Raw genomic sequence first — 193,031 nt, 5'->3', positions numbered from 1 at the left:
GGATCAAACTCTCCGTAAAAAAATTACGACCCCCAACCCCGAAGAGAAGGAGAGTCAAGTTTGACCTCTAGCAAATAAGACATCTCTCCGACCCGAAAGCCGGAAGCTGACATCAATTTCCAAAGGAATCCCAACCCGATCCGAAGATCAAGGCCGGGGTATAAAATTGGCATTGAACATAGTGCACGCTGTTGAGTTCTCAAGAATCGGACACATCCCGCCTCCACACCAGAACGGTGCTTCACAACGAAAGTGATCGAAGTTTGCTGTACGAGGGCTTTAGCCACTCGATTTGTCTTGCTTGCCGAGACCGGTTAGGCTTGTCAGGACCGAAGTCCCGATCGCCTCCGTGGCAACTCGACTACCTTAGCACATCCGCAGGCCGTGTCAAGTCCGGCTTCTTCGTGGTGTTCGCTGCACGATCGAGGACCGCACCGCTGCACCGGGCTCGGCCGTGAGGCCTTGCAACGAAGCCGGGACCGTGTCCCGTGGAGGCTTTGCATCTTACGCTCGCGATCCCGCAGTCTTCAAGAGACGAATCTCTAACAGGCCTGGGAGCGAGGGGATGGTCCCCGCTTGAGGTGGGCCAGCTGGTCTCGACGCTCCGCGCCTGACTCCCGCTTGCCGCTCCTTTGGGGTGACGAGGAGTTACATTACGTCGGGCCTCGGCCGAGCGGCAAATCGCCTGCGTCCCGGGCGTGTCGCGATTCAGGGGCCGTGCGTCGCTGAGTGTCCGACTCGGTACCCGACACCGGCTACCGGCTACCGGCTATCGGCTATCGGCTATCGGCTACCGGCTACCGGCTACCGGCTACCGGCTACCGGCTACCGGCTACCGGCTACCGGCTACCGGCTACCGGCTACCGGCTACCGGACACCGGACACCGGACACGGGACACGGGACACCGTGTTGATGAGACCGCCGACGCCGTCATCATCCGCGTCCGCTCGAGGAGAGCGGGCACGCGGTCAGCGGACGAAGGCCCCGGCGAAGCTCTTCTTGCCGCGACGGAGGACGGCGATCCCATCGATCAACGGGAGCTCGCCGAGCGTGACGGTCTCGGACGGGAGGGCGGTGTTGTTCACCGAGAGCCCGCCCTGGGCGAGAGCCCGCCGCGCCTCCCCCGTGCTGGCGACGAGTCCGGTCTCGACGAACGCCTGCAGCGCCGGCGTCTCCGGGGTCGCCTCCATCGAGGGCACCGCCTCGAGTGCGCCGCGGAGGATGACCGGGTCGATCCCCTCGAGCGAGCCCTTGCCGAAGAGCGCGGCCGAGGCGTCGATCACCGAGCGCGTCGCCTCCGCTCCGTGCACCAGCGACGTGACCTCCCAGGCGAGCGCGCGCTGCGCCTCCCGGCGGAACGGCTCGTCGGCAGCGGCCTTCTCCAGGCGCTCGATCTCCGTGCGCGGCAGGAAGGTGAAGATCCGCAGGCGGTCGGCGACGTCACGGTCGTCCGTGTTGACCCAGAACTGGTAGAACGCGTACGGGCTGGTGAGCTCGGAGTCGAGCCAGACGGCGTTGCCCTCGCTCTTGCCGAACTTGGTGCCGTCGGAGTTCATCACCAGCGGTGTGCCGATCGCGTGGACCGACACGCCCTCCGTGCGGTGGATCAGGTCGGTCCCGCTCGTCAGGTTGCCCCACTGGTCGCTGCCGCCGGTCTGCAGGACGCACCCGTACTGCCGGTAGAGCTCCAGGTAGTCGAGTCCCTGCAGGATCTGGTAGCTGAACTCGGTGTAGCTGATCCCCGCGTCGGAGTTGAGGCGGGCGCTGACCGCGTCCTTCTTGAGCATCGTCCCCACACGGAAGTGCTTCCCGATCTCCCGCAGGAAGTCGATCGCCGACAGCGGAGCGGTCCAGTCGAGGTTGTTGACCAGGCGCAGCCCGTTGTCGCCGCCCGCGGGAACGAACCGGGACACCTGCGCCTGGAGGCGCTCGACCCACGCCGTCACCGTCTCGCGCGAGTTCAGCGTCCGCTCGGCCGTCGGACGCGGATCCCCGATCAGCCCGGTCGAGCCGCCGACGAGCCCGAGCGGCCGATGCCCGGCCAGCTGGAGCCGGCGCATGACGATCAGCTGCACCAGGTTCCCGAGGTGGAGGCTGGGCGCGGTCGGGTCGAACCCGCAGTAGTAGGTGATCGGCTCCCCCGACAGCAGCTCGCGCAACGCTCCCGCATCGGTCGACACGTGCACCGAGCCTCGCCAGACCAGCTCGTCCCACACGGAGTCGAAGGCGGGGTCGAGCCGCGGGCTCGTCGCGGACCCGGGGAGGTGCTGGTCGATCACCCGACCAGGCTACCGCGGCGGGAAGGAGCCGGTCTCCGGGAGTCAAGCGCACAGGCTTGATCCGGGGCGATCAAGTGCCGATACTTGATCGAGGAGGTCCGATGTTCGTCATCACCGCGGATCAGCGCGACAGCAGGCACGACCACGACCGCGTGGACCAGGCGATCGCGAGCCTGATCGACGACGGTCGGGCGTCGTTCGTCCTGCCCCCGGAGCGGACGGCGGGCGACGAGTTCCAGTGCGTGCTCGACCGGGCCGATGCCGTCGTCGCGCTCGTGCTCGAGCTGCACCGGACCGGCCACTGGAGCATCGGCCTCGGGATCGGCCCCGTCGACCGGCCACTCCCCGCGACCACGAGAGCGGCGACCGGGGAGGCGTACTTCGCGGCGCGCCGGGCGGTCGAGGCGGCGAAGGGCCGGCCGACGCGCTTCTCCCTCGATCCGGACGCACCGGGAACGGCGGCGCCGGCACCGGCGGACGTCCAGGCGCTGATCGATCCGCTCCTCCTGCTGCGCGACGCGCGCTCCGAGGCCGGCTGGCAGATCGTCGACCTGCTCGAGAGCGGCCTCTCCCAGAAGGATGCGGCCGAGCGCCTCGCCGTCAGCCCGCAGGCGGTCAGCCTCCGGGTCCGCGCGGCGAGTGCTCGAGTCGACGCTCCCGCCCGTGACGCGCTCGCGCGCCTGCTGACAGTGGTCGACCGTACGCTCGACCCCACCGACGAGAGGACACCCCGATGACGGCACCCCCCGGATCCCCCGCCCTGCTCCTCGCCTCCGCGCTGCAGTCCGCCTCGTGGACGGGCGTGGTGCTCGTGCTGCTCGCCGGACTCGCCGGTGCGGTGCTCGCCGTGCGCCTTCGCCGTCCGCAGCTCGCCTGGATCCCCCTCGTGGCGGCGGCCGCCGCCTTCCTGCTCACGGCGGTCGCCGGACCGTCCGCGCCCCCGATCCACTCCGTCCTGGTGGCGGTGCTGGCCTTCGCGCTGGCGATCGCGGGCGGCGGGCCGGTCGTGCTGCTCACCCTCCGGCTCGCGACGGCCGACTCCCGCAGCGGCAGCCACGGCGGCATCATGGTCGCCGGAACCTCCCGCCCCGCCGCCGGGAGCGCGCCCTCGGCGATCGGCCAGCCGATCGAGGTGCTGCGCGGGGGGACGACGATCGGGGTCCTCGAGCGGATCGCGACGGCCGGCGCACTGATGAGCGGTCTCCCCGAGGGGATCGCGGTCGTGGTGGCGATCAAGGGCGTCGGCCGCTTCAGCGAGCTCGCCTCCCCGGAGGCGCGCGAGCGGTTCATCATCGGCACGCTGGCGAGCCTCGCCTGGGCGGCGGCTCTCGGCGTTCTCGCCCGGCTCTACCTCGCGGGCTGAGCTCCGGGCCGCCGCCGGGGCACTGCTCTCCGGTAGGGCGAGACGGTGGGGTCGCCCGGGATGCTGAAGCGCCACGGGAAGTCGTCCCCGCCGCCCGGGCCCGAGACGCCGGTGCGCGGGCCCGCCGCCACGGAGGACGGCCTCTCCCCCGGCAGCAGCTCGAACGCCGCCTCGAGTGGGTCGCCCGACTCGGTGAGACGGACTCCGAGGGCCTTCGCCAGCCGTGCGGGTCCGCGGGCCAGATCCCGGCTGCGAACGGGTCCGCGCCGGATCATCGCGAAATCCTCCCCCGATACGACCTCGCCGGCGCGCAGCAGCACCGCCGACGCCGTGCCCGCCGGGGAGCAGACGATGTTCACGCAGGTGTGCATCCCGTAGGTGAAGTACGCGTACACGGACCCGGGCGGACCGAACATGGGAGCCGTCCGGGGTGTCGGTCCGCGGTGCGCATGCGAGCCCGGATCCTCACCGGTTCCGAGGTACGCCTCGACCTCGGTCAGCCGGACGCCGACCACGCCCTCCGGCGTGCGGTGCAGGAGGACGCGGCCGAGCAGCTCCGGTGCCACCTCGAGGGCCGAGCGCGCGAGGTCGGGGAGGTCGGCGCTCAGAAGAAGCTCTGGCCCGACACGAGGGTGATCACGATCACCGCGACGATCACGACTGCGGCGACGAGCACCAGAGTCCGCTGCTGCCAGGGGCGCAGCGGCGGACGGCCGTCGTCGCCCGGCGCTCCTCGAAGAGTCACGGGCGTTCCCCTCGGAGGGATCCGCGCACGACCCGGACGCGCTCGGTCAGCCGGGCGAGCTGCTCCGCGACGCGGTCGGGAGCCGTGCCGCCGACACCGTCCCGGCTCGCCACCGATCCCTCGATGCTGAGGACGGACCGCACGTCTGGAGTGAGCAGCGGCGACACCGAGGCGAGCGCGGTGTCGTCGAGATCCTCGAGCCCCCTCCCCTGCGACTCCGCTAGCTTGACCAGCTCACCGGTGATCTCGTGGGCGTCCCGGAAGGGCACGTGCTTCTTCACGAGCCACTCGGCCACGTCGGTCGCGAGGGAGAAGCCCTGGGGCGCGAGCTCCGCCATCCGGTCGGTGTGGAAGGTGAGGGTCGCGATCATGCCGCTGAACGCGGGCAGCAGCACCTCGAGGGTCGTCACCGAGTCGAAGACCGGCTCCTTGTCCTCCTGCAGGTCGCGGTTGTAGGCGAGCGGCAGCGCCTTGAGGGTCGCGAGCAGCCCGGTGAGGTTGCCGATCAAGCGGCCGGACTTCCCCCGGGCGAGCTCGGCGATGTCGGGGTTCTTCTTCTGCGGCATGATCGAGGACCCGGTCGAGTAGCCGTCGTCGAGCGTGACGAAGGCGAACTCCCGCGTGTTCCAGAGGATGACCTCCTCCGCGATGCGCGAGACGTCGATCCCGATCATGGCGGTGACGAAGGCGAACTCGGCGACGAGGTCGCGGCTGGCCGTCCCGTCGATCGAGTTCGGCACGCTCGACGCGAAGCCGAGATCGCGGGCGACCGCCTCGGCGTCGAGGCCGAGGGTCGAGCCGGCGAGGGCGCCCGAGCCGTAGGGCGAGACGTCCGCCCGGACGGCCCAGTCCCGCAGGCGCTCCAGATCGCGCAGCAGCGCCCAGCCGTGGGCGAGCAGATGGTGCGCGAGGAGCACGGGCTGAGCGTGCTGGAGGTGGGTGCGCCCGGGCATGATCGCCGTCGGGTGCGCCGACGCCTGCGCGGCGAGGGCGTCGATGAGCTGCACCACCAGCTCCGAGACGAGCGCCGCGTGGTCGCGGAGGTACATCCGGACGAAGGTGGCGATCTGGTCGTTGCGCGAGCGCCCCGCGCGGAGCTTGCCGCCGAGCTCGGGACCGGCTTCGAGCATCAGGCCGCGCTCGAGGGCGCCGTGCACGTCCTCGTCGGACTCGTCGGCGGTGAAGCTCCCGTCGGTGACGGCAGCCTCGAGCCGGTCGAGCGCCGCGAGCATCGCGGTGAGCTCGGCGTCGTCGAGGTAGCCCGCTCCGGCGAGCGCCCGGGCGTGGGCGCGGGAGCCGGCGAGGTCGTAGGGGGCGAGCTGCCAGTCGAAGTGGGTCGACCTCGAGAGCGCGGCGAGCTCGGGCGAGGGGCCGCCGGCGAAGCGGCCGCCCCACAGGGCTCCGGCCTCGCCCGCGCGGGCGGAGGGTCGTTCCGTCATGGTTCTCCTCGGGTTCGGCTGTCGAGTCTACTGAGCGGCGTCGGCGGTGCCGGCGCGCTCCAGGAGCCACACGAGCAGGGCCTTCTGCGCGTGCAGGCGGTTCTCCGCCTCGTCCCAGATCACGCTCTGCGGGCCGTCGATCACGTCGGCGGTCACCTCGTAGCCGCGGTCCGCGGGCAGGCAGTGCAGGAACAGCGCGTCGGGAGCGGCAGCGGCCATCGTGGCGGCGTCGACCCGGTAGGCACCGAAGGTCGCGACGCGCGCCGCCTTCTCGTCCTCCTTGCCCATCGACACCCACGTGTCCGTGATCACGATGTCGGAGCCGGCCGCGCCCTCGTCGGGGTCGGTCGTGGTGATCGCCGATCCGCCGGTAGTCGCGGCGATGCGCTGCGCATCGGCCAGGACCGCCGCGTCCGGCGAGTACGACTCCGGGGAGACGATGCGGACGTGCATGCCGGCCGTGGCCCCCGCCAGGAGGTACGAGTGCGCCATGTTGCTCGCTCCGTCCCCGAAGAACGTGAGCGTGAGTCCCGCGAGGTGACCGCGGTGCTCGCGGATGGTCAGCAGGTCGGCGAGGAGCTGGCACGGGTGGAACTCGTCCGAGAGCGCGTTGACGACCGGCACGCGCGTGCTGCGCGCCATCTCCTCCAGGCCCGACTGCGCGTAGGTGCGCCACACGATGGCGGCGACCTGGCGCTCCAGGACCCGCGCCGTGTCGGAGGCGGTCTCCTTGCCGCCGAGCTGGCTGCTCGCGGTCGAGATGATCAGGGGGCTCCCGCCGAGATCGGCGATGCCGACCGCGAAGGAGACACGGGTGCGCGTGGAGGACTTGTCGAAGATCACGGCGACGGTCTGCGGCCCGGCGAGGGGCTTCCGGGAGAAGCGGTCGCGCTTGAGCTCGAGGGCGAGGTCGAGGATCTCGGCCTGCTCGGCGGGAGTGATGTCGTCGTCGCGGAGGAAGTGGCGGGTCACGGTGCTGGTCGCTTTCGGTGGAGGTACGGGGTCAGAGGGTCTGCAGTGCGCGGCCGAAGCGCTCGGCGAACTCGGCGACGTCGGCGGCGGTCACCACGAGCGGAGGCGCGAGCCGGATGCTCGAGTCGTTCGCCGCGTTCACGATCAGGCCGGCGTCGAGGCAGGCGGCGGCGAGCTCGGCGGCGACCGGCCGGGTCAGGGCGATGCCCAGGAGGAGGCCCGCGCCGCGGACCCCTCCGATCAGGGGCGAGTCGAGAGCGGTCAGCGCGTCGACGATCTGCGCCCCGCGCTCCCGCGCGTTGCCGAGAAGGTCGGCGCGCTCGATCTCGGCGAGCACGGCTCCGGCCACGGCGGTCGCGAGCGGATTGCCGCCGAAGGTGCTGCCGTGGTGGCCCTTCTGCAGGAGGTCGGACGCCTCGCCGAAGGTCACCAGCGCTCCGACGGGGAAGCCTCCGCCGAGCCCCTTGGCCAGGGTGACGGCGTCGGGCAGGATCCCCGCCTCCTGGTAGGCGAACCAGCGTCCGGTCCGCCCGACCCCGGTCTGGATCTCGTCGACGATGAGCAGCGCGCCGTGCTCGCGGGTGAGCTCCCGCGCGCGCTCGAGGTAGCCGGCCGGCAGCGGGATGACGCCCGCCTCCCCCTGGATGGGCTCGACGATCAGCGCGGCGACGGACTCGTCGAGAGCCGCCTCGAGGGCCTCGATGCTCGCCTCGAGGTGCTCGACCCCTCCCGGCATCGGCTCGAACGGCGCGCGCATGGCCGCCTTGCCGGTCAGAGCGAGCGCGCCCATCGTCCGCCCGTGGAACGCGTTCTGCAGCGCCACGACGCGGTGCCGGCCGCCGGCCGCGTTCAGCCGCGCCAGCTTGAAGGCCGCCTCGTTGGCCTCGGTGCCCGAGTTGGCGAAGTAGACGCGGCCCGTCTCCCCGGCCCCGGTGAGGCGGCGCAGGGTCTCGGCGAGCTCGATCTGCGGGGCGGTCGCGAAGTAGTTGGAGACGTGGGCGAGCGCACCGGCCTGGCGCGTCACGGCCTCGACGAACACGGGATGCGCATGGCCGAGCGAGTTGACGGCGATGCCGCCGAGGAAGTCGAGGTACTCCCGCCCGTCGACGTCCCAGACCCGGCAGCCCTCGCCGCGCTCGAGCACGGCGAGCGGCGGCGCGAAGGTCTGCATCATCGCGGCGGAGTAGCGGTCGCGCGCCGAGCCGGTGCGGGACGCGGTCGTGGGGGTGGACATGGTGGCCTTTCGATCGGAGCGGTCCGGCCGCGAGGGCCGACGGTGCGCGCGTCCCGGACGGGACGGGCGCTCGGAGCCGGGGCCGCTGAGGATCAGCGGCCCGACATTCGCTCCCGGTCGCGGGGGTCGAGCGAGGCGACGACCTCGGTGCCGATGCCCTCCGAGGTGAACACCTCGAGCAGGATCGAGTGCGGGATGCGGCCGTCGATGATGGCGGCCTTGGGCACTCCCCCGCGCACGGCGTCGAGGCAGGCGGTCATCTTGGGGATCATGCCCGATTCGAGCGAGGGCAGCAGAGCCGCGAGGTCGTCCGAGCGGATGTGCGAGACGAGCGACTCGCGGTCGGGCCAGTCGGAGTAGAGGCCGGCCACGTCGGTGAGGACGACGAGCTTCTCGGCGCCGAGCGCGACGGCCAGCGCGGCGGCGGCGGCGTCGGCGTTGACGTTCAGCGACTGCGTGGGGTCGTCCGAATCGGGGGCGATCGAGGACACGACCGGGATCCGGCCGGCCTCGAGCTGAGCGAGGACGGCGGCGGGGTCCACAGCGATCACGTCTCCGACGAGTCCGAGGTCGTGCTCCTCGCCGTCGATCACGACACCGCGGCGGCGGCCGACGAAGAGGCCCGCGTCCTCACCGGAGATGCCGGCGGCGAGGGGGCCGTGCTCGTTGATCCGGCGGACGATGTCGCGGCTGATGCTGCCGGTGAGCACCATCCGCACCACCTCCATCGCCTCGGGGCTCGTGACCCGGTAGCCGCCCCGGAACTCGCTCTCGATCCCGAGCCGGTCGAGCATCCGCGAGATCTGCGGCCCGCCGCCGTGGACGACCACGGGGCGGATCCCGGCGTAGCGCAGGTAGACCATGTCCTGGGCGAAGGAGCGCTGCAGCTCCTCCGACACCATCGCGTTGCCGCCGAACTTGATCACCATCGTGCGCCCGTGGAAGCTCTGCAGCCAGGGCAGCGACTCGATGAGCGTCGCGGCCTTCCCGGGCGCGGCGTCGCGCTCGGCGCGGCTCTCGGCCGAGAGAGTGGTGTCGTCGCTCATGGCCGCCTCAGCTCGAGTACGCGGAGTTCTCGTGCACGTAGTCGTGCGTGAGGTCGTTGGTCCAGATCGTGGCCGTCGCGTCGCCGGCGTGCAGGTCGATGTCGACGGCGACCTCCCGAGGGGCGAGGTCGACGAGGTCGCGGCTCTCGTGCGGCTCGCCCGCGAGGCAGACCTGCACCCCGTTCATCGCGACGTCGATGCCGTACGGGTCGAACTGCGCATCGGTCGTGCCCACGGCGGCGAGGACGCGGCCCCAGTTGGGATCCTTGCCGAAGATCGCGGCCTTGAACAGGTTGCTGCGGGAGACGGCGCGGGCGACGACCACGGCCTCGTCCTCGGTCGCGGCGTTCAGCACGCGGATCGCGACGTCGTGGGCGGCGCCCTCCGCATCCGCCTGCAGCTGCAGGGTGAGGTCGCGGCAGACCGCGGTCAGGGCCGCGGTGAACTCGTCGGCGTCGGCCTCGACGCCGCTGGCGCCGCTCGCGAGCAGTGCGACGGTGTCGTTCGTCGACATGCAGCCGTCCGAGTCGAGGCGGTCGAAGGTGACGCGGGTCGCGGCACGCAGGGCGGTGTCGAGAGCGGCGGACTCGAGGGCCGCGTCGGTCGTGATCACGACCAGCATCGTCGCCAGACCCGGCGCGAGCATCCCGGCGCCCTTGGCCATGCCGCCGATGCTCCAGCCCTGCTCGGAACGGACCACCGCCTGCTTCGGGACCGTGTCGGTGGTCATGATCGCGCGGGCGGCCGCCTCGCCCGCCTCGGGTCCCCCGGCGAGCTCGGCGGAGGCACCGGTCACGCCGGCGGTGAGCTTCGCGAGGTCGAGCTGGTCGCCGATCAGCCCGGTGGAGCACACCAGCACGTCGCCGGCGGACACCTCGAGGCTCTCGCCCACGAGCTCCGCGGTGCGGTGGGTGACCTGGAAGCCCTGAGCACCCGTGTAGCAGTTGGCGCCGCCGGAGTTGAGGACGATCGCCGAGACGACGCCGTCGCGCATCACCTGCTCGCTCCAGAGGACGGGGTTCGCCTTGCAGCGGTTGCTCGTGAAGACCGCGGCGGCGCTCTGCAGCGGGCCGAGGTTCTGCACGAGCGCGACGTCGCGCGTTCCGGTCGACTTCAGCCCGGCGACGACTCCGGCCGCCCGGAACCCTGCTGCTGCGGTGACGCTCACGGCGCGACTCCGTTCACGCTCAGGCCGAGGGACTCCGGGAGTCCCAGGGCGATGTTGGTGGACTGGACGGCCGCGCCCGCGGTGCCCTTGACCAGGTTGTCGATGGCCGAGACGACCACGACGCGGCGGGCCCGCTCGTCCACGGCGAGTCCGATCAGAGCGGTGTTCGCCCCCACCACGTCGGCCGTCCGGGGGAAGGAGCCCTCCGGGAGCAGCTGGACGAAGGTCTCGTCGCCGTAGGCGGTCTCCCACGCGGCGCGCACGTCCTGCGCGGAGACGCCGGGAGCGAGGCGCGCGGTCGAGGTCGCCAGGATGCCCCGGGACATCGGCACGAGGACCGGGGTGAACGAGATCGAGACGGGTCCGGCTCCGGCGAGCAGGAGGTTCTGCCGGATCTCGGGATTGTGGCGGTGCGCTCCGCCGAGGCCGTAGGCGTGCGCGGAGCCGAGGAGCTCGCTGGCGAGGAGGTCGATCCGCAGGCTCTTGCCCGCACCCGAGGGTCCGACGGCGAGGACCGCGACGAGGTCCGACGACTCGATCACTCCGGCGTGCAGGCCGGGGGCCAGGCCGAGCGTGATCGCCGTGACGTTGCAGCCGGGGACGGCGATGCGCCGCACTCCGGCGAGCGCCTCGCGCTGCTTGCGTCCGCCGCCGCCGATCAGCAGCTCCGGGAGCCCGTAGGGCCAGGCCCCGGCGAAGTCGCCCCCGTAGAAGTCGGCCCAGTCCTGCGGGTCGGTCAAGCGGTGGTCGGCGCCGCAGTCGACGACGAGGACGTCCTCGGGCAGGGTCGCGGTGATCTCGCCCGACTTCCCGTGCGGGAGGGCGAGGAAGACGACGTCGTGCCCGGCGAGGTTCCCGGTCGTCGTGTCGACGAGGACGAGGTCGCGGAGCGAGCGGAGGTGCGGGTGCACGGCGATGAGGGGCTGACCCGCGTTGGCGTGCGCCGTCACCGTGCGCACCTCGAACTCGGGGTGGTCGGCGAGCAGTCGCAGCAGCTCGCCGCCCGCGTAGCCGCTCGCACCGGCCACCGCCACGGAGAAAGTCATGCCCGAGAGCCTAGCCGGTGCGGGTGCGGGGCCCCGCCCGGCCGAGCCGGACGGGACCCCCGGCCTCACTCGCGGAGTCGGACGCCGAAGCGCTCCGCCGCCACGGCCACGCCGTTCTCCTTCGCGGCCGTCGCCTCGGCCGCGGTGAGCGTGCGGTCCGGCGCGCGGAAGCGCAGCGCGAACGTCAGCGACTTCGTCCCCTCGGCGAGCCCGGTGCCGCGGTAGTCGTCGACCAGGCGGATCGCCTCGAGCAGCTCGCCCGCCCCCTCGGCGACGGCGGCGCGCACGTCGGCTGCCGCGATGCCGACCGGCACGACGAGCGAGAGGTCCTGGGTCGCGGCGGGCAGCGCGCCCACCGGACGGGCCACGACGACCCTCCCGGCCCGCGCGAGCAGCGGCTCGAGGTCGAGCTCGACCACGGCGACGCGGCGCGGGAGGTCGAGCTCCTCGGCGAGCGCCGGGAGCAGCTCCCCCGCGTGCCCGATGACCGCGCCGTCGAGCACGACCTCGGCGGTGCGGCCCGGGTGCAGCGCGGCGTGGGCCCCCTGGCGCAGCACGAGCTCGGTGCCGGTCGCCGCGGCGACCTCGCGGACCACGTCGAGGGCGTCGCGCCAGTCGACGTCACGCCCGGCGACACCGGGCTGGCGCACGACGGCGGCACCCGTGAGCAGCGCCGCGAGGTGCCGCGGCTGCGGCGGAATGCCCGCGTTCAGCTCGGCCTCGACCTCCGCGGACGGACGCGTCCCGCCCGCAGGGAGCGCCCCCGAGCCGAACGGGCGGCCGGCAACCGGGAGGAAGACGGAGCCGAGCTCGTAGACCGCGAGATCCGTCAGGCCGCGCGAGCGGTTGCGGGCCGCGACCTGCACGAGACCCGGCAGCAGAGAGATCCGCAGCTGGCCCGCGGTCGCGTCGAGCGGGTTGGCGAGCGTGATCTGCTCCTGCGGCTCCCCGTCGACCGAGCCGAGCCGGTCGTTGATCGAGCGCGAGAGGAACGGGTACGAGAGCACCTCGGTCAGGCCCGCGGCGGCGAGCGCCTGGGCGAGGGTGCGGCGCAGCCGCTGGCCCGGGGTCAGCCCGCGGCCGGGAGGCGCGACGGGCAGGATCGCCGGGATGCGGTCGTACCCGGTGATGCGGGCGACCTCCTCCGCGAGCGAGGCGCGGTCGACGAGGTCGGGGCGCCAGCTCGGCGGAGTCACCAGCAGGCCCGCTCCGCCGGCCTCGACGGAGGCGCCGATCTCGACGAGCGCGCCGCGGATCTCCTCCGGGGTGTACTCCACGCCGATGAGGCCTGCGACGTAGCCGTCCGGCAGCTCGACCGGCTCCGCCGTGCGCGGGTCGGCCAGGACCGAGCCGAGCTCGTCCGCCGTGCCGCCGGCGAGCTCCACGAGCAGCTGCACCGCGCGGGCCGCGGCGACCGAGGCCACCTCGGGGTCGACGCCGCGCTCGAAGCGCCGCGACGCCTCGCTCGGCAGCTTGTGCCGGCGAGCCGTCCGGGCGATCGAGACCGGGTCGAAGTTCGCCGCCTCGAGCAGGACGTCGGACGTGGCGTCCGAGATCTCGGTGCGCGCGCCCCCCATCACTCCGGCGAGGCCGATCGCCCCGCCGTCGTCGGCGATGACGAGGTCCTCCGCGTGCAGGCGCCGGGTCTGGCCGTCGAGCGTCTCGAGGGTCTCCCCCGGTGCGGCGCGGCGCACCACGATGCCGCCCTGCAGGGTCGCCAGGTCGTAGCCGTGCAGCGGCTGGCCCAGCTCGAACATCACGTAGTTGGTGATGTCCACGACGAGCGAGATCGAGCGGACGCCGGCCAGTCGCAGTCGCGCGAGCATCCACGGCGGCGTCGGTCGTGAGACGTCGACGCCCCGAACGACGCGCGTGACGAACACGGAGGCGCCGACACGGCCGCGGATCGGCGCCTCGTCGGCCACGGACACGGGGAAGACGGGGGCCGTCTCCGTGCGCTCGTGCGGAGGGAGCGCCCGAGCGGGGTCGCGGAAGGCGGCTCCGGTGGCGTGGGCGTACTCGCGGGCGATGCCGCGGATCGAGAAGGCGTAGCCGCGGTCGGGCGTCACGTTGACCTCGACCGCGGCGTCGTCGAGACCGAGGAGCGCGACGGCGTCCGTGCCCGGCTCCGGGTCGAGCCCGAGCGAGGCGAGGCGGAGGATGCCGTCGTGGTCGTCCCCGAGGCCGAGCTCGCGGCTCGAGGCGATCATCCCGTCGGACACGTGCCCGTAGGTCTTCCGCGCGGAGATCGGGAACGGCCCGGGCAGGACCGCGCCCGGCAGTGACACGACGACCTTGTCGCCGGCCGCGAAGTTGTGGGCTCCGCAGACGATGCCGCGGACGTCCTCTCCGCCGTCGGCGGCACGCCCGCCCTCCGGGGCCACGCGGACGTGGCACCAGTTGATGGTCTTGCCGTTCTTCTGCGGCTCCGGAGCGAGGTCGAGCACCTCGCCGACGACGACGGGGCCGGTCACCTCGAAGCGGTGGACGTCCTCCTCCTCCAGGCCGACCGACACCAGGGCCGCGTGCACGGACTCCGTCGTGACGTCCTGCTCGAGGTCGACGTACTCCCCCAGCCAGCTCAGCGGGATGCGCATCAGATCACCATCCCGTACTGCTCGCTGAAGCGGACGTCGCCCTCGACCATGTCGCGCATGTCCTTCACGTCGTTGCGGAACATCAGGGTCCGCTCGATCCCCATGCCGAAGGCGAACCCGGAGTACTCCTCCGGGTCGATCCCGGCCGCGCGCAGCACGTTCGGATTGACCATGCCGCAGCCGCCCCACTCGATCCAGCGGGCACCGCCGACGAAGGTCGGGTGCCAGACGTCCAGCTCGGCGCTGGGCTCGGTGAAGGGGAAGTAGTTCGGGCGCAGGCGAATGCGCGCGTCGTCGCCGAAGAGGATCCGCGCGACGTGCTCGAGGGTGCCCCGCAGGTGCGCCATGGTCAGGCCGCGGTCGACGGCGAGACCCTCGAACTGCGTGAACACGGGCGTGTGCGTCGCGTCGAGCTCGTCGGTGCGGTACACCCGTCCGGGAGCGATCACGTAGAGCGGCAGCGGGCGCTCGAGCATCGAGCGGATCTGCACCGGCGAGGTGTGCGTGCGCAGCACCAGGTGCGAGTCGACGGGGTCGACGAAGAAGGTGTCCTGCATGGCTCGGGCCGGGTGGTCCTCGTCGAAGTTCAGGGCGTCGAAGTTGAACCACTCGTTCTCGAGCTCCGGCCCCTCCGCGATCTCCCAGCCCATCCCGACGAACACGTCGGCGATCGACTCCTGGAGCAGCGAGAGGGGGTGGCGGGCGCCGCGGCGCACGAAGCTGGCGCCGGCGGTGACGTCCACGCGCTCGGCCTCGAGCGCGGCCGCGTCCTCGGCCTCGACGAGCTCGGCCTCGCGGGCGGCGTAGGCGTCGCCCACCTGCTTGCGGGCACCGCCGACGAGCTTGCCGGACGCCGCCTTGTGCTCGGGCGGGACGGAGCGCATCTGCGCGTTGAGGCGGGCGAGGGCGGACCCCTCGCCGAGGTGGGCGGCTCGGGCGGACTTCAGAGCGGTGGAGTCGCCCGCCGCGCCGATGGCGGCGAGGGCGTCGGCGACCGCCGCGGAGACGGCCTCATCGGTGATCGGGTTGCTGTCTGACACGATCCCCCAGTGTAGGCGAGGGCCTCCGCCCCCTCCCGCCGCCCGCGCGCGGTGCTCGTCGCGCTCGCCCGCGGCCAGGCCCCCATCTGCGCCGACGGCCCTCGAAGCCCCGCCACCGGCGCTGCTCGACCAGCAGGGGCGGGTTCTCGCTACGCCGGGGTCGGAGGCTGCTCGACCGGAAGGAAGCTGGGCGCCGCCGGACGGGAAGACGCCCGGACCGATCGCGACTCCCCGATCACCACCGCCTCCGCGTCGACGACGCCGGAGCGGAGCACCACCGCTCGATGCGCTGAGCGATCGCCGGACCCTCGAGGCGAACGGACGAATCGCGTGCGAGCGATTCCTCCTAGCCGGACGCAGGACGCTCTGCGGAACCCGACCCCGTCAGGAAGCCGACCGCGGTGAGGATCGCCCTCGGGCGATCCTCACAGTTCAATCCTGCACAGCGATCAGCTGCGTGTCCGTCTGCGCGCGGGCTGCGGGGTGGCCGCCGATGGTGCGGCCGCCGCGTCCGCCGCTCTTCGTGCGGATCTCGATCCACTTCGCCAGCCCCGAGAGGAGGAGGCAGATGCCGATGTAGATCGCTCCGATGACGATCGCCGCCGGGATGATCGGGCTGTCGAGGCTCGACTGGTTGCCCAGGTAGCGCGCGTAGTACAGCAGCTCGTTGTAGGTGATGATCGAGCCGAGCGCCGTGTCCTTGAGGGCGACGACGAGCTGGGCGATGATCACGGGCAGCATCGAGCGGATCGCCTGGGGGAACAGGATGAGCCGCATCACGCCGGACTTGCGCAGGCCGATCGCGTAGCCCGCCTCCTTCTGTCCTCGCGGGAGGGCTTCGATGCCGGCGCGGAAGATCTCGGAGAAGACGGAGCCGTTGTAGAGGGTCAGGGCGATGACGACGGCGAGGTAGGGGCTGAGCTTGAGGCCCGCGAACGGCAGGCCGTAGTACATCAGCATCATCAGGATCAGGACGGGGATCGCCCGGAACAGCTCGATGAAGAGCGTGACGGGGACGTTGATCCAGCGCCGGTCCGAGAGCCGGCCGATCGCCAGGAGGAGGCCGAGGACGAGGCTGGCGACGCCCGCCGTGGCGAAGGCCGCGAGCGTGCGGCCGAGGGCGCCGCCGATGCTCTGCCAGACCAGCGGGTAGCCGAACGCGCGCCACTTGGAGGCGTCGAACTGGCCGGACTCCGCGAAGCGCCAGACCACGAAGCCGAGGAACGCCGCGATCAGCAGGACGACGACGACGCCGATGACGAGGTTGCGCACGACGGCCCGGGGGCCGGGGTTGTCGAAGAGGACGGAGCTCATCGGGCGACCCTCCACTTCTTCTCGAGCTGACGTTGGACGAGCGAGAGCAGGGTGACCAGGACCACGAAGACCAGGGCCACCCAGAGGACGACGATGAGGCTGTTCTCGCCGCGCTCGTTGAGCACGCGGACGATGGTGCCCGCCTCCGCGACCGAGAAGCCGGCGGCGACGGTGGTGTTCTTCAGCAGCGCGATCAGGACGCTCATGAGCGGCGGGATCACGGAGCGGAAGGCCTGGGGCAGGACGACCTGCGTCATCGTGAGGCCGAAGTCGAGGCCGATCGCGCGGGCCGCCTCGGCCTGGCCGATCGGCACGGTGTTGATGCCCGACCGCAGCACCTCCGCGACGTAGGTCGCGGTGTAGAGGCTGAGGGCGCAGATCGCCAGGTTCGTGTAGTCCACCTGCGGCAGGTCGAGCTTGGGGTAGCCGAAGGCGAAGAAGAACATCACCAGCGTGAGCGGGGTGTTCCGGATGGTGTTCACGTACACCGTGCCGACCGCGCGGGCGATCGGGACGGGCGAGACGCGCATCGCGCCGACCACCGTGCCGATCAGCAGGGCGAACACGAGCGAGACGCTGAAGAGGATCAGGGTGTTGCCGAAGGCCGGGACGTAGACGTCGAGGTTGTTCAACAGGACATCCATGCGGCTGGCCCTTCTGTCGGAGCGGTGGTGGTGGTCGAGGAGAGGGGACCCCCGGGCGGCGGTCGGGCCGCCCGGGGCGCCTCCTAGTAGTCGTTCACCGCCGGCTGGGTGACGGTCGTGCCGGACTGGCCGAGCGTCTCGTCGTAGATGGCGCTCCAGGTCTCGCCGCCGTCGGTCAGCATGCCGTTGACGAAGTGGCGCAGGGCGTCGTCGTCCTTCGGCAGGCCGATGCCGTAGAGCTCGGTGCTGAAGGGCTCTCCGACGACCTTGAGCTCGTCGGGCTTCTGAGCGGCGTAACCGATCAGGATCGCGCCGTCGGTGGTGACGGCGTCGACGGTGCCGTCGGAGAGGGCGTCCACGCACTGCGAGTACGTGTCGAACTCCTCGGTCTTCACCTCGGGGTAGTTGGTGCGGATGTTCTGGATCGGGGTGGAGCCGGTGGCCGAGCACACGGTGGTGTCGGCGGTGAGGTCGTCCGGTCCGGTGATCGTGTCGTTGTCGGCCGCGACGAGCAGCTGCTGGCCGGTCTCGAAGTAGGGTCCGGCGAAGCCGACCTGCTCCTTGCGCTTGTCGGTGATCGAGTAGGTGCCGACGTAGTAGTCGATGTCGCCGTTCACGATCGACGCCTCGCGGTTGGCCGACGGGATCGCCTGGAACTCGATGGCGTCGGCCGCGAAGCCGAGCGAGGCGGCGGTCCACTTGGCGATCTCGATGTCGAAGCCGGAGCGCTCGCCGGTCGCCGCGTCGAGGTAGCCCAGCCCGGGCTGATCCTCCTTGACGCCGATGACGACCTTGCCGTCCGCGGTCATCGCGTCGAAGGTCGGGCTGCCCTCGAGAGTGACGTCGGAGGCGACCTCGTACGCGGAGGTCCCTCCCTCGGAGCCTCCACCGGCGCCGCCGCCGGCGGTTCCGGCGTCGCCGGAGCAGCCGGCGAGGGCGAGGGTCGCTGCCGCGAGTCCCGCGGTCATGAACATGAGCCTGGTGCGCATGATCGTCCTTCCTGGGGTTCGGCCCGCCGGAGCGGGCGATGTCGGGTCGGCTCCCGGGTCACGGGTCCGACCTGCCTGGTGGCTGCTGATCGCGCTTCTAGTGCGTGATGAGCTTGGAGAGGAAGTCCTTGGCCCGGTCGGTGCGGGGCGCGGTGAAGAACGACTCAGGGTCGGTGTCCTCGAGGATCTCGCCGTCGGCCATGAACACGACGCGATCGGCGGCCTTCCGGGCGAAGCCCATCTCGTGGGTGACGACGATCATCGTCATCCCGTCCTTGGCGAGCCCGACCATCACGTCCAGGACCTCGTTGATCATCTCGGGGTCGAGCGCCGAGGTCGGCTCGTCGAACAGCATCACCTTGGGCTTCATCGCCAGCGCCCGCGCGATCGCGACGCGCTGCTGCTGCCCGCCGGAGAGCTGGGCCGGGGTCTTGGCGGCCTGGTGGCCGACGCCGACCCGGTCGAGCAGCGCCGTGGCCTGGGCCTCCGCGTCCTTGCGGGAGAGCCCGCGGACCTTGATCGGGCCGAGGGTGACGTTCTCGAGGATCGTCTTGTGCGCGAAGAGGTTGAACGACTGGAAGACCATCCCGACGTCGGCGCGGAGCGCGGCGAGGCCCTTGCCCTCCTCCGGGAGCTTCTGACCGTCGATGGTGATGGTGCCGCCCGAGATCGTCTCGAGCCGGTTGACCGTGCGGCAGAGCGTCGACTTGCCGGATCCGGAGGGGCCGAGGACCACGACGACCTCGCCCCGGTGCACCGTCAGATCGATGTCCTTCAGAGCCTGGAAGTCGCCGTAGTGCTTCTGCACCCCGGAGAGGACGACGAGGGGTTCACCGGCGGGAGCGGCGGCGCGCTCGTCTTGCGGGGCTGTGACCATGCCGTCAGAGAAGCACACGGGGATGGGCCGGTCAAATCATGAGGGAATTCTTAACCGAAGGGTAACAACGCGCCCTGTTCTCCAGGTTCGCAGCACCCTCGGCCCGGTTCCTCTCAGGAACGCAGCGCGAAGGCGCTCTCGTACAGGCAGACGGAGGCCGCGGTCGCGAGGTTGAGCGACTCCGCCGCCCCGTAGATGGGCACCGCGACCACGCCGTCGACGAGGGCGAGCGACTCGTCCTCGAGGCCGCGCGCCTCGTTGCCGAAGACCCAGACGGTCGGCTGGGCGAGGTCCCCGCGGGCGCGGACGTCGAGCAGGTCCTCCCCCTTCACGTCGGCCGCGACGGAGCGCAGTCCCACGCCGCGGAGCCGGCCCAGCACGTCGGCGAGGTCGGCGCCGACCGCGACCGGGAGGTGGAAGAGCGAGCCGGTCGTGGAGCGCACGACCTTGGGGTTGTAGAGGTCGACCGAGCGGCCGGACAGCACGACCGCGTCAGCGCCGGCGGCGTCGGCGGCACGGATGATCGTGCCGAGATTGCCCGGATCGCGGACCTCCTCGAGCACCGCCACGAGGCGCGGCTCGGAGGCGACGACGTCCTTGAGCGACGTGGGGAACTGACGGCAGACCGCGACGAAGCCCTGCGGAGTGACGGTGTCGGCCATCGCGTCGAGGACGTCCTCGGTCACGTACTCGATCTCCACCTCCGCCTCGGCGGCCGCGGCGACGATCTCGGGGTGCCGCTCCAGAGCGGTCGGAGTCGCGAACGACTCGACGATCAGCTCCGGTCGGTACTGCAGCGCCTCGGAGAGTGCCTGCGGGCCCTCGAGGAGGAAGAGCCCCGTCTCGAGCCGGGCCGGGCGGCGGGTGAGCTTCGCCACGGAGCGGACACGGGGAGAGCGGGGGTTGTCGAGCATGCGGCGAGCCTATCGGCGCGGTGATCGCCGCCCCCGCAGACACGGCGCGGGAGGGCCTGCGTACGACGGAGGGGGCCGCGACCTCTCGGTCGCGACCCCCTCCGGGAAGCCGTGCTGACTACGCTGCGGCCTTGGGCGCCGAGGTGTCGGCGGGCAGCGCGCTCTTCGCGGTCGCGACGAGCGAGGCGAACGTGGCCGGCTCGGTGATCGCGAGGTCCGCGAGGATGCGGCGGTCGACCTGGACGCCGGCCAGGGCGAGGCCCTGGATGAAGCGGTTGTAGGTCAGGCCGTTCGCGCGGGACGCGGCGTTGATGCGCTGGATCCAGAGACGACGGAATTCGCCCTTCTTGGCGCGGCGGTCGCGGTACGAGTAGACGAGGGAGTGGGTGACCTGCTCCTTCGCCTTGCGGTAGAGGCGCGACCGCTGGCCGCGGTAGCCCGAGGCGCGCTCGAGGATGACGCGACGCTTCTTGTGGGCGTTGACGGCCCTCTTCACTCTTGCCATTGCTGTTTCTTCCTATCGATCCGTGTCGGCTGAGTAGCGACCACGCGGCGCAGCGGGCTGCGCCGGCGGTGGGCTACAGACCGAGAAGCTTCTTGGCGACCTTGGCGTCCTGCGGGGCGAGGACCTGGTCCTGGTTGAGGCGGCGCGTGCGAACGCTGGACTTGGACTCCAGGTTGTGGCGCATGCCGGCCTGCTGCTTCATGACCTTGCCGGAGCCGGTCACCTTGAAGCGCTTCTTGGCACCCGAGTGGGTCTTCATCTTGGGCATGTTCTCTCCTTGTGAACGTCACTCCGCGCTCGGCGGGGCGAAACCGGTGCCCCGCGAGCGGGGCGTCCACCGGCCCCGAGGCCGGGGCGGCGAAGTACTAGACGGACTCGGCCTCGGCCGTGTCCTCGGGGGTGTTGGCCTCGCGACGAGCGGCGCGGACCGCATTGGCCTCGGCCTTCGCCTCGGACTTGTTCTTCAGCGGGCCGATGACCATCACCATGTTGCGACCGTCGATGGTCGGGGTGGACTCGACCTGGCCGAACTCGGCGACGTCCTCCGCGAAGCGCTGGAGCAGGCGGACGCCCATCTCGGGGCGCGACTGCTCGCGACCGCGGAAGAGGATCATCGCCTTGACCTTGTCGCCGGCCTTGAGGAAGCCCTCGGCGCGCTTGCGCTTGGTCTCGTAGTCGTGCTTGTCGATCTTCAGGCGGAAACGGACCTCCTTGAGGATCGTGTTCGCCTGGTTGCGACGGGCTTCCTTGAGCTTCTGAGCCTGCTCGTACTTGAACTTCCCGTAGTCCATGATCTTGGCCACGGGCGGCTTGGAGTTGGGGGCGACCTCGACCAGGTCCAGGTCTGCGTCCTGCGCGAGTCGCAGGGCGACCTCGATCTTGACGACGCCGACCTGTTCTCCTGCGGGACCCACGAGGCGGACCTCGGGGACGCGGATACGGTCGTTGGTACGGGGATCGCTGATTGCGTTTCTCCTCTGATCTCGGTGAGTGCAGCTGCGCTGCCGGAGTCTTCTCCAGCGCACCCGAGAGAGGTGATCGTCCCGTCCACGTCGTGCCTGCAGCACGGCGCTCGCACCCTGTGACGCGGTTCCCGAGGCGGACCTCGAGAGCCGCAGCCCTGCCTCCGGTGGTCTGACGACCCTCGGGGGCGGAGTGCTTCTGACCCGGTAACCTTGTGAAGCGGTCAAGCGCGGGTGGGAGAATCTCCACTTTCGAACCGAGGACATGCCTCGGAGCCCGGACAACCATAGCAGACCGGCGGCCCGCCCGACAGAGCGGATCCGGCCGCCCCTCGATCCTCTGCTGCGGCGGCCGCGCCCCTCCACCACGGACGACGAACGAAGGACCCATGGCCCAGTACGACGACGACTACACGCGACGATTCGGCGAGGACGGCGGAGCCTCCGACGTGGAGGCCGCGCGCGACATCGCGGAGGTCCCGGCGGTGGAGATCATCACCACCGCCGCCGTGCACCTGATGAGCGCGGCCGCCGTCAAGTGCGGGCTCGCCGACGAGCCCGGAGCGCAGGTCGACCTCGACGAGGCGCGCAAGCTCATCAACGCGCTCGCGGGCCTGGTCACGGCCGGGGCGCCCGACATCAGCGACATGCACGCCCGGAGCCTGCGCGACGGCCTCCGCACCCTCCAGCTCGCGTTCCGTGAGGCGTCCCCGATAGCCGACCCGATCGGCAAGGGCCCGGGCGAGAAGTGGACCGGCCCGGTCACCTGATCGGGAGTCAGCGGGCGGCGGCGAGCTGCAGCGTCATCGAGTCGACGCGCTGCGCGACGGTCTCGTCGGCCGCCCACCGCTCCCCCAGGCGCGCGACGAGGGCGCCGAGCGCGTCCTGATCGAGCCCCGGGCGCAGGCTCAGGACCACCACGAGCTCGGGCCCCGCCAGGCGCTGCTCCGGATCTCCCGCGCGCACCTCGAGCGAGGCGACCGCCCGCTCCCCCTCCGCAGCCGCGCGCAGAGCCCGGAGCACCTCCGCATCGGCGGGGGCCGGCCGCCAGTCGCCGCCCTCCGCGATCGCCCAGAGCGCCGGGCGCCGGACCGCGAACGCCCGCTCGGACGCGGGGTCGAGGACCATCACCTCGGTGCCCTCCGCGACGGCCGCCAGGGCCGCGCGGCGCCCGTCGACAGGGACGGGACGGGCGGCCGGGTCCCACCGGCGCATGCTCTCGACGCCGCTGAAGACGGGGAGCACCGTGCGGCCGTCGGGTCCGGCGACCGTGACGATCGCGAGCTCCTGCGTCTTGTCCGCCCGGAGTCCCCCGACCCCCTCGGCCTCCTCGCCGAGGCGGGCGACCAGAGGGATGAGCAGGCGGGACGTGCGGAGCGCGTCGACCACGGCCTCCGGGCCGCGAATGCCGCGGGTGAAGGACTCGAGCGCGGCGACCAGCGCCTCCGGGGCGCTCCCGTCGTCCTCCGGTGCTGCGCTCGGCTCGAAGTGCCGGCCCGCCCAGGGAGTGCCGGCGGAGTCGGTCAGATGCGCCGGGAGCGGGCGGGGCTCACTCGGATGCGACATCCAGGGCCTCCGCGAGCGTGAACGCGCCCGCGTACAGCGCCTTGCCGACGATCGCGCCCTCGAGCCCCTGGGGCACGAGGTCGCGCAGAGCGGCGATGTCGTCGAGGTTCGAGATGCCGCCCGAGGCGATCACGGGGCGATGGGTGCGGGCCATGACCTGCTCGAGGAGCTCGAGGTTCGGGCCCTTGAGCGTGCCGTCCTTCGTGACGTCGGTGACGACGTAGCGGGTGCAGCCGGCCTCCTCCAGGCGGTCGAGGACCTGCCAGAGGTCGCCGCCCTCCTTGGTCCAGCCGCGCGCGGCGAGCGTGGTGCCCCGGACGTCGAGCCCGACGGCGATCTGGTCGCCGTACTGCGCGATGACGCTCGCGGCCCACTCGGGGTTCTCGAGCGCCGCGGTGCCGAGGTTGATGCGCTTCGCGCCGGCGCTCAGCGCGGACTCGAGGCTGCGGTCGTCGCGGATCCCGCCGGAGAGCTCGACGTTGACGCCCTTCACCTGCCGGATGACCTTCTTCATGATGCCGTGGTTGTCGCCGCGGCCGAAGGCGGCGTCGAGGTCGACGAGGTGGATCCACTCCGCGCCCTGGTCGGCCCAGTCGCCCGCGGCGTCGATCGGGTCGCCGTAGTTGGTCTCGGTCCCGGCCTCGCCCTGCGTGAGCCGCACGGCCCTGCCGCCCGCCACGTCGATCGCGGGCAGGAGGACCAGGCCCGGGGCCTTGGTGAACTCGCTCATCGTCATCCTCAGTCTCGGAGCCGGTGCCGGCCCCTGGAGGCGCCGACCACCGGCCGATCCTAGTTCGTGCGGAGGGTGCCCAGCCAATTGGCCAGCAGCCGGAGCCCGGCGGCCCCCGACTTCTCGGGGTGGAACTGCGTGGCCGAGAGCGGCCCGTTCTCGACCGCGGCGATGAAGGGGCCTCCGTGATCGGCCCAGGTGACCGCGGGACGCGGGAACGGGGGCATCACGTCGAGCGACCACTCGCGGGCGCCGTAGGAGTGCACGAAGTAGAAGCGCTCCTCGGCGATGCCGTCGAAGAGCACCGAGCCCTCGGGAGCGGAGACGGTGTTCCAGCCCATGTGCGGGACGACCTCGGCCGGGAGGAGGTCCACCGTCCCCGGCCACTCGCCCAGGCCCTCGCTCTCGACCCCGCGCTCGACGCCGCGCTCGAAGAGCACCTGCATCCCGACGCAGATGCCCAGGACGGGGCGCCCGCCGGCGAGGCGCTTCTCGATGATCTCGCCGCCGCGGGCGCGGGTCAGCGCCGACATCACGGCGTCGAAGGCGCCGACGCCGGGCACGAGGAGGCCGTCCGCCTCCAGCGCCCGCTTCCGGTCCCCCGTCAGCTCGACGTCGGCCCCGGCGAGCTCGAGCGCCTTGACGGCGGAGTGCACGTTCCCCGAGCCGTAGTCGTAGACAACGACGGAGGGGCGGGCCCAGCTCACAGCGCGCCCTTCGTCGACGGCACGCCGGAGACGAGCGGGTCGAGGGCCTTGGCCTGACGGAAGGCGCGGGCGAACGCCTTGAATTCCGCTTCGGCGATGTGGTGCGGGTCCCTGCCGCCGAGCACCGTGACGTGCACGGTGAGGCCGGCGTTGAACGCGATCGCCTCGAAGACGTGGCGCACCATCGACCCGGTGAAGTGGCCGCCGATCAGGTGCAGCGCGAAGCCCTCCGGCTCGCCGGTGTGCACGAGGTAGGGGCGCCCCGAGATGTCGACGACGGCCTGCACGAGCGCCTCGTCGAGGGGGACGAGCGCGTCGCCGAAGCGGGAGATCCCGGCCTTGTCGCCGAGCGCCTGACGGATGGCCGTGCCGAGCACGATGCCGATGTCCTCCGCGGTGTGGTGGATGTCGATCTCGATGTCGCCGCGGGCCCGGACTCGGAGATCCGTGAGCGAGTGCTTCGCGAACGCCGTCAGAAGGTGGTCGAAGAAGGGCACGCCGGTCTCGAGATCGGCGACGCCCGTGCCGTCGAGGTCGAGGGAGAGCTCGATGCTCGACTCGCTGGTGGCACGGCTGAGGGAGGCGGTGCGCCCGGGTGCGGCGCTCGGGGAGGTCATGTCTTCCAGTCTATTCGCGCCGCGTCGCCGCCCCCGGGCGGAGCTCACTCGCGCGAGAGCGCCACCGCGGGGTCGGCCGACGGTGCGGGGAGGGAGGCGAGCGCCTCGAGGAACGCGGTCGTCTCCTCCTCGGTGCCGGCGCTGACACGGAGGTGGTTCGGGATGCCGACGTCGCGGATGAGGACGCCGCGGGCGAGCAGGCCCTCGAACACGGCGGCCGGATCCGCGACATTGCCGAAGAGGACGAAGTTGCTGCCGGTCGCGTACGGGCGGTAGCCGAGGGCGCGCAGGCCGTCGATCATCCGGTCGCGCTGCACGATGATCTCGCCGACCATGGCGAGCATCTCGTCGGCGTGAGCGAGGGCGGCGGTCGCGGCGGCCTGGGTGAGGGCCGACAGGTGGTACGGGAGGCGGACGAGGCGGAGCGCGTCGATCACCGCGGGGTCGGCGGCGAGGTAGCCCAGGCGGACGCCGGCGAAGGCGAAGGCCTTGCTCATGGTGCGGGACACGAGCAGGCGCGGTCGCCCGGGGAGGAGGCTCAGCGCGGTGGGCGCGCCCCTGCCCGCGAACTCGGCGTACGCCTCGTCGACGACGACGATGCCGTCGGTCGCGTCGTAGACCGCCTCGATCACGGCGAGGTCGAGCGGCGTCCCGGTCGGGTTGTTCGGAGCGCAGAGGAAGACGATGTCGGGCCGGGCCCGGCGCACCTGCTCCGCGGCGTACTCGGCTCCGATCTCGAACTCCGCCTCGCGCGGAGCGGGGATCCACTCCGTTCCGCTCCCCGACGCGAGGATCGAGTACATCGAGTAGGTGGGCGCGAACCCCAGCAGCGAGCGCCCGGGACCGCCGAACGCCTGAAGGACGTGCTGGAGCACCTCGTTCGATCCGTTCGCAGCCCACACGCCGTCCGCGGTGAGCCCGTGACCGAGGTAGCCGGCGAGGGAGTCGCGCAGCTCTCGGAACTCGCGGTCGGGATACCGGTTGACGGTGCGCAGCGCCTCCGTGACCCGCCCGACGATGTCGGCGATCACGTCGTCCGGGACCGGGTGGGTGTTCTCGTTGACGTTGAGGGCGACGGGCACGACCGCCTGGGGTGCACCGTACGGGTGCCTGCCTCGGAGGTCGTCGCGGAGGGGCAGGTCATCGAGAGTCGTCACCAGGGAATGGTAGCGAAGCACCCGGCGCGGACGTCCGGGCAGCCCGGCTCAGCGAGCGGTGTCGTACTCGGCCGGGACCGCGAGGCGCTGCCCGGGCTCGACGCCCGCGCTCGAGAGCTGGTTGAGGGAGAGGATGTCGTCGACCACGTCGCGCGGGTCCGCCTGCGGGGCGAGCTCCTCGGCGAGCGACCAGAGCGACTCGCCCGCGTGGACGGTGACGTACTGGAACTCGACCGCAGCGGCGTCGCTCGACGCGACCGCTCCACCGCCGTTGAGCCCGAAGGCGAAGGCGCCCGCCACGATCGGCAGGGCCCCCAGAGCGGCCACCACGGCGCGGCCGCGACGCGTGAGGCGCAGACGGGTGCGAACGATCCGCGCTTCGCCGAACGCGCTCATCGGCTCGGGAGCGGACGGCAGGACCTCGACGGGCCGGGCCGCGGACGAGCGCTGGAGCGGGCGGGAGGTGAGCTGTGCGGTCATGGGATCGCTCCTTTCAACAGGGATTCGGGGAGGCCCTCGGCCGGGAGGGCCGCCCCGAACGCCTGTACCGAACATATCTTCGAACGACGGAGCGGTCAAGGGACCGTTCCGGCTGATCCGCGGGCGGACTCGCGCGCGACACACTCGAACGAATGTTCCGAGTCGGGAGTTCCGGCGGATACAGTTTCGAGAGCCTGGTCGTAGTAGAGCAGCGACCACCGACATTCCTTGTCGGGTCGCGACCGGGCGGGCGCGCACGCGGCGTGCGCACCGGGAAGAGGGAGCATCGTGAGCGACGCGCAGAGGGCCGGGACCCCGGCCGCCAAGACGAAGGCGGCCGCAGGCCGGCGCCGGAAGAGCCTGAGCGCCAAGCAGCTCGCGATCCTCGACGCGATCCAGCGCTCGGTGTCGAGCCGCGGCTACCCGCCGAGCATGCGCGAGATCGGCGACGCGGTCGGCCTCGCCTCGCTGTCGAGCGTCACCCACCAGCTCAACCAGCTCGAGCTCAGCGGCTACCTGCGCCGCGACCCGAACCGGCCCCGCGCCCTCGAGATCCTCATCGACGTCCCCAGCTCGACGGAGGACGACGGGTCGTTCGAGTCGACCGCGACGGTCGGCGACGCGGCGATGGTCCCTCTCGTCGGCCGCATCGCGGCGGGCGTGCCGATCATGGCCGACCAGCAGATCGACGAGGTGTTCCCGCTTCCCCGGCAGCTCGTCGGCAAGGGCGAGCTCTTCATGCTCAAGGTCGTCGGCGAGTCGATGATCGACGCCGCGATCTGCGACGGCGACTGGGTCGTGGTCCGCTCGCAGCGCACCGCCGAGAACGGCGAGATCGTAGCGGCCATGCTCGACGGCGAGGCCACCGTCAAGGTGCTGCGCCAGCGCGACGGCCACACCTGGCTGCTGCCCCGCAACTCCAACTTCGAGCCGATCCTCGGCGACGAGGCCGAGGTGCTCGGGAAGATCGTGGCGGTCCTCCGCTCGGTCTGACACCGGGCGTGCAGGAGGGGCCCGACCGGCGTGCAGCCGGCCGGGCCCCTCCTGCGTTCGACGGGCACCGGCGATCGGGGCGCGCGCCCCTCCGTCGCGGTCACGGGAAGGCGGAGGAGGGCCGCCGACACGAGATCGCCGAGCCCTCCGGCCGCCGGAGCGGGTCGATGGTGCGGGACGCCGCACCCCCTCCCGGATGCGCCGAGCGCCCGCCTCCCGGACGGGGAGACGGGCGCTCGGGTGGTGGCGATCAGGCCTGGACGGCCGCGCGCGGAACCGCGAACTCGGTGAGCGAGCCCGCCAGATCGGCGTGCACGAGGGCGACCACGTGGGTGCCGCCCTCGACGTACTGCGTCGACAGGATCCGGCCGCTGCGGTGCAGATGCGAGATCACGTCGCCCCGGTCGTACGGCACGAGCAGGTCGATCTCGACGTCCGGCTCGGGCAGGATCTCGGCGATCCGCGCCTCCAGCTCGTCGATGCCCTCGCCGCTGCGCGCCGACACGAAGACCGCGTCGGGAGCGAGACCGCGCAGCACCAGCCGCGTGCCCTCGTCCACCAGATCGGCCTTGTTGAAGGCGATGATCTCGGGGATGCTGCGGGCGCCCACCTCGCCGATCACGTCGCGCACGGTGGCGATCTGCCCAGCCGGATCGGGGTGGGAGGCGTCCACGACGTGGACGATCACATCGGAGTCCGCGACCTCCTCGAGCGTCGACCGGAAGGCCTCGACGAGCTGGTGCGGAAGCGCTCGCACGAAGCCGACCGTGTCGGCGAGCGTGTAGAGGCGCCCGTCCTTCGTCTGGGCCTTGCGGACGGTGGCGTCGAGGGTCGCGAAGAGCGAGTTCTCGACGAGGACGCCCGCGTGCGTCATCCGGTTCAGCAGGCTCGACTTGCCGGCGTTCGTGTACCCCGCGATCGCCACCGAGGGGACGGCGTTGCGCTTGCGGTTCGCGCGCTTGGCCTCGCGGGCGGGCTTCATCGCCGTGATCTGCTTGCGCAGGCGCGCCATGCGGGTGTGGATGCGGCGACGATCGAGCTCGATCTTCGTCTCACCCGGACCGCGCGAGCCCATTCCGGCTCCCGCGCCCACCTGGCCGCCGGCCTGGCGGGACATGGACTCGCCCCAGCCGCGCAGTCGCGGGAGCAGGTACTCGAGCTGCGCGAGCTCGACCTGCGCCTTGCCCTCACGGCTCTTCGCGTGCTGGCTGAAGATGTCGAGGATCACCGCGGTGCGGTCGATCACCTTGACCTTCACCACGTCCTCCAGCGCACGCCGCTGGCTCGGTGCGAGCTCGGTGTCGGCGACGACCGTGTCCGCGCCGAGGGCCGCGACGAGCCCCGCGAGCTCCTGGGCCTTGCCCTTGCCGAGGTAGGTGCTCGGATCGGGGTGCGGGCGGCGCTGGAGCAGGCCGTCGAGGACCGTCGCTCCCGCCGTCTCCGCGAGCGCGGCGAGCTCGTGCAACGAGTTCTCCGCGTCCTCCAGCGAGTTCTGCGAGTACACGCCGATGAGCACGACGTTCTCCAGGCGCAGCTGGCGGTACTCGACCTCGGTGACGTCCTCGAGCTCGGTCGAGAGGCCGGCGACGCGTCGCAGCGCCTGCCGGTCGTCGCGGTCGAACTGCTCGCCGTCGCTGTTCTCGCCCTCGTGGCCGGCGCTCTGCAGCGCCTGGGCTCCACCCGCGACGAAGCGCGAGTACCCCGCCGAACGCGACTGCGCGTTCGCCAGGACCCTCGAGACGACGTCCACGGCCTCGGTCGTGTCGGTCTCGTTCAGGTCTTCCGTCATCCGGATAACACTAACTCCTCAGGTCTTGATAGGTTCACTTCTCATGGCCGCCGAGCACTACTTCTCGAGTACTCCCGACGGCGACCTCCGGCCCCGCAGGATCCAGGCCCGCCTGGCCGGCCGCGACCTCGAGGTCACGACGGCAGGAGGGGTGTTCAGCCCCGGTCACGTCGATCTCGGCACACGCGTCCTGCTGGACGCGGTGCCCGACGCCCCCGCTGACGGGGACCTGCTGGACCTCGGCTGCGGCTGGGGCCCGATCGCCCTCGCGCTCGCCCTCGCCTCCCCCGACGCCCGGGTGTGGGCGGTCGACGTCAACCAGCGGGCGCTCGAGCTGGTCCGTCGCAACTGCGAGGAACTCGGCGTCCTCAATGTCAACGCCGTGCTGCCCGAGGATGTTCCCGACGACGTCCGCTTCCGCACCGTGTGGTCGAACCCGCCGATCCGCATCGGCAAGGAGGAGCTGCACCTCCTGCTCGAACGCTGGCTGCCGCGGCTCGAGGAGGGCGCGGACGCCTGGCTCGTCGTGCAGCGCAACCTCGGCTCCGACTCGCTCCAGACCTGGCTGGGCGCCGCGTTCGCCGGGCGGCTCGACGTGGAGCGCGTCTCCTCGGCGAAGGGCTTCCGCGTGCTGCGGACGACCCGCCTGGCCTGACCGGGTCCTCAGTCGATCCGGATCGTCCCGGTGAAGACGAGGTCGGCCGGGCCGGAGAGCCCGACGTGCTCGCCCTCCTCCGCCGCGAACATCGTCACGCCGAGCGTGCCGCCCGGGACCTCCACGCGCCAGGCCTGCGGAGCGCGCGCTCCCGCCCAGTAGCGCACCGCCAGTGCCGCCGCCGCGGCACCCGTGCCGCAGCTCAGGGTCTCGCCGCTGCCGCGCTCGTGCACGCGCATCCGGATCCGCCCGATCCCGTCGTGGACCAGGGGCTCGCCGGGAACCACGAACTCGACGTTCGCGCCGTCCTCGAGCTCCGGGTCGAGCTGCGGGATGTAGGAGAGGTCGGCGGAGTCGAGCTCCTCGTCGTTGCTGAGGGCGACGACCACGTGCGGATTGCCGAGGTCGATCCCGAGACCGGGGCGCGCGACCTTGAGCTCCTTCGCCCGCACCAGGGGCTCGCCGCCCGCCAGCTCCCAGCGGCCGAGGTCGACCTGGAACCCGGCACCGCTGCGGGTGACGTCGCGGACGCCGGCGCGGGTGCCGATCGGCAGGGTGTCGCCGGGCTCGAGCGCCGCGAGGCCGCCCGCGAGCAGGAACGCGGCGTAGACGCGGATGCCGTTGCCGCACATCTCGGCGATCGAGCCGTCGGCGTTGCGGTAGTCCATGAACCACTCCGCCTCGCTCTCCTCGGCCAGAGCCGCGGCGCCCTCCGGGATCGCGCGGGAGCGGACGGCACGGATGACGCCGTCGGCGCCGACGCCGAAGTGGCGGTCGCAGATCATCGCGATCTGCGCGGGCGAGAGGTCGACCTCACCGTCCGGGTCGCTGAAGAGCACGAAGTCGTTGCCGGTGCCCTGGCCCTTGGTGAAGTGCAGCTCGATCGTCATGGCGCACAGCCTAGCGAGGAGCGGGAGCGGCGGCCTGGGCGGCGGCGTGCGCCCGCGACACCAGGTCCGGCGCGTCGTACGGGAGCCGGTGGGCGCCGGCGTAGCGCCGGAACCAGCTGTTCTGCCGGCGTGCATAGCGGCGCGTGAGCGCCTGCGTGGCCGCGATCGCCTCGTCCTCGCGGAGGACTCCGGCACGCTGGGCGAGCGCCTGGGCGTACCCGATGGCCCGCCCGGCTGTGACGCCGCGCTCCAGGCCGAGGGGGACGAGCCGCTCGACCTCGTCGAGCATCCCGGCCGCCCACATCCGCTCCACCCGCCGGTCGAGGCGCTGCACCAGCTCCTCCCGCGGAGCCTCGAGGAACAGGATCGAGGCGGGGCGCCACGGAACCGGCTCGTCGGACATCAGCGCGCTGTGCGTGCTCCCGCCGGTGAGCTCCGCGATCTCGAGCGCGCGGACGATGCGCCGGGCGTTGTGCGGACCGATCCGCTCGGCCACTCCGGCGTCGATCCGGCGCAACCGCTCGACGAGGGTGCCCAGGCCCTCCCGCTCGGCGGTCTCCTCGAGCCGGCGCCGGACGGCCGGGTCGGTGCCCGCGAACGAGAACTCGAAGACGACGCTGGAGACGTACAGACCGGAGCCCCCGACGAGGATCGGCGTCGCCCCGCGCGCCAGCACGCTCTCGATCACGCGCCGCGCCTCGCTCTGGTAGCGGGCGACCGACGCCTCCTCCGTCACGTCGAGGACGTCGAGCAGGTGGTGCGGGACGCCCCGACGCTCGTCGGCGGGCAGCTTCGCGGTGCCGATGTCCATCCCGCGGTAGAGCTGCATCGCGTCGGCGTTCACGATCTCAGCGGCGCCGCCGTCCTGCCGGATCGCCTCGGCGAGCTCGAGCGAGAGGTCGGACTTGCCCGTGCCGGTCGCGCCGACGACCGCGATGAGCTCCGGCGCGGTATCGGGAGCTCCGGTCTCAGCGCTCGCCATCGAGGGCGTCGTAGATCGGCGTCGTCAGCGTGCCGGCGTCGCGCACGCGCAGCGACGGCAGGCCCAGCGAGACCCGGGGCGCCCCGCTCCCGCCCGGGGCGGCCGGAACTCCGCAGGACTCGGTCTGCGCCCGGTCCCAGGCGTCGCCCGCGCGGGTGCGGCGGATGCGGAGCGGCGCGCCGTCGGGCGAATCCGCCAGGAGGTAGAAGGGGGCGGCACGGGTGACCCGGACGGAGACCACGTCTCCGGGACGCGGCTGCTCGGAGCCCTCGGGCACGTCGAAGTGCACCAGACGGCTGTCCTCGGCGCGTCCGCTCAGCCGGTGCGTCTCCGTGTCGCGACGGCCCTCGCCGGTCGCGACGAGGACCTCGACCTCTCGGCCGACGACTGCGCGGTTCTCCTGCTCGCTGATCGCGTCCTGCAGGGCGACGAGCCGCTCGTAGCGCTCCTGGACGACCGCCTTGGGGATCTGGTCGGGCAGCGTCGCGGCCGGGGTGCCGGGCCGGATGGAGTACTGGAAGGTGAAGGCGGAGGCGAAGCGGGCCGCCTCGACCACCCGCAGGGTCTCCTGGAAGTCGGCCTCGGTCTCGCCGGGGAAGCCCACGATGATGTCGGTGCTGATCGCCGCGTGCGGGATGCGATCGCGGACCCGGTCGAGGATCCCGAGGAACTTCTCGGAGCGGTAGGAGCGGCGCATCGCCTTGAGGATGCGGTCGGAGCCGGACTGGAGCGGCATGTGCAACTGCGGCATCACCGCCGGCGTCTCGGCCATGGCGTCGATCACGTCGTCGGTGAAGGCCGCGGGATGGGGGCTCGTGAAGCGGATCCGCTCGAGCCCGTCGATGGTGCCCGCCGCGCGGAGCAGCTTCGAGAACGCCTGGCGGTCGCCGAACTCGACGCCGTAGGAGTTCACGTTCTGGCCGAGAAGGGTGACCTCGATCGCGCCGTCGTCCACGAGCGCCTGGATCTCGGCGAGCACGTCGCCGGGACGCCGGTCCTTCTCCTTGCCGCGGAGCGAGGGGACGATGCAGAAGGTGCAGGTGTTGTTGCAGCCGACCGAGATCGAGACCCAGCCGCTGTAGGTCGAGTCGCGCTTCGTGGGGAGCGTGGAGGGGAAGACATCGAGCGACTCGAGGATCTCGAGCTGCGCCTCGTCGTTGTGGCGGGCGCGCTCGAGCAGGCTCGGGAGGGCGCCCATGTTGTGCGTGCCGAAGACGACGTCGACCCACGGGGCGCGGTCGAGGATGACGTTCTTGTCCTTCTGCGCGAGGCAGCCGCCGACCGCGATCTGCATCCCCTCGTGGCGGCGCTTCACCGACGCGAGGTGGCCGAGGTTGCCGTAGAGCTTGTTGTCGGCGTTCTCGCGCACCGCGCAGGTGTTGATGACGACGACGTCGGCCTCGGCTCCATCGGCGGACACGTAGCCCGCCGCCTCGAGCGAACCGCTCAGCCGCTCGGAGTCGTGCACGTTCATCTGGCATCCGAACGTACGGACCTCGTAGGTCCTCGGCCGGGTCTCGGCGACGGGCGACGGGGCGGTACCGAGCGTGCTCATGGTGTGGGATTCTACGCTCCGGTCGGACCGCCTCGGCCCGCCGTGTCAGCGGAAGCGGACGCTCGACCCCGGCTTGCGGATCGTCTCGCGGACGACGCGCTGCACGAGTCCGCCGGCGTAGCCGCGGCGCGCGAGGAATCCCGTGAGCCGGCGCTCGGCGACCTCGTCGGAGAGCGAGCGCAGGCTCGGCAGGCGCTTGCGCGCGAGCTCGAGCGCCGTGCGGTACTCGTCGTCGCCGTCCAGCTCGTCGAGCGCTGACGCGATCGCCTCGGGGTCGATCTTCCGCGCGCGCAGCTCCTGCTGGATGGAGGAGCGGCCGAGCTTCTTGCGGTCGCGGAGCGAGACGACCAGCTGCTCCGCCATGCGGAGGTCGTCGAGGTAGCCGAAGCGCGTGAAGCGCTCGAGGATCTCGAGGGCGTCCTTCTCGGCGACGCCCTCCGTGTAGAGGCGCGCCTCGACCTCGGCGACCGAGAGGCTCTTGCGGGAGAGCCCCCGTACGATCCGATCCGCGACCTGCTCGGGATCGATCTCCTCCGGGATCGCGATCGCGTCGTCGTCGTCCTCGTCGTCCGCTTTCTCGACGAACGCCGGCGCGCGCCGGGTGACATGAGCCGAGAGCTCGGCGATCCGCTCGGAGGCCGGAGACGCGGCGCCCCCGACGGCGGAGCCTTCCGACCCGCCTGCGGCCACCCCGGCAGCACTGGTACGCGGCGTTCCGGCTCCGGACGGCTCCGGAAGCGACCCGGCCCCGTCGGCGTCCGGCGCCGCCGGAGCCCAGCCCTCGTCGCCCGCCGCACCCCGGTCGACCCAGGGCAGGAAGGCCACGGGGCGGCCCTTCGCCCCCTCCGCGGCCTTCTCCGCCACGGGCTAGGCGCCCTTGCGCACGGGCTGCTTGGTCTCGATCGCGACCGGCGCGGCCTCGACGGCCGCGTTCGGGTCGACGATCACGCCGAGCTTGACCAGGATGCGCTTCTCGATCTCGGCGGCCACATCGGGGTTGTCGATGAGGAACTGGCGCGCCTTCTCCTTGCCCTGGCCGAGCTGGTCGCCGTCGTAGGTGTACCAGGCGCCCGACTTGCGGACGATCTCGTGCTCGACACCGAAGTCGATCAGGCTGCCCTCGCGGGAGATGCCGACGCCGTAGAGGATGTCGAACTCGGCCTGCTTGAAGGGCGGGGCCATCTTGTTCTTCACGACCTTGACGCGGGTGCGGTTGCCGACCGCGTCGGTGCCGTCCTTCAGCGTCTCGATGCGGCGGATGTCGAGGCGGACCGACGCGTAGAACTTGAGCGCCTTGCCGCCCGCCGTGGTCTCGGGGCTTCCGAAGAAGACGCCGATCTTCTCGCGCAGCTGGTTGATGAAGATCATCGTGGTGTTCGTGGTGTTCAGTCCGCCGGTCAGCTTGCGCAGCGCCTGGGACATGAGGCGGGCCTGCAGGCCGACGTGGGAGTCGCCCATCTCGCCCTCGATCTCGGCACGCGGCACGAGGGCCGCGACGGAGTCGATCACGATGAGGTCGATCGAGCCCGAGCGCACGAGCATGTCGGCGATCTCGAGCGCCTGCTCTCCGGTGTCGGGCTGCGACACGAGGAGGGAGTCGATGTCGACGCCGAGCTTCTTGGCGTACTCGGGGTCGAGCGCGTGCTCCGCGTCGATGAAGGCGGCGATGCCGCCGTTGCGCTGCGCGTTCGCGATCGCGTGCAGCGTGAGGGTGGTCTTTCCGGAGGACTCGGGGCCGTAGATCTCGACGATGCGGCCACGCGGGAGCCCGCCGATCCCGAGCGCGACGTCGAGCGCGATCGAACCGGTCTGGATCACCTCGACGGGAGCGCGGTCGTCGCTTCCGAGGCGCATGACGGCGCCCTTGCCGAACTGGCGGTCGATCTGGGCGAGTGCGGTCTCGAGGGACTTCTCGCGGTCGGAGGAACTGGGCATGGCCGTCTCGCTCTCGTGTTCGTGGTGGTGTCGCCTACAGGCTGTCGCGACATGCCGGTGGCTGTCGGAGTGACAGTGCCGGCCGGCTGCGACAAGGCGGTGAAGCAGGTCCGTTCAGGTGTCTCCGACGGTACGCCCGACCACCGACATCGGGGCCGAGCGAGAGCGACTCCGTGGAGACGGGGCCGTTCCTGCTTCTGTGGAGGAGCCTAGACCCGTTCGAACACGGATTCGAGCACGAGCCGTCGGCGTGTCGAACACGGCTTCGGCGACGGGAGCGTCAGCGGTGGCGCTTCCGCGGATCCACGCCGTGCCACCGGGCCTCCGGGACGTCGTTGGCGCGGCAGAGGGCGAGCCAGACCTCGCGCGGCTCCGCTCCGTCCGCGAGGGCGCGCTCGGCGGTGCGGCCCCCGAGCTCGGTCAGCACGAGGTCCGAGACCAGGACACGGGCATAGGCGCCGCCGAACTCGTCGTCCACCAGCTGCCGGAACTCGCTCAAGCGCATGCGTCCACGGTAGCCGCTGCCCGGAGGCCGCACTCCCCCGGGAACGCCGAAGGGCGCCCGGCCGGAGCCTGGGCGCCCTTCGCGTGGAACGGGTGCGGTGAGTGGAGGGGACGGGGGCCGACTACTGCGTGACGAGGTCCGCGTCGAAGCCGGCGACCATGTCGGCCGGAATGGTGTCGGGGATGGTGTCGATGCCCTCGATGACGGCGAGACGATCGCCGACCTCGCGCATGATCACCGAGATCGGGGTGTCGAGGGCGTCGGCGACAGAGGCGAGGATCTCCGAGGAGGCCTCCTTCTGACCGCGTTCGACCTCGCTCAGGTAGCCGAGCGCAACGCTCGCCTTGCTCGCCACCTGACGGAGCGTACGACCTTTCTGCAGGCGAAAGTCCCTGAGGACATCGCCGATCTCCTGACGAACTAGAACCACTGGACCCTCCTTCTCCACGTCAACCGCATGTCGTGCACCTGCACCGCGAGCACGAGCGCCGGAGATTCTCCGGAGCGGGTGATCGGGGGGCTGGGACGAGAGAACCGGATAGCTGTTCACTACCCGGTTCGTATGGTGTCGACTCTAATACCGGATGACTGGACTTTGCGTGTGAGCGACACCAGTTGTAACCGGGCCGCAATGCGGCGCATTCCGATTCCCGGAGGGCCCTCGCTGGGTATCCGCCTCATGCGCCGCGGGAGATCAGCTCCGCGCCGAGGGCGAGAGCCGCGTCGACCGAGGCGGCGCGGATCGCGGCGCGGTCGCCGTCGAACCGGTGCTCACGGACGAGCTCGTCCTCGCCGAGGACGGCCGCCACGAAGACGGTGCCGACGGCCGCATCCCCCTGCGGATCCGGACCGGCGACCCCCGTCGTCGCCAGGCCGAGCGTCGGACGCCCGTCGGCTGCGAGCCGCGAGGACGCTCCGCGCGCCATCTGCACGGCGACTCCGGGATCGACGGGCCCCCGCTCGCCGAGGACGCGCGCGTCGACCCCGAGGAGCCGGTCCTTGAGGTCGGTGGCATAGCTCACCACTCCCCCGCGGTACACGGCGGAGGCGCCGGGCACCTCCACGAGGGCGGAGCTGAGCGCGCCGCCGGTGAGCGACTCCGCGACGGCGAGGTCGACACCCCGCCGCCGGAGCTCGGCGATCAGCTGCGCGGCCGTCACCGCGTCGACCGGGCGGCCCGGCTCTGGCGGGCGGCGTCGGCGAGGTAGTCGATCCCGGTGGCGACCGTGAGCACCACCGCGGCCGTCATCGTGATCCCGTTCAGCCAGTGGACCCACTCGCCGAGGACGGCCCAGAGCGGCAGCAGAGCGAGGGAGATCGCGATCGACTGCACGATCGTCTTGAGCTTGCCGCCCCGTGACGCCGGGATCACCCGGTCCGAGAGCACGGCCATCCGGAAGACGGTGATGCCGATCTCGCGCACCAGGATGACGATCGTCACCCACCACGGCAGCTCCGCGAGGATCGAGAGCCCGACGAGCGCCGCACCGGTCAGCACCTTGTCGGCGATCGGATCCAGGAGCTTGCCGAGATCGGTCACGAGGCCCCGGCTCCGGGCGATGTGCCCGTCGATGCCGTCCGTGGCGATCGCGACGATGAAGAGGAGCGCCGCGGCGATCCGGATCCCGCCGTCCTGCCCCCCGTCGGCCAGCAGGAGCCAGAAGAAGACGGGCGCCAGCAGGATCCGGACGACCGTGATCGCGTTCGGCAGGTTCCAGTTGCCCGACGCGGCCGGAGCCGGTGCGGTGGGGTGGGTCATCGTGCTCCGCCGTTCCTCGCAGTGCGGGCGACCGGGACGGTCACTCGCGTCCCGTCAGCGTCCAGGCGTCCTCGCCGGACCCCTCGTCGTCGTCGTGGTAGTCGGTGGCGGCGGGCCCCGTCGGCTCGGCCAGCGGATCCGCGTACGGGTCCGGGGCGACCGAGGACGGCGCGGCCGGCCCCTCGCCCGGGTCCTCGCCGCGCATGCGCGCGAGGACGCCCGGCAGCTGCTCGGCGGTGACCAGCACGTCGCGGGCCTTCGACCCCTCGGAGGGGCCGACGACCTCGCGCGACTCGAGCAGGTCCATCAGTCGGCCGGCCTTGGCGAAGCCGACGCGGAGCTTGCGCTGCAGCATCGAGGTCGAGCCGAACTGCGTGCTGACGACGAGCTCGGCCGCCGCGACCAGCAGCTCGAGGTCGTCCCCGATGTCGGAGTCGATCTCCTTGCGCTGCGCCTGCACGGTGATGTCCTGGCGGTACTCGGGCTGCGCCTGACGGGTGACGTGCTCGACGACCTTCGCGATCTCGTCCTCGCGGACCCAGGCGCCCTGCACGCGCATCGGCTTGTTGGTGCCCATGGGGAGGAAGAGGCCGTCGCCCTGCCCGATGAGCTTGTCGGCTCCCGGCTGGTCGAGGATGACCCGCGAGTCGGTCACGCTGGTCACCGCGAAGGCGAGGCGGCTGGGCACGTTCGCCTTGATGAGGCCGGTCACCACGTCGACGCTCGGCCGCTGCGTGGCCAGCACGAGGTGGATGCCCGAGGCGCGCGCGAGCTGGGTGATCCGCACGATCGAGTCCTCGACGTCGCGCGGGGCGACCATCATCAGGTCGGCGAGCTCGTCGACCACCACGAGGAGGTACGGGTACGGCTTGAGGACGCGGCTGCTGCCCGCCGGGAGCTTGATCTCGTCCGCGCGGACGGCCGCGTTGAAGTCGTCGATGTGACGGAACCCGAACGACGCCAGGTCGTCGTAGCGCATGTCCATCTCCTTCACGACCCACTGCAGCGCCTCGGCGGCCTTCTTGGGGTTCGTGATGATCGGAGTGATCAGGTGCGGCACTCCGCCGTAGATGGTGAGCTCCACGCGCTTGGGGTCGATCAGGACCATCCGCACGTCCTGCGGGCGCGCGCGCATCAGCAGGCTCGTGATCATCGAGTTGACGAAGCTGGACTTGCCGGAGCCGGTGGAGCCGGCGACCAGGAGGTGCGGCATCTTGGCGAGGTTCGCCACGACGTAGCCGCCCTCGACGTCCTTGCCGACGCCGATGGTCATCGGGTGCGTGGACGTCGTCGAGGCCGGCGAGCGGAGGACGTCGCCCAGGGAGACGATCTCGCGGTCCGTGTTGGGGATCTCGACGCCGATCGCGCTCTTGCCCGGGATCGGGGAGAGGATCCGGACCTCGTTGCTGGCGACGGCGTAGGACAGGTTCTTGCTGAGCGCGGTGACGCGCTCGACCTTGACGCCGGGGCCGAGCTCGATCTCGTAGCGGGTGACGGTCGGGCCGCGGGAGAAGCCGGTGACCGTCGCGTCCACGTTGAACTGCTGCAGCACCTCGGTGATGGCGCGGACCATCTCGTCGTTGGCCGCCGAGCGCGCCTTGGAGGGCGTGCCCGTCGAGAGGGCGGCCGCCGAGGGGAGGCGGTACGGCGCGTCGTCCTCGAACGAGGAGTCGAACCCGGCGGTCGGGTCCTCCTCGGCGAGGGGCGCGATCGGGCCGGTCTCGATGACGGGCGGGACCGGGACGGCGGGCGCCACGTCGAGGCGGTCGAGCCGGATGACCTCGGTCGCGTCGTCGTCGACCACGCCGGTCGCGCCGCGGGGAGCGCCCGTCTGCTCGAAGCGGGCGAGCGCCGCCTCGGCGGTCTCGGCCTCGGCCAGCACCTCGGTGGCGTAGGAGCGGGTCGGCGGGTGGGCCTCGTCGTCGCGCTCCTCGAGCGCGGTGTCGAAGCCCTTCGCGCGGCCGCGGGCGGGCGCGGCGCCCTCGAGCACCTCGGTGAAGGAGTCGATCGGGAGCTCGGTCTGCACGGTCGGCTCGTCCTCGCGCCCGGACTCGGTGCGCCGCCACCAGGGCAGCTCTCCGCCGTCCTGCTGCGCGTCCTCCTCCTGCTCGGCCTCCGCCTTCGCCGCGGCCTTGGCGGCGGCCCGCTCGGCCTTGAGGCGGGCGCGCTCCTCGTCGTCGAGCACGGGGGCGCCGAAGAGGTAGCCGTAGAGCTCCCGCGAGCGCGCGCCGATGCGGTTCGGCGGGGTCTTGGTGATGATGAACAGCGACAGCAGGATCACGAGCGACAGCAGCACGGTCGCGCCGGGGACGGTGGCGATCGCCGCGAGCGGGGCGCCCACCAGCCAGCCGAGGACGCCTCCCGCGGCCGCCATGGTCTCGATTCCCTGGCCGGGCTGCGGCAGGCCGAGGTGCGCGTGGCAGATGCCGGCGGAGGCGACGAGCAGCGTGATGACGCCCACGCCGATCCGCCCGTTGTCGTCGACGGACCGGGGGTGCCGGAAGAGCCAGAGGGAGAAGAGGAGAAGGACGACCGGCAGCACGTAGGCGACACGGCCGAAGAAGCCGCCGAAGCTCCACGCGTCGAGCACCAGGGCGACCGGGTCGGTCGCGAGGAACCACTCGACCACCGCGCCCGCGACGGCCAGCAGCAGCAGCAGGAAGGGGACGCCGTCGCGGCGCTCCTCCTTCGCCAGCCGCTCGGGACCGAGGGCGCGGGCGGCGCCGCCCGCGAGGTGGGCCAGCGCCATCCAGAGCCGCACGGCGGGGTTGGTGCGCGGGGCGGACTCGAAGGCCACCGTCTTCGTTTCAGCGGCCGCCTTGCCCGAGCCCCGGCCGGATCGCGGCGCGCCGGAGCGCGGAGTCGCGCTGCCGCGCCCGCGCGAGGTCGTCTTGGTACTGGTCGCCATGAGGCCACCGTACCCGCCGCCCCCGTCAGGGCCGGTGACCCGCGCCGCGACGGCAGGCGCCGATCCGCCGCCGGCCGGGAGGCTCAGGCCTCGATGACGAGCGGCACGATCATGGGCCGGCGGCGGTAGGAGGTGTTGACCCAGCGGCCGACGACGCGACGGACGGCCTGCGAGAGCGCGTGCTGATCGCTCGCCCCGTTCCGCACCGCCTCCTCGAGCGCGGCCGCGATCCGCGGCTTGACCTCGTCGAAGACGCTGTCGTCCTCCGCGAAGCCCTTCGCGTGGATCTCGGGGCCGACGACGATCCGCCCCGTGCCCGCCTCGACCACCACGATGATCGAGATGAAGCCCTCCTCGCCGAGGATCCGCCGGTCCTTGAGGTCGGCGTCGGTGATCTCGCCCACCGACGATCCGTCGACGTAGACGAACCCCAGGTCGAGCCGTCCGACGACGGTCGCCCTGCCGTCGAGCAGGTCGATCACGGTGCCGTCCTCGGCGATGATCGTGTTCTCCTCCGCGATCCCGGTCTCGCGCGCGAGCTGCGCGTTCGCGACCAGGTGCCGGTACTCGCCGTGCACCGGCATCACGTTCAGCGGCTTGAGGATGTTGTAGCAGTAGAGGAGCTCGCCGGCCGCGGCGTGCCCGGACACGTGCACCTTCGCGTTGCCCTTGTGCACGACGGTCGCTCCGAGCCGGGTGAGCCCGTTGATGACCCGGTACACCGCGTTCTCGTTGCCGGGGATGAGACTGGAGGCGAGGATCACGGTGTCGCCCTCCCCCGGCTCGATCTGGTGATCGAGGTTGGCCATCCGGCTGAGGACGGCCATCGGCTCGCCCTGCGACCCGGTGGACATGTAGACGATCCTGTCCTCGGGGACGTCGCCCGACTTCTTCATGTCGACCAGGACTCCCGGAGGGACGTGCAGGTAGCCGAGATCCGCGGCGATGCGCATGTTGCGGACCATGGAGCGGCCGAGCAGCGCCACGCGGCGGCCCGTGGCGTGGGCCGCGTCGAGCACCTGCTGCACCCGGTGCACGTGGCTGGAGAAGCTCGCGACGATGACGCGGCGGGTCGCCCTGGCCATGACGCTCTCGATGACCGGGCCGATGTCGCGCTCGCTCGGCGTGAAGCCGGGGACGTCGGCGTTGGTGGAGTCGACCATGAACAGATCGACGCCCTCCTCGCCGAGGCGGGCGAAGGCGCGCAGGTCGGTGATCCGGCCGTCGAGCGGCAGCTGGTCCATCTTGAAGTCGCCGGTGTGCAGCACCGAGCCGGCGTCGGTGACGATCGACACGGCCAGCGCGTCCGGGATCGAGTGGTTCACGGCGACGAACTCGAGCTCGAAGGGCCCGAGGTTCTCGACGTCGCCCTCCTTCACCGTGAGCGTGTACGGCGTGATCCGGTGCTCCTTGAGCTTCGCCTCGACGAGGGCGAGCGTGAGGGTGGACCCGATCAGCGGGATGTCGCGCTTCAGGCGGAGCAGGTAGGGGACGGCGCCGATGTGGTCCTCGTGGCCGTGGGTGAGGACCACTCCGACGATGTCGTCGAGCCGGTCCCGGATGGGCGTGAAGTCCGGGAGGATCAGGTCGACGCCCGGCTGGTCCTCCTCCGGGAAGAGCACGCCGCAGTCGACGACCAGGAGCCTGCCGTCGATCTCGAAGACGGTCATGTTGCGGCCGATCTCGCCGAGGCCGCCGAGGGGGATGATCCGGAGCGTTCCCGGAGCGAGCGGGGCGGGGATGATCACGGGACCGGGCATGCGCCCTCCTTCTCCAGCGGTGCTTTCTCGGGACGTGCCGCTCGGGCTCAGCGGGTGGTGCCGGCGACCTTCGGGAGGGCGCCGCCGGCCGCGGCGTTGCGGTCGGGCCGGAAGTTGCGGAAGTCGACGCCCGGGATGTCGCGGACCAGGCCGAGCTCGTCCTCGATGAGCGCCGCCTCCGACTCCTCCGGGCCGACCAGGGGCAGCCGCACGCGCGGCGAGGAGATGCGGCCGAGGCCGTGCAGGATGTACTTCGCGGCGACGGTCCCGGGGACGTGCGTCATCACGGCGCGCACGAGCGGCTCGAGCTGCTGGTGCGCACGAGTGGCCGCGTGGAGGTCGCCCGCGTTCACGGCGTCGACGATCGTGCGGTACGGCGCGGCGGCGATGTTCGCGGTGACGCCGATGAGCCCCGTGGCGCCGATGGCGAGCTCGGGGAGCACGTTCGCGTCGTCGCCGCAGAAGTACATCAGGTCGGTCTGGTTGAGCACGCGGCTGACCTCGGAGAGATCGCCCTTCGCGTCCTTCACGGCCAGGATGTTCGGGTGCTTGGCCGCCCGCAGGATCGTCTCGTAGCGGATCGGCACGCCGGTGCGGCCGGGGATGTCGTAGAGGATGACCGGCAGGTCCGTCGCATCCGCGATCATCCGGAAGTGGGTGAGCACGCCCGCCTGCGTGGGCTTGTTGTAGTACGGGGTGACGATCATGTTGCCGTCGGCGCCGGCCTTCTCGCTCTGACGGGCGAGCTGCATGGCGTGGGCGGTCTCGTTCGAGCCGCCTCCCGTGATGATCTTGGCGCGGCCCCCGGCGACCGAGCGGCCGACCTCGACGAGGCGGATCTTCTCCGGGTCGGTCAGGGTGCTGGTCTCGCCCGTGGTCCCGGTGACCACGATGCCGTCCGCGCCCGCTGCGATGCAGTCGTCGATGTGCTTCTCGACACCGGGCCAGTCGACCTCGCCGTCGGCGGTGAACGGGGTGACCAGGGCGACCAGGACCTGGCCGAAGGGATTCTCCGGAGTTGACACGCTGCCAGGGTAGCGGGTCGCCGCCGCGCCGCCGGGAGGAGGTTCCCGGAGCCGCCCGCGCGAACGGCAGCAGGCGGATCGGGCGGGACGGCCCGCTCGTGCTCGCCGGTCGGCGGGCTACGGGGCGACCCGGCCGTTCGCCGCGAAGGCGGCGGCCGTGAGGGGCATCAGCTCCTGGAAGTGCGTCTCCATCTGCTCGGCCGCCATCTCGATCTCGCGCTGCGGGAAGGAGGGGAACGTCGAGTCCTCGCGCTTGGTGCGCAGGGAGAGGAAGTTCATCAGCGAGCGGGCGTTGAGCGTGACGTACATCGACGAGTAGATGTTCAGCGGGAGGACGATCCGGGCGACCTCGCGGGCGACGCCCTCGCCGAGCATCCGCCGGTACGACTCGTACGCCTGCGTGCTGACGCGGCGCGTCTCCTCGGCGACGAGCTCGGCCTGCTCCGCGGTGCCGGGCTCGAAGGAGTAGGCGCCGGGCTTGCCGACCTGCACGAGGTTGCGGCGGGGACCGGGTACGTAGAAGACCGGGCGGAGCTCGCGGTAGCGGCCCGACTCCTCGTTGTAGGAGGCGATGCGGTGCCGCATGAACTCGCGGAAGACGAAGATCGGCGCCTGCACGTAGAAGGTCATCGAGTTGTGCTCGAACGGCGAGCCGTGGCGGTCGCGCATCAGGTAGTTGATCAGTCCGCGGTCGCGCTTGCGCTGCAGCTCGGCGTCGGACTCCTCGCCGTCGAGCGCCTCGGCGAGCGTCTTCTCGCCCTGGGTCGAGACGCGGGCCGCGAACAGCACGTCGGAGTCGTGGGCGCTCGCGCGGACCAGCTCGACGACGACATCACTGCGGAAGACGGGACTGCTCGGGTCTGCGCTGAGGCTGCTCTGTTCGGTCACGGATCGAACCTAGACCACGCTCCGACCGCGGCCGTCGTCACATCCCGAAACAGTCGTCCGCGGAGCGCCCGCGCCGACCTACGCTTCCCGGATGGAGCCCGTGACGATCCTCGCCGCACTGCTCGGCCTCGTCGTGCTGGGCGTCGTCCTCGGGGCTGTCCATCGGGCCCGCTCCGGGCGCGTCGCGAGCGCCCCCTCGCGCCAGGACCCCGCGATCGACCCCGGCGAGCTCGTCCCCGGCGCAGTGCTCGGGACCCGGGCCACAGTCGTGCAGTTCTCGACCGACGTCTGCACGCGGTGCCCTGCAGTGCGACGGATGCTCGGGGAGCTCGCCCAGCAGCGGCCCGGGCTGGCGCACCTCGACGTCGATCTGACGCACCGCCCCGACCTCGCGGCGCGCTTCCGCGTCCGGCAGACGCCCACGCTCCTCCTGCTCGATCGAGACGGAGTGCCGCGCAGCCGCGTCGGCGGCGCTCCGACCCGGGCCGCCCTGACCATCGAGCTCGACCGACTCCAGGAGACATGATGAGCACCCGCTCCCCCTCCACCACCGGCGCCACTCCCCCGTCCGGCACCGTCGATCCCCGCGGCCCGAGGGTCGCCGCCGGAGTCACCGCCGCACTCCTCCTCACGGCCGTGGGCCTCGGGCTCGCGGCCGCGGCCCGGGCCGACCTCGACGGCCGGCTCTCCCAGCCCGGCTTCCTCCTGCTGCTCGCGCTCGCCGCCCTCTTCGCCTGGTCGGCCGCGCGCGGCGTCGGCTCCGGCCCCTGGGCGGTGCTGTTCCGCCGGGTGGTCCGGCCGCACCTGGCACCGCCGCGCGAGTGGGAGGACGCCCGCCCGCCGCGCTTCGCCCAGCTGATCGGCCTGGTGGTGACCGGCGCCGGCGTCCTCCTGCACGTCGCCGGCGTCCCGGGATCGGTTCCGGTCGCCGCGGCCGTCGCCTTCCTCGCCGCCTTCCTCAACGCCGTGTTCGGCCTCTGCCTGGGCTGCGAGCTCTACCTCGTGCTCGCGCGGGCCGGCCTGGTCGGGCGCTCGGCCGGCTCCCGGGCGTGAGGCTCTAGGCTGGGTCCGCTTCGCGGGCGGCCCGCGACCGGCTCCGGGAGGCACCATGAGCGACTCATCCGCACGGCACTCCGACCACGACGGGACCACGGACTCCGGCTCGCCGCGACGCGCCGCGCGCACGCCGGGCGAGCACGTGTCGACGCCGTCCGAGCTGCCCTCGGCCCGGCCGGACGCGTCCGCTCCCCGGCTCCGCGTCCTGATCTCGGGCGCCAGCGGGATGATCGGCTCCGAGCTGACCCGCCAGCTGCGCGCCGAGGGGCACGAGATCCTGCGCCTGGTGCGCCACGCGCCGTCGAGCCCGGACGAGTTCCACTGGGCGCCCACCTCGCACATGCTCGACTTCAGCGTGCTCGACCGCGTCGACGCCGTGATCAACCTCTCCGGCGCCTCGATCAGCCGCCTGCCGTGGACCGCGTCCTACAAGCGGGAGATCCTCGACTCGCGGATCCAGTCCACGCAGACCCTCACCGACGCGATGCGGATGTCCTCGACCCCGCCGACGACGCTGATCAACGCCTCCGCGGTCGGCTACTACGGAGACCGCCCGGGCGAGGAGCTCACCGAGCAGTCCTCGCGCGGCGACGGGTTCCTCGCCGACGTCGTCGACCGCTGGGAGAAGGCCGCCCACCTCGCGCCCGAGGCCACGCGGGTGGTCACCGCTCGCACCGGGCTCGTCCTCGGCGACGGCGGCGCGCTCAAGCCGCTCCTGCCCCTGACGAAGCTCGGCCTCAGCGGACCCCTCGGCAGCGGCAACCAGGCCTGGCCCTGGATCAGCCTCTACGACGAGGCCGCGGCGATCCGCCACCTGCTCACGTCCTCGCTCTCGGGCCCGGTGAACCTCGCCGGACCGGTGCCGGCGACCGCGAACGACGTGATGCGCACCCTCGCCGAGCAGCTGCACCGCCCGTTCAAGCTGGCCGTCCCCGAGAAGATCATCGAGCTCGCGCTGCGCGACGCCGGGCACGAGCTCCTGCTCTCGAGCCAGCGCCTGGTCCCCCAGCGGCTGCTCGACGACGGCTTCGAGTTCCGCCACCGCACGGTCGGCGCGGCGCTGGAGTGGGTGCTCGCCTGATCCCGGCCGCCCGAGCGGTCCTCGCCCGGAGAGCCGCGCTCGGGTCGCGGCCGAGCGGTCAGGCCGGAGCCTCGTGCTCCAGCGCGATGGCCCGGCGGATGGCGCCTCGGGCGCGCTTGCGGTCGCCGCTGGCGTCGTAGGCGAGGCCGAGGCGGTACCAGGCGCGCCAGCTCCCGGGCTGCTTGTCGACGTCCTCCGCGTACCGCGGGAACAGCGCGTCCGCCTCCTCCCGGAGCGGACGCCCGCTGGCCCGCGAGTCGAGGACCTCCTGCGGCAGCGCGTTCTCGCCCTCCAGCCGACGGGCCAGCTTCTCGGCGCGGAGCCCGAACAGCAGCTCGCGCACGAGCCCCCAGACGCCGACGGCGCCGAGGATCAGCAGGCCGACGCCCATCACGATGCCGGGCACCGTCGCCGCGGCGAAGGCGACGACGGAGTACTGCAGGCAGACGAACAGGTAGAGGGCGAGCAGGACCGCCATCAGGACGACGCCGACGCGGGTCCTCACGAGGTGCTCGTCGCTGCGGCGGCCTGGCCGGACGGAGGCCGGTCGACGACGGGCTGCTCGTCGACCGGCCGCTCGGCGAGAGGCGCGGCGTCGAAGGCGGCGCGCAGGTCGATCAGCGCGTCGAGGCCCACTACCACGCCCGAGGTCGTCCGGACCGCGTCGAGAGCACGCAGGACGCCCTGCTCGTAGGACGCCTGCGAGGTGGTGTCGTGCCGGATGGTGACCGTCTCGCCGGTGCCGCCGAAGACGACCTCCTGGCGCGCCTCCACTCCGGGCAGGCGGAGGCTGTGGACCGGGACGCTCGCGACCTGCTGGCCGCGGGCCCGCTGGTCGGTGTGCGGAGCCTGCACCGGACCGAGCTCGGCCCGGGCGCGCAGCAGCAGCTCGGCCGTGCGGACCGCGGTCCCGGAGGGCGAGTCGACCTTGCGGGCGCCGTGGGTCTCGACGATCTCGGCGGCGTCGAAGAAGCGCGCGGCCACGGTGGCCAGCGCGGTCGCGAGCACCGAGCCCAGCGAGAAGTTGGGGATGATCACGACGCCGGCCTCGGGCTGCTCGGCGACGCTGCGCCGGAGGGCCGCGATCCGGTCGCCGGTCCAGCCGGAGGTGCCCACGAGCACCTTCCTCCCGTTGGCCACGGCGAAGTCGACGATCTGCTGGCTGACGGCCGGCACGGTCATGTCGACGACGACGTCGGCCGCGAGCATCTCGGCGGGATCGCTCCGCGAGCCGAGCCGCGCGACGAGCGAGAACTCGCTCGACGCCTCGATGAGCGAGCAGGTGAACGAGCCGAGTCGGCCGGACGCGCCGACCACGGCGACGGAGGTAGTCACCGACTCAGCGTAGCCCGCGGCTCAGTACGGCTGGGCCTCGGGCAGGCCGGTGCGCAGCTCCACGGGCAGGTGCGAGAGATCGTTGTGCACGACGAGCACCGGCGGCTTGCGGGAGCGGACGCGGATGATCGTCAGCCCGCAGTTGGCCTGGTTGAGGCCCAGCCACCGCCAGTCGGGAGCGTCGAACACGTGGCGGACGAACCAGCCGATCACGAAGTTGTGGGTGATGAGGAGGTCGTGGCGGTCCTCGCGCGACGGCGCCAGGAACTCGGCCACCGCGTCCTGCATCTGCGCGTGCCCCGCCTCGATCTCGGCCGCGGTGACGCTGCCGAAGAAGGGCTCGAACGCCTTGGGCATGTCCGGTGTCGGCCCCGAGGGGATGCAGTCGAACAGCAGCGAGGACGGCTGGAGCGGCAGGCTCGGCAGAAGCGTCTGGAAGCGTGCGGCCGTCTCCTCGGCCCGGCGCAGCGGGGAGTGCCACGCTCCCGTGAAGGGGACTCCGCCGAGCCGCTCGGCGATGAGCCTCGCCTGGCGCTCACCACGGGCCGAGAGCGGGCCGTCCGGCATGCCGTGCTCGGCGTCCTGCTGCTCGCCGTGGCGGACGAGGTAGATGTAGTGGGACACGGGGTCCTCCCTGGTGCGGCGCGGCGGTGCGCGGTCAGCGGGCGTTCGACGATCGGATCAGATCGCGGAGGCGCTCTCGATCCCGGCGATCCCGGCGAAGGCCGACTCGTCGACCGCGCCGACGGCCGAGATCGACGACGGCCCCCGGGCCAAGTCTGCCGCGAGTGCCTGGACGTCCTCCGCGCCGACGAGGGCGAGTCGGCGCAGGCTCTCGTCGAGGTCGACGAACTCGCCGAAGGTCAGCTCGGCGCGTCCGAGGCGCGACATCCGGGTGTCGGAGTCCTCCAGCGCGAGCGCCGCCGCTCCCGAGAGCTGGCCGCGGGCGCGGGCGAGCTCGTCGTCGGTGACGCCGTCCTCGGCGAGGCGGTGGAACTCGGTGAGCAGGAGCTCGGCGACCGTCCCCGCCTTCGCCGGGGTGCACGCGGCGTAGAGCCCGAAGAGGCCCGCGTCCGAGTAGGACGGGGCGAAGGAGTAGACGGAGTAGGCCAGGCCGCGCTTCTCGCGCACCTCCTGGAACAGCCGCGAGGACATGCCGCCGCCGAGGATCGAGTTGAGGACGCCCATCGTCATCCGCCGCTCGTCGCCCGCGGCGAGACCGGGGAAGCCGACCAGCAGGTTCGCCTGCTCGGTGGGGCGGTGCACCACCGACAGGGCGCTGCCGCGGGTGTAGGACGCACGGCCGCCGACGCGCCGCTCGACGGGCGGGGCCGCCGTGCCGAGGTCCCAGCCGTCGGCGACGAGGACCCGCTGGAGCAGCGCGACAAGCGCCTCGTGGTCGACGGCGCCGGCGACGGTGATCACCACGTCTCGCGGGCGGTAGGCGGCGCGGTAGTGCGCCCAGACCGCGTCCCGGGTGGCCTCGCCGATGGTCGCGGCGGTGCCCCCGATCGGGCGGCCCAGCGGGTGGTCGCCGAACACGGCCTCGAACAGCTTCTCGCCCGCCACGTCGGCCGGATCGTCGTCCGCCATCGCCAGCTCCTCGAGGATGACCCCGCGCTCGGTCTCGAACTCGTCCGGATCGATCAGGCTCGAGGTCACCATGTCGGCGATCACCTCGACCGCCATCGGGAGGTCGCGGTCCTGGATCTTGGCGTAGTAGCAGGTGTACTCCTTGGCGGTGAGAGCGTTGTGCTCCCCGCCCACGGAGTCGAAGGACACGGCGATGTCGAGGGCGGACCGCTTCTGCGTGCCCTTGAACAGCAGGTGCTCGAGGAAGTGCGTCGAGCCGACGTTGGAGGGCACGGCGGGCTCGCCCGCGGTCGCGGGGCGGCCGGGCCGCTCGTCGCGAGAACCCGCGGCGACCCAGAAGCCGATCGTGGCGCTGCGGGCGCCGGGCACCGATTCGCTGAGGATGCGGACACCGCTCGGGAGGACGGAGCGGCGGACCGTGGATCCGCCTGCGGCCCGGACTGACGTCTCCGGCTGGTCGAGGGGCAGTGCGACTCCGTGATTCATCGTGCCCACCCTAGGCCACCGCGACGGCGGCCCGAGCCGGGCTGTCGCGCCGTGGCGGGAGAGGTGCAGGGGGCGTCGCGGACGGGCGCGGTCAGCGGCGCGCGCGCTCCAGCGCGGCCAGGTGTCCGGGGTCGAGCTCGAGCGAGACCGCGCGCACCAGCGCGTCCACGTCGGCGGGTGAGCGCGGGGCGACCGTCGCGGCGGTCAGCCGCGGCCGGCCGAGCAGCCAGGCCAGGGCGACGGCGGCGGGAGCGGCCGAGAGCTCGGCACCGATTGCGTCGAGGACGGCGAGGACCCGGCGTCCGCGGCGCCCGAGGTGGGCGGCGGCGAGTGCCCCGTCGGGCAGGCGGCCGAGCTCGCGGCGGGTGCGCTCGGCGCCGCGGAGGAACCCGTGGGCGAGGGGGACGGTCGCGAGCAGGGCGAGTCCCTGGCCGGCGGCGACGAGGCCGAGATCGCCCTCCGAGCCGGGCCGCTCCAGCAGGTTCCAGCGGACCTCCGCGCCGGCGAGGCGGGGCAGCCCGTGGGCGGCCAGGACGCGCGCCTCGAACAGCTCCTCCGGGGAGAATCCGGAGGCGACCACCGACCGCACCAGCCCGCGCGCCAGCAGCACGTCGACAGCGCTGAGGAGCTCGTCGAGGCGCCCGGCCCCGTCGGGGCGGACCGCCAGCACATCGAGGCGATCGGTGCGGAGGCGGCGCAGCGCCCCCTCGACACGGTCCACGAGCGCACGCGGCGTCGCGGGCGCGCCGACCGGAGCGGCGAAGCGGCCGATCAGGAGGAAGCGGTCCCGGTCGCGGTGTCCGGCGGGCCAGCCGCCGACGCCCTCCGCGAGGCTCGAGTCGGTGACGACGACGCCGTTGCCGCCCCACGCCGCGTAGCGCTCGAGCAGCGCGGCACCGTCGTCGCGGCCGAGCGCCGCCGCGTCGAGCACGAAGGGGAAGAGATCGTGGCCGGAGTCGCCCATCGGCCGGCGGTGCGAGGGTGCGACGGCGGTCGGCTCGACGGGGCCGGTCTCGGCGAGGACGCCGCTCGAGGAGGCTGCGCGGGAGGCCGCGGGCGGGAGCGGGACGGCACTGTGACGGGGAGCCCGCACGACGGCGCCGGTCCTGTCCCTGGGCACGCCACCACTCTCCCTGCGGCGGCTCGGGTCCCGCCAGGGGAGAGAGTATCCGAGCGCCGTAGCCGCCACTCCGCCGGGTCGCGCACGGTTCACCAGATCGTTACACGGGCGCCGCCGGCGGGGTCGACTCGCGCCGGCGAGCGGTGCGGCGGGCCCCTCCGTGTCGGCCGTCCGGGCTAGATTCGCGACCATGGACTCCGCCGCCCCGACCCCCTCCGAGACCGCCGCCCCGACCTCCGACTCCCCCGAGCGGGAGACGTCAGCGCCCTGGTGGACGAGCGCCGTCGTCTACCAGATCTACCCGCGCTCGTTCGCGGACTCGAACGGCGACGGCATCGGCGACCTGGGCGGCATCCGCTCGAAGCTCGACCACCTCGCCGACCTGGGGGTCGACGTGATCTGGCTCTCGCCGGTCTACCCGTCGCCGCAGCACGACAACGGCTACGACATCTCGGACTACGAGGACATCGACCCGCGGTTCGGGACGCTGGAGGAGTTCGACCTGCTCCTCGCGGAGGCCCACGAGCGCGGCATCCGCATCGTGATGGACCTCGTGGTCAACCACACGAGCGACGAGCACGCCTGGTTCGTCGAGTCCCGCTCCTCGCAGGAGGACCCGAAGCGCGACTGGTACTGGTGGCGCCGCGGGCGCCGCTCGGCCGAGCCCGGCCGCGAGCTCGAGGCGGCCGCCGGCGCCGGCCTCGACGTCGCCGAGCCGAACGGCTGGCGCTCCTACTTCTCCGGCCCGGCCTGGACGCTCGACCCGGCGACGGACGAGTACTTCCTCCACCTCTTCGCGGTGCAGCAGCCGGACCTCAACTGGGAGAACCCCGAGGTGCGGCACGCGGTGCACGCGATGATGAACCGCTGGCTCGACCGCGGAGTGGACGGCTTCCGGATGGACGTGATCAACCTCGTCTCGAAGGACGTCGGAGCCGTCGACGGCGAGCAGGGCGGCGCGGGCATCGTCGGAGGGGTGGGTCCGCGGCTCCACGAGTACCTCCGCGAGATGCACGAGGCCGTGTTCGCGCACCGCGAGGGCTCCTTCCTCACCGTCGGCGAGATGCCCGGGGTCACCCTCGAGGAGGCGGTGCTCGTGACCGATCCCGAGCGGCGTGAGCTCGACATGGTCTTCCAGTTCGAGCACGTCGGCATCGACCACGGAGTCGACAAGTTCCACCCGGTGCCGCTGGACCTGGTCGCCTTGAAGGCCAACCTCGCGCGCTGGCAGGACGGCCTGGCCGAGCGCGGCTGGAACAGCCTGTACCTCGGCAACCACGACCAGCCGCGTCTCGTCTCGCGCTTCGGGGACGACGGCGCGCACCGCTACGAGTCCGCGACCCTCTGGGCGACGCTCCTCCACCTCCAGCGCGGCACGCCGTACATCTACCAGGGCGACGAGATCGGGATGACGAACGTCCCGTTCGCCGGCATCGAGGACTTCCGCGACGTCGAGTCCCTGAACTACTGGGCCGAGGCCGTCGGCGAGCGCGGCGAAGACCCGGCGACCGTGCTCGCCGGGCTGCGCGCGCAGAGCCGCGACAACGCCCGCACGCCGGTGCAGTGGGACGACAGCCTCCAGGCCGGCTTCACGACCGGCGAGCCGTGGATCGCGGTCAACCCGAACGCCGCCGAGGTGAACGTCGCCGCCGATCGGGCCGCCGAGCGGTCGGTCTTCGAGTACTACCGGGCGCTGATCGCGCTGCGGCACGCCGACGAGACGGTGCAGCTGGGCCGCTTCGCGCTGCTGGAGCCCGAGCACCCCGCGCTCTTCGCCTTCACGCGCACCGGACCGGGCGAGCTGCTCGTCGTCGGGAACGTGTCCGGTGAGCCGCTCGAGGTGCCGCTGCTCGAGGAGTGGGCGGCTGCCGAGACGGTCCTCGGCAACGTCGCCGGTGCGACCGGGTCGACGCTCGGCCCGTGGGAGGCGCGCATCCTGCGCCGCTGAACCTCGCCGCGCCCCGCTCCGAGCACGGCGCGGGGCGCGGCGCCCGACGGCGGTGGACCAGCGGGCGAGGGCCTCAGGCGGAGACGCGGTCCAGTTGAGCGACGTCGCTGCGGGTCAGCGGGAGCGCGGCCGCCGCGAACAGCGACTCGAGCTCCGCGGCGTTCCGCGCCCGGACGATCGCCGCCGAGACCTCCTGGTGCGAGAGCACCCAGGCGAGCGCGACCACGCCGGGCTCCGTGCCGTGGGCCCCGGCGATCTCGTCGAGGGCCGCGAGCACGCGGGAGCCGTGGCGGCCGACGTAGTCCAGGCCCGCCTCGAACAGGGCCGACTCCGGCTCGTCCGTGCGGCTGCGCAGGGCGCCGGTGAGGTAGCCGCTCGCCAGGGGCAGCCGCGCGAGGGTGCCGAGCTCGAGCCGCACCACCTCGGGGGCGACGTCGGTCTCGTAGGTCCGGCGCTCCATCAGGCTGTACTCCGACACGACGGCCGAGAGCGACGGCAGCGCGAACGCGGTCGCCGTCTCGTGCAGCGCCGTGATCGCGGCTCCGCTGAAGTGCGCGGCGCCCAGGGCGCCGACCGAGCCGTCCGCCAGGAACGGCGCGACCGCCGCCAGGCTGTCGGCGATGGGGATCCCGGGGTCCTCGCTGTCGAACGAGAGCAGGTCGATCCGGGTGCCGAGCCGCTCGAGGCTCCCCTCGATCGCGATGCGGACGTCCTCCGGGGCGAGGCCCGGCGCGTCCGGGTGCCGGCCGACCTTCGTCGCGACCAGCATCCGCTCGCGCAGCCCGCTCTGCTCGAGCCAGCGGCCGATCATGTACTCGCTCCGACCGGTCGCGTAGTGGTCCGCGGTCGAGATCAGGGTGCCGCCGAGACGGCCGAACGCGTCGAGCACCTCGGTGGTGTCGTCGATCCCGGCGGCCCAGCCGAAGACGGAGCCGTCGAGGGCGAGAGGATGCACGGGGAGGCCGGTCCGACCCAGGGTGCGTGAGAGGAGGGGCGTCTCCGGCTCGGTGGCCAGGGGCGTCGGGTCGGTCACGGAGTCCTCCGGTCGGGGCGGTGCGGCGCGGTCCCGCCACCGTACCCCATGCCCCCGCCGACGACGGACGCCCGCCCCACCGGAGTGGGACGGGCGTCACGATCGTGCAGGAGGGATCAGCTCTCGGCGGGAGCCTCTGCCTCGGCCTCCTCGGCCACGACGGGCGCGAGGGACAGCTTGCCGCGGTCGTCGATCTTGGTGATCTGGACGAGCAGCTTCTGACCGACTCCGAGGACGTCCTCGACGTTCTCGACGCGCTTGCCGCCGGCGAGCTTGCGGACCTCGCTGATGTGCAGCAGTCCGTCCTTGCCGGGGAGGAGCGAGACGAACGCGCCGAACGTCGCGAGCTTGACGACGGTTCCGAGGAACTGCTCGCCGACCTCGGGGTTGGTCGGGTTCGCGATGGCGTTGACCTGCGCACGCGCGGCCTCGGCCGACGGGCCGTCGACGGCTCCGATGTAGACGGTGCCGTCCTCCTCGATGGAGATGTCGGCGCCGGTCTCGTCCTGGATCGCGTTGATCGTCTTGCCCTTGGGGCCGATCAGCTCGCCGATCTTGTCGACGGGGATCTGCACCGAGATCACGCGGGGCGCGGTCGGGGCCATCTCGTCGGGCTGGTCGATGGCCGCCGTGAGCACCGCGAGGATCGTGGTGCGGGCGTCCTTGGCCTGCTTGAGCGCGGCGTCGAGCACCGACGACGGGATGCCGTCGAGCTTCGTGTCGAGCTGGATGGCCGTGACGAACTCGGCGGTTCCGGCGACCTTGAAGTCCATGTCGCCGAGCGCGTCCTCGGCGCCCAGGATGTCGGTCAGCGCCGCGTAGCGGGTCTGGCCGTCGACGACGTCGGACACGAGGCCCATCGCGATGCCCGCGACCGGGGCGCGCAGCGGCACTCCGGCGTTGAGGAGCGACAGGGTCGACGCGCAGACCGAGCCCATCGAGGTCGAGCCGTTGGAGCTCAGCGCCTCGGAGACCTGGCGGATCGCGTAGGGGAACTCCTCGCGGCTCGGCAGCACCGGCACGAGGGCGCGCTCGGCGAGGAAGCCGTGCCCGATCTCGCGACGCTTCGGCGATCCGACGCGGCCGGTCTCACCGGTCGAGTAGGGCGGGAAGTTGTAGTGGTGCAGGTACCGCTTCTTGGTGACGGGCGACAGCGAGTCGATCTGCTGCTCCATCTTGAGCATGTTCAGCGTGGTGACGCCCAGGATCTGGGTCTCGCCGCGCTGGAAGATGGCCGAGCCGTGGACGCGCGGGATGACCTGCACCTCGGCGTCGAGCGGGCGGATGTCGGCCAGGCCGCGTCCGTCGATGCGCACGCCGTCGCGGAGGATGCGGCCGCGGACGACCACCTTCGTGACGGACTTGTACGCCGCTCCGACCTGGTTGTAGGCCTCGGCCGACAGCTGACCCGACGCGATGCGCTCGGCGATCTGCTCCTTGACGCGCGCCTTGAGGGCGTCGTCGGCGTCCTGCCGCTCGACCTTGTCGGCGATCTGGTACACGCGGACGAGCTCGTCGTAGCTGAGCTCGGCGACGTTGTCGTAGGTCTCCTGCGCGTAGGGCAGGAACACCGGGTAGTCCTTGACCGGCTTCGCGGTCTCGGCGGCGAGCTTCGCCTGCGCCTCGACGAGTGCGCGGAGGAAGGGCTTGGCGGCCTCGAGGCCCTCGGCGACGACGTCCTCGCTGGGCTTGGTCGCACCCGCCTTGATGAGGTTCCAGGAGGACTCCGTGGCCTCGGCCTCGACCATCATGATGGCGACGTCCGAGGAGCCGTCCTCGTTGGTGACGACGCGGCCCGCGACGGTGAGGTCGAAGACGGCGTTCTCCAGCTGGGAGGCCTTGGGGAAGGCGACCCACTGGTCGTTGCCGGAGCCGTCGGACATGAGCGCCAGGCGGACGCCGGCGACCGGGCCGGAGAACGGCAGGCCGGAGATCTGCGTGGACGCGCTCGCGGCGTTGATCGCGAGGGCGTCGTAGAACTCGTCCGGCGCGATGCTGAGGACCGTGATGACGATCTGGACCTCGTTGCGCAGGCCCTCGACGAACGAGGGGCGCAGCGGCCGGTCGATCAGACGGCAGACCAGGATCGCCTCGGTGGAGGGGCGGCCCTCGCGGCGGAAGAACGAGCCGGGGATCTTGCCGGCGGCGTAGGAGCGCTCCTCGACGTCGACGGTCAGCGGGAAGAAGTCGAAGTTGTCCTTCGGGTTCTTCGAGGCCGACGTGGCCGACAGGAGCATGGTGTCCTCGTCGAGGTAGGCGGCGACGGCGCCCTGAGCCTGCTGCGCGAGGCGGCCGGTCTCGAAGCGGACGGTGCGGGTACCGTACGAGCCGTTGTCGAGAACGGCTTCGGCGAATGTGATTTCAGGACCTTCCAAGAGGTCTGTCTCCTTAACGTCTGCAGCGGCGCCCCTTCTGGGCGCCGGCGTTCGTCGGAGCAGCGGTCCGGTCAGGAATCGAGACGATCCCACGGCAGGGCTTCGCGCCGTGCCGTCGTGTGGAGGGCGTTCGTGCTGGCCACCAGTAGAAGAGCTCCGGGCTGTCGCGACCTGTGCCGCGAGCGGGACGTGCCGCCTGCGACTCGTGCCGCGGCGGCCCGTGCTCTGTCGCACGCTGCCGCCGTCCGGGACTCCACCACCGAGGACCAGCTTCCTGCCGGCCTGCTCCGTGGCTCGAATCCTGGGTCGACCGGCGGTCGCTTTCGGATTCGGAACCGGTTCATGCTATCAGCCGCGGTGCGGTTCCTCCATGGACCGCGCCGACCCGGCGGGCCCTCCGCCCGTCAGCCCCGCGTCTCGTGCATCAGCAGCTCGACGCGCAGCCCGCCCCTCACCGTCACGATGCGGGCCGGCACGCGGGGCGACCTCCCCGCCTCCGAGAGCCGGGCGAGGGCGGCCTCGACCACGTTCTCGAGACCGCGCGGCACCTGGCCGACGAGCCCCGAGGGGCGCTGGGCCGCGAACAGGCGGACCGGCATCGGAGCGTCCACGCGCTCCTCCTCCGCGGTGCGGCGCGGGATCACGGCCGTGACCTCGTCCTCGCCGAGGGCGAGCACCCGCGCGATCTCGTCCTGGTGAGGCCGGGAGTCGGCGAGGCGGAGGAGGGTGTCGCCGCGCCGCGACTTCGGGCGCAGCTCGTAGTCGTAGTCGTCGAGCTTGCCCGAGCCGCGGTCGTCGGAGGGGAGGGGGTTCGCGTCGCCGCGTCCGAACGGGAAGAGCTTCATGCCTCCATTGTCCAGCTCGCGGCCCCTCCCCCCGCTCGCGTCAGGCGGTGCGCCGCATCCGGGCGATCGCCGCGAGCACCAGGACGAGCACGACGACGACGAAGCCGAGCAGGACCGGGACGGCCGGCAGGAGCGCGAGCGCGGCACCGATCGCCAGGACCGGCACCGCGAGGCCGAGGTAGGCGGCGAGGAACACGGCCGCGAGCACCTCGCCGCGGGTCTCGTCGGTGGCGAGCGAGCCGGCGACTCCGAGCGCCAGGCGGAAGAGCAGGCCCACGCCCGCTCCCGCGAGCACCCCGCCGATGATGAAGGCGGACACCGAGACGATCACGGCGCCGGTCGCGACCAGCAGCAGCCCGGCCGTCAGCGCCACGGCCGCGAGGCGGAGCGCCGTCCGCGAGGACAGCCGGATCGAGACCAGCTGCGCGACGGCTCCGGCGGCGAAGACCCCGAAGGAGACCGCGCCCGCCTCGAGGTGGGAGGTCTCGCCGAAGCGCCCGGCGAGGAAGGTCGGCGCCAGCGAGGTGAAGAGGCCGAATACGGCGAACCCGGCGAACGCGCCGACCGCGGCCGAGAGGAAGACGCCGCGGGAGGCGGCCGGCACGGCCAGGCGCTGCGGACGGTAGGCCGGGAGGACCTCGCGCCGCTCGACCGTCTCGGGGACGAGCGCGACACCGATCCCGAGGACGACCAGGAGGACGAGGAACACGGCGTACGGGACGACCAGAGGCTCGCGCACCGTCACGGCGAACACCCCGCCGACGAGCGGGCCGAGCGCCAGCCCGCCCATGTTCACGAGGGCGGAGACGGCGCGGGAGGTGCCGGGGCCCTCCTCCGGGCGGGCGACGGCGCGCAGCTCCGAGAGGTGGGCGGTGGCCGTCGCGGTGAGCGCGCCGACGCCGAGCCCGGTCAGCAGGCGGGCGAGGATCAGCCCGGGCACGTCCGGCCAGAGCAGGAACACGGCGGCCGCCAGGACCTCGACGAGGATCGACGCGAGCAGGATCCGGCGGCGGCCGAGCCAGTCGCTGACGTGCCCGGCGAGGAAGAGGCTCGCCACGACTCCGACCGCGTACGCGGCGAAGACCACGGTGACGACGAAGGCCGGGAACCCGTCGCGCTGCTGGTAGATCGCGTAGAGCGGTGTCGGCACGGTCGAGAACGCCATCACCGTGAGGAAGGCGACGGCGATCACCCAGAAGCCGTGACGGTGCGGGAGCTCGCGGCGATGGACGGACGGGAGGGAGCGCTCGGTGGTGGTCACAGTGTCCACAGTGCTCCGCCCCATCATCCGTGTCCAACGGAGGATCTCGGATGAATTGATCGTCCCTGTTGGATAATGGGCGCATGGACGACCGCCAGCTCGCCGCCTTCGTCGCCGTCGCCGAGGAGCTCAGCTTCACCCGGGCGGCCGCGCGCCTGTTCGTCGTGCAGTCGACCCTCTCGGCGAGCATCCGCTCGCTCGAGCAGGAGCTCGGCTCGCCGCTGTTCGCCCGCTCGACCCGGCGGGTGGCGCTCACCGCGGTCGGCGAGGCGCTCCTGCCCTCGGCCCGATCGGCGATCGACAGCCTCGACCGGATGCGCTCGCTCGCGGCCGACGACGCGGCGGGGCTCCGCGGGCGGGTGCGGGTGGGCACCTTCTCCGCCCTCGACCTCGTCGACCTGCCCGGCGCGCTCGGCGTCTTCCGCACTCGGCACCCGCTGGTGGACCTGCTCCTGCGCACCTCGACCACCGGCTCCACCGGTCTCGCCGAGGACCTGCGCCGCGGCCTGCTCGACGCCGCTCTGCTGGCACTGCCGGCGACGCAGCTGCGGGGCCTGGCGGTGACGCGGCTGGTGCGCAGCGACTACGTCCTGCTGGTGGAGAGCGCGCATCCGCTCGCCGCGGCGGGACCGCCCTCCCCGCAGGACCTCGACGGGCTCACCTTCGTGGACACGCCCGCCGGCTTCGGCAACAGGGTCGCCGTCGACCTCGCCTTCCGCGAGGCCGGGGCGTCGCGCCGGGTGGCCACCGAGGTCGCCGATCTGCCGGGGATCCCCCGCTTCGTGCAGGCGGGGCTGGGTCCGGCGATCGTGCCGCGCGCGGGCGTCGAGCCGCTGGAGGGCGTCACGGCCCTCGCGCTCGGATGGCCGGGGCTGGTCTGGGAGCTCTCGGTCTGCACGGCGCCGCGCCCCTCCGCCGCGGTGCAGGCGCTCACGGCCGTGCTGGCGGAGCGCTCGGCCTAGGCCTCAGCCCTCGCGCAGGGGGCCGCGGACGATCGAGTCGCCGGAGTGCTCCGGGTCGTCGTCGAACGGCTCCTGGGAGACGTCCACGAGCGGGAACTCGGCGAGGTCGACGTCATCGGGCACGGCGAAGACGCCGTCGGTCCCGTCGAGCACGCCGAGGCCTACCAGCCCGGAGGCGTCGGCGGTGAGGAGCCAGACCTCCCGGTACGAGTCGTCCGCGCTCTGCGCATCGAGGTGCACGTGCAGGCGGCGGGCTCCGTCGGCGTCCTCCAGCTCCGCGGTTCCGCTCGCTCCCTGCCAGTCGGGGAGAGCGGCGAGATCAGCGCGCGCCACGACGGCGGCGGTGTCGTCGCTCCGCGAGGCCTGCCACCAGGCTCCGCCCGCGACCCCGATGACGAGCGCGCCGAGAGCTGCCAGAACGGCGCTCAGAGCGCGGGGCCGGCGGCGGCGCGCGGGACGGTGCCGTCCCCGGGGAAGTGCGAGCGGAGGCGGCACGGCAGCCGCCGACGACGGAAGGGCGCCGGGCCCGAGGTCGCCGAGGGCGAGCTCCTCGCGGATGCGGTCCCAGACGATCGCGGGCGGCGCCTCCAGCTCGACAGCACGGCTCGCACGGCCCAGGCCCGCGGCGTGGCCGAGCTCGACCAGCTGCCGGGCGCAGTCGGGGCAGTCGCGCAGGTGGGCCTGCTCGGCGTCGCTCGAGTGCTCGCCGAGGGCGAGCAGGGCGAGCTCGTCGGGATCGAGGTGGGTCATGTGCTGCTCACCTCCAGGCGGGAGCGGAGCCGGTCGAGGCTGCGGCGGATGTGGCTCTTGACGGTACCGAGCGGCAGGCCGGTGCGCTCGGCGATCTCGGTGTGGGTGAGGTCCTCGTAGAAGGCGAGGCCGATCACCCGCCGGGGGACGGGATCCAGGCGGGCCAGCTCGTCGGCGATCAGGATCCGCGCCTCGAGGTCGACGGGGGCCTCCCCCTCCTCGACCGGCGTGACGGCGACGAGGGCCTCGGTGAGCCTCCGCTCGCGCGCCCGCGCCTCGTGCGCGTCCGCGATCCTCCTCCGGGAGATCCCGACCAGCCAGGCTCCGAGAGCCGCCCGTCCGGGGTCGAAGCCCGAGCGCGAGGTCCAGGCCGAGACGAACACGCGCTGCACCACGTCCTCCGCGTCGCCGCGGTCGCCGAGCGAGCGCAGCGCCAGCGTGAAGACCAGCGGCGACCAGCGCGAGTACGCCTCGGCGAGCGCCGCCTCCTCCCCTGCGGCGAAGCGGCGGCCGAGCCGGGCCACGAGAGCGCTGTCGGCCTCGGCGCCGTCGGCGGGCTCGATGGTCTCGATCAGGGGATCCCTCCAGGGCTGCGGGGAGCGCTGCCGCCCGGGGGCGTGCGGCGCTGCGAGGCTCATCGTACGTCGCTGAGGCTCGGGCGGGCGGATCAGCCGGCCGGGACGGCCGTGACCACCACGTTGCTGAGGTAGTGGCGGGTGTCGTAGTCGAAGTCGCCGCCGCAGGTGATCAGGACCAGCCGCGGCGGTCCGTCGGCGGCGAACACGGCCGAGAGGTCGACCGTGGTCTTCTCCGTGGTCTCCACCGTCGAGACGGTGTACGCGCGCTCCGCGCCGTCCGCGCCGGTGAGGGTCACGGTCTGGCCCGGGACCGCCTTCTTCAGCTCGACGAACGGCCCGAGGCCGTAGGCGAGGGAGTCGACGTGCGCGGCGATCACGACCGTGCCCTCCGGCTCGTCGAGGCCGGCGCCGAAGCGGTACCAGCCGGCGACCTGCGTGTCGGGCACGAGCTCCATCGTGCCGTCGTCCGCGACTCCGACCGGCTCGACGGCCATGTCGACGGGGAGCCCGTCGACGACGAGCCGCTCGGGAGCGAGCGCGGTGGGGGCGGGGGTCGCGCCGAGCCGGGCATCCGCCACCGGGACGGACGGGACCGCTTCCGGCAGGGTCGCCGCGGGCGAGGAGGGGACCGTGGCCGGCACCGGCTGCTGGGGCGCCGAGGAGACGGCGGCGGGAGCGGGCTCCACCCGGGACTCCTGCGCCGCGCATCCGGCGAGACCGGCACCGGCCACGATCAGCCCGACCACGGCGAGGACGCGCAGAGGGAAGGGGCTCCGGCTCATGGCGTCCTCCTGGGTCGTGGTCGGGGGTGCCGGGACGGCCGCGCTCCAGCACGGCCGACCCGGCGGTCGGATCCTCGGGTCAGCGACGCGAGGCGGCGGTGCGGCGGCCGATCAGCACGGCGCCGGCAGCGGCGAGGGCGGCGAGCAGTGCTCCGCCCCACCAGCCCGCGGCGGCGTCGGGGCGGTTGTCCGCGGCGAGGCCGGCCTCACCGGCGGGGACGCCCGACGGCGAGGAGTGCAGTCCGTCGATGGTCTGCGTCGCGAGAGCGAGGTTGCCCTTCTCCAGGCTGCCCCAGGCGTAGACGATCGTGTTCACGCCCTCCTGGACCTGCACGTCGGCCGGGCCGATGACCGGCGCGGTGGTCCCGGTCGCGGCGACCACGGTCGAGATCGTGGCCGGGGCGAGGTTCAGCACGCCCTCGTTCGGGTTCGTCACGTTCGTCAGGACGGGCGACCCTCCGGCGAGGATGTCCACGGCCGGAGCGGCGGCGATGTGGCGGACCGTGAGCCGGCCCTCGCCCGCGGCGGTCTTCGAGATGTCGTTGGTGAAGAGGGTCGCGGTGGGGGTGTTGTCGGGCTTGAGGTGCGCCGCGACGGTGTAGCTCTTCCCCGCCTCGAGGCTGATGTCGATCGGGCCGATCACGGGGGCGCTGGCGTCCGCGGCGGTGGAGGCCGTGATGGCGACCTTGTAGGTGCCGGTGGGGAGGTCGAGCGGGCCGGCGAGCGAGCCGGGGGTGAAGTCGTCGAGCGTCAGCTTGCCGTCGACGTAGACGTCGACCGGGGTGTCGGGGACGGCGTGCAGGACCGAGAGGTCGGCCGAGTCGGCGTCGGCGGCGGCGGCGGGCGTGGCGGCGATGCCGACGACGGCCAGGGTTCCGATGCAGGCACCGGCGAGCAGGCTGCGGGAGAAGCGGGAGGTGGTCACGGTGTTCCTCTTTCACGATGGGACCCGCGAGGGGTCGGGGGGTGGTCGAGAAGGGCCTTCACCACTACTTCCGGCCGAGGCGCCTCCTCGGATGCACCCGGTCTGAGATTCCTCGAAAGAATTCCTGCCGGACGCTTCGCGAGCCCCTCGCGGCGCTGGCCCGAGCGCCCGTGCCGGGCTAGCCTCCGACCAGGAGGTGCGGAGGATGGGCAGGCGCGGCGTGGTCCTCCTCCTCGCCGCCGCGGCGCTCACCACGGCGGCGGTCGCGGGCGTGCAGGGCTCCCTCGCCCCCCGGGCGCCGGTCGCCGACCAGGCCGCCGCCGCCTCCGACGCCCCCGCCCAGTGCGACGACGCCCGGGAGCTGCTGGCCGCCTCGTCCGCCTTCGAAGGCGGAGCGGGCGTGCCGGCCGGCCACCTCGTGGCCTGCCTCGACGAGGACCACCGGCGCCTCACGATCCACAACCGCACCCCCGTCGTCTGGAGTCTCGGCGACTCCTCGGTGCGGGGCGTGACGAGCGGGACGGACGGAGTGACGGGGCTGCTGAGCCTGCACGCGTCGCAGTCCTCCTCCGGGCTGCTCCTCGCACCCGGATCGGCGGCCTCGGTCTCGGCCGGCGACGGGAGGATCCGACCGCGGCCCGACGAGCCCTCGACCCGGCTGCAGCTCGCACTCACCGCGGTGGTCGCGGCTCAGGATCAGGCGATCGGCCCCTCCGCCGGTCCCGACAGCATCATCCGCGGCGCCGCGCTCACCTGCGCGGTCGTGGTCGCGGAGTCGGACACCGGCTGGCGGGTGACCTCGCCGCGGGCTCTCGCCGCGGCGGCCGAGGACCCGGTGTGCGCGCGCGACTGGGGCCGCGCCCAGCGCAGCGCGGCGGCCTGGCGGATCGCCCTGCCCGGGCTCGTCGACGCCGTGGAGGCTCCCGGCCGCCCCGAGGAGGACACGGCGCTCCAGCGGGCCGCGGCCGACTGGTTCTCGGCCTCGAGCGGCTACTCGTGGGGCGGTGTCGACCGCCCCGCTCCCCTGCCCTGACCGGCGCCGCGCGCCTCGTCCGCCCGGGAACGCGAACGGGCCGCCCTCCGCGAGGAGGACGGCCCGTTCGGCAAGAAGTTCGCGGTGTCATCGAGACCGCGCCCTGCTCCGGGAGGAGCTAGCGGCGCAGACCGAGACGCTCGATCAGCGAGCGGTAGCGGTTGATGTCCACATCCGACAGGTAGCCGAGGAGTCGACGACGCTGACCCACGAGCAGCAGCAGACCACGACGCGAGTGGTGGTCGTGCTTGTGCTCCTTGAGGTGCTCGGTGAGGTCCTTGATCCGCTTGGTCAGGACGGCCACCTGCACCTCGGGGGATCCGGTGTCACCGGGGTGGGTCGCGTACTCTTCGATGATCGCCTTCTTGACATCTGCTTCGAGTGCCATATATGGGATCCCCTCTCTCTCGTTGCGCGGTGCCCGGCGCCTGATGCGTGGGCTCTCTTGATCCGCGGCCGTCGAACGGCAACCGGACGACTCTACCAGAGGGAGGGCGGTATCAGGAGCCGGTGGCCCGGTTCCAGAGTACGACGAGCCACGGCGAGACCAGCAGCTGCCAGTAGACGAGCACGAGGACGTTGAGGACCACGCCGATCCAGCCGGCGATCGGCGGACGCTTCTCGCGACGCCGGGCGCGGAGGGTGGAGACGGCGAGCAGGATCCCGGCGAGCAGGACCGCGTGCACGAGCGCGGTGTAGAGCACGCCGACCAGCAGGTCGCTGACGGCCTGGTCGCCCGGGTAGGCGCCGAGCGAGATCAGGGCGTACCAGACGAAGAACGACAGCGGGACCGCGAGGACGGCCAGGAGGACCGAGACGATCCCGGCTCCGTAGCGGCGGAGGAACCCGCGAGCTCCCGAGGCCGTGGCACCGGTCCGAGCGGCTCCGGCGCGGACGCCGCCCGTGGAGCTGCGCCGACCGCCCGTGGCGGCCGCCGCGCGACGCGCGCCCGCCTCGGCGGCGGTGCGGATCGAGCGTCGCGAGGGGGCGGCTCCGGCTGCTCGCGGGGCAGGAGGACCCTGACGCCCGGGCGCGCCGTCGGATGACGTGCTCATGCCTCTCACCCTAGGGGATGACCCCTGAGCCCCCGGATCGGCGCGACGCGGCCCGCCGGGGCGGCGGAGTCAGCAGAATGGAGCGAGTGAGCCAGACCCCCCGCGCCCCCCGGCGCAGCCACGTCCTCGACGTCTCCCCCCTCCGCGAGTCCCCGGCTTTCGCCCGGCTCTGGGCCGGCAACGTGATCTCGGGCATCGGCGGCCAGATGACGATCGTCGCGGTCGGCCTGCACATCTACGAGCTCACCGGATCGACCCTCGCGGTCGCGCTGGTCGGCGTGGTGGCGCTGGTCCCGACCGTGATCGCCGGCCTCTACGGCGGGATGCTCGCCGACGCGTTCGACCGCCGCCTGGTGCTCCTGCTCGCCGCGGTCGTGGCCTGGGGCTCGACCGCGGGGATCGCGGCCCTCGCCTGGCTCGGCGCCGAGACCCCGCTCTCCCTCTACGCGCTCACCGCCGTGAACGCGGTGGCGACGACGGTGATCGTGACCACCCGGATGACGCTGGCTCCGCGGCTGCTCCGCACCGAGCTGGTCCCCGCCGCCGCCGCGCTGGGCGGCATCGCGAGCGGAGTCGAGGTGACCGTGGGGCCCGCCCTCGCCGGCGTGCTGGTCGCCTCCTCCGGCTTCGCGATCACGTACACGATCGACGTCGTGCTGTTCCTCGCCGCGTTCCTCGGCATCGCGGGGCTGCCGGCGCTCGTGCCCGAGGGCGAGCGGCAGCGGCCGGGGCTGGAGTCCCTCCGCTACGGCCTGGGCTTCCTGAAGGGCGCCCCGAACATCCGGATGTCCTTCCTGGTCGACATCGTGGCCATGACCTTCGGACAGCCGCGCGTGGTCTTCCCGGCGGCCGCCGCGGTGCTGCTCGGCGGAGGCGCGGTGACGGTGGGCGCGCTCACCGCCGCTTTCGCGATCGGGGCGCTGATCAGCGGCGTCTTCTCCGGCCGGCTGACCGGGGTCCGCCGGCAGGGCCTCGCGATCGGCCGCTCGATCCAGGTGTACGGAGCGTTCGTGGTCGCGTTCGGCGCGGTCCTGCTCGGTGCCGCACTCGTGCAGCACGACGCGTCGGCGCCGAACGCGGTGCTCATCGCGCTGGCGGCGGTCGCCCTGGCCGGCGCGGGCGCCTCCGACAACGTCAGCTCGATCTTCCGGCAGACGATGCTGCAGACCGCGGTCCCCGACAACATGCGGGGTCGGCTCCAGGGCGTGTTCATCGTCGTGGTGACGGGCGGCCCGCGGGTCGGCGACCTCTACACGGGACTGCTCGCCTCGCTCGCGCTGCTCTGGCTGCCGCCGCTCGCGGGCGGGCTCGCGATCATCGCGATCCTCGCCGCGGTGCTGCGACTCCGACCGGGGTTCCGTGGGTACGACGCCCTGCACCCGACGGCCTGAGCGGAGGGGCGTCTCCCTCGAGCCGGATGGGACAGCGCGCCCGCCCGCTCGGCTCAGGCCGGCGGACGGGCGCGCCGGGGATCAGTCGCCGGAGGCCGCGTCGGCGCCGCCGCCGTCGGTCAGCCGGTCGTCCGAGACCAGTCCGCTGTCGTCGTCGCGGCCCTCGACCCGCACCGGGCGGTAGACGTGGAAGCCGTCGTCGTCGGGCTCCAGCTCCCAGACCACCTCGACCTCCTCGCCGTCGATGTCGGCCAGGCGGGTGAAGGAGCGCTGCGGGGAGCCGTCGATCATCTCGAGGCGGATGCTCTCCTGCTCCGCTCCGCTGTCGAGGATGGCGGTGTACGTCGATTCGGTGTCCATGCCTCGACGCTAGACACGCGCGGTGAGGCGTCGCCACCCCTTGCGGCGGCGCACGGTCCGCGTAGCGTCGGCACCATGACCGACATCGACATCACTCCCGCCGACTCCGACGACCGCGAGCAGATCACCGAGATGGTGAAGAGCGCCGGGATCGGGCTCCTCACCACCGTCAACGCCACCGGGCAGCTCGTCAGCCGTCCGCTCAAGGCCCAGGACATCGACTTCGACGGCGAACTGTGGTTCTTCACGCAGGACCCGTCGCCCAAGGTCGACGACATCCGCGCGAACCCGAGCGTCAACGTCGCGTTCGAGTCGAAGAAGGGCTACCTGTCGGTGGCCGGCTCGGCGACTGTCGTGCACGACCCGGCGAAGGTGGACGAGCTGTGGTCCCCGGCCGTCGCCGGCTGGTTCCCCGACGGCAAGGACGACCCGACCGTCGCGCTGATCCGCGTCGAGGCCGAGACCGTCGAGCTGTGGGCGACCGACGAGCCCCGTCCGGTCGTGCTGTTCAAGGTCCTCAAGGCCGCCGTCACCGGCGGACAGCCCGACATCGGCGAGAACCGCACCGTCTCCTTCGAGTGATCCCTCCCCCCGAGGCGCCGCCGGGGCGCGGCGCCTCGCGGGGACAGGCGTCAGGCGCCGCCGAAGCGCTCGGTGCGGACGCGCTCGGGCGCGTGGCCCTGCTCGACCAAGGCGGTGGCGACGGCCTCGACGAACGAGGACGGGCCGCACACGTAGACGGTCGGCTCGAGCGGGGCCGGCAGAGCCGCCTCGGCGAGCAGCTCCGGAGTGACGCGGCCGGCCGGACGCGCCGCTCCCGCCGGCGCCACCCGGGTGAAGACGTGGTCCACCGCGACTCCGCCCGTCGCGGCCGGCAGCTCGGCGAGCGCCGCCAGCTCCTCGCGGTAGTAGGCGAAGACGGGCGAGCGGACCGAGTAGAGCAGCTGCATCCGCGCCGCGCTCCCGGACCGGGCGTGCTCGCGCGCCATCGCCATCAGCGGCACCACGCCGCTCCCGCCCGCGATCAGCTGCACCGGCTCCGCCTGCTCCGGACGCCAGACGAACCAGCCGCCGATCGGACCGCGGATCTCGAGCCGGTCGCCCGCTTCGAGGCCGTCGACCAGGTACGGGGAGACCTCCCCGTCGTCCAGCCGCTCGACCGCGAGCTCGACCCGCTCCCCGTCGGCCGGGGCGCCTATCGAGTAGGAGCGGCTCGCCTGGTAGCCGTCGGGCGCGGTGAGGCGCACGTCGAGGTGCTGCCCCGCCAGGTGGCCCGGCCACCCGGGCACGCGGAGCACCAGGAGGCGCGACGTGGGCGTGAGCGGCGCGACCGACTCGGCCACCGCCTCCGTCCACATCACCAGTAGCGCTCCTCTTTCCAGGGGTCCCCGTGCATGTGGTAGCCGTTCTGCTCCCAGAAGCCGGGCTCGTCGCCGGGCATCAGGCGGAGCGTCCGCACCCACTTCGCGCTCTTCCAGAAGTAGAGGTGCGGCACCAGGAGCCGGGCGGGGCCGCCGTGCTCGGCCGCGAGGGGCTTCCCCTCGAACTCGGTGACGACCCAGGCCCTCCCGCCTCGGATCTCGGCGAGCGGGAGGTTCGTCGTGTAGCCGCCGAAGCTCTGCGCCATGACGAAGCCGGCGTCCGTCTCCAGGCCCTCCAGCAGAGTGTCGACCGAGACGCCGCGCCAGCTGGTGCCGAGCTTCGACCACCGGGTCACGCAGTGGATGTCGGTGTGCACGTCCTCGTGCGGGAGCGCGTCGAACTCCTCCCGGTTCCAGCGGCGCACGCCCGCGGGTCCGCCGTCGATGGAGAAGGCCCACTCGTGGATGTTCGGGGTGGGCCCGATCGAGAGGACGGGGAAGCCGTTCTCGAGGTGCTGGCCCGGCGGGAGGTCCGGGTCCGCCTCCCTCTTGCCGAAGAAGCCCCGCGTGATGATGCCCATGTCCGCCCTCGTCGTCCTCGGGGCCTGGCCCCGGATCGCTGGAAACCGCTCGTCGCGCTCACGCTACCGCTCGGCGCTACCGCATGCGGGCCCGCCGGGCGAGCCCGGGACCGTGTCGGACGTCGGTGCCAGGATCGGGGCATGAGACGAACCGTCGTGCCGCCGTACCTCCTCGTCCGCATCGCCCGCCTCGACGATCCGGCCTTCGCCCGGGCCGCGCGGGCCGCGAGCCGCTCGCTCGAGCAGGACGTGCCGTTCCGGCGCGTCCGGCCCGGAGAGCCCGCGCCCGACCGCGGGGCGCCGACCGCCGCCGCGACGTCCTCGCCGCGCACCCGCGTGCAGTCCCTTCAGCGCACCATCGCGGACGCGCGGACCGAGGAGACGCTGCCCGGCACGGTCGTCCGCCGCGAGGGCGAGGCGGCCACGGGGGATGCGGCCGTCGACGAGGCGTACGACGGCCTCGGCGCGATGTCGGCCTTCCTGCAGGGTTCGTACGGCCGCGACTCGATCGACGACGCCTGGCTGCCGCTCGACGCGACCGTGCACTTCGGCGACGACTACGACAACGCCTTCTGGGACGGCTCGCGGATGGTCTTCGGCGACGGGGACGGCCAGGTGTTCCGCCGCTTCACCGTCTCGCAGAGCGTGATCGGCCACGAGCTCGCCCACGGCATCACCGAGTACACGGCGAACCTCGTCTACCGCGGCCAGTCCGGAGCGCTCAACGAGTCGGTCTCGGACGTGTTCGGAGCCCTGATGGAGCAGTACGGCGCCGGCCAGAGCGCCGACGAGGCGAGCTGGCTGATCGGCGAGGGGCTCTTCACCGACGAGGTGCAGGGCACGGCCCTGCGGTCGATGATCGCCCCCGGCACCGCCTACGACGACGACGTCCTCGGCTCCGACCCGCAGCCGGGCTCGATGGCCGACTACGTCGAGACCGACGACGACAACGGCGGAGTGCACATCAACTCGGGGATCCCCAACCGCGCGTTCGCCGTGGCGGCGACGACCCTCGGCGGGAAGGCGTGGGAGCGCGCTGGGCAGGTCTGGTACGACGTGCTGACCGGGGGCGTCCTCACCGCGACGGCCGACTTCGAGGCGTTCGCGGCGCTCACCGTGCGGGCCGCCGCCGAGCGCTACGGATCCGGCTCCGAGGTCGAGGCCGCCGTGCGCACCGGCTGGACGACGGTCGGCGTGACGCTGTCCGCCTGAGCCGGTCCGCTCGAGGACGGAGGCGGGTAGCATCGCGCGCATGGACGTCATCGTGTCGCGCAGCGGCGGAGTCGCCGGCCTCCGCCGGGTGTGGCGGGTCGACGTCGAGCAGCAGCCCGACGAGCGCGCCTGGCGCGACCTGCTCGGCTCGCTCCCCTGGGACGCCGCCGACGGCGAGTCCCCCGGCCGGGCCGACCGCTTCGTCTACGAGATCCGCGTGCAGACGCACCACGTCCGCCTCGGCGAGACCGAGCTCGACGGAGCCTGGCGCGAGCTGGTCGACCGCGTGAAGAAGGCGCAGCCCCGCTAGGAGCTGCGCCTTCGTCGTGTGCTCGGAGCTACTTGGTGCCGAGCAGGTCGATCACGAAGATCAGGGTCTTGCCGGAGAGCGGGTGCCCTCCGCCGGCCGGGCCGTACGCCAGCGCGGGCGGGCAGATCAGCTTGCGGCGGCCGCCGACCTTCATCCCCGGGATGCCCTGCTGCCAGGCGCGGATGAGGTTGTTGAGGGGGAAGTTGATCGACTGGTCGCGGCTCCAGGAGGAGTCGAACTCCTCGCCGGTGTCGTACTCGACGCCGAGGTAGTGGACCTCGACGGTCGAGCCGGGCTGCGCCTCGGCGCCGTCGCCGACGACGATGTCCTCGACGACGAGGGTGTCGGGGGCCGGGCCCTCAGGGGCGTCGACCTCGGGCTTGGTCAGGTTCTCGCTGCTCATGCCTCGATCCTACGGCGCTCGGGAGCGGAGTCTGGGAGCGGGCTGCGAGCACTCACTCCACGAGCGTGAGGCGCTGCGTCGGCCGGGTCATCGCGACGTAGAGCGATGCGGCGCCGCGCTCGCCGGTCTGCGCGATGAGGCGAGGGCGGGCGATGATCACGGAGTCGAACTCGAGCCCCTTGGCGTCGTTCGTCGACAGCACGGCGATCGCGCGGTCGAGCCCGGTCGCTCCACGGCCCACCTCCCGGCCGAACCGCTCCTCGAGGCGCTCGGCGATCGCGGCGAGGTCGTCGTCGGGCGCGATGACCGCGAGCGTCCCCTCCGCCTCGATCGCCCGGTCCTCGACGACGGCCGCCAGCACGCGCTCCGAGAGGCTCGCGTCGCCGCGATCGCGGATCGTCCGCACCGGCCACTCGGTGGAGCGCACGGCCTCCCCCGGCGTGATCTCCAGCCCGTTCTCGCGCGCCGTCCGCTCGGCGAAGGCGACGATCTGCGCGGGCGTGCGGTAGTTGACCGTCAGCTCCTCCAGGCGCCACGGCGCCGCCTCCACTCCCCGGCCCTGGCGGCCGAAGGTGTCGCGGAGCGCGGCGTCCCAGCTCGAGGCGGCGGAGGCGCCGGACGCCTGCGCGACGTCGCCCACGATCGTGAACGAGCGCATCGGGCAGCGGCGCAGCAGCACCCGCCACTGCATCGGCGAGAGCTCCTGCGCCTCGTCGACCACGACGTGCCCGTAGGTCCAGGTGCGGTCGGCCGCGGCCCGCTCGGCGGTGGTGCCGAGCACCGAGCGCTCGGCGAAGCCGGCCGCGAGGTCCTTGGCGTTGACGAGGCCGTCGACGCCCATGTTGCGGATGGCGGCCTCCGCGTTCTCGACGTCGCGCTTGCGCTGCTCCTTCTCGGCCTTCTTCGAGGCGTCGGCGTGGTCGTCGTAGGCGCCGAGCAGCTCCGCGGCCTCGTCGAGCAGCGGTACGTCGGAGACCGTGAACGGAGCGTCACGGTCTCGGCGGAGGAGGGAGCGCTGCGCGGCGGTCCAGCGCGGCGTGAGGGTCGCGAACCAGTTCGGACGGGCGTAGAGGTCCTGCAGCAGCTTCTCGGGGGTCAGCGGGATCCACGCGGTGTTGAGAGCGACGCGGACGTCGTGGGCGGTCCGCACGTCCTCGCGCAGCACCGCCTCGTCGGCCTCGTCGACCGTGCTGCCGTGGCTCCGCAGCTGATCAGCGAGCTGGCGGGTGAGCTGCGAGAGCAGCGTCTTGACGAAGGAGACGCGCGCCTCGTTGTGCGGCTTGCGGGTGTCACGCGCCCGGGTGATCGCGCGCTCCACGTCCTGCGGCTCCAGACGGAGCTTCTCGCCGTTGACGTCGAGCACCTGGGTCTCGGCCGGGACGGTCTGGCGGGAGCGGACCGCGCGCTTGAGCAGCTCCGCCATCCGCGCCGAGCCCTTCACGCGGGCGACCGCGGGCACGTCCTCCTCGACGAGGTCGAGGCCCGGGTAGAGCTGGCCGAGCGTCGAGAGGACGACACCCGTCTCGCCGAGCGAGGGCAGCACCGCCTCGATGTAGCGGAGGAAGGAGCGTGAGGGGCCGACCACGAGCACGCCGGAGGAGGCGATGCGGTCGCGGTAGGAGTAGAGGAGGTAGGCGGCCCGGTGCAGGGCGACCGCGGTCTTGCCGGTGCCCGGCCCGCCCTGCACGACGAGCACGCCGCGCAGCTCGGACCGGATGATGCGGTCCTGCTCGCTCTGGATGGTCGCGACGATGTCGTGCATCCGGCCGGTGCGCTGCGCACCGAGGGCCGCCATGAGCGCGCCCTCGCCCTGCAGCACGGTGCCCTCGCGCAGCAGCTCCTCGTCGAAGACCTCGTCCTCGAAGCGGAGGACCTCGCGGCCCCGAGTGGTGAGGTGGCGCCGGGCGCGCGTCCCCATCGGCCGGGCGGCGGTGGCCTGGTAGAACGCGGCCGACTGCGGGGCGCGCCAGTCGAGCAGCAGCGTGTCCTGCTCCTCGTCGCGCAGGCCGATCCGGCCGATGTAGCGGTGCTCGGCGTCGGCGTCCGCGAGCGTCAGCCGGCCGAAGGCGAGCCGGTCGTCGGCGCCGGTGAGCGAGCGGATGCGGTCCTCGTAGAGCCGCGCGTAGGCGTCGCGCTCGGAGCGGCTCTGGTGGTTGCCGCCGACGCTCTCGATGCGGACCGTGTCCAGAGCCTCGCGGGCCTGGGCGATCAGCTCGTCGAGGCGGGCGTAGAGCGCCGCCACGTAGTCGCGCTCCCGAGAGAGCTCGGTGGCCTGCACAGTGCTGCCGTCCGTCATCGTCCGCCTTCCGAGGGTCCGCCGCCGCGGGCCGGGAGGCGCGGGATGCGCTCCGGGGGCCGCGGGAAAACAGGCGGTCCAGTCTACCGAGCGATCCGAAGCGGGCCGTGCCGACAGCGGGATCCGGATGCCTCTTGCGCTCGGCGCCGCGGAGGAGCATCCTCTCTCTCACGAAGAGCTCGACGCCCCGTCCGAGCAGCCGGCCCTGCCGCTGCCGCAGGGCGACGAGCTCTTTCTCGCGGGTGTCCGTCCTCCGTCCGGTCATCGACCGGGAAGAGAACCGGACGGCCCCGCGTTGCACGCCCCATGGCCACTCCGAGCAGCAGCGTCACCGCCCCCTCCCGCGCCTCGATCGACCTCACGGAGTCGGCACGCGCCGGCTGGGAGTCGTGGCTCGCCCGACGCGTCGAGCGCGTCACCGGACCCCGGGGCGATCTCGCCCTCGTCGAGACGCGCTGGCTCGAGCCCGGCGAGAGCGTCGACGACGAGCAGGCGCTGGCCGGCTACGGCCCCTCGGCGACCCTGACGCGGATGCGCCGCGAGAACCTCGACACCGGCGAGCCCGAGTACGGCTACCGCGTCTGGGACGCGGCCTCCGACGGCATCCGGTCCTTCGACGCCATCGAGACCTTCCCGTTCGACGCCGCCTGGGTGCTCGAGGCGTGGTTCGAGCCGGTCGCCGAGGACCGCACGGTCCCGTTCGAGCACCTGCGCGACAACGGCGCCACCCGCGAGCTCGTCGTGCCCGGCGACATCACCTTCTCGCTCGTGGACGACGGGCGCGCCCGCGAGTACACGGTCGCGGCGTTCGACGACGGCGGCACGCTCCTCGTCCCGTTCGGCGATCCGACCAACCGCAGCGACGACCCGGAGCTCGCGAGCTACCCCGTCGGCCGCTTCCTCGTCGTGCAGCGGATCGGCGGCGCGGCCGACGCGGGCACCCCCGCTCCGGTGCTCCTGGACTTCAACCGGGCGTACATCCCGCCGTGCGGCTTCTCGCCCCACTACAACTGCCCGCTGCCGCCCGCGCAGAACCGGCTCGGCGTGCCCGTGACGGCCGGCGAGCGCCGCGTGCGCAGCGCCTCCGCCTAGCGCGCCGGGGCTGAGCGGGGGCGGCCCCGGCTCAGCGGGTGAGCACCGCCCGGCGGGCGACGAGCTCGTCGAGCAGGACCTGCTCGTCGACCGCTCCGGTGCGTCCGCCGCGGCCGAGCAGGAGGTGCTGCCGGTGGTGCGCGAGCCGCGTCGCCGAGCGGAGGAAGTCCCGCATCGCCCGCGGCCGGTCCCCTCCCGCGCTCCGGGCCCAGCGAGCGGCGGTGCGGCGCCCCTCCGCGGTGCCGATCATCCGCACCTCGGCCGGCGAGAGCCAGCCGGCGACGGCGTAGTCGTCGAGCCGCTGGAGCGTCACGCGCCGCTCCTGCCGGCGCAGCAGCACCACCACGACCACGGCGACCGCGAACAGCGGCACCTGGACCACGCCGTAGAAGCCGAACCAGTCGGACACCAGGAACGACGAGCCGTTCCAGAGCGCGTGCAGGAACGCGGCGAGCGCCAGCCCGAGCAGGGCGATGGGCAGCCGCGCGACGGCGGGCCGGTTCGAGGCGAAGCCGAGGGCCGCGCCCGTGCAGGCGGTGAAGAGCACGTGCGCGAAGGGCGAGAGCACCCCGCGGAGGAAGAAGGTCACGGCGAGCGAGCCGAGACCGCCCTCCACCAGCGCGCTGCCGAAGTAGAGGATGTTCTCGACGAAGGCGAACCCGGAGGCGACGACGGCCGCGTAGACGATGCCGTCGACGGGCCCGTCGAAGGTCCGGCGCCAGATCAGCAGGACGAGGAGGACGCCGATCCCCTTGGCCGTCTCCTCGACCAGCGGCGCCTGGATCACGGCGCCGACGAAGTCGGATCCGCTCGGCTGCTGCCCGGACGCGTAGACGGCGATCTGCACGCCGAGGTCGACCAGGAGCGCGATCGCGACGGACCCGGCCGCGCCCCAGAGGAACGCGAACCACAGGCCCAGCGCTGGCTCCGGCTCCCACCGGTCGACCCAGCGGACGCCCAGCAGAACCACGGTCAGCGGGACGAGGGCGATGACCGCGCAGATCCCCGCGGCGCTGACGCCGAGTCCGAGAACCACGTAGGCGAGCACGAGCAGCAGCAGGATCCCGAGGAGCGCCACGCCGATCGAGCCGAGCACGGTCGGCACGACGGAGGGGCGGGCGGTGGCGGGCGGTGCGGGCGGCGGATAGGCGCTCATGGGGCCGACAGTAGGGCACGGGCGGGGTGCGCTGTCGGCGGTTGACACGCGCCGGGCGCGTGGAGGAGGGCCGGGGTGCGGACGCCCGTGTCCGATTCCCGCTCCTGCTCGACGTCGCCGCGTGCGAGGCTCGAGGCGTGCCCGACTCCGATCCGCTCTTCGAGGAGCGCTACCGCGCCGTCGCCTCCCGCGACTCCCGGTTCGACGGGCGGTTCCTGACCGGCGTGCACTCCACCGGCATCTACTGCCGTCCGAGCTGCCCCGCCATCACGCCGCGGCGCGCGAACGTGCGCTTCTACCCGACGGCCGCCGCAGCGCACGAGGCGGGGCTCCGCGCCTGCAAGCGCTGCCTGCCGGACGCTGTCCCCGGCTCCCCCGAGTGGAACCTGCGCGACGACACGGCGGCGCGCGCCATGCGTTTGATCGCCGACGGAGTGGTCGACCGCGAGGGGGTCGAGGGGCTGGCCGCCCGGCTCGGCTACGGCGCGCGCCACCTCGGCCGCATCCTGCGCGAGGAGCTGGGCGCGCCTCCGCTGGCCCTCGCTCGCGCCCAGCGCGCCCAGACCGCCCGGCTCCTGCTCACGAGCACCGACCTGCCCGTGTCCGACGTCGCCTTCGCCGCCGGCTTCACGAGCATCCGGCAGTTCAACGCGACCCTGGCGGAGGTGTACGAGCGGACCCCGACGGCCCTGCGCGCCTCGGCCCGCGGCACGCGCTCCGAGGCGAGCGTCCACGACGGCGCGACCACGCTGGAGCTCCGGCTGGCAGTGCGGGCTCCGTTCGATCCCGGGGTGCTCGACGTGCTCGGCGGCACCGCGCTCCCGGGCATCGAGGAGGCGTCCCCCGGCGGCTACGCGCGCTCGCTCGTTCTGCCCGGGGGCGCGGCGCTGATCCGGCTGGCGGCGGACGGGGAGAGCGTCCGCTGCAGCGCGACGCTCGTCTCCGTCGCCGACGTCGGGCCGCTGGTCGCCCGGGTGAGGCGGCTGCTCGACCTGGACGCGGACGCCCGCGCCGTGGACGAGGCCCTCGCGGCCGATCCCGCACTCGCTCCGAGCGTCGCCGCCCGCCCCGGTGTCCGCGTGCCCGGCTCCGTCGACCCGGCCGAGACGCTGGTGCGCGCGCTGCTCGGCCGGCGGGAGGCCGCACGGCTGGTCGCGGCGCTCGGCGCGACGCTCCCGGAGTCCGTGGCGAGCGGATCGATCGCACGCGCCTTCCCCTCCCCCGCGGTGATCGCCGAGCACGCCGCCGACGTGCTCCGCGGATCCGCCGACGTGCTGGTGCGGACCTGCACGCTGCTCGCCGAGGGAGCCCTGCGGCTCGACGCCGACCGGGAGGAGCTCGCCGAGCAGCTGCTGGCGGTCCCCGGGATCGACGCGGCCACGGCGGCCGAGGTGGCACAGCGGGCGACCGGAGATCCCGACGTCCTGCTCACAGGGGATCCCGTGCTCCGGCGGGGCGCGGCGGCGCGCGGCCTGCCCGCCGGCGAGCGCGGGCTGGCCGAGGCCGGGCGCCGCTGGGCGCCCTGGCGCAGCTACGCCGGGGCGCGCCTCGCGGCCGCGGTCACGCCTCCGGCGCGGGGTCGATGATCGGGAGCGCCGCGGTCATCGCCTCGATGCCCGAGAGCCGCGCCGGCGAGATCAGCCGCATGACCTCCTCGCGGGACATCAGCCCCGCCTCGACCACCAGGTCGGCGATGTTGCGGCCGGTCGCGAGGGCGGCCTTCGCGAGGGCGGCGGACGCGGTGTAGCCGATGCTCGGCGTGAGCGCCGTCACGACCCCGACCGAGGAGGCGACCATGGCCTCGAGCCGGTCGACGTTCGCGGTGATGCCGTCGATGCAGTTCTCGCGGAGCGTCCTGCAGGCCTGCGTCATCCAGGTGATGCTCTGCAGCAGCGAGTGCGCGATCACCGGCTCGAAGGCGTTGAGCTGGAGCTGACCCGCCTCGGCCGCCATCGTGACCGTGACGTCGGCCCCGGCCACCGAGTAGGCGACCTGGTTGACCACCTCGGGGATGACCGGGTTCACCTTGCCGGGCATGATGCTGGATCCCGCCTGGCGCGGAGGCAGGTTGATCTCGCCGAAGCCGGCCTGGGGGCCCGAGGAGAGGAGCCTCAGGTCGTTGCAGATCTTGGACAGCTTGATCGCGGAGCGCTTGAGCGCGCTCGAGAACGACATGAAGACGCCGGTGTCGCTCGTCGCCTCGACGAGGTCCTGCGCCATCTCGAGGTCGAGGTCGGTGATCTCGTTGAGGTGGCGGACAGCGGCCGCGCCGTAGCGCGGATCGGCGGTGATGCCTGTGCCGATCGCGGTGGCTCCGATGTTGACCTCGGCGAGCAGCCAGATGGTCTCGGAGAGGCGGGCGTGGTCCTCGCCGAGGGTCGTCGCGAAGCCGTGGAACTCCTGGCCGAGCGTCATCGGCACCGCGTCCTGCAGCTGCGTGCGGCCGACCTTCAGGACGCTGCCGAACTCGACCGCCTTGCGGGAGAACGACTCGCGCAGCAGCGCCAGCTCGTCGAGCAGGCGGCGCAGCGACCAGGTCATCGCGATCTTGATCGCGGTCGGGTAGACGTCGTTGGTGGACTGGCTGCGGTTGACGTCGTCGAGGGGGTGCAGGTGCGCGTAGTCGCCCCGCTCGAAGCCGCCGATCTCGAGTGCGACGTTGGCGACGACCTCGTTCGCGTTCATGTTCGTCGAGGTGCCGGCGCCGCCCTGGATCACCCCGACCACGAACTGGTCGTGGAACTCGCCGTCGATGATGCGGCGGCACGCGGCCTCGATCAGCTCGGCCTTGGCGGGGGCGAGGGTGCCGAGCTCGGTGTTGGCCCGGGCGGCCGCGAGCTTGACCGTCGCGAGGGACCGGACGAGATCGGGGTAGATCGAGATGGGGCGCTTCGAGATCGGGAAGTTGTCGAGGGCCCGCGCCGTGTGGATGCCCCAGTAGGCCTCGGCGGGGATCTCCATCGAGCCGAGGGAGTCGCTCTCGGTGCGCGTGGCGGGGGTCTCGGTGTCGTCCAGGGCTCTGCCTTCCGGGTCGCGGTCGGGGAGGGTGCTCGGTGCGAGGGTCACGTCCAGCTCCGTTGCTGTCGTCGTGCGGCCCCGGAGGGTGCAGGGGGCTCGCGAACTGCGCGGCCAGCCTATCCCCGGGGCACGGGGCGGCGGCGGACGCGGGCGCGGAGCGTCCGCTCGGCGGGCGCGGAACGACCGCGCCTCCCGCCGCCGGAGCGGACAGGAGGCGCGGGACGCGGGAAGCGGCGGATCAGCGGTAGTCGCTGCCCGACGCGAGGGCCGCGAGCGGCACGAGCACGACCACGACGAGCACGGCGATCGCGAAGAGCAGGACGAGGCCGAGCATGACGGAGTTGAGCACGATGCCCCAGATCGAGAGCGTGCGGCCGGTCGGCTCCCTCCGCAGGCCCAGGATGCCGAAGACGAGGCCCGCGGCCGGAGTGATCACGGTCAGTCCGAAGAAGACGGAGGTGACGCCGAGGATCAGGCTGGTGAGCGAGAACGGGGTCGAGGGCGCCGGGGCGAGCGCCGCGGGCGGGACGGCGGGGGTGCCGTAGGGGGCGCGGGCCTGCTGCGAGGAGGCGGACTCCTCGGCGGCGGGGCGCTCCCCGGCGGACGGCCGCTCCTCGGTGAGGACGGCGGTCGCGCCCAGGTCCACGGTCGGCTGCTCGTCGGCGGGGGTGGAGAGGCGGGCGGTGCGGTCGTCGGTGGTCACGGTGTGCTCCTTCTCGGGTGCCGGTCGCCCGGCGGGATGCGGTCCCGCCGGGCGGGCCGGCGGTGCTGCCGGTGTGCTCCGGCGATGCCTCCACGCTACGGACGAGCCCGGACCCGCCCCATCCGGGGAACCCCCGGAACTCGGGGGCGATCCCCCGCCTCGAGGCGGGGGCGGGTGCGAGACTGGTCCCGGCGCGAGGAGGCGGCGACGATGGACGACGACGAGCTGCGGCACCGCACCCGGGACCGCAAGGGCGCCCGGGCCGTCTGGTTCGCCGGGCTCTCGGCGCTCGCCGGCTTCGTGGTGATCTCCCCCGTGATCTCCCTCACGGCGACCGTGATGGTGTGGGGGTCGCGGCGGCGGATCGGCACCCTCAGCGACCGGAACGGCCTGGTCGCCGTCAACTGGCAGCTCACCTACCTCGCGCTCCAGCTGATGCTGGTCCCGCTGCACCTCGCGCTGGTATCGGTGCGCGACTCGCTCGGCGCCGACTGGCCGCTCGCGACGATCTCGGCGATCCTCGCGCTGGCCGTGCTCAACCTCGTGCTGTGCGTCGTCCTCGGAGTCCGGTCCGGCCAGGGCCGTACCGTGCGCCTCTGGATCGCCGTGCCCTTCGCCCGCTCCACCCGTCCGCCGCGCTGACCGTCCGGGGACACCGGGCACGGCGGCTCTCCGCTCCTGGGACTCCGCCCGGCGTGTCCGCGGCGCGGTGCCCCCCTCCACGTCGCGGCGGCGGGCAGGGTGGTGGAGTGATCGCCTTCCCTCCGCCCGTGTACGTCGTGGCCGACGACGGAGTGCGGCTGGCCACCTATTCCGTCGGCGAGGAGAGCGCCCCGACCGTCCTCGCCGTGCACGGCTTCGCCTCCCACGCCGTGCTCAACTGGGAGACGTCGGGCTGGCTGCGGACGCTGCACCGGGCCGGGTACCGCGTCGTCGCGCTCGACCAGCGCGGGCACGGCGCGAGCGAGAAGCCGCACCACTCCGACTCCTACAGCGTGGACGCCATGGTGGCCGACCTGGTGCGGGTGCTCGACTCCTACGACCTCGACGCGCCCCACGTGCTCGGGTACTCCCTCGGCGCCCGGATGAGCTGGGTGCTGGGGCTCGAGCACCCGGAGCGGCTCGCATCGCTGAGCCTCGGCGGGCTGACGGTGGGCGAGCCCCTCCGCTCCTTCGACGCGGAGGCGGCCCGGGCCCGCGTCGCCTCCGGCGGCGAGATCGACGACGGCTTCACCCGCGCCTTCATCGGCATGGCGGAGGGCGTGCAGGGCAACGACCTCGCAGCGCTGGTGGCGGTGGCCGACGGCGTCCGCGGCGGGGCGCACCCGGAGCACGGGCGGCACCCCGGCCTGCCGACGCTGCTCGTGACCGGCGGCGCGGATCCGATCGCTCCCGGCGGTGAGCTGCTGGCGGCGGAGGCGGGGGCGCGGTTCGTGAGCGTCCCCGGCCGCGACCACACCAGCACCGTGCCCGCGCGGGGCTTCAAGGACGCGGTGCTGGCGTTCCTGGCGGAGCAGCGCTGAGCCGGCCCCTTGCCGGGCGGGAGCACCGCGAGCGCCGAGGCCCGCGGCGTAGCATCCCCCTCATGCAGGCGATCCGCATCGAGAACCCCGGCCCCGACTCCCGACTCGTGCTGGAGGAGGTGCCGACGCCCTCCCCCGGACCCGGCGAGGTCCTCGTCCGCGTGGCGGCCGCCGGCGTCAACCGCGCCGACCTCGGCCAGCGCGGCGGGGTCTACCCGCCGCCGCCCGGCGCCTCCGAGATCCTCGGGATGGAGGTGTCCGGCACGGTCGTCGCGCTCGGCGAGGACGCGACCGGGTTCGCGGAGGGCGACGAGGTCTGCGCGCTGCTCTCCGGCGGCGGCTACGCGGAGTACGTCGCGGTCGACGCGGGCCTGGTGCTGCCGGTGCCGGACGGCGTCGGCCTCGTCTCGGCCGCCGCCCTCCCGGAGACGACGTCCACCGTCTGGTCGAACCTCGTGATGGTGGCCGGGCTCGGATCCGGCGACACCGTCCTCCTCCACGGCGGCGGGAGCGGGATCGGGACCACGGGCATCCAGATCGCCGCCGCCCTCGGCGCCCGCGTCGCCGTCACGGCCGGCAGCGCCCGCAAGCTCGAGGCGTGCCGCGCGCTCGGGGCCGACGTCCTGATCGACTACCGCGAGGAGGACTTCGTCGAGCGGATCCGCGAGGCGACCGGCGGGCGCGGCGTCGACGTGATCCTCGACCCCGTCGGCGGCGACTACCTGGCCCGTGACCTGGAGGCGCTGGCCGTGGGCGGGCGCGTGGTGTTCATCGGCAACCAGTCCGGCGCGCTGGGCTCGCTCGACCTCGGGGTCCTGATGCGCAAGCGCGGGGCGGTGCACGCCACGACCCTCCGCGCCCGGCCCCTCGAGGAGCGGCGCGCGATCGTCGCGCGGGTGCGCGCAGAGGTCTGGCCGCTGGTCGCCGCCGGGACGGTGCGCCCGGTGGTGGACGAGGTGGTCCCGCTCGCCGAGGCCGAGCGGGCGCACGACGTGATGCGCTCCTCCGGCCACATCGGCAAGCTGCTGCTCGCCCTGTGACGCCCCGCACCGGAGGAGGCCCCCGCCGCCCGCGGTGAGCGGGAGCGGGGGCCTCCTCCGGTGATGCCCTCCGGCGGGGCGTCAGACCGCGGAGCGCAGGAGTCCGAGCGAGCGGTTGATGCCGTCGACGTCGACCGCGGCCGGATCGAACGAGGCTCCGGCGGCGAGGCCGAGAGCCTCGAGCGCCTCCGCGTGGTCGGCCGAGGACGGGTCGGTCGCCGCCCGCACCGTGTCGGCCCAGGCCGCGGGGCCTCCCGGCACGTCGAGCGGAGCCGCGCCGCGCGCGCCCGTGCAGCGCGGCAGAGCCGTCGACAGCGGCGCGATCGCCTCCAGGCGGATGACGTGGCGCCACTCGTCCTCGAGGTCGTAGACGTAGAAGAGTTCGTCCTGCTCCTGCTCGAGGACCTCGGCGAGCGCGACGCCCGCCTCGTCCACGAGGTCGGCGCCGAACTCCTCCGCGTCGGACGGTGAGCCGATCGGAGCCTGCTCCTCGTCGGGCACGCCCACGCTGAAGTAGTGCGGCTGCGCGTCGGTCCAGCCCAGCGAGAGCTGGAGCGCGAGGTGCAGATCGCGCAGCGACGACTCGGAGGAGAGCTCGAGGCGCCGCCAGACGACGGGCTTGGTCCCGAGCAGGGCGACGTGGAGCGCGTAGGCCGTCGCCGTGTCCTGGGTCGCCTCGTCGAGGATCTCGAGGCGGGTGGCCTCGCGCTCGCCGAGGAGGACGACCGTCGCGCGGACGACGGAGGCGAGGACGGGCGCGAGGCCCTCCGGCACCGCGTAGCCGAACTCGGGCGAGTGCAGCAGCAGCCCGAGCTCGGCGGTGTCGTCGAGCATCCGCTCGGCCGTGCCGACCATGCGCTCGCGCTCGTCGAGGGCCTCGTCGAGCGAGACTCCGGAGTCGGCGGCCAGCTCGTCGACCAGCTCACCGACGACCAGGCCCGGGTGGATCTCGGCCTGGCAGGCGACCGCGATGCGGACCAGCACGGCGTCGGTGGTGGTGACCGCGCGCTCCTCCGGGGAGAAGGCGCCGTCCTCGGTGTCGGCGGCCGCCAGCGCGGTCTGGGCGCTGAGGATCCACTGCTCGAGGAAGCGGGCGACGTAGGCGATGCGCTCGGCGGCGGCCTCGTGCGCGTCGGAGCTGCGCCAGAGCACGGCGGCCTCGCCGAGACCTGCGGCGGATCCCTCCTGCTCGAGCACGGCCGAGCCGACCAGCGCGTCCCACCAGGCCGAGACCGGGATGCGGACGGAGTCGTCGCTCGGGGTGGATCCCGCGGAGGAGATGCCCGCCTCGACCGCGATCTCGCGGGCGGCGCGCTCGGTGAGGGTCGCGCCGTCGTCGGCGGCGAGGTGCTCGACCACGACGTCGGCGGCGTGCACGAGAGCGGTGGCGCGCACGGCGGAGAGCTGCTCCTCGGCCGGGACCTCGTCGAGCTCGGCGAGGTCGTCGAGCACGGCCTCCACGAAGGAGCCGGCGAGGTCGAGGACCTCGTCGAGGACGGCCTGGCACTCGTCCAGCTCCTCGTCGGTGCCGGTCCAGAGGTCCTCGTCGGTGAGGAAGTCGAGGAAGTGCTCGACGACCTCGGCGACGGTGAAGAGGGTGTCGTCGAGGTCGGCCTCGCTCTCCTCCCCCGACAGGTCTGCCTCGATCTGGTCGAAGACGGCCTCGAGCAGCTCGGCGTCGGGCTGGGCGAAGGAGCCGCGCGGGCGCAGGTCGCGGGTCATCGCGAAGAGGTCGGTCAGCACCTCGACGGCCTCGTCGGCCTCGAGGTGCTCGTGCTGCATGCCCACCTCGGCGAGGTGCGAGCGGTACCAGCTGCGGAACCGCACCATCAGCGCGGTCTCGGCCGTGCGGCCGCCGCCCTGACCGCCGGACCCGCTCTGACCGCCTCCGGATCGTCCCTGGTTGCGCTTCTTGCCCATGATTCCTCCGCGACCGCTCCACTCACGACGAAGCGCTCCAGCCTACCCAGTGCGGGCGCGCGGCGGCACGCGCGGTCGCCCCCTGTTCACCCTGTGCGCACCGGGTCCGCTCCCTCTGATGCGGCCGATCGCCCGAGTCCCGGGATCCGCGCGCTGTGGGAGTCCCCGCCGCCCGGGCCCCTGCCACACGGGTCGCGATGATGAGAAATCTCGCAGCGATCGGGCGGCGAGGCTTGCGCTCGGACCCTCCGCTTCGGTGGAGTGTCCGGATGACCGACACGACGGACACCGCCGAGACCGCTCCCGGGAAGGCGTCGCTCAAGCGGGTGATCACCGGGCCGCTGCTGTTCGCCTTCATCGTGGGCGACACACTCGGCGCCGGCATCTACACCCTGGTCGGCACGATGGCCGAGGACGTGGGCGGCGTGATCTGGCTGCCGCTGCTGATCGCGCTGGTCGTCGCCCTGCTCACGGCGGGCACGTACGCCGAGCTGATCACCAAGTACCCGCACGCCGGAGGGGCGGCGCGCTACGTGGACCGCGCGTTCGGGAAGCCGTACCTCTCGTTCCTGATCGGCTTCCTGATGATGGCCTCCGGCATCACGACGGCCGCCTCCCTGGCGAACGCGTTCGCGGGCGACTACCTCGGGGCTCTGCTGGACGTGCCGCCGATCCCCACCGCGATCGTCTTCATCGCGATCCTCACCCTGGTGAACCTGCGCGGGGTGAAGGAGTCGCTGACCGCGAACCTGGTCGCCTCGGTGATCGAGGTGAGCGGACTGGTCATCGTCATCGTCTGCGCCGCGGTCTTCTTCGGCTCCGGTGACGGCGACGCCTCCCGCGTGCTCGAGTTCAACCCCGACGTCGCTCCGCTGCAGGGGGCGTTCGCCGCCTCGATCGTCGCCTTCTTCTCGTTCCTCGGCTTCGAGGCCGCGGCGAACATGGCCGAGGAGGTGCGGAACCCCTCGAAGGTCTACCCGCGGGCCCTCTTCGGTGCGCTGATCACCGCCGCCGTGGTCTACCTCCTGATCGCGCTCGGCGCCGTGATCGTGCTGCCGAACGACGAGCTCGCGGCCTCCAGCGGCCCCCTGCTGGACGTGGTCGCGGCGAGCGGAGTGGCGGTGCCGCCGTGGCTGTTCGGCCTGATCGCGCTCGTCGCCATCGCGAACGGCGCTCTGCTGTTCATGGTGATGGCGTCGCGGGTCGGCTTCGGGCTCGCCACCTCCGGGCTGCTGCCGAGCGCTTTCGGGAAGGTGCTGCCGGGCCGCCGCACGCCGTGGGTGTCGATCGTGGTCGTCGGCGGAGTGACGATGCTGCTCAGCCTGATCGGCGACGTCGGCACGCTCGCCGAGACGACGGTGCTGCTGCTCCTGCTGGTGTTCATCGCGGCGAACGTGTCGGTGCTGGTGCTGAAGAAGGACCGCGTCGACCACGCCCACTACTCCGTGCCGCGGGTGGTGCCGGTGCTCGCGACCATCGCGAGCGTGGTGCTGCTGACGCAGCAGACGGGCGTGGTCTGGCTGGCGACAGCGGGCTACGTGGTCGTGGGGACGCTGCTGTTCCTCGCCACCCGCCTGGGGAAGCGGAAGCACGCGGAGCGGACCCCGGACTGATCCGGGCCGGCGGCGATCCGTCGCGAGCGGCCCGTCCGCGGATCCCCTGCGGGCCGTCCGCGGCGGATCGATCGCGGGGGGCGGTGAGGAGTGGGATCGTGAGGGGATGACCGTCACGCTCGAGCCGATGCCCGCCGCCGCTCTCGCCACCTGGATGCGGGTCCAGCGCTCGGCGTACATCGAGGACCGGATGCGGGCGGGCGACGACGAGGCCGCGGCGACGCGCAACGCCGACGCCTCGTACGAGAAGTACTTCCCGAGAAGCTCCCCCGCCGCCGGGCACGACCTGCTCCTCGTCTCCGAGGACGGCCGCGCGGTCGGGTCGCTCTGGCTCGGCCCGCACCCGAGCGGACTCGAGGGCGTCGGGTACGTCTGGGACGTGCAGATCGACGCCGCCGAGCGCGGCCGCGGCCTCGGCCGGGCGGCGCTGCTGCTCGCGGAGTCGCACGTCCGCTCCCAGGGCGGGTCCGCCCTCGCGCTGAACGTGTTCGGCTTCAACACCGCCGCGCGGGCTCTGTACGAGTCGCTCGGCTACGAGACGACGTCCCTGCAGATGCGCAAGCCGCTGGTCTGAGCGGGGCCGCTCGACGCCGGGCAGGGGCACGACCCGGTCGCGCAGAACGCCGCACGCCGTGCTCGAGGGCGGACGCCGACGGGCGCCCACCGACGAGCACGGCGGCGGCAGTGGTGGAACCGCCGGGGATCGGCGGGACCCTGCGGTCAGCTCGTGGAGGCGACGGCGGTCGGGTCGCCGGTGCCGGACGGACGCGGGGCGTCACCCGATCCCGTCGCCACCGACGCGCCGGTCGGAACGACGGTGCCGCCGGTCGCCATCCCCCGGCCGAAGGCCTGGCCCTGGAGGATCGCGCCGAGGTCGACGCCGGTCGCCGACCTGACGCTGTCGAACGTCGCGGCGAGACCCGCCGCCTGCTCGCGCGCGATGTGGGTGCCGGCGGTGTCGCCGCCGATCAGCGTCACCGAGCCGACGTTCTGGTAGCCCTTCGCGAACTCGGCCATGAGCGAGGGCAGCTGCCCGATGAGCTCGCGACCCAGGATCGCCTCCTGATTCTCGCGGAGCGCCTCCGCCTCGGCCGCGATGGCCGCCGCGCTCGCCTCGCCCTTCGCGCGGATGGCCTCCGCCTCGGCGGTCGCGTTCGCGCGCAGCGCCTCGGCCTCTGCGCCCGCCTTGGCCCGCAGTGCGTGGGCCTCGGCCTCGGCGCGGGCGCTCACGGCGGCGGCCTCGGCGGCGGCGGACGCCTGGCGCGCCTCCGCCTGGCGCTGGACGGCGTACGCCTCGGCGTCCGAGACCTGCTGCGCGACCTGGCGGTCCGTCTCGGCCTTCTTCTCGCGTCCGTAGGCGTCGGCGTCGGCCTCGGTCTGACGGCGGTACTTCTCGGCGTCCGCGACGCGCTTGACGTCGGCGTCGAGCTCGGCCTGCCGGTTCTCGGCGCGCTGCACGAGGACGGCCTGCTCGCGCTCGGCGCGGGCCAGGTTCTCGGCCTGCTCGGCCTCGGCGTTGGCGCGGCCGACCTCGGACTTCGCGGCGGCGGTGTTCTTGTCGTAGGCGGTCTGCTCGATCAGGTTCGCCTCGTCCGTGGCCAGCTGGCGAGCCTTGACCTCGCGGGCCGCGTTGATCCGCGCGACGTCGGCCTCGCGGCGGACGCGCTCGATCTCCTGCGCTCCGAGCGCCTCGATGTAGCCGTTGCGGTCGGTGACGCCCTGGATGGCGAAGGAGTCGAGGACGAGGCCCTGGGCGAGCAGGTCGCCCTTGATGCCCTCGGCGATCTCGTCTCCCAGCTTCTGCCGGTCCTGCATGACCTCCTCGACGCTGAGCTTCGCGACGACGCCGCGGAGGGCGCCCTCGAGCTGCTCGGTGGTGAAGACGTCGATGGACTGGTCCTGCGACGCGAAGCGCTCGGCGGCGGCGCGGACCTGGTCGGCCGTGGACCCGATCTTGACCAGGGCGACGCCCGCGAGGTGGATGGTCACGCCGTTCTTGGTCTGCGCGACCGGCTCCATCTTGATCTGGCGGGAGCGCAGCGAGATGCGGTCGGACCGTTGGGTCAGCTTGTTCACGAACGCGCCGCCGCCGGTGATGACGGTCATGTTCGAGGTGAGGCCGTCCTCGCCCTTCTGCTTCTTCCCGACGATCACGATCGCCTCGTCGGCCTGCGGCACCTGGTACCAGGCGCGGAAGAGGAAGAAGCCGATGAGGGCGATCAGCAGGAGTGCGCCGACGGCGACTCCGGCGAGGACGATCCAGAGGAGATCCGGTTCCATGGGCGGGCGACCTTTCGTCCGACCCGCGCGACGCGGGTACCTGAGAGACGTACAGTTTCCATCGTGTCACAGCGCCTCGGACGGCCGCGTCGGCCGGAGGGGGGATACTGCGGACGCCGCCGAGAGCGGATCACGAGGGGGCGGGCCCGGAGGAGGACGCCACGAACGAGGGCGTCGCGCGGAGTGCCGCAGAGGAGATCAGTGCTGGGGTACCTGGACTCGAACCAAGAACAACTGAACCAGAATCAGCCGTGTTGCCAATTACACCATACCCCAATGGTCATCCGGAGGTGATCCCGGGACCAGGCGGCGACCGGATCGAGACCCGAGCGCCGAGAGACGACAGTACCCTACGCGGGCATCCCGCTCAAATCGAGCCGCGGACGACGCTGCCCTCGGACTCCGGGGCGGCCTCGCCGAGGCGGGCGCGGACGAGGTCGCGGTTGATCGCGGAGGCGACCTGGGCGCCCGATCCGGCGGCGACGATCAGCTGCTGCGGGCCGGGAGGGGTGACCTCGCCGGCTGCGTAGAGGCCGGGGACGGACGTGCGGCCACCGGCGTCGACGCGGAGGAAGCCGTCGGCGTCGCGGTCGGGGCCGGCCGCGTCCAGGTAGTCCAGCGCGGGCGTCCAGACGGGGCGGACGAACGCCCCGGTGCGCGGGACGACGTCGCCGTCGACGAGGCGGACGCCGGTCATCTCGGCGCGCTCCCCGGCGAGGTCGGCGACCGGGCGCCGGTCGACCCGGATGCCGATGGAGGCGAGCAGCGACTCGTCGGCGTCGCTCACCGTCCCGACGCCGTTGGTGAAGACGATCAGGTCGGTCGACCACTGCGAGAGGAGCATGGCCCGCTCCGCGAGGTCGTCGGTCTCGCCGATCAGGGCGAGCGCCTCCCCCGCCTTCTCGTAGCCGTCGCACTCCATGCAGCTGTGCACGGCGGTGCCGTAGTAGGCGCGCAAGCTCGGGAGCGCGGGCGGCGTCTCGAGCAGTCCCGCGGCGACCACGACGGCGGTGGCGACGACGGAGCGGTCGGCGCTGCCGCGCACGCCCCGGGCGCCGACGACGAACTCGCCGCCGGAGCGCTCGACCGAGGTCACCAGGGCGTTGTGCACCTCGGCGGCCTCGTAGCGCTCGAACTCCTCGCGGCCGAGGCGGCGCAGCTCGAGCGGCGAGATGCCGTCGCGGGTGAGGAACCCGTGCGAGTGCAGGGTCGCGGCGTTCCGCGGGCGGTTGCTGTCGAGCAGCAGCACGCTGCGGCGCGCCCGGACGAGGTTGAGCGCGGTCGAGAGCCCGGCGGGGCCCCCGCCGATCACGACGACGTCGTAGCGTCCGCCGACCGTCTCCGCCACGGTCAGGCCTGCCGGGAGGCGCCGAGGTGAGCGCCCAGGCGGTCGAGGCGGGCGATCGACTCCTGCTTGCCGAGGATCTCCATCGACTCGAACAGCGGCGGCGAGACGCGGCGCCCGGAGACCGCGGTGCGCAGCGGCCCGTAGGCGATGCGGGGCTTGAGGCCGAGGCCCTCGATCAGCGCGGAGGCGAGCGCCTCCTGGATCGAGGCCGTCAGCCACTCGGACGCGGGGACGAGCTCGAGAGCGCCGATCGAGGCGGCGAGCACCTCGCCGGCGTTCGCGGGCAGGCCCTTCAGCGCGTCCTCGTCGTACTCGAGCGCGTCGGAGGAGGTGAAGAGGAACCCGAGCATCCCGGGGGCCTCCCCCAGCAGGCCGATCCGCTCCTGCACGAGGGGCGCGGCGGCGTCGAGCACCGCGCGCTGCTCGGCGGTCGGCTCGCCCGCGAGCACTCCGGCCGCCACGAGGTACGGGATCGTCCGCTCGGTGAAGTCGTCGACGGCCAGGAGGCGGATGTGGTCGCCGTTGATCGACTCGGCCTTCTTGAGGTCGAAGCGGGCCGGGTTGGGGTTCACGTCGGCGACGTCGAAGGCGGCGACCATCTCGTCGATCGAGAAGACGTCGCGGTCGTGCGTGAGCGACCAGCCGAGCAGGGCGAGGTAGTTGACCAGGCCCTCCGGGATGAAGCCGCGGTCGCGGTGGTGGAAGAGGTTCGAGGACGGATCGCGCTTGGAGAGCTTCTTGCTGCCGTCGCCCATCACGTAGGGGAGGTGCCCGAAGCGCGGGACGAAGGTCGTCACTCCGATGTCGATCAGCGCGTGGTACAGCGCGATCTGCCGGGCGGTCGAGGGGAGGATGTCCTCGCCGCGCAGCACGTGGGTGATCTGCATGATCGCGTCGTCGACCGGGTTCACCAGCGTGTAGAGCGGCTGGCCGTTGGGGCGCACCACGACGAAGTCGCTGAAGGAGCCCGCGGGGAACGTGATCGGGCCGCGGACCAGGTCGTCGAAGGACAGGTCGGCGTCCGGCACGCGCAGGCGCAGCGCCGGGGCGCGGCCCTCGGCGCGGAAGGCGGCGCGCTCCTCCTCGGTGAGATCGCGGTCGTGGTTGTCGTACCCGTGCTGCTTCGCGCGGCCGGCCGCCTCGTTGCGCGCGTCGATCTCCTCGGCCGTGGAGTAGCTCTCGTAGAGGTGCCCCGAGGCCGTCAGGCGCGCGATCACGTCGAGGTAGACATCGGTGCGCTCGGACTGCCGGTACGGGCCGTGCGGGCCGCCGACTCCGACGCCCTCGTCCCAGTCGAGCTTCAGCCAGCGCAGCGCGTCGAGGATCTGCTCCACGCTCTCCTCGCTGTCGCGGGCGGCGTCCGTGTCCTCGATGCGGAAGACGAACGTGCCGCCGGTGTGGCGCGCGTACGCCCAGTTGAACAGGGCGGTGCGGATGAGGCCGACGTGCGGGGTCCCGGTCGGCGAGGGGCAGAAGCGGACGCGGACGTCGCTCCCGGTCGCGGTCGTGAACGGGTGCGCGTCCGGCGCGCTTTCCAGGGGCGGGGTGAGCTCAGACATACGAGGCCGATCCTACCGGCGGGAGCCGGTGCGGCGCCCGGGATCGCGGGGGCCGTGGCGCCTCCGCCCCGGGCACGGTGCGCGCCTCGCGGCGACTGCTTCTACCGGACAGCACTGCTCCGAGTCAACGGACTCCCCGAGCGAGCAGGAGCAGTGGTGCGCTGACCCCGGGCCTCTCGTCGAGAGGGCCCGAGCGCCGCACCGCAGGCCGCGCCGGGCCTCCGCGCGAGCGTGCCCGGAAGGAGCACTGATGAGCACGATCGATCTCGACCCCCGCACCGACCGCCCGAGCGCCCTCACCGAGGCGGCACGGGAGGAGAAGGACGCCCGCACGCTCTCGCTCTTCCAGGCCGCGGTGAGCGCGGAGGCCGCCGAGGGCGCGCGCATCCGCGAGCGCATCGTGCTCGACCACCTGGGCCTGGCCGAGGCCATGGCCCGCCGGGTCTCCAGGAGCGGAGGCGACTGGGCGGATCTGCGCCAGGTCGCCTACGTGGGCCTCGTGAAGGCCGCCCGCCGCTTCACTCCCGAGCGCGGCGACAGCTTCGCCGCGTTCGCCGTCCCCACGATCACCGGCGAGCTCAAGCGCCACCTCCGCGACCTCGGCTGGATGATCCGGCCGCCGCGCGGCGTGCAGGAGCTGCACCGCCGCTCCGCCGTCGTCGCCGACGAGCTCGCGCAGGAGCTCGGCCGTCACCCCACCGACCAGGAGATCGCCCGCCGCCTCGGAGTGGACGCGACGGAGGTGGCCGACGCGCGCCTCGCGGGGCATCCGCTCTCCCTCGACGAGACCGTGGGCGAGGGCGGCGTCGGCCTGGGCGACACCCTCGGCGGCGAGGACGAGCGGCTGCTCGAGATCGACCGGCGGCACGGGCTCGCCGAGGCCCTCGCCGAGCTCGAGGAGGGCCAGCGCGAGCTCCTGCGCATGCGCTTCGTCGAGGAGCGGACCCAGCAGCAGATAGCCGACGCCCTGGGGACGACGCAGATGCAGGTCTCGCGCCTGCAGCGGCGGATCCTCGCGCAGCTCGCCGACCGGCTCGGCGCCCCCTCGCGCAGCCATCAGCCGCGCGCTCCCCGGGCCCGCGTGGCCACGGTCACTCCGGTCCGACCGGCGACGCGGCTGAAGTCCGCCTGAGGTGGGCCTCGGCACGCGACGGGAGCGACGAGAGGGCGGCGAGGACGTCGTCGACCTGGACCGCGAGCAGCGCCGGGTCCGGCTCGGCGGAGAAGACATCGCCGCGGCGGAGGGAGGCGTCGGTCAGCACGACGTGCGGACCCGAGGCCGGAGGGCCCCAGGCCTCGGGCGGTGCCGGACCGAAGATCACGACCGAGGGGACGCCGTACGCGGAGGCGAGGTGCGCGGCTCCGGTGTCGACGGTCACCACGACCTCGGCGGCCGCGACGACCGCGGCGAACCCGCTGAGCGCGAGCTCCCCCGCCAGCACCTCGCCCGTGCCGGCGAGCTCGGCGACGCGGCGGGCGCGGTCGGCCTCGTTCGCGCCCCCGGTGTAGACGACGCGGTGCCCCTCGGCGGTGAGGGCGCGGGCCACCGCGGCGAAGCGCTCCTCCGGCCACTCGCGCGAGCCGTAGAAGGCCCCGATGTGCACGACGGCGGCTCCGGGGGCCGAGGCGGGCTCCTCCGGGACGGCGATCGCGACGTCCTCGGGGTCGGCGTCGAGACCGATCGAGTTCACCAGCCGGGCCCAGCGGGCGCGCTCGAGCTCGCCGTCGATCCAGAGCGGCCGCGGGTCCTCCGGGCCCGCGCCCGGGTCCAGCGCCGGGACGCGGAACTCCAGCGTGCGCTCGGGCGCGATCTCGCGCAGCCGCAGCCGCGACTCCGGGCCGTTGCCGTGGAGGTTCACGCCGAGCTCGACCCGGCCGGCGGCCATCGGCAGCGGGTCGTCGAGTCCGCGGAGGGTGGGCACGAGCGCGTCCAGGCCCTCGACGAGGTCGACGATCGGCTCGAGCCAGGGCGTGGTCGCCATGATCAGCCGGTGGTCCGGGAAGCCGCGGCGCAGGGCCTTGAGCGCCGGGACGGCGACGAGCAGGTCGCCGAGCTTGAGGGCGCGCAGCGCGAGGATCTCCGGAGTCCCGTCCGGGGCGGTGAGAGCGCGCACGGCGCCTCCTTCCTGTCGGAGTCCCCGTACCCCGCTGCGCGCACCTCAGACGCGCCGCCCGCAGATGCGAGCGACGCGCCCGGAGGGACCGACTTCTCCGGAAGGGGGTTTACATCCCCGGTCGAGGGGTACGAGGAGAAGGTGAACGACTCCTCCTCCCGGAGCGCCGACGAGCGCGCGAGGGCCCCGCGCCTGCGGGGGATCCTCTTCGACCGCGACGCGACGCTCGTGGTCGACGTGCCCTACAACGGCGACCCGGCGCAGGTCTCCCCGATGCCCACCGCCCTCGCCGCGGTCGAGCGGGCGCGCGAGGCGGGGCTGGCCGTGGGCGTGGTCACCAACCAGTCCGGGATCGCCCGCGGGATCATCGACCGCGGCCAGGCCGACGCGGTGAACCGGCGCGTGGACGAGCTCTTCGGCGGCTTCGACGTGTGGATGCTCTGCCCCCACGGCTCGGAGGACGACTGCTCCTGCCGGAAGCCCCGGCCCGGCATGGTTCTCGGCGCCGCCGAGCAGCTGGGACTGCCGGCACGGTCCCTCGCCGTGATCGGCGACATCGGGGCCGACGTCGGCGCCGCCGCCGCGGCCGGCGCCCGTGGAGTGCTGGTGCCGACTCCGGTCACCCGCGCCGAGGAGGTGGACGCCGCTCCGCTGCAGGCGGCGACGCTCCTCGAGGCGGTCGAGCTGCTGCTCGCGATGCAGCCCGACGAGGACGCCGAGTGAGGCGCCGCGTGCTCGTCGCCCGCCTGGACAGCGCGGGAGACGTCCTGCTGTGCGGACCCGCCGTCCGCGCGATCGCGGCCGACGCCGAGGTGCTGCTGCTGAGCGGTCCGCAGGGAGCGCCCGCGGCCGCGCTGCTGCCGGGTCCCTCCTCCGTCCGCACCTGGTGGTGCCCGTGGATCGGCGACGCCTCCCGCCCCGTCGACGCCGAGCTCGTCGACGAGCTGCGCGCGATCGTCGAGGAGTTCGCGCCGGACGAGGCCGTGATCCTCACCTCCTTCCACCAGTCGCCGCTTCCGCTGGCCCTGCTGCTCCGCCTCGCCGGTGTCGCCCGCATCACGGGCGCCTCGGTCGACTTCGCGGGCGCCCTGCTCGATGTGCGCCTCGTCCCGGGCGAGACCCTCGAGGAGGACCAGCCGGAGCCGGAGCGCGCGCTCGCGATCGCGGCGGCGGCCGGCTTCGCGCTGCCCGCCGGCGACGACGGACGGCTCCGCGTGCGCCGCGAGGGCGTGCTGCCCGCCGCTCTCGAGGGGATCGGCCCCTACGCGGTCGTGCACCCCGGGGCAGCCGTCCCCGCCCGCGCCTGGCCCGCGGCGAACGCGGCCCGCGCCGTCGAGCTGCTGGCGGACGCGGGCCTCGCCGTCGTCGTCACCGGCGGCCCGGGCGAGCGCTCCCTCACGGCCGAGGTCGCGGGCTCCCGCGGCATCGACCTCGGCGGGGCGACGGACTTCCCCGGCGCCGCCGAGGTGCTGGCCGGCGCCGAGGTCGTGATCTGCGGCAACACCGGCCCCGCGCACCTCGCCGCCGCGGTCGGCACCCCCATGGTCAGCCTCTTCGCGCCGGTCGTCCCGGCCGTGCGCTGGGCGCCCTACGGCGTCCCGGTCGCGCTGCTCGGCGACCAGGAGGCGCCCTGCGCCGGCTCGCGCGCCCGCGTGTGCCCCGTCCCCGGCCATCCCTGCCTCGCGGGGGTGAGCGCCGAGGAGGCGGTCGCCGCCGCCCTCCGACTCCGACCCACGACTTCCCCGAGAGAGGCCATCGCATGAGGATCCTGCTCTGGCACGTGCACGGCGGCTGGGCGGACGCCTTCGTCCGCGGCGCCCATACCTACCTGCTCCCCACGACTCCGGCCCGCGACGGCTGGGGCCTGGGCACCGGCGGCCGCGACTGGCCGAGCGCCGTCGAGATCGCCCCCGAGGAGCTGCACGACGCCGACGTCGACGCGGTCCTCCTCCAGAGGCCCGAGGAGCTCGCCGAGGCCGAGCGCCTGCTCGGGCGACGCCTCGGCCGCGACGTGCCCGCCGTCTACGTGGAGCACAACACCCCCCGCGGGGACGTGCCGGACAACCGCCACCCGCTCGCCGACCGCGACGACCTGCTGATCGTCCACGTCACCCACTTCAACGCCCTGATGTGGGACACCGGATCGACGCGGACGACGGTGATCGAGCACGGGATCCACGACCCGGGCCCTCTCTACACCGGCGAGCTGCCGCACTTCGGCGTGGTCGTCAACGAGCCCGTCCGCCGGGGCCGGGTCGCGGGGACCGACCTGCTCCCCCACTTCGGCGCCGTCGCTCCGCTGGACGTCTTCGGGATGAAGACCGACCGGCTCGCCGAGCTGCCGGGCCTGGAGGACGTGACGGTCCTCGGCGACGTCCGCACGCAGGCGATGCACGGGGCCCTGGCCCGCCGCCGGGTCTACCTGCACCCGTTCCGATGGACCTCCCTCGGCCTCGCACTGCTGGAGGCGATGCACCTCGGGATGCCCGTCGTCGCGCTCGACGTGACGGAGGCGGGGCGCGCCGTCCCGCCCGAGGCCGGAGCGATCTCGAACGACCTCGACGCCCTCGTCGCCTCGGCCCGGGCGCTCGTCGAGGACCCGGACCGGGCCGCCCGCGCCGGCGCCGTCGCCCGCGAGGCCGCGCTCGCGCGCTACGGCCTCGCCCGGTTCCACCGCGACTGGGACGAGGTCCTCGCCGACCTCCCCGGACGCCGGTCGCCGGAGCCCGCTCTGGAAGGGAGCACCCGATGAAGCAGCACCTCTCCGCCGCGCCCGCGCTCACGATCGCCATGGTCTCGGAGCACGCGAGCCCGCTGGCGACCCTCGGCGGCGTCGACGCCGGCGGCCAGAACGTCCACGTGGCGGCCCTCGCCGACGCTCTCGCGCGCCGCGGCCACCGCGTCGTCGTCTACACCCGCCGCGACGACCCCTACCTCCCCCGGCGTGTGCCCTTCACCTCGGGCGTCGAGGTGGTGCACATCGACGCAGGCCCGCCGAGCCGGGTGTCGAAGGACGAGCTGCTGCCCTTCATGGGCGACTTCGCCGTCGACCTCGCCGAGGAGTGGCTGCAGGAGCGGCCGGACCTCGTGCACAGCCACTTCTGGATGTCCGGGGTCGCCGCGCTCGACGCCTCCGAGCGGGTGGAGCGAGCCACCGGGCGGCGCGTGCCCGTCCTCCACACCTTCCACGCGCTGGGCGTGGTCAAGCGCCGCCAGCAGGGCGCGCTCGACACCAGCCCCGAGGAGCGCGCCTGGCTCGAGCCCGGAGTGGGCCAGAAGGCCGACGGCGTCGTCGCCACCTGCTCGGACGAGGCCTTCGAGCTCAAGGGGCTCGGCGTGCAGACCTCGCGCATCTCGGTGGTGCCCTGCGGAGTCGACATCGACCGGTTCTCGGTCGAGGGCCCGGTCGCGCCCCGCGGCGAGCGCTCGCGGCTGATGACCATCGGACGCCTGGTGCCGCGCAAGGGCATGGGCATCGCGATCGAGGCGCTCGCGCACCTGGTCGCGGCCGGACACGACGCCGAGCTCGTCGTCGTCGGGGGTTCCGGCTCCGGCGACGCGCTGACCGCGGACCCCGAGTACCAGCGGCTGCACGGCGTGGCCGAGAGCCTCGGCGTCGCGGACCGCGTCGACTTCGTCGGCCAGCTCTCGCAGACCGAGATGCCCGCGATGCTCCGCTCGGCCGACGTCGTGGTCTGCGCGCCCTGGTACGAGCCGTTCGGCATCACTCCGCTCGAGGCGATGGCCTGCGGCGTGCCGGTCGTCGCCTCCTCCGTGGGCGGCCTGATCGACACCGTGGTCGAGGACGTCACCGGGGTCCACGTGCCTCCGCGCGACCCGGTCGCCCTGGCCGCCGCCCTCGGTTCGCTGCTGGAGGACCCCGACCGCGCCCGCGCCTACGGGGCCGCCGGACGCGAGCGCGTCGAGTCCCGCTACTCCTGGGACCGCGTCGCCGCCGACACCGAGCGCGCCTACGTCACGACCCTCGCCGGCCTCGGCGACGAGTCGCTCCTCACCGGCGCCACGAGCGCACCCTCATCCCCCACCACCCGGAAGGCGGCTCCGCGACGATGACCATCGACACCGCGACCATCGACACCGTTCTGGACACCCCGGCCGACGCCGCCCGGCGCCTCGTCGACGACCACGTGGCGCGCGCGCTCGACGCGGTCGCGCAGCTGGAGCGCCACTCCGACAGGATCGCCGCCTGGGGCGTCGAGCTCGCCGACCGCCTGCACTCCGGCGCGCGCCTGCTCGCCGCGGGCAACGGCGGCTCCGCGGCCGAGGCGCAGCACCTCACCGCCGAGCTCGTCGGCCGCTTCGACGGCGACCGCGTCCCCTTCTCCGCCATCTCGCTGCACGCCGAGACGTCGAGCCTGACCGCGATCGGCAACGACTACGGCTTCGACCACGTGTTCTCGCGCCAGGTCACCGCGCACGCCCGGGCGGGGGACGTCGTGGTGCTGCTCTCCACCAGCGGACGCAGCGCGAACCTCCTCCACGCCGCGGAGGCCGCCCGTGCGGCGGGCGCCCGGTCGTGGGCGCTGACCGGCGAGGGGCCGAACCCGCTCACCGAGCTCTGCGACGAGGCGATCGCCCTCGAGGGCCACGGCTCCAATGTGCAGGAGGCGCAGCTGGTGCTCGTGCACGCGCTCTGCCGGGCCTTCGAGCACCGGATCCGCGCACGGACGGCGGCCGCCGCGTGAGCCGCCTGCGCCTCGTCGTCGTCGGCGACGTGATGCTCGACGTCGACCTCTCCGGACCCGCCGAGCGGCTGAGCCCGGACGCCCCCGTCCCCGTGGTCGACGTGTCGGCCCGCAGCGCCCGCGCCGGCGGTGCCGGGCTCGTCGCCCGGATGCTCGCCCGCGATGGGCACGAGGTGACGCTGGTGACCGCGCTCGCCGAGGACTCGGATCCGGACGTGGCGGAGCTGCGCGCCGAGCTGTCCGGCGTCCGCCTGGTCGCCGGGCCCTCGGGAGCGCCGACGCCGGTGAAGACCCGCGTCGCCGCCTCCGGCCAGGCCGTCGTACGGATCGACCGCGGCTGCGAGACGCCGCCCGTCCCCGGCGTCACCGACGCCATGCTCGCCGCGCTCGCCGACGCCGACGCCGTGATCGTCGCCGACTACGGCCGCCGCCTGACCGAGGAGCCGTCGCTCCGCACGGCGCTCGACGCGCTCACCGTGCCGCTGGTGTGGGATCCGCACCCGCGGGGCTCGCAGCCGGTCGCCGCCACCTCCCTCGCCACCCCGAACCTGGCCGAGGCCACCGCCTTCTCGGGAGCCGTCGGCCGCGGAGCGACGCGCGCCGAGTCCGCCGCGACCACCCTCCTCGAGCGCTGGGGCTGCGGTGCGGTCACCGTGACGATGGGATCCTCCGGCGCCCTGCTGCGCTCCCGCGGCGCCGGCGTCCCGGTCGTCGCACCGGCCGTCGCCGTGCCGCCCACCGACCCGTGCGGCGCGGGCGACCGGTTCGCCGCCTCCGCCGCCGTCGCCCTCGCCGAGGGTGCGAGCACGTCGGAGGCGGTGCAGGCGGCGGTCGCCGCAGCCGGCGCCTACCTCCTCGCGGGAGGGGTCGCCTCCCTCTCCGCTCCCGCCGACCCCGCACTCCTCCACGGCGGCGGGGTGGACGCCCTGCGCGTCGCCGAGTCCGTCCGCGCGGCAGGAGGAACGGTGGTCGCGACGGGCGGCTGCTTCGACCTGCTCCACGCCGGCCACGCCCGCACCCTCTCCGCAGCACGGGCTCTCGGCGACTGCCTGATCGTCTGCCTCAACTCGGACGACTCCGTCCGGCGCCTCAAGGGCGCGGCGCGGCCGATCATCCCCGAGGACGACCGCGTCGACCTGCTGCTCGCGCTCGAGTGCGTCGACGCCGTGCTGGTCTTCGGCGAGGACACGCCGGACGAGGCGCTGCGCCGCATCCGCCCCGACGTCTGGGTGAAGGGCGGCGACTACTCCGCCGAGTCCCTCCCCGAGACGGCGACGGTGGCGGAGTGGGGCGGCCGGGTCCTGACCGTGCCGTACCACCCGGGCCGCTCGACCACCCATCTCGCCGCCGCGCTCGCGCGCGTCGGCTGACCCGCGGCCCACGAGGCCCGCAGACCACCCCCGGAAGGAAACCATGAGCACCACTCCCACCCCCATCGGCCGCGTCCTGATCACCGGAGGAGCCTCCGGGCTCGGTGCGGCCGTCGCCGCCGCGGTCGCCGCCGCCGGCGGCACCCCGATCGTGCTCGACCGCGACGTCTCGTCGGTGAAGGAGGGCGTCGCCGCCTACCAGGTCGACGTCGCGAAGACCCGCGAGGCCGAGAAGGCGGTCGTCGAGATCGCCCGCGAGCACGGCGGGCTCGACGCCGTCGTGACCGCGGCCGGCATCGACCGCTGCGGCCGCCTCGTGGACGTGGAGCCGGAGGAGTGGGAGCGCGTCATCTCCGTCAACCTCCTCGGCACCGCGGCCGTCGTCCGGGCGGCCCTGCCCTTCCTCACCGAGACCCACGGCCGCGTCGTCACCGTCGCCTCCTCGCTCGCGATCAAGGCCGTCTCGGACGCGACCGCCTACTGCGCCTCGAAGTTCGGCGTGCTCGGCTTCACCCGCGCGCTCGCGGCCGAGACCAAGGGCGAGATCGGCGTGACCACGCTGATCCCGTCGGGCATGAAGACGCGCTTCTTCGACGACCGCGACGAGCAGTACAAGCCGGGTCCGGACGCGCTGCTGAACGATCCGGAGAACGTGGCGAACGCCGTCATGTTCGTCCTCGGCCAGCCGCGCGGCTGCGAGGTCCGCGAGCTCGTCATCACGCACGAGGAGGAGCCGTCCTGGCCGTGATCCGCTGATCCGGGCGCGCCCCGGATCCCCCTCCGCGAGACGCCGCCTCGGTTCGCACGCCCCGGCGCGTCGCGTACCGAGGTGGCGTCTCGCGGTTCAGCGGGTGGAGGCGAGCACCCCGCGGACGTCCTCGAGCACCGCCTCGACGCGCACATCGCCGACGAACGTGACGTCGTGCTCGCAGCGCGGAGCGGTCCAGCCGACCTGCGTGGCGTCGCGCCCGCAGACCGGGCAGTGCGTGGTCCAGCTCAGCTGCACCCGATGGCGCTGCCGCCCGAGGGCCGCGGCGTTGATCGCGTTGCCCACCCAGAAGACCCCGACCGTCGGAGCGCCGACCGCGGCGGCGAGATGGCGGGGTCCGGAGTCGTTGCCGAGCACGAGGTCGGCGAGCGAGAGCAGCGGAGCGAGGTCCGGGAGGTCCACGACGCCCGCCCAGGAGACCGCTCCCGGCGCTCCGGCGACGATCTCGTCGGCGGCGGGCACGTCCGAGGCGTCGCCCACCACCAGCACGCGCGCGCCGTCCGCCAGCAGCTCCGTCGCCACGGCGGCGAAGGAGGCGGCGGGCCAGCGCCGGCGGGGATCGGTCGCGCCGGGGTGGATCAGCACCAGCGGGCCGCCCGCGGGCAGCGCCGCGGCGAGGCGGTCCCGCCGCTCCGGATCCACGGCGAGCGCCGGCTCGAGGCGTGTCGCGGGCGCTCCTGCCAGCCCGACGATCTCGAGCGCCCGCAGCATCTCGTGCTGGTAGTAGACGTAGGGGATCGTGCGCTCGAGCTCCGCGGCGTCGTCGGTGCGCGACCCGATCGTGTGGCGCGCGCCGAGGCGCTGGAGGAACGGGTTGGAGTAGCGCCCGCCGCCGTGCAGCTGCACGGCCAGGTCGAAGCGGCGCGCGCGCATCCGCTCGGTGAAGTCCTCGACGACCCGGGGGTCCTCCCCCTCTCCGTCGCGGACGCCCTGCGCCACCGGCAGGATCTCGACGTCGGCGATCGGCGACTCGACACCCGTCAGCAGGACCCGGTGCGCGGGCGTCCCGAGCAGGGTGATCTCGGCTCCCGGGTAGGCGGCCGCGAGGGCGTCGACGGCGGGCAGCGCGAACAGCAGGTCGCCGAGTCCGCCGCCGCGCAGGACGGCGATCCTCTCGACTCCGGCGAAGGGCTCTCGGAGGGGGGCGATGGCGACCACGACGGGTTCCTCTCAGGTGCGGAGGGCGCGCGGGCGCCGCTCCAGGGACGGTGCACTCCTCCACTTCCCCGCCGGGACCGATCCGAAACCGGATCGGCGGCGAGCCCTCGTCGCCGATCCGGGGGCGGATTCCCGAGGCGGCGTGTCTAGGCGCGCACCACCCGGGTACCGGACGGATGCGTCCGCCACTCCGCGGGCGCCCCCGACCGAGAGGTGACCGTGACCATCGACATCACGACCCCCGCCACGACCGCCGCCGACGCCGTCCGCCGCGCGCGGACCGCGTTCCCCGCGTGGGCCGCCACCGCGCCCGCCGAGCGCGGCGCCCTGCTCCGTGCCGCCGCCCACCGCGTGGCCGAGCGCGAGCAGGAGCTCGCCGACCTCAATACGCAGGAGACGGGCAAGCCCGCCGGCGACGCGCTGGGCGGCGTGCGCGCCGGTGTCGACACGCTGCTCCAGTACGCCGAGCTCGGCCCGCTGCACCGCGGGAGGAGCCTGCGCGGAGGGGCTCTCAACGTCGATCTGGCCCTGCCGCACCCGCGCGGTGTCGTGCTCGCCCTCACTCCGTGGAACGACCCGGTCGCCGTCGCCGCGGGCCTCCTGGGCGCCGCGATCGTCTCCGGGGACGTCGTCGTGCACAAGCCGAGCGAGCGCAGCCCGGGCACGGGCGCCCTCTTCACGAGCATCCTCGCCGAGGCGCTGCCCGAGGGCGTGCTGACCCTGGTCGAGGGTGACGGGGCGGTCGGCGACGAGCTGGCGCGCACCGAGGGCGTCGATGTCCTCGCCCACGTCGGCTCGACCGCCACCGGCCGCGCGCTCGCCCGGGTCGCCGCCGTCACCGGCGCGCACGTGATCCTCGAGAACGGCGGCAACGACGCGCTCGTCGTCGACCGCGACGTCGATCCGGTCTGGGCCGCCGAGCAGGCCGCGCTGGGCGCCTTCGCCAACGCCGGCCAGATCTGCACCTCCGTCGAGCGGATCTACGTGCACCGCGACATCGCCGAGGCGTTCACGGCGGAGCTGGTCGCCGAGGCCGACCGCTGGAGCGCGGGCCCGCTCCCCCGCCTGGTCGACGCCCGCATGCGCGACGCCGTCCACGAGCACGTCACGGAGGCGCTCGGCAGCGGCGCGCGCGCCCTCACCGGCGGCACTCCCGGGGACGGCACCTTCTACCCCGCGACCGTCCTGGCCGACTGCACCGAGTCGATGCTGGTGATGACGGAGGAGACCTTCGGGCCCGTCGCGCCGATCCGCGTCGTCGACTCCTTCGACGAGGGCCTGGACCTGGCCGCCGCGAGCCCCTACGGCCTGGCCGCCTCGATCCTCACCGCCGACATGGAGCACGCGCACCGCGCCGCGGCGACGCTGCCGGTCGGCACAGTCAAGGTCAACGGCGTCTTCGGAGGAGCGCCGGGCGGCAGCGCCCAGCCCCGCGGAGCGTCCGGCTCCGGCTTCGGCTACGGCCCGGAGCTGCTCGACGAGATGACCACGACCACGGTCGTGCACTTCGGCCTGCCCGTTCTGCCGGGAGGCGCGCGATGAGCCTCGAGGGCTCGGCGCTCCAGCGGGCGAGCGCCCTCCTGGCGCACGTCCACGAGCGCCCGCCGGTCGTCGCCGTGATCGGAGACCTCATCCTCGACTCCTGGTGGCTCGGCGAGGCGGAGCGCGTCACGCGGGAGGCGCCCGCGCCGGTCCTGCGGCTCGAGGACGTCGTCGACGTCGCGGGCGGGGCCGCCAACACCGCCGCCAACCTGCGCGCGCTGGGCGCCGTCGTCCGCACGGTCGGCGTGGCCGGACGCGACTCCGAGGGCGATCGGCTCGTGCGCGCCCTCGAGCGGGCCGGCCTGGACACCTCCCGGGTCGTCCGCACCGGCGCTGCGACGACGATCAAGACCCGCGTGGTCGGCGGCGACAGCGTGATGCTGCGCGTCGACTCCGGTCCGCACCACCCGGCCGACGACGAGCTGGCCCTGCTCGCCGGTGCCGCCGCCGAGGCCGCCGCGGGCGCCGACGCCGTCCTGGTCTGCGACTACGGCTCGGGGATCCTCCGCGAGGCCGTCGAGCGCCTGCTCGCCGTCGGGCGCCCCGGCCTCCTCGTGATCGACGCGCACGAGCTCGCCGACTGGGCCTTCGCGCGGCCGGACCTCGTCACCCCGAACGCCAAGGAGGCGGAGCGGCTGCTCGGCGGCTCCCTCGGCCGCGGGACGGAGCGGGCCGCCGCCGTGCGCGACGCGGCGGACGACCTGCGCGCCCGCTCGGGCGCCCGGCACGTCGTGGTCACCCTCGACCGGGACGGCTCCACCGCCCTCGACGCCGACGGCACGGTCAGCCGCACCTTCGCTCAGCCAGCGGAGGAGAAGCAGGCATCCGGCGCCGGCGACACCTTCGCCGCGACCGCCACCCTCGCCCTCGCCGCCGGCCGCTCCCTGGCCACCGCCGTCGATCTGGCGCAGGCCGCCGCCGACGTGGTCGTGCAGCGCCCCGGCACCTCCGTCTGCTCGGGCGACGACCTGCTCGCCTCCCTCGCCGCTCCCGGCGCCGTCGTGCTCGGCGAGGACGCCCTCGTCGAGGTCCTCGCGGAGCAGTCGCGCCGCGGTCGCCGCGTGGTGTTCACCAACGGCTGCTTCGACGTCCTGCACCGCGGCCACACCGCCTACCTCCGCCAGGCCCGCGAGCTCGGCGACGTGCTCGTGGTCGCGGTGAACGACGACGACTCCGTCCGGCGGCTGAAGGGCGAGGGACGGCCGATCAACCCGGAGGGCGACCGCGCGGGCGTGATCGCCGAGCTGGGCTGCGTCGACTACGTGACGCTCTTCGACGGAGACACCCCCATCCCGCTGCTCGAGCGCGTGCAGCCCGACGTCTACGTGAAGGGCGGGGACTACAACCCCGACATGCTCGCGGAGGCGGCCGTCGTGCGCTCCTACGGGGGCGTCGTCACCACGGTCGGCTACGTCTCGGAGCACTCCACGACCGAGATGGTCCAGCGCATCCGATCGGCCGCGCCGTGACCAGCCGCCGGTGGTCCGGGCGCTGGGGGGTCCCGGAGGCTCCCCGGCAGCCGCTGATCGACGTGCTGGTGCCGACGGTCGGCCGCCGTGCCGAGCTCGCCGCCACGCTCGCCGGACTCGCCGCTCAGGACGACCCGCCCTTCCGCGTGATCGTGAGCGACCAGTCCGACGACGCGGTCGCCGAGAGCGACCCGACGATCCTCGCGATGCTGCGCGTGCTGGAGGCACAGGGCCGGGCTCCGGTGGTGCGCCGGCACCTGCCCCGGCGCGGGCTCGCGGAGCAGAGGCACTACCTCCTCTCCCTCGCCACCGCCCCGGCCGTCCTCTTCCTCGACGACGACGTGTGGCTCGAGCCGGGCACGCTCTCGCGGCTGCACGAGGCCCTCGAGCGCCTCGACTGCGGCTTCGTCGGCTCCGCGGTGCAGGGCCTGTCCTACCTCGAGGACGTGCGCCCGCACGAGACCGAGTCGTTCGAGACCTGGGAGGAGCGCGTCGAGCCCGAGCGGGTGCGGCGCGGAACCCCGGAGTTCGAGCGCTGGCCGCTGCACAACGCGGCGAATCTCACGCACGTCGCCGCCCGCCTCGACGTCCCGGAGGGCGCCTGGCGCGCGTACCGGGTCGCCTGGCTGGGCGCGTGCGTCCTCTACCGCCGCGACGCCCTCCTGGCCGTCGGCGGCTTCGACTTCTGGGAGCAGCTGCCCCCGGAGCACAGCGGTGAGGACGTCGCCGCGCAGTGGCGCGTCATGGAGCGCTTCGGCGGCGCGGGCCTCGTGCCCAGCGGCGCCGTGCACCTCGAGACGCCCACGACGGTCACCGACCGGCGCGTCGACGCCTTCGACCGGCTCTTCGCCGAAGAGCACTCGTAACACTCAGCAAGGCGACGAAAGGACAGCACGATGGACGCACCCAACCCGATCCAGATCCAGAAGTACCTCTCGGGCATCGACTACCCCGCCTCGAAGGACACGATCGTCGAGACCGCGGAGAAGGAGGGCGCGGACGGCGACGTCCTCGAGGCCCTCCGTGCGATCCCGGACGGCGACTACGAGAAGCCCACCGACGTGAGCTCGGCCGTCTCGAAGGTCTGACCCCCTCCGCGGGACGCCGCTCCGGTGCACGGCACGCCGTGCCTGCCGTACCGGAGCGGCGTCCCGCGAGCGGCGATCGGCCGGCGCGGAGAGCCGGGGTCAGGCGGAGGCGTGCTCGTGCTCGCGCAGGACGCCGGACTCGAGCGCCTGGAACGACAGCACCTTGTAGCCCTCGGACTCGAAGAAGATCGTCGCCCGGTCGGCCTCCACGCTCATCACGGTGCCGGCGCCCCACTCGCGGTGCTCCACCGACTCGTCGACGCTCAGAGGGGCGTCCACGGGCGCCTCGACGGTCTCGCCGCTCGCCTCGTGCCGCTCGCAGCCGTCGCAGTTGCCGCACCACTCGGCCGACTCCACGCCGAAGTAGTCCAGCAGGACTCGGCGGCGGCACTGGCTGGTCTCCGCGTACGCGCGCATCATCGACAGGCGCGACTCCGCGATCCGCTCGCGGGAGGCCAGAGCCTCCTTCACCGCGTGCACGGCCTCGTCGCCGGAGGCCTCGCGCGTCCCGCGCAGACCGGAGCCGGTCTCCACCAGCCCCGCGTCCGCGAGATCGTTGACGATCCGGGCGATCGTGCGGGCCGGCTTCCCCAGCTCCTTCGCGAGAGCCGCGGAGTCCAGCCCCGGCTGCTCCGAGACGGCCGCCCAGATCACGCGCAGCGCGGCCTTGTCGACCGAGCGCTTGGCGAAGAAGCGGCGGAGACCCAGATCCTCGGCGCGGTAGTGCAGCGCGCCCGTCGCCGGCTCGCCGTCGCGGCCCGCGCGGCCGATCTCCTGGTAGTACGCGTCGAGCGACTCGGTGGTCGTCGCGTGCAGCACGAAGCGGACGTCGGCCCGGTCGATGCCCATCCCGAAGGCCGAGGTCGCGACGACGACGTCGAGCTCGCCGGCGCGCCACTGCTCGTGCACGACCTTGCGCTCGGACACCTTGAGTCCGGCGTGGTACGCCGCGACCCGGCGCCCCTCCGCCGCGATGTCGGCCGCGTAGGCCTCCGTCTCCTTGCGGGTGGCGACGTAGACCAGGCCCGGAGCCGTCCAGCTGCGGGCCTCCTCGACCACGGCGGCGCGCTTCTCGTTCTCGCTCTCGTGGCGGTGCACCACCAGCCGGATCTCCGGACGGTCGACGCCGTGCACCTGGATCTCGGGGTCGGTCATCCGGAGGCGCTCGATGATCTCGTCGCGCACCGGCCCGGAGGCGGTGGCGGTCATCGCGAGCACCGGCGGGTCTCCGAGCTCGCCGCGCACATCGGCCAGGCGGAGGTAGTCGGGGCGGAAGTCGTGGCCCCAGGAGGAGACGCAGTGCGCCTCGTCGACGACCAGGAGCGACACTCCCGCGGCCGCCAGACGCGCCACGTTCTCGGGCTTGGCGAGCTGCTCGGGCGCCAGGAGCACGTAGAGCGGGCCGCCCTCGTCGATCCGGTCCCAGGCGCGGGCGACGGCCGCGGCGCCCTGGGAGGAGTTGATCGCGACGGCGGGCGGGGCCGCCGGAGCCGCCTCGATCGCGGCGAGCTGGTCGGCCTGCAGGGCGACGAGCGGGGAGACGACCAGGACGACGCCGCCGCGCTCGGCTCCGGCGATCTGGTAGACCGCGGACTTGCCGCCGCCCGTCGCCAGCACCAGCAGCGTGTCGCGCCCGGAGGCGGCCGACTCGATCGCCTCGCGCTGACCGGGGAGCAGCGACGACCAGCCGAAGTCCTCCCGGGCGATGCGGCTGACGGAGTCGGTGCGGGAGGAGTTCATAGCTCGACGCTACGACCAGACGGCCCCGGAGGCAGTCCGCTTGACAGCGCCGGGCAGCACGGTGAAGGCGCGTCGCCCGGCCTCACGGCCCGCCTCTGCCCCCTCGCCCCCGCGCTGTCAACGTCCTGCGGAGGGGCCCGTCGCGTGCTGGGCTGGAGCCCCGACGAGAGGAGCCGACATGGCCGACCAGAACGTGAACGAGGACCTTCCCGGATCCGGCGGCGACGCCGCCCCGAACACCGGCGGCGCGCAGACGGTGCTGCCCGGCGAGGACGCGGCCGACGCCTCCGCCGCGGGGGCCGCTCCCGGGGGCACCGCGATCGACCGCGGTGTCACGGACGCCGTGACCGACGGCGACAGCGGAGGGGACACCGTCTCCGGCGACGCCGACCTGCCGGACGAGACCGAGGGCGCGGTAGGCAGCGACCCGGCGAGCGCCGACTGACGTCCCGCTCGGACGCGTCCGGCCCGCCGGATCCGAGGATCCTTGCGGGCCGGAGGCGCTCGTCCCTCCGCGCAGGAGGGCCCGGGCTCAGCGCCGGACGACCACCGGGTTGAACAGCGTGCCGATGCCCTCGACGTCCACCGCGACGGTGTCCCCGTTCGCGATCGGCCCGACGCCGGCGGGCGTCCCGGTGAGGATCACGTCCCCGGGGAGCAGCGTGAAGATGCGCGAGACGTAGGCCACGAGCTCGGGCACCCCGTGGATCATGTCGCCGGTGCTGCCCGACTGCTGCACGCGCCCGTTGACGCGGGTCTCGATCGCGCTCTCGTTCCAGACGAACTCGGTCTCGATGACCGGTCCGAGCGGGCAGAAGGTGTCGTAGCCCTTCGCCCGCGCCCACTGGCCGTCGGAGCGCTGGAGGTCGCGTGCGGTGACGTCGTTGGCGATCGTGTACCCGAAGACCACGTCCTCGTAGTCCTCCGCGCGGACGTTGCGGGCCACGGCGCCGATCACGATCGCCAGCTCGCCCTCGAACTCCACCTGCTGGCTGTCCTCGGGGAGGACGATCGCCTCGTCCGGGCCGATGACCGACGTGTTCGGCTTGAGGAACACCAGCGGCTCCGCCGGGGCGTCGCCGCCCATCTCGGCCGCGTGGTCGGCGTAGTTCTTCCCGATGCCGACGATCTTGGAGCGCGGGATCACCGGCGCGAGGAGCTTCGCCTCCGCGATCGGGATGCGCTCCCCCGTGGTGTCGAACCCGGCGAACATCGGGTCGCCGGCGAGCACGACCAGGTCGTCCTCGTCCACGATCCCGAAGTGGATCGCTCCCCCGTTGTCCCCGTCGCGCTGCGTGGCGAATCGTGCGATCTTCATGCGTCCAGCCTCGTCATCCATCCGTGCGTGTCCTCGCGGCGTCCGTACTGGATGCCGGTCAGCTCCTCGCGGAGCGACATCGTGAGCTCCCCGGCGGGCGCGCTCTCGCGGCCGACGGAGAAGCCCTCGCCCTTGAGCTCGGCGATCGGGGTGATCACGGCGGCGGTCCCGCAGGCGAACACCTCGACCACGTCGCCGGAGGCCACTCCGTCGCGCCATTCGTCGATGCTCACGCGGCGCCGCTCGACGCGGTGGCCGCGGTCCTCGGCGAGCTGCAGGACGCTGTCGCGCGTGATGCCCTCGAGGATCGAGTCCGATTCCGGGGTGACCAGCGTGCCGTCCTTCTTCACCAGCACCACGTTCATGCCGCCGAGCTCCTCGATCCACTGCGACTCCTGCGAGTCGAGGAAGAGGACCTGCGCGCAGCCGTGGCTGTAGGCCTCCTGCTGCGGGAGGAGGGAGGAGGCGTAGTTGCCACCCGTCTTCGCCGCTCCCGTGCCGCCCTTGCCCGCCCGGGCGTAGGAGGTGGAGAGCCAGATCGACACGGGGGCGACGCCGCCCGAGAAGTAGGCGCCGGCGGGGCTGGCGATCACGTAGTAGCCGACGTCCTCGGCCGCGCGCACGCCGAGGAACGCCTCCTGCGCGAACATGAACGGGCGCAGGTAGAGGCTGGTCTCCGGCTCCGAGGGGACCCAGTCGCCGTCGACCGCGATCAGCTGCCGCAGCGACTCGACGAAGAGGTCCGTCGGGAGCTCCGGCAGCGCGAGACGGCGGGCCGAGCGCTGCAGGCGGCGCGCGTTCGCCTCCGGGCGGAAGGTCCAGACGGAGCCGTCCTCGTGGCGGTAGGCCTTCATCCCCTCGAAGATCTCCTGCGCGTAGTGCAGGACGGCGGCGGCGGGGTCGAGCGCGAGCGGGCCGTAGGGCTCGACGCGGGCGCTGTGCCAGCCGTCCGCGCGGGTCCAGCGGAGGCCGACCATGTGGTCGGTGAAGTGCATGCCGAAGCCGGGGTTCGCGAGGATCCGGGCGCGCTCCTCGGCGGAGCGGGGCGCGGGGGCGGCGGTCACCTCGAACGCGAGGTCGGCGGGGGCGGAGTCGGTGCTCATCGTGGTGGTGTCCTTCTGCGGGGGATCAGCGGAGGCGGGCGACGACGGAGTCGCCGATCGCGGCCGTGGAGCGCGGGGTGCCGTCGCGCGACTCGATGTCGGCGGTCACGGCCGCGGTGACGCGGGCGGCCTCGTCGCTCCGGCCGAGGTGGTCCAGCAGCATCGCGGCCGAGAGGATCGCGGCGGTCGGGTCGGCGAGCTGCCGTCCTGCGATGTCGGGCGCGGATCCGTGGACCGGCTCGAACATGCTAGGGAACGCGCCGTCGGGGTTGATGTTGCCCGAGGCCGCGAGTCCGATGCCGCCGCTGATCGCGCCGGCCAGATCGGTCAGGATGTCGCCGAAGAGGTTGTCGGTGACGATGACGTCGAACCTAGCAGGGTCGGTCACGAGGAAGATCGTGGCGGCGTCCACGTGGAGGTAGTCGACGGCCACGTCCTCGAAGGCGGCCCCCACCTCGTCGACGATCCGCTTCCAGAGCGAGCCGGAGAAGACGAGGACGTTCGTCTTGTGGACGAGCGTCAGCCGGGAGCGGCGCGTGCGGGCGAGCTCGAACGCGTGTCGGACGACGCGCTCGACCCCGTAGGCGGTGTTGACCGACACCTCGTTGGCGACCTCGTGCGGGGTGCCCTGCCGGATCGAGCCGCCGGTACCGACGTAGGGCCCCTCCGTGCCCTCGCGGACGACCACGAAGTCGACCTCGCCGGGAGCCGCGAGCGGCGAGGGGACGCCCGCGTAGAGACGGGTCGGCCGCAGGTTGACGTAGTGGTCGAGCTCGAAGCGCAGCCGCAGGAGCAGCCCGCGCTCGATGTTCGCGTCCCGGAGGCGCGGGTCCCCCGGTGCTCCGCCGACGGCGCCCAGGAGGATCGCGTCGTGCCCCGCGATCGCCGCGAGGTCCTCGTCGGTGAGGACGTCGCCGGTCTCGAGGTAGCGGGCGGCGCCGAGCGAGAAGGTGGTCGTCTCGAGCACCAGGTCGGAGTCGGCGGTGACGGCGTCGAGGACCTTGACGGCCTCGGCGGTCACCTCGGGCCCGATCCCATCTCCGGGGATGACGGCGAGCTTCACGGTGCGGGGCATGGCGGTCCTCAGGCGTACGGGGTCGGAGTCCCCCCAGCGTACTCGCGGCCCGCCCGCGCCGCGGTCCGGGGCACGCGCCCCCCGTCGGGCTGGCGAGGGCCGTCCGGGAGGCGCTGCGCGTCCCGGGCGGCCTCCCTCGGGAGGAGAGGAGGAGCGTCAGCTCCGGCGGAGGCGCCAGGCGCCGACCGCGGCGGCGGCCAGCACGAGGACGACACCGAGCCAGGCCGACCAGCCGACGCCCGAGTCGAACGCCGCGCTCGCCGACGCGACGAGGCTCGCGGCGGAGTCGGCGGGCAGCTCGCCGGCGACCGAGACGGCGCCGCCGAGGGTCTCCCCGGCCCGCTGCGCCTGCGCGGCGTCGAGGCCCTCGGGCAGCACGACTCCCCCGCGGTACACGGCGGTGAGGACCGTGCCGAGCGTCGCGGTGCCGAGGACGGCACCGAGCTCGTAGGCGGTCTCGGAGACGGCGGAGGCCGCACCGGCCTTGTCGGCGGGCGCGTTGGCCAGGATCAGCTCGTTCGACACCGTCTCGGCCGCACCGATGCCCAGGCCGAGGAACGCGAAGGCGACGGCGACGGTGAGCGCGGACGCTCCTCCGGGCGCCCCGCTGCCGAGGGCCAGCAGGATGTACCCGACGGCCGAGACCAGCAGTCCGGCCGGGACGACGAGGCGCGGAGCGACGCGGCGCGCGATCGGCACCACGCCGAGCCCGGCCAGGATCATCACGGCGAGGCCCGGCACGAGCACGAGGCCCGCCTCCAGGGGCGAGAGCCCGACCACGAGCTGCAGGTGCTGCGAGAGGAAGAAGAGCCCGCCGACCAGCGCGGTGACGCTGAGGAGGTTGACCACGATCGCCGCACTGAACGAGCCGCGGCGGAAGAGCGAGAGATCGAGCATCGGCGAGGCCCGGCGCTGCTGGCGGCGGACGAACAGAACTCCCGAGACGACGCCCACGACGAGCGCCGCGACGCCGACCGCGTCGATCCCGTGCTCGGCGAAGGACTTCACCGCGTAGACGACCGGCGCCATGGTCGCCAGCGACAGCAGGATGCTGACCACGTCGACCGGGCCGGGCTGCGGGTCGCGCGACTCCGGCACCAGGATCGGCACCAGGACGACCAGCGGGAGCAGCACGGGCACCGCGAGCAGGAACACCGACCCCCAGGGGAAGTGCTCGAGCAGCACGCCGCCGACCAGCGGGCCGATGCCCGAGCCCACGGCGAAGCCGGTCGCCCAGATCGCGATCGCGAGGCGGCGCTGGTCGCGGTCGGGGAAGACGCTGCGCAGGAGCGAGAGCGTCGAGGGCATCAGCATCGCGCCGAAGAAGCCCAGTGCCGCGCGGGCGCCGATGAGCGCCGCGGCGGTGGGAGCGAACGCGGCCACGACCGAGACGGCGGCGAAGCCGACCGCGCCGACCAGCAGGAGGCGCCGCCGCCCGACGCGGTCGCCGAGACTGCCCATCGCCACCAGCAGGCCCGCGAGCACCAGCGGGTAGGCGTCGACGATCCACAGCAGCTCGGTGCCGGAGGGGCCCAGATCCTCGGCGATCGAGGGGAGCGCGAAGTTCAGCACCGTGTTGTCGACCGAGACCAGCAGCACCGGGAGCATCAGCACCGCGAGCGCCACCCAGGCGCGTCGCCCGACCCGGTCGGCGGCGCCGGCGGTGTCGTGGGTGGAGACGGGAGCGGTGCGCGCGGACACGGGGACGACCTTTCAGAGGAGAACGGAGAGAGTATACCGTCCAGCCGGTACAGTCGCCACTGATCCGCCGTAGGATGGTCGCCGTGCCTCCTGCCCCCGCCCGCGACCGCGTCCTCGACGCGTTCGAGCAGCTCCTCAGCGAGCAGGGCGAGCGCGCCGCGACCCTCGACGCCGTCGCCCGCGAGGCCGGAGTCTCCAAGGGCGGGCTGCTCTACCACTTCCCCTCGAAGGACGCCCTCGTCGACGGGCTCCTGCAGCGCCTCGACGCGCGGCGGGAGGCGGACGTCGCGCAGAGCCTCGCCGCTCCCGAGGGCGTGGTCGCCTACCTGCTGCGCACCTCCTTCGCCGCCGACTCGGCCTTCGACCGCACGATCCTCGCCGTGTCGCGCATCGCGCAGGGGCACGACGAGCGCGCCAGCGGCGGCCTCGCGCGGATCCACGACAGCTGGAACGAGGTGGTCGCCGACGCCGTGGGCGACCCGCTCGTCGCCCGGGCGATCGTCCTGATGAGCGACGGGCTCTACTACAACTCCGCCCTGCTCCCCACGGGCTCGCCGTCGCGCGGCGAGGCCGAGGACGTCCTCGCGGTCGTCCAGCGCCTCCTCGGGAGCTGAGTCGCGCCGCCCCGGCGGACCCGCTACAGCTCGACGACCCCGTCGATCAGGGTCACCGTCGCGCCGCCGATCCAGATCGCGCCGTCCGTGCTCTCGACGCGCACGCGCCCGGCTCGGCCCAGCTCCGCGCCCTGGGCCGCGGTGTAGCGCTCGGGCAGCACGCCGCTGCCGATCAGCCACTGGGCGATCCCCGCATTGAGGCTCCCCGTCACCGGGTCCTCGGACACACCGGCGTCGGGGATGAACGCCCGCACCTCGACCGCGCACTCGCCTCCCGCCGGATGCTCGCCCACGACGCCGACGGGGAGCCCGGCGAGGAGAGCCTGGTCCGGCCGCAGCGCGAGGACCTGCTCCGCCGACGCGAGCCGCACGGCCAGCCAGCCGGGACCGTTGTCGACCCACTCGTGGTCGAGGATCTCCGCGCGCGGGATCCGCAGAGCCGCAGCCACCCGCTCGAGCGTCGCCTCGTTGACCGGCCCGGTCCGCCGGCGGGGCGGGGCGGCGAAGGCGATGCCCTCCTCCGTCACCCTCAGCCGGACGAGACCCGCGGCGCACTCCTGCACGAGCTCCCCCGCCGCGCGGGCCGTCCCTCCGGCCGCGAGCCAGGCGTGCGCGCTCCCGAGGGTCGGGTGCCCGGCGAAGGGCAGCTCCCCGCCCGGCGTGAAGATCCGCAGCCGATAGTCGGCCGCGGGGTCGCTCGGGCGGAGGAGGAAGGTCGTCTCGGAGAGGTTCGTCCATTGCGCGAACTCCGCCATCGCGGCGTCGCCCACGCCGTCGCCGTCGACGACGACCGCCACCGGGTTGCCCCGGAACGGCGCGGCGCCGAAGACGTCGACCTGAGCGAACCGCCGCGTGCTCACTGCTCGGTGATGTCGATCTCCTGCATGAGGTCGGCGTCGATCGCGACGCGGACCTTCTCGAGCAGGCCGTCGGGGGCGGGAGAGTCGATGGTGATCACCGAGAGCGCCTTGCCGCCCGCCTCGGTGCGCGCGATCTGCATGCCCGCGATGTTGACCGCGGCGTCGCCGAACTCACGGCCGTAGACCGCGACGATCCCGGGGCGGTCGACGTAGCTCATGACGACGAGGTGCTTCGCGAGGGGGACCTCGACGTCGTAGCCGTTGATCGCCACGATCTTCTCGACCTGCTTGGTGCCGGTCAGCGTGCCCGAGACCGAGATCTGCGAGCCGTCCGAGAGCGCGCCGCGCAGCGTGATCACGTTGCGGTACTCGTCCGAGACCGGCTCCGTGATCAGGCGCACCTCGATGCCGCGCTGCTCCGCGAGCACCGGCGCGTTGACGTAGGACACCGTCTCCGAGACCACGTTGGTGAACACGCCCTTGAGAGCCGCCAGCTTGAGGACCTTCACGTCGTAGCCGGCGAGCTCGCCGCGCACCTCGACGTCGATGGAGGTGACCGGCGAGTCCGCGAGGCCCGAGAAGACCTGGCCGAGCTTCTCGACCAGCGGGATGCCGGGGCGCACGTACTCGTCGATCACGCCGCCGGCGACGTTCACGGCGTCCGGCACGAGCTCACCCGAGAGCGCGAGGCGCACCGAGCGGGCGACCGAGACGCCGGCTTTCTCCTGCGCCTCGTCGGTCGAGGCCCCGAGGTGCGGAGTGACGACCACGTTCTCGAGGGCGAGCAGCGGCGATCCGGTCGGCGGCTCCTTCACGAACACGTCGAGTCCGGCGCCGGCGATGGTCTTCGCGACGAGCGCGCGGTGCAGCGCGTCCTCGTCGATGAGGCCGCCGCGGGCCACGTTCACGATGAACGCCGACGGCTTCATCAGCGCCAGCTGATCGTCCGAGATCATGCCCGTCGTCTCGGGGGTCCTCGGCATGTGGATCGTGATGAAGTCGCTCTCGGCCAGCAGCTCCTCCAGGGAGAGGAGCGTGACGCCGAGCTGCTGCGCGCGGGCGCTGGTCACGTAGGGGTCGTAGGCGACGACGTTCACACCGAAGGCCTGCAGGCGCGCGGTGATCAGCGCGCCGATGCGGCCGAGGCCGATGATGCCGACGGTCTTCTCGTAGAGCTCGACGCCCGTGTACTTCGAGCGCTTCCAGAGGCCCTGCGCGAGCGCGCTGTGCGCGGCGGGGATGTGGCGGGCGAGGCTCAGGATGTGGCCGACGGTGAGCTCGGCGGCCGAGATGATGTTCGAGGTCGGCGCGTTCACGACCATGACGCCCGCGGCGGTCGCGGCGGTGATGTCGACGTTGTCCAGGCCCACACCGGCGCGGGCGATCACCTGGAGCGAGGGGGCCGCGGCGATCGCCTCCGCGTCGACCTGCGTCGCGGAGCGCACGAGGATCGCGTGCGCCGTGGCGAGGGCCTCGAGCAGCGCCGGGCGGTCGGTGCCGTCCACGGAGCGGATCTCGAAGTCGGGACCGAGCGCGTCCACGGTGGCGGGCGAGAGTTCTTCGGCGATCAGGACGACCGGCTTTGTCACGAGAGGCGCTTCCTTCGGAGAGGGGACGGAGCGGGCACCGAGGCGGGGGCGTCGGCAGCCCCCCGTCACTGTAGCGGAGGGGTGCGCGCGCCCCGCGCCGTGTGACGCCGCCGGTCAGCTCAGCGAGACCAGGCTCTCGACGCCGAGGACGAGCTGCACGTCGAGCGAGAGCGCCGCCGAGAGGCAGAGGGCCGCCGCGAGCAGTCCGACGCGCGCCGGGAGTCCCCGGCGGCGGCCGAGCAGGACGGCGGCGACGAAGCAGGCGACCGGCAGCACCAGGCCGAGCAGGAGCACCGCCCAGCCCGTCGGATCCAGGTCGGTGCCGAGGGAGGCCGCGTAGCTGCGCAGGCCGATCAGGTTGCCGACCGCCTCCCAGACGTCCCAGGCGAAGAAGAGCGCGAACACCACGGCGACGAGGACGGAAGCGGCCAGGCGACGGCCGGGCCGGTCGCGCCGGCCGGTCCCGCCGAGGGTGGCCCGGGTCGAGTCGGTCATCAGGCCCCCTTCAGGAACGGCAGCGGAGCGAGGAGGACGAGTCCGGCGACCAGCCAGAGCACGCGGGTGCGCACCCGGGAGTCGCGGGTGGCGAGGAGCACCACGGCGAACCACACCGGCGGCGCCAGGACCGCCAGCCAGAGCCCGAGCGAGTAGAGGGCGCCGCCGAGCGCATCGCCCGCGAAGCCGGCCGCGGCGACCGGCGACTGCCGCGTCGCCGTGATCGCCCAGGCGATGGCGTACAGGAGGTAGAGGCCGGCCGCGATGCCCGCCGCGATCAGTAGAGCGGACGAGGACGCGGCCTCGTCGTCGGGGTCCTCGACCTCGGAGTCGTCGTCGTCCGAGCCGTCGTCCGCCGGGCCCGCCCCCGCGACCGTGCGGGGCGTCCGGCGCACGCGCGCCGTCCCCGCGGCGAGCGTCGGGTCCGCGCCCTCGCCCGCCCACTCCAGGGCCTCGTCGTCCGCGTCGTCCTCCGGGACGGCGTCCGGCCCGCGGTCCGCCGGCGGGGTCGCCGCGTCGTCGTCCTCCGGGGAGCGGCCCGGTCCACCATCGATCACCGCAACACCCTAGCCGCGCGCACCTCGCAGGAGGCTCGGAGCCCGCCGCCGCCTCCCCGACACCCGGCGGACACCCCGCGTCCTCCCCCGGGGGCGAGGCTGAGCGGATGGACGACCGCCGCCGCCGCTTCGTCGCCCTCGGCGACTCCTTCACGGAGGGGGTCGGCGACCCGCACCCGCGCCTGCCGAACGGGGTGCGCGGCTGGGCCGACCGCGTCGCCGAGCGCCTGGCGAAGGCCGAGCCGGGCTGGGAGTACGCGAATCTCGCCGTCCGCTCGAAGCGCCTCGCCCAGATCACCGAGGACCAGCTCGCGCCCGCCCTCGCGCTCCGCCCCACCCTGATCACGCTGTACGCCGGCGGCAACGACATCCTCGACCTCGGCACCGACACCGTCGATCTGATCACCCGCTACGAGGCGCTCGTCGACGCGCTCGCGACCACCGGCGCCTCCCTCGTGCTCTTCACCGGCGTCGACATCCCGGGACTGCCCGCCCCGCGGATGTTCCTGCGCCGCAACCACCTCTACAACAGCGCCGTCCGCCGGATCGCCCGCGAGCGGGGCGCGATCCTCGTCGACTACTGGGCGATGCGGGAGTTCCACTCCCCCGTGCTCTGGTCGCCCGACCGGATGCACCTCTCCAAGCGCGGCCACCGCGTCCTGGCCGGCCGCGTGCTCGACACGCTCGGCGTGCATCACACGATCTCGACCGGGCCCTGGGACGCCCCCGAGCCGCTCCGCCTCCGCGCACGGCTGCGCGAGCAGCGCCGCTGGGCGGCCGACTGGGTCCTCCCCCTCGTCGGCCGCAAGCTGCGCCGGGTGACGCTCGGCGACCACCTCTCGCCCCGGTGGCCGGACCCCGTCCTCGTCCCGCCGAAGGGCGGTCTCCGCCGTCTCGTCCGCGAGCTCGAGCGGTAGGCGCGCCCCGGACGCGGAGGAGCCCCGGCCCGGCGAGGGGATCCCGGTGGACGGGTCCCTCGTCGGGCCGGGGCTCCCCCGGTCGACGCGGTGCGACTAGCGCGCGACGCTGCCGTCGGTGTAGTCCTCGTCGGTCTGCTTCCAGGCGAAGAGCTTGCGCAGCTCGCGGCCGGTCTCCTCGATCGGGTGCTTCTCGCCCTTGGCGCGCAGCTCCTGGAACTCGGGTCCGCCCGCGTCCTGGTCGCCGATGAAGCGCTTCGCGAAGGCGCCGCTCTGGATGTCGCCGAGGACGGCCTTCATGTTCTCCTTCACGCGCGGGTCGATGACGCGCGGGCCGGAGACGTAGTCGCCGTACTCGGCGGTGTCGGAGACGCTCCAGCGCTGCTTGGCGATGCCGCCCTCCCACATGAGGTCGACGATGAGCTTGAGCTCGTGCAGCACCTCGAAGTAGGCGATCTCGGGCTGGTAGCCGGCCTCGACGAGGGTCTCGAAGCCGTACTGGACGAGCTGCGAGGTGCCGCCGCAGAGCACGGCCTGCTCGCCGAACAGGTCGGTCTCGGTCTCCTCGGTGAAGGTGGTCTTGATGACGCCGGCGCGGGTGCCGCCGATGGCCTTCGCGTAGGACTTCGCGGTCTCCCAGGCGGTGCCGGTCGCGTCGTTCTCGACGGCGATGATGTCCGGGATGCCGCGGCCGGCGACGAACTCGCGGCGCACGGTGTGGCCGGGGGCCTTCGGCGCGATGAGGATGACGTCGACGCCCGCGGGCGCCTCGATGTAGCCGAAGCGGATGTTGAAGCCGTGCGCGAAGGCGAGGGTCTTGCCCTCGGTCAGCGCGGAGGCGATCTGCTCGCTGTAGATCGCGCGCTGGTGCTGGTCCGGCGCGAGGATCATGATCAGGTCGGCCCAGGCCGCGGCGTCGGCGACGCTCTTGACCTCGAAGCCGTCGTCCTCGGCCTTGGCGGTCGACTTCGACCCCTCCTTCAGCGCGATGACGACCTGGACGCCGGAGTCGCGGAGGTTCTGCGCGTGCGCGTGGCCCTGCGAGCCGTAGCCGACGATCGCGACCTTCTTGGACTGGATGATGGAGAGGTCGGCGTCGGCGTCGTAGATGAGCTCGGTCACGTGGTGAGTCCTTTTCTGTAGTGGAGAGTTCGCGGTCAGTTCTTGAAGACGCGCTCGGTGATCGACTTGGAGCCGCGCCCGATGGCGAGCAGGCCCGACTGCGCGATCTCCTTGATGCCGTAGGGCTCGATCACCCGCAGGAACGCGTTGGTCTTGCCGGTGTCGCCGGTGACCTCGATCACCAGGGCGTCCGTCGCGACGTCGACCACGCGGGCGCGGAAGAGCGTGACGGCCTCGAGCACCTGCGAGCGCGTGACGTTGTCGACGCGGACCTTGACGAGCAGGTGCTCGCGCTGGACCGACTGGTCGGTGTCGAGCTCGACGATCTTGATCACGTTGACGAGCTTGTTGAGCTGCTTCGTGACCTGCTCGAGCGGCAGGTCCTCGACGTCCACGGCGACCGTGATGCGCGAGAGCCCGGCCAGCTCGGTCGGACCGACCGCCAGCGACTCGATGTTGAAGCCGCGGCGGGCGAACAGCCCGGCGACACGGGTGAGCAGTCCCGGCTTGTCCTCGACGAGCAGGGAGAGAACGTGGTGCGTCATGCGGGTCTACTCCTCGTCGTCCCAGGTCGGGCTGTGGTCTCGGGCGTACTGGACGTAGCTGTTGGAGACGCCCTGCGGGACCATCGGCCAGACCATGGAGTCGCGGCTGACGACGAAGTCGATCACCACGGGCCGGTCGTTGGTGGCGATGGCGAGGCGGATGGCGTCGTCGATCTCCTCCGGCTTCGTGACACGGATGCCGAGCGCGCCGTACGCGTCGGCGAGCTTCACGAAGTCGGGCACCCGGACGGTGTCGTGACCCGTGTTGAGGTCGGTGTTGGAGTAGCGGCCCTCGTAGAACAGGGTCTGCCACTGGCGCACCATGCCGAGCGAGGAGTTGTTGATCACCGCGACCTTGATCGGGATGTCGTTGATCGTGCAGGTGGCGAGCTCCTGATTGGTCATCTGGAAGCAGCCGTCGCCGTCGATCGCCCACACGGTGCGCTCGGGCTCGCCGACCTTGGCGCCCATCGCCGCGGGCACGGAGTAGCCCATGGTGCCGGCGCCGCCGGAGTTCAGCCACGAGTTGGGGCGCTCGTACTTGATGAACTGCGCCGCCCACATCTGGTGCTGGCCGACGCCGGAGGCGAAGACGCCCTCGGGGCCGGTGATCTCGCCGATGCGCTTGATGACGTACTGCGGCGAGAGCAGGCCGTCGTTCGGCTCGGTGTAGCCGAGCGGGAACTCCGTCTGCAGGCCCTTGAGGTAGCTCCACCACTCGGAGGTGTCGGCGCGGCCGTCGGCGGAGGCCTTGGCGAACGCGTCGGTGAGGTCCGGGAGGACGTCCTTCAGGTCGCCCACGATCGGCACGTCGGCGGTGCGGATCTTGGAGATCTCGGCCGGATCGATGTCGACGTGCACGACCTTGGCGTGGGGCGCGAAGAGCGCCGCCTTGCCGGTCACGCGGTCGTCGAAGCGCGAGCCCAGCGCGAGGATCAGGTCCGCCTCCTGCAGCGCGAGCACCGCGGGGACGGTGCCGTGCATGCCGGGCATGCCCAGGTGCTGCTCGTGCGAGTCCGGGAACGCTCCGCGCGCCATCAGCGTGGTCACCACGGGGGCGCCGCAGGCCTCGGCGAACGCCTTCAGCTCGGCGGCCGCGCGGGCGCGGATGATGCCGCCGCCCACGTAGAGCACCGGCTTCCGCGACTCGACCAGCAGCTGGGCCGCGGCCTGGATCTGCTTGCCGTGGGCCTTCGTGACCGGACGGTAGCCGGGCAGGTCGATCTTCGGCGGCCAGAGGAACGGCGCCTGGTCCTGCTGCGCGTCCTTCGTGATGTCGACCAGCACGGGGCCGGGGCGGCCGGTGGTGGCGATCAGCGCGGCGGAGGCGAGGGCCGAGGGGATGTCCTCGGGGCGCGTCACGAGGATGGAGTGCTTCGTGATCGGCATCGTGATGCCGACGATGTCCGCCTCCTGGAACGCGTCGGTCCCCATGAGCGTCGAGAACACCTGGCCGGTGATCGCGAGCATCGGGACCGAGTCCATGTAGGCGTCCGCGATCGCGGTGACCAGGTTGGTCGCTCCGGGGCCCGAGGTCGCGATGCAGACGCCGAGCTTGCCGGTCGCCGAGGCGTAGCCCTCGGCGGCGTGGCCGGCGCCCTGCTCGTGGCGGACCAGGATGTGCCGGATCTTCGAGGAGTCCATCAGCGGGTCGTAGACCGGGAGGATCGCGCCGCCGGGCAGGCCGAAGACGTCCTCGATCCCGAGCATCTCGAGCGAGCGGACGACCGCCTGCGCTCCGGTGAGGACCTCGGCCGCGGGGGCGGCCCCGGGAGCGGAGGCGGGTCGGGGTGGCTGGGGCGTCGGTGCGGGCTGCACGGCGGACGGATCCGGAGTCATGCGGGTGTCGATTCCTTCAGGAGGTGGTGCGGCGGCGGGCAGAGCCGGAGGCGAGTGCCCGGGAACGCGAGTGCGCGGCCGGCCGGAGCGGGCCGGGTCACCCGGTGACGGCGCCCTCGGCTGCCGAGCGGACGAGCTTGGCGTACTTGGCGAGGACACCGCGGGTGTAGCGCGGAGGGAGAGGGGCCCAGCCTTCTCGGCGGGCGGCGAGCTCGGACTCGTCGACGAGTAGGTCGATCGAGCGAGCGGCGATGTCGACCCGAATCGGGTCTCCGTCGCGAACGAATGCGATGGGACCTGCGTCCACCGATTCGGGAGCTATGTGGCCGATGCACAGGCCGGTTGTGCCGCCTGAGAATCGTCCGTCCGTCAACAGTAGTACATCTTTTCCGAGCCCGGCCCCCTTGATGGCGGCGGTGATGGCGAGCATCTCGCGCATGCCGGGACCGCCCTTGGGGCCCTCGTAGCGGATGACCACCACGTCGCCCTTCTCGATCCGGCCCTCGGTCAGAGCGTCCATCGCGGCGCGCTCGCGCTCGAACACGCGGGCCGGACCCTCGAAGACGGAGGCGTCGAAGCCGGCGGTCTTGACGACCGCGCCCTCGGGGGCGAGCGAGCCCTTGAGGATGGTGAGCCCGCCGGTCGCGTGGATCGGGTTGTCGAGGGTGCGGATGACCTCGCCGTCCAGCGGTGCGATGTCCATCGCGGCGAGGTTCTCGGCGACCGTTCTCCCGGTGACCGTCAGGCAGTCGCCGTGGAGCAGCCCGGCGTCCAGGAGCGCCTTCATCACGGCCGGGACGCCGCCGTGGCGGTCGACGTCGTTCATGACGTACTTGCCGAAGGGCTTGAGGTCGCCGATGTGCGGGATCGTGTCGCCGATGCGGTTGAAGTCGTCGATCGTGAGGTCGACCTCGGCCTCGTTGGCGATCGCGAGCAGGTGCAGGATGACGTTGGTCGACCCGCCGAAGGCCATCGCCACCGCGATCGCGTTCTCGAACGCCTCCTTGGTGAGGATGTCGCGGGCCGTGGTGCCGTTGCGCAGCAGCTCGACGACGGCCTCGCCGGACTTGCGGGCGAAGTAGTCGCGGCGGCGGTCGGCGGCGGCGGGCGAGGCGGAGCCGGGCAGGCTCATGCCGAGCGCCTCGGCCACGCTGGCCATGGTGTTGGCGGTGTACATGCCGCCGCAGGAGCCCTCGCCCGGGGCGAAGGCGCACTCGATGCGCTTGGCGTCCTCCTCGGACATGATCCCGGCCTTGACGCCGCCGACGGCCTCGAAGGAGTCGATGATCGTGATGTCCTTCTCGGTGCCGTCCGAGAGCTTGACCCAGCCCGGAGCGATCGAGCCGGCGTAGACGAACACGGCGGCGAGGTCGAGGCGGGCCGCGGCCATCAGCATGCCGGGCAGCGACTTGTCGCAGCCGGCCAGCATGACGGTGCCGTCCAGGCGCTCGGCCATCATCACGGTCTCGACGGAGTCGGCGATGACCTCGCGGGAGACGAGCGAGAAGTGCATGCCCTCGTGGCCCATCGAGATGCCGTCCGAGACGGAGATGGTGCCGAACTGGAGCGGGTAGCCGCCGCCGGAGTGCACGCCCTCCTTCGCGGAGCGCGCGAGGCGCTCGAGCGAGAGGTTGCAGGGGGTGATCTCGTTCCACGAGGACGCGATGCCGATCTGGGGCTTCTCCCAGTCGTCATCGCCCATCCCGACCGCCCGCAGCATCCCGCGCGACGTCGTGGCCTCGATGCCGTCCGTGACGGTGCGCGAGCGGGGCTTCCAATCGATTTCCGGCATGCGATGAGGCTACCGCCTCGCGCGCGGTGCCCCTGCTCGCCGGGCGGACCCGGACCGGCCCGCGCACCCGTTCCTGCCCCGGCCTCCGGCAGCGGCACCGGATGCGGACGTCCCCGCGGATCTCCGACTCGTCGCGAACGGCCGCTCCCCGCGTCGGCGGACGGCCGTCCTCGGCGAGTCGGCGATCCGGGACCCGCCGACGCTGACCGCCGGAAGGGGGCTGCTACTCCGCGCGCAGGTCGGCCAGCAGCCGGAGTGCGTGCGCGACCTGCTCGGGACCGCGGACCCGGTAGGAGGCCGCGGTGGTGCCCTCGCCGCTCTTGATGCCGACGTCGCCGGAGCCGAGGACCGCGAAGGCGTCCTCGTCCGTCACGTCGTCGCCCGCGTAGAGGACGGCGGTCGCGCCGGTGTAGCGGCGGAGGTGCTGCACGGCCTCGCCCTTGGTGGTCGAGCGGACCGAGAACTCCAGGACGTTCTTCCCCTCACGGACGGTGACCCCCTGCACCTCGGCGCGCGCCTCGGAGAGGGCGACGACGTGGGCGACGCGGCTGTGGCGCTCGGTCGCGAGGCGGGTGTGCAGGGCGAAGCCGGCCGGCTTGTCCTCGATCCAGACGTTGTCGATCCCGCGGGCGATGCCCTTCAGGACGTCCTCGAGCACTCCCACCTTCTCGAGCTCGTCGTCGTCGAGCCGGACCGCGTCCTCCTCGGGGTCGAGGCGGATCTCGATGCCGTGGGAGCCGACCAGCAGCGCCTCGTCCGGCAGCTGCGAGACCTCCTCCAGGCTCCCGAGCGCCCGGCCGGAGACCAGCGCGACCCGGGTGCCGGGGAGGGCGAGGAGCCGCAGCACGGCCTCGCGCGCCTCGGGGAGCGCCCGCGCGCGGGCGGGGTCGTCGACCTCGGGCGCGAGTGTGCCGTCGAAGTCGAGGGCCACCAGGAGCCGGTCGGCCGCGGCGAGCTCCCGCAGCGCCGCCGCGAGCCGCTCGGGCACTCCCTCGCTCATCGCGCGCCGCCGTCGAGCTCGCGGTCGTCGGCGGCCTCCCGCTCGAGCTCGGCCGCCTGTCCGTGCGCCGAGTCGTCGCGGTGCTCGGCCTCCTGGCCGTGCGGCGCCTCCTGCCCGCGGGCGGCGGGCCGCACGTCGAGCTGCTGGCCGGCCGCGTGCTCCGCGAGAGCGGAGAGGAACGACTCGGACCAGCGCGCCACGTCGTTCTCGAGCACGCGGCGACGGAGCGCGCGCATGCGCCGGGTGCGCTCGACGCGCGGCATCCGCGCCGAGGCCTCCATCGCGTCCTTCAGCCCCGAGATGTCGTGCGGGTTCACCTGCACGGCCTGCTTGAGCTCGTCGGCCGCTCCGGCGAACTCGCTCAGCACGAGCACGCCGTCGTTGTCGAAGCGGGACGCGACGTACTCCTTCGCGACGAGGTTCATCCCGTCGCGCAGCGCCGTGACGAGCATGACGTCGGCGGCGAGGTAGAGCGCCACCATCTCCTCGCGCGGGTAGCCGTGGTGGAGGTAGCTGATCGCCGGGTGCCCGAGCGTGCTGTAGTCGCCGTTGATCCGGCCGACCTGCAGCTCGATGTCGTCGCGCAGCTGCCGGTAGGTGTCCACGCGCTCGCGGCTCGGGCTCGCGACCTGCACCAGCACCGCGTCCTCGGAGGTGAGGCGGCCGTCCGCCAGGAGCTCGCCGAAGGCCTTCAGGCGGTGGCCGATCCCCTTGGTGTAGTCGAGCCGGTCGACGCCGAGCATGATCGTCGCGGGGTTGCCCAGCTCGGCGCGGATCTCGGCGGCGCGGGCCTGGATCTCGGGGGTGCGCGCCATCGCCTCGAACGACGCGGAGTCGATCGAGATCGGGAAGTGCCGGGCGACGACCGGGCGCACGCTCGCCCCGCGCCGCGAGCGGTTGACGCGGCGGGTGCCGCCGACGGCCTCCTCCTCGACCGGGACCTCGACGACCGTGCTGCGGGTGTCGTAGCCCAGCAGGCGCCGGACCGCGCGCAGGAAGCTGCCTGCGTCGCCCTGGCGCTGGAAGCCGATCACGTCGGCGCCGAGCAGGCCCTCGACGATCTGCCGGCGCCACGGGAGCTGCGCGAAGATCCCGTAGGGCGGGAACGGGATGTGGTTGAAGAAGCCGATCGTGACGTCGGGCCGGAGCTCCCGCAGCATCTTGGGCACGAGCTGGAGCTGGTAGTCCTGGACCCAGACCACGCCGTCCTCCTCCGTCACGGCCGCGGCCGCCTCGGCGAAGCGCTGGTTGACCCGCACGTAGGCGTCCCACCAGTCGCGGTGGTAGGTCGGGGGCGCGATCACGTCGTGGTACAGCGGCCAGAGCGTGTCGTTCGAGAAGCCCTCGTAGTAGTCCTCGAGCTCCTGCGCGCTGAGGGCGACGGGGACGATCTGCACGCCGTTGTCGACGAACGGGGCGACCTCCTCGTCGGCCACGCCGGGCCAGCCGACCCAGGCGCCCTCGTTCGCGCGCATCACGGGCTCGAGCGCGGTGACCAGCCCGCCGGGCGAGGTCTTCCAGGACGCGGTGCCGTCCTCGGCCACGACGCGGTCCACGGGGAGGCGGTTCGAGACGACCACGAACGCGTTGCGCTCGGTCCCTCCCGAGGTCCCGGCGTCGGTCCTGTCAGCGGCGGAGGAGGCGGAGGCGGAGTGCGGAGGAATGGTGGTCCCTTTTCGTCGGTCGAGCCGTCGTCGTGCCCGTCGAGGCTATCAGCCGGCCCCGCTCGGGGGACGGGGGATCAGCCCTGCACGAGGGCGAGGGCGAGCGTCGCTCCGCCCACCGTCGGGACGACCGCGACGAGTCCGAGGAGCGCGTACTGGCGCCACGAGACGTGCACGCCCAGCGCGGTCAGCCTCTGGTGCCAGAGCAGGGTGGCGAGCGAGGCCCACGGGGTGATCAACGGTCCGGCGTTCACGCCGATCAGCAGGGCGACCAGGCGGAGCGGATCCGCCGCGACGGGCTCGAGGGCGAGGTAGGCGGGCAGGTTGTCGACCAGGTTGGAGGCGACCGCGCCGGAGCCGGCGAGGCGCAGCAGGTCGAGCGTCCCGCTCCCCTCCCCCGCGACCACGGCGAGCGCCGCGCCCAGCCCGAGCTGGTGCGCCGCCTCCATCGCCACGAAGAGGCCCGCCGCGAAGACGACGAGCTGCCACGGCAGGAGGGCGGGCGTGAGCGCCGCGGGACGGCGCACCGCGAAGAGGACGATCAGCGCGACCGCGGCGACCGTCGCCGGGATCCACACCTCGAGGCCCGAGACGAGCGCCGGCAGGAGCAGCGCCACGACGGTCCCCGCGCCGATGAGCAGCACCCGGTCCTCCACCGGCGTCCGCTCCCCCGGGGTGTAGCGCCCGGCCAGCTCGCGCCGGTAGCGGATCGCGAGGATCAGCACGGGCACGACGGCCGCGACGAGCGCGGGCACCGCGGTCAGCGCGGCGAAGGCGAAGGGGCCCTCGACCCCCAGGCGCCGCTGCGCGAGCAGGTTGGTGAGGTTCGAGACGGGGAGGAGGAGGGAGGCGCAGTTCGCCAGCCAGACCGTGGCCATCGCGAACGGCAGGGGCGGGACGCGCACGTGCGCCGCGAGCAGGACCACGACCGGGGTCAGGAGCACGGCGGTCGTGTCGAGCGAGAGGAACACCGTGCTGACGACGGCCATCGCCACCACCAGCAGCCAGAGCACCGCGGTCCGCCCGCGGCCCCACTCGGCGGAGCGCTCGGCGACCACCGTGAACACGCCGGCCTCGGAGGCCAGCTCGGCGACCACGGTCACCGCGACCACGAAGCCGAGGATCGGCGCCGTCCGCTCGACCAGCTCGCCCAGCGCGTCCATCGGGAGGACCCCCGTGACGACGGCCACCGCCCCGACGACGAGCAGCACCGCCCCGATCACAGCCGTGCGCATGTCGTTCCCGTTCTCCTCGGCGTGCCCCGGCTCGAGGATTCGGGTCCCGGCGGCGGTCCACCGTAGCGGGACAACCCCTCGGTGCTGTCAAGCGTTCCTCTGAGAGCTTTCGCACCCGCTAGCGTCGGGGTGAACACGGGAGGCACACGCATGCGCAAGTTCATCCTCAACTCCAGCGTCATCAGCGCGATCGTCGGCGGCTGGTCGATCCTGCAGACCACGCGCAAGGGCCCGCGCGACTGGCGCCTGGCCCTCCAGTGGGTCAGCTGGGCCATCTCGGTCACCGTCGCCCTGGGCTCCGTGTCCTACGACTCGAAGGAGATCGTCAAGGAGGAGCGCGGCAAGAAGCGCGACCGCTAGGCCCTCCTGACGCGCCGCCTCCCCGCGGGGCGGCGTGTCAACCGGTCTCCCGACCCGGTGGCGGCGACACTGTTCCCAGTCGCTGCCGGCACGGGAAACGGGGTTCGTCATGAGGTTTCGTCTGAGGCGTCGCAAGGCGGCCCCCGAGGTCGTCGAGGCGGCCCCCGTCCTCACGCAGGACGAGCTCTTCGCCGTCGTCCACGAGCGCCTCGCGGCCTTCGTCGGATCCGAGGGCGCCTGGGTCGTCACGCGCCGCAGCCACGACGACCGCGACCCGATCTTCCACGGGATGCTCGCGCGCTCCCTCGCCCACGAGCTCTCCGCCGCCATCCAGGAGGAGCAGCTCCGCGCCGGCGCCGAGCGGACGTCGTCCCCGGTCACCGAGGCGATCCCCGTGATGCGCGCCTCCACTCCCCCGGTGGAGCCGGCCGCCCTCACCTGGGAGCCGAAGCCGATCGCCGTCTGGGCGGAGCCGGCCCCCGCCGACGTCGCCGTCGACACCCCCGTCGCGACCCGCTCCTGACCCGAGCGGTCGGCCGGCGGGCTCGCCCTCCGGCCGACCCGACGAGCGACGTCGCCCTTCCCGCTGATCGAGGAGGCGGCGCGGCCGCCGTCTCGAGATCCCCGTAGCCGCCCCTCCCCCGGCCGCCCGTCAGAGCGTCGGCCAGCTCCCGGGTCCCTCGCTGCCCGCCGGGTACTCGTCGAGCGGCACCCGGTCCGCGTGCCACGCGTCGATCGCGGGCTGCACGATGCGCCAGCACTCCTCTGCGGCGTCCCCGCGGACCGAGAGCGACGGGTCGTCGTCGAGGATCCCCGAGATGACCTCGCCGTACGCCAGCAGCTCGCCCGCGCCGAAGGTCGCCTCCAGCGAGGCGCGCTCGAGCGTGTACGGGTCGCCGGGGCCGTTGATGTTCAGCTCGAGCGACATCTGGTCGGGCGCGAGGAACAGCCGCAGCACGGACGGCGCCTCGGTGCCCACGAAGCCGCGGGGCAGGTGCGGCACCGGCTTGAAGCGGATGACCACTTCGCGCCGCCGCTCCCCGAGCGCCTTGCCGGAGCGGAGGGTGAACGGCACGCCGGCCCAGCGCCAGGTGTCGATCTCGACGACCAGCTCGGCCAGCGTCTCGGTCCGGCGAGCGGGGTCCACCCCCTTCTCGTCCGCGTAGGCGGGCAGCTCGCGTCCGTCGATCGTCCCCGCTGTGTAGCGGGCGCGGCGCGAGCTCGCGGCGGGGTCGTCGCCGTGCAGGCGGGTGGCGCGCAGGACGATCGACTTCGCGTCCCGGAGGTCGGCCGCGTCGAGCGAGGACGGCGGCTCCATCGCGATCACCGCGAGGACCTGCAGCAGGTGGCTCTGGATCATGTCGGTCAGCGCGCCCGCGCCGTCGTAGTAGCTCGCCCGCCCCTCGAGGGCCAGCTGCTCGTCGTAGACGATCTCGACGCTCTCGATGTGCTCGGCCGACCACAGCGGCTCGAGGATCCGGTTGGCGAAGCGCAGGCCGAGCACGTTCATCACGGTCGCGCGGCCGAGGAAGTGGTCGACGCGGTGGATGCGGTCCTCGGGGACCAGCGCGGCGAGGCGCTGGTTGAGGGCGTGCGCGCTCGCCTCGTCGGTCCCGAACGGCTTCTCCAGCGCCAGCACGGTGCCCTCCGGCAGGTCGTGGGCGGCGAGCGCCTCGCAGGCCTTCGCCGCGATCGCCGGCGGGAGGGCGAAGTAGACCGCCACCGGACCGGCGCAGCTCGCGAGCAGTGCGGCGAGCGCCTCCGGATCGGTGACGTCGACCTGCTGGTAGCGCGTGCCGGAGGTGAGCGCGTCCACGCCCTCGCCCTGCGCCTCGACGGTGGCGAAGGAGGCGGTCAGCACCTCGTGCCAGTGCTCCTGGGTCCAGTCCTCGCGTCCCGCGCCGACGAGGTGGACCCGCCGGTCGGTCTCGCGGGTCAGCAGCTGGCCGACGGCGGGGAGGAGGAGCCGCGAGGACAGGTCCCCCGTCGCTCCGAGGATGAGCAGGGTCGAGACGGTCTGTGCCATGCGGCTCACCCTACGGCGGCGCTGAAGAGCCCCGCTCCGCCTTGACTGGGAGGCCACAGCCGCACCTGAGAGGATCGCCGCATGGTCTCCCCGATCGAGGACTACGCCGTCCTCTCCGACTGCCGCACGGCCGCTCTCGTCTCCCGCGACGGGGGGATCGACTGGCTGTGCCTGCCGCGCTTCGACTCCGCCTCCGTCTTCGGCGCCCTCCTCGGCGGCGACGACCAGGGGCGCTGGTCGCTCCGGCCGGTGGACGGGGAGGCGACGAGCGAGCGCCACTACCTCGGCGACACGCTCGCGCTGGTCACCCGGTGGACGACGCCCACCGGCGTCGTCGAGGTGGTCGATGTGATGCCGCTGCGCGACGAGCGCGCCGAGCTGGTGCGCCGGGTGCGCGGAGTGTCGGGGACCGTCCGGATGCGGCAGGAGCTGCGCATCCGCTTCGACTACGCCCGCACCATGCCGTGGGTGCGGCAGGAGGGGACGGACGAGGATCCGCTGCTCGTCGCCGTCGCCGGGCCCGACGCGGTCGTGGTGCGCGGAGTGCGGTTGAAGGCCGTCGACCACGCCCACGCGGCGGAGTTCGACGTCGACGCGGACGCGGTCGTCGACCTCTCGATGGCGTGGTTCCCCTCGCACCAGCGGGCGCCGAAGCGCCTCGACGTCGACCGCGCGCTGGAGCGCACGCTCTCCTGGTGGTCCGAGTGGGCGTCGGCGATCGACTACGACGGGCCGCACCGCGACGCCGTCGTCCGCTCGCTGCTGACCCTCCGCGCCCTGACCGACGACGAGACCGGCGGCATCGTCGCGGCGGCGACCACCTCGCTCCCGGAGCAGTTCGGCGGCGCCCGCAACTGGGACTACCGCTACGTCTGGCTCCGCGACGCCTCGCTCACCCTGCAGGCCCTGCTCGCGCACGGGTTCGAGCAGGAGGCGCAGAAGTGGCGGGCCTGGCTGCTCCGCGCGGTCGCGGGCGCGCCGGAGGACGTGCAGATCATGTACGGCCTCGCCGGCGAGCGCGACCTGCCCGAGCGGGAGATGCCGAGCCTGCCCGGCTACGACGGCGCCTCCCCCGTGCGGATCGGGAACGCCGCCGTCGACCAGTACCAGGCGGACGTGATCGGCGAGGTGATGGTCGCTCTGCACGAGGCCCGCGTGGCCGGAGTGGACGAGACGGAGTTCTCCTGGCCGCTCCAGCGCGCGCTCCTGGGCTTCGTCGAGACCAACTGGCAGCGGCCGGACAACGGCATCTGGGAGATCCGGGGCGAGCCGCGGCACTTCACGCACTCGCGGGTCATGATCTGGGCCGCGCTCGATCGGGGCGTCCGCGCCGTGCGCGAGAACGGCCTGCCCGGTCCGGTCGAGACCTGGGAGCGCCTCCGCGACGAGGTGCGCGCCGAGATCGAGGCCCAGGGCTTCGACGCCGAGCGCGGCCACTTCGTGCAGTCCTACGGCTCGCCCGAGGTCGACGCGTCGCTCCTCGTGCTGCCGATGGTCGGCTTCGTCCCCGCCGACGACCCGCGGATGCTGGGCACCGTCGCCGAGCTGGAGCGCGTGCTCCTGCAGGACGGCCTGCTGCACCGCTACCGGACCGAGTCCTCGGTCGACGGCCTCGCCGGCGGCGAGCACCCGTTCCTCGCCTGCTCCTTCTGGCTCGTCCGGCAGTACGCCGACTCCGGCCGGATCGACGACGCGCGGACCCTGATGGACCGGCTCGTCGGGCTCTGCAACGACGTGGGCCTCCTCTCGGAGGAGTACGACGTCGAGGGCCGTCGGCACGCGGGGAACACTCCCCAGGCCCTCTCCCACCTCGCCCTGGTACAGGCGGCCGACGCGATCGCGGCAGCCCGATGAGGCGCCGCCGCGTCGTTCTCGCGAGCATCGGCGGAGTCCTCGGAGTCGCGGTCCTCGGCTTCCTCACCTGGAGCTCGATCGTCAGCGGCCCCGACGAGGACGCCCTCGCCCGCGTGCGCGCCGATCCGGCGATCGCGGTCGAGCGCACGGACGACGCGCTCGTGATGACGCCGACCTCGACCGGCGAGCTGGCCGGCACGGGCCTGGTCTTCATCCCCGGAGCGAAGGTCGACGCCTCCTCCTACGAGGCGACCCTGGCTCCGTTGGTCGAGGCCGGGGCGACCGTCGTGATCACGCGGCCGATCCTGCACCTGGCCTTCTTCGATCTCCGCTCGCTCGAGACCTTCACCAGCCAGGCCGAGGGCGTCGACCGCTGGCTCGTCGGCGGCCACTCCCTCGGCGGCGTGAAGGCCTGCCAGTGGGCCGAGGACCCGGCGGTGGCGGGCCTGGTGCTGCTCGGCAGCTACTGCGCGAACGACCTCTCGGGCTCCGGGCTCCCCGTCCTCAGTGTCAGCGGATCGGAGGACGGGCTCAGCACGCCGGAGAAGGTCGCCGACGCGAGCGTCCGGCTGCCCTCCTCCGCCGACCTCGTCGAGATCGACGGCGCCAACCACGCCGACTTCGGCTGGTACGGGCCGCAGGCGGGCGACGGCGAGGCGACCATCAGCCACGAGGAGGCGGACGCCCGCATCGCCGAGGCCCTCCTGGGCTTCAGCCGCGAGGTCGGCTGAGTCGCCCGCTCCCGCTTGACCTCGAGCGCACTCGAAGTCGTAGGTTGACGCCATGTCCACCGCCACCGCCGCCCCGGCCGAGCCGGAGGTGCTGTCGATCTCGCAGGTCGCCGCCGTCACCGGTCTCACCGTGCACACCCTGCGCTACTACGAGCGCGCCGGGCTCATGCTCGACCCGGTCGAGCGCGCCTCGTCGCAGCACCGCCGCTACCGGCCGGCCGACGTCGGCTGGGTCGACTTCCTCACCAAGCTCCGCGCGACCGGGATGCCGATCGCGAGGATCCGCGAGTACGCCCGGCTCCTCCGGATCGGGCCCGCCACGGAGCCGGAGCGCCTCGCGCTGCTCCGGACGCACCGCGAGGAGGTCGAGGCGCAGCTCGCCCGGACACACGCCAGCCTCGCTGCGATCGACATCAAGATTGCGGCGTACCAGGAGAGGACCACCCACTGATGAAGACGATCACCCTCGGATCCGACGTCGCCGCTCTCGAGGTCTCGCGCCTCGGTCTCGGCGCGATGGGCATGTCGGCGTTCTACACCGGCGCCGGCACCGACGACGCGGAGTCGATCCGCACCGTGCACCGCGCCCTCGAGCTCGGCGTCACGTTCCTCGACACCGCCGAGATCTACGGCCCGTACACCAACGAGGAGCTGCTCGGCCGCGCGCTGGCAGGCCGCCGCGACGAGGTGGTGCTGGCGAGCAAGTTCGGCATGATCCGCCACCGCGGCGACGGGGGCCGCGGACTCGACGGCTCCCCGGAGAACCTGCGGCTCGCCGTCGAGGGCTCGCTCGCGCGCCTCGGCACCGACCGCATCGACCTCTACTACCAGCACCGCATGGACCCGGGCGTCCCGGTCGAGGAGACCGCCGGGGCCTTCGCGGAGCTGATCCAGGAGGGCAAGCTCCGCGGCTACGGCCTCTCGGAGGCGGCGCCAGCGACGATCCGGCGCGCTCACGCCGTGCACCCGGTCACCGCTGTGCAGTCCGAGTACTCGCTCTGGACCCGCGACCCCGAGGCGGAGGTGCTGCCGGTCCTCCGCGAGCTCGGCATCGGCTTCGTCCCGTACTCGCCGCTGGGCCGCGGCTTCCTCACGGGCAGCATCCGCTCGGTCGCCGAGCTGGGCAGCGACGACTTCCGCCGCGACAACCCCCGCTTCGCCGACGGAGCGCTGGAGGCGAACCTCCGCATCGTGGAGGCCGTCGACCGTGTGGCGGCAGAGGCGGACGCGACCGCCGCGCAGGTGGCGCTCGCCTGGCTGCTCGCCCAGGGCGAGGACATCGCTCCGATCCCGGGCACCAAGCGCGTCTCGCGCATCGAGGAGAACGCGGCCGCGGACGCCCTCGTGCTGACCGCGGAGCAGCTCGACGTCCTCGGCGCGCTCGAGGCCCCCGTCGGCGACCGCTACGCCGACATGAGCTCCGTGAACCGCTGACCGCTCTGCGGGACGCCGCTCGCCGCGCGCACCCCGGGCGCGGCCGTGCGAGCGGCGTCCTCGCAGGAGTCAGTCCCGCGGCGGCAGCTCCCGCTTCGGGGTGTCCCGCTTCGGGGTGTCCCGCAGGTCGATGAGACCTGTGAACATCGCCCCCCGCTCGTTTGAGCGCTCGTCGCCCGAGAACAGGTTGTCCGGGGCGGAGGACCCGTGCCGGCGCGGGGTCGCGGCGCGAGCGGGCTCCCGCTCCATCTCGACGCGCTGACGCGGCAGGGCGACGGGGTCGTTCTCGTGCAGCCACGAGACGAGCCGCTCGCGCACGTAGCAGCGCAGGTCGAAGAGCGTCGGCGCGTCCTTCGCGGTGACGAGCACCCGGATCCGGACGAAGCCGCCCGTCGCGTCGGTCACCTGCAGCACGCTGGTGCGCCGGTCCCAGAGGTCCGTCTCCTCGAGCATGCGGTGCAGCTCGTCGCGCATCTGCTCGGGGCTCACCCGCCAGTCCAGGTCGAGCTCGACGGCGCCGAGCAGCTCGGACCCGGTGCGGGTCCAGTTCTGGAACGGCTGGGTCGTGAAGTAGTTCGTGGGCAGCACCAGGCGGCGGTCGTCCCAGAGGTGGACGACGACATAGGTCAGCGTGATCTCCTCGATCCGCCCCCACTCGGTCTCGACGATCACCACGTCGTCCAGGCGGATGGCGTCACTGAAGGCGAGCTGCATCCCGGCGAAGATGTTCGTGAGGCTCGACTGCGCGGCCAGGCCCGCCACGATCGAGAGCACGCCGGCCGAGGCCAGGAGGCTCGCACCGGCCGTACGGGCCTCGGGGAAGGTCAGCAGCGAGGCGCCAATCGCGATGACCACGACGGCCGCCACGGCGACCCTCCGGATGATCGTCATCTGCGTGCGGAGGCGGCGTGCCCGGCGGTTGTCGGCCGTGTCGGTCCGGTAGCGCTCGGCGCCCAGGTCCTCGAGGAACACGAACAGGGATCCGATCACCCACGCCGCCGCGCCGATCGTGGCGATCTGGAACACCCGCTGCACGAGACCCGGCCAGGGGTCGCCCGACACGGTGGCGGCGAGCGCGGCCCAGACCGCGATGGTCATCAGCAGCACGCGGAACGGGATGCGCAGACGCCGGATCAGCAGGCGCGCCCAGGTCTTGCGCTTGCCGACCGAGCGCAGCACGAGGGCGACGACGGCGGTCGCGACCACGGCGATCACGACCGCGATCACCACGGCGAGCGCGATCGAGCCGATCACGGGGAGGACGTCTTCGGGCACATCGGTCCTTTCTGGAGGGGAAACGGAAGCGAACGGAGATCCTGCCACGCGAACGGGGGTCGGTCCGCATTCTGCGCCGGACACCGTGCGGATGCTCAGGCGCCTGTTGGCGTCGGCGGACGGAGACGTCGACCTCGCCTGGAGCACCGTCGCCCGGACCTTCACGCGGACGGGCATCACCCTGAGCCTGACCGCCGCCGCAGACGACCAGGCCCGGGCCTTCGACGCGCTCGACGTCGGGATCGGCTCCACGAGCGCCGGCTTCCGCGGAGTCCTGCCGCTGCTCGACCCGTCGACCGCCGCACCCTCCAGCGAGTGAGCACGGGCCGGCGCTCCCCCCGCGGGCGCTCCGAGGAGGTCGGGAACGGACTCGGACCGGGAACGACGAAGCCCCGCACCTCACGAGGAGGTGCGGGGCTGGTGGTGCACCCCCTCGGACTTGAACCGAGAACCCACTGATTAAGAGTCAGTTGCTCTGCCGATTGAGCTAGAGGTGCGTTCCGGCCGGCTGATCGTGCGTGCCGAACCGAGGGATCACATTACCAGCGTCTCCCCCCGTCTCGTCAAATCGAGCGCGACGGAACGCCCGCGGCAGCGATCGGAGGCTCCGCGGGACCCACCGGTATCGTGGTCGCGTGACCCCGCAGAGCAGTGACCAGAGCTTCGACGACGACCTCCGACTCGCCCTCCGCCTGGCGGACGCGGCCGATGCGATCTCGCGGGAGCGGTTCGGCGCGCTCGACCTCGTCGTGGACACGAAGCTCGACCGCACCCCGGTCACCGACGCCGACCGCGCCGTCGAGGAGGCGATCCGCGCGCTGCTCGCCGCCGAGCGTCCGGACGACGCGATCCTCGGTGAGGAGTTCGGCACCTCGGGCGAGGCCTCGCGGCAGTGGATCCTCGACCCGATCGACGGCACCGCCCACTTCCTCCGCGGCGTCCCGATCTGGGCGACCCTGATCGCGCTCGCGGTCGACGGCGTCCCCGTCGTCGGAGTCGTCTCCGCTCCCGCTCTCGGCACGCGCTGGTGGGCGGCCGAGGGCTCCGGCGCCTGGGCCGTCGAGCTGGAGGCCGGGGCCGAGCCGCGACCGCTGCGCGTCTCGGGGATCGACACGCTCGCCTCGGCGACCTTCAGCTACAACAGCATCCAGCAGTGGGAGGGCGCGGGCCGTCTCCCGCAGCTGCTCGAGCTCGCCGGCGCCGTCTGGCGCGACCGGGCGTACGGGGACGCGTGGCCCTACATGCTCGTCGCCGAGGGCCTCCTCGACGGTGCGGGCGAGTTCGACGTGAAGCCCTACGACCTGGCGGCCCTGGTGCCGATCGTGCAGGAGGCGGGCGGCCGCTTCACCTCCGCCGACGGGGAGGACGGGCCGTGGCACGGCAGCGCCGTCGCCACCAACGGCCTGCTGCACGACGAGGTGCTCGCGATCGTGGCGCCGCGATGAGGAGCCGGACGGCCGCGCTCGCCTCGGCGGCGCTCCTCCTGCTCCTCTCGGGCTGCTCCTCCGTCGTCGGGCCGGACGGCCCGGAGGCCGTGCGTGACGAGGGCGGCACGGTGGCGACCGCCGGCGTCACCGACGTGTTCTCGCTGCGGCGCGGCGACTGCCTGGCCGACCCGGGCGACGACCGCATCGCCGACGTGGACGTCGTCCCGTGCGCCGAGGAGCACGCACTGGAGGTCTTCCACACGTTCGCGCAGCCCGGAGACCGCTACTCCAGCCGCAACACGCTGCTCGCCCAGGCCGAGGCGGGCTGCGAGCCGGAGTTCGGCGCCGTGATGGGGATCGCCTACGGCGACTCCGCCCTCGAGTACCGCTCGCTCGTCCCCTCCGAGGTCGGCTGGCGCCATGGAGACCGCACGATCGTCTGCGCGGTCCTCGATCCGGCCGACGACTCCACCACCGGCAGCCTCTTCGGCTCCGCTCGCTGACCACGGCTCCGATCGACCCCCGTTCGGCTCATTGACACGCGCTCCGGCGGAGCGCAGGGTGAAGGGACGAACGGCAGGCGCGAGGGGGCGCGGAGACCGGCGGCTCAGGAGTCGACATGCAGGACCGGCACGACCAGGAACCCCCCGAGCGCTCGCGCACGGCCGAGCAGCACTGGGGACCGGCGGCAGCCTGTTCCCGAGGCTCCACCGGCAGAGCTCCCTGCTCGCCGCGGCGGAGGCGGTCGCGCAGGTCGACGGGCCCGGCCCGGGCGACGTCTGGTCGCGGCTCCTGCACGACTACGCCCACGCCTCCGACCGCGTCGTCTCGGTGGACGGCGACGACGAGGCCGCCACACTCGGCTGGCTGAAGCCGCGCGGTGTGGTCTCGCTGCTGGTCACCGAGCGGTGCGACGACGACGACGCCGCCGAGCACCTGGTGGCCGCGCTCGCCGCGATGAACGCCGTGACCCTCTCCGTGCACGAGGCGCGAGCAGCACGGCTCCGTCCTCTGCTGGACGTGCTGCACCGGCTCCTGCCCGACGCGTTCGCCGAGCTGCCGGTGGACCGCAGCGCCCACTACCCGGCCGGCACCGCCGTCGCCGTGCTGGCGCCGGGCGTGCTCTACCGGGACTGGGCCCCGCCGCAGGCTCTCGCCGGCCCGGCGCACGACGACGACGACCGGCTGGCGATGCTCACCCTCTACGGGCGGATCAGACAGCTCGACGTGCGACCGTCGTGAGGGCGGCGGAGCGGAGCTCCCAGTGTGCGACGACGACCGGTGGTGGAGATGGGGGGAATCGAACCCCCGTCCATCGCTGTGATTCTGCGCCTTCTACGGGTGTAGCCGATGAGAGCGTTCTGCTCGGCCCCGACCGTTACCATCGGCGCATCGGTCGACGGGCCCAGCCCGAGTGCAAGTCCCGCGTCGCCCTCAGGCGTAACGACGCAGCAAGTCCTCTAGATGACGCCAGGATCCGGGGCGAGGACGCACCCACGGGCTGACGGACTATCTACTCTGGCTTAGGCAGCGAGAGCGAAGTCGGTGCGCTTCTGTTCGGCACCTGTGTTTTCCAGGGATCGTTGACGAGATGACCCTGGATCCTCGACCCGCTTCTCGCAGTTTCGCAGGCAATGTCGAAACCGATCATCCCCGCGAGCACTCGACGGCCCGGAGGCCGCTGGAGTGGGTCGTTCGTCGCACACTGTGGAGTTACGGGTCCTAGTCTACCTCAGCTCCGCGGGCGGTCACCCGGCGGCGGCGCAGATCGAGCAGACCCAGCACGAGCGCGAGCGCGATCAGCCCGAGGGTGACGAAGTAACCGTTGCGGAAGGCGTCGTGGTACCGGTCCAGCCCCTCCGCCATCCCCTGCTCGCTCGCCAGGGTCGCGAAGAAGACGGCGGAGGCGCAGGCGGTGCCGACCGCGGTGCCCACGCGCTGGCCGAGCTGGCCCACGGAGCCCGCCACGCCGCCCTGCGCCGGCGGGATCTCGGCGAGGGTGAGCGTCTGGTTCGGCGACACGACGAAGCCGCCGCCGGCCCCGGCGACGAGCATCGCGGCACCCATGCCGTAGGCGGCGGTCTCGGCCGGGAGGAGCTCGGCGGCGAGCAGCACGAGCGTGAAGCCGATGACCACGAGCACGATGCCGAGCACCACCAGTGCGCGGCCGTAGCGCTGCACGAGCTTGCCGCCGTACCAGGCGGTCACCGCCGAGGTCAGCGCGAACGGGATGCTCACCATGCCGGCGAACACCGGCTCGAGGCCGAGCCCCTGCTGGAGGAAGAGCGTGGTGAGGAGGAAGGTCGCCGGGATCGCGGCGAAGTAGGAGGTCGCGACCAGGATGCCGTTGCGATAGGAGCTGGTCCGGAAGATGCGGAAGTCGATGACGGGCGTCCGCCCCGACGCGGCGTAGTGCGCCTCCCAGCGCACGAAGACGGCGGCGGCGGCCGCGGCGAGCACCAGCCAGAACCAGCGGTAGGGCGAGTCCGAGGAGGAGCCCGTGGTCAGCAGGAACGGCAGCATGAACGCGAAGATCGCGACCGCCAGCAGGAGCAGGCCGACCGGGTCGAGGGACCGGTCCCCCTCGGGCCGCGAGCGCTTCTTCGGGATGAGCTTCCAGGCGAAGACCAGCGCGGCGACGCCCAGCGGGATGTTCATCCAGAACAGCAGGCGCCAGCCGTCCTGCTCGCCTCCGATCGCGATCAGGAGGCCGCCGAGGGTCGGGCCGAAGGCGGTCGACAGGCCGATGGTCGCGCCGAAGACCCCGAAGGCCCGGGCCCGCTCGGCGCCGGTGAACATCTGCTGCACCAGCCCGAGGACCTGGGGCATCTGGATGCCCGCGGCGACGCCCTGCAGGAAGCGCGCGACGACGAGCAGCTCGATCGACGGCGCGAGCGCGCAGAGCAGGCTCGTCACCGTGAACGCGGTCAGCCCGATGAGGAACAGCAGGCGGCGCGAGCGGATGTCGCCCAGCCGACCGGCCGGCACGAGCGCCAGTCCGAAGGCGAGCGCGTAGCCCGCGACGATCAGCTGCAGCTGGCTCGCGTCCGCTCCGAGCGAGCGCTCGATCGACGGCAGGCCGACGTTGACCTTCGAGAGGTCGAGGATCGTGATGGCCGCGACTCCGACGCTCACCGCGAAGGCGCGCCACCGCGTCTTCTCGTCGGCGGCGCTCAGGGCGGCGGGGGCGCTGTTCTCGGGGGAGGTCACGCGCCCCAGTCTCCCAAAGCACGGGGCGCGAAGAAGAGGCTTGCGCGGCACCCGTCGGACAGTGCCCGCCGGGGCCTACTCGCCGAGGCGGCGGCGGGTCGACATCGCACGGTCCGCCTCGCGGCGGTCCTGGCGCTCGCGGAGGACCTGGCGCTTGTCGTAGTCCTTCTTGCCCTTGGCCACGGCCAGCTCGACCTTGGCCTTGCCGTCGCTGAAGTACAACGAGAGCGGGATCAGCGTGTACCCGCCCTCCTTCACCTTGTTGTGGATCTTGAGGATCTGCGCCTTGTGCAGCAGCAGCTTGCGCTTGCGGCGCGGCGGGTGGTTCGTCCAGGTGCCCTGGGCCCACTCGTTGATGTGGACGGCGTCGAGCCACGCCTCTCCCCCGTCGACGAACGCGTAGCCGTCGACCAGCGAGGCGCGGCCGGCCCGGAGGGACTTCACCTCGGTGCCGGTGAGCACGAGGCCCGCCTCGTAGGTGTCCTCGATGAGGTAGTCGTGGCGCGCCTTGCGGTTGGTCGCGACGACCTTCTGTCCCTGTTCTCTGGGCACGGCTGCTCCTCGGGTCGCGAGCGGATGAAGGGGGCGGGCATCGTCGGGGCGATGCACCGGTGGGCCGCCCCGAACGGGACAACCCACCAGTATACGTCCGGTCCGGGATCAGACCCGCAGGTACCGCGCGATCGCGACGTTCGCCGAGACGGCGGCCAGGACGATGCCGACCACGATCAGGATCGGCACGACGATCAGAGCGTCGTCGAGTCCCACGAAGGAGGTCAGCGGGATCCGGTACGCCAGGAACCCCTGCACGAAGACCTGCACGATGGCGACCACCGCGACTCCCGCAAGGATCGAGCCGACCAGCGCGGCGAAGACCCCCTCGAGGATGAACGGGGTCTGGATGAACCGGTTCGAGGCCCCCACGAGCCGCATGATGCCCAGCTCCCGTCTCCGCGAGAACGCCGAGAGGCGGATCGTGGTGGCGATGAGCAGCACGGCCGCGACGAGCATCAGGACGGCGATGCCGATCGCTGTGTAGCTCGCCGCGTTGAGGATCGAGAAGATCTGGTCGAGGTACTGCCGCTGGTCGGTGACGCTCTCGACTCCCGAGACGCTCGACAGGCTCTCCACGATGACGTCCGACTGGGTCGGGTCCTTCAGATTGATCCAGAAGGTCTGGTTGAGCAGGTCGGGAGTGACGTACTCGGCGACCGGGTTGCCCGCGAACTGCTCCTGGAAGTTCGCGTAGGCCTGGTCGTGGTCCTCGAAGTAGGAGCGGTCGATGTACGGCGCGAGCGTGGCGCCCTCGAGCTGGCCCTGCACCGCGTCGATCTGCTCGGCGGTGGCGTCGGAGCCGCTGCAGTTCGAGCCGCCGGAGGTGGCGGTGCACATGTACACCGCGACCTGCGCCTTGTCGTACCAGAAGTTCTTCATCTGGCCGATCTGCATCTGGAGCAGGATCGCCGTGCCGACGAAGGTGAGGGAGATGAAGGTCACCAGGATCACCGAGACGACCATGGAGACGTTGCGCCGGAGGCCGCTGGCGACCTCCGACCAGATCAGTGCGAATCTCACTTGACGGGTCCTACGTTCTGCTGGTCGTCGCCGGTCTCGTCGCCCTCGCCCGCGTGGGCGCGGAGGCCGAGGCGCGCGGCGAGCGACTCCTCGGGCAGGGCGCCGGTGTCGGCGGGGAGGAAGATCGGACCGGTCTGGCTCTGCAGCTCGACGACGCGCGGGGCGGCGGCGGGCTCGGCGGCCGGCTCCGGCTCGCGCTCCGGCTCGACGGCGGCGGAGCGGCGGCCCTCGGGGACGCGGGGCTGGGCGGCGGTCTGCGAGAGGCGGGCCGGCTCGGGCGGCGGGGCCGGGGCCTCCTGGCGCAGGTCGATCTCGGGGACCTCGGCGGGCGCGAGCTCGCTGTCGATGATCGCCGGGGGCGCGGGCTGCTCGGCGACCGCGTGGTCGTCGGCCGCCACGACCACGACGCCGTCGTGGACGACGGTGATGCTCTCGGTCTGGCCGTAGCCGCCCTGGCTCTCGTCGCGGACGATGCTGCCGGCCGAGAGCTCGATGACGCGGCGCTTCATCTGGTCGACGATGCCGGCCTCGTGGGTCGCCATGATCACGGTCGTGCCGCCCGCGTTGATCCGCTCGAGCAGCGCCATGATGCCGGCGCTCGTGGTCGGGTCGAGGTTGCCCGTGGGCTCGTCGGCCAGCAGGACGGCCGGCTTGTTGACGACGGCGCGGGCGATCGCGACGCGCTGCTGCTCGCCGCCGGAGAGCTCGTGGGGCAGGCGCGACGCCTTGCCCGCGAGGCCCACCATCTTGAGCGTGTCCGGGACGGCCTCCTGGATGTAGCCCTTCGACTTGCCGATCACCTGGAGGCTGAACGCGACGTTGTCGAAGACCGACTTGTTCGGCAGCAGCCGGAAGTCCTGGAACACGACGCCCATGTTGCGGCGGAAGTACGGGACCTTGCGGCTCGAGATCTTGCCGAGGTTCTGCCCGAGCACGTGGATCGACCCGGAGGAGGGGCGCTCCTCCTTGAGGATCAGGCGGAGGCAGCTCGACTTGCCGGAGCCGGAGGCGCCGACGAGGAAGACGAACTCGCCCCGGAGGATCTCGAGATCGATGGCGTTGAGGGCGGGTCTCGTGCCGCCCCGATACTGCTTGGAGACGTTGTCGAAGCGAATCATGTCGGTACGAGGGTAAGCGACGATCCCGAAGAGTCCGCCGAGGGGGCGCGCGGCGCGTCGGTGGGGACGCGCCCGCGCCGCGCTAGGAGGACTTCCGCCAGCGGATCCCGGCGGCGATGAAGCCGTCCAGGTCGCCGTCGAACACGTGCGAGGGGTTGCCGACCTCGTGGTCGGTGCGCAGGTCCTTCACCATCTGGTACGGAGCGAGGACGTAGCTGCGCATCTGGTCGCCCCAGCTCGCGGTGATGGTGCCGGCGAGCTCCTTCTTGGTGGCCGCCTCCTGCTCCTTCTGCAGCAGCAGGAGCCGCGACTGGAGCACGCGCATCGCCGCGGCGCGGTTCTGGATCTGGCTCTTCTCGTTCTGCATCGACACGACGGTGCCGGTGGGCAGGTGGGTGAGGCGCACCGCGGAGTCGGTGGTGTTCACCGACTGGCCGCCGGGGCCGGAGGAGCGGAAGACGTCCACGCGGATGTCGTTGTCCGGGATCTCGATCGCCCCGGCCTCCTCCATCAGCGGGATGACCTCGACCGCGGCGAAGGAGGTCTGGCGCTTGCCCGCGGCGCCGAAGGGGCTCATCCGCACGAGGCGGTGGGTGCCGGCCTCGACCGAGAGCGTGCCGAAGGCGTAGGGGGCGTCGATCTGGAAGGTGGCCGACTTGATGCCCGCCTCCTCCGCGTAGCTGGCGTCCATGACGGTCGCCGCGTACTTGTGCTTCTCGGCCCAGCGGAGGTACATGCGCATGAGCATCTCGGCGAAGTCGGAGGCGTCGACGCCGCCCGCTCCCGCGCGGATGGTGACCACGGCGGGGCGGTCGTCGTACTCGCCGTCGAGCAGGGTCTGCACCTCGAGCTCGCCCATGACCTTCTGGAGGGAGGAGAGCTCGGCGATCGCCTCCTGCTCGGACTCGGCGTCCTCGGCCTCGTTCGCCATCTCGACGAGCACCTCGAGGTCGTCCAGGCGCCGGTCGATCGCGGTGATCCGCGCGAGCTCGGACTGGCGGTGGCTGAGGGCGCTGGTCACCTTCTGCGCGTTGGCCGTGTCGTCCCACAGGTCGGGGGCGCCGGCCTGCTCGCTGAGCTCGGCGATCTTCGAGCGGAGACCGTCCACGTCGATGACGGCGCGGATGTCGGCGAAGGTGGAGCGGAGAGCAGTGATCTGCTCGGTGAAGTCGTTGTCCAGCATGGTGCGTCCAGACTACCGGGGGCCGGGGGGCCGCCCTCCGGCCCGGGCGTACCCTGGGGACGGTGACCAGCACCGCTCCGCGCCCCTTCCCCGTCGGGCCGCTGCTGCTGTCGACCTTCCTCCCCACCCTCCTCTTCTCCATCGGCGAGGGGGCGATCATCCCCCTCCTGCCGGCCGCGGCCGGCGACCTCGGCGCGACGCTGGCCCTGGCGGGCCTCGTGGCGGGGATGATCATGATCGGCGAGCTGGCGGGCGACATCCCCAGCGGCTGGATCGTCTCGCGGATCGGCGAGCGCGGCGCGATGCTCGGAGCCTCCGCCGCGTCGATCCTCGGGCTCGTGGTGTGCCTGCTCTCGACGTCATGGGTCGGGCTGACGATCGGCGTCTTCGTGATCGGCCTCGCGACCGCGGTCTTCGCGCTGGCGCGGCACGCGTTCATGACGTCGTTCGTCCCGATCACGCACCGCGCCCGCGCGCTCAGCGCCCTCGCCGGGGCGTTCCGCGCCGGCTGGCTGATCGGCCCGTTCCTGGCGGCCGGGGTGGTGCACCTCACCGGCTCCGTCGAGTCCGTCTTCTGGGTGCACATCGTCTGCTGCGTGGCGGCGGTCGTGGTCCTGCTGCTCGTGCCCGACCCCGCGACGGTGCTGCGGCGGGCGCAGGCCGCGGCCGACCGCGCCGCTCCGGAGGACGTGGTCGCCGCGGAGGCGTCGGCGACCGTCCCGGAGTCGCCGCAGTCGCTGCTCGGGACGCTGCGCGAGCACCGCGGGGTCCTCGCTCGGATGGGGACCGGCGCCGCCGTGATCGGGGCGCTGCGGGCGAGCCGGACGCTGATCCTCCCCCTCTGGGCGGTGAGCATCGGGCTCGCCGAGACCGACACCGCGATCATCATCGGCATCGCCGGCGCGCTCGACTTCGCCCTCTTCTACGCCGGCGGCCAGCTGATGGACCGCTTCGGCCGGGGCGCCACCGCGATCCCCTCGATGATCGGCCTCGGGCTCGGCCACCTCGCCCTCGCCGCCTCGGTGCTCGCCCTCGATCCGGTGCCCTGGTTCGTCGCCGTGGCCTGCGTGCTCGCGGCCGCGAACGGCATCGGCTCCGGGATCCTGATGACCATCGGCGCCGATCTAGCGCCCCCCGCCGATCCGGCCCCGTTCCTCGGCGCGTTCCGCTTCACCGGCGACGCGGGCAACGCCGCCGCCCCGATCGTCGTGTCGGCGCTCACCGCCCTGGTCTCCCTCCCCTTCGCCGCCGTCGTGATGGGGGTGCTCGGTCTGGGCGGAGCGGGGGCGCTCGCCCGCTGGATCCCGCGGTACCTCCCCCGGGCGGCCTCCCGCGGCTGAGGCGCGGGGCCCTCCTCCTACACTGGAGCCCGCACGCGGGAGTGGTGGAATGGCAGACACGCAGGATTTAGGTTCCTGTGCCGAGAGGCGTGAGGGTTCGAGTCCCTCCTTCCGCACGGGATCGGCCGGTACGCTGAGCGCGCTCGCGTGACCGCCGACCGGCCACCGGCCCCCGTCGACTGGAGATCCGTTGAATCACGCCGCCCTCGTCCCCTGGCTCGATCCGGAGACGATCCTGACCTCGTTCGGCCCCTGGGGTGTGCTCGTGGTCTGCCTCATCGTGTTCGCCGAGACCGGACTGCTGATCGGCTTCCTCTTCCCGGGCGACACGCTGCTGATCATCACGGGCCTGCTGGCGCACGAGAACGCGTCGAACGGCGGCCTCGGCGTCCCGATCTGGGTCATCTGCCTGGCCGTCGGGTTCTCGGCCTTCGTCGGCGGCGAGGTCGGCTACCTGATCGGGCACAAGGCCGGCCCGCGCATCTTCGAGCGCAAGGAGTCCGGCTTCTTCAGCATCGAGAACGTGAAGCGAACCAACGCGTTCTTCGAGCGCTTCGGCGGCCTCGCCGTGATCCTCGCGCGCTTCGTGCCGATCGTCCGCACCTTCGCGCCGATCGCGGCCGGCGTGGCCCACATGAACTACCGCAAGTACAGCCTCTACAACCTCATCGGCGCCCTGATCTGGGGCAGCGGGGTCACCCTGATCGGGTGGCTGCTCGCCTTCATCCCGCCGGTCGCCGACTTCGTCTCGCACTACATCGACGTGATCCTGATCGGCGCGGTCGTGCTCGCGCTGGTGCCGACGCTGTTCCACTTCTTCCAGCAGCAGCGCAAGGCGAAGCTCGCCGCCGACCCCGAGACCGACTCGACCGAGTCGGCCGCCTACGTGCTCGACGCCGACACGCTGGACGACAAGCACCCGAAGTCCTGACCTCCGCCTCCGCGAGACGCCACTCCGGCACGCGGCACGCCGACAGGCGTGCACCGGAGTGACATCCCGCGGTGGGAACCCGCCGGGGTCAGAGCCGGGCGGACAGGGCGGCGAGCTCGGCGCGCAGCGCGGTGAAGGCGCGGGCGCGGTGGCTCCGGGCGTTCTTCTGCTCGGGAGCGAGCTCGGCCGCCGTGAGCGCCCCGGCCTCGGGGACGAACACCGGGTCGTAGCCGTGGCCGTTCGCACCGCGAGGAGCCGTCGCGATCGCGCCGTCCCAGCGGCCCTCGACCACCGTCTCCTGTCCGCCCGGGAGCACGGAGTCCGGCACCACGAGGGCGATGGTGCAGCTGAAGTGCGCACCGCGGTGCTCCGCCTTCACGTCGTGCAGCTGCGCCAGGAGGAGCTCGAGGTTGGCTGTCGCGTCGTGCGCGCGTCCCGACCAACGGGCCGAGAAGATGCCCGGCGCGCCGCCGAGGACGTCGACGCAGATCCCGGAGTCGTCCGCGAGCGCCACGAGGCCGGTGTGCGCCGCCGCCGCGCGCGCTTTGATCAGCGCGTTCTCGGCGAAGCTCACGCCGTCCTCGACGGGCTCGGGTCCGTCGTAGGCGCGGACGCCGACTCCGGGGAGCGCGCCGGCCAGCATGGCGCGGAACTCCTCCACCTTGCCCGCGTTGTGCGTGGCGAGGACGAGGTCCAGGCTCACGCTCCGGGCTCCGCGGCGAGCGCTTCGGCCTGGATGCGGGCGAGGTCGGCGGCACCGGCGACCGCGAGGTCGAGCAGGGCGTCGAGCTCGCGGCGGTCGAACGGGGCCCCCTCGGCGGTGCCCTGCACCTCGACGAACAGGCCGCGTCCGGTGACGACGACGTTCATGTCGGTCTCGGCGCGCACGTCCTCGACGTAGGCCAGGTCGAGCATCGGCACGCCGTCGATGATGCCGACGGACACGGCCGAGAGGCTGTCGATCAGCGGCTGCGCCTTCTGCCCCACGTACTTCTTGCCGCGCGCCCACTCGATCGCGTCGGCCATCGCCACGTAGGCGCCGGTGATCGCCGCGGTGCGGGTGCCGCCGTCGGCCTGGAGGACGTCGCAGTCGATGACGAGGGTGTTCTCGCCGAGCGCCTTCGTGTCGACCACCGCGCGCAGGCTCCGGCCGATCAGCCGGGAGATCTCGTGCGTGCGCCCGCCGACCTTCCCCTTGACCGACTCGCGGTCCATGCGGGAGTTGGTGGAGCGGGGCAGCATCGCGTACTCGGCGGTGACCCAGCCCTTGCCCTTGCCCTGCAGCCAGCGCGGCACGCCGTTCGTGAAGGAGGCGGTGCAGAGCACCCTGGTGTTCCCGAACGAGACGAGCGCGGAGCCCTCGGCCTGGGTGCTCCAGCCGCGCTCGATCGTCACGGTGCGCAGCTCGTCGGGCGCCCGCCCGTCCTTGCGCGCGGCCTTCGATGCGGTGCTGTCGGTCACTCGGGTCTCCCTCGATCGTGCGGGAGCGCGGCCCGGTCGAGCTCGCGCAGGTTGATGGTGCCGGTCTCGACGAGGTCGACGCTCGAGACCTCCGGGCCGAGGAAGCGGCGGGCGAGGCGGACGAAGTCGCTCGAGCCCGTCTCCTCCCACCGGTAGGTCGGAGGAGCGGCGGAGGTGCGCTGCAGGCCGTGCGCCACGAGGGTCCGGTAGACGTCGAGCGCGGTCTCCTCGGCGCTCGAGACGAGGCGGACGTCCGGCCCCATCACGTAGGCGATGGCACCGCGCAGCAGCGGGTAGTGCGTGCAGCCGAGGACGAGCGTGTCGACCCCCGCGGCCTTGAGCGGCGCGAGGTACTCCTCCGCCACCGCGAGCAGCTCGTCGCTCCAGGTGACGCCCGCCTCGACGAACTCGACGAAGCGCGGGCAGGCGGCGGTGAACAGCTGCAGGTCGGGCGCGGCGACGAAGGCGTCGTCGTAGGCGCGGGAGCGGATCGTCCCGACCGTGCCGATCACCCCGACGCGGCGGTTGCGGGTGTCGCGGACAGCGCTGCGGACGGCGGGCTGGATGACCTCGATCACCGGGATGCCGCGGCCGAGCGTGTAGCGCTCGCGGGCGTCGCGCATCATCGCGGCCGAGGCGGTGTTGCAGGCGATGACGAGCAGCTTGGCGCCCTGGTCGACCAGCGTGTCGAGGGTGTCGAGGGCGTAGGCGCGGACGTCGGCGAGCGGCTTGGGACCGTAGGGCGAGTGCGCGGTGTCGCCGAGGTAGACGATCGACTCGTTCTGCAGCTGGTCGATCACGGAGCGGGCGACGGTGAGCCCGCCGACTCCGGAGTCGAAGATGCCCAGCGGTGCGTCCGTCACGGAGGAACAGCCTACCCGCGCCCTGCGGCCCGGTCCCGGCCGCACGCCGTTCCCGGGCCCGGCGGCGTGCGCAAGCCCCGGCACCCGCGCCTGGGCGCGCTGGGGCGGCCGTGGAACACTGAGCGGATGGACTCCACGGCCTTCCTCACCGACCGGTACGAGCTCACGATGGTCGAGGGCGCCCTCGGCAGCGGCACCGCCGACCGCCGCTGCATGTTCGAGGTGTTCGCCCGGAGCCTCCCGCCGGGACGCCGCTACGGCGTGCTCGCGGGCACCGGCCGGCTCCTCGAGCTGATCTCGCGGTTCCGCTTCGGCGACGACGAGCTGTCCTGGCTCCGCGACAACCGCGTGGTCGACTCCCGCACGCTGGACTGGCTCGCCGACTACCGCTTCCGGGGCGACGTCTGGGGCTACCGCGAGGGCGAGGTCTACCTCCCGGGCTCCCCCGTGCTCATCGTCGAGGCGCCCTTCGCCGACGGCGTGCTGCTGGAGACCCTGGTGCTCAGCGTCCTCAACCACGACAGCGCCGTGGCGAGCGCCGCCGCGCGGATGGTCTCGGCCGCCGACGGGCGACCGCTCGCCGAGATGGGCTCGCGCCGCGCCGGTGAGCGGTCCGCCGTCGCGGCCGCTCGCGCCGCCTACATCGCCGGATTCGGCGCCTCCTCGAACCTGGAGGCGGGCCGCAGCTTCGGCGTGCCCACGATGGGCACCTCCGCGCACTCCTTCACGCTCCTCCACGACTCGGAGGAGGAGGCCTTCCGCGCGCAGGTCGCCGCGCTCGGCCCCGGCACGACCCTCCTGGTGGACACCTACGACGTGACGGCCGCCGTCGACCTGGCGGTCCGCGTCGCCGGCACCGGCCTCGGCGCCGTGCGCATCGACTCCGGCGACCTCCCCCAGCAGGTGGCCGCCGTCCGGCAGCAGCTGGACGCGCTCGGCGCGACCGGCACGCGCATCACCGTCACCAACGACCTCGACGAGTACGGGATCGCCGCGCTCGCGGCCTCACCGGTCGACTCCTACGGCGTCGGCACCTCGGTGGCGACGGGCTCGGGCCACCCGACCGCGGGCATGGTCTACAAGCTGGTCGCGCACGAGGACGACGCGGGCGAATGGGTCGCGGTGGCGAAGAAGTCGGTCTCGAAGGCGTCGATCGGCGGGCGGAAGGCCGCCGGCCGTCTGCTCTCCGACGACGGGGTCGCCGAGGCCGAGGTCGTGCACGTGGGCGCCGGCCCCGAGGGCGCCGTCGGCGAGGACGAGCGGGCGCTGCTCGTCCCCCTGATCGAGGACGGGACGATCCGTCCCGAGCACCTCGGCATCGAGGGAGTGGCGGCAGCCCGCGCGCACCACGCGAACGCGGTCCTCGAGCTGCCGATCGACGCGCTCCGGCTCGGCCGCGGCGAGCCCGTCATCCCGACCCGCTACGAGTGAGCGGGGCGGGAGCTCACTTCATCTTCGCGTAGATCTCCTTGCAGGCCGGGCACACCGGGAACTTCTCCGGGTCGCGGCCCGGGAGCCACTTCTTGCCGCAGAGCGCGCGGACCGGCTTGCCGGTGATGGCGCTCTCGAGGATCTTGTCCTTCGGCACGTAGTGGGAGAAGCGCTCGTGGTCGCCCGGCTCGATGGACTCCTGGTTGAGGAGCTCCTCGAGCTCGCGGTCGAGCGTGGCGGTTCCTCCGCCTCCCTCGAGGGGGTCGGTGCTGCTGTTCTGGACGCGCGGAATCATGCCGACGATCCTACGCGCGGAGCCCGGGCCCGCGGCCGTGCGCTCCGGATCGGGCGGCGCTAGTAGCGGCTGGTGAACGCGACCAGCTCGGTCGCGCGGCGCTCGAACAGCCGGCCGCCGAGGAGCACGCCGAGGGCGAAGACGACCACGGCGCTGCCGAAGCCGACGAGCACGGCGTCACCCGCCGCCTCCGGGTCGACGAACAGGGCCCGGACGCCGAGCACCACGGCCGGAGCCGAGAGGAGCAGCCCCAGGCCGAACGCGAGGGACTGCGGACCGGCGCCACTGGCTCCGGGGGCCTGGGGCTGCGTGAACGCGCTGTCGCCCGGGCGCGGAGCCGGATAGGCGAGCCGTGCCGAGACGGCGCTGGCGACGCCGGCGGGGACGAGCAGGAGGCAGGTGTTCACCGCGAGCACGACGGGCAGCGCATCGGGGAGCCCCGAGGTCGCGCTGCTGATCAGCGAGCCGAGCACGACGACCGGCACGCCGAGCAGGAGGGTCGGGAAGGCGCGGCCGAGCCGGTCCGACCAGCCGCGGACGCCCGCGGCCACGTGGAGCCAGAACGCCGATCCGTCGTAGGCGACGTCGTTGTGCAGGAACCAGCCGAGGAACAGCGCGATCAGCGGGACCGGGAGCAGCGAGAGCAGCGGGAAGGGGACGCCGACGACCGCGAGCAGCAGCAGGGCTGCGACCGGCAGCACCGGCACGGCGACGAGCGACGCCTGGTAGCGCGGATCCCGGAGCCAGTAGGTGATGCTGCGCGCCGCGATCGCGCCGGTCCGGGTCGAGCCGAGGACGTCGAACCAGCCCAGCCGGAGGCCGCGCGGCGGCCGGTGCGTGCGCTCGGGGCGCTCCGTCAGCAGGCGGACGACGAGCCACCAGAGCGCGCCCGCCGCGACGAGCGTCGCCAGGGCCAGCAGGAGCGGGCCGAGCGCGTCGCCGGTCCGGGCGGCCGGGGCGATCATCCACGCCGCGCCGAACGGAGTGGCCCCCATCGCCGCGCCCCAGCGCTCGAGCACCGGGGTGTCCCCCGTGTCGACCAGCGCGGCGGCGCCGAGGGCTGCGGGACCGCCCAGCATCAGCACCAGGCCGAGGACGGCCAGCAGCTCGCGGGCGGTCCGGGAGGGGACGAGGGCGGCGGAGGCGGCGAGGCCGATCCGCGCGAACAGCGAGGCCGTCGCCACCGCGAGGAGCGGGCCGACCACGGCGAAGGCGCCTGCGCCCGGGACGAGCGGCGCGCACGCGAGCCCGACCACCAGCAGGGCGAGCGTGGGGACCGAGACGAGGCCGGCCAGGGCGAGCGCCCCGGCGAGGCGGAGCGGCGGAAGGCCGAAGAGGCGGAACGCGCGCGGATCCATCGGGTCGAGCGGGCCGAGCAGGAAGGGCAGCACCAGGAAGCCGACGGAGACGAGTCCGCCGGCGGTCACGAGAGCGCCCGCCGCCGCGTCCGAGGAGCGCAGAGCGCCGATCGCCCCGATCAGCAGGGCCGTCACCGCGACGACCACGAGCACGCCCAGGACGGCGCCGGCCGAGCGCGCGGGCCCGGAGCGGAACGCGCCCAGGAGGACGTCGATCCTCAGCCGGAGAAGTCGTGCAGCCACTGCAGCCCCTCGGCGATCTGCTTGCCGCCCGCGAGCTCGAGGAAGCGCTCCTCCAGCGTCGCGGTGCCGGCGACCTCCGCGACCGTCCCGGAGGCGAGCACGCGCCCGCCGACGATCACGGCCACGTCGTCGCAGACGCGCTCGATGAAGTCGAGCCCGTGGCTGGAGAGGACGACGGTGCCCCCGCCCTCGACGAAGCGGCGCAGCACGGTGATCACGGCGGCCGAGGAGACCGGGTCCACCGACTCGAACGGCTCGTCGAGGACCAGCACGCGCGGGGCGTGGATCATCGCCGCCGCGAGGGCGACCTTCTTCGCCATCCCCGCGGAGTAGTCCGAGATCAGGCGCTCCAGCGCGTCGGAGAGGCCGAGCGCCTCGGCCAGCTCGACCGTGCGCTGCTTCGCCGTGGCGAGGTCGATGCCGCGCAGCGCGGCGGAGTAGGCGAGGAACTGGGCGCCGGTGAGCCGGTCGAACAGCCGGAGGCGGTCGGGCAGGACCCCGATCAGCGGCTTCGCGGCCGACGGGTCCTTCCAGACGTCGACGCCGTGCACGAGGACGCGGCCGGTGTCGGGTCGAAGAAGGCCCGTCATCATCGAGAGCGTGGTGGTCTTGCCCGCGCCGTTCGGGCCGATGATCCCGTAGAAGGTCCCCGCGCGGACGGCCAGGTCGATGCGGTCGACCGCCACCGTCCTCCCGAAGGTCCGGGTCAGCTGGTGCAGCTCGAAGACGACGGGCGAGGCGCCGTCCGGATCCGCGGCACCCTCAGCGGGCTCGGCGTTCGTCACGGACGTCATCCGGCTACGGTACCAACTCGCCCGCGGGCCCCCGGCGCCCGCGCCGACACCCGGCGACACGGCGAGAGGTCAACCACCCTGGCCCCGGGGGGCGTGAACTGTACACTAGGTCTCTACCCGAGGAGTCGACCAGATCGAGACGCAGCGGTTAATTCGAGGAGAACACACGATGATGCACACAGGTTCGACGAGCAGCAGCCCTGCCACCGTCGTCATCCTCGCCGCAGGGATGGGCAGCCGGCTCGGCCGCTCCCTCCCCAAGCCGCTCACGCCGCTCAGCGACGGGCGCACGATCATGCAGCAGCAGTTCGACAACATCCACCACGCCTTCGGCACGAAGGTCCCGGTGAGCATCGTCGTCGGCTACAAGCTCGAGCACATCATCGAGGCCTTCCCCTCGGCGACGTTCGTCTACAACGAGCAGTACGACCAGACCAACACCTCCAAGAGCCTCCTCCGCGCGCTGCAGGCGAGCGGGCAGGGCGGCGTGCTGTGGATGAACGGCGACGTCGTCTTCGACCCGCGCATCCTCGACCGGGCGGCCGCGCTGATCGCGAAGGACGTCTCCTTCGTCACCGTCAACACCTCGAAGGTGTCGGACGAGGAGGTCAAGTACACGACGAGCGCCGAGGGCTTCATCCAGGAGCTCTCCAAGACGGTGCGCGGCGGCCTCGGCGAGGCGGTCGGGATCAACTACGTGTCCGCCTCCGACAAGGCCGCGTTGGTGCGCCAGCTCGCCCGGGTCGACGCCCAGGACTACTTCGAGCGTGGCATAGAGTTGGCGATCGAGCAGGACCGCCTGCTCGTCGAGCCGATGGACATCTCCGACCTCTACGCCGTCGAGGTGGACTTCGCCGAGGACCTCGAGCGCGCGAACCTCTTCGTCTGACGCTCCCGGCTCCTCCCCCGGCTCGAGCGGAGCCGACGGGAGGAGTCGCGCAGTGAGCACGGCCGACACCCTCGCGACCGAGACGGCGCTGCGCCACCGGCGCTCCCGGGCCTGGCGCTACCGCCACTCCCTCTGGCTGCTCACCAGGCGCGACCTCACCGTCCGGTACGCCACGAGCGCGCTCGGCTACGTCTGGTCGGTGCTCGACCCGCTCGTCATGTCGGGCATCTACTTCTTCGTCTTCACCGTCGTCTTCCAGCGGACCGTCGGCGAGGACCCGTACATCGTCTTCCTGCTCGCGGGCCTGCTGCCGTGGATGTGGTTCAACCAGGCGACGTCCGACGCGACCCGCGCGTTCCTCCGCGAGGCGAAGCTGGTGCGGTCGACGTCGATCCCGCGGACCATCTGGGTCGGGCGGATCGTGCTCTCGAAGGGCATCGAGTTCGTGGCGAGCCTGCCGGTGCTGGTGCTCTTCGCCGTGATCGCCGGCGCGCACCTGACCTGGGCGGCGCTGCTGTTCCCCGTGGCGATCCTGCTGCAGGCGGTGCTCACGCTCGGCGTGGGTCTGCTGGTGGCCCCGCTCGTGGTGTTCTTCCGCGATCTGGAGCGGGCCGTGAAGCTCGTGCTCCGGTTCCTCTTCTACGCGTCGCCGATCATCTACTCCACGGCCAACCTGCCGGAGCAGATCCGGCCGCTCGCGGCGCTCAACCCGCTCAGCGGGATCTTCGCCCTCTACCGCTCCGCGTTCTTCGAGAGCGAGCTCGACGTCCCGCTCATCCTCGCCTCCGCGGGCATCTCGGTGCTCGTGCTGGCGCTGGGCCTCGTCGTCTTCCGCCGCTCCGAGCGCGCGGTGCTGAAGGAGCTGTGATGGCCGACGCCCCGGTGGTCATCGAGTGCCGCGGCCTCGGGATCCGCTTCCGCCGCAACCGGCGGGGCCGCCGCTCCTTCAAGGACCTCTTCGCCGGCCGCTCCCGCCGCTCGCGGCCCGGCGAGTTCTGGGCGCTGCGCGGGCTCGACGTGCAGGTGCGGGCGGGCGAGGCGATCGGTGTCGTCGGCCGGAACGGTCAGGGCAAGTCGACGCTGCTCAAGCTCGTCGCCGGCGTGGTGCTGCCGGACGAGGGCGCGGTGGAGGTGCGCGGGGGCGTCGCTCCGCTCATCGAGATCACCGGCGGCTTCGTGGCCGACCTGAGCGTCCGCGAGAACGTCTACCTGACCGCGGGTCTCCACGGGATGTCCAAGCGCGAGGTCGACGCGCGCTTCGACTCGATCATCGAGTTCGCCGAGATCGGCGACTTCCTCGACACCCCCTACAAGCACCTCTCGAGCGGGATGAAGGTGCGCATCGCCTTCTCCGTCGTGTCGCGGCTCGAGGAGCCGATCATCCTGGTGGACGAGGTGCTCGCGGTCGGCGACAGGGCGTTCCGCGAGAAGTGCTACGCGCGGATCGAGGAGCTGCTCGCCTCCGGCCGCACCCTCTTCTTCGTCTCGCACAATGAGCGCGACCTCCGCCGCTTCTGCACGCGCGGCCTCTACCTGGACAAGGGCCGCCTGGTGCTGGACGCGCCGATCGAGGAGGTGCTCGCGCGTTACGCTGAGGACTACGCGCCGACACCGCGGAGCAGCACGGCGCCGGCCGAGGGCCCGCCCGTCCAGGGCACCGTCTCCGACGACTGACCCCTCCCGCACGCGGCGCCCGAGGACGCAGGAGTGCACGACATGGCCCAGAAGGACCGCAAGCGCGAGCGCGCCGTGGAGAGGGCCGGCGAGGTGGAGCAGGCCGACGGCTCCGAGAACGCTCAGCTGGCGAAGCTGCTCGACCGGCTCCTCGCGGTGCAGCGCCCGGCCGTGCTGGCGAACATCCGCCTGCTGCGGCGCCGGCGTCCCGGGGCGACTCCGGAGCAGATCATCACGTCGCTCGAGCGGCAGTACCTCTCGAGCGTGGCCGCGGGAGGCGCGGCGATCGGGGCGACCGCCGTCGTCCCCGGCATCGGCACGGCCGCCTCGGTGGCTCTCTCCGGCGCGGGAGCCGCAGGGTTCCTGGAGGCGAGCGCGCTCTTCGCGCAGTCGGTGACGGAGGTGCACGGGATCCCGCTAGAGGACCCGGACCGCGCGCGGGCCCTCGTGCTCACGCTGATGATGGGCTCCTCCGGCAGCGAGATGGTGCGCCAGGTGGCCGGGCAGGCCGTCGGCGGGGGCAGCGGCCTCAACCAGTACTGGGGCTCCGTGGTCACGAAGGGCCTGCCGTCCTTCCTCGTGGGCGAGCTGGCGGACCGCGCGAAGAAGTCCTTCGCCAAGCATTTCCTCGCCCAGCAGGGCGCGGGCCTGGTCGGCCGGGCGATGCCGTTCGGGATCGGAGCGGCACTGGGCGGCGTCGGCAACGCGATGCTCGGCCGCAAGGTGATCCACAGCGCGCGCGATGCGTTCGGGCCGGCACCGCAGGCGTTCGGCAACACCCTCGTGCTCGAGCCGACCCGCGCCGAGCGGAAGGCGCTGGCCGCCGCGCCGGCCGAGCCGCTGGCGCTGTTCGTCCGCGACTACGGCGGAACGGGCGAGCGGACGGCGCTCCTCCTCCACGGCCTCGGCTCAGACTCCCGGATCTGGTACGCCCTGGTCCCGACGCTGCACGAGCACGGCTACCGCGTGGTGGCCCCCGATCTCGCCGGTCACGGCGGCTCGCCGGCATCGCCCGTGTACTCGCCGGAGCGCTGGGCGTCGGACGTCCGCGCCTCGGTGCTGCAGACCCCCGACCTCGTCATCGGCCACGGCCTCGGCGCCGTCGTCGCCGCCCGGCTCGCCCCCGAGTACGGCGCCGACCGGCTCGTCCTGCTCGACCCCGCGTTCTCGGACGCCCGGGGACTGGCGGGCGCGCTCCACCGCGGCGGCTCGGTCGCGCACGTCGAGAAGGGCGACGCCGACTCCCTCCGCCACCGCCACCCGATCTGGACGGACGAGCAGATCGAGCTCGACGTGTCGGCCCACGCGCTCTGGGAGCAGGACTCCGCCGTCGGGCTGACGGCACGGGGTGCGGCCGAGGCCCCCGAGACGTTCCCCGTGGCGACGCTCGCCGTGATGCCGGAGGACCCGCTGGGCCACGGCTCGCTGGGCGGCGTCCTCGCCGGCCGCGGCGTCGAGGCGCGGACCGTGCCGGGGGGCGGGGCCTCGATCCTCCGCGAGGACCGCGCGGCGCTGATCGCGGCGCTGGAGGACCGGCTCTAGCTCAGACCATCCTGCTCGGCGCGGGCCGCGCGCTGTGGTCCGGAGCCGTCGGAGGCGTTCGGTCAGCGTTCCCGAGGCCGGCGCCCGGGCGCGACGAGCGGCATCCCGAGCACGGTGCGGACGAGTCCGCCGCCATCGCGGTCCTCGGCGATCACGCGGAGGCCGGTCTTCTCGGCGACGCGCCTCGAGGCGGCGTTGTCCGGGTGCACGAGCGCCACGAGTCGTCCCGCGAGGCGGTGGGCGAGCGCGAGGTCGCGGCAGGCCGCAGCCGCCTCGGTGGCGTAGCCGCGGCCGTGCAGACCGGCCCGCACGTGGTAGCCGACCTCGAGCTCGATCCCGCCGTCGACGCGCTGCCAGGTCAACCCGCAGTCGCCGACGAACTCGCCGTCGAGGGTCTCGACGATCCACAGCCCGAAGCCGTGCTCGCGGTAGTTGCGCCGGTTCCACTCGATCCAGGCGGCTGCCTGCTCGCGGTCCTTCGGCGCGGGGTAGTACCGCATCACGACCGGGTCGCCGAGCAGGTCCGCCATGTCGGGGAGGTCCTCGGCGGTCATCTCACGGAAGCGCAGCCGGGCGGTGGCGGCGGGGATCATCGGGTCGGGCTGCTCGGCCTGCGACTGCGGAGACGGCGACCGGGACCGTCGTCGAGCGCTCGATCCATCCGGCCGCCGCCCCCGGCCCTACTTCTCCGCCTTGGCGGCGGCCTTCGCGGCCTGCTTGGTGGCGCGGACCTTCGTCAGCGACTCCGGAGAGACGATGTCCGCGACCGAGCGGAAGGCGCCCTCCTCTCCGTAGGCGCCCGCGGCCGAGCGCCAGCCCTCCCCCGAGAATCCGCGCTGCTTGCCGAGCAGGGCGAGGAAGATCCGCGCCTTCTGCTCGCCGAAGCCGGGCAGCGCCTTCAGACGCGCGAGGACCGTGCGGCCGTCGGGCTCGTCGCGCGTCCAGACCGCCGCGGCGTCGCCGTCCCAGTCGTCGACCAGAGCGCGGCAGAGGACCTGCACGCGCCCCGCCATGCTCGCCGGGTAGCGGTGGATCGCGGGCGGAGTCCGGCAGAGCTCCGAGAACGCGTCCTCGTCGAAGCCCGCGATCGACGCGGCGTCGAAGGAGGCGCCCTCCGCCTCGAGGCGCTCCTCGATCTTGCGGGGCCCGGAGAAGGCCGTCTCCATCGCGACCTGCTGGTCGAGGAGCATCCCGATCAGCAGGGCCAGCGGGTCGCGGCTGAGCAGCGCGTCGGCGTCGGGATCGTCGGTGATGTGCAGGGCGGAGTCGCGGGTCATCCTCCAGGGATACCACGGACGGCCCCGGCGGCGAGCGCGCGGACGGTCCGGTCGACGAGGTCCAGCGCCGCAGCGAGCTCGAGGTCGCCGACATGGCCGTAGCCGAGGACCAGCGCCTCGGTCGCAGCCCGTCCCGACAGGGCGTACTCGTGCAGAGTGGCGACGAGCAGTCCCTCCCGGAGCAGCGCGGCCGCGACGGCGTGCGCGTCCAGAGGCGCGGGCAGGGAGAGGACGACGTGCAGACCCCCGTCGAGTCCGCTCGCGCGCCCCCACGGCACCGACTCCCCGAAGGCGTGGACCAGCTCACGGCGGTGGGCGTAGCGCCGTCTCGAGCGCGTGAGATGCCTCCGGAACGCCCCGCTCGCCATGAACTGCGCGAGCGCCGCCTGCGTCGGACCCGAGGCGGAGGCGTCCTTCTCGTCGTCGAGGCCGGCCAGCGCCCCGCGGAGCCAGGACGCCGGCGGAACGGCCAGGTAGGCGATGCGGAGCCACGGCGAGACGGTCTTCGAGAACGACCCGACATGGGCGACTCCGCCGCCGGAGTCGAGCGAGGCGAGCGCGGGCAGCGGGGCGCCGACGTAGCGGAACTCGCTGTCGTAGTCGTCCTCCACCACGAGCAGGGGGCCGGCCGACGCGCGGCGCACCAGCTCCAGGCGCTCGGCGAGGGCGAGCCTGCCTCCGGTCGGGTACTGGTGCGACGGAGTCACGACGACCACGTCCGCGCCGGAGCTCGCGAGAGCGTCGAGGTCGATGCCGTCGCCGCGCACCGGGACGCCGACGACCTCGTGCCCGTCGGCGCGCAGGCGGCGCCGGACGGCCGGGTAGCCGGGGTCCTCGACGGCGACGCGCACCTCGCGTCCGAGCGAGGCCGAGGCGGCGCGGGCCAGGAACGCGACGGCGCCCGCGGTGCCGCTGGTCACCACCACGTCCGACGCCTGCACGTCGACGCCGCGGGACCGGCGCAGCTGCTCGGCGATCTGCTCCCGCAGGGCCGGGTCCCCGGAACCCCGAGGAGGCGCCGAGGGCGGCGAGGCGAGCGCCAGGCGCCAGGCGGCCCGCCACTCCGGGGTGTCGAGGGCGCGGGTGTCCGGCCGGCCCGGCCTCAGGTCCGCCGCGGCGGGCGGGACGACGGTCTCCCGGGACTCCGGCCGCGGCTCCTGCGGCGCCGGCGCCAGCAGTCCGTCGGAGGCGACCGTCACCGCTGCGCGCGGGTGGGCGACGAGGTAGCCCTCCCCCACCAGCTGATCCACCGCGGCGACAACGGAGCCCCGCGAGACGCCGAGCCGCTCGGCGAGCACGCGGCTCGACGGGATCGGATCGCCCGCCCGGTAGCGCCCGTCCAGCACCGCCTGGCGCAGCGCCTCGGCGAGCCCGGCGCGGACCGAGCCGCGCGGCGACGGCCCGAGGAGGAGCGGGATCTCCAGATCGCCCGACGCCATCGACCGCTCCGCTCTGGACCACTCCGATCGCGGCCCAGTGGCATCCTGGCAGATCCAGTCGGCGCGGGACGATTCCGACATGGACAGCCTCCCCGTCACCGACCGCACCCGCGTCTCCCGTCTCCGCGACCGCCAGCGCACCGATCCCGCCGAGCTGCACGCCCTGCTCGACGAGGCGCTCGTCGCCCACGTCGCCGTCGTGCGGGACGGCGCCGCGATCGTGCTGCCGATCCTCTTCGCCCGCGACGGCGACTCCCTCCTGCTGCACGGGTCGAGCGGCGGAGGACTGCTGCGGGAGGCGGCGCGGCACTCGCTCCTCACCGCCTCGGTCACGCTGGTCAACGGACTGGTCGTCGCCCGCTCCACCTTCGACAGCTCGATGAACTACCGCTCGGCGATGGTGATCGGCCGGGCCGAGGCGCTGGAGGGCGAGGAGAAGGCGCGGGCCCTCGATCTGCTGGTGGCACGCCTCCTCCCGGGGCGCGACGAGGAGGTGCGAGCGAGCTCCGCCCGCGAGATCGCGGCCACGCTGGTGCTGCGCCTCCCCCTGGCCGAGGCGAGCCTGAAGGTGCGCGCGCACGGAGCCGGCGACGAGCCGGAGGCCGGGGTCTGGGCGGGCGTCGTGCCGCTGGTCACCCGCACGCTCGCGCCGGTGCCGGCGGAGGAGGGCGTCGCGGTCCCGGAGTCGGTCCGCCGCTTCAGCGCTGCGGTCGACGGCGCGGTGCCGCCCTGGCGCTGAGCGGACCGGCCGTCGCGGTGCGGTCCGCTACTTGGCGTCCTGACGGGGGAAGACGACCTTCTGCACGACGATGATCACCGAGGCCGCGACCGGGATCGCGACCAGGGCGCCGAGCACGCCCGCGATGGTGCCGCCCGCCACCGCCGCGATCACGACGACCGCACCGGGGACCGAGACGGCCTTGTTCATGATGCGGGGGCTGAGGAGGTACGCCTCGACCTGCATGTAGACGAGGTAGTAGATCGCAGCGACCAGCGCGGTCAGCGGCGAGGCCAGGAGGCAGGCGAGCGAGATGATCACGGCGCCCGAGAGCGTGCCGACCAGCGGGATCAGGGAGCCGAGGAACGCGACGCAGGCCAGCAGCGCCGGCACCGGGGCGCCGATCGAGAGCAGCAGGATGAACGTGAGCACGCCGTTCACGCCGGCGAGCGAGACCTGGCCGACCACGTAGCGGCCCACGGCGCCGGTGATCTCGTCGCCGACCTCGTGCGCCTTCGCGCGGTGCGAGGCGGGGGCGAAGCGGTAGGCGACGGCCTTCATCGAGCGCAGCGACGCGAGGAAGTACAGCGTCAGGATCAGCACGATGACGGCGCCGGTCACGCCGCTGGCGATCCCGGTCCCGACCGCGATCAGTCCGCCGCCGAGCGAGAGCAGGTTGTTGGGGTTGCCGATGAAGCTCTGGACGCTCTCGATCAGCTCGTCGATGTCGATCACGCCGCGCAGCTGCTGCTCGAGGTCGAGCACCCACTGCTGCGAGGCGATGTCGGTGACGATCTGCGGGGCGCTCGTGACGAACATCGTCAGCTGCTCGACCAGGATCGGGATGATGTAGACCAGCAGGCCGGCGAAGATCAGCACCACCGCGGCGAAGACCGCCGTGATCGCGAGCGGCCTCGGCAGGCGCTTGCTCTCGAGCCAGGAGACCAGCGGATCGAGGCCGAGCGCGAAGAACAGCGCCACGAAGATGTAGGTCAGCACCGTGCCCAGCTGCACGACGAGGCCGCCCAGGACGAGCGCCACCAGCACGCCGAGCGCGCCGAACAGGCCGATGCGGAAGGAGCGGATCGTGAAGACCGGCTTCTCCGGGTCGGCGGAGACCACGATGTCCGGCTCGACCGCGGGCTGGGCGGGTGCCGACCGGCGCCGGCGGGAGCGGGCGAAGGCGCGCGGGGTCATCATGGGACGAGCGTAGCGGGGCGCCGGGAGGCCGCCCGGCGACCGGCCCACCCTTGACGCGGCCGTTCGAGCGGTGCTCCCGCCCGCTCAGCCCTCCGGATCGTGGTCGTCGACCGCGCCGTCGCCCCGGTGCAGAGCGGCGTGCCGCTCCCACTCGGTGAGCAGGTGCTCGATCGCCTCGTGGAAGCGCCGCGTGGCCGCTCCGGGCGACGTGTCGCCGAAGTAGCGGTGCACCCAGCGCTCCAGCCGCTCGACCGACTCCGGATCGTGCTCGGCGCTGTCGATCCGCGCGATGATCGCGGAGGCGTCCTCGGCGTGCAGCCACTCCGCGTCGCCGAGGTAGCCGCTCTCGTCGACCTCGGCCTCGGCGCTGACGGGCCGGGTGACCAGCAGCGGGCGCCCCGTGGCCAGCCGGTCGTAGACCATCGCCGACACGTCGAGGATCGCGAGGTCGGCGGCGGCGAGCTGCCAGCCGAGCTCGGCACCGGTGTCGTGCACGTGACCGGCGCGCGGATCGGCCGCGTTGGCGGCGGCGATCATCGCGACGATCGCCCGGTCGGCCGCGGCGTAGTCGGAGTCGACCGCGCCGCTGCGGGGATGCGGGCGGTAGACGAGCCGGAACCGCGGGTCGGCCAGGAGCCCGCGCACGAGGGCCGTGCCGTGGCTCCGGATCGAGCCGTAGCCCGCGGCGGGGCGGTCGCCCTCCCAGGTCGGCGCGTAGAGCACCACGCGGCGCTCGTCGGGCGTGAACGGCACGGCGCCGGCGAAGTGGTCCGCCTGAGGACGGCCGATGGCGAGGGCGCGCCTGTCGAAGTCGTAGTCCCAGAGCACGCGGCGCAGCCGGGCCAGGGCGGCGTCCCCGGCGATCATGCTGTAGTCGTACGCCTTGAACTGGTTCGTCGTCATGTACATCTTGTCGCTCTCGCCGTGGTTGACGAAGACGTGCCAGCGGCGCCCGTAGCGCATCATCTGGAAGTTGCGGGCGTTCTGGTTGACGTAGAGCACGATCCGCAGCGGCTGGCTCGCGATGGTGCTCTCGAGGTCGGCGACGGAGCGGACGTAGGCGACGGGGACCGGGCTCTCGCGCAGCAGCACCTCCGCGGCGCCGGCGTTGCGGCTGAGCAGCACGACCGGGTGCGTCTCCGCCAGCTCGGCCAGCGGCCGGTACCACTGCCGCAGCTGGTACAGGTTGATGTCGCCGTCGGCGAAGTAGACGCCGATCTCGAACCGGCCCTCGGGCAGCGGCCCGCGCTCCGCGAGCAGCCGGGTCACCGCGTGGCGGGCCCGGCGAGCCGCGAGCAGCTCGCCGCCCACCTTACGCGCGAGTCGCGCGTCGGTGCGGAGGCGGGCGATCAGGGCACGGGGAGCGGGAGTCATCCGCCCCAGGGTACCGGCGACGGCCCCCGCGCCGGGGGCGTCGCGCGGGCCGATCAGGCCGGGGTCACCCTCAGCCAGACGAACTGCAGCGGAGCGAGACGGAAGCCCTCGCGCAGGTCGACCACGATCTCGGTGACCAGGTCGACCGCCTCCGCGGCGAACCCGACGAACCGCTCGGCCGCGACCTCCTGGACCTCGTCCGACACGTTCGCGAGCACGAGCACCGACTCCCCGTCGCCGGGGCGCTGGTAGCCGAGCACGTGGTCGTTGACCGGGTCGAAGATGCTCAGCTCGGTGCCCGCGAACATCGCAACGGCCTTGCGCACGGCGATGAGGTGCAGCAGCCCGCCGAAGACCTCGCTCGCGGCCGTCCCCGGGACCTCGCGCTCGTCGTAGCGCTCCGCGGGGCGGCGCGGCCGGTTCACCCAGCGCGAGTCGCCGGCCGTCGTCGGGTCGTCGAGGTAGCCGTGGTCGTTGAGCTGGCCGACCTCATCGCCGAGGTAGAGCAGCGGCAGCCCGCCGGTGCTCAGGGCGATCGAGTGCGCGAGCAGCACGCGGTCGATCCCGTAGGCGTCGCCCGCCTCCACTCCGGCGAGGGACGCGGTGGTGCCCGAGACGCGGCGGTCGCCGGTGCGCGGATTCTCCTGGAACGGCACTCCGCGGGCGAACGTGCCGTCGAACCGGTCCGTGTAGAAGTCGTTGAGGAAGCGGCGGTGGCCGGCCGCGTCGATCCCGAGCTCGGCGGCGTCCTCGTCGGCGAAGGTCCAGCCGATGTCGTCGTGCCCGCGCACGTAGTTGACCCAGGCCGTGCCCTCGGGGAGGGCGTGCCGGCGCTCGAGGGCCTGCGAGAGGAGACGGACGTCGCGGGTGGCGAGCGCCTCCCAGGTGAGCGCCATCTGCAGCGGGTTGTACGAGAGCTGGCACTCCTCGACGTCGATGTACTCGATCACCTCGTCGGGGTGCACGATCGCCTCGGACTTGAACAGCAGCGCCGGAGCGGCCAGGCGGCAGACCTCGTTGAACGCGCGCAGCAGCAGGTGCGCCTGCGGCTGCGACTCGCAGGTGGTGCCGAGCTCCTTCCAGATGAACGCGACCGCGTCCATCCTCAGTGCGTCGACGCCCTGATTGGCGAGGAAGAGCATCTCTCCCGCCATCGCCCGGAACACCTCGGGGTTGGAGTAGTTGAGGTCCCACTGGTAGCGGTGGAACGTGGCCCAGACCCAGCGCCCGTCCTCCAGCTGCACGAAGGAGCCGGGATGGTCGTCCGGGAAGATCTCGCGCGTCGTGCGCTCGAAGGCGTCGGGCTGCTCCCGGTCCGGGTAGATCCAGTAGTAGTCCTCGAAGCGCTGCTCGCCGGCGAGCGCGCGCTGCGCCCACTCGTGCTCGTTCGAGGTGTGGTTGAAGACGAAGTCGACCACGAGTGCGATGCCCTGCTCGCGCAGCTCGGAGGCCAGCCCGCGGAGCTGCTCCATGTCGCCGAGGTCCGGCCGCACGCGCCGGTAGCTCGAGACCGCGTAGCCCCCGTCCGACTCGCCCTCGGGCGCATCGAAGAGCGGCATCAGGTGCAGGTAGTTCAGGCCGATCTCGCGGAGGTACGGGATCTCGGCGCGCAGCCCCTCGAGGTCGCCCGCGTAGCGGTCGACGTAGCAGACCCCGCCCAGAGCCTTGTTCGAGAGGAACCAGGTCGGGTGCTGCTCGCGGGCGCGGTCGAGCGCGCGGAGCTCCTCGGGCCGCTCCTCCCAGGAGGCGGCGGCGAGCTCGACGATCGCGACCAGCTGGTCCTCGAGGTCGTCGCGGCCGGCGTACACCGTGGCGAGCAGATCGACCAGGCGCGGGAGGTGCTCGTCGAGGCGGCCGGAGAACTCGTCGTCGACGGCGCCGAGGCGCTCGCGGACCGTCGTGAGGAGGTCCGGTCCGGCAGGGGTCGCCTCCGCCTCGGCGCGCTCGGGCTGGGAGAGCTGGGTCGAATCGAACACCGTCGTCCTTTCGGGGGCCCCGGCGGGGGCGGATTCCCCGATGCTAGACGATCGGCGGACGCCCGGCGAACGCCATCCGGAGCACCGTGCGGGCCGAGAGGACGCGCCGGCCGCCCGGATCCGAGCGCCATCCCTCCCGCCAGCCGGCGAACCAGGCGCGCAGGGCGGCCGGGTCGCGCCGCCAGCGGAGGCACTGGATCGCGGTCCAGGACCCCACGTAGACGAGCGCCAGAGGTGCGGCGAGATTGCGGCGGGCGAGCCAGACGCGGTTGCGCGCGTTCAGCCGGTAGTAGTCGGCGTGACGGGTCGGCTGGATGACCGGGTGCTGGGCGACGAGCTCTCCCGCGTACCAGGCGGTGCGACCCGTGTCCCAGACCCGCCAGGCCAGCTCGATGCCCTCGTGGGCGTAGAAGAACGGAGCCGCCCAGCCGCCCGTCCGGGCGAACACGTCGCGCCGCAGCACGACCGCTCCCTCCCAGACCGAGAAGACGGGGCCGGAGCGGCGGGGGTCGCCCTTGAGGATCCGCGGGATCCAGCGCCGCGGGCTCGGCGTGCCGTCCGTGCTGTCGACGCGGGGCTGCACCAGGCCGATGCGGCGGTTCGAGGCGAGCAGCGCGACCGCGTCGACGAGGAAGCGGGGGGACGGGATCCGGGCGTCGTCGTCGAGGAAGAAGAGGTACTCCCCCGCGACGGCGTCGACTCCGGCGTTCCGGCCCGCCGGGATGCCGAGGTTCTCGGGGAGCGCCAGGGCGCGCACTCCCTCGGGCAGGCCGTCCGGCTCCCAGCCGTTGCCGACGCAGACGACGTCCAGCTCGACGCCCTCCTGCGCGAGGACGCCGGCCAGCCCCGCGGCGAGGTCGTCGGGCCGAGTCCCCTGCGTCAGGACGACGACGCCGACCCGCGGCTCAGGAGCGGACACGCTTGGACGCCATGATCGCGACGAAGTGGCCGACCAGGGCGAGGAGGGCGAGCGGCAGCAGCGCCCCGACGAGGACCCGGTCGGCCGTGCCCGCTCCGACGACGAGGCCCACGAGGGCGGTCGCGAAGGCCAGCATCGTCAGCTCGACGGAGTGGTAGAGGCGGTGGAAGGGCAGGAAGCGGGCCGCGCGGCGAAGCCCCGCCAGCCCGGACGAGGACGGCACAGCCTCACCCTTCGTGTCGGCCAGCTTCGTGAGACCGGCGTTCGCGCGCGCCACGTGCACCATGTCGTTGAGCGCCTTGTTGAGGACGATCACCAGGGCCAGGGCGAAGCCGATCGTGGTCCAGAGGAAGTCCGCCGGCGCCTCGAACGGGACGCCCGCCGCCCGCAGCCCGAGCGCGATCGGGATCAGCGCCTCGGTCGTGTAGTGCCCGACCTTGTCGAGTAACACGCCCGCCGGCGAGGACGTGCGGCGCCAGCGCGCGACCTCGCCGTCGCAGCAGTCCACCAGCATCTGCAGCTGGCCGAGGAGCAGCGCCAGCGCCGCTCCGGCGATCCCCGGGATCAGGAGGGCTGCCGCCGCGCTCCAGCCGACCAGGATCATCAGCCCGGTGACGCCGTTCGCCGAGATCGAGGTCTTCAGCAGCAGCCAGGTCAGGTAGGGCGAGAAGCGGCGCAGGTAGAGCGACGCCGTCCAGTGCTCGGCGTTGCGGCGCCCGCGCACCTCCGGGGGCTGCGCGACGGCGCGCAGCTCGGCGATGGAGCGGGGTCTCGTCGTCGTGGTCATGCGCCCCTCGGCGAGTCGGACCGCGGCTGGTGGCGGTGGGCGGAGATGTTGCTGGTCAGCCCGGCGAAGCCGAGCACGAAGCCGGTCCCCCAGGCCACGTGGACCGCCGGGATGACCACGGCGAACCACAGCATCGCACGCGCGCCGTCCGGCCGCGCGACCACGAGAGTGGCCGCCGCCACCAGGAGGAGGTAGGCGGCGGGCACCGCGAACCCGAGCAGGAGCCAGGGCGCGGCTCCGGCGAGCGCCTGGACGACTCCCGCCAGCCCGACGAGCAGCCCGATCGCGAGCATCGCGACGAGCACGGGCGGAGCGAAGTAGCGCAGCGACCGCGAGGCCGGGAACATCCGGGTGAGCTCGCCGCGCCACATCCCGGTCGAGAGGAACTGCCGGAGCAGCGCGCGCATCGAGGGCCGCGGCCGGTAGGTGACGGTGAGGCGCGGAGTGAACCAGACGACCTCGCCGCGCTCGCGCAGCCGCCGGTTCAGCTCCCAGTCCTGCCCGCGCTTGAAGCGCTCGTCGAACAGGCCGGCGCGCTCGAGGGCGGAGCGGCGGAAGACGCCGAGGTACACCGTGTCGGCCGGGCCCTCCTCGCCTCCCACGTGGTGGGGCGTGCCGCCCAGCCCGATGCGGGAGCCGTAGGCCCGGGCGACCGCGCGCTGGAACGGGGTGAGGCCCTCCGCCGCCATCACTCCGCCGACGTTCGCCGCTCCGGAGCGCTGCAGCGCCTCGACCGCCGTGCGCGCGTACTCGGGCGGCAGGACGGAGTGCGCGTCGACCCGGACGACGACCGGGTGGCGCGAGGCGCGGATCGCGGCGTTGAGGCCCGCAGGAGTGGAGCCGACCTCGTTCGGCACGACGCGGATCCGCGGGTCGGCCGCGCTCAGCTCGGCGACGAGCTGCTCCGTGCCGTCGATGCTCGGGGCGACGGCGAGGACGACGTCGAAGGGGCCGGTGTAGTCCTGGTGCAGCAGCGAGTCGACCGCGGCGCGCACGTGGGCGACCTCGTTGAGGACGGGCATGACGTAGGAGACGCCGGGCAGGTCGGAGAGGTCGTCTTCCGGGATCTCGTGCTGCATGGGTCCAGTTCGTGCGGGAGGAGCGCGGGCGCAGGGATCCACCACCCTACCAGCGGGGAGCGCCGCGCCCCGGGCCGGGCCCGGACGCGGAACAGCCCCCCGGGGACGGATCCTCGAGGGGCTGTGCGCGGCGGCGGAGCACAGCCCCCCGGGAACGGATCCTCGAGGGGCTGTGCGCGGCGGCGGAGGGTCAGCCGGCGGCCATCTGGCCGAGCGTCGCCTTCGCCTGGTAGCTCTGGCCGTTGCGGACGTAGGTCAGCTCGACCGCGGCGTTCGCGGCCTGCGCGCGGACCTGCGCGGTGAGGTCGGACGCGCTCGTGATCGGAGTGCTGTCGATCGCGGTGATGATGTCGCCCTTGGCGAGACCGGCCGCCTGCGCGGCACCTCCTCCGGAGACCTCCTCGATGCGGGCGCCGAGGACGTCCGCGGTCGAGTCGGAGACGCTCGCGCCGAGCAGGCCGTGCGAGGCGGAGCCGTTCGCGATGATCTCCTTCGCGATGCGCTCGGCGATCGCGCTGGGGATCGCGAATCCGACTCCGATGTTGCCGGACTGGCCGCTCGAGGAGGACTGGCCGGCGCTCGCGATCGCGACGTTCACGCCGATCAGCTCGCCGTCGCTGTCGAGCAGCGCGCCGCCGGAGTTACCCGGGTTGATCGCCGCGTCGGTCTGGATGACGGGCAGCGAGATGGTGCTCTTCGCCTGGGTCGGCGCCTGCTGGCCCGGGATGTCGAAGTTGAACGGGCTCTCGGTGCCGCCGCTCGAGCTGTCGCCCGAGTCGTCCGGAGCCGCCGAGGAGGCGACCTGGATGCTGCGGTTGAGCGCGCTGACGATGCCGTCGGTCACGGTGCCGGAGAGGCCGAGCGGGGCGCCGATGGCGACCGCCGTGTCGCCGACGTTGATCTTGGTGGAGTCCGCGAACGTCATCGGGCTGAGGTCGGTCGCGCCGGTCAGCTTGATGACGGCGAGGTCGAGGGTCGGGTCGGTGCCGACGACGGTCGCGTCGAAGATCCGGCCGTCGCTGGTCGTGACCGAGACGGTGCCGTTCGCGATCTCGCCGTCGAGGGTGACCACGTGGGTGTTGGTCAGGACGTAGCCGTCCTTCGAGAGCACGATGCCGGAGCCGGTGCCGGCGGACGAGCTGCCGCTCACCGCGATGGTGACGACGCTCGGAGTGGCCTTGGCGGCGACCGCGGTGGCGGTCGTCGCGTCCTCGGCGTTGTTGACCGTGATCGTCTGCGAGCCGCCGGCGGAGACCACGCGGGTCCCGCCGCCGTTGGAGGCGGACCAGAGGCCGAACACGCCGGCTCCCGCGACTCCGCCCACGACCGCGCCGATGGCGAGCGCCGCGACGACGCCCACTCCGGCTCGGCGCTTCGTGGCGGTGGGGGCGGGGGTGTACTCGGCGCCCGGGCCGAAGGGGCTCGAGGAGGGCGGCTCCTCGGAGCCGTGCAGGGTGTTCGCCGCGGGCGGCGCGTACTGCCCGTAGCGGGCCGGCTGGGAGACGGGCTGCGCCTCGTTGCCGGCCGTCGCGTTCGGCGTGTACGGCGGCTGGGTGGCCGAGGAGGAGGGGTAGGGGACGGTCGGGTTCTCGCTCTCGCGGTGCGCTCCGCCCCGGTGGATCGGCTCGGTGGGCCCGGTGGTCGAGGACGACGCTCCGGAGCTCTCGCCGGGGGTGCGCTCGGTCGCCTCTCGGGCGCCGGACTCCGTCGGCGTGGTGGGTTCCTCCGGCTGACGAGGACCCTCGTGACTCTCGGTCATGGGTGCTGCTCCTTCCAAGCGGGGATAGCTTGGCGATCGTACCTGGGGGTTTCTTATGACGGGCCTGCGAGCGGGAAATGAAACCGGCCGGACTGCTCGAGCGGGCACACTGGGCACGTGAGCATTCCCGGATCCTGGTCCCGCGCCGCGGCGGGCGCCGGCCTCCTCGGCCCCGGCGGCGAGGTCGCCGCCACCGTCTTCAGCGAGATGAGCGCGCTCGCCCTGCGCACCGGAGCGGTGAACCTCGGCCAGGGCTTCCCGGACGAGGACGGCCCGCGCGAGATCCTCGACGCCGCGCGCGACGCCATCGCGTCGGGGGTCAACCAGTACCCGCCGGGTCCCGGCTTCCCCGTTCTGCGCGAGGCGATCGCCGCGCACCGGCAGCGCTTCTCCGGGATCGCCCTCGACCCCGACGGCGAGGTCCTCGTCACCACGGGCGCCACCGAGGCCCTGGCCGCGGCTCTGCTGGGCCTGCTCGAGCCGGGCGACGAGGTCGTCACCTTCACGCCCCACTACGACGCCTACGGAGCCCTGATCGCCCTGGCAGGAGGGGTGCACCGCACCGTGCTCCTGCGCGGCCCCTCCTTCGCGGTCGACCACGACGAGCTGACCGCCGCAGTGAGCGACCGCACGCGCGTCATCCTGGTGAACGACCCGCACAACCCGACCGGTGCCGTCCTCCCGGCCGAGACCCGCGAGCTGATCGTGCGGCTCGCCGAGCGGCACGACGCCGTGATCCTGACGGACGAGGTCTACGAGCACCTGCGCTTCGACACCCCGCACGTCCCGCTGGCCTCCCTTCCCGGAGCCTTCGAGCGGACGCTGTCCGTCTCCTCGGCGGGCAAGACCTTCAGCACCACGGGCTGGAAGATCGGCTGGGTGACGGGCCCGCGCGAGCTGATCACGGCCGTCCTCGCCGTGAAGCAGTTCCTCACCTACGTCAGCGGCTCGCCGTTCCAGGGGGCCGTCGCCCTCGGGCTCGGGCTCCCGGACGCCTTCTTCACCGGCGCGGCGCAGACTCTTGCGGCCAAGAAGGACCTGCTGTCGGCGGGCCTGGCTGCTGCGGGCTTCGGCGTCGCGCCCTCCTCGGGCGGCTACTTCGTCGTCGCGGACGCGGCACCGCTCGGCTACGACGACGGGGTCGCGCTCTGCCGGGCGCTCCCGGATCTCGCGGGAGTGGTGGCGGTGCCCGTGTCGGCGTTCTGCCGCCCCGCGGACGCCGCTCCCTACCGCTCGCTCGTCCGCTTCGCCTTCTGCAAGCGGTTCGGGGTGCTGGAGACCGCGGTCGCGGGCCTCGCCCGCATGGAGCGCTGAGGAGCCGGCCTCAGCGGATGCGGTCGGATGCCCGGCGCCGTCGGGCCGGGGGCGGCGGTCAGAGCGGCAGCACCCGGAAGCGCCGCAGCGCCAGAGCGGGGTTCTTCGCGCGCGCCGCGTCGATCCGCTCGCGCGAGACCCAGGCGACGGCGACATCCTCGACCTCGCCGAGGGTGACGGTCTCGACGCCCATCGGATCGACGATCATGCTCGTGCCGACCCCGATCGGCGGGGTCTGGTCGGCTGCGACGAGGTACACCGTGTTCTCGAGCGCGCGGGCGGTGACCAGCGTCCGCCAGTGCGCCTCCTTGAGCGGGCCGCGCACCCACTCGGCCGGTGCCGCGATGACGTCGACCCCGGCGTCGACCAGCCAGCGGCTGACCTCCGGGAAGCGCAGGTCGTAGCAGGTCTGCAGCCCGACGACGAGGCCGCCGACCTCGAACGTCTCGGGTGCGGCGATCTCCCCCGCGGCGACCCACTCCGACTCGGTCTGGCCGAAGGCGTCGTACAGGTGCAGCTTGCGGTAGCGGGCCACGAGCGCGCCCTCGGGGTCGAGCGCGACGAGCGTGTTCGCGATGCGGCGCCCGTCCACCGCCTCGACCATGCCCGCCACGAGGTGGATCCGGAGCTCGCGCGCGAGGGCCGCGAGAGCCGTGACGAACGGGCCGTCGAGCGCCTCGCCCGCCGCGACCAGCTCGGGCCCGAGCGGATCGGTGAAGGCGGAGCTGTACTCCGGCAGCACCACCAGGCTCGCGCCGCGCTCGGCGGCGATCCGGGCCAGGCGCCCGATCGTCGCGATGTTCGCCTCCCGGTCCGTCGAGGGGGCGAACTGCGCCACGGCCATGCCGACGGCGCCGGTCATCAGCTCGGCGGGTAGAGGAAGAGGGCGACCTGGGAGGCCGGGATGGTGCGCTTGTGGTACGCGTGGTCGTTGCCCCAGTTGTACTCCTCGAGCGAGACCGTGCCGTCGGAGTTGACGGCCTGCACGTAGGCGACGTGGTTGCCGGTGAACCAGGCGACCGCGCCGGGGACGGGCGTACTGCTGGTCACCCAGCCGTGGGAGGCCCACTGGCCGGCCCACGCGTAGGCGCTGCCTCCGCCCGGGGTCATGTTGCCCCAGGTCCACTTGAAGGGTGCGCTCGTCGAGCCCTGGTCGCGGTTGATCCGCCAGGCGACGAAGTCGACGCACTCGCGGTAGTAGTACCGCAGCGGCGAGAGGCCGCCGCCCTGGTCGTCGGTGAGCTGGTCGCGCCAGGGGTAGTCGTCGCCCTCCTCGCGGGGCGTGACCGAGGTGCTGGTGCCGCCGCTGCCCGCGGCGGCACCGTCCGCGCCGGTCGTGCCTGCCGCGGCCTGCGCCTCCTGGGCGAGGCGGGCGGTCTCGGCGTCGCGGGCGGCCTGCTCGGCGGCGGCGAGCGCGCGCGCCTGGGCGGCCGCCTCGTCGAGCTGGGCCTGGGTCGGTGCGGTGAAGGAGTCGCGGATGACCTGCTCCTGGACCGCGGTCGGCGCGACGGTGAGCTTCTGGTTGCCGAGCGCCTGCACGCGGGCGGCGGCCTCGACGGCGGCCTGCGAATCGGGTGCCGGGTCGAAGGAGTAGGCGGGGAGCGCGGAGACCGCCACGAGGCCCGCGATGGCGGCGAGGGCGACCGTGCTGACGGTCGCGCGGAAGACACGGCCCCGGCGGCGCCGCACGGGGCGGACGGGCGTGAGGACCGGAGTGGCGACGCGTGCCGCGGGCAGCGCGTGCGGCGCCTGCCGCGGGCTCCGCCGGGTCGGGCGGTCGCCGAGCCCCTCGTTCGAGCCGTCGTCCCCGCGTTCGTCCCTCACAGCAGCACCCCTCGCATCGGGGTCGAGCCTAACGTGCGGGCCGGTCCGGCACACGCGTCGGCGCGGAGCGTCGGGAGGCCGGTCCGCGGATGCGGGTCGCGCGAGCCCGGCACGAAGTCGGCGGCGGCGCCGCGCGGATCCGACGGTGACGCGGACGGGCGACCGGAGTAGCGTCCGGAGCGGAGCGGGCGCGATGGTGCGGCCGCGGGACGGAGGACGGCGATGATCCGGAGCGAGAGGGCCTTCGGCGGCTTCAGCGTGGACGACGTGGAGGCGGCGCGGGCCTTCTACGGCGGAGTGCTCGGGCTCGAGGTCGAGCTGAACGCGATGGGGATCCTCGACATCCGGCTGCCGGGCGGAGGCCGCGCGATCGCGTACCCGAAGCCGGACCACGAGCCGGCGTCGTTCACGATCCTGAACTTCTCGGTGGAGGACGTCGACGTGGCGGTCGCCGAGCTGCACGCGGCAGGCGTCACCACGGCGATCTACGACGACCCGTCGCTGCCGACCGATGCGGACGGAGTGATGCGCGGCCACGGGCCGACGATCTGCTGGTTCCGCGATCCGGCGGGCAACGTGCTGAGCGTGATCGAGGGCGACTGAGGTCTCGGCCCGCGCACTGTCAGCCGCGGGCAGCACGTCCGCGACCCGTGTTAACGACGAAAGCCGGCCCTTCTCAGGACCGGCTTTCGCTTTCTTGTTGCGGGGGCAGGATTTGAACCTACGACCTCTGGGTTATGAGCCCAGCGAGCTACCGAACTGCTCCACCCCGCGGCACAAGAAGAGACATTACACGCGTTCCGGCGCCGGTGCAAATCGACGCGGCGGTGGGAGCGGGCTCCGGTCTCAGGCGGGCTTGGCGGCGCGCAGCACGGCGCTCCCGTCCACGCTCAGCCCGACCGCCGTCAGGGCGGCTGCGAGCTCGGACGAGGTGCGCGACCAGGTGCGGACGTCGGCGTCGACGAGAGCGGACGACGACGGGACGACGAGCACCGCGCCGCCGGGGGCGACGAACCACTCCACCAGCCGCGCCCACTCCTCCAGGTCGGGGAGCCACGAGACGACGCCGGCGCTGCAGAGCACGACGTCGAACGAGTCGGGCTCCGGCAGCATGTGCCGCAGCTCGTAGAGGTTCGCGCAGACGAAGCGGGCGGAGCCGGCGAGGTCCCTATCCGCGGCGCCGGCGCGTGCTCGGCGCACGGCGGGCATCGAGAAGTCGACGCCCACCACGCGGGCGCTGCGCTCGGCGAGCTCGAGCGCGTCGAGCCCGTCGCCCGAGCCGAGCTGGAGGATCCTCGGCCCGGGGTCGAGGAGCGCCGCGGTGACGAGCTCCGGGTGGAGCGCACCCTCGCCGGTGCGCTCCTCCCAGTACGTGCGGTTCAGCTCGAGCCACTCCCCCGAGCGGAGGTGCTCGCCGCGGTCGACCTGCACCATGCGGGCTACTGGCCGCCCTCGGCCTGCAGCGCCCGCGAGAGCGCCTCGGTCAGCTGCTCGTCCGCCGCCGCGAAGGCGGTGAGGTCGCCCGCCTTGAGGGCGTTCTCGCGAGCCGTGAGTGCGTCCCGCGCGTCGTTCAGCGCCTGCTGCAGCGCCGTCTGGTCGCCCGTGGCCGGCGTGGAGCCGGTGCCGCCGGTCGTGCCGCCCGCGTCGCCTCCGGTGTCGCCGCCCGAGGTGCCGGTGCCGGCGTCCGGAGTCGTCGGCGTGCCGGTGTCGCCCGCGTCGGCTCCCGAGTCGCCGCCGAAGAGGCTGTCGAGGGCCGCGTCGAGGGTGTCCTCGAAGGCGATGTCGTCACCGAACGCGACCAGCACCTTCTGCAGGAGCGGGAAGCTCGTGTCTCCGTTGGAGCGCACGTAGATCGGCTGGACGTAGAGCAGGCCGCCGCCGACCGGCAGCGTGAGCAGGTTGCCCCTCGTGACGGTGGTGTCGCCGCGGGAGAGGATGTTCAGCTCGTTCGCGACCGTCGGGTCGGTGGTGAACGCGTTCTGCACCTGGCCGGGGCCGGGCACCGTGTCGTCCTTCGGCAGCTCGAGCAGGCGGAGCGTGCCGTAGCCGTCGGCCACGGAGCCCGCCGTCGAGCCGGCGTCGGAGTCGGCCACGAGGTAGCCGGTCAGCACGTTGCGGCTGGCCTGCGCGCCCTGGACGCTCGCCGGGATGTACGTCGAGTAGAGCGAGTACGACGGCACGTCCTGGTCCGGCGTCTGCAGCGTCAGGTAGTACGGCGGCTGCAGGCTGGTGCCGGTCGCGGCGGCCGTGGTCGCGGCTCCGCTGGTCGGGTCGTTCGGCGTCGCCCAGGCGTCCTCGCGGGAGTAGAAGGAGCCCGCGTCGGTCACGTGGTAGGTGCCGAGGACCGCGCGCTGGACCTTGAAGAGGTCCTCCGGGTACCGGACGTGGCTGAGCAGCTCACCCGACATGTCGCTCACGGGCTTCACCGTGGTCGGGAAGATCTTCTGCCAGGTCTGCAGGATCGGGTCCTCGGTGTCCCACGCGTAGAGCGTGACGCTGCCGTCGTACGCGTCGACGGTCGCCTTGACCGAGTTGCGGATGTAGTTGACGTCGTCGGTCGGGAACTGCTGCTGCGTGTTCGTGTCGGCGATCGCCTGCGAGAGGCTCTGCACCTCCGAGTACGGGTAGTCGGCCGAGGTGGTGTACCCGTCGACGACCCACTTCACGCGGCCGTCGACGACGGTCGGGTAGGCATCGGAGTCGAGCTTGAGGTACGGCGCGACCTTCTGGACGCGCTGCACGGGATCGCGGTCGTAGAGGATCTGCGAGTCGTCGTTCACGCCGTCCGAGAGGAAGATCTGCTCGGACTGGAACTTGATCGCGTAGACGAGCTTCTTGAAGACGTTGTCGAGAGCGGGGCCGCCCTCGCCGTCGAAGGTCGTGTAGGTCTGCTGCGCGCCGTCGGTGCCCGAGGGGTAGTCGAGCTCGATGTCGCGCGAGTCGTTGCCGCCCACGATCGAGTACGGCGGGGAGTTCTCGCCGAAGTAGATCCGCGGCTCGTAGTCGCCGAGGTCGCCCGTCGTCGGGACGCCGGACTCGATGAACACCGGCTCGCCGTCGGCCGATCGCTGGTTGCCGTACGCGGCGACCAGGCCGTAGCCGTGGGTGTAGACCAGTGTCTGGTTGTACCAGGTCTGGTTGGTGCCGAGGCCGTTGAGGTTCAGCTCGCGGACGCCGACCACGGCGTCCTGCGTCGATCCGTCGATGGAGTAGCGGTCGACGTCGAGCGCGTTCTGCGTGTCGCCGAACTTGTAGTACTGGCGGAACTGCTGCAGCTGCGAGAACGCGTCGGTGACGACGGCGGGGTCGAGGATGCGGATGTTCGCGGTGGTCTCGGCGTCCGAGCGCAGGGCGCCCGGCTCCGCGTCGGTGGTCGCGTCGTAGGGGATGACGTCGACGTCGCTGACGCCGTAGGCCTGGCGCGTCATGTCGATGTTGTTCTGGATGAAGGGCTGCTCGAGCGTGCGCTCGTTGGGCTCGACCTGGAACTTCTGCACGATCCACGGGTAGAGGGAGCCGACGAGCAGGCTCGACACGATCAGCAGCGCGGTGCCGATGACCGGGAAGCGCCAGCGGCCGATGAAGGCGGTGACGACGAAGAGGATCGCGACCAGCGCCGCGATGCCGGCCAGGATCTGCAGGCCCGGGATCGTCGCGTTGACGGTGGAGTAGGTGGCGCCGGTGATGCGGGGCCCCTGCTGCGCGAGCGTCGCGTACTGGTCGAGCCAGAGGCTGACCGCCTGCACGGCGAGGTAGAGGGCGGCGATGACCGCCAGCTGGATGCGCGAGGCCTTCGAGATGCGGATCTCGCGGCCGTTCACCCGGATCGCTCCGTAGAGGTAGCCGGTGGCGAGGGTCGCGAACGCCGAGATCAGCAGGACCGCCGACGCGAAGCCGACGATGCTCTGGTAGAAGGGCAGCTCGAAGAGGTAGAACGACGTGTCGAGGCCGAACTGCGGATCCGTGGTGCCCGAGGGCGTGCGGTTCCAGAAGGTGAGGCTCGTCTGCCAGCGGGTGGCGGAGGAGACGCCGGCGAAGAGGCCGAGCACCGCGGGGATCCCGAAGGTGGCCAGGCGCCGCAGCGGCTCCACGACCTGCTGGTAGCGGTCGATCTGCGAGTTGAGCTTCGCGTAGACCGGCCGGAGGCGGTACGCCAGCATCAGGCTGATGAACACCGGCACCGCCATGGCGACGAAGCCGATGACGAAGAGACCGCCCGCCGCCGCCCACTGCGTCGTGAGCACGGAGAGGAAGCCGAGCTGGTCGTACCAGAGGATGTCGGTGTACAGACCGGCGAAGACGAAGAACGCCACCACCAGGACGGCCACCACCACGACAGTGACGGCGAGGACGCTCCGTCTCTTCCGCGGCGGGGTTTCGGTTGCTGTGGAACTCACGTGAGGGCCTCTTGCTGTCGAGATGTGAGGGGAGGCCACCCATGCTATGCGACGGCTGTCCGGCTCACCTGGGCGTCGACCCGGGGTCGGCGGGCGGGATCAGTCGAGGGGAGCGGCGGTGCTGCAGTCCGGCAGCCCGGAGGTGTCGCCCGCGGCGATGCCCTTCAGTGCGGCGAGGGCGTCGTCGAGGGTCGAGACCGCGAGCACGTCGAGCCCGTCGGGGACGTGGCCGACGACCTCGTTGCAGTTGGTCGCGGGGGCGAGGAAGTACTCGGCTCCGGCGCCCTCCGCCCCGTAGAGCTTCTGGCGGATCCCGCCGATGGCGCCGACCTCGCCGGCCGCGTCGATCGTGCCGGTCCCGGCGACGCTCCGCCCGCCGTTGAGCTCGCCCTCGGTGAGCTTGTCGATGATCCCGAGGGCGAACATCATGCCCGCGCTCGGCCCGCCCACGTCGTCCAGCTGGATGTCGACCTCGAACGGGAAGTCGAAGGCCGCTCCGGGGAGAACGCCGATGACGGCGGCGCCGTTCGAGTCGCGCGGCGTGACCTCCACCTCCTGCCGGACGCCCTCGCGCTCGATGCTGACCTGCACCGGGGAGCCGGTGCCGAGGGTCTGCAGGGTCGCGCGCAGGGCGGTCGCGTCGGCGACAGGGGTGCCCGCGACCGCGAGGATCTCGTCCCCCGCCTCCAGGACGCCCTCGGCCGGGGAGCCCTCGGGCACCTGCACGACCGAGACGCGCTGCTCGACGGGGTAGCCGAGCTCGGTGAGCGCGGCGGCGATCGCCTCCTGCTGGGAGTCGGTCATCTCGGCCTGGTTCGCCTCGTCGCGCTCCTCGACCGTGGAGGAGGGAGGGAAGATCGCGTCGACCGGGACGACCGCCTTGGTCCTGTCGAACCAGGCGCTCGCGACCTCGACCCAGGTGGGCAGGCTCTGCGGGTTGCCGACGACCGACACGGTGAGCATGTCGAGCGTGCCGGCCGTGGGATAGGTGGTGCGGTCCGGGATCGAGATGAGGGGCACGTCCTTGCTGCTGCCCAGGGTGTCGAACACGGGGCCGGGCTGCTCGATCACGTAGGGGGCGGGCGCGACGCCCAGACCGACCACGACGGCGACACCCGAGAGGAGGACGACCGGTCCGACCCACGGGCGGCGCGGGGAGGAGGAGGGGCGCGGGTCGTCGGAGAACAGCGACACGGGGGCCTTTCTGGCAACGGGTGGAGCGGCTCCGCCGGGATGTTCGCGGCGGGCGGAAGCGGGCTGGGCCCGAGCGGTGCTCTGCACGCCGAGGCCCCGGGCGCTCGGGCTAACGTAGCTTGAACGACTGGGAGTCGCGCCGGAACCGGCGCCCTGTGCAGGGCCGCGGAGGCGGTGCGGCGACCGGATTCACGTGAGCGACGGAGGGCTGATCCCGATGGCCGATGGCGACAGTGCGGACCGAGCGGGCGGCGGCTCCGAGGACGAGTTCCGGGAGATGCTGCGGCAGTTCCTCTCGGGGAACGGCCCGGTCGACCCCTCGCAGCTCGCCGGAGCGGCGGGACTGCCGAACGACCCGGTGGCCCTGCAGAACCTGCTCTCGCAGCTGCAGAGCGCGATGCAGCAGAACGGCGACGGCGGCGTCAACTGGACGCTCTCGCTCGAGCAGGCGAAGCAGCTCGCGCGCGCCGAGTCCGCGCCGGTGTCCGACTCCGTGCGGGCTCCGATCGACGCGGCCTTCGGCGTCGCCGCGCTCTGGCTCGACGAGGTCGCGTACGTCTCCGAGCTGAGCCGCACGCCGCGCTCGATCAGCCGCCTCGAGTGGATCTCCCTGACGATGCCGGTCTGGACCCAGCTCGCCGAGCCGGTGGCGCTGAGCATCTCGGACGCGCTGACCCGCGTGCTCCGCGAGCAGGCCCCGGAGGAGATGCAGGCGATGATCGCCGGTGCCGAGGGCATGATGCGCGGGATCGGCGGCACCCTGTTCGCCCTGCAGCTGGGCCAGGTCGTCGGGCAGCTCGCCGCCGAGGTCGTCTCGGGCGGCGACATCGGCATCCCGCTGCTGGAGGAGAACGACGCGGCGATCCTGCCGCAGAACGTCGCCGCGTTCGGCGAGGGCCTCGACATCCCGCTGGACCAGGTGCAGCTGTACCTGGCGGTCCGCGAGCTCGCGCACGCCCGCCTCTTCCGGCACGGCAAGTGGCTCCGTCTCGCCCTCATCTCGCAGATCACCGACTTCGCGCGCGGGATCAGCATCGACACCACCCGCCTCGAGGAGCTGGCCGAGGGCTTCGACCCGTCGAACCCCGAGGAGCTCCGCGACGCGATGACCTCCGGCGCGCTCATCCCGCCGAAGACGGAGGAGCAGCTCGCCGCGCACGGCCGCCTCGAGACCGTCCTCGCCCTCATCGAGGGGTGGGTCGACGTCGTCACCGCGGCGGCGACCACTCGCCTGCCCAGCGCCGGGGCGATCGCCGAGACGGTCCGCCGCCGCCGCGCCTCCGGCGGGCCGGCCGAATCCGCCTTCGCCACCCTCGTCGGCCTGGAGCTGCGCCCGCGCCGCCTCCGCGAGGCCGCCGCGATGTGGCAGGCCGTGACCGACGCCGTCGGGCCCGAGGCCCGCGACTCCCTCTGGTCGCACCCCGACCTGCTCCCCGGCTCGGAGGACCTGGACGACCCGAGCGCGCTCGTCGCCCGGCTCACGGCCGAGGCCCGCGGCGAGACCCCGGAGCCCGACGAGATGGACCGCGCGCTGGAGGACCTGCTGAACGGCACGATGCCGCGCGAGGGCGACGGCGCCTCCGGAGACGCCCCGGACACGACCGACGACGACGGGTCGCCGGACGACGACGACCGCGGCTCCTCCCCCACGGGCGACCGCCCCGTCTGACCCCCGTCCGGCGCCCGCCTGTGGACAACTCGCGCGGCGCCGGGCCGGTCTCGGCCATGATCGCCGGATGGTGCTCCGGCTCGATCCCCGACTCCCCCTGCTCTGGCGCTCAGCGACCGCGGTGCAGCTCGGCCTCGACCGGCCGCACGCGGTCCTGGACGGCGTCGGCTACCCGGAGGAGCTGCTGCTCGACGCCCTCCGCGTGGGCACCAGCGCCGGCACCGTCCGCCTGATCGCGGCGCGCGCCGGAGCGAGCGAGGCGCGTGTCGACGAGGTGCTCGAGGCGCTCCGGCCGGTCCTGCTGCGCAGCGTCGAGCCCGGCCCTCCCCCGGCACCGCGGGTCGTCGTCGAGGGGACGGGCGCGGCACCGGACGCACTGCGCACGCTGCTCCGGAGCGAGGGCTGCTCGTTGCTCGCCGACGACGGGACGCCGGACCTCGCCGTGCTGATCGCCGACTTCGCGGTCGCCCCCGCCCGCGCCGCGCACTGGCTCGCGGCCGATGTGCCGCACCTGGCGGTGGTGTTCGGCGACGAATCGGTGCGCCTCGGACCCCTGGTGGAGCCGGGGTCCGGACCGTGCCTGCACTGCGCAGAGCGGGACCGGATGGACCTCGACCCGGATCGTGCGCGCCTCGTGATCCAGGTGCTCGGCCGCACGGCCCCCACCCGCACGCCGCTCGCGAGCGCCGCGATCGCCGTGGCGGCCGCCGACGCCGCGCTGCGGCGGCTGCTCGCGGGCTGGCGAGGGCTCCGCGGGGCCGAGCGGATCTACAGCGACGCCTCCGGAGCCTTCACCGTGCGGGAGCGGGAGCCGCACCCCGAGTGCGCGTGCCGAGCTCTTCGAGGAAGCGCGACGGCTCCCTCCGCGTGACGCGGCCGACCGTCGAGCGCGCCCACGAGAGGCGCAGGCGCCGGCGGGCCCGGGTGATGCCGACGTAGAGGAGGCGCCGCTCCTCGTCGATCGCCTCGAGGCCGGCGGCGTACGAGATCGGCAGCAGGCCCTCGGCGAGCCCCATCAGGTGCACCGACTCCCACTCGAGGCCCTTCGCCGAGTGCAGCGTGGCGAGGGTGACCGCGCCGCGGTCCGGCTCGTGGTGCACCTGCTGGCGTGCGATCAGGTCGTCGGTGAACTGGCGGAAGGTCCATCCGGCAGGGGCCTCGTCGACGAGGCGGGCCAGCGTGTCCAGCGACTCCCACCGGTCGCGCACCGCACCGGGCGCAGACGGGGGCTCGGCGCTCCAGCCGAGCGAGCGGAGGACGTCGCTCACCGACTTGAACAGCGGCTCGCCGCTGATCGACACGGACGCCGCGCGCAGCTGCATCACGGCCTGCTTCACCTCGGGCAGGTCGAAGAAGCGCTTGCCGCCGCGCATGTGCGCGCTCACTCCCCGCTCGTGCAGGGCGTGCTCGATGACCGCCGACTGGCTGTTGGTGCGGAAGAGGACCGCGATGTCGGAGGGGCGCACCCCCGCCTCGATGTCGGCCGCGACCCGCGCCGCGATCCCGCGCGCCTCCGCGATGTCGTCCGGGTAGGCGTCGATCGCGGGCTCCGGCGCCTCGGCGGCGGCGACGGCGTGGAGCGAGAGGGCGCCGGGCCTGCCCCGCATGAGGCGGTTCGCGGTCTGCACGATCGGCACGGCCGAGCGGTAGTTCTCCTCCAGGCGCACCACGGTGGCGGCCGGCCAGCGGGACGGGAAGTCGAGGAGGTAGTCGGCCCGCGCACCCGCGAAGGAGTAGATGGTCTGGCTGGCGTCGCCGACGACGCAGAGGTCGCTCCGGTCGCCGAGCCAGAGCTCCAGGAGCCGCTGCTGCAGCGGCGAGACGTCCTGGTACTCGTCGACGACGAAGAAGCGGTACTGCTCGCGCACCTGCATCGCCATCGCAGGCTCGGACTCGAGCATCCCGGCGGTCACGAGCAGGACGTCCTCGAAGTCGATCTGGCGGCGCTGGTCCTTCAGCCCCTCGTACTCGTCCACGAGCGCGACCGTCTGCTCCAGGGTGAGCCGTCCGGGCAGGGGGCGCGTGCGGGCGGCGACGGCGTACTGCTCGAGCGAGAGGGCGGACACCTTCCGCCACTCGATCTCGGCCGAGAGGTCGCGGAGCGTCGCCGTGTCGAGCTTCAGGCGGAGCCGCTCGGCCGCGTGCCCGAGCAGGCGCGCCTTGCCGTCGAGCAGCTGGGGCATCGTGCCCCCCACCAGCTGCGGCCAGAAGTAGCCGAGCTGCGAGAGGGCGGCGGCGTGGAAGGTGCGGGCCTGGACGCCGCCGGCGCCGAGCACCCGCAGGCGCGAGCGCAGCTCGGCCGCGGCGCGGCTGGTGAAGGTCAGGGCCATGACGCGACCGGGCGTGTAGACGCCGGTCGCCACTCCGTGCGCGATGCGGTGCGTGATCGTCCGGGTCTTGCCCGTGCCCGCTCCCGCGAGGACGCAGACCGGCCCCAGCAGCGCCTCCGCCGCCTCGCGCTGCCCCTCGTCGAGTCCGTCGAGCAGGGTCACGCGATCGGGCCGTTCTCCAGCTCGCCTCCGTACCAGTCCTCGATCATCGCGCGGGCGATCGACGAGCGGCCGGGCAGCAGCACGGACTCGAGCGAGTCGTGCAGCTGCTGCCGGGTGAACCAGCGCAGCTCGACGATCTCCTCGCCGTCCGGGAGCAGATCCTCCGGGGACTGGTCCTCGGCGAGGCGGGCGGTGAAGCCGACCATGAGGGAGGCGGGGAAGGGCCAGGGCTGCGAGCCGAGGTACTGCGGGTCGACGACGCGCATGCCCGACTCCTCGCCGATCTCGCGGATCACGGCGGCCTCGAGCGACTCGCCCGGCTCGACGAAGCCGGCGAGCAGGGAGAAGCGGCCGGTGCCCCACATCGCGTTCGAGCCGAGGAGGAGGCGGTCGTCCGCGTCGAGGACGCAGACGATGATCGCCGGATCCGTGCGCGGGAAGACCTGGCTGCCGTCGGTGGGCGAGCGGCGGACCCAGCCGCCCTGCTCGACGACGGTCGGGTCGCCGTTGCGGGGCGAGTAGCCGTGCGAGGCGTGCCAGTTCGCGATGGCGAGAGCCTCGGTGAACAGGCCCGCGTCGCGGTCGCTCAGGCGCTCGGCGATCGGGCGCAGGCCGCTCCACCGCTCCTCGTCGGGCTCGAGCTCGGCGGCGGCCGCGTCGGTGAGGACGGTCGCGATGACGGGGGTTCCGACCGGCTCGCCGGGGGCCTCGGCGAGCGTGCGGCCGAGGTAGATCCGGAGGGTGCCGGCGGTCACGTCCTCGGGGCGGCGCAGGAGGAGGCGGTCGGCCTCGACCAGGGTCCGGTCGTGGTGCAGGACGAGCACGCGGGTGGCGGGATCGGCGAGCAGCTCGTCGAAGAGCGCGGGCCGTGAGCGTCCGACGCCGTCGCGGTCGGCCGCCTGTCGCGAGAGCGGGAGGCGATCGGCGAAGGGCAGTGACATCCGGGGCTCATTTCGTGACGGGGGCCGCGAGGACCGCTGTCGCGGGCCTTCGACGGCATCGGCGGGACAGCGCGTGGCGGCGGGCCGGCCGGGCACGAGCCGCCTACCCTGGAAACCATGGCCAGATCCCATCTCACTCTAGCCGCGCTGGCCACCTCGGCCGTCGAGGGCCTCGACGTCCGCTCCGCGCGCCCCTTCACCTCCTCGACGCACGGCGACTTCGACTCCGCCCTGCTGACGACGCGCGAGGGCGCCCCCCTCGTCGTGCGCGTGCCCACGTCCGCGCTCGCGGAGCAGGAGCAGCTCGGCGACCTCGTCGCGCTCCGGGCGCTGACCGCCGGCATCCGCAGCCGCCTGCCCTTCGATCTGCAGGAGAGCGTCGGGCAGACGCCGTTCGACGGCACCCGCGCGGTCGTCTACGAGTACCTCGAGGGAGATCGCGTCCTCATCGACGACGTGGCCGCGCAGAGCGGGCTCGCGGACTCGATCGGCCGGGCCGTCGGGGCGATCCACTCGCTCCCGGTGTCGTTCGTCCAGGAGGCGGGCCTGCCGATCGCGACCGCGCGCGACAGCGTGAACGAGACGGTCGCGGTGATCGAGCGCGCGGCCGACACCGGCCACGTCCCGGCGGCGCTCGTCGCGCGCTGGGAGTCGGCCTCCTCCGACGAGGCGCTCTGGCAGTTCGACCCGACCGTGGTGAACGGCTCGATGACCGCCGACTCCTTCCTCCGCTCGGGCGACGTCGTCGCGGCCGTGCTCGGCTGGGCGGCGCTGCGGGTCGGCGACCCGGCGCGCGACCTGCACTGGCTGCTGAGCGCCCCGGGCTCGGAGACGGCGCTCTCCGCCTACTCCCGGATGCGCGCGGGAGCAGTGGACCGCACGATCCGCCAGCGCGCCCAGCTCTACGCCGAACTCGAACTCGCCCGCTGGCTGCTGCACGGCACCGAGACCGACGACTCCGCCATCGTGGACGACGCGGTCGCCATGCTCGACACGCTGGTCGACAGCGTGCTCGGCGACCTCTCCGCGCCCCTCTCGACCGACACCGGCCCGGTGCTGGAGGTCTCGGAGGTCGAGGAGCTGCTCAACCGCACGCCGGGAGCCCGCACGGGCTCCTCCGCTCACGGCCGCGGGCTCGCTCCCGTCGCCGAGGAGAGCGACTCCGCGAGCTCGCGCTCGGAGTAGAACCGCTCGGGCCGCAGCACGAGGTCGTCGGCGACGAAGTAGAACACGGCGTCGACGCTCTCGAGCGGCACCCCCCGCCAGCGCGAGTAGGCGAGCCGGTACAGCGCGAGCTGGAACTGCTTGAGCTCGAGGTCGGCGGGGTCCTTCGGCGCCCGCCCGGTCTTCCAGTCGACGATCTGCACGCCGTCCTCCGTCGGGTACACCGCGTCGAGCTTGCAGACGACGACGTGGCCTGCGAGCTGGAGGTGGATCTCGATCTCGACCGCCTCCGGGCGCCGGTCGGCCCACTCCGAGCGCTCGAAGGTGGCGATCAGGGCGTCGAGCCGCTCCTGCTCGACGCTCGCGGGGCCGGCGTCGTCGAGCTCGTCGGGGAAGGTGTCGACCGCCTCCGCCCCGCCCTGGACGCCGAAGCGGTTCTCGACCCAGGAGTGGAAAGTCGTGCCGAGCCGGGTCTGCCGGTAGGGGCGCTCCGGCATCGGCCGGCGCAGCTGCGCCGCGACCTCGTCCGGCGTGCTGACGATGTCCTTGAACCGGGAGGCGGGGATGCGGGTGGGCAGCGGCGTGCGCTCGCCCCCGGCCAGCCGCACCGCCCGCTCGGCGAGCAGCAGGCGGATGTCGTCGCCGCGCGCTCCGAGCAGAGCGGGCTCGGCGCTGCGGACCCGGGCGGCGGCGGCGCGGACCCGGTCGCCGCGGGAGCCGAGCGGATCGTGGGGCCAGCGGAACGTGCGCGGGGCCCGCTCGAGCGGGTTCTCCTCGTTCGCGGGCTCGGTCGGCAGCGGCGCGATCGTGCCGGCCTCCTCGAGGTCGCGGAGGAAGACGCCCGGTCCGCGCGGCTTGGCCTGGCCGGCCCACCACGAGCCGCTGAGCAGGAGGTGGTGACGCGCCCGCGTGACGGCCACGTAGGCGAGACGCCGCTCCTCCGCCTCGTTGCGCTCGCGGAGGGTGTCGCCGAACGCTCCGATCGCGTCGACGACCTCCTTCTGCGTGCTGCAGCCGCGCCAGGCGAGATCGGGGAGCTCGGCGGCGTCGCCGCGGAACGCGTAGGGCATCGCGCCCAGTCTGACCCACCCGCGGAAGCCCTCGACCGGCGTGCCGGGGAGCTCGCCGTCGACCATCCGCGGGACGGCGACGAGGTCCCACTCCAGACCCTTGGAGCCGTGGATCGTCAGCAGCTGCACCGTCCCCGGTTCCGGGTCCTCCGGTCGCGGGGCCAGGCCGTCGCGCTTGTCCGCGAGGACGAGCCAGCGGAGGAATCCGCGGAGGGAGGAGCCGGTGCCGGCGCCGCGGTCGTCCGTCTGCAGGTACCCGGCCACCGCCTCCCGGAAGGCCTCGAGGTTGGCGCGGCCGTCCCCGCGCGACTCGTTCGCCTCGACCTCGATGTCCAGGCCCAGCTCCTGCTCGACCAGGGTGACGAAGTCGAGGAGGTCGAGCCCGGCCCGGGCGCGCAGCCGGGCGAACAGGGTGCCCGCCTCGTGCAGGCGCCGCAGGCCCTCGGCGCTGAACCCGCCGAGCGCGGAGTGGTCGATCCGCCCGTCGTCGCCGGGGCGGCGCGCCGCGATGAAGTCGAGGGCCTCGACGATCGAGCCGCCCTCGCCCTCGGTGACGGACGCGCGCATCCGCTCGCGCACCTCCTCCGGGAGCAGCCGGTGGGCGTGGTCGCGCGCCGCGAGCCACGAGGCGAGGTCGCGCAGCGCCTTGAGGTCGCGGACGCCCAGACGCCAGCGGGCGCCGGCCAGGAGGCGGACGAGCTCGCTGCCGGCGGCCGGGTCCTCGACCACGGTGAGCGCGGCGACGAGGTCGGCGATCTCGGGCTGCCGCAGCAGGCCCCCGATGCCGAGGATGTGGTACCGGACGCCGTGCTTCGCCAGCGCGGCGGCGAAGCGGTCCATGTGCGCGCGCACCCGGAAGAGCACCGCGGCCGACGGCGGCTCGGCGTTCTCGCGCAGTTGCCCGGCGAACCAGGCGGCGACGTCGTCCGCCTCCTCCTCGATCGTCTCGGGGAAGGTGAGCTCGACCGGGTGCTCGGAGGCCTGAGGCCCCGCGCTCAGCGTGTCGACCGCGACCGCGCTCCCCGCCGACAGCGGCTCCACGATCGCGTTCGCGGCGGTCAGCACGCGGCGGCCGTTGCGCCAGCTCGTGCTGAGGGAGAAGCGGCCCGCTCCCCCGAAATCGGTGCCGAAGCGGCCGAGCCCCTCGGCGCTCGCACCGCGCCAGCCGTAGATCGACTGGTGCGGGTCGCCCACCGCCATCACTCCCTGCCCGGCGAAGAGCCGCGAGAGGAGGCGGGTCTGCAGCACGGAGGTGTCCTGGTACTCGTCGAGGAGCACCACCCGGTACCTCGCGCGGTGCTCGTCCACGATCCGCGGCACCCTGTCGACGATCCGCAGCGCGAGGGCCACCTGGTCCGAGAACTCGACGAAGCCGCGCTCGGCCTTCGCCTCCTGGAACCGCTCGGCGAGCGCCGTCAGCACCGGCAGCGCGCCCACGGCCTGCAGCGCCTTCTCGAGCTCGCGGTAGAGCCCCGAGCCGCTGCCTCCGCGCGGCAGCTCGCCCAGGCGGAGGAAGTCCTCGGCGAACGCGGCGACCGCGGCCGGATCGGCGAGGTTGTCGGCGAGGTCGTGCGCGAGCGAGACGACGAGGTCGGTCAGCCGGTCGATGCCCGCCTCCACCTCGAGGATGCGCGGATCGGCCGTGTCGGCCACGACTCCCCGCGCGAGATGCCAGGCGGAGGCCTCGGAGAGCACGGTCGCATCCCCCTCGCGGCCGATCAGGGCTGCGTTGTCGCGGAAGATCGTGTTCGCGAAGGCGTTGTAGGTCGAGACGGTGGCGGCCTCGAACGGGTCGGGCGCCGACTGCCCGGGCGCGAGCGGCAGCAGGCCCGCCGCGCCGAGCTGGTCGATCCTCCGCCCGATGCGCTCGCCGAGCTCGGCCGCCGCCTTGCGGGTGAAGGTGAGGCCGAGCACCTCCGACGGCGCCGCGTGGCCGTTCGCGAGGAGCCAGAGGACGCGGTTCGCCATCGTCTCGGTCTTGCCGCTGCCGGCACCGGCGACCACCAGGGCAGGCTCGAGCGGCGCCTCGATGACGGCGCGCTGCTCGGCGGTGGGCGGGCGCAGGTCGAGGCGCTCGGCGATGGTCAGGGCGTCGATCACGGCAGCTCCTCCTCGAGGACGGCGGAGGGGTCGGGGTCGGCGGGGCCGGAAGGATCGGCCGGCGCATCGGGACCCGGCTCCTCGGAGTCCTCCAGGTCCTCTGTCTCATCGACCTCGTCGATCGCCAGGAGTCCGTCCCCCGGGACCTCGGGCACCGCGTGGATGCGGTACCGCAGGGCGTCGCCGGGGGAGAACGGGGTCGCGTCGAGCAGGCCCGAGAAGCCCGCCGCCGCCATGCCCAGGGCCGCGGCGCGGACGCGATCGCGCAGCCGCTCCAGCTCCTCCTCGCCGAAGCGCTCCTGGACCACTTCGCGGTACGGCTTCCCGCGCACGCCCGTCGCCACGAAGAGCAGCTTCGCGCCTCCCCCGTCGGCCGGGTCGGCCGCCTCGATCGCCCCTTCGGCGACGGCGAGCTGATAGCTGCCCAGCTGCGCGTGCTCGGCGATGTCGTCCTTGCGGGGGGTGCTGCGGCCCGTCTTGAGATCGACGATCGTGACGGAGCCGTCGGCCGCGCGCTCGACGCGGTCGATCGAGCCCCGCACCCGGGCGGGCGGGACGTCGAGCTCGAACTGCTGCTCGCGGCCGAGCACCACGCCTCCCCCGCGCTCGAAGTCGGCGAGGTAGCCCGCGAGGCCGTCGATCAGCCGCCGTGTGACGCGCTTCTGCCGCTCCCCCAGCCAGGGCGACTCGAAGACCAGCTCGGGCCACCGCGACTCGAGAGCCGCCCACAGCTCCTGCGGATCGGGCCGCTCGGCGTTCTCGAGGACCCAGTGCACGAGGGTGCCGACCCCCATCGCCGTGCTCGTCGTGGAGCCGGAGACGGCGTCGACGAACCAGTCCAGAGGGGACCGCTCGAAGGCCTCGAGGCGGCTCGGCGAGACGGAGACGGGACGCTCGGGGTCGCCGACGTCGAAGAGCGGCTCCGTGGTCGAGGGCTCGAGCACCCCGGACCAGGAGGAGGGGTCGGCGCCCGGGACCTCCGCGAGCGCCAGGGCGCTGAGCCCTCGGATGGCGGCGGGAGCCTCGGTCGAGTCCGGCGTGGTGGCGGTCCGGCGCAGCGCCGCCACCGCCCCGCGCAGCGTGAGCGGCACTGCGGAGGCCGGATCGAGCCGCGGCGCGTCCGGCGGAGTGAGCCGGAAGAAGAGGGAGGGCGTCTCGTCCTCGCCCGCGACGGCGCTGAGCACCAGCTGCCGCCGAGCGCGCGAGGCGGCCAGTACGAACATCCGGAGCTCGTCGTCGAGAGTGGCCTTGCGGGCGTCGAGCGGCAGTCCGCCCTCGCCGCGGGCGTGCCGCAGCAGGCCGTCCGGATCGAGCAGCGAGCCGCGCTGGCGGAGGTTGGGCCAGACGCCGTCCTGCAGCCGCGCCACCACCACGACGTCGAACTCCAGGCCGACGACCGAGGAGGGCGTGCCGATGAGGACCGCGTCCTCGACGGAGCGCGGAGCGAGAGTGTCCTCGGGCACCTCCGCCTCGAGGATCTCGGTGACGAAGCCGATCGCGGAGTGCCCGGTCGCCCGCTCCACGAACCGGCGCGCGGCGCTGAAGAGGGCGACCACGCCGTCGAGGTTGCGGTTGGCCTCGGCGGCGGTCAGGCCGGTGCCGAGGGCGAGCTCGCGCCAGGCGGACGCGACGCGGCTGGACTCCCACGCCGACCACAGGAGCTCCTCGATCGAGCCCCCCTCCTCGTGCAGGCGGCGGACCCGGTCGATCGTCACGGCCAGCCGCTCGGCCTGCCGGGCGGGAGCGGAGTCGATGGTCGCGAATCGGCCGGGCGCTGCGAGGGCCTCGACCAGCAGCGGGTCGCTCGCGCGGATGCCGCCGCCGGCCAGCTCCTCCGCCCGGAGCGCGAGCCGGAGCCTGCGCAGCCCCAGCCGGTCGACCCCGCCGAAAGGGCCGAGCAGCAGCTCCGCCGCGAGTTCCGCATCGAGGGGCCGCTCGCCGATCGCGACGCCGACCAGCACGAGCAGCGCCCGGGCCGCGTGATCGTCGCGCAGCGCCCGTCCGGCGAGCACGGAGCGGGTCGGCACCTCCGCCACCGCGAGCGCCTTCACCAGCGGCTGGACCGCGGCTCCGGAGCGGACGACGACCGCCATCCGCCGCCACGGCACTCCGTCGCGCAGCCGCCGCTCGCGCAGCAGCCGCGCCACCGTCGCCGCCTCCCGCGCCGCCGTCGGGGCGTGCAGCACCAGGACGGGCGCCGGGCCCGCCTCGGGGGCCGGAGCCGCGACCGCCGCCCGCTGCCGGCCGGCCGCCGCGGTGCCGATCCGCTCGGTGGCCGCCGACACGACCGCCCGCAGCGCGGCCGAGTGGCGGTGCACGCGCGCGAGCACCAGAGTCTCGACGTCGGACGCGCCGATGCTCGCGGCGAACCGGCCGAGCGTGTCGGAGGCCGCGCCGCGGTAGGCGCTGGTCGCCACGTCCGGGTCGCCCAGCGCGATCACGGTCACCCCGCGCTCCGTCAGCGCCCGCAGCAGCACGAGCGTCGACTCGCTCGCCTCCTGGAGGTCGTCGACGACGACGAGACGCAGCGCGTCGATCCGCTCGCCGCCCTCGCCCGCGCGGATCGCCTCGGCCGCGTAGGCCGCGAACTCCGCCGCGTCCAGGCGGGTCCCCGCCTGGGGCGCCATCCACTCGACCACCTCGCGCAGCTCGTCGAGCACGTCGGCCGCCGCGCTCCACTCGCCGCGCTCGGCGTCGACCCCGAGGGCGCGGATCGCGTCCGAGTCGAGCCCGTGCTCGGTCGCCCGCATCCCGAACTCGCGGAGCTCGGTCCGGAAGGTCCGCAGCCGCAGCACCTCGGGGCTGAACTCCTCCGGCCACCGCGGGCCGGTCCCCTCCTCGAGGTGGCCCTCGACGAGCTCCGAGAGGAGGGCGTCCTGCTCGCCGCCGGTCAGGAGGGTCGGCCGCTCGAGGCCGCGCTCCTTGGCGGAGGAGGTGACCGCCTCGAACGCGAGCGAGGTCGCGGTCCGGGCGAGCGGGCCCCGGGTCGGCACTCCCAGCCGCAGGGCGAGCACGTCGCGCAGGGCGGTGGCGGCGGTGCGGCTGGCCGCGAGCACCACGACCGACGCGGGCGGGTACCCCCGCTCGAGGACGCGCCCGGCGACCAGCTCGACGACCGTCGTGGTCTTGCCCGTCCCCGGCGCCCCGAGCACGGCGGCGCTGCGGCCCTCGGGCAGCGCGAGCACCGCGCGCTGGGAGTCGTCCAGCACGACCGCGGGCTCGCCCGGGAGCGCCTCGCCGACGGAGGCTGCGGTGGAGGGAGCGGGGGTCGCGGGAGCGGTCACACGACCACGGTAGCCACCGGGTCCGACACTCCCGCCCGTCCCCGCCGGGAGCCCCGGCCGCCCGCTCCGCTCACCGCGAAACCGGCGCGGTCGTCCGAGCGCGGTCCCGTATCCTGACACCCTCGTCCCCTCCCGAAAGGCACTGCTGGTGGAAATCCGTATTGGAATGGTCAACACCCCGCGCGAGCTCAACTTCGAGTCGTCGATGTCCGTGACCGAGGTCGAGAAGACGGTGACCACCGCTCTCGAGGCCGGCACGGCCGTCCTCCGCCTCCGCGACGAGAAGGGCAAGATCTACATCGTCCCGACCGCCACCATCGCCTTCGTCGAGGTCGGCTCCGAGGAGTCGCGCCGCGTCGGCTTCGTCGCCTAGAGCGTCCCGGGCGGACACGTCGTGGAGCTCCTCTTCATCACCCTGTTCGGGGTCCTGATCGGTCTCGCCGCGCGCTACGGGCTGCCGCACCGGCACCTGCACGGCTCCGTGCTGGTCCCGGCGATCGGCGGCCTCGTCGCCGCAGTCGTCTGGGTCGCACTGACCTGGGCGGGCCTGCCGTGGGACGGCGGCCTGATCTGGGTCCTGTCCCTCGTCGCGACCGCCGTGGTCGTCGTCCCGGTCGGCCTCTCGCTCGGGCGCAGCCGCGCCCGCCGCGACGAGGCCTCCCTGCAGGCGATGCTCTCGGGACGCGTCGCCCCCTGATCCGAGCCGGAGGCGCGGGAGTCCTCGGACTTCCGCGCCTCCGTCGTTCCGGATTCCGGGGCAGTGCGACGCCGGGAACCGTCAGGCCGTAAGCCCCAGCGCGTCCATCCGGCGCGTGTGCGAGGCGATGAGCTCGGTGAACACCGGCTCGATCCGCGACTCGTCGGAGTCGTGGTTGCCCGAGCCCATCAGCGCGGAGCGCGCCACGAGGAGGGTGTCGCCCACCAGGCGGCGGCCCCAGACGGCCAGGCGCGAGCCCAGGCGCCCGTCCGCGGCGATCTCGCGGCGGAGGATCGCGATCACGCCGTCGACGCCCGTGTCCGCGCCGAGCGTCTGCGCGATGCGCGGCCCCACGTCGGTGGGCAGCCCGCCGGTGAGGCGGATGAAGAAGTCGTCGAGCAGGCCCGCCGTGATGTACGCCGAGAGCAGCGTCTCGTGGAGGTCCGCGCCGCGGGTGAGCCGCTCGAAGGTGTCGATCGCGGGGCGGAACGGCGCCATGGCCTCGCCGGGCTCCACGTCGCGGCGGCGCAGCTCGGCGACGACGGCGTGGTGCTTCGCGAGAGCCGTGCCGGCGGCGGAGGAGATGGCCTCCTTGTCCGCGAGGTCGTCGGTCTCGGCGACGGCGCGCGCCAGCACCTCGAACACCGCGAGCTGGAGGTAGGCGACCTGGCCGAGATAGGGCAGCACCTCGGGGGTGAGGTCGGCGAGGTCGACGCGGTCGCGCTTCTGGCTCGACTCCCCGCGGGGCGTCAGGCGGGGCACCTCGAGCAGGGGACGTCGACGTCGGAACCAGGCAGCCATTTCCTCAGCATAGGGCGCCGGAGGAGCGGGGTTCCGGGGCCGGCGGGGCCGGGAGCAGTAGACTCGCCGGGATGTCACCGGCGCTGGATCGGTGACCCTGCGCCCGGAGTCGTACAGGGGCGTAGACCGTTCGACACGACAGGCGCTTCACTCCGTGACTTTCTCCGATCTGAACATCGACGACGACATCGTCGCCGCACTCGCCGCCAAGGGCATCCTCGAGCCGTTCCCCATCCAGGAGCAGACGATCCCCCTGGCCCTGCAGAAGCAGGACATCATCGGCCAGGCCAAGACCGGCACCGGCAAGACCTTCGGCTTCGGCCTCCCCCTCATCCAGGCCCTCGGCACCGACCCGGAGCCGGGCGTCAAGGCGCTCATCGTCGTCCCGACCCGCGAGCTCGCCGTGCAGGTCACCGAGGACATCGAGCTGGCCGCCTCCAACCGGCCGACCAAGATCGTCTCGATCTACGGCGGCAAGGCCTACGAGGGCCAGATCGAGCAGCTGAAGGCCGGCGCGCAGATCGTCGTCGGCACCCCCGGCCGGCTCCTCGACCTCGCCGGGCAGCGCCTGCTCTCGCTCGCCAACGTGCAGGTGATGGTCCTCGACGAGGCCGACAAGATGCTCGACCTGGGCTTCCTCTCGGACATCGAGAAGCTGTTCGCGCAGACGCCGCCCACCCGCCACACCATGCTCTTCTCGGCGACGATGCCGGGCGCGATCGTCGCGCTCGCGCGCCGCTTCATGAACAAGCCCATCCACATCCGCGCGACCGACCCCGACGAGGGCATCACGCAGGCGAACATCAAGCACATCGTCTACCGGGCGCACTCGCTCGACAAGGACGAGGTCATCGCGCGCATCCTGCAGTCCGAGGGCCGCGGCAAGACCGTCATCTTCACCCGCACGAAGCGCGCCGCGGCCCGCATCGTCGAGGAGCTCAACGACCGCGGCTTCAACGCGGCGGCCGTGCACGGAGACCTCAACCAGGAGCAGCGCGAGCGCGCGATGGCGGCGTTCAAGGCCGGCAAGAAGGACATCCTGATCGCCACCGACGTCGCCGCGCGCGGCATCGACGTGAACGACGTCACCCACGTGATCAACCACACGATCCCGGACGACGACCAGACCTACCTGCACCGCGTCGGCCGCACCGGGCGCGCGGGCAAGACCGGCATCGCGGTGACCTTCGTCGACTGGGAGGACCTGCACAAGTGGGCCCTCATCAACCGGGCGCTGGAGTTCGGCCAGCCCGACCCGGTCGAGACCTACTCGTCGTCGCCGCACCTCTACACCGACCTCGACATCCCCGCGGGGACCAAGGGACGGCTGAAGCCGACCCCGATCCCCGCCGAGGCGAAGGCCGACGCGCGCCCGGACCGGGGCGAGCGCTCCGACCGCGGCGAGCGCTCCGAGCGGGGCGACCGGCCGCCGCGTCGCCGCACCCGCTCCGACTCCGCCGACTCGACCGCTCCGCAGCAGACCGGCCCCGCTCCCTCGAGCGAGAGCAAGGAGCACCACGACGGCAACAGCGAGCCGCGCCGCCGCACCCGGTCGCGCCGCCGCTCCCCGCGCCCCGACGCGCAGGCCTGAGCCTCCGCGCCCCGAGCCCGTCCCCCCGCGATCCGTCGCGGGAGGGCGGGCTCTCGGCGTCTCAGCGGCTCTCCCGCGACTCAGCGGGGTCCCCACGCGACTCAGCGGCTCTCCGCCCCTCAGCGGTCACGGTGATCCGGCGGCTCTCCGCCTGTCAGCGGCTCTCCGCGACTCAGCGGGCGGAGGAGCGGATCGCGTCGACGGTCGCGCGCGCGGTCGTGTTCTCGCCCAGGCGGTTGGGCTTGCCCGTGCCGTGGTAGTCGCTCGAGCCCGTGGTGACGAGCGAGTACTGCTCGGCGAGCTCGCGCAGGCGGCGCTTGCCGTCGGCCGTGTTCTCGCGGTGCTCGACCTCGAGGCCGAACAGGCCGGCGTCGACGAGCTGCGGGAGGATCGACTCGACCGCGATCCCTCGGGCGCTCGCGGCCGGGTGCGCGATGACCGGGACCCCGCCCGCCGCGCGGACCAGGCGCACGGCGTCGACCGGGTCGGGCGCGTAGTGCGGGCGGTAGTAGCCGCCGCGCCAGTCGAGGATCCCCGCGAAGGCCGCGGAGCGGTCGGTGGCCAGGCCGCGGGCGACGAGCGCGTCGGCGATGTGCGGACGCCCGATGGTCGTGCCCGGGCTGGTCTGGGCGAGGACGTCGTCCCAGGTGAGGTCGTAGTCGGCCGCGATCGCGGTGACGATCGCCTCCGCGCGGTGCGTGCGGGCCGAGCGGATGCGCGCGGTCTCGGCCACGAGCCCCGGATCCGCCGGATCGACGAGGTACGCGAGGACGTGGACGCTGGCCCAGCCGACGCGGGAGGAGAGCTCCATGCCGGGCAGCAGGTCGATGCCCGCCTCCTCGGCCGCGGCGAGCGCCTCGGCCCAGCCGCCGGTCGTGTCGTGGTCGGTGAGCGCCACTCCGGCGAGCCCGGCCGCGGCCGCGGCCCGCACCAGGACGGCCGGAGCCTCGGTGCCGTCGGAGACGACGGAGTGGGTGTGGAGGTCGTAACGGCCCCCGTCGACATGCATGCGCTCATCGTAGACGCGCCGCCTGCGAGCCCTCCGATGCCCTAGTAGCCTGGGCGGCGATGGGGACGAGACTGGTGAAGACCGCGGTGGCGGTGATCGTGGCGATCGCTCTGCTGGTGGTCGCGGCGCCCGGCTTCTTCGGGATCGCCCGGGAGGCCCCCTTCGCCCAGCTGGTGCCGTTCCGGCTCGCGACGGGCGCGGCGGCCGTCGGGCTCGCCGCTGTCCTGGTCGTGATCGCGGTCCTCGTCGCTCCGGTCAGGCGCCTCGCGCTGGCCCTCGCGGCGCTCGGCGTCGTCTTCGCGCTCGTGCTCGCGGGAGTGCAGGGAGCGCGGGGCTACGACTCCGCCGCTCCGCGCGCCCACCGCCTCGCCGACGTGCGCCTCGCGACCTGGAACGTGCTGCACGACGGCGTGCCCGTCGACACGATCGCCTCGCTCGCCCGGGAGAGCGCGGTCGACGGCATCGCCCTCCTCGAGGTCTCGCAGACGCACGCGCAGGACGTCGTGAACGCGCTCAGCGCCCAGGGGATGTCGATGACCCTCCACTACGCCGGGTCGGGCGCCGACGACGGGGCGGCCCTGCTGCTCTCCCCCTCGCTCGGCGGCTACAGCGTCGACACCGCCGCGGTCGTCACCGGATCGACACCGTCCCTCGTCGCACGCCCCGACACTCCCGAGCGCCCCGTCCTCGCCGCGGTGCACACCATGGCGCCGATCCCCTCGCGCCTCGCGGAGTGGCGGAGCGATCTGCTCTCGGTCTCCGCGCTCTGCTCCGCGGAGGAGGACGTCGTGGTCCTCGGCGATCTGAACTCCACGGTCGACCACTGGACCGGGCTGCCGGGCTCGGCCATGCTGGGCGGCTGCCGCGACGCGGGGACCGTCGCGGGCGGCGCCGCCCTGGGCACCTGGCCGTCCTCGGTCCCGCCCGCGCTCGGCGCCCCGATCGACCACGTCCTCTTCTCCGGACGCTGGGAGGTCTCGGGCTACCAGGTCGTCGACGACCGCGACGCCGGGAGCGACCACCGGCCGCTGGTCGTCCAGCTCTCGGTCCGCGGGATGGTGAAGGACGCGTCCTGACGTTCCTCCCCGACGCCGACTCCCCGTCCTCCTCCCCCGCCCGGCCCGTGGCGGCCCCCGCGGC

182 protein-coding genes, 4 tRNA genes and 1 other RNA gene are annotated in these 193,031 nt (G+C 73.2%); 65 read left to right on the top strand and 122 right to left on the bottom strand.

All coding sequences use genetic code 11. From position 1 onward, the window contains the following. Positions 1-969 precede the first annotated feature (969 nt). On the bottom strand, positions 970-2,280 hold the full coding sequence (gene tyrS / locus C5C57_RS06795) for a tyrosine--tRNA ligase (protein ID WP_104224503.1): 1,311 nt from the start codon (positions 2,278-2,280) through the stop codon (positions 970-972). A 101-nt stretch (positions 2,281-2,381) separates the two neighbouring features. On the opposite strand from tyrS, the gene C5C57_RS06790 reads away from it, so the two are divergent. Then, positions 2,382-3,017, top strand: coding sequence for a DNA-binding protein (locus C5C57_RS06790; RefSeq protein ID WP_104255580.1), 636 nt, complete (start codon positions 2,382-2,384; stop codon positions 3,015-3,017). Continuing rightward, positions 3,014-3,643 carry a hypothetical protein gene (locus tag C5C57_RS06785; RefSeq protein ID WP_258059401.1) on the top strand — a complete coding sequence of 210 codons (630 nt, stop codon included), beginning with the start codon at positions 3,014-3,016 and terminating at the stop codon, positions 3,641-3,643. The genes C5C57_RS06790 and C5C57_RS06785 overlap by 4 nt, the downstream gene beginning before the upstream one ends. Here C5C57_RS06785 and C5C57_RS06780 read toward each other — a convergent pair. The 18 genes from C5C57_RS06780 to infC form a co-directional block, all read right to left on the bottom strand. Further along, positions 3,628-4,251, bottom strand: coding sequence for a DNA-3-methyladenine glycosylase (locus tag C5C57_RS06780; RefSeq protein WP_104297453.1), 624 nt, complete (start codon positions 4,249-4,251; stop codon positions 3,628-3,630). The two genes, C5C57_RS06785 and C5C57_RS06780, sit on opposite strands and share 16 nt — an antisense overlap. Further along, a complete protein-coding gene (locus tag C5C57_RS18050) occupies positions 4,248-4,388 on the bottom strand; it encodes a hypothetical protein (protein WP_160034127.1) in 141 nt (46 codons plus the stop codon). The genes C5C57_RS06780 and C5C57_RS18050 overlap by 4 nt, the downstream gene beginning before the upstream one ends. Next, entirely contained in the window at positions 4,385-5,827 is a 1,443-nt protein-coding gene (gene argH, locus C5C57_RS06775; protein WP_104297452.1) for an argininosuccinate lyase, read from the bottom strand. Before argH ends, C5C57_RS18050 begins: the two co-directional genes overlap by 4 nt. A gap of 27 nt (positions 5,828-5,854) precedes the next feature. Further along, the gene (gene argF, locus C5C57_RS06770; RefSeq protein ID WP_104238645.1) at positions 5,855-6,799 is read right to left on the bottom strand and encodes an ornithine carbamoyltransferase; all 945 of its coding nucleotides are present in this window, start codon (positions 6,797-6,799) and stop codon (positions 5,855-5,857) included. Between the two features lie 31 nt (positions 6,800-6,830). Next, on the bottom strand, positions 6,831-8,033 hold the full coding sequence (locus C5C57_RS06765; RefSeq protein WP_104287940.1) for an acetylornithine transaminase: 1,203 nt from the start codon (positions 8,031-8,033) through the stop codon (positions 6,831-6,833). Between the two features lie 92 nt (positions 8,034-8,125). Further along, complete coding sequence (gene argB / locus C5C57_RS06760; RefSeq protein WP_104224497.1) at positions 8,126-9,079, bottom strand: acetylglutamate kinase; 954 nt, start codon at positions 9,077-9,079, stop codon at positions 8,126-8,128. 7 nt (positions 9,080-9,086) lie between these two features. After that, complete coding sequence (gene argJ / locus C5C57_RS06755; RefSeq protein ID WP_104297451.1) at positions 9,087-10,247, bottom strand: bifunctional glutamate N-acetyltransferase/amino-acid acetyltransferase ArgJ; 1,161 nt, start codon at positions 10,245-10,247, stop codon at positions 9,087-9,089. Next, positions 10,244-11,293 (bottom strand): N-acetyl-gamma-glutamyl-phosphate reductase, encoded by a 1,050-nt coding sequence (argC, locus tag C5C57_RS06750; RefSeq protein ID WP_104297450.1) that lies wholly within the window; start codon positions 11,291-11,293, stop codon positions 10,244-10,246. The genes argJ and argC overlap by 4 nt, the downstream gene beginning before the upstream one ends. 65 nt (positions 11,294-11,358) lie before the next feature. Beyond that, positions 11,359-13,890, bottom strand: coding sequence for a phenylalanine--tRNA ligase subunit beta (gene pheT / locus C5C57_RS06745; RefSeq protein ID WP_104297449.1), 2,532 nt, complete (start codon positions 13,888-13,890; stop codon positions 11,359-11,361). Then, the gene (gene pheS, locus C5C57_RS06740) at positions 13,890-14,930 is read right to left on the bottom strand and encodes a phenylalanine--tRNA ligase subunit alpha (RefSeq protein ID WP_104250188.1); all 1,041 of its coding nucleotides are present in this window, start codon (positions 14,928-14,930) and stop codon (positions 13,890-13,892) included. The genes pheT and pheS overlap by 1 nt, the downstream gene beginning before the upstream one ends. Positions 14,931-15,362: 432 nt before the next feature. Beyond that, positions 15,363-16,244, bottom strand: coding sequence for an amino acid ABC transporter permease (locus tag C5C57_RS06735; protein ID WP_104297448.1), 882 nt, complete (start codon positions 16,242-16,244; stop codon positions 15,363-15,365). Next, positions 16,241-16,888, bottom strand: a complete 648-nt coding sequence (locus C5C57_RS06730; RefSeq protein ID WP_104224491.1) for an amino acid ABC transporter permease — start codon at positions 16,886-16,888, stop codon at positions 16,241-16,243. The genes C5C57_RS06735 and C5C57_RS06730 overlap by 4 nt, the downstream gene beginning before the upstream one ends. Before the next feature lie 83 nt (positions 16,889-16,971). Next, positions 16,972-17,877 (bottom strand): glutamate ABC transporter substrate-binding protein, encoded by a 906-nt coding sequence (locus tag C5C57_RS06725; RefSeq protein ID WP_181027238.1) that lies wholly within the window; start codon positions 17,875-17,877, stop codon positions 16,972-16,974. Between the two features lie 97 nt (positions 17,878-17,974). Beyond that, entirely contained in the window at positions 17,975-18,754 is a 780-nt protein-coding gene (locus tag C5C57_RS06720; protein WP_104224489.1) for an amino acid ABC transporter ATP-binding protein, read from the bottom strand. A gap of 113 nt (positions 18,755-18,867) precedes the next feature. Next, positions 18,868-19,668, bottom strand: coding sequence for an RNA methyltransferase (locus C5C57_RS06715; RefSeq protein ID WP_104224488.1), 801 nt, complete (start codon positions 19,666-19,668; stop codon positions 18,868-18,870). A gap of 118 nt (positions 19,669-19,786) precedes the next feature. Beyond that, complete coding sequence (gene rplT / locus C5C57_RS06710; protein WP_104224487.1) at positions 19,787-20,173, bottom strand: 50S ribosomal protein L20; 387 nt, start codon at positions 20,171-20,173, stop codon at positions 19,787-19,789. A 73-nt stretch (positions 20,174-20,246) separates the two neighbouring features. Beyond that, positions 20,247-20,441 (bottom strand): 50S ribosomal protein L35, encoded by a 195-nt coding sequence (rpmI, locus tag C5C57_RS06705; RefSeq protein ID WP_055793295.1) that lies wholly within the window; start codon positions 20,439-20,441, stop codon positions 20,247-20,249. Positions 20,442-20,538: 97 nt separating this feature from the next. After that, on the bottom strand, positions 20,539-21,087 hold the full coding sequence (gene infC, locus C5C57_RS06700; protein ID WP_374952931.1) for a translation initiation factor IF-3: 549 nt from the start codon (positions 21,085-21,087) through the stop codon (positions 20,539-20,541). Between the two features lie 437 nt (positions 21,088-21,524). On the opposite strand from infC, the gene C5C57_RS06695 reads away from it, so the two are divergent. Next, on the top strand, positions 21,525-21,905 hold the full coding sequence (locus C5C57_RS06695) for a DUF1844 domain-containing protein (RefSeq protein WP_104313470.1): 381 nt from the start codon (positions 21,525-21,527) through the stop codon (positions 21,903-21,905). A gap of 7 nt (positions 21,906-21,912) precedes the next feature. Here C5C57_RS06695 and C5C57_RS06690 read toward each other — a convergent pair whose 3' ends face one another. Genes C5C57_RS06690 through C5C57_RS06665 form a run of 6 tightly spaced genes read right to left on the bottom strand, consistent with a single transcriptional unit; the run spans position 21,913 to position 26,392 of the window. Further along, positions 21,913-22,701 (bottom strand): SseB family protein, encoded by a 789-nt coding sequence (locus tag C5C57_RS06690; RefSeq protein WP_104247910.1) that lies wholly within the window; start codon positions 22,699-22,701, stop codon positions 21,913-21,915. Then, on the bottom strand, positions 22,685-23,431 hold the full coding sequence (gene priA / locus C5C57_RS06685) for a bifunctional 1-(5-phosphoribosyl)-5-((5-phosphoribosylamino)methylideneamino)imidazole-4-carboxamide isomerase/phosphoribosylanthranilate isomerase PriA (protein ID WP_104224506.1): 747 nt from the start codon (positions 23,429-23,431) through the stop codon (positions 22,685-22,687). The genes C5C57_RS06690 and priA overlap by 17 nt, the downstream gene beginning before the upstream one ends. A 59-nt stretch (positions 23,432-23,490) precedes the next feature. Continuing rightward, positions 23,491-24,138 (bottom strand): imidazole glycerol phosphate synthase subunit HisH, encoded by a 648-nt coding sequence (gene hisH, locus C5C57_RS06680; RefSeq protein ID WP_104297447.1) that lies wholly within the window; start codon positions 24,136-24,138, stop codon positions 23,491-23,493. After that, on the bottom strand, positions 24,135-24,755 hold the full coding sequence (gene hisB / locus C5C57_RS06675; RefSeq protein ID WP_104224484.1) for an imidazoleglycerol-phosphate dehydratase HisB: 621 nt from the start codon (positions 24,753-24,755) through the stop codon (positions 24,135-24,137). Before hisB ends, hisH begins: the two co-directional genes overlap by 4 nt. A 44-nt stretch (positions 24,756-24,799) precedes the next feature. Beyond that, positions 24,800-25,915 carry a histidinol-phosphate transaminase gene (locus C5C57_RS06670; RefSeq protein WP_104268769.1) on the bottom strand — a complete coding sequence of 372 codons (1,116 nt, stop codon included), beginning with the start codon at positions 25,913-25,915 and terminating at the stop codon, positions 24,800-24,802. Between the two features lie 45 nt (positions 25,916-25,960). Beyond that, a complete protein-coding gene (locus C5C57_RS06665; RefSeq protein WP_308470716.1) occupies positions 25,961-26,392 on the bottom strand; it encodes a LysM peptidoglycan-binding domain-containing protein in 432 nt (143 codons plus the stop codon). Between the two features lie 288 nt (positions 26,393-26,680). On the opposite strand from C5C57_RS06665, the gene lexA reads away from it, so the two are divergent. Beyond that, positions 26,681-27,385: a transcriptional repressor LexA gene (lexA, locus tag C5C57_RS06660; RefSeq protein WP_104224482.1), complete on the top strand. Its 705-nt coding sequence runs from the start codon at positions 26,681-26,683 to the stop codon at positions 27,383-27,385. A 250-nt stretch (positions 27,386-27,635) separates the two neighbouring features. On the opposite strand, the gene hflX is transcribed toward lexA, so the two are convergent. Further along, a complete protein-coding gene (gene hflX, locus C5C57_RS06655) occupies positions 27,636-29,174 on the bottom strand; it encodes a GTPase HflX (protein ID WP_104224481.1) in 1,539 nt (512 codons plus the stop codon). A 43-nt stretch (positions 29,175-29,217) separates the two neighbouring features. On the opposite strand from hflX, the gene C5C57_RS06650 reads away from it, so the two are divergent. Continuing rightward, the gene (locus C5C57_RS06650; RefSeq protein ID WP_104224480.1) at positions 29,218-29,829 is read left to right on the top strand and encodes a class I SAM-dependent methyltransferase; all 612 of its coding nucleotides are present in this window, start codon (positions 29,218-29,220) and stop codon (positions 29,827-29,829) included. Positions 29,830-29,837: 8 nt separating this feature from the next. Here C5C57_RS06650 and dapF read toward each other — a convergent pair whose 3' ends face one another. The 13 genes from dapF to thyX all read right to left on the bottom strand — a co-directional run bounded on the left by dapF (position 29,838) and on the right by thyX (position 44,036). Further along, complete coding sequence (gene dapF, locus C5C57_RS06645; protein ID WP_104250184.1) at positions 29,838-30,719, bottom strand: diaminopimelate epimerase; 882 nt, start codon at positions 30,717-30,719, stop codon at positions 29,838-29,840. 10 nt (positions 30,720-30,729) lie between these two features. After that, entirely contained in the window at positions 30,730-31,701 is a 972-nt protein-coding gene (gene miaA, locus C5C57_RS06640; protein ID WP_104297446.1) for a tRNA (adenosine(37)-N6)-dimethylallyltransferase MiaA, read from the bottom strand. Beyond that, a complete protein-coding gene (miaB, locus tag C5C57_RS06635; protein ID WP_104297445.1) occupies positions 31,688-33,256 on the bottom strand; it encodes a tRNA (N6-isopentenyl adenosine(37)-C2)-methylthiotransferase MiaB in 1,569 nt (522 codons plus the stop codon). Before miaB ends, miaA begins: the two co-directional genes overlap by 14 nt. Before the next feature lie 45 nt (positions 33,257-33,301). Further along, positions 33,302-34,120 carry a regulatory protein RecX gene (locus tag C5C57_RS06630; RefSeq protein WP_104297444.1) on the bottom strand — a complete coding sequence of 273 codons (819 nt, stop codon included), beginning with the start codon at positions 34,118-34,120 and terminating at the stop codon, positions 33,302-33,304. A 3-nt stretch (positions 34,121-34,123) separates the two neighbouring features. Further along, entirely contained in the window at positions 34,124-35,191 is a 1,068-nt protein-coding gene (gene recA, locus C5C57_RS06625) for a recombinase RecA (RefSeq protein ID WP_104224475.1), read from the bottom strand. Positions 35,192-35,471: 280 nt separating this feature from the next. Further along, entirely contained in the window at positions 35,472-35,696 is a 225-nt protein-coding gene (locus tag C5C57_RS06620; protein ID WP_104224474.1) for a DUF3046 domain-containing protein, read from the bottom strand. A gap of 121 nt (positions 35,697-35,817) precedes the next feature. Next, positions 35,818-36,126, bottom strand: coding sequence for a helix-turn-helix domain-containing protein (locus tag C5C57_RS06615; protein ID WP_068207524.1), 309 nt, complete (start codon positions 36,124-36,126; stop codon positions 35,818-35,820). Positions 36,127-36,373: 247 nt separating this feature from the next. Further along, positions 36,374-36,856 carry a CinA family protein gene (locus C5C57_RS06610; protein WP_104224473.1) on the bottom strand — a complete coding sequence of 161 codons (483 nt, stop codon included), beginning with the start codon at positions 36,854-36,856 and terminating at the stop codon, positions 36,374-36,376. Then, on the bottom strand, positions 36,853-37,455 hold the full coding sequence (pgsA, locus tag C5C57_RS06605; protein WP_104226303.1) for a CDP-diacylglycerol--glycerol-3-phosphate 3-phosphatidyltransferase: 603 nt from the start codon (positions 37,453-37,455) through the stop codon (positions 36,853-36,855). Before pgsA ends, C5C57_RS06610 begins: the two co-directional genes overlap by 4 nt. Before the next feature lie 40 nt (positions 37,456-37,495). After that, on the bottom strand, positions 37,496-40,363 hold the full coding sequence (locus C5C57_RS06600; RefSeq protein WP_104247915.1) for a DNA translocase FtsK: 2,868 nt from the start codon (positions 40,361-40,363) through the stop codon (positions 37,496-37,498). An 83-nt stretch (positions 40,364-40,446) separates the two neighbouring features. Further along, positions 40,447-42,123 carry a ribonuclease J gene (locus tag C5C57_RS06595; RefSeq protein WP_104224470.1) on the bottom strand — a complete coding sequence of 559 codons (1,677 nt, stop codon included), beginning with the start codon at positions 42,121-42,123 and terminating at the stop codon, positions 40,447-40,449. Positions 42,124-42,170: 47 nt separating this feature from the next. Further along, the gene (gene dapA / locus C5C57_RS06590) at positions 42,171-43,148 is read right to left on the bottom strand and encodes a 4-hydroxy-tetrahydrodipicolinate synthase (protein ID WP_104224469.1); all 978 of its coding nucleotides are present in this window, start codon (positions 43,146-43,148) and stop codon (positions 42,171-42,173) included. A gap of 117 nt (positions 43,149-43,265) precedes the next feature. Continuing rightward, entirely contained in the window at positions 43,266-44,036 is a 771-nt protein-coding gene (thyX, locus tag C5C57_RS06585; protein WP_104247916.1) for an FAD-dependent thymidylate synthase, read from the bottom strand. A gap of 91 nt (positions 44,037-44,127) precedes the next feature. Between thyX and C5C57_RS06580 the strand changes: the two genes are divergently transcribed. The 3 genes from C5C57_RS06580 to C5C57_RS06570 are packed head-to-tail and all read left to right on the top strand — an operon-like array spanning position 44,128 to position 46,173. Beyond that, positions 44,128-44,562, top strand: coding sequence for a thioredoxin family protein (locus tag C5C57_RS06580; protein ID WP_104233266.1), 435 nt, complete (start codon positions 44,128-44,130; stop codon positions 44,560-44,562). Beyond that, positions 44,562-45,089, top strand: a complete 528-nt coding sequence (locus C5C57_RS06575; RefSeq protein WP_104233265.1) for a DUF4395 domain-containing protein — start codon at positions 44,562-44,564, stop codon at positions 45,087-45,089. Before C5C57_RS06580 ends, C5C57_RS06575 begins: the two co-directional genes overlap by 1 nt. Positions 45,090-45,144: 55 nt before the next feature. After that, a complete protein-coding gene (locus C5C57_RS06570; protein ID WP_104238626.1) occupies positions 45,145-46,173 on the top strand; it encodes a TIGR01777 family oxidoreductase in 1,029 nt (342 codons plus the stop codon). Positions 46,174-46,231: 58 nt separating this feature from the next. Here the strand turns inward: C5C57_RS06570 and C5C57_RS06565 are convergent, their stop codons facing one another. The 5 genes from C5C57_RS06565 to C5C57_RS06545 all read right to left on the bottom strand — a co-directional run bounded on the left by C5C57_RS06565 (position 46,232) and on the right by C5C57_RS06545 (position 50,707). Further along, complete coding sequence (locus C5C57_RS06565) at positions 46,232-46,678, bottom strand: tetratricopeptide repeat protein (RefSeq protein ID WP_104247917.1); 447 nt, start codon at positions 46,676-46,678, stop codon at positions 46,232-46,234. Then, positions 46,675-47,508: a 4-hydroxy-tetrahydrodipicolinate reductase gene (gene dapB / locus C5C57_RS06560; protein WP_104247918.1), complete on the bottom strand. Its 834-nt coding sequence runs from the start codon at positions 47,506-47,508 to the stop codon at positions 46,675-46,677. The genes C5C57_RS06565 and dapB overlap by 4 nt, the downstream gene beginning before the upstream one ends. Positions 47,509-47,529: 21 nt before the next feature. Further along, positions 47,530-48,132 (bottom strand): histidine phosphatase family protein, encoded by a 603-nt coding sequence (locus tag C5C57_RS06555; RefSeq protein WP_104224462.1) that lies wholly within the window; start codon positions 48,130-48,132, stop codon positions 47,530-47,532. A 57-nt stretch (positions 48,133-48,189) separates the two neighbouring features. After that, complete coding sequence (locus C5C57_RS06550; protein ID WP_104224504.1) at positions 48,190-49,587, bottom strand: pitrilysin family protein; 1,398 nt, start codon at positions 49,585-49,587, stop codon at positions 48,190-48,192. Between the two features lie 91 nt (positions 49,588-49,678). Continuing rightward, positions 49,679-50,707: an aldo/keto reductase gene (locus C5C57_RS06545; protein WP_146076624.1), complete on the bottom strand. Its 1,029-nt coding sequence runs from the start codon at positions 50,705-50,707 to the stop codon at positions 49,679-49,681. Between the two features lie 190 nt (positions 50,708-50,897). Between C5C57_RS06545 and C5C57_RS06540 the strand changes: the two genes are divergently transcribed. Then, entirely contained in the window at positions 50,898-52,655 is a 1,758-nt protein-coding gene (locus C5C57_RS06540; protein ID WP_104255563.1) for an alpha-glucosidase, read from the top strand. A 73-nt stretch (positions 52,656-52,728) separates the two neighbouring features. On the opposite strand, the gene C5C57_RS06535 is transcribed toward C5C57_RS06540, so the two are convergent. From C5C57_RS06535 to C5C57_RS06520, 4 genes are all read right to left on the bottom strand, one after another. After that, positions 52,729-53,688: an aldo/keto reductase gene (locus C5C57_RS06535; protein ID WP_104260622.1), complete on the bottom strand. Its 960-nt coding sequence runs from the start codon at positions 53,686-53,688 to the stop codon at positions 52,729-52,731. Positions 53,689-53,804: 116 nt separating this feature from the next. Beyond that, complete coding sequence (locus C5C57_RS06530; protein WP_104226293.1) at positions 53,805-56,063, bottom strand: polyribonucleotide nucleotidyltransferase; 2,259 nt, start codon at positions 56,061-56,063, stop codon at positions 53,805-53,807. Positions 56,064-56,467: 404 nt separating this feature from the next. Then, positions 56,468-56,908, bottom strand: a complete 441-nt coding sequence (locus C5C57_RS06525) for a hypothetical protein (RefSeq protein ID WP_104226292.1) — start codon at positions 56,906-56,908, stop codon at positions 56,468-56,470. Positions 56,909-56,948: 40 nt separating this feature from the next. Then, positions 56,949-58,169 (bottom strand): MFS transporter, encoded by a 1,221-nt coding sequence (locus tag C5C57_RS06520; RefSeq protein ID WP_258069186.1) that lies wholly within the window; start codon positions 58,167-58,169, stop codon positions 56,949-56,951. An 83-nt stretch (positions 58,170-58,252) separates the two neighbouring features. Between C5C57_RS06520 and C5C57_RS06515 the strand changes: the two genes are divergently transcribed. After that, positions 58,253-59,131 carry a LysR family transcriptional regulator gene (locus tag C5C57_RS06515; protein WP_104297443.1) on the top strand — a complete coding sequence of 293 codons (879 nt, stop codon included), beginning with the start codon at positions 58,253-58,255 and terminating at the stop codon, positions 59,129-59,131. A 3-nt stretch (positions 59,132-59,134) separates the two neighbouring features. Here C5C57_RS06515 and C5C57_RS06510 read toward each other — a convergent pair whose 3' ends face one another. The 4 genes from C5C57_RS06510 to C5C57_RS06495 all read right to left on the bottom strand — a co-directional run bounded on the left by C5C57_RS06510 (position 59,135) and on the right by C5C57_RS06495 (position 62,166). Beyond that, positions 59,135-59,881, bottom strand: a complete 747-nt coding sequence (locus C5C57_RS06510) for an anti-sigma factor (RefSeq protein WP_104297442.1) — start codon at positions 59,879-59,881, stop codon at positions 59,135-59,137. After that, the gene (locus C5C57_RS06505; protein WP_104226288.1) at positions 59,878-60,519 is read right to left on the bottom strand and encodes an RNA polymerase sigma factor; all 642 of its coding nucleotides are present in this window, start codon (positions 60,517-60,519) and stop codon (positions 59,878-59,880) included. The genes C5C57_RS06510 and C5C57_RS06505 overlap by 4 nt, the downstream gene beginning before the upstream one ends. Before the next feature lie 29 nt (positions 60,520-60,548). Next, a complete protein-coding gene (locus C5C57_RS06500) occupies positions 60,549-61,241 on the bottom strand; it encodes a class F sortase (protein WP_104260617.1) in 693 nt (230 codons plus the stop codon). Positions 61,242-61,320: 79 nt separating this feature from the next. Continuing rightward, on the bottom strand, positions 61,321-62,166 hold the full coding sequence (locus tag C5C57_RS06495; RefSeq protein ID WP_104224813.1) for a DUF4397 domain-containing protein: 846 nt from the start codon (positions 62,164-62,166) through the stop codon (positions 61,321-61,323). 205 nt (positions 62,167-62,371) lie between these two features. On the opposite strand from C5C57_RS06495, the gene C5C57_RS06490 reads away from it, so the two are divergent. Beyond that, positions 62,372-63,199: a hypothetical protein gene (locus C5C57_RS06490; RefSeq protein WP_104297441.1), complete on the top strand. Its 828-nt coding sequence runs from the start codon at positions 62,372-62,374 to the stop codon at positions 63,197-63,199. Positions 63,200-63,317: 118 nt separating this feature from the next. On the opposite strand, the gene rpsO is transcribed toward C5C57_RS06490, so the two are convergent. Then, positions 63,318-63,587 carry a 30S ribosomal protein S15 gene (rpsO, locus tag C5C57_RS06485; protein ID WP_068252328.1) on the bottom strand — a complete coding sequence of 90 codons (270 nt, stop codon included), beginning with the start codon at positions 63,585-63,587 and terminating at the stop codon, positions 63,318-63,320. A gap of 112 nt (positions 63,588-63,699) precedes the next feature. Then, complete coding sequence (locus C5C57_RS06480; RefSeq protein ID WP_104224815.1) at positions 63,700-64,254, bottom strand: hypothetical protein; 555 nt, start codon at positions 64,252-64,254, stop codon at positions 63,700-63,702. Between the two features lie 86 nt (positions 64,255-64,340). Between C5C57_RS06480 and C5C57_RS06475 the strand changes: the two genes are divergently transcribed. Continuing rightward, positions 64,341-65,645: an MFS transporter gene (locus C5C57_RS06475; RefSeq protein WP_258067608.1), complete on the top strand. Its 1,305-nt coding sequence runs from the start codon at positions 64,341-64,343 to the stop codon at positions 65,643-65,645. 81 nt (positions 65,646-65,726) lie between these two features. Here the strand turns inward: C5C57_RS06475 and C5C57_RS06470 are convergent, their stop codons facing one another. Next, the gene (locus C5C57_RS06470; RefSeq protein ID WP_104224817.1) at positions 65,727-66,005 is read right to left on the bottom strand and encodes a hypothetical protein; all 279 of its coding nucleotides are present in this window, start codon (positions 66,003-66,005) and stop codon (positions 65,727-65,729) included. A gap of 75 nt (positions 66,006-66,080) precedes the next feature. On the opposite strand from C5C57_RS06470, the gene C5C57_RS06465 reads away from it, so the two are divergent. Further along, a complete protein-coding gene (locus tag C5C57_RS06465; RefSeq protein ID WP_104247429.1) occupies positions 66,081-66,587 on the top strand; it encodes a pyridoxamine 5'-phosphate oxidase family protein in 507 nt (168 codons plus the stop codon). Positions 66,588-66,637: 50 nt separating this feature from the next. Here C5C57_RS06465 and C5C57_RS06460 read toward each other — a convergent pair whose 3' ends face one another. Then, the gene (locus tag C5C57_RS06460; RefSeq protein ID WP_104233248.1) at positions 66,638-67,363 is read right to left on the bottom strand and encodes an FAD-binding oxidoreductase; all 726 of its coding nucleotides are present in this window, start codon (positions 67,361-67,363) and stop codon (positions 66,638-66,640) included. Further along, positions 67,363-67,947, bottom strand: coding sequence for a molybdopterin-dependent oxidoreductase (locus C5C57_RS06455; protein WP_104224820.1), 585 nt, complete (start codon positions 67,945-67,947; stop codon positions 67,363-67,365). Before C5C57_RS06455 ends, C5C57_RS06460 begins: the two co-directional genes overlap by 1 nt. 141 nt (positions 67,948-68,088) lie before the next feature. On the opposite strand from C5C57_RS06455, the gene C5C57_RS06450 reads away from it, so the two are divergent. Beyond that, positions 68,089-69,159, top strand: coding sequence for a M4 family metallopeptidase (locus C5C57_RS06450; RefSeq protein ID WP_104297440.1), 1,071 nt, complete (start codon positions 68,089-68,091; stop codon positions 69,157-69,159). A gap of 40 nt (positions 69,160-69,199) precedes the next feature. Continuing rightward, complete coding sequence (locus C5C57_RS06445; protein WP_104233246.1) at positions 69,200-69,469, top strand: protealysin inhibitor emfourin; 270 nt, start codon at positions 69,200-69,202, stop codon at positions 69,467-69,469. Positions 69,470-69,497: 28 nt separating this feature from the next. Here the strand turns inward: C5C57_RS06445 and C5C57_RS06440 are convergent, their stop codons facing one another. After that, positions 69,498-69,872 (bottom strand): FKBP-type peptidyl-prolyl cis-trans isomerase, encoded by a 375-nt coding sequence (locus C5C57_RS06440; protein WP_104226280.1) that lies wholly within the window; start codon positions 69,870-69,872, stop codon positions 69,498-69,500. A gap of 52 nt (positions 69,873-69,924) precedes the next feature. Further along, on the bottom strand, positions 69,925-72,168 hold the full coding sequence (locus C5C57_RS06435) for a UvrD-helicase domain-containing protein (RefSeq protein ID WP_104233245.1): 2,244 nt from the start codon (positions 72,166-72,168) through the stop codon (positions 69,925-69,927). A gap of 306 nt (positions 72,169-72,474) precedes the next feature. Between C5C57_RS06435 and C5C57_RS06430 the strand changes: the two genes are divergently transcribed. Then, complete coding sequence (locus C5C57_RS06430; RefSeq protein ID WP_104247431.1) at positions 72,475-73,260, top strand: DUF1684 domain-containing protein; 786 nt, start codon at positions 72,475-72,477, stop codon at positions 73,258-73,260. Positions 73,261-73,291: 31 nt separating this feature from the next. On the opposite strand, the gene C5C57_RS06425 is transcribed toward C5C57_RS06430, so the two are convergent. Continuing rightward, positions 73,292-74,416, bottom strand: a complete 1,125-nt coding sequence (locus C5C57_RS06425) for a PrsW family intramembrane metalloprotease (RefSeq protein WP_104233243.1) — start codon at positions 74,414-74,416, stop codon at positions 73,292-73,294. Between the two features lie 137 nt (positions 74,417-74,553). Here C5C57_RS06425 and C5C57_RS06420 point away from each other — a divergent pair, with 137 nt between their 5' ends. Further along, the gene (locus C5C57_RS06420; protein ID WP_167299023.1) at positions 74,554-76,002 is read left to right on the top strand and encodes a DNA-3-methyladenine glycosylase 2 family protein; all 1,449 of its coding nucleotides are present in this window, start codon (positions 74,554-74,556) and stop codon (positions 76,000-76,002) included. Here C5C57_RS06420 and C5C57_RS06415 read toward each other — a convergent pair. Both C5C57_RS06415 and C5C57_RS06410 read right to left on the bottom strand, forming a co-directional pair. Then, positions 75,977-77,431 carry an aspartate ammonia-lyase gene (locus C5C57_RS06415; RefSeq protein ID WP_258064082.1) on the bottom strand — a complete coding sequence of 485 codons (1,455 nt, stop codon included), beginning with the start codon at positions 77,429-77,431 and terminating at the stop codon, positions 75,977-75,979. The genes C5C57_RS06420 and C5C57_RS06415 overlap by 26 nt on opposite strands. A gap of 241 nt (positions 77,432-77,672) precedes the next feature. Further along, complete coding sequence (locus C5C57_RS06410; protein ID WP_104247433.1) at positions 77,673-78,137, bottom strand: DUF4190 domain-containing protein; 465 nt, start codon at positions 78,135-78,137, stop codon at positions 77,673-77,675. A 174-nt stretch (positions 78,138-78,311) separates the two neighbouring features. Between C5C57_RS06410 and C5C57_RS06405 the strand changes: the two genes are divergently transcribed. The 3 genes from C5C57_RS06405 to C5C57_RS06395 all read left to right on the top strand — a co-directional run bounded on the left by C5C57_RS06405 (position 78,312) and on the right by C5C57_RS06395 (position 80,700). Next, positions 78,312-78,779, top strand: coding sequence for a DUF4870 domain-containing protein (locus C5C57_RS06405; RefSeq protein ID WP_181027172.1), 468 nt, complete (start codon positions 78,312-78,314; stop codon positions 78,777-78,779). Positions 78,780-78,886: 107 nt separating this feature from the next. Continuing rightward, positions 78,887-79,660, top strand: coding sequence for an alpha/beta fold hydrolase (locus tag C5C57_RS06400; RefSeq protein ID WP_181027173.1), 774 nt, complete (start codon positions 78,887-78,889; stop codon positions 79,658-79,660). Between the two features lie 62 nt (positions 79,661-79,722). Beyond that, positions 79,723-80,700, top strand: coding sequence for an NAD(P)H-quinone oxidoreductase (locus C5C57_RS06395; RefSeq protein WP_104247435.1), 978 nt, complete (start codon positions 79,723-79,725; stop codon positions 80,698-80,700). Positions 80,701-80,781: 81 nt separating this feature from the next. On the opposite strand, the gene C5C57_RS06390 is transcribed toward C5C57_RS06395, so the two are convergent. Then, complete coding sequence (locus tag C5C57_RS06390; RefSeq protein WP_104287957.1) at positions 80,782-82,620, bottom strand: plasmid pRiA4b ORF-3 family protein; 1,839 nt, start codon at positions 82,618-82,620, stop codon at positions 80,782-80,784. Positions 82,621-82,889: 269 nt separating this feature from the next. Here C5C57_RS06390 and C5C57_RS06385 point away from each other — a divergent pair, with 269 nt between their 5' ends. Both C5C57_RS06385 and C5C57_RS06380 read left to right on the top strand, forming a co-directional pair. Further along, positions 82,890-84,233: an APC family permease gene (locus tag C5C57_RS06385; RefSeq protein WP_104226270.1), complete on the top strand. Its 1,344-nt coding sequence runs from the start codon at positions 82,890-82,892 to the stop codon at positions 84,231-84,233. A 106-nt stretch (positions 84,234-84,339) separates the two neighbouring features. Continuing rightward, complete coding sequence (locus C5C57_RS06380) at positions 84,340-84,807, top strand: N-acetyltransferase (protein WP_104297439.1); 468 nt, start codon at positions 84,340-84,342, stop codon at positions 84,805-84,807. Between the two features lie 146 nt (positions 84,808-84,953). Here C5C57_RS06380 and C5C57_RS06375 read toward each other — a convergent pair whose 3' ends face one another. The 4 genes from C5C57_RS06375 to gltX all read right to left on the bottom strand — a co-directional run bounded on the left by C5C57_RS06375 (position 84,954) and on the right by gltX (position 89,420). After that, on the bottom strand, positions 84,954-86,513 hold the full coding sequence (locus C5C57_RS06375) for an SPFH domain-containing protein (RefSeq protein ID WP_104226268.1): 1,560 nt from the start codon (positions 86,511-86,513) through the stop codon (positions 84,954-84,956). Positions 86,514-86,717: 204 nt separating this feature from the next. Further along, positions 86,718-86,789: transfer RNA gene (locus tag C5C57_RS06370), tRNA-Gln, on the bottom strand. A gap of 91 nt (positions 86,790-86,880) precedes the next feature. After that, positions 86,881-87,861 (bottom strand): NAD(P)/FAD-dependent oxidoreductase, encoded by a 981-nt coding sequence (locus C5C57_RS06365; RefSeq protein ID WP_104276156.1) that lies wholly within the window; start codon positions 87,859-87,861, stop codon positions 86,881-86,883. Positions 87,862-87,863: 2 nt separating this feature from the next. Next, positions 87,864-89,420 (bottom strand): glutamate--tRNA ligase, encoded by a 1,557-nt coding sequence (gltX, locus tag C5C57_RS06360; protein WP_104223519.1) that lies wholly within the window; start codon positions 89,418-89,420, stop codon positions 87,864-87,866. 250 nt (positions 89,421-89,670) lie between these two features. Here gltX and C5C57_RS06355 point away from each other — a divergent pair, with 250 nt between their 5' ends. Further along, positions 89,671-90,552, top strand: coding sequence for a sigma-70 family RNA polymerase sigma factor (locus C5C57_RS06355; RefSeq protein WP_104226266.1), 882 nt, complete (start codon positions 89,671-89,673; stop codon positions 90,550-90,552). On the opposite strand, the gene C5C57_RS06350 is transcribed toward C5C57_RS06355, so the two are convergent. Further along, positions 90,512-91,534: a glycosyltransferase family 9 protein gene (locus tag C5C57_RS06350; protein ID WP_104247438.1), complete on the bottom strand. Its 1,023-nt coding sequence runs from the start codon at positions 91,532-91,534 to the stop codon at positions 90,512-90,514. The genes C5C57_RS06355 and C5C57_RS06350 overlap by 41 nt on opposite strands. 141 nt (positions 91,535-91,675) lie before the next feature. Between C5C57_RS06350 and C5C57_RS18045 the strand changes: the two genes are divergently transcribed. The 7 genes from C5C57_RS18045 to C5C57_RS06320 are packed head-to-tail and all read left to right on the top strand — an operon-like array spanning position 91,676 to position 98,358. Beyond that, positions 91,676-92,257 carry an HAD family hydrolase gene (locus C5C57_RS18045; protein ID WP_181027174.1) on the top strand — a complete coding sequence of 194 codons (582 nt, stop codon included), beginning with the start codon at positions 91,676-91,678 and terminating at the stop codon, positions 92,255-92,257. After that, positions 92,254-93,297, top strand: a complete 1,044-nt coding sequence (locus C5C57_RS06345; protein ID WP_219815091.1) for a glycosyltransferase family 9 protein — start codon at positions 92,254-92,256, stop codon at positions 93,295-93,297. Before C5C57_RS18045 ends, C5C57_RS06345 begins: the two co-directional genes overlap by 4 nt. Beyond that, the gene (locus C5C57_RS06340; protein WP_104247439.1) at positions 93,294-94,286 is read left to right on the top strand and encodes a glycosyltransferase; all 993 of its coding nucleotides are present in this window, start codon (positions 93,294-93,296) and stop codon (positions 94,284-94,286) included. Before C5C57_RS06345 ends, C5C57_RS06340 begins: the two co-directional genes overlap by 4 nt. Next, positions 94,283-95,608, top strand: coding sequence for a glycosyltransferase (locus tag C5C57_RS06335; RefSeq protein WP_104247440.1), 1,326 nt, complete (start codon positions 94,283-94,285; stop codon positions 95,606-95,608). Before C5C57_RS06340 ends, C5C57_RS06335 begins: the two co-directional genes overlap by 4 nt. After that, positions 95,605-96,240 carry an SIS domain-containing protein gene (locus tag C5C57_RS06330; protein WP_104247441.1) on the top strand — a complete coding sequence of 212 codons (636 nt, stop codon included), beginning with the start codon at positions 95,605-95,607 and terminating at the stop codon, positions 96,238-96,240. The genes C5C57_RS06335 and C5C57_RS06330 overlap by 4 nt, the downstream gene beginning before the upstream one ends. Positions 96,241-96,245: 5 nt before the next feature. Next, complete coding sequence (locus tag C5C57_RS06325) at positions 96,246-97,610, top strand: PfkB family carbohydrate kinase (protein WP_104297454.1); 1,365 nt, start codon at positions 96,246-96,248, stop codon at positions 97,608-97,610. A 43-nt stretch (positions 97,611-97,653) separates the two neighbouring features. Further along, a complete protein-coding gene (locus C5C57_RS06320; RefSeq protein ID WP_104233229.1) occupies positions 97,654-98,358 on the top strand; it encodes an SDR family oxidoreductase in 705 nt (234 codons plus the stop codon). Positions 98,359-98,454: 96 nt separating this feature from the next. Here C5C57_RS06320 and C5C57_RS06315 read toward each other — a convergent pair whose 3' ends face one another. Further along, positions 98,455-99,537 carry a glycosyltransferase family 9 protein gene (locus C5C57_RS06315; protein ID WP_104233228.1) on the bottom strand — a complete coding sequence of 361 codons (1,083 nt, stop codon included), beginning with the start codon at positions 99,535-99,537 and terminating at the stop codon, positions 98,455-98,457. A gap of 219 nt (positions 99,538-99,756) precedes the next feature. On the opposite strand from C5C57_RS06315, the gene C5C57_RS06310 reads away from it, so the two are divergent. The 4 genes from C5C57_RS06310 to C5C57_RS06295 are packed head-to-tail and all read left to right on the top strand — an operon-like array spanning position 99,757 to position 103,636. After that, complete coding sequence (locus tag C5C57_RS06310; RefSeq protein WP_258071954.1) at positions 99,757-101,079, top strand: aldehyde dehydrogenase; 1,323 nt, start codon at positions 99,757-99,759, stop codon at positions 101,077-101,079. Next, a complete protein-coding gene (gene rfaE2 / locus C5C57_RS06305) occupies positions 101,076-102,548 on the top strand; it encodes a D-glycero-beta-D-manno-heptose 1-phosphate adenylyltransferase (protein WP_104247443.1) in 1,473 nt (490 codons plus the stop codon). The genes C5C57_RS06310 and rfaE2 overlap by 4 nt, the downstream gene beginning before the upstream one ends. Continuing rightward, positions 102,545-103,414, top strand: coding sequence for a glycosyltransferase family A protein (locus C5C57_RS06300; RefSeq protein WP_219812158.1), 870 nt, complete (start codon positions 102,545-102,547; stop codon positions 103,412-103,414). Before rfaE2 ends, C5C57_RS06300 begins: the two co-directional genes overlap by 4 nt. Before the next feature lie 30 nt (positions 103,415-103,444). Then, on the top strand, positions 103,445-103,636 hold the full coding sequence (locus tag C5C57_RS06295) for a DUF2795 domain-containing protein (protein ID WP_104223528.1): 192 nt from the start codon (positions 103,445-103,447) through the stop codon (positions 103,634-103,636). A 99-nt stretch (positions 103,637-103,735) separates the two neighbouring features. Here the strand turns inward: C5C57_RS06295 and C5C57_RS06290 are convergent, their stop codons facing one another. Beyond that, positions 103,736-105,376, bottom strand: a complete 1,641-nt coding sequence (locus C5C57_RS06290; protein WP_104247444.1) for a RecQ family ATP-dependent DNA helicase — start codon at positions 105,374-105,376, stop codon at positions 103,736-103,738. Positions 105,377-105,554: 178 nt separating this feature from the next. Between C5C57_RS06290 and C5C57_RS06285 the strand changes: the two genes are divergently transcribed. Beyond that, a complete protein-coding gene (locus C5C57_RS06285) occupies positions 105,555-105,821 on the top strand; it encodes a hypothetical protein (RefSeq protein ID WP_104247445.1) in 267 nt (88 codons plus the stop codon). 87 nt (positions 105,822-105,908) lie between these two features. Here C5C57_RS06285 and C5C57_RS06280 read toward each other — a convergent pair whose 3' ends face one another. The 4 genes from C5C57_RS06280 to C5C57_RS06265 form a co-directional block, all read right to left on the bottom strand. Next, a complete protein-coding gene (locus C5C57_RS06280) occupies positions 105,909-106,694 on the bottom strand; it encodes a fumarylacetoacetate hydrolase family protein (protein WP_104247446.1) in 786 nt (261 codons plus the stop codon). Further along, entirely contained in the window at positions 106,691-107,797 is a 1,107-nt protein-coding gene (locus tag C5C57_RS06275; RefSeq protein WP_104247447.1) for a branched-chain amino acid aminotransferase, read from the bottom strand. Before C5C57_RS06275 ends, C5C57_RS06280 begins: the two co-directional genes overlap by 4 nt. Before the next feature lie 25 nt (positions 107,798-107,822). After that, the gene (locus C5C57_RS06270; RefSeq protein ID WP_104223533.1) at positions 107,823-108,872 is read right to left on the bottom strand and encodes a 3-isopropylmalate dehydrogenase; all 1,050 of its coding nucleotides are present in this window, start codon (positions 108,870-108,872) and stop codon (positions 107,823-107,825) included. 156 nt (positions 108,873-109,028) lie between these two features. Next, on the bottom strand, positions 109,029-110,573 hold the full coding sequence (locus C5C57_RS06265; protein WP_258059394.1) for an MFS transporter: 1,545 nt from the start codon (positions 110,571-110,573) through the stop codon (positions 109,029-109,031). A gap of 74 nt (positions 110,574-110,647) precedes the next feature. On the opposite strand from C5C57_RS06265, the gene C5C57_RS06260 reads away from it, so the two are divergent. After that, complete coding sequence (locus C5C57_RS06260) at positions 110,648-111,187, top strand: TetR/AcrR family transcriptional regulator (RefSeq protein ID WP_219815092.1); 540 nt, start codon at positions 110,648-110,650, stop codon at positions 111,185-111,187. Between the two features lie 23 nt (positions 111,188-111,210). Here the strand turns inward: C5C57_RS06260 and C5C57_RS06255 are convergent, their stop codons facing one another. The 4 genes from C5C57_RS06255 to C5C57_RS06240 all read right to left on the bottom strand — a co-directional run bounded on the left by C5C57_RS06255 (position 111,211) and on the right by C5C57_RS06240 (position 114,688). After that, entirely contained in the window at positions 111,211-112,047 is an 837-nt protein-coding gene (locus tag C5C57_RS06255) for a PhzF family phenazine biosynthesis protein (protein ID WP_104297438.1), read from the bottom strand. Further along, positions 112,044-113,636, bottom strand: coding sequence for a phosphoglycerate dehydrogenase (gene serA / locus C5C57_RS06250; RefSeq protein ID WP_104223535.1), 1,593 nt, complete (start codon positions 113,634-113,636; stop codon positions 112,044-112,046). The genes C5C57_RS06255 and serA overlap by 4 nt, the downstream gene beginning before the upstream one ends. Positions 113,637-113,750: 114 nt before the next feature. Next, entirely contained in the window at positions 113,751-114,131 is a 381-nt protein-coding gene (locus C5C57_RS06245; RefSeq protein ID WP_104223536.1) for a hypothetical protein, read from the bottom strand. Next, on the bottom strand, positions 114,131-114,688 hold the full coding sequence (locus C5C57_RS06240; protein ID WP_104247449.1) for a DNA polymerase III subunit gamma/tau: 558 nt from the start codon (positions 114,686-114,688) through the stop codon (positions 114,131-114,133). The genes C5C57_RS06245 and C5C57_RS06240 overlap by 1 nt, the downstream gene beginning before the upstream one ends. A 107-nt stretch (positions 114,689-114,795) precedes the next feature. On the opposite strand from C5C57_RS06240, the gene C5C57_RS06235 reads away from it, so the two are divergent. Beyond that, complete coding sequence (locus C5C57_RS06235) at positions 114,796-115,605, top strand: SGNH/GDSL hydrolase family protein (protein ID WP_104226248.1); 810 nt, start codon at positions 114,796-114,798, stop codon at positions 115,603-115,605. 96 nt (positions 115,606-115,701) lie between these two features. On the opposite strand, the gene ilvC is transcribed toward C5C57_RS06235, so the two are convergent. The 7 genes from ilvC to C5C57_RS06200 form a co-directional block, all read right to left on the bottom strand. Further along, entirely contained in the window at positions 115,702-116,727 is a 1,026-nt protein-coding gene (gene ilvC / locus C5C57_RS06230) for a ketol-acid reductoisomerase (RefSeq protein WP_104223539.1), read from the bottom strand. Positions 116,728-116,762: 35 nt separating this feature from the next. Beyond that, the gene (gene ilvN, locus C5C57_RS06225) at positions 116,763-117,272 is read right to left on the bottom strand and encodes an acetolactate synthase small subunit (protein WP_104223540.1); all 510 of its coding nucleotides are present in this window, start codon (positions 117,270-117,272) and stop codon (positions 116,763-116,765) included. A gap of 6 nt (positions 117,273-117,278) precedes the next feature. Then, positions 117,279-119,111 carry an acetolactate synthase large subunit gene (locus C5C57_RS06220; RefSeq protein WP_104247450.1) on the bottom strand — a complete coding sequence of 611 codons (1,833 nt, stop codon included), beginning with the start codon at positions 119,109-119,111 and terminating at the stop codon, positions 117,279-117,281. 97 nt (positions 119,112-119,208) lie between these two features. Then, entirely contained in the window at positions 119,209-120,903 is a 1,695-nt protein-coding gene (gene ilvD / locus C5C57_RS06215) for a dihydroxy-acid dehydratase (protein WP_104233215.1), read from the bottom strand. Between the two features lie 223 nt (positions 120,904-121,126). Continuing rightward, positions 121,127-121,903 carry a trehalose-phosphatase gene (otsB, locus tag C5C57_RS06210; protein WP_104226245.1) on the bottom strand — a complete coding sequence of 259 codons (777 nt, stop codon included), beginning with the start codon at positions 121,901-121,903 and terminating at the stop codon, positions 121,127-121,129. Then, entirely contained in the window at positions 121,900-123,483 is a 1,584-nt protein-coding gene (locus C5C57_RS06205) for a trehalose-6-phosphate synthase (RefSeq protein ID WP_104226244.1), read from the bottom strand. Before C5C57_RS06205 ends, otsB begins: the two co-directional genes overlap by 4 nt. Positions 123,484-123,644: 161 nt before the next feature. Beyond that, positions 123,645-124,802: an SLC13 family permease gene (locus tag C5C57_RS06200; RefSeq protein ID WP_104247451.1), complete on the bottom strand. Its 1,158-nt coding sequence runs from the start codon at positions 124,800-124,802 to the stop codon at positions 123,645-123,647. A 150-nt stretch (positions 124,803-124,952) separates the two neighbouring features. Here C5C57_RS06200 and C5C57_RS06195 point away from each other — a divergent pair, with 150 nt between their 5' ends. Both C5C57_RS06195 and C5C57_RS06190 read left to right on the top strand, forming a co-directional pair. Then, positions 124,953-125,162, top strand: coding sequence for a hypothetical protein (locus C5C57_RS06195; protein WP_104223546.1), 210 nt, complete (start codon positions 124,953-124,955; stop codon positions 125,160-125,162). Between the two features lie 109 nt (positions 125,163-125,271). Next, positions 125,272-125,685, top strand: coding sequence for a hypothetical protein (locus C5C57_RS06190; protein ID WP_104233213.1), 414 nt, complete (start codon positions 125,272-125,274; stop codon positions 125,683-125,685). 129 nt (positions 125,686-125,814) lie between these two features. On the opposite strand, the gene C5C57_RS06185 is transcribed toward C5C57_RS06190, so the two are convergent. Further along, positions 125,815-127,188, bottom strand: a complete 1,374-nt coding sequence (locus C5C57_RS06185; protein WP_181065465.1) for a glucose-6-phosphate dehydrogenase — start codon at positions 127,186-127,188, stop codon at positions 125,815-125,817. Positions 127,189-127,269: 81 nt separating this feature from the next. Here C5C57_RS06185 and C5C57_RS06180 point away from each other — a divergent pair, with 81 nt between their 5' ends. The 4 genes from C5C57_RS06180 to C5C57_RS06165 are packed head-to-tail and all read left to right on the top strand — an operon-like array spanning position 127,270 to position 131,207. After that, positions 127,270-129,042 carry a glycoside hydrolase family 15 protein gene (locus tag C5C57_RS06180; RefSeq protein ID WP_104223549.1) on the top strand — a complete coding sequence of 591 codons (1,773 nt, stop codon included), beginning with the start codon at positions 127,270-127,272 and terminating at the stop codon, positions 129,040-129,042. After that, on the top strand, positions 129,039-129,773 hold the full coding sequence (locus tag C5C57_RS06175) for an alpha/beta hydrolase (RefSeq protein WP_104223550.1): 735 nt from the start codon (positions 129,039-129,041) through the stop codon (positions 129,771-129,773). Before C5C57_RS06180 ends, C5C57_RS06175 begins: the two co-directional genes overlap by 4 nt. 52 nt (positions 129,774-129,825) lie before the next feature. Beyond that, positions 129,826-130,224, top strand: a complete 399-nt coding sequence (locus tag C5C57_RS06170) for a MerR family transcriptional regulator (protein ID WP_104223551.1) — start codon at positions 129,826-129,828, stop codon at positions 130,222-130,224. Then, on the top strand, positions 130,224-131,207 hold the full coding sequence (locus tag C5C57_RS06165) for an aldo/keto reductase (protein ID WP_104226238.1): 984 nt from the start codon (positions 130,224-130,226) through the stop codon (positions 131,205-131,207). The genes C5C57_RS06170 and C5C57_RS06165 overlap by 1 nt, the downstream gene beginning before the upstream one ends. A 69-nt stretch (positions 131,208-131,276) precedes the next feature. On the opposite strand, the gene C5C57_RS06160 is transcribed toward C5C57_RS06165, so the two are convergent. After that, on the bottom strand, positions 131,277-132,482 hold the full coding sequence (locus tag C5C57_RS06160; RefSeq protein WP_258063236.1) for a mechanosensitive ion channel family protein: 1,206 nt from the start codon (positions 132,480-132,482) through the stop codon (positions 131,277-131,279). 91 nt (positions 132,483-132,573) lie between these two features. Between C5C57_RS06160 and C5C57_RS18040 the strand changes: the two genes are divergently transcribed. Next, a complete protein-coding gene (locus C5C57_RS18040; protein WP_181027177.1) occupies positions 132,574-132,801 on the top strand; it encodes a hypothetical protein in 228 nt (75 codons plus the stop codon). A 102-nt stretch (positions 132,802-132,903) separates the two neighbouring features. On the opposite strand, the gene C5C57_RS06150 is transcribed toward C5C57_RS18040, so the two are convergent. Next, positions 132,904-132,979, bottom strand: a tRNA-Lys gene (locus tag C5C57_RS06150). A gap of 138 nt (positions 132,980-133,117) precedes the next feature. Between C5C57_RS06150 and C5C57_RS06145 the strand changes: the two genes are divergently transcribed. The 3 genes from C5C57_RS06145 to C5C57_RS17725 are packed head-to-tail and all read left to right on the top strand — an operon-like array spanning position 133,118 to position 135,151. Then, complete coding sequence (locus C5C57_RS06145; protein ID WP_104223554.1) at positions 133,118-133,927, top strand: inositol monophosphatase family protein; 810 nt, start codon at positions 133,118-133,120, stop codon at positions 133,925-133,927. Beyond that, positions 133,924-134,412 (top strand): septum formation family protein, encoded by a 489-nt coding sequence (locus C5C57_RS06140; protein WP_104223555.1) that lies wholly within the window; start codon positions 133,924-133,926, stop codon positions 134,410-134,412. Before C5C57_RS06145 ends, C5C57_RS06140 begins: the two co-directional genes overlap by 4 nt. Positions 134,413-134,470: 58 nt before the next feature. Further along, on the top strand, positions 134,471-135,151 hold the full coding sequence (locus C5C57_RS17725; protein WP_146082384.1) for a hypothetical protein: 681 nt from the start codon (positions 134,471-134,473) through the stop codon (positions 135,149-135,151). A gap of 40 nt (positions 135,152-135,191) precedes the next feature. On the opposite strand, the gene ssrA is transcribed toward C5C57_RS17725, so the two are convergent. The 6 genes from ssrA to prfB form a co-directional block, all read right to left on the bottom strand. After that, positions 135,192-135,564: a transfer-messenger RNA gene (gene ssrA, locus C5C57_RS06130) on the bottom strand. A gap of 67 nt (positions 135,565-135,631) precedes the next feature. Next, positions 135,632-137,119 (bottom strand): MFS transporter, encoded by a 1,488-nt coding sequence (locus tag C5C57_RS06125; RefSeq protein ID WP_104223557.1) that lies wholly within the window; start codon positions 137,117-137,119, stop codon positions 135,632-135,634. Positions 137,120-137,194: 75 nt separating this feature from the next. Then, a complete protein-coding gene (gene smpB, locus C5C57_RS06120; RefSeq protein ID WP_104223558.1) occupies positions 137,195-137,671 on the bottom strand; it encodes an SsrA-binding protein SmpB in 477 nt (158 codons plus the stop codon). A 108-nt stretch (positions 137,672-137,779) separates the two neighbouring features. Continuing rightward, entirely contained in the window at positions 137,780-138,694 is a 915-nt protein-coding gene (gene ftsX, locus C5C57_RS06115; protein ID WP_104223559.1) for a permease-like cell division protein FtsX, read from the bottom strand. Next, entirely contained in the window at positions 138,691-139,812 is a 1,122-nt protein-coding gene (gene ftsE / locus C5C57_RS06110; RefSeq protein ID WP_104233202.1) for a cell division ATP-binding protein FtsE, read from the bottom strand. Before ftsE ends, ftsX begins: the two co-directional genes overlap by 4 nt. Before the next feature lie 82 nt (positions 139,813-139,894). Then, on the bottom strand, positions 139,895-140,995 hold the full coding sequence (gene prfB, locus C5C57_RS06105; protein WP_104226967.1) for a peptide chain release factor 2: 1,101 nt from the start codon (positions 140,993-140,995) through the stop codon (positions 139,895-139,897). Between the two features lie 62 nt (positions 140,996-141,057). On the opposite strand from prfB, the gene C5C57_RS06100 reads away from it, so the two are divergent. The 3 genes from C5C57_RS06100 (at position 141,058) to C5C57_RS06090 (ending at position 143,266) form a co-directional block, all read left to right on the top strand. Beyond that, positions 141,058-142,335, top strand: coding sequence for an MFS transporter (locus C5C57_RS06100; RefSeq protein WP_244230655.1), 1,278 nt, complete (start codon positions 141,058-141,060; stop codon positions 142,333-142,335). A 35-nt stretch (positions 142,336-142,370) separates the two neighbouring features. Then, positions 142,371-142,451 (top strand) — tRNA-Leu (locus tag C5C57_RS06095). A gap of 74 nt (positions 142,452-142,525) precedes the next feature. Then, entirely contained in the window at positions 142,526-143,266 is a 741-nt protein-coding gene (locus C5C57_RS06090; RefSeq protein ID WP_104223563.1) for a DedA family protein, read from the top strand. An 88-nt stretch (positions 143,267-143,354) separates the two neighbouring features. Here the strand turns inward: C5C57_RS06090 and rdgB are convergent, their stop codons facing one another. Genes rdgB through murI form a run of 3 tightly spaced genes read right to left on the bottom strand, consistent with a single transcriptional unit; the run spans position 143,355 to position 145,590 of the window. Beyond that, positions 143,355-143,969, bottom strand: a complete 615-nt coding sequence (gene rdgB, locus C5C57_RS06085; protein ID WP_104223564.1) for an RdgB/HAM1 family non-canonical purine NTP pyrophosphatase — start codon at positions 143,967-143,969, stop codon at positions 143,355-143,357. Continuing rightward, entirely contained in the window at positions 143,966-144,727 is a 762-nt protein-coding gene (rph, locus tag C5C57_RS06080) for a ribonuclease PH (RefSeq protein ID WP_104223565.1), read from the bottom strand. Before rph ends, rdgB begins: the two co-directional genes overlap by 4 nt. Beyond that, complete coding sequence (murI, locus tag C5C57_RS06075) at positions 144,724-145,590, bottom strand: glutamate racemase (RefSeq protein ID WP_104223566.1); 867 nt, start codon at positions 145,588-145,590, stop codon at positions 144,724-144,726. The genes rph and murI overlap by 4 nt, the downstream gene beginning before the upstream one ends. Before the next feature lie 126 nt (positions 145,591-145,716). Here murI and C5C57_RS06070 point away from each other — a divergent pair, with 126 nt between their 5' ends. Further along, on the top strand, positions 145,717-147,021 hold the full coding sequence (locus tag C5C57_RS06070) for a nicotinate phosphoribosyltransferase (RefSeq protein ID WP_104247837.1): 1,305 nt from the start codon (positions 145,717-145,719) through the stop codon (positions 147,019-147,021). Between the two features lie 13 nt (positions 147,022-147,034). Here C5C57_RS06070 and C5C57_RS06065 read toward each other — a convergent pair whose 3' ends face one another. From C5C57_RS06065 to C5C57_RS06055, 3 genes are read right to left on the bottom strand one after another with little or no spacing between them, the layout of a single operon-like run. Further along, the gene (locus C5C57_RS06065) at positions 147,035-147,316 is read right to left on the bottom strand and encodes a DUF3039 domain-containing protein (protein WP_104223568.1); all 282 of its coding nucleotides are present in this window, start codon (positions 147,314-147,316) and stop codon (positions 147,035-147,037) included. 59 nt (positions 147,317-147,375) lie between these two features. Next, positions 147,376-148,917 carry an ABC transporter permease gene (locus tag C5C57_RS06060; RefSeq protein ID WP_104247836.1) on the bottom strand — a complete coding sequence of 514 codons (1,542 nt, stop codon included), beginning with the start codon at positions 148,915-148,917 and terminating at the stop codon, positions 147,376-147,378. Further along, complete coding sequence (locus C5C57_RS06055; protein ID WP_104223570.1) at positions 148,893-149,711, bottom strand: ABC transporter ATP-binding protein; 819 nt, start codon at positions 149,709-149,711, stop codon at positions 148,893-148,895. Before C5C57_RS06055 ends, C5C57_RS06060 begins: the two co-directional genes overlap by 25 nt. 172 nt (positions 149,712-149,883) lie before the next feature. Between C5C57_RS06055 and C5C57_RS06050 the strand changes: the two genes are divergently transcribed. The 4 genes from C5C57_RS06050 to C5C57_RS06035 are packed head-to-tail and all read left to right on the top strand — an operon-like array spanning position 149,884 to position 153,816. Next, entirely contained in the window at positions 149,884-150,600 is a 717-nt protein-coding gene (locus C5C57_RS06050) for an NTP transferase domain-containing protein (protein WP_104226983.1), read from the top strand. Positions 150,601-150,652: 52 nt separating this feature from the next. Then, positions 150,653-151,468 carry an ABC transporter permease gene (locus C5C57_RS06045; RefSeq protein ID WP_374953048.1) on the top strand — a complete coding sequence of 272 codons (816 nt, stop codon included), beginning with the start codon at positions 150,653-150,655 and terminating at the stop codon, positions 151,466-151,468. Continuing rightward, positions 151,468-152,274, top strand: a complete 807-nt coding sequence (locus C5C57_RS06040; RefSeq protein ID WP_104223571.1) for an ABC transporter ATP-binding protein — start codon at positions 151,468-151,470, stop codon at positions 152,272-152,274. The genes C5C57_RS06045 and C5C57_RS06040 overlap by 1 nt, the downstream gene beginning before the upstream one ends. A gap of 42 nt (positions 152,275-152,316) precedes the next feature. Then, positions 152,317-153,816 (top strand): alpha/beta fold hydrolase, encoded by a 1,500-nt coding sequence (locus C5C57_RS06035; protein ID WP_104297436.1) that lies wholly within the window; start codon positions 152,317-152,319, stop codon positions 153,814-153,816. 62 nt (positions 153,817-153,878) lie between these two features. Here C5C57_RS06035 and C5C57_RS06030 read toward each other — a convergent pair whose 3' ends face one another. The 3 genes from C5C57_RS06030 to C5C57_RS06020 all read right to left on the bottom strand — a co-directional run bounded on the left by C5C57_RS06030 (position 153,879) and on the right by C5C57_RS06020 (position 156,532). Next, positions 153,879-154,409, bottom strand: coding sequence for a GNAT family N-acetyltransferase (locus C5C57_RS06030; protein ID WP_104247834.1), 531 nt, complete (start codon positions 154,407-154,409; stop codon positions 153,879-153,881). A gap of 87 nt (positions 154,410-154,496) precedes the next feature. Then, positions 154,497-155,093, bottom strand: coding sequence for an HhH-GPD-type base excision DNA repair protein (locus C5C57_RS06025; RefSeq protein WP_104223574.1), 597 nt, complete (start codon positions 155,091-155,093; stop codon positions 154,497-154,499). Then, a complete protein-coding gene (locus C5C57_RS06020; protein ID WP_181027227.1) occupies positions 155,090-156,532 on the bottom strand; it encodes a PLP-dependent aminotransferase family protein in 1,443 nt (480 codons plus the stop codon). Before C5C57_RS06020 ends, C5C57_RS06025 begins: the two co-directional genes overlap by 4 nt. A 79-nt stretch (positions 156,533-156,611) precedes the next feature. Between C5C57_RS06020 and C5C57_RS06015 the strand changes: the two genes are divergently transcribed. Beyond that, entirely contained in the window at positions 156,612-157,271 is a 660-nt protein-coding gene (locus C5C57_RS06015) for a pyridoxamine 5'-phosphate oxidase family protein (protein WP_104247832.1), read from the top strand. 27 nt (positions 157,272-157,298) lie between these two features. On the opposite strand, the gene C5C57_RS06010 is transcribed toward C5C57_RS06015, so the two are convergent. The 7 genes from C5C57_RS06010 to C5C57_RS05980 all read right to left on the bottom strand — a co-directional run bounded on the left by C5C57_RS06010 (position 157,299) and on the right by C5C57_RS05980 (position 166,344). Continuing rightward, positions 157,299-158,450, bottom strand: coding sequence for an AI-2E family transporter (locus tag C5C57_RS06010; protein WP_244229611.1), 1,152 nt, complete (start codon positions 158,448-158,450; stop codon positions 157,299-157,301). 84 nt (positions 158,451-158,534) lie between these two features. Continuing rightward, entirely contained in the window at positions 158,535-159,824 is a 1,290-nt protein-coding gene (locus tag C5C57_RS06005; RefSeq protein ID WP_244229610.1) for a hypothetical protein, read from the bottom strand. A gap of 53 nt (positions 159,825-159,877) precedes the next feature. Further along, positions 159,878-161,800: an amylosucrase gene (locus C5C57_RS06000; protein ID WP_104247831.1), complete on the bottom strand. Its 1,923-nt coding sequence runs from the start codon at positions 161,798-161,800 to the stop codon at positions 159,878-159,880. A gap of 43 nt (positions 161,801-161,843) precedes the next feature. Further along, a complete protein-coding gene (locus C5C57_RS05995) occupies positions 161,844-162,719 on the bottom strand; it encodes a glycosyltransferase family 2 protein (protein ID WP_104223578.1) in 876 nt (291 codons plus the stop codon). Beyond that, the gene (locus C5C57_RS05990) at positions 162,706-163,506 is read right to left on the bottom strand and encodes a CDP-alcohol phosphatidyltransferase family protein (RefSeq protein WP_104297435.1); all 801 of its coding nucleotides are present in this window, start codon (positions 163,504-163,506) and stop codon (positions 162,706-162,708) included. Before C5C57_RS05990 ends, C5C57_RS05995 begins: the two co-directional genes overlap by 14 nt. After that, complete coding sequence (locus C5C57_RS05985) at positions 163,503-164,585, bottom strand: glycosyltransferase family 2 protein (RefSeq protein WP_181027226.1); 1,083 nt, start codon at positions 164,583-164,585, stop codon at positions 163,503-163,505. Before C5C57_RS05985 ends, C5C57_RS05990 begins: the two co-directional genes overlap by 4 nt. A 190-nt stretch (positions 164,586-164,775) precedes the next feature. Beyond that, on the bottom strand, positions 164,776-166,344 hold the full coding sequence (locus tag C5C57_RS05980) for a S1C family serine protease (protein WP_104247830.1): 1,569 nt from the start codon (positions 166,342-166,344) through the stop codon (positions 164,776-164,778). A gap of 117 nt (positions 166,345-166,461) precedes the next feature. Between C5C57_RS05980 and C5C57_RS05975 the strand changes: the two genes are divergently transcribed. Next, the gene (locus C5C57_RS05975) at positions 166,462-167,658 is read left to right on the top strand and encodes an aminotransferase class I/II-fold pyridoxal phosphate-dependent enzyme (RefSeq protein ID WP_104297434.1); all 1,197 of its coding nucleotides are present in this window, start codon (positions 166,462-166,464) and stop codon (positions 167,656-167,658) included. A gap of 58 nt (positions 167,659-167,716) precedes the next feature. On the opposite strand, the gene C5C57_RS05970 is transcribed toward C5C57_RS05975, so the two are convergent. Further along, entirely contained in the window at positions 167,717-168,520 is an 804-nt protein-coding gene (locus tag C5C57_RS05970) for a carbon-nitrogen hydrolase family protein (RefSeq protein WP_104247828.1), read from the bottom strand. Beyond that, the gene (locus tag C5C57_RS05965; RefSeq protein ID WP_104262670.1) at positions 168,520-169,482 is read right to left on the bottom strand and encodes a CHAP domain-containing protein; all 963 of its coding nucleotides are present in this window, start codon (positions 169,480-169,482) and stop codon (positions 168,520-168,522) included. The genes C5C57_RS05970 and C5C57_RS05965 overlap by 1 nt, the downstream gene beginning before the upstream one ends. A gap of 222 nt (positions 169,483-169,704) precedes the next feature. Between C5C57_RS05965 and C5C57_RS05960 the strand changes: the two genes are divergently transcribed. Continuing rightward, positions 169,705-170,085 (top strand): VOC family protein, encoded by a 381-nt coding sequence (locus C5C57_RS05960; RefSeq protein WP_104224832.1) that lies wholly within the window; start codon positions 169,705-169,707, stop codon positions 170,083-170,085. 97 nt (positions 170,086-170,182) lie between these two features. Here C5C57_RS05960 and C5C57_RS05955 read toward each other — a convergent pair. The 4 genes from C5C57_RS05955 to C5C57_RS05940 all read right to left on the bottom strand — a co-directional run bounded on the left by C5C57_RS05955 (position 170,183) and on the right by C5C57_RS05940 (position 175,073). After that, positions 170,183-170,256, bottom strand: a tRNA-Met gene (locus tag C5C57_RS05955). Between the two features lie 72 nt (positions 170,257-170,328). Then, entirely contained in the window at positions 170,329-170,916 is a 588-nt protein-coding gene (locus C5C57_RS05950; protein ID WP_104247826.1) for a class I SAM-dependent methyltransferase, read from the bottom strand. Positions 170,917-170,921: 5 nt separating this feature from the next. After that, positions 170,922-173,879: a UPF0182 family protein gene (locus C5C57_RS05945; protein WP_181027225.1), complete on the bottom strand. Its 2,958-nt coding sequence runs from the start codon at positions 173,877-173,879 to the stop codon at positions 170,922-170,924. A gap of 99 nt (positions 173,880-173,978) precedes the next feature. After that, the gene (locus C5C57_RS05940) at positions 173,979-175,073 is read right to left on the bottom strand and encodes a PDZ domain-containing protein (protein WP_104233183.1); all 1,095 of its coding nucleotides are present in this window, start codon (positions 175,071-175,073) and stop codon (positions 173,979-173,981) included. A gap of 217 nt (positions 175,074-175,290) precedes the next feature. Here C5C57_RS05940 and C5C57_RS05935 point away from each other — a divergent pair, with 217 nt between their 5' ends. Both C5C57_RS05935 and C5C57_RS05930 read left to right on the top strand, forming a co-directional pair. After that, positions 175,291-176,742, top strand: a complete 1,452-nt coding sequence (locus tag C5C57_RS05935) for a zinc-dependent metalloprotease (RefSeq protein WP_104247839.1) — start codon at positions 175,291-175,293, stop codon at positions 176,740-176,742. Positions 176,743-176,809: 67 nt separating this feature from the next. Continuing rightward, positions 176,810-177,613, top strand: coding sequence for a hypothetical protein (locus tag C5C57_RS05930; protein WP_104247825.1), 804 nt, complete (start codon positions 176,810-176,812; stop codon positions 177,611-177,613). Here C5C57_RS05930 and C5C57_RS05925 read toward each other — a convergent pair. After that, the gene (locus C5C57_RS05925; RefSeq protein ID WP_374953597.1) at positions 177,534-179,270 is read right to left on the bottom strand and encodes an ATP-dependent helicase; all 1,737 of its coding nucleotides are present in this window, start codon (positions 179,268-179,270) and stop codon (positions 177,534-177,536) included. The two genes, C5C57_RS05930 and C5C57_RS05925, sit on opposite strands and share 80 nt — an antisense overlap. Continuing rightward, positions 179,231-180,175, bottom strand: coding sequence for an NAD(+) diphosphatase (nudC, locus tag C5C57_RS05920; protein WP_104233180.1), 945 nt, complete (start codon positions 180,173-180,175; stop codon positions 179,231-179,233). The genes C5C57_RS05925 and nudC overlap by 40 nt, the downstream gene beginning before the upstream one ends. A 117-nt stretch (positions 180,176-180,292) precedes the next feature. On the opposite strand from nudC, the gene C5C57_RS05915 reads away from it, so the two are divergent. Next, on the top strand, positions 180,293-181,360 hold the full coding sequence (locus C5C57_RS05915; RefSeq protein WP_104287977.1) for a phosphotransferase: 1,068 nt from the start codon (positions 180,293-180,295) through the stop codon (positions 181,358-181,360). On the opposite strand, the gene C5C57_RS05910 is transcribed toward C5C57_RS05915, so the two are convergent. Beyond that, positions 181,297-184,509: an ATP-dependent DNA helicase gene (locus C5C57_RS05910; RefSeq protein ID WP_104297433.1), complete on the bottom strand. Its 3,213-nt coding sequence runs from the start codon at positions 184,507-184,509 to the stop codon at positions 181,297-181,299. The genes C5C57_RS05915 and C5C57_RS05910 overlap by 64 nt on opposite strands. Beyond that, positions 184,506-187,793: an ATP-dependent DNA helicase gene (locus tag C5C57_RS05905; RefSeq protein WP_104297432.1), complete on the bottom strand. Its 3,288-nt coding sequence runs from the start codon at positions 187,791-187,793 to the stop codon at positions 184,506-184,508. The genes C5C57_RS05910 and C5C57_RS05905 overlap by 4 nt, the downstream gene beginning before the upstream one ends. Positions 187,794-187,941: 148 nt before the next feature. Here C5C57_RS05905 and C5C57_RS05900 point away from each other — a divergent pair, with 148 nt between their 5' ends. Further along, entirely contained in the window at positions 187,942-188,166 is a 225-nt protein-coding gene (locus tag C5C57_RS05900; protein ID WP_104224841.1) for a DUF3107 domain-containing protein, read from the top strand. Between the two features lie 21 nt (positions 188,167-188,187). Beyond that, positions 188,188-188,490 (top strand): hypothetical protein, encoded by a 303-nt coding sequence (locus tag C5C57_RS05895; protein ID WP_104226942.1) that lies wholly within the window; start codon positions 188,188-188,190, stop codon positions 188,488-188,490. Positions 188,491-188,571: 81 nt separating this feature from the next. Here C5C57_RS05895 and C5C57_RS05890 read toward each other — a convergent pair whose 3' ends face one another. After that, positions 188,572-189,291, bottom strand: a complete 720-nt coding sequence (locus C5C57_RS05890; protein WP_104261755.1) for a ferritin-like fold-containing protein — start codon at positions 189,289-189,291, stop codon at positions 188,572-188,574. A gap of 154 nt (positions 189,292-189,445) precedes the next feature. Between C5C57_RS05890 and C5C57_RS05885 the strand changes: the two genes are divergently transcribed. Then, positions 189,446-190,882, top strand: a complete 1,437-nt coding sequence (locus tag C5C57_RS05885; RefSeq protein WP_104224844.1) for a DEAD/DEAH box helicase — start codon at positions 189,446-189,448, stop codon at positions 190,880-190,882. A gap of 172 nt (positions 190,883-191,054) precedes the next feature. Here C5C57_RS05885 and C5C57_RS05880 read toward each other — a convergent pair whose 3' ends face one another. Beyond that, the gene (locus C5C57_RS05880; protein WP_104224845.1) at positions 191,055-191,891 is read right to left on the bottom strand and encodes a PHP domain-containing protein; all 837 of its coding nucleotides are present in this window, start codon (positions 191,889-191,891) and stop codon (positions 191,055-191,057) included. A 59-nt stretch (positions 191,892-191,950) separates the two neighbouring features. Here C5C57_RS05880 and C5C57_RS05875 point away from each other — a divergent pair, with 59 nt between their 5' ends. After that, the gene (locus C5C57_RS05875) at positions 191,951-192,967 is read left to right on the top strand and encodes an endonuclease/exonuclease/phosphatase family protein (protein WP_146082383.1); all 1,017 of its coding nucleotides are present in this window, start codon (positions 191,951-191,953) and stop codon (positions 192,965-192,967) included. Positions 192,968-193,031: the final 64 nt, after the last annotated feature.

The sequence above is a fragment of the Rathayibacter sp. AY1C5 genome (genome assembly GCF_002931705.1).
Lineage (GTDB): Bacteria > Actinomycetota > Actinomycetes > Actinomycetales > Microbacteriaceae > Rathayibacter.
This window is presented reverse-complemented; position numbering and strand designations above follow the sequence as displayed.

Coding starts and splice junctions, on each gene's coding strand:
- C5C57_RS06790 (WP_104255580.1), top strand. CDS start 2,382: ATGTTCGTCATCACCGCGGATCAGCGCGACAGCAGGCACGACCACGAC.
- C5C57_RS06785 (WP_258059401.1), top strand. CDS start 3,014: ATGACGGCACCCCCCGGATCCCCCGCCCTGCTCCTCGCCTCCGCGCTG.
- argH (WP_104297452.1), bottom strand. CDS start 5,827: ATGACGGAACGACCCTCCGCCCGCGCGGGCGAGGCCGGAGCCCTGTGG.
- C5C57_RS06765 (WP_104287940.1), bottom strand. CDS start 8,033: ATGTCCACCCCCACGACCGCGTCCCGCACCGGCTCGGCGCGCGACCGC.
- argB (WP_104224497.1), bottom strand. CDS start 9,079: ATGAGCGACGACACCACTCTCTCGGCCGAGAGCCGCGCCGAGCGCGAC.
- argC (WP_104297450.1), bottom strand. CDS start 11,293: ATGACTTTCTCCGTGGCGGTGGCCGGTGCGAGCGGCTACGCGGGCGGC.
- pheT (WP_104297449.1), bottom strand. CDS start 13,890: ATGCGCATCCCGCTGAGCTGGCTGGGGGAGTACGTCGACCTCGAGCAG.
- C5C57_RS06735 (WP_104297448.1), bottom strand. CDS start 16,244: ATGAGCTCCGTCCTCTTCGACAACCCCGGCCCCCGGGCCGTCGTGCGC.
- C5C57_RS06730 (WP_104224491.1), bottom strand. CDS start 16,888: ATGGATGTCCTGTTGAACAACCTCGACGTCTACGTCCCGGCCTTCGGC.
- C5C57_RS06725 (WP_181027238.1), bottom strand. CDS start 17,877: ATGCGCACCAGGCTCATGTTCATGACCGCGGGACTCGCGGCAGCGACC.
- C5C57_RS06720 (WP_104224489.1), bottom strand. CDS start 18,754: ATGGTCACAGCCCCGCAAGACGAGCGCGCCGCCGCTCCCGCCGGTGAA.
- C5C57_RS06715 (WP_104224488.1), bottom strand. CDS start 19,668: ATGCTCGACAACCCCCGCTCTCCCCGTGTCCGCTCCGTGGCGAAGCTC.
- rplT (WP_104224487.1), bottom strand. CDS start 20,173: ATGGCAAGAGTGAAGAGGGCCGTCAACGCCCACAAGAAGCGTCGCGTC.
- rpmI (WP_055793295.1), bottom strand. CDS start 20,441: ATGCCCAAGATGAAGACCCACTCGGGTGCCAAGAAGCGCTTCAAGGTG.
- C5C57_RS06695 (WP_104313470.1), top strand. CDS start 21,525: ATGGCCCAGTACGACGACGACTACACGCGACGATTCGGCGAGGACGGC.
- C5C57_RS06690 (WP_104247910.1), bottom strand. CDS start 22,701: ATGTCGCATCCGAGTGAGCCCCGCCCGCTCCCGGCGCATCTGACCGAC.
- priA (WP_104224506.1), bottom strand. CDS start 23,431: ATGAGCGAGTTCACCAAGGCCCCGGGCCTGGTCCTCCTGCCCGCGATC.
- hisB (WP_104224484.1), bottom strand. CDS start 24,755: ATGACCTCCCCGAGCGCCGCACCCGGGCGCACCGCCTCCCTCAGCCGT.
- C5C57_RS06665 (WP_308470716.1), bottom strand. CDS start 26,392: ATGACCGCACAGCTCACCTCCCGCCCGCTCCAGCGCTCGTCCGCGGCC.
- hflX (WP_104224481.1), bottom strand. CDS start 29,174: ATGACGGAAGACCTGAACGAGACCGACACGACCGAGGCCGTGGACGTC.
- C5C57_RS06650 (WP_104224480.1), top strand. CDS start 29,218: ATGGCCGCCGAGCACTACTTCTCGAGTACTCCCGACGGCGACCTCCGG.
- dapF (WP_104250184.1), bottom strand. CDS start 30,719: ATGACGATCGAGCTGCACTTCACCAAGGGCCAGGGCACCGGCAACGAC.
- miaA (WP_104297446.1), bottom strand. CDS start 31,701: ATGGCGAGCGCTGAGACCGGAGCTCCCGATACCGCGCCGGAGCTCATC.
- miaB (WP_104297445.1), bottom strand. CDS start 33,256: ATGAGCACGCTCGGTACCGCCCCGTCGCCCGTCGCCGAGACCCGGCCG.
- recA (WP_104224475.1), bottom strand. CDS start 35,191: ATGCCCAGTTCCTCCGACCGCGAGAAGTCCCTCGAGACCGCACTCGCC.
- C5C57_RS06620 (WP_104224474.1), bottom strand. CDS start 35,696: ATGCGCTTGAGCGAGTTCCGGCAGCTGGTGGACGACGAGTTCGGCGGC.
- pgsA (WP_104226303.1), bottom strand. CDS start 37,455: ATGACCCACCCCACCGCACCGGCTCCGGCCGCGTCGGGCAACTGGAAC.
- C5C57_RS06600 (WP_104247915.1), bottom strand. CDS start 40,363: ATGGCGACCAGTACCAAGACGACCTCGCGCGGGCGCGGCAGCGCGACT.
- C5C57_RS06595 (WP_104224470.1), bottom strand. CDS start 42,123: ATGCCCGGTCCCGTGATCATCCCCGCCCCGCTCGCTCCGGGAACGCTC.
- C5C57_RS06580 (WP_104233266.1), top strand. CDS start 44,128: ATGGAGCCCGTGACGATCCTCGCCGCACTGCTCGGCCTCGTCGTGCTG.
- C5C57_RS06575 (WP_104233265.1), top strand. CDS start 44,562: ATGAGCACCCGCTCCCCCTCCACCACCGGCGCCACTCCCCCGTCCGGC.
- C5C57_RS06570 (WP_104238626.1), top strand. CDS start 45,145: ATGAGCGACTCATCCGCACGGCACTCCGACCACGACGGGACCACGGAC.
- C5C57_RS06550 (WP_104224504.1), bottom strand. CDS start 49,587: ATGAATCACGGAGTCGCACTGCCCCTCGACCAGCCGGAGACGTCAGTC.
- C5C57_RS06540 (WP_104255563.1), top strand. CDS start 50,898: ATGGACTCCGCCGCCCCGACCCCCTCCGAGACCGCCGCCCCGACCTCC.
- C5C57_RS06525 (WP_104226292.1), bottom strand. CDS start 56,908: ATGAAGCTCTTCCCGTTCGGACGCGGCGACGCGAACCCCCTCCCCTCC.
- C5C57_RS06515 (WP_104297443.1), top strand. CDS start 58,253: ATGGACGACCGCCAGCTCGCCGCCTTCGTCGCCGTCGCCGAGGAGCTC.
- C5C57_RS06510 (WP_104297442.1), bottom strand. CDS start 59,881: ATGACCCACCTCGATCCCGACGAGCTCGCCCTGCTCGCCCTCGGCGAG.
- C5C57_RS06505 (WP_104226288.1), bottom strand. CDS start 60,519: ATGAGCCTCGCAGCGCCGCACGCCCCCGGGCGGCAGCGCTCCCCGCAG.
- C5C57_RS06500 (WP_104260617.1), bottom strand. CDS start 61,241: ATGAGCCGGAGCCCCTTCCCTCTGCGCGTCCTCGCCGTGGTCGGGCTG.
- C5C57_RS06490 (WP_104297441.1), top strand. CDS start 62,372: ATGGGCAGGCGCGGCGTGGTCCTCCTCCTCGCCGCCGCGGCGCTCACC.
- rpsO (WP_068252328.1), bottom strand. CDS start 63,587: ATGGCACTCGAAGCAGATGTCAAGAAGGCGATCATCGAAGAGTACGCG.
- C5C57_RS06480 (WP_104224815.1), bottom strand. CDS start 64,254: ATGAGCACGTCATCCGACGGCGCGCCCGGGCGTCAGGGTCCTCCTGCC.
- C5C57_RS06470 (WP_104224817.1), bottom strand. CDS start 66,005: ATGGACACCGAATCGACGTACACCGCCATCCTCGACAGCGGAGCGGAG.
- C5C57_RS06465 (WP_104247429.1), top strand. CDS start 66,081: ATGACCGACATCGACATCACTCCCGCCGACTCCGACGACCGCGAGCAG.
- C5C57_RS06460 (WP_104233248.1), bottom strand. CDS start 67,363: ATGTGGACGGAGGCGGTGGCCGAGTCGGTCGCGCCGCTCACGCCCACG.
- C5C57_RS06455 (WP_104224820.1), bottom strand. CDS start 67,947: ATGGGCATCATCACGCGGGGCTTCTTCGGCAAGAGGGAGGCGGACCCG.
- C5C57_RS06450 (WP_104297440.1), top strand. CDS start 68,089: ATGAGACGAACCGTCGTGCCGCCGTACCTCCTCGTCCGCATCGCCCGC.
- C5C57_RS06445 (WP_104233246.1), top strand. CDS start 69,200: ATGGACGTCATCGTGTCGCGCAGCGGCGGAGTCGCCGGCCTCCGCCGG.
- C5C57_RS06440 (WP_104226280.1), bottom strand. CDS start 69,872: ATGAGCAGCGAGAACCTGACCAAGCCCGAGGTCGACGCCCCTGAGGGC.
- C5C57_RS06435 (WP_104233245.1), bottom strand. CDS start 72,168: ATGACGGACGGCAGCACTGTGCAGGCCACCGAGCTCTCTCGGGAGCGC.
- C5C57_RS06430 (WP_104247431.1), top strand. CDS start 72,475: ATGGCCACTCCGAGCAGCAGCGTCACCGCCCCCTCCCGCGCCTCGATC.
- C5C57_RS06425 (WP_104233243.1), bottom strand. CDS start 74,416: ATGAGCGCCTATCCGCCGCCCGCACCGCCCGCCACCGCCCGCCCCTCC.
- C5C57_RS06395 (WP_104247435.1), top strand. CDS start 79,723: ATGCAGGCGATCCGCATCGAGAACCCCGGCCCCGACTCCCGACTCGTG.
- C5C57_RS06390 (WP_104287957.1), bottom strand. CDS start 82,620: ATGGGCAAGAAGCGCAACCAGGGACGATCCGGAGGCGGTCAGAGCGGG.
- C5C57_RS06385 (WP_104226270.1), top strand. CDS start 82,890: ATGACCGACACGACGGACACCGCCGAGACCGCTCCCGGGAAGGCGTCG.
- C5C57_RS06380 (WP_104297439.1), top strand. CDS start 84,340: ATGACCGTCACGCTCGAGCCGATGCCCGCCGCCGCTCTCGCCACCTGG.
- C5C57_RS06375 (WP_104226268.1), bottom strand. CDS start 86,513: ATGGAACCGGATCTCCTCTGGATCGTCCTCGCCGGAGTCGCCGTCGGC.
- gltX (WP_104223519.1), bottom strand. CDS start 89,420: ATGTCTGAGCTCACCCCGCCCCTGGAAAGCGCGCCGGACGCGCACCCG.
- C5C57_RS06355 (WP_104226266.1), top strand. CDS start 89,671: ATGAGCACGATCGATCTCGACCCCCGCACCGACCGCCCGAGCGCCCTC.
- C5C57_RS06340 (WP_104247439.1), top strand. CDS start 93,294: ATGAGGATCCTGCTCTGGCACGTGCACGGCGGCTGGGCGGACGCCTTC.
- C5C57_RS06335 (WP_104247440.1), top strand. CDS start 94,283: ATGAAGCAGCACCTCTCCGCCGCGCCCGCGCTCACGATCGCCATGGTC.
- C5C57_RS06330 (WP_104247441.1), top strand. CDS start 95,605: ATGACCATCGACACCGCGACCATCGACACCGTTCTGGACACCCCGGCC.
- C5C57_RS06320 (WP_104233229.1), top strand. CDS start 97,654: ATGAGCACCACTCCCACCCCCATCGGCCGCGTCCTGATCACCGGAGGA.
- rfaE2 (WP_104247443.1), top strand. CDS start 101,076: ATGAGCCTCGAGGGCTCGGCGCTCCAGCGGGCGAGCGCCCTCCTGGCG.
- C5C57_RS06295 (WP_104223528.1), top strand. CDS start 103,445: ATGGACGCACCCAACCCGATCCAGATCCAGAAGTACCTCTCGGGCATC.
- C5C57_RS06290 (WP_104247444.1), bottom strand. CDS start 105,376: ATGAACTCCTCCCGCACCGACTCCGTCAGCCGCATCGCCCGGGAGGAC.
- C5C57_RS06285 (WP_104247445.1), top strand. CDS start 105,555: ATGGCCGACCAGAACGTGAACGAGGACCTTCCCGGATCCGGCGGCGAC.
- C5C57_RS06280 (WP_104247446.1), bottom strand. CDS start 106,694: ATGAAGATCGCACGATTCGCCACGCAGCGCGACGGGGACAACGGGGGA.
- C5C57_RS06275 (WP_104247447.1), bottom strand. CDS start 107,797: ATGAGCACCGACTCCGCCCCCGCCGACCTCGCGTTCGAGGTGACCGCC.
- C5C57_RS06270 (WP_104223533.1), bottom strand. CDS start 108,872: ATGCCCCGCACCGTGAAGCTCGCCGTCATCCCCGGAGATGGGATCGGG.
- C5C57_RS06260 (WP_219815092.1), top strand. CDS start 110,648: ATGGTCGCCGTGCCTCCTGCCCCCGCCCGCGACCGCGTCCTCGACGCG.
- C5C57_RS06245 (WP_104223536.1), bottom strand. CDS start 114,131: ATGACCGACTCGACCCGGGCCACCCTCGGCGGGACCGGCCGGCGCGAC.
- C5C57_RS06235 (WP_104226248.1), top strand. CDS start 114,796: ATGGACGACCGCCGCCGCCGCTTCGTCGCCCTCGGCGACTCCTTCACG.
- ilvN (WP_104223540.1), bottom strand. CDS start 117,272: ATGACGCACCACGTTCTCTCCCTGCTCGTCGAGGACAAGCCGGGACTG.
- C5C57_RS06220 (WP_104247450.1), bottom strand. CDS start 119,111: ATGACTCCGGATCCGTCCGCCGTGCAGCCCGCACCGACGCCCCAGCCA.
- ilvD (WP_104233215.1), bottom strand. CDS start 120,903: ATGCCGGAAATCGATTGGAAGCCCCGCTCGCGCACCGTCACGGACGGC.
- otsB (WP_104226245.1), bottom strand. CDS start 121,903: ATGAGCGAGGGAGTGCCCGAGCGGCTCGCGGCGGCGCTGCGGGAGCTC.
- C5C57_RS06200 (WP_104247451.1), bottom strand. CDS start 124,802: ATGCGCACGGCTGTGATCGGGGCGGTGCTGCTCGTCGTCGGGGCGGTG.
- C5C57_RS06195 (WP_104223546.1), top strand. CDS start 124,953: ATGCGCAAGTTCATCCTCAACTCCAGCGTCATCAGCGCGATCGTCGGC.
- C5C57_RS06190 (WP_104233213.1), top strand. CDS start 125,272: ATGAGGTTTCGTCTGAGGCGTCGCAAGGCGGCCCCCGAGGTCGTCGAG.
- C5C57_RS06185 (WP_181065465.1), bottom strand. CDS start 127,188: ATGGCACAGACCGTCTCGACCCTGCTCATCCTCGGAGCGACGGGGGAC.
- C5C57_RS06180 (WP_104223549.1), top strand. CDS start 127,270: ATGGTCTCCCCGATCGAGGACTACGCCGTCCTCTCCGACTGCCGCACG.
- C5C57_RS06175 (WP_104223550.1), top strand. CDS start 129,039: ATGAGGCGCCGCCGCGTCGTTCTCGCGAGCATCGGCGGAGTCCTCGGA.
- C5C57_RS06170 (WP_104223551.1), top strand. CDS start 129,826: ATGTCCACCGCCACCGCCGCCCCGGCCGAGCCGGAGGTGCTGTCGATC.
- C5C57_RS06165 (WP_104226238.1), top strand. CDS start 130,224: ATGAAGACGATCACCCTCGGATCCGACGTCGCCGCTCTCGAGGTCTCG.
- C5C57_RS18040 (WP_181027177.1), top strand. CDS start 132,574: ATGCTCAGGCGCCTGTTGGCGTCGGCGGACGGAGACGTCGACCTCGCC.
- C5C57_RS06140 (WP_104223555.1), top strand. CDS start 133,924: ATGAGGAGCCGGACGGCCGCGCTCGCCTCGGCGGCGCTCCTCCTGCTC.
- ftsE (WP_104233202.1), bottom strand. CDS start 139,812: ATGATTCGCTTCGACAACGTCTCCAAGCAGTATCGGGGCGGCACGAGA.
- prfB (WP_104226967.1), bottom strand. CDS start 140,995: ATGCTGGACAACGACTTCACCGAGCAGATCACTGCTCTCCGCTCCACC.
- C5C57_RS06070 (WP_104247837.1), top strand. CDS start 145,717: ATGGACTCCACGGCCTTCCTCACCGACCGGTACGAGCTCACGATGGTC.
- C5C57_RS06065 (WP_104223568.1), bottom strand. CDS start 147,316: ATGATTCCGCGCGTCCAGAACAGCAGCACCGACCCCCTCGAGGGAGGC.
- C5C57_RS06055 (WP_104223570.1), bottom strand. CDS start 149,711: ATGACGTCCGTGACGAACGCCGAGCCCGCTGAGGGTGCCGCGGATCCG.
- C5C57_RS06050 (WP_104226983.1), top strand. CDS start 149,884: ATGCACACAGGTTCGACGAGCAGCAGCCCTGCCACCGTCGTCATCCTC.
- C5C57_RS06040 (WP_104223571.1), top strand. CDS start 151,468: ATGGCCGACGCCCCGGTGGTCATCGAGTGCCGCGGCCTCGGGATCCGC.
- C5C57_RS06035 (WP_104297436.1), top strand. CDS start 152,317: ATGGCCCAGAAGGACCGCAAGCGCGAGCGCGCCGTGGAGAGGGCCGGC.
- C5C57_RS06030 (WP_104247834.1), bottom strand. CDS start 154,409: ATGATCCCCGCCGCCACCGCCCGGCTGCGCTTCCGTGAGATGACCGCC.
- C5C57_RS06025 (WP_104223574.1), bottom strand. CDS start 155,093: ATGACCCGCGACTCCGCCCTGCACATCACCGACGATCCCGACGCCGAC.
- C5C57_RS06020 (WP_181027227.1), bottom strand. CDS start 156,532: ATGGCGTCGGGCGATCTGGAGATCCCGCTCCTCCTCGGGCCGTCGCCG.
- C5C57_RS06015 (WP_104247832.1), top strand. CDS start 156,612: ATGGACAGCCTCCCCGTCACCGACCGCACCCGCGTCTCCCGTCTCCGC.
- C5C57_RS06010 (WP_244229611.1), bottom strand. CDS start 158,450: ATGATGACCCCGCGCGCCTTCGCCCGCTCCCGCCGGCGCCGGTCGGCA.
- C5C57_RS06005 (WP_244229610.1), bottom strand. CDS start 159,824: ATGACTCCCGCTCCCCGTGCCCTGATCGCCCGCCTCCGCACCGACGCG.
- C5C57_RS05990 (WP_104297435.1), bottom strand. CDS start 163,506: ATGACCACGACGACGAGACCCCGCTCCATCGCCGAGCTGCGCGCCGTC.
- C5C57_RS05985 (WP_181027226.1), bottom strand. CDS start 164,585: ATGCAGCACGAGATCCCGGAAGACGACCTCTCCGACCTGCCCGGCGTC.
- C5C57_RS05980 (WP_104247830.1), bottom strand. CDS start 166,344: ATGACCGAGAGTCACGAGGGTCCTCGTCAGCCGGAGGAACCCACCACG.
- C5C57_RS05970 (WP_104247828.1), bottom strand. CDS start 168,520: ATGACCGGCGCCGTCGGCATGGCCGTGGCGCAGTTCGCCCCCTCGACG.
- C5C57_RS05960 (WP_104224832.1), top strand. CDS start 169,705: ATGATCCGGAGCGAGAGGGCCTTCGGCGGCTTCAGCGTGGACGACGTG.
- C5C57_RS05950 (WP_104247826.1), bottom strand. CDS start 170,916: ATGGTGCAGGTCGACCGCGGCGAGCACCTCCGCTCGGGGGAGTGGCTC.
- C5C57_RS05935 (WP_104247839.1), top strand. CDS start 175,291: ATGGCCGATGGCGACAGTGCGGACCGAGCGGGCGGCGGCTCCGAGGAC.
- C5C57_RS05930 (WP_104247825.1), top strand. CDS start 176,810: ATGGTGCTCCGGCTCGATCCCCGACTCCCCCTGCTCTGGCGCTCAGCG.
- nudC (WP_104233180.1), bottom strand. CDS start 180,175: ATGTCACTGCCCTTCGCCGATCGCCTCCCGCTCTCGCGACAGGCGGCC.
- C5C57_RS05915 (WP_104287977.1), top strand. CDS start 180,293: ATGGCCAGATCCCATCTCACTCTAGCCGCGCTGGCCACCTCGGCCGTC.
- C5C57_RS05890 (WP_104261755.1), bottom strand. CDS start 189,291: ATGGCTGCCTGGTTCCGACGTCGACGTCCCCTGCTCGAGGTGCCCCGC.
- C5C57_RS05880 (WP_104224845.1), bottom strand. CDS start 191,891: ATGCATGTCGACGGGGGCCGTTACGACCTCCACACCCACTCCGTCGTC.
- C5C57_RS05875 (WP_146082383.1), top strand. CDS start 191,951: ATGGGGACGAGACTGGTGAAGACCGCGGTGGCGGTGATCGTGGCGATC.